Raw genomic sequence first — 183,139 nt, 5'->3', positions numbered from 1 at the left:
GGGAGATCAAGTATATATTTACCAACAATACACTGGAAACACTGGTCATTGCTACTCCTCTATTTATTTTACAACTGTAAAAGTGGATCAACCTAAAATTCCAGATGCAGAATACCAGGCTTTGGTCGATTTTTATAACGCAATGAACGGTAGCAAATGGAATAATAAATGGGACACAAGTGCAAACAACCTGCATGAAGGGCCTTGGTATGGTGTAAGCATACAAAACGGGCATGTTACAGGTATTAACCTCAACAACACTAGTAATGTTATAGGAGCAATACCAGCTTCATTAGGTAATTTAAAATTCTTAAAAAGTCTTTCTTTATACGGAGGAAGTTATACTAAGAATTTAAGCGCTACCGATATAAAAATTATATCAGAGCTAGAATCTTTGGAATCCCTGGATTTGCGATATTGTAAACTAAAAGGAGTTATTCCTGCTTCTTGGGGAAAATTAAACGATTTAAAAACACTATACCTGAGCAATAATAACATCGAAGATATTGATGAAGCTTTGGTTGGCTTGCCACTTTTAAAAACAGTAGATTTTACGAGCCAAACTATAACTATTCCAATTATAGAAGTAGGTGCTAATGAATTAATAATAGACCTTCCTACGCTATCGACCATGGTATTTAATACCGATGGAGGAAGTATTAACAATACCAATTATTTTACGCTATATATCAATGGCGTAAACAAAGCAGCCAATTATTCGAATAAAGAAGGCAAACTTATCTTTAAGGATGCAGCATTACTTGGTATAAAGCTAACAGACAAAATAAAAATTATACAAAATGATGGTGCAGCACAAGCAACAACTATTAATTATACAACAGTAACTTTTGGCAAGCCATTGGTAGATGAAGAATTTGAAATTCTAAAAAAATTCTACGCCAGTACCAATGGAGAACAATGGACCAAAAAATGGGATATCTCTCAGAATAAGCTTCATGAAGTAAGCTGGTACGGTGTAGGAACAAAAGAAGGTCATGTCGTATCTCTAAGCTTAGCGGGGAATAATTTATCAGGAACATTACCCGAAGAATTATCAGGTTTAAGATACCTTGAAACCCTAAACCTACAATCGAATGCTATTGAAGGCAATATCCCTGCAAATCTTGGGCAGCTTAGTGCGTTAAAAACTATTTATTTACAAGCGAACAAGTTAGAAGGTAGCCTTCCAACATTGTCGGGAATAACAGGTTTAAAGAAATTATCTATTGCCTATAACCAGTTTAAAGGAGCTATTCCAGCACAATTCAACGATTTCCAAAATATAGAACAACTGGATGTATCCAATAATGGATTTGATGCTTTAGAAACTGCATTTACTTATGACTTAAACAATGTTTTCTTAAACTTAAGAAACCAAACCATAACAAAAGATGAATATCTATACCTAAAAGGGGATGAAATTAGTATCGAATTACCTTCTATAACAACATACAATGAAATAAATCAGGATTATAGCGGTAAGTACTTATTTGCATTACAAGCTAATAACTTCAAAATCGCCGAGGCAACTCCCGAAGGCAATACGCTTGTGTTCTCGAACATCACTATTGCTGATATTCCTGCAGGAGCAAAAATAACCATCTGGCAAAGAACTGGAGCTTCTCAAGGTTCTTACCTACATTATAATGGAATAGCCGATGGGTCAGAAACGCCTCTGCTAGCAGAAGAATATGATGCTTTGGTTGCCTTTTTTGAACAAGCAGGAGGAGCAAATTGGACAGAGCCTTGGGACATAACAACCAATAATCTTCATGAAAAAAGATGGAAAGGAGTTACGACCAATGACGGGCATATTGTAGCCATTAATCTATCCGATAATAACCTTACAGGAAGCATAAGCTCAGAATTAGGAAAATTCACAGAATTACAAACCCTAAACCTAACTCATAATAAATTAACAGGCAGCATTCCCGAAGAATTATCACAATTAGCGAAGCTTAAATCCATTGATTTCTCTGAGAATGAACTCACAGATATGAGCACAACATTCCCAGCCAATGTAAAATTTAAATTGGACCGCCAGAAGATTGATTTGGGAGCATTGCCTCTAACTATAAATGCACTTATAAAAGATAAAAAAATAAATCACTACGATCATACCAATGTACAATTTAGCACGAGCCAATCATATAATATGACCCTAAAGGACAATTACAAAATGCTAACTGTTTCAGAAAATGGTTTTAAATTAATGAATGTAATGAGTGAGTGGAATATCCCTAACAATCAAACGATGGAACTAAGACAAATTGCGGGATCAGCTCGAAATAGTGTCTTAACCTACACACTTACCTATAGAGAAGGAGATAGCAACCTAGATGGGATTGTAAATATATTAGACATTCAATCTTCTTTAAATTATATGTTGAACCAAAAACCAACGTATTTTAATTATGGAGCAGCAGACATCAATAAGGATAAAAAATTAAACCTATTGGATGTCATTCTTTTGATAAATAAAATTCAGGACGGTTCTCTTGAAAAAGCAACATCAACTAAAAAAATGATGGCTAGCAATGACGAAAAAGTAGCTTTAAGCATTGAAGAAGATATTTTATACATTGACAATCCGACAGAAACAACTGCCGCTTTTGATATACGCCTTAAAGGAGTAAACAAAGAACAGGTAAAAGAATTGCTTTCTGGTAAAGGATATACCGTGTCTGTTGCCGAAAAAGGCGAAGAAATTAGTATTATCGGATTCTCTATGTCCGAAACTTTATCAGGAAAACTAGCTATTGCCAAAGTATCTCCTAAAACAACTATCGTTTCTGCAATGTTGTCCAATGATACCGCAACCGAAGTTCCATACAAAATTGTAAATGCGACTTTAGGTATAGATGATAATACAATTTCCGATAAAATAAGCGGTATTACAAGCTATCCAAATCCGTTTAAGGAGCAAACAACAATACAATACCAACTGCTGGAAAATGCAACTCAGGTCGTTCTAAAAGTGTACAATATGCAAGGGCAAATTGTTAGAGTACAATCAAATTTAGAAACTTCAGAAGGAATACATCAACAATCTTTTGTACGACAAGAACTTGCCAGCGGTGTATATTTCTATACGGTAGAGATACAAAACTCAAAAGATCAAAAAGTGTACAAAGGAAAAATGTTAATACAATAATCCCATCAAAATGATACCTAATAAACCAAAAAGCATGAAAGTAAAATCATTTTTAGTATTTATCTTCCTATTCTTGGGCATATTTGTGTATGCTCAAAATAGTTTAAAAGTTATAAACGCTACAGCTGGACCAGGCGAAAAATCAAAAATATTGATTGATTTAACTAATACGGATGAAGTCGTTGGAGCTGAGTTTACCTTAACTGTTCCTCAAGGATTGATTGTTAATCAAAAAGAAAGCAAACTCATAGAGGGCCGTAAAGGAGACCATGCCATTTATGTAAATATTGAAAAGAATAATCCACAAAATTATCACTTTGTAATTCTTTCGTTAACAAGCAATTCTTTTAAAGAAAACAAAGGAACGTTGTTGGAAATTCCTATGGAAATTCCTATGAATTATATAACAGGACAAACTCATAATCTAAATCTTTCTAGTGTTGTATTGAGTTCTAAAAATGCAGTAGATATTGGTTCCGATCATACAAATGGAAAATTGATTATTGCCAATGCGCTATACCCTGATTTAGCCGTTTCAGGCATAACAAGCAACGAATCTCAAATTACTCCTAACGGAAAAATAACATTATCATGGGGCGTAAACAACATTGGTGATCGCATTGCAGCTGGAGGTTGGACAGAACAAATTAGTCTGATTTCAGAAAATACGGGTATCGAATATAAGCTAGGAAGTGTTTCCTATGATGGCGATTTAGAAAACAAGAAAACCATTAGCCGAAACGCGACTTTTAACCTTCCTAAAATTATCGGGATAGACGGAAATGTAAAAATAAAAATTAACCTGATTCCTAATCCATCTGTAAAAGAGCCAGATACATTAAAAGACAATAACAAGCTAATTGGAACCAATACGATTGTGCTCGAAAAAGTATTATACTTAACGCTGGACAAAAAAAGCATCGACGAGAACTCGACAGAAGTAATTCGTGCAACAGTTACCCAAAGTGGCGACAGAAGTACCGATAACAGCTTCCAGATAACAGCTTCGAAAAGTGGGCAATTAGATATTCCTGCAAGTATAAAAATTCCAAAAAATCAATCATCTGTTGTATTTTATATAAAACCAATAGACAATACGACAGCCGATGGAAACAGAGCAGTAGCGCTTTCCCTTTCGGGGAATGACTATCCAACAGTTTCAGAAAATATCGAAATTATAGATAACGAGGTTTCGATTATTACACTAACACCATCAGAAGTAATAGCCACAAATGGTGATATACTTACGATTACTTTAGAGACTGGTTTTGCAAAAAGCAAAGACACCAAATTTAGCCTTACTGCAGATCAAAATTCCCGTTGGAATGTTCCTGTAGAAATCATTCTTCCATCAGGAAGCAAAAGCGTTACTTTTACTGTTGAGGTCAAAAATAATATAATTGCAGAGCCTACCGTAACAGGAAAGATTACGGCTCGAGCTGAAGGCTTTCTGGCAGGTAGTACCGAAATTATTTTGAAAAGTTCGAATATCCCAACTTTTGAATTTGAAATAACACCAGAAACCATCTCTAAAGGAGATGGGATTTACGCCACTTATGCGATAATAAAACGATTGGATAAATCCGAAGTTAGCACAAGTATTAAATTGAAAGCCAGTGTAGCAAATGCATTGATACTTCCTGAAATTATTGATTTTCCTGCAAATGTAAACCAGAGAAAATTTAATATCGGAGCCATAAATAACGGAATTGTAGACGGAACTAGAATGGTAGATGTAACTGCTGATGTTTACTTTTCTTCTTGTAATTGTACGATAGGTGCAGGAAATGCAGGAAGCCAATTAATAAAAACAATTACTATACTTGACAGTAATGGGCCGGCTTTGCTCGTAAAAGCAAATCCTGCAACAATTAAAGCCGGACAAGAAAACTCAGGGAAGATAACGATTACCAGAAATACAGCAGATACATCGACAACTATTCCTGTCAGACTTTCGTCAGATGCACCTACACTTATAACTATTCCGACAACCACTATTATTCCTGTAGGCCAAGAAAGTGTAGAGGTAACTATAAGTACTAAAATAGATGCTGATAAAAAAGGAGATCAAACTGTGCGTGTACAAGCAGAAGCCGACAGTTATAGCTCTGGATTTGCATGGATATTAGTTACTGATCAAAATAAACCTGATGCTATAATTGCGAAAGTAAATACTGTACCACAAGCAGCAGGAAAAGATAATATCGAAGTAAAAACAACGGTAACCAATCAAGGATTTGCAATTTTTCCTAAAGGTTCTAAAATAGAATATTACCTTTCTAAAGAAAAAACGCCTAAAAATGGAATCCTTTTGGAAACTGCCGAATTAGATAAAGATATCGAGTCGGGTAAATCATTGGATTTTATAAAAACGATACCACTACCTGAACAAGCTGGAGACTATTTTTTAATCGTAGTGGTAAATTCAGACAAAAAGATAAATGAGTTATCATACATCAACAATGAGTCATTTGCAGCAATCAAGTTAAATCCTAGTTATTCAGCTACAGCTGTAGTATCAAAATCATGGTACAAATCTGGTGAAACAGTAACAATAACTGGCTCAACAAAAATGATTATTAATAGTTCTCCTGCTCCTAATAAGGACGTCGAAATCACGATTACAAACGGAAAATTTGTTCGCTCTTATATTACCAAAACAAATAACTCAGGAAGTTTTGCTTATGATTTTGTACCGCTACAAGGAGAAAGCGGGCAGTATACTGTTAGTGCAGGGTACCCTGGAACCCAAAATGCAGCACAAGCAAAATTTAATATTATAGGATTTGAATGGACAAATAAACCGACTAACTACCTAAAATGGGAAGTCGTTACTAATACCCCTTTTAAAGGAGAATTTAAATTAAAAAACAACGGAATAACCACGCTCTCTAATATAAAAATAGAGCTCCCTGCAGATACTGAGTTTAATATACAATCGAATCCATTAACACTAGCACCAGGGCAAGAAGGAATAATTAATTACACCATATTGGCAGACAAACCTTCTTTAGAACTGAAATATTATGAAATTGATTTTGCTATAACATCTGATGAAGGTGCCAAGCTTAGTATTCTAGCCTATTACCATTGCAAAGCTCAATACGCCAAAATAACTGCAAATCCTGTAAGTATTAATACTACGATGATTAAAGGGAGTAGTCGTTTTTACGAATTGGCAATCACAAACACAGGAGCAATAGATGCCGAAAAAGTAAAAATACAATTACCGAAACTTGACTGGCTAAAATTAAAAAGCCCGCAGATTATAGAAAAAATAGCGCAAAATGAAACTGCAAATATAGTATTGGAGTTAGTCCCTACAGATAAGCAACAACTCAACGTTCCTTTAACAGGAAATTTGGCTATTAGCCTTTCTAATGGAGAAGGACTTAATGTGCCTTTTAAAGTAGAAACAGTATCAGAAGCTACTGGTTCTTTATTAATAGATGTAGTAGATGAATATACCTATAATACTGAGAAAGCACCACATGTAAAAGGAGCAAAAGTAATTGTACGCCATCCTTTCTCAGGAGAAATTATGGCAGAAGGAATTACTGATGAAAACGGATTATTCAAAACGGGACAAATCCCGGAAGGTCATTATACTGTAAACGTAACAGCCGACAAACATGATTCTTACCAAAATAACCTACTAGTAGATCCAGGTAAAGTAACGACTCAAAAAGTATTCATTTCTTATCAGGCAGTTAGTTATGAATGGACAGTAAAACCAACAGAAATAGAAGATGAATACCAAACTGATTTGGTGGTTAAATTTGAAACGAATGTTCCCAAACCAGTACTTATTATTGAGATTGATGATCCTGTGCTAAATCTGGAACCAGGACAAAGCAGAATGAGTTACGCAACAGTTACAAATCACGGATTAATAGCAACACATAAAGTAGATATCGCCGTAGGAAATATCGATGGATATACGCTAACTCCACTTATTAATAAAATAGATGTTTTAAACGCAAAAGCATCTCTTATTGTTCCTGTTTTAATTACAAGAACATCATCCTCTTTACTTAAGGCAGCAGGCGGGTCATCATGCCAAACTACTGTTTTAATTGTAAAAGGAACTTATATATGCGAAACAGAAAAAGATGTAGCCGATTTTAAACCCTACTACACTACTGTTTGTAAGGGTCCCGGCTCTCCACCATTACTACCTTGTACGGGGCCTAATTGTGGGGGTCAATATCCGGGAGGAACTGGTTGGGGTATTTTTGCTCCTTGGGCAGGTGTAGGAGATATTATAACTTCTCTGCCTAATATCTGTGATCCTTGTTTCTTAAAAATAGTAAAAACAATCTGGACATGTACAAAGATTGTACGTAGTGTAACCAAATGTATTGTAGCAGTTGGTGTAGCAGCCGAAACGGGAGGATTAACGATACCAGTGGCTGGGTATTACTGCTATAAGGCAATAGAAAGTGTTACAAAATGTGTTAAATCATTTATTGAAGCTTACGAAGCTTGTGGTAGCAATTCTGCTGGCAGAATGATGACAGGGAACTCTGTTATGGACGAAACATATCGAAATATGGTAGAATATGATAAATTCCTGAGTGCCTACATGGAGTCAATGAAAGAGTTATTTAATGATATTAACCCAGAATCAGAAGGCTATAATGCATTTGCCGATTATGTAATTCCTATAGTAGAGACAAAATCAAAATTCTCTGAAAATGATATTACTAATTTAACAAACCTAACTGCTGGAAAAGGTATTACCTCAGAAAATGTAACCACATTTGTAACCCGATGGAATAATACTGTAGATGCATGGTCGCAAGGAATATATGAACCAAACGCTACATATCCTTCTATAGTTAATAAAAACAAACTGGATCAAAATGCTAAAATTGTAATTGCATCTGATAAATATGCTAAACTTAAGGGATATACTTCATCAGCAGAAATGATTGAAGGAACTTTAGATGATTTAGAAAAATATATAGAAGAACAAAAAAACAACAATAGCGTTTGTGCAACCGTTACTGTAAAATTTTCTCAAAAAATGACCATGACCAGAGAGGCATTTGAGGGTACTTTAACGATGAATAATGGTAGTGATTCTAATACTTTAAAAGGCATAAACTTAGACCTTATAATTACCGATGACGCTGGAAATGATATGACTCATTTATTCCAGATTAATAAAGATGTTTTCCTTAGCGGAACAGGAATTGTTGGTCCACAAAGTAACAAATCCGGAACTGTACTTTTTATACCAACCAAAGAAGCTGCGCCAACAGTTACTAAATCATATTCGTTTGGAGGAACATTGTCATATCTGGATCCGTTTACAGATGAAAGAGTAACAGTACAATTATATCCAGTTACACTAGAAGTAAATCCTAGCCCAGATTTAGTATTGCATTATTTTATGCAACGTGATATTATTGGTGATGACCCGCTTACTGAAAAAACAGAACCTATGGTTCCGGCAGAAATGGCGTTATTGATTAAAAACGAAGGCTACGGTCAAGCCAAAAACGTTCAGGTACAATCTATGCAACCTGAAATTGTAGAGAACAAAAAAGGGGTATTAATCGATTTTGAAATTATCGGCAGTAACTTTAATAATGAACCAAGACAACTAGGTTTGCTTAATGTAGATTTTGGTGACATCGAACCACAAAAAGCAGCTATCGGACAATGGTGGTTTACCAGTACTCTGTTAGGACATTTTGTAGAATATGACCTGAAAGTAAAACATTTGAGCAGTTACGGAAATAAAAATCTAAGCCTAATAAAAGCATCTTATGTTCATGAACTTATTAAAAGCGTAAAAGCCTATGGAGTTGGACAAGATAACATTGGTGATTTCCTTGTAAATGATATTCCAGATGCAAATGATACTCCAGATGCTATTTATTATTCTAATGGAGGAAATGACGAAGTTTATAAAGTAAGTAGCGCTAGTGTTTCTAACCTTATTTCTCCAAGTAAATTGACGACAACATTAACTATGAATTCTTCTAAAACAGGATGGAATTACGGTAATTTATCTGATCCAGGTAGAGACAAATACAGACTAGTAAAAGTGGTTAGAAACAGTGATCACCTCGAATTGCCTTTGCAAAACTTCTGGCAAACATTTGTTACCTTAAGAGATGGTGCTAATCCTAAATACGAAAACAATCTTCATTTTGTTGACGATTTATCAGGATTAGAAAAATACACGTTGTATTACACACCAATAAACACCAATGTTCCGAAAGTAGTTTCTTTTGAAAGTATTCCGTCAACAACAACCAAAGCAATAGAGTCTGTTCAGGTAAACTTTAACAAAGCTATAAACCCGAGCACCTTTACTGCCCAAAATATAACACTAATTCATCAAGGGAATAAAATTCCTTTTAATGATAGTTTTATAGGTAAAGTAAACGATTCTACTTATGTATTAAACGTTAAAACACTAGCAATCGCTTCTGGTTATTACGAACTAACGGTACAATGTGCCGGAATAAAAGACCTAGAAGAAAATGTAGGAGTTGAAGGAAAATCTGTTTCCTGGACACAAATAATTGGAGAATTAGGAATCATTCAGTTTAAAACAGATCAAACAGAAGCTCAAGCCGTAAATAGTGTTGAAATAGAATTTAATAAAATAGTAAAACCAATCCAGTTTACTAAAGATAAATTGAAGCTAAACGGAAAACCATTGGATAACATTTCGATAGTAACCGAGAACAACCAAAAATATACTATCGTAGGATTAACCCAATACAATCTAGAAAAAGCAGAATATGAATTAACTGTTGATTTGCCATCCATGAAAGCCGAAGATGACTCTCAAGGGTTAATAGCACAATCTCATAAATGGAAAGTAGATTTAACTCTTCCCGAAGTAGATCAATTTATCCCGCAATTCCAAGGAGCAGTTAACAATCAGAATGTAACCGATATGCAGATTGTTTTAAACAAACCAATACAAAATAATTTTGAAGCAAGTTGGGTTACTCTTTATAAAGGCAGTGCCAACCAAAATGTAAAATTTACTGTTACCAAACAGGACGATTTACATTATTTAATCTCAGGATTAGGCGAATATACTGATGCAGCTGGTGGATATAAACTAGTAATAGATCAGTCTAACTTTACAGATGCCTCTGGTAATTCTGGAAACGGAAGTACAAGTACTATGTGGACTGTAAAATTTGACAAACCATCTGCTCCTGAAGATATGCACATTACTCCAAACAGGGGAATATCAGCAACCGATAATATTACTTCGGGTAACGATTTAGTTGTTAAACTAAAAACTACAGGGAATAAACAAACTATAGAACTATATGCAATAACTCCTACTGGTAGAGTTTTGGTAACCAAACAGTACTTAGAAATTGCTGGAGAGTTAAACATTCCTATTAATGGATATACGGGTAAAAATTCATTCGAAGCTATTGTTTATGATGAATTTGGAAATGCGAGTGACCCTATAGGAATAGAAACCTATATAGATGTAATGGAGTTTGACGGAACTATCAATGCTATAAAAAATAATAGTGTTGGTTGTTCAGAAACAGAATATCTCCAAGTTCTTTTTACTGATGAAATTATCGCTTCTGAGTTTACAAAAGATGCTTTAATAATTAAAACTGGCGGAATAGTTCTTACTAACGAAAAAGTGGAGATTACCAAAATATCAGATATGGAATTCCAAATCGAAAACATAGATAAGTTCAACGATAACGGAGATATTACGTTTGGAATCGATTTGTCCAAGCTACATAAAAAATCAAGTGGATTACAAGGAAGAGGTGTTGTTTCTAAAAACGCAGGAACTTTAAATAGTATTTCGGCAAGTATAACAGGGGATTTATTGATTACCGAAAGCAATGCAACCACAACTTATACAGCAACACCAAATATGCTACGTTATAATTGGAGTGTAACTGGTGGAGATATTATAGAGGAAGTAAATAATACGGTAACTATAAAATGGACTGAAAAAGGAACACACAATCTTTCTCTTACTTATGAAACTCCCGAATTATGTAGCAAAAGGACTTTGATAACAATAAAAGTAGATGCTACCTTATCTATTGAGGATAATATAATTCCAAATGAAAAAGGGTTACTAATTGCTCCAGTTGCTAATAATGGTACATTCACACTTTCTTTAACTGGCGAACAAGGAACATTTATGTTAACCATATATGATGTTGGAGGAAAAATGGTTTACAAACAAGATAAAATAAATGTAACCGATAATTTTAAAAGAGAAATACATACACATATAAGAACTACTGGGATTTATTATTTGGTATTGCATAATTCTGAAACCAGTTATAAATCTAAATTCTTGATTAATTAAGTTAGCTCTGTACTTGCAGTGCATATAAAGGTTGACTTTATGAAGCCGTCTAAAAAGTAATTTTTAGACGGCTTTTAACTTTAAAATATTACAACAAAAGCTTCAGATTTCTCTGAAGCTTTTATCGTTAGTAACGGAAAGTATTGAAATAACTAACCAGTTTTTTGAAGATTATTATAGCCTAAGCATCTTAAATTTGAAAATACAACAATTACAAATTAGTATTTTATTTATACTTGCTCAAATCTAGATTAAGAATGTTGCCTACTCTGCTAAACTCTTCGTTAATCTTTGCATTCAAGATTAGTTGTTCATTTTTTATTGGATGATTAAAAGTTAACTGATGTGCATGAAGCATCATTCCTTTCAGGTCATAATTCTCCAGCCATAATTTATTTTGTTTGTTGCAACCATGTGGGCGACTTCCTAAAATGGGATGAAAAATATGTTTGAAATGTTTTCGTAATTGATGCATACGTCCAGTTTCAGGAATCGCTTCGACCAAACAATATCGTGATGTTGGTTGGTTATTAAATTCTAACTCAACTTCGGCATTTTGCAAACGATGAAAGTATGTTATTGCATTTTGTTTAATGTCATCATCGTTGATTAAATCATAATCAATCGTTAGTTCTTCGGGTGACCAACCACGTAAAATTGCTAAATATTTTTTTTGGACTTCGCGTGAAGCAAAACGATCATTCATGATTTTTAAAACCTCTTTGTCCAACGCAAATAACAAGACACCAGATGTTTTGCGGTCTAACCGATGAATAGGATAAACGTGTTGCCCTCCTATTTGATTTCTCAATTCTTGAATAGCATAAATTTTTGCATCGCGCGCATAAAATGATTTGTGAACCAATAATCCACTTGGTTTATTAATTGCTATAATATATTCGTCTTGGTAAAGAATTTCTAACATTTGGCAAAAATAAAATAGATTTTGATTAAAATTACTTTTATTACTTATTTCTATGCTTTTCTTCAAAAGAGATCTTCGTTAATGTTGTGTGAATGTCTTCTGACTTTACACCCACAATCTTGATCAAGTAAACAAAAAATGTAGTTTAATATTTTCTATGCTTTTTGTCTTGCGTATCCAACAAAAATTATTGGATATCAAAGTAGCAAGGCCACCGAAATTCACCCCATGTTTGTACGAAAAGCACTCGATAAATGAAGGGTTCATTCGATAATTTATGGAATAAAAATCCTATCTTTGAAAACAAATAAACACTGATTTTTATCAGACATATCGACCCAATTTAGTGCGTATAAGTTGAGTATTATTAGATATGTAAGTTGTAACCAATGCTTAAAAAACGATGCATATGAAAAACTACAAAATAACTATTCTAATAACATTGCTTTTTTTTACTATTAATCTAAAAGCTCAAGAAAAGGATTCTGAAAAAAGGATTCCAAAAAAATATTTGAAACAAAACGAGTTAATGCAATACTTAAATTCAGTTGATAAAATTAAAAAATCAAATACTCAGACCTTACCATTTAAGAATCTACAATATAACAAAGTAATTGCTTATGATTATGAAGGAGCTGGAGAAAAATTTGTTAGCATAACGTCAGATGATGGTAAGTTTACTCCAGTTGTGACTAAACAAAAGAGCTTAAGTCAATTACAGATTGAACAAGTTATAACAATTTTTACTGATAAAAAAACTTATGGCGAAGGAACAGCTGCTTGCTTTATTCCTCACATGGCAATTGTCTTTTACAAGGATAGCACAATTGTTTTCAAAACTGATATTTGTTTAGATTGCAATTACATGATTACTTCAGAGGATATTCCAGCAATGTTACACAAGAAAATCAAAATAGAAAGTAAAGATTTTTACCCTTTTGTTGGTTTTACTAAACTTGGAAAAAAGAAAATAGAGAATCTAAGTAAAGAATTAGATTTCTTTTATGGTAATTAGGATTAGTTATAATAAAACGCTGGCCTTTGTGCTAAAAAAAATAACGCTAACAAGGGTTTTGCGTCAGGCGAGCTGAAGTGCAAAATTCTACTTTTAGAATTCTAACGAACATCAGTAATAAATTAGATATTTGCGCTCCGAAACCCGCATGAACGAGAAGTACCAGACATTATTGGGCATTTTAAGATGACAATTATGAATAAAACACTACAGACCTTTTACTATATTCTTTGCGCGATTTTCCTTGGATTAGCATACTCGTATTTGATAGATAGATTTCATCTAGCTGGCAGACTTTTAGCATCACTTACTGGCTTACTGATCATTTTAGTTTTTGCTGTAACTTTAATTTCCTTAATCCTTTTTTATTATTTAAGGACAGCAAAAAGACCCATTTATGGAAAATTAATTAGGCTCTCTAGTTTGCCTGTTTTAGGACTAATTCCATTTTTTATTATTTGCGCAATACCTAGGCAACTAGATGACGAGACTCACAAAATTAAAGTGGCATATATTGCTTATGGTTGCGAATGTGCAAACTGGAAAATAATTGAAGACAATGGTACAAAGTGTAATGACAATGATTGTGACGAGATCTTTTTGGAACCAATAAATGATAAGGTTTTTATACCAGATACTATTGGTTATAATGGGGACATCATTGAACTTACAGGAAAATTTTATTCACAAAAAGGGTTTCCAAAAGACTACTATTCAGAACAACAACCTGAAAAAGCCAGAGTATTTCAGTTTACGGACTATAAAGTAATAAATAGCAATCACTTTGACTCACAAAAAAGTATTGATGAATAAAAACAGCAACCTAATAACTGCAGCTACAAGAAATTGGCGGTTAAGTGGTTAAGTGAAACTTTGTGCTTCGTATCAAGTTCAAAGCTGGCAGACAGTTTTCGTCTTTGTAATCGATAGTTCCTTGTAGCAGAAAACCGTTACTAGATGCCTTTGAGCTACACGAACCGCAATGAAGCCCATAACATTCCCGCTCCCCGAAGAGTTTTTATGGAAAGCTGTGTGAAGTCTCCCGACTTCTCACCTGTAATCCTAGTCGATAAAGCTGAATATAAATATAGATTTTGTTTACTGATTTATACGTTCTTTCGATTTGGTTAAGGATAAGAAAGGGTGATAAGCAAACAAAGTTCCAGATTTCTTTGAAGCTTTGTGTTGATAGCGGGAACAGGACTTGTACCTGTAACATTCCACTTTGTTAGTGTGTATATCCGCGTAACTGGCTAAAATTTAAATAGATTATATTTCCCTTTTCCAGTCTGGACATATTGTTTTTCTCAAAATTACATTTTGCAGTTAATTCGAATTTCCTGAATTCGTTTTCCAACTTCTTTTACTTTGGTAGATTGATATTAGTATTTATTAATAGACAATCATAAATGCAGGAACGTATAAGTTCAGTCATATACGTTCCTGTTTTATTGTAAAAGTTTCCTGAACTATGCAAATAAAAATAATTAGATAATATGGAAACGCAACAAAAAGAATTAGCCACAACTATTTTAGAATTAATGAGTAAAATGAACTATTTCACAAAACTAAAACCCGATGCTGAAAATAATTCGTTTAGCGTACCAATAAAATTATCTTCTTATTATGAATTAAATCTAACAGTTTCTTCTTTACTTAAAATAGGTATTAGCTTACTTAAAAAAGATATTTCCTCTGATGTTACAATTGATTTAATAATCTTACTTGAAATTGCTTTACAGCTTCTTCCTGACGATGAAATGGAGTTGCTGGATGAGATGCGTGAAATAAATCAACATGGTAATGCGAATTTGTAATCTGTGTGTGTAAAGTATTTTAATTTCTATGAAGCTTTGTCTTAGTCGTGGCAACAGGAGTCAAACCTGATGCTGGCTACCGAAGGTTTAGTTCATCAACCACTACAATGGATTTGGGTAATTGGCTTAATGGAAAGTAGGTTTTATATTTGGGATTATTTGATAAATCCGAAGAATGGTCTTAATTTAACCCCAAGCCACTAGTAGAAAGGGAATATTATGTGAGATTCCAAAAAAAATCGTAATAATTTAAAAAGTTACCATTTTTTGGTAACTTAGCTAAAAAAAATTATGGGACGAAATACTTCTATATCGCTTGGTAATCATTTCGAAAGTTTTATCGAACAAAGTGTAAATGATGGAAGATTCAATAATGCAAGTGAAGTTATCAGAGCAGGTCTTCGTCTTTTAGAAGATGAGGAAAATAAAATTATAGCCTTAAGAAAAGCGATCAATGATGGAATTGAAAGTGGACGTGCAGTAGATTTTGATGCTAAAAAATATCTTGACGTTTTAAAAGCAAGAAAAAAATCAAATGGCTAAATATTATTTAACAAATAAAGCTGTTGATGATTTATCTGAAATTTGGGATTATACAATCGAAACTTGGTCTGAAATGCAAGCTGAAAAGTATTACGATTTACTTTTGACCTCATGTGATGATTTAGCAAATAATCCAGAACTTGGTAGAAACTATGGCATAGTAACGAAAGGACTATCCGGTTATAAGTCGGGTGAACATATTATCTTCTACTCAATTATATCAAAGAACGAAATAGAAATCGCAAGAATTCTTCATGGAATGATGGATTTAAAAAGTAAACTATAAGGAACTTCACATAGCAGCTACCACAAAAGAGTTGGGTAATAGACTTAACAGGAAGTTGGTTTTGTACTTGGGATGATTTGGTAAATCTTAAAAGAGGAATTAATTTAGTCGCCAAGCCTGCTGTAGTACCAGAACATTAACAGTGATAAATAAAGAAAATATTAAGAATGAAAGATCGACCAATTTTAATTACAACAATTATTTTGACTTTATTTGTCGAACTTATAATTATCGGATTAGTTTTTAAAGAAGTTGATTCGCAAAGATTACCTTCACAAATATTGAGAGTTTTGTTTCAATTAATTTTAATTGGATTTATAATTTCTAAAAAGTCTAACGCTGCTTTATTAGCGCTAACAGGATTCCACATCTTTACAGCTATCCTTCATTTTGGGGCATTAGACAAATCTGGATTAGTTGGTGTGCTTTTTATAATTTATCATATTGTTATTGGAGTAATAATTTACTTTCACGATTGGTTTGAAGAGAAATTAAAAATCAAAAACACATGACTTCACTACTGCCAACAGCTACCCTGATAGCTCCGATATGTAGACAATGATAGCGCAGATTTGTAATCTGTGCCCGCAAAGAGAATCAGAATTACAAAAACAAAAAAAGCTCCAGATTTCTCTGAAGCTTTACTTATTAGTTTGTTAATCATATCTGGTACTCAACTCAAATTTCACTTAAATTAATATCTTTTTAAGTTTATTTATCCTTTAATAATTTCTCTAAAACCCTAATATGTTCATCCTTGGTTTTCAAAAGTTCTAAATTTAAACGTTTGATTTCCTCTAAAGCTTCTATCCATTTTTCTATTGGATTTACATTGAAAGTTGGATAATAGTTGTAACCATTAGATTGGTCGTTAAAATTATTTGAAATAATATTTATAGCCTGCTCCTCATCAAAATTCTGAAAAGCTTCAACAGGAATTTTCAATGAATTAGAAATTTGTTTAAGTAGATTATCTTCAATAACATCTTTCTGCTCCAGCATAGAAATTTTCTTTTGATTCCAGTCTTCCCCTAAATCATAAGCCAATGCCTCCTGTTTGATACCAAGCATTTCTCTAAAACGTTTGACGTTTCTTCCCTGATGTACTCTCTGTTCCATAATGATTATCAATTTTCTAAAGGCTCAAAGATAAAGCCATTTGACTTAAAAAGTCTGAGTTTCAAAGATAAAAAAATATCCGTTAAATATCCGTTTTTCAGATGTTATATCTGCTTTTGCCCCGTTTCGGTATGAATCTCTTTTTGTGTGACACAAAGTGAACAGACAAATAATTAAAAGATTACATACAAAAAAAGCTTCAGATTTCTCTGAAGCTTTTGTCTTAGTAGCCCTGCCCGAACAAATGTCGAACTTTTTTTTGGAAGATTTAGAGCATTTATTGAATATTTCCGTTACTAAAGGGGGTATTTTATAAATCAGAAATATAAGTTAGAATTACGTTATAAAGACCTTTTATTACATGTAATCTATCGTTTATTTAAAACTTTTACTGGCACAGTACACAAGTATTAAATTTGGTTAAAGAGTTATTTTCTGCTAAAAAATATTAATGCTTACAAAAGGCAATTTTTACAATTTGTACTAATAGATCTAGATTATAAAAGATTTTACTCTTAGGCAAGACTTGAAAAAGGCATTTTGAATTGTAGAAAAAGGATTTGTCATGGGTATTAATTGGGGTGCAAAAAAGTCTTATAATGATATTTTTATGTCTTATTTTGGACGAATTTTAGTAATAAAACTCATTATTTTGTTTGTTAATTAAAATCAAAACTATGAAAAAATTACTTTACTTATTCACTGCTAGTTTATTAGTGTTTACTTCTTGTTCACATGATGATATCCAATCGAACAGCTAAAAAATTACCCAAGTGGAGATTCTGTTTCAACATATACTACTCAATACGTGTATTAAAAAATATAAATTCATAAAGAGAAAAAGCAAACACTTAATAATAGTTACTTGGAGCGTTTGCTTTTTTAACATGGAAACAATTGCATAATGGGAAAAAAAATACTTCCTTTTTTATTCTTACTATTTATATCGTTATCATACTCTCAAGCTAAACGTGCGACTGTAATGATAAATGCCCGCGCTCAAAAAGATAAAATTTTGATTCGTTGGGCAATAGACTCTCCAATTGAGTGGCAAAAAGCAAACAAAAAAGGATTTGTGATTACCAGAACAACCATTTTGCGTGATGGTAAAATTTTGCCTAAGCAGGAAAAATTAAAACAAACGCAAAAACCTTTACTTCCAGAACCACTAGATTCTTGGTTAGATTTGGTTCAAAAAGACAATAACGCAGCTATTATCGCGCAATCGATATATGGGGAAAGTTTTGAAGTAACAGGATCCAAAGAAAGTGAGATTTCTAGAATAGTAAATATGACTGACGAACTCGATCAGCGTTACACCTTTGCACTATATGCTGCTGATATGAGTTTTACAGGCGCTATAAAAGCAGGTTGGGGATTTGTAGATATTGATGTAAAACCAAACGAAGTATATGCGTATCAGGTGAGTGTTTTTGAAACACCAAATGTAAAAGCATCTTCGTATTTGATAGGCTTAAAAGACTACACAACTTTGCCAGCTCCAACAGATTTTAATGCCATTGGAGACGATAAAAAAGTAATGCTTTCATGGGATTACGAAACCTTCAAAAGAATTTATACCTCGTTTATGGTCGAAAAATCAGAAGACGGAGTCAACTTTAGTCCCATTTCTGCAACACCTTTGGTTAACTTGAATGACAAAGAAGACAACCCTTCTAAAACCATGTACTATGTAGATACCCTGAGTGTAAACGACAAAGAATATCGTTATCGTTTATTCGGAATCACCTCTTTTGGCGAAAAAGGAGAAATCACAAAACCTATTACTACAAAAGGACTTTCGGGATTAGTAACATCCGCAAGATTATCGAATTATAACATCTTCAATTCCAACCACATCAATCTAGAATGGGAATACCCAAAAGAATCGGAAGAATTTATACAAGGTTACGAAATCAATCTAGCTGAAAATGATAGAGGTCCATATAAAACCGTTACCAAAATTATTCCGGCAAGCGAAAGAAAACTCAATTACAAAGACAATTTATATCCGTCTAATTATTTTACGATAACTACCATTGGTAAAAACAACCAACGTATGACTTCGCAAAGTATGTTGGTACAACCCGTAGATTCCATCCCGCCAGCAAAGCCAATAGGACTTGAAGGTGTAATTGACAGTTTAGGCGTAGTAAAATTAAAATGGAAACCTAACGAGGAAAAAGATTTACGCGGTTACAGAATTTTGAAAGCCAATGCACAGGGCGAAGAATTTGTAGACATTTACCATAAATCATACGTTGGGAATGAATACCAAGACAGCGTGAGTTTGAAAATGACCAACAGCAAAGTCTATTATAGAATTGCTGCTGAAGACATGCGCTATAATATATCAGACCCATCTGAAATACTAGTTTTAGACAAACCCGATAAAATTCCGCCAGCGGCTCCTATTTTCAAGGATTATGACAACAACGATGGCAAAATACACCTAAAATGGATTCGCAGTTATAGCGAAGACGTCGTGGGTTACAGCCTTAGAAGAAGAGAAAAAGGACAAGACAAATGGCAAGAAATAAAACAAATAAACGACACCATCCAGGAATATACAGATGATAGAGTCGAGAACAAAAAAATATATCAATATGCTATTCTGGCAAGAGACAAAGGCAATCTTTGGTCGTCAATAGAAAACTCTACCATTACAATTCAAGTATTAGATTTTACACCCTTAAAAGTAATTACCTACTCAGAAGCTGTACCCGATAGAGCAAGTAAAAAAGTCACCCTTACTTGGGTCTATACTAAAAGCAAAGGTAAAATTACAGGTTTGAGCATTTACAAAAGTATAAAAGGAACACCGCCTACTTTGTGGAAACAACTCAACGGCGAAATACTAACCATAGACGACAAAACCTTAAAAATTAATACCGAATACGAGTATCATTTAATACCCAATTTAGAGAGTAACAATCCAGCAAAAAATGAAGTTTTAACCGTTGTTTATTAAGCGTATGAAGAAGATTTACTTATTTATTTTTTTATTGATTTCGGGATTTGGGTTTGCTCAAAGTGTCGGAGATTACGTAGTTACGACAAAATTGAACATAAAGCCACCAAACTCAGGGAGTTATGGTGGAGGCTGTCGAAATGATATCAAAGTTAACCTTGTTTATACTGACGGTGATCCACTTACAACAATTAACGAAGATTTGAACAGTATTCCTAGAGGAAGTTATACTTATTATGACAATAGTGTTTTAGTTTCTTCAAGTAGAAAGCCCTCTAAAATTCAGGTATATGCTTCCAGAAATTGGGACAGAACTGTTGGAGGCTGTGGGGGAAATAATTCATTTAATGGTGACTTAAGAGAAGGAACCTTTGCAAATTGCACCAATACTTATACAGATATCGCAAAGTGGTGGGATGATGAATTAACGATAACCAATATCCCAAAACTTGTCGTTGTAAACCCTGGTGTAGACAATGATTTTCCAACAAACAGCAATATTACTATAAAATCAAACACAGGATTTTTGCGTTCAGAATACAATTGGCAATATTCATTAAAATCAATTCCTAGTAGTGATGTAAATTCCTCAGATTGGATAGATTTACCCCAATTTCAAGGTGAATCAAGCATTACAACCAACGCTACAGCAATTTTAGGTGCTAATGTTGTTAATTACCACGGACAGCAAATTCATTTTAGACAAAAAGCTTGTGGGACCACTTCAGAGTCTGTTTATTATATTATCAGAATTGATATACCTAAAATACTCCCTTCAACAACTACAACAAATGTAAGTTGTTATGATACTGGCAGTACAGATGGGGAATTAAAAATTCAATTTGATAGAGCAGTATATCCGGACGAAATTTTTTCTATTTCATATTACGGAGCAAAAGAAGGAAGTGTAGATAATATTACGCAGTTGGACGCAGATAATAGCTATACTATTGAAGAACTTAATCGTGGAGAATACCATATCACGATGACAGGTTTTTACAATGGGGCTTCAACCTATTCCCCTTATACAGAATTAGGAGGAGTTCCTTATCCGTTTAGAATAGGCGCTCCACCACCCTTAGACTTCACCCTAAGCAGCAGTACCAACGTAAATTGCAACGCCGGTCAAGACGGAACTATTACTATAAGCCCAACAGGCGGTACACGTGATGTTGCAGGCAATGATTACTATTCCCTAGACGAAGGAACAACTTGGGTACCCTTCTCCAATCAAGCTCCTCATACCATTATCAATTTAGCACCAGCCACTTACAACATCATCGTCAAAGACATGAATGGTTGTATTGCCCGTATGCAAAAAATAGTTGGCGGAAATATCGAATTAGGAGAAATAAAAGTACTAAGCAAAGTCATTACACAGCCAGCTGCACCAGTATCGTTGTCGCACAGTTCAATACAAGAGCCTACTTTTTACGGAGGATCCAATGGAAAAATCATAGCTTCCATAACTGGTGGAACCCCTATAAACGATAATTCTTATTGGTACGAATGGAGAAATAGCAACAACGAGATTATAAGTAACGACAAAACCACTACAGAATATTTGTCAGGCGTATATGCAATTATACTGCATGATATTCCGGCAGACACTTATACATTGCAGGTAAGAGATGCCAATTATAATTCGACACCAGATAATTTGGGTTGTAATATATTACCTGTTACCAGCATCAAACTCACCCAACCAGAGCCTATAGTAGTGGTTTTTGAGATCAAACAAACGATCTCTTGCAATGTAAGTAACGAATTTGGCGATGAAACAGATCAAAATCCTGTTGATGGACAAAGAGACGAATCGCAAGACGGAATTTTAGTAGCACATGTAACAGGTGGAGTTCCCTTTAGAGGTTTTGAAAACAACGGATTACCGTACAAGTATTTTTGGAAAAAACAAATACCTAATGGCAATTGGATTCCTTTGAACAATGAGGATGCAACAGCAGAGAATTTATCTGATGGGAATTATGCCTTAAATGTCGAAGATGCCAACGGAATCAGATTAGGAACGTATGTTAATAACATCTTGACCCAAGAAATTGACGTAACCCAATTTATGGCAGAACCACCAAAATTAGAATTAATCTTTACCAAAGAAGACATTTTGTGCACCCAGGGCAACAACGGCTTGGCAACTGCACATGTAACAGGCGGAACACCTCCTTATACCTATGAGTGGAGCAATGGTGAAACCACCCAAACCATATCTGAACTTACCACAAACAACTATTTTGTAAAAATAAATGATACCAAAGGCTGTAGCGTACAAGGAAGTATATTAATTCAGCAACCCAACGGCGTCGAGGTAAATGAAATCATCACGAATCCAACTTGTTTTGAGGCAAATGATGGTTCAATAACAATAGCCCCAACAGGCGGAGTTACCCCATACCAATACCTTTGGAACACTGGAGAAACCACCCAAAACTTGGGCACACTAGCGGCAGGAACGTATACCTTAACCCTTACTGATGCCAATGGTTGTATTACCATTAAAACTTTTGAGTTAAAAAATCCAGACCCAATTGTAATCAATTTAGGAAAAGACAGAACCTTATGTAACGATCAGGTTTTAGATCTAGACGCTTCAATAGAAGATAATAACGCACAGTATGACTGGACATCGACAAACGGATTTACCTCAAGCGAGCCAAAAGTAAATTTGAATGAGGCCGGAACGTACCGAGTAAAAGTAACCTCTTCTTTAGGCTGTATGGGCGAAGACGAAATAGAAATAAAAACAAATGAAGTAATCATTAATTCAGAATATTTGTTAAGCTCACAAGCCTATATAGACGAAGAAGTGATACTAGTGAATACCAGTAAACCCTTTGGCGAAAGTACCCAATGGATACTACCAAACGATGTAACGGTAGTAGACGCGCAAGATAAATATGTTACCGTGAAATTTAAAGAAACAGGCGTTTATACCATAGGATTACAACAAACACAAGGCGAATGTTTTGCGGTGTACAATAAAAACATCACAGTCGAGAAAAGAAGCACATTACCTAATGCCGGAAGTACGCCAAAATTTATAATAGATTTTATCGTAACCCCAACCCCAAGCGACGGTCATTTTCAAGCAATCATCAATTTAGAAAATACCAGTGCGGTCAATTTAAGATTATTCTCTGCAGCAGGACAGCTTACTACGATCAATAAAAAAGATTCAGGCAAGAAAAATTACCAAGTCGATTTTAATACAAATCTTCCAGCAGGAATATACTTTTTGGTGTTAGAGACAGAGCAGCAAACCCTTGTTAAAAAAATCATCATCTACTAAAAATGAGAAAGCTTTTAAAACATATATTCGTAATTCTTTTATTTACCCAATGCTCACCCTTTGGAAGCTTGGGGGCATATGCTCAGCTTTATCCCGTACAGTTAACCCCTGTTTTTAATAGTCCGTACAGTTCAAAACTATCCGACTATGCTACCAGCATGGATACCAAATTTAGACTGCTTGTCAATCCAACTGATATTATGCTAACGTACCGACAAATACGCTTAAAATTAATCATACAAGGCAGCAGATTCAACATACAAAGTAATGATTTTATAGTAGGACAACGCCCTGTTTTTATCACTGGAGGTTCATTTGTAACCCTTACCAATGCCGATATTGGAGCCTTGTTTCGATTAGAAAACCTACAAGGCATCAGCGCAGCACAATACGCCACAGGCTTACCAGAAGGAATGTACAATTTCTGTTTTGAGCTGTATGATTTTGTTACCAATCAAAAAATAGCCCAAAAAAGCTGTGCCGGATTGTATTTGATGTTAAACGATCCGCCACTACTGAACACTCCACAAAAAAACGAACAAATAGTAGCGAGTGATTTTCCGAACATTATGTTTACCTGGACACCTCGCCAGATGAACGCCACCAATGTATCGTACAAATTTGAACTCAAACAACTCTTAGATCCCACACTCGACCCACAATTTGCATTTCAAATGGCGCCACTATTGTACGAGCAAACCTTGTTCAGTACCGCATTGATGTACAATTTAAGCATGCCAATACTAACACCGGGAATGCGTTATGCGTGGAGAGTAAAAGCAATTTCGACCACAGGACTCTCTGAGAATGCTATTTTTAAAAACGACGGATATAGCGAAATCTATTCGTTTAAATACGCCACAAATTGTGCACCACCCACATTTGTACTAAGCCAGTCACATATTCCAACCAGTGTAAAAATCACTTGGCAGGGATTACCAGACCATAAAAAATACCATTTGCAGTACAAAAAACAAGATGTTCGCAATGCACAATGGTTTTCGACCTATACTGTAAATACTCAAAGTTTAATTACCAATTTAGAACCGGGCGTCACCTACCAGTTTAGAGTAGGTGCAACCTGCGATCCCGTACGCGAAGAAGACCAATCCTACACATATTCTAACATAAATACCTTTACCACTACGACAGACAATAAAGGAATAGCCGCCTACAACTGTGGTATCGTACCCAAAATAGACCTAAAAAACCAAACGCCACTTAGCAACCTTATACAAAGCGAAACCTTTACCGCAGGCGATTTTCCCGTAACGATTTTAGAACTTCAAGGCCACGGACCTTATTCCGGAAAAGGATACATCATTGTACCCTATCTAGCCGATACCAAAATTGCCGTTGAGTTCAACAATATTACCATCAATACGGATTATCAATTAATCAGTGGTGTTGTCGAGACAAGATACAATCCGGCAAATATTGCAAATACAAGTAATGTTTTTGTAAGTATTGAATCTTTAATCAATGATATAAAAGAAGCCGTTGAAGAACAGACCCAAAGCGGAAAACTTACTAAAGAAGAAGCTGATGAAATTATTAATGAGACCACAAAGCAAGGCGAAATAGCTCAAAAAGGAAAAGAAGCCATTACCGAAGCTGAGAAACAGAAGACAGAAGAGAAGGACAGCGGAAATGAAAATGAAGTAAGTAAGGAGCAGGAAAATAAAATTGAAACTGCAAAACAAGCAATAAATGGGGCACATGAAAAAATAAAAGAAATAGCTGATAGGCTTGGTATTAAAGCAGGTAAAGGCAATAGAGAGTCTGATGGCTATTTTCAGGGATTATTGCCTTTGGCAGTTAATAACGGAACAGTACAAATTAAACAGATTGACGGTAATGGCGTTTTTAACTTTAAAACTACCGATACTAATTTTCTCGAAACTTACAGTACAATTGTATCTGGTAAAAAGTACACTTTTGTTATCACTACCTCTAACTCTACAAAAGAAGAATTAGAAAAAGCAAAAAAATTAGTAGACAATCCTACAGACGGTATTGTTATTTACAATCATTATGACTTAAAAAACAACAAGCTAGGCTACAAAGTAAATTTTGCCAATAACTTTTTTGACGGAATAAAAGCAGAGGATATTGAAGAAATTAAAGCTTTATATACAGAAGCTTTGAATAATTCTCTTGATGAAGCAGAAAATGTGACCGATTGGGCTGGTGAAATTTTTAAGGCTACAACATTTCTTAATAAAACATTTCAGGATTTAATAAATAAAATTGAACTGCCGGAAAGTATTTGGAACCCTGCAGACAAAGATTTTGCTGGGAACAAATACAAAATGAAAGCTCTTGATGCAGGATTAATAGATGGAGCTCTTGATGAAATAAAGAGTATCCCCTTGCTAATAAGTATTGTTGTTGATTATACTACTAGTAAAGAAACAAGCGATAAAATAAACCAGGCTTTTAGTGATTTTAGTTTTGAGGAAACTATAAAAAACTTTTATGAAGAACGAAAAGAGCTTTACACCGGACAATCTATCCCAAAAATAGAACATCAAACTGGGAGAGATGTTGTAGCTGTAGGTACCCTTATTGGTACAGGTGGTCTGGCAGGGGTTACAAAAGTAAAAAAAGGACTTAACTTTGTAGAAGAACTTGTTCAGGTTGTTAAGAAAAAAGGAGCGAAAGAACTTGCAGAAGATTTAGCATCTTTTACAAGAAAAACTCTTGTAGACAAAACAAAAGATATAGCCAGTGTATGGAAAAAAGTATATCCTGAAATATTTGTAGAACGAAGATTTTTTGAGGATGTAATGGGAGAATATCGATATACCAAAGCATCTGGCTGGGGACATACGGGAGATATAGCCGATAACTTTAAGGGAATCGATTTCTATAATAATTTTAAGGAGGTTGGAAATGATATTTTTGCAGAAACTGCTGTTTCTATGAAAACAACTACTACTAAAAATGTAGATAGTTGGTTAGCAACAAAAGCTGTTAAAGATAATATTGATAATCTTGCAGGAGGTTTAACTGGTGATGGGATAAAATGGAACGGAAAAACTATAAAATATAATAAAGCTGAAATCCATATTTATATGCCAAAAGAGAGCATTACCCCACAATTAAAAGTAGAATGGTTAAATAAACTAAAAACTGCAAAACCAAATATAAAATTTGAAATTAATGCTTTAGAAGATTTTATTAAATAACAATATTATGAAACTAAAATATTTGAAAAACATAAAAGATCCATATATTTCTAAAGAAAAATTTGATTATATTTTAAATGTAAAAAATAAATTAGATTACAATAAATGGATTCAATATGTGGATAGCCATCAAAATTATTTTACTTGGTATGAAAATACTGAAGATGGAATTTACAAAAAAAATAATATGGACAAGGTGCCTGAAAGTTTTAGAGAAAAAGAAATACTGTATTTAGACAAAAAAAATGCTCATGCTGAATATAATACAAAAAAAGGTTTTTACGAAGTTATTTTAAGTTTTAATTATAATTTAGGTATTATATCTACAACTTTTCAAAAAAAAATCACAAAAGAACATTTGAAAATGTTACTTGAAATGGCAAATCATCTTGATGCTTATTTGCTCAATAGTGGGAAAACAATAATTGATGAAAAGGTTGTTAAGGAGCTGGAATAATTTGATATTTATATTGATCATGTGTTGACGAGCGCTTCACTTGTTACTCAAGGTACCTAAAGAATGGGCAGATCGAATTGCAAATAGATTTGGTAAATATAAAGGTTTATTAACAGAAGAGGAATGGCTGCAACGCTATAAAACTTTATATACAAACAGAACAATAGGAAAACTAACCGAAGATCAATTTGAATTATTAGAGGGAGGATTAAAACCTAAAAAAGGTATATCAACTGGTGATGGTAAAAGATATTTTGACAATGTATTAGAAGGAACTGCAAGGGAAGTGAAATCTGGACCAGTAACTTTGTCAAGTTCTTCAACAACTATTGAAGCATTTGTTATAACAATAAATTAATAAATTATGTTAAGTTACATTTTACAAATATTTTTTTTACTTTCTATTGCCTACATTTCATATAGAAGCAAATCTTACCTGTTGTTTAATTATTTCATAGGCTTAATCTTGCTTTTGTATTTTGTAGATTTAAATTTCCGTGGAGAGTCCAGATCATTAATGTTTGAAATTGTAATGCTTGTATATATTGTACCATCATATACTGTTCTATTCGTTTCTTCCTTATCTATTTATTTTGACGAAACAAATTCTAAAGAATATCATTTTTTTATACCAATATTTTTTTATTGTGGTATTATATTGTTAGAGTTATTTTATTTTAAAATGAAAGAAGCATTCAGTTTAATTTATCTCCCAATTTTTGTAGCTTTTTTTCCTTTATATATATTGAAATATTATCGAAAATATATCAAAGAATGATAACAAAAAAAGATATTGAGTTAATATGAAAATTATAAAATGGATAGCTATTTTAAGCTTTACAGTACTTAGTATTGTTATACTATATTGGGTTGGTTTTGCTATTCTTTTTTCTTACGGTGCAGGATCTGGTGGAACAGGTTCATTCGAAAGATATGAATTTAAAGGAAATGGAGCAAATGCAAAAAAAGTATTTGAAAAGACATTCGAGAAAGAAGATATTATTATTCGTGATTCAGTAATTGATGAAAATCATGATAGAACAATTGATGAACACCTAATAATAATTAATCTTAAAGAAAATAATACTGAATATATTATTGATTTTCCAAATAATAATAATGATTTCTATTTTTATCTTATTTATATAGATGGTAAAATAAATGATGATTTTGGATGGTTTTCTTTTGAAAAGCACAAAAAATTAAAAGCATTTGAGGAAGTTATAATCAAACCATTGTCAAAAAAGTTTAAAAGAGTAGAAGAATGAAAAAAGCTTACTCAATCTGAAATAGCTTTGCATAGAGCGGAATTTAATTCTAAGAAAGCACAGATAATTAAAGATTGGGAATTAGAGACAGGTCAAGAATGGCCTAAATATACTGAACCAGTATTTTCAAAAAATGGTACTGAAATAAGAAAACCAGGAGATTTATATGATGCACATCATATAATTGAGAATAAATTTGGTGGAGATAATGAGTGGTGGAATATGCAACCTGCAAAATTCCCTGATGAGCACCAAGGAGGAATACATGGAGCAGGGTCTCCTTCAAGAGAATTATTTAAATAAATATGTTATGAGCTTTGAAAAAGAAATAAATTTCCTTCTGCAAAATGAAAATAAGGATTTTGCAATCAATGAGAAGATTAGGGCCACTAATCAAGAGATTTTAGAACTGAAAAATGAATATCCTAATATCCCAAATGATTTTTTGGAATATCTATTAGAAATAGGATCAGGAAATATTATGGAGTCACAATTTAAAGTAATGAATAAATTATTTGATTTTAATGATTTAGGATTAGAAGATATTTATGATTTACCTGATAATATTAAATTATTTGGAGATAATTTTTCAGGAGATTTTTCAGGATTTAATATCGATAATAATATTGATGAAGTAATCGAATTTTGGCATGATTCCAATGAAATTTATTACACAGGAAAAACTTTCAGGGAATATATTAGAGAGAAAATGCTTATGAGATGAGAAAAGGGCATAAAATAAACCTAATAGATGAGAATTTTTATGTAACTGATGAACATCAAGGGTGCCTTATTAAAAATATTGTAATTGAGAGAAATGAAATCGAATCATTATTTGCAAAATATCGAAGAGAAGTGCCTTATGAGATTAAAATTATTTATTCACCTAAAACAAGTAAGCTGGGATGTTAAGTTTAGTTATGATAATCCAATTCCAAATGATGATTGTGCGCTAGATGATGGATTTCGAGCTTGGATAAAAGATTTAGGAATTGAATTATATTATAAATAGGCGTAAAGTATTTTATGAGAACAATAATTTATAACTAAGTCCTTTTGAAGTAGGATATAAATAATTATGAATCAAAATCAATTTGACATAGAGTTACTCGGCTGCCACACGAATCCTTTCGTGTGGCAGCCGAGTATGTCAAGGTCTAGTTTTTATAAAAATTTAAAATACTAGAATTATAAAGATAGAACCACTTGTTCCAAGGTAAGTGATAGTATTTTGGATTCGCATTACATAGAAAATTAAACAGATAAATACCACCAAATAGTTTAAGAAACAAAGCATAGCTCTAAAATAAAGAGCTAGTAATTATAATATATAAATGTAGCTAAAAGTAAGTAATAACGTATGAAAAAATATATTTTAATGGCTTTAATATTACTTGTAAACACGGTGAGTTTTGCCCAAAAGCTTAAAATAGAAAAAGGAGAAATTAAACTAGACGATAAAACATTAGGTTTAGTAGAAGGAAAAAGACCCATTTATAAATACTATAACCTAGACAAAACCTATTCAGTAACGGCAGAAATAAAAAGTGCCCCAAACGAGCCTTCATTAGCCCTTCCGTGGATAGAGTTAAAAGACGAAAAAACGGGAAAAACAAATGAATTAGAATTTAGAAGCAGAAAATTTAGTGCTTTTAATTACGATAGAAGTATTGCCTATGAACTTTTAGAAAGAAATTATCTAACTACTGACGGATTAAATCCCGAAGCAATCGAATCGTTTATCAGCGGAGAATCAGCAGGTATTGCAGCAAAACGATTAGGTGCTCAAAACGAAATAGATCAAGCAAATAAAGTAGCAGATACCTATCAATTAAGTATAGATGATGCAGGTACTATTTACAGCATTAAAGCTCAAAATCCAGATCCAAATGATAAAAGAATTGGTTATATCAAGATGACATCGCCAGCAATCAATGGAGAGTTGAAATATGAAGTAATGGATTTAGACCAATATTTAATCGCTTCTTGGTATGCAAAAAGCGGTATGGTATCAGGTTATAATAAATATTTGAACCAGCAACTTATCACTGTCGATAGAAACATAATTAGTGCCGCTTTCGACAATAAAGGTAACCCGATAGGTTATAAAATGAGTAAAGACAAAACAGCTATGAATATTGTGAGAGCTCTTATAGGCAATGGTTATGTTTTGCAGCATCAAGGAATAGACATTGAAAATAAATTTAAAGAAGAACAGTCTAAACTCAATAAAGAGAAGTATGAAGAGGCTAAATTAAATTCGGTAAACATTTATGATAAAAATGGATATGTGATTGATGAAAAAGGAGAAAAAATTACTGGAACTTTAAAAATAGAGTTTAAAGCAATTACTACAGGCAATGCTAATACATCTAGTTCGCTTGTTCCGGGTCAGAGATTATATCTCACTAATGCAATTCATCCTTTTCAAACCTATGATTCAAAATCCGGGATTCGATTTTGTATCGATGAGAGTAAAGAATGTTTTATTGGTTTAACCAGCAAAGGATCAAATTTTATGTCATCAGCTCTAAAAGCGCTAGATACCGATAATTCTAAATTCTATAAAATTTTGTATGAAGAAAATGGCTATATGGTTTTGGTAGATCCGGCAGTACCAGACGATTTTGTCATAAAAATACCAAATCAGGATAAAGGTTTGTTTACCACAAAAGGAAGCAATACTAAATTAAAGAAAAACATAATAGACTACCTAAAATGTGATTCATTCGTATTTGAAAATCATGATTTAAAAACCCTGGACGGTTTGATAAAAGCTTTAGGAGATTATAAAAATAATTGCAATAAATAATTAAAATAGAAATAGAAATGAAAAAGAAAATTTTAGTAGTAGCGGCCTTACAACTTTTTTTAATGTTGGGTGCCTGTAGTTCAGATTCAGGAAGTGATGCAACGACTGCAGAGGTTAAAGGAGAAATAAAAGCAGATTATTTAGTAGATGTCGTTTTAACATCTGATTTTGTTATTGGTAATGATAATGTAACGTATAAAATAAGTGAAGGTACTAATGGTATTGAATTAATAAAAATTGATTTAGAGGGTAATGCAATCTTACTTAACACACTTGATTTTTTAAAATTTAATTCTTCAAGATTAACAATGTCAAATGATGGGGCTGTTTTGTTAGTAGTAATGAATAATTCTGGTGATTCAGACAAAATATTTCGCTTTGAAAATAATTTTTTGGAATTGAATCCTTTTTACACGATGAAACCTATCAGTTCTCCTTTTGCAAAAAAAATAGGACTTAATTCCATTTGTAATAACAATGACAATACTTATTTTGTATATGACAATAACAATAAAGAAATCAAACGTGTAATACCATCACTAAGTACCGATGCCTTTGTGGCGGGGTCAGGGAAAAGTGAAATTAAAGATGGTACGGGGCTTGATGTTGGATTTGGCTCTGTAAATCAGATTATTTCACATGATAATGTTTTGTATTTAATTGATAATTTAAACACAGGAACTGTTATTAATTCTACTATTCGAAAATTAGAATATGTTAATAACCAGTGGAAAGTAACGACCTTAATTTCAAGCACTACAGATCGTTATGACGAGATGGCTTTTGATGCTAATAATGAATTATATGTTTTAGTAGACCGAAAAGGAATTTTCAAATTAAATCTTCAAGACAATGCTTTAACTTCTTTTAAAGAAGGGGGTATTAAAATCGGAAATAAAAATAGCCATATATCATTTGATGCAGGGTTCTGTGAAAGGATGAAAATCAAAGGGAATGATTTGTATTTAATTTCTGTAAATAGATTAATCAAAATCTCCGATTTTCAAACCAAGTTTGCCAACGCTGCAAAATAAAAGCTCTTAAAAGCCACTACAACCCATAAGAGTTGTAGTGGTTTTAAAAATAACCGTTATGAAAAAAACTTTACTCTTAATTTTACTTATAATCGTGAGTTCTTGTTATCAGGAAACTTCTATAGTCGTAGGAGGAGATTTTACAACTTCGTATGTAAATGAAGATGAATCTATCCCTGTGATTATCAAAATCGATAACCTGGTTACCGGAGCCGATACCTATGCTTGGACTTTTGAAGGCGGAAGTCCCGGGACCTCCAATTCTAAAAATCCGGGCGAAGTATTATACGAAAAGCAAGGCACCTATACCATAAAACTCATCGCGACCAACGTAGATGGAGAACGTAAAGAATTTAGCAAAACAGTTGTTATTAGAGACGGAATCAACATTCAGTTTACACATGAAATAATAAAAAGTACTTATTCTCCGGTTGAGGTTGTATTAAAAAACACCACCGTTGGAGAAGGCTTCACCTATAAATGGAATTTTGAGGACGGGATGCCAGCCAATTTCACAGGCAAAACACCACCTAATGTAGTTTTTACCACACCAGGAGAGCACAAAATCACATTAACAGTTTCTAATGGATTTGAATCGGATACTAAATTTCAAACCGTAACTATAGCACCTTATTTAGTAAGCCTATTTGAGATAGAACCTAAGTTTGAAGATGATGATTTTCAGGCCCCGGTGACGATTAATTTCAAAAATAAATCAATCAGTGCCACCAGTTACAAATGGACGTTCCAAGGCGGAAATCCAGCCACATCAAACGAAGAAAACCCAAGCGTAGTTTTTACCACAATAGGTATTCATGAAGTAACACTCGAAGCCATTAATGATAAAACCAGTCAAATTTACAAATCGACAGTAACGGTTCAGCCCAATACCAATTTGCGTATTCTGACCAATGTTAAACTCGGTATCAACACAGCACACAATAACAATAGCATTGGCGCCATGTATTCGACCACGACCCGACAAGTGTACAAAGCCAATGAAATTACCAGTGAAAACAGCAGTCTAATCGACATTGTATTCCAAGGATTAAACGCCAACTTTACCTATAATAAATTCAGTTCGCCAGCTGAGGTAAGCAACTACGGTTTCTTGCCGCTTAAAAATGCACAAAGCACCCTATTTGTTAACTCACAAGAGTTATGCAATTGCGGCTTAAACTTTACCACAGCACAATTTGATGCCATGGTAAACGACAATCCGTTACAATCCTTAAACATCAACTATAGCGCCGCAGGCGAACAACAATTTGGGTCCACCTATCCAAGAATAATTTTGTTTAAAACACAAGACGGAAGAAAAGGAGCCATCAAAATAAAAGATATGGTAAAAAATGGAGCAAGCTCTTCTATTTTATGCGATATCAAAGTACAAAAACAATAGAAGAAGAATTGACTAATGAAAATGGATACTAAAAAATATACCTTTAAGCTACTTCTTGTATTGCTGCTTGTACTGTCTAAAAACAGCTATTCGCAAGATGTAGATTTAGAGACCTTCTATAAGCCCAATTTTAAAGTAACAGGAGCGGTAAATGCCAATATGATATTTTACAATTCGAATCAGGAAAACTCGCGTGAGCCTTTTACGTATTTACTATCGGGAAATTTAAACGTGAGCGCTTTTAATTTCAACATACCCATTTCGTACAGTTTGACCAATCAAGGCAATAATTTGGGTTATTCGACCCCCTTTGATTTTAATCGATTGAGTATAATGCCCAAATACAAATGGATAAAAGCCTATATAGGTAATGTCAGCATGACTTTTTCTCCCTACACACTAAGCGGTTTTCCTTTTAGAGGCGTTGGTTTTGAACTCACACCAAGAAGTCCCTTTAAAATTAGTATCATGGGCGGACAATTATTAAAACCTGTAGAAGAAGACAAGGCATTTGGCGGAGTGCCCGTTTACGAACGCTATGGATATGGAGCGAAAGTAGGCTACGAAAAAGACAGTTATGCAATAGGCTGGATAGGTTTTTATGCCAAAGACAATATCAATTCACTCTCGCATGTTTCAGATGATAAAGGCGTAACGCCAAAATCAAATTTTGTAAATAGCTTGACTTTCGGAACCACTTTAGTAAAAGATTTGACTTTCAATGTCGAGTATGCCTTATCGGTACTAACAGATGATACCAGATCAGGAACTCTTTCAGGAGGACATTTTAAAGACCGCCTTTTTTCAGCAAAAGAAAGTACGGCATTTTTGAATGCACTGAATGTCAATTTTGATTATGCGATACAAAAAAGTAAAATAGGACTGACTTACGAGCGTATCGATCCTAATTATAGTACCTTGGGAGCCCTTTATTTTAATAATGATTTAGAGAATATAGCCTTGCGATTTAATCGCCCTTTTTATAAAGATAAAATCAACTTTTCGGCAAGTTTAGGCTACCAAAAAGACGATTTGGCCAAAGAGAAAAAAGAAGACACCAAACGAGTTGTAGGATCTGTAAATGTAACCTATAAGGTAACAGACCAATTGAACCTAACAGGAAGCTATTCTAATTTTTCAACCTTTACCAATAAAAAACTCGACCAGTTCGAACTCATCAATAATCCCAATGTAGTGGCTGCCGATACATTAGATTACCGACAATTGTCACAAAATGCTAATTTGAATGCAAGTTATGCTTTTGGAAAAGATAAAAACCAAAACATAAACTTTAATTATAGCGTTGCTGGACAGGCAAACGAGCAAGGCGGAGTAATAAGAAGAGGACAAGCCAGTACGGTACAGAATTATAATGTAGCTCATACCATTAATTTTTTAGGAATAAAAACAGCCCTAAACAGCTCCTTAAACTATACCAGTAATCAAGTTGGATTGTATGATAACTCCTCAATAGGCGCCTCCCTAGGTGTTTCGAAAAAGTTATTAAAAGAAAAAATGAATACCAATTTTGGTTTATTGTACAACAGTACACAAAGTGATGCCGACTCAAGTTCCGTTTTCGGAATCAACCTCAATAACAGTTATGTACTGCTGCAAAAACATAATTTTTCGTTAGGATTAATTTCCATGTTTCGCAGCGTAAAAGACAGACCCAATAACAACGATATTATGCTGAATTTTAATTATGGATATAGTTTTTAGCAGAAGAAAAAATGAAAATGAAATAGATTTACCAGTAAGGTATTAAGATGATTAAACAACTAAAACATAATTTTTCTCAACCTCTTTATGGTAATACAAAAAATAAAAATCAAATTTTTTAAAAGCATAAAATCAAACTGAAAATTCAGTATCGATTTACAATATAAACTCTTTAATATGAAAAAGTTTTGCTCTATATATTTCCCTTTTATACTCCTGTTTTTTTTAGTAATAAACTCTTATGGACAAGAATTACCTGTTCCTGCCAGCGAAATAGGAGCTGCTTCAGGTTCCATCGAAAAAATTGAAAAAGCAAACCGTTGGGTAGATCATTTCTCGAATGAGGATTTGGTAGAATTACCCGTTGGTATTAGAAAAACCCTGGACAATGTTGCCTATTCTATAGGGATAACCAAAGCTGTTTTCTCACCAGAATACACCACACTAACCGTTTTTTGTAGAGTTGATCTTCCACAGACCACACCAGACGGGCGACCAGTACAATTGTTTTTTGGGGCCGATAATGTAAAACTATCGCACGAAGGCGGAATTATAGGCGAAGCCAAACTGGTTTTATTAGGCAATATCGATATTCCTTTTGATAATAAAAAATGGCAATTGTCTCTCTATGGAGGTTTTAATATGGCAACAGGGAATACTGAAGATTTAACCTATGTTGTAATGGATTGTGATGGTTTTAAAGAAATGAAAATTTCGGGAGCCGTAGAGTTTTCAAGAAGCTTGATTTTGCCAATTGATCCCCAAAGTAAAACCGTTGACGAAGGCAAAACAAAAGAACTTAGAAGATATTACAACGGAAAAGACTATCTGGTACCCAACCGAGTGCGGGGCGAGTTTAGCTTTATGGCAAAAAGTTGGAATGATATTTTGGTCAATGTAAGCTTGGAACCTTTTGTACAAGCAGAAAAACGAAACGGTAAAGATTTTGAGGGCAATTTTACCTTCGAAGTCAGCAATGCCGTATTGGATTTGAGTGATTTAAAAAACGACCCTACAGTTGAATTTCCAGATATTTATATAAAAAATGGGCTTTTAATGCCAAACCAGAATGCCTGGAAAGGTGTTTTTATTCGATCTTTTGAAGTAGGATTACCCAAAGAATTCCAAACCAGCGATAGCGCTTCAAAAAAAGAGCGAATCTATGTAGGGGCACAAAACTTAATTATAGACAAATACGGAGTTTCGGGAACCTTTTATGCAGATAATGTTTTTACACTCGATAGAGGAATTACCAGTCAGGAAAAATCTTGGGCGTATTCCCTAGATCATATTGATGTAACCATTGCTGCTAATACTTTTGTAAAAGCTAATTTGAATGGAGAAATACTTTTACCCATAACCAAAGCTGCCGCAGAAAAAAAAGAAACAAAAACCACTACATCAAATACCACAGATACTAGGGCAAAACCAGAGCAAACCAAAAGAGCCGGTTTAGCCTATAGCGGTTTTATCTCGATGCAAGAGCAACAATTGGTTGTAGTCACAAAAGACTCGATTGCTTTTGATATCTGGAAAGCAAAAGCACTGTTATTACCCAATAGTTCAGTAGAACTAAAATTAGTAAATGGACGATTTTTACCCAAAGCCAATTTAAACGGAACCATTACTTTCGGCACCAATAAAAAAGCAACAGACGATACCGAAGTAGAAGGAAAACGAACAGTTGATTTTAAAGGAATAACTTTTGAAAACCTCCAACTGCAAACTGTTTCACCTGTAATTTCCGTTCGAAATATGGGCTACCAGGGCACAGTCGCTTTTGGTAATTTCCCCGTGTCGATTGGCAATATCAATGTAGGCATTAACGGCGATAATTCAAGAATCGATTTTGATTTAGGAATCAATTTTATGGACGGAACCAGAGGAGCCGGAGCCACAGCCCGAATCGGAATTTTGGGTAAAATGTACGATGATGGTTATAGGCAACGCAGCCGTTACGACGGACTGGATGTCTCGGCGATTAGTATCAATTGCGAGTTTGGCTCCATGACGATGAAAGGAAGCCTTATTCTGATGGAAAACGACCCTGTTTATGGAGACGGATTCAATGCCGATTTAGAAGTTGATGTTGCTAAAATAGTAAATGTAAAAGCAAAGGCCATTTTTGGAAAAAAAACCTTTAGATATTGGTATTTTGATGCCGCAGTAAACTTTCCGCCAACAGCAGGAAGTCCGTTTATGATAACTGGTTTTGGAGGAGGTGCCTATTACAAAATGCGTCGTAATCAAGATGTAGCCATTGGCGATTTTTCGCCTGCGGGATTGAGTTACACACCCGATGAAAAAGTAGGTTTAGGATTAAAAGCCTTAGTTTATTTTTATGCAGGTTCAGATAAAGTTTGTAATGGAGAAGCAGGGTTCGAAATTACTTTTAACTCAAAAGGCGGAGTAAATCGATTGGCTATTTTTGGAAAAGCAAAAGTTTTGGCAACTATTCCAAGAATGGAAAAAATAAGTAATTTGATGCAAAAAGTAGCCTCAGATGTTACCTCCAAAAAAAGCTTTATGGGCATAACAGAAGACAACCTTAATAATTCGTCCTTTGCCAGCAAATATATTCCAGCAGCAAAAGAAGCCATACCGGGTGATTTATCAGCAGATGCAAACATTACAATGGCAGCTGCAATAGAATTTGATTTTCAGAATAATTCATTGCATGCTACGACAGATGTGTACATTAATACCCCGGGGAATTTCTTGTCTGGAACAGGACCCGGCGGTAGAGCCGTTTGGGGTGTTTTTCATAAAGACCCTAAAGATTGGTATTTGTACATGGGAACTCCAGATGACAGGTGTGGTATAAAACTAGGATTTGCAGGAATGTACCTAAAAACCACCAGTTATTTTATGGCAGGAACACTACTGCCGGGAAGTCCGCCGCCACCAGCAATAGTTGCTAATATATTAGGAGTTGACGCGAAAGAACTCGATTATATGCGTGACGAAAATACACTTGCCAACGGAGGCGGTTTAGCCTTTGGAGCCAATTTGGATTTTGATACAGGAGATTTAAGTTTCTTGCTTTTTTATGCCCGTTTTCAGGCAGGAATGGGATTTGATATCATGTTAAAAGATTATCAGGAAGCCAGATGTTCCAACACAGGAAAGCAAGTAGGGATAAACGGTTGGTATGCAAATGGACAATCGTACGCTTATTTACAAGGTGAATTGGGTATTCGTGTAAAATTGTCATTTTTGAAATTTAAAGTGCCTATTATCTCTGGAGGAGCAGCTGTTCTATTGCAAGCCAAGTTGCCCAACCCAGTTTGGATGCGTGGTTATGTAGGCGGAAATATGAACATATTGGGAGGACTTATAAAAGGTAAATTCCGCTTTAAGTTAGAACTCGGTGAAGTATGTCAATTTGAAAATGCCTCTCCGCTGGGTGGTATTAAATTAATTACCGATGTGACCCCAAAAGACAAATCAGGAGATATAGATGTTTTTGCTGTACCGCAAGCTGCTTTTTCTATGAAAGTAAACGAAGCATTTGTAATTCCAGAAGATACAGGAGATGTCACCTATAAAGTAATTTTAGAACAATTTAAAGTTTTTGATGGTACAATTGAAATACCGGGAAAATTTGAATGGGGTTCTATGAAAGACCGAGTAAATTTTGTTTCAACCGATATTTTACCTCCAAACAAAGAACTAAAAGTAAAAGTAGAAGTAAGCTTCCAGAAAATGATAAATGGTGTTTTTCAGCCTATAAAAGTCGACGGAAAAGTAGCTACCGAATACGAAGAAAGAACCTTTACCACAGGAGGAGCACCCAATTATATTCCGCTTACTAACATACAATATTCATATCCAGTGGTAGAGCAAAAATATTTCTTAGAAGACGAATATTCAAAAGGATATATTCAGCTTAAACGCGGTCAGGATTATTTGTTTGACGATCCTAATTGGGAAACTGGCATACAAATAAACGAAGAAGGAAAGTCTGATGCTAAAGCGACAGCCTTTAACTACAGTACAAGTTCAAACGAAGTGTATTATGACCTGCCCAATATCAATCAAGAAAAGAAATACAATTTTGCTATTGTAAGTTCTTTGAAACAAAAGCAACCATCAAAAACAGGAACAACCAATCCAAGGACCAATAACGTTACGGATGATGGAAATGACATACAAATAAAAGAAAATCAAGCTGATGCTTTATCAAAAGCCGAAGGAATACTAGAGCGTTTAACGTATACTTTTAGTACCAGTAAATACAAAACATTTACTTCAAAAATGAATGCGATCTCGACAAAAAGTTACAATTTTGGCGTACTATATTCCGATGTTATTTATTTGACCAATACGATTTCAAGCCAAGAAGCCTTTGATTTGACAGAATTGCAAGGCGTAACTTATAGCGAGAACAAACCTGTAGTAACAGCAGAATCCAAACTCAATGATGAATATTACTCAACCGATATTTATCCGTATTTGTATAAAGATTACCCGCTTAATGGTGAATATGCCATCACCAATCGAGATGTAAACGAGTTAGGAACAATTCCAGCCAAAGCCATTCCGCTCAATGCGTATTATATGTCAAGTGTCGAGAACGATGTTAATCAAGCTTGGACAAAAAGTAATTTCCCATTCAAGTACAATATGCCTTTGTTGTATAAACAAGACTGGGTCGATTTAAACAATCAAATTATCAATGATTATGTCGACGGAATATCAGGTAGTGATTCTATTGCCAAGAGATTCTTGAATAGCACTTATCAGTTTATGCGATACGGAGATTATGAAATAGTCATGAAGTACAATTTGCCGGGAGATAAAAAGTCTACAGAGTACACTTATAAATATAAAAACAATAATAAGTTTAGATAATATTCTAAAAAGAAATTAAAAGTAATTGGAAAGCGGTGAAAATTAAATAATATTTAATCCATTAAAAATACCAAACCTTAAAAGCCAGCCCAATAGGGCTGGCTTTTTGGAATTACTTCAAAATGTACTGGACTTATTAAATGATAAAAGTTCTTCATTTTCCGAAGAATGGGAATACCTATGTGAAAGCTTCATGAAGCATTTAAAAAACAGATCATCAAATGTATTCCCTTATAGATTGTTTACAGAGAATTAGTATTAGAGGAAACCTTTGTCTTTTCCGGCAATGGGATTAAGTTGTTAGTTAGGTCTTAATATGCTGCAATAATTAAAACAAAAAGTAGTTTTATTTAGCAAACTAAACTCTTAGTTTTGCTTTATAATTTAATATATAAAATATCATGAAAGATTTATTAGTAAAGATCAACGCTGAAATTGAAACATTTAAAACAGAATCTGAGACTCTAACTGAAAAAGGCGTTAAAGCTGCCGGACCAAGAGCTCGTAAATCAAGTTTAGAACTTGAAAAACTATTCAAAGAATTTAGAAAAGTTTCTGTAGAAGCAGCAAAAAAATAATTTATGCTGAAAATGATCCTCGCTTAAAATGCCTGAGCAAGGGAGCTTTTTAGAATTGAAAAATCTTATTCTGGTATTTTAATAACTTCAAGAGGCCATTTTTTATTTCACTTACTTTTATGTTTACATTTCAATTAAAAAGGATTAATTCTCATATTTTAAAGACTGTAATGTTTCTTAATTTAGGTAGTTAAGAAACGACAAATTACATGAAGTAGTCTTAAAAATATTTTATCTTAAAGATGCTCAGAAATGAGCATCTTTTTTTATACCCAAATATTAGTTATTTAGAGAGAATATCACCTGTATTTTGCAGTATAAGATTAGACTATTTCAACTCGTTTTCATGTTTAATATTCTATAATACAGTAAAATGGATCGTTTTTTGTAAATTTTGGATCGTTTTTGATAACAATGCTTAGGGTAAACCGGGGTAATTTAGCCTTATTAATAAATCAAAGATATAGTGATACCCATTTGAGGGAAATAGATTGGATCCGGTACAGATGATACCATTTGATTGAATCAATTATATCTGTAATTCAAACGGGAAGAACATGAAATTATCAGAACCTTATAAAAGAATTATAATTGAAACAATCTGTTTTCTGTACATCCTTCTATTTGTGTACGCAGCAATAAGTAAATTACTTGACTTTGAGAACTTCCGTGTGCAGCTAGGGCAATCTCCTTTATTAAGTGCTTTTGCAGGATCGATTGCATGGTTGGTACCAATAGTAGAATTGCTTATCTCCTTGCTGCTTGTTTTAAAAAGATGGAGATTAATCGGTTTCTTTGCAGCCTTTAGTTTGATGGTTATGTTTACCGCATACATTTATATAATTTTAAATTACAGCTCTTTTGTTCCGTGCTCTTGCGGAGGAATTCTTGAAAAGTTAGGATGGAAAGAGCATCTTTTTTTTAATTTTGTTTTCATAATGCTGGCAGCAGCGGGCATCCTGATACTGCGCGATGGGATGCCAAAGACATCCCTGATTTCAAAACCCGCTGTGCTTGTCAGTTCTATTTCTGCAGCTATTTTTTTTAGTATCGGAATTGTTGCACTGCTTTTTATGTTATCTGAAGATATTATGGCCAGGGAAAATCCATTTATCAGAAGATTTGATCAATATGCAATAAAAAAAATTGGGGAAACCCGTTTACAAAACTCCTCATTTTATCTGGCGGGTGTAGAGCACGGAAAAATATATTTAGGAAATCACGATGCGCCATTACAAATCATTGTTGTCGATAGTGCTTTCAAAAACAAAGAACATCATACCATACAATTAGACCGCGATGACTTTCCTTTTCGTTCCGTAGAAGTAAATATTCAAAGCCCTTATTTTTATGTTTATGATGGTATGGTCCCTGTGATTTACAAAGGGAAAACAGCGGACTGGAAAGCTGCAATAATTTACAATGGAAATCACTTTTTTACCAAGGCAATTGTCATGGACTCCACCCGAATTGCATTTCGTGGTCAGCAGAAAAATACCGGAGAACATTTAATGGGGACACTTCATTTTGGTAAAAGCATCGTTACAAAATTTTCTGCTGCTTTTTTGGAAAAGCAAATTGATGGAATATTTGATACCGATGGGACACTGCAATACAGCAAAGAACTCCGGAATTTAGTGTATACCTACTACTACAGAAACCAATATATTGTTGCTAATGATTCGCTTAGAGTACTATACCGAGGCAACACAATTGACACCACAACGCAAGCAAAATTAAACGTAGTAAAGGTAAAACTCTCAGGAGACACCAAACTTGCCGCGCCACCATTTATGGTCAACAAAACCAGTGCGGTTTATAACAATTTGCTTTTTGTTAATTCCGCGCTGAAAGGAAGATTTGAAAATGAAGAAGTTTGGACTCAGGCATCCGTAATTGATGTTTATGACATGAATAAAAAGGAATATTTATCCAGTTTTTATATTTATGATTCCGGAAAAATAAAGATGAAATATTTTCTTGTCACAGAATCAAATCTGTATGTGATTTCCGGTCAGATTCTACAAAGATATTCGCTTGGGAATTCCATTAAAAAAGCTTTTAAAAAGAAATAAAAAATCACGTGATTGATACCAGTTGGTAGCAGGAGTAAGATCGAAAACCTGTAAAAAAGAGTAGATCATTAATTTAAATTTTTAATATTATGAGAAATATTGCAAAAACTTTAGTATTGCCAATTGCAGCATTTGTATTGGCAAGCGCAGGTGCCGTAAGCACCAATGCGTCAAAAGAAAGTAAGGCTGATACCCTTTTAATTGAGGGGTATATCCATGATCCGCTGGCTACAAGTTGTGAAGAAGTAAATGTAGATTGTAAGGCCACACCCGGACCTGTCTGCATGTACAATGACGGCACAAGTAGTTTCCAGGTATTTAGAAAAGCGACGGACAATAGTCCGTGTAATCTTCAGCTTTACAGAAATACTCCGTAATTTTTAAATTGATTAAAAGGTAATGCAGTTCCTATTAGCAGGAACTGCATTATTTTTTGTCATTCTAATCCCATTTTGTTCCCGCAGTAATCCACTGTGCCGGTGGCTCTTTTTTTAAGTAATAATCAAACCACTGCTGTGTCCGTAATGTTAGGTCCTTTTGATTATTTTTATTAAAAACGACGTGTGGTTCATCGGGATATACCAGCAACATATGCTTTTTTTGTAATCTCCTCAGGGCTATATAAAAAGCAACGCTTTGATCCCAGGAAACCGTTGGATCTTCTTTTCCTGTCCATTGCAATAGAGGTGTGGTAATATGTGCTGCGTGCAGTATTGGGGAGTTACGAAAATAACTTTCCTTATCCTCATAAAATGTTTTGCCCATTCTGAATAGCTGGCTCTCAAACCTCCAGGCCTCTGGCGCCTGAATATCTTTACCGATACTAAAATACCATCTTGTAATATCACTTATCCCGGCTCCTGATATTGCTGCTGCAAAAATATCTGTCTGCGTGATAATAAAAACAGATTCGTACCCTCCGAAAGAGTGTCCTGTCAAACCGATTTTTTCAGGATCCACAAATCCCATATCGGTTACTTTTTTGACTGCCTCCAAAACACATGCCGTTGCTGAAACACCTGGATCTCCAGATTCATAAACGATATCCGGTAACAAAACAAAATAACCATTTAAGGTATAGTTCGTGATATTAAAACCTTCGTCATTATACTGGGAAGGATTTGTATATCGGTGGAGCCCTGCTGACCTTATTTCATAAATATGCACGATCATGGGGTATTTTTTTTCCTTATCAAAATCACCCGGATACAACAATATACCTTTCAATGGTTGCCCGGCTTTATTGGTATAATAGATCAGTTCTGATCTGCCCCAATTGTAATGTTGTTGTTGGGGATTACTGGCAAATAATTCTGTACTTTTTGAACTTTTATTCTGTTTAAACAACAAAACCGGAGAGGTATCAAATTTCTGTTCTATAAAGACATACGAGTTATTTTTGTTTCTTTGTATCTGATCAATTGCGCTGTCATTATGCGCCAGTAGTTTTTCTCCTTCTTTAGCATTCCAAATATAATATCCTGTAGAACAATCATCTTTATCAGCAGCTTCCAAAATTATCTCATTTGACAAATCAAACACTGCTGTACCTCTTGCGCCATATTTTGCTGAAAATTTATTGGAAAATTCATACTGACTGATCCTGAAAACGATGTTCTTCTCACGTCCACGGGTAAGTCTTTTACAACCGCTGCCATCCAAAGCTGCTATCCAAAGGTCATAGGTATCATAAAGTAGTATATACTTTCCATCTGAACTCCAACCCGGACAATTATAAGGCGAAACCGGAGGTGCAAAATCATCATTTTTTGAATCCCAAACAGTTGCACTACCACTGGTCAGATTTATGTACTTCACTTTATCAGGATCATAAAGCCACCAGTTGGTATCACGGTAATACGCTATCTGATTTCCGTAAGGGAAAATAATGAGGTTGTTTTCATCTGTGGGCTGTTGCTTCAAAAAAAGTGAGCGTGTATTCTTTTTCAGATCGGTAATATAATAATCAACATCCCCTTTCAATTTATAGTGAGGTGCGTAAGATTTAGGATTTGAATGGAGCACATACTCTTGTTTCCCTGTTAATTGAACATCAGGTAATTCAGTGGAAGATATGGGCATGCAACTACTGCTTTGGGTAAACCAAACGAAAAGTTTAGCAGTATCTTCCCAATTGCCAACACTTTTTTCCATAGGATAAATCCACGGAGAATTGCCATTCCATATTTCTACCTCCTGATCTTTTGTGTCTGATGATACAGATTTATTCTTTTTAACACCGAAAAAAACTTTAGTACCATCCTCAGAGATAGTCAGCTTCAAGTCGGCTGCAATATGCATCTCCGACATTCCTTTTAAATCTTTCGGTTCAAGGGTAAGTAGTTTTTTCTGCGGTATTTGATATAAAAATAAAGTATTGCTTTTTGTCAGGCTATCTGTCTCTTTTAAAAAAGCAATACTATTTCCACCTCTTTGCCATGTAAGCTTGTGAAATTGATGTTCATTCCCTAAAATAATTAGATCCCTCTTGTATTTTTTAAAATCTATAATCCCTACACTGTGGTTGTCTGGTATCTCGCTGCTATAAATCAGGCCGTCTCTTTTATCATTTAAAACATACCCGGTTACACCTTCGATAACATCTATAGCATTTGCGTTTTCATCCCTTATAGACATGGTACTTTTGGAACCGTACCTATTGCTTAGCGTGATAATGTATTTTCCGCTATTTACGATCTCGAAAAGAAATACATCAGCCAGTTCTGTCTTTTTTTGAGATTCCAAATCAATAAGGATTAATCGCTGTCCAGGTTCCTGATAAATAAAAACAGCAGCTTTTAAAAATTTACCGTTTGAACCTTTTGGGAATGAATATATTTTATTTTCACAAGTGCTTTTAACAAAGAGTGTATCTTGTTTGTTTTCATAGTTTAGCTTATAACTCGCCCAGTTCCCACTCTCTGACAGTGCCACATTACTAAAACTGCTCCACTGGGAATATTCCTCCGGAGTCAAATGCTTTTTCAGCTGTGCAACTGAAGTAAAGCACAGCAGCAAAAATAGACATACCGTAATTTTACGTTCCCTAAAATGAGCGACCTTGTGATTTGTTCTGTAGCTTTTCTTCATTTTAGATGGGTTTAATATCCGGTATTTTGTGGATTCAAATTGGGATTAGCACTCAATTCTTTCGCCGGAAGTGGCCAAAGCGCATCATTATCCGACCATTTCGGTTTTGAAATGGAAAGGACAGCGTCTAGACTGCCTACACGTTTTAAATCAAAAAAACGATGTCCGAATTCGGTAAAAAACTCCAGGCGGCGCTCTTTAATTATAGCTTCTCTAATTTCTATTGAAGAAACAGCATCTGTATTGGGCAGTCCTGCTGTATGACGGATTACATTCAAATCTTCCTTTGCTCCAATTAAATCCCCTTGCATGGCACGTGCCTCTGCGCGGATTAAATATTGTTCGGCAAGACGAAAGACAATGGAATACTCGTTAGAGTTTACCGCTTTGGCATTTAGTTTGTATTTAAACGAATGGTACCAGGTTGTCGATCCCTTTGAAATTGCTCTGATCCAATGTGTTTTTCTTTGGTCTGTTGGGTCAAATGCACTCACCAAATTTGCAGTGAGTGCCACTGTAGGAGGGGGGCCGGAATTAAAAATAAACAAATTACCTTCCTTGCTATTGGCGTTATCACTATCGGGTTTGAATTGCCAAATAGTTGTGGTACTTTCCTTTAGGAATATCTTGTCTAAATCCGGTTCCCAAGAGTAGAGAGGATTGTTTAAAACAGCCGATGCGCTATTTGCAGCTTCTGCCCATAATCCCATATAGAGGTAAACTCTTGCTAATAGCGCCTGTGCAGTGGCTTTATTAGGCCGAACACGCTGCGGGGAACTGTACTCCTCAGGTAATATGGAAGTCGCTTCCTGCAAATCAGCCATTATTTTGGTATAAATTTCAGGGGTTGGTGTTTTATGAATACTACTGTTATAGTTGTAATCAGTTACCGTCACATATGGAATATCTCCATAAAGATTAAGCAGATAAAAATGGATTAATGATCGCACAAAAAGTGCCTCACCCCGTAATCTGTCTTTATCTTTCTGTCCCAGTGAATGAGAAGCTGAAACACCTTCTGCTACTGCATTTGCTGCGTATATTGCATTATAGCCTTGATTCCACAAATCCTGTATGCCCGCCTCAGCCGAATAAAGCGAATTTGTATAAAAATAATTGGGATCGTTGGATTTGTAATAATCGAGTTCATCCGCATAAAGTCCCAGTCTGCAAGACAAACCGGTGGAAATACCTGTGAGTAATCCTGTATCGCGCAGTTTTGCATAAACGCCGCTCATAGCTGCATTTGCAGTAGTCACATCTTCAAACACAGTTTTAGAAGTTAGCTGTGAAGTAGGCAGGTCAACTTCTACAAAGTTGTCACAAGAAGTTGTGAGGATAACAATAACAATTAAAATTGAAATTGCAATCACTCTGATACTTGTCCGTTTTTCAAAAATGAAAAGCAGAAATGCATTGTATATAGTTTTCATAATAAAAATTATTGTGTTAGAAAATCAGTTGAACACCGATGGTATATATCTTTAATGGCGGAAGATATCCAGTGTATTTAAACTCTGGATCTCCTCCCTTGTAGGGAGTAAATGTCAACAGGTTTTGTCCTTGAAAAAACAGCTTACACTTTATCATCTTATCCATTTTAAGTGGTAAATCGTAACTCAGTGAGATATTTTTTAGCCTTATATAAGATCCGTCGACAATAGTTGCATCGCTGGCCTTATAATTGTAAAAAGCCGTTACAGCTTCACTATTTACCCCTGTGGTATTCAGTTGATACGTTGTCGTATCACCAGTTGTTTGCCACGCATTTGTCATAGCAGCTCTTTGGTTATAAAAAGCCCCTCCCGGAACATTGGCTATATAATCGTAGGTTTTTTGTTTGACAAACTGGAAAAGAAAGTCTAATTGCACATTCTTAAATTGAAATTGATTTTGCAGTCCTCCAAAATATTTGGGGGTCAGATCAGCAATCGTCTTTCTATCTTTATCCGCTGTAATAATGCCATCTGCGTTTACATCTTCAAATTCGTAAATTCCTGTTTGCGTATTAAGTCCTGTATAATGAAATACTTTTGTGATGTTTAACGATCTTCCTATCACATAATTATCTACATACGTTGAAGCCTCTAGTCCGGGGAATGAAATAAGTTTATTTTTTGATACGGCTACATTGAAGTTTGTTGTCCAATTAAAATTTTTATGGTCGATATTTAGCGTTCGAAGTGTAAATTCAAGCCCTTTGTTCTCAACGGTAGCGTCCAGGTTTGCGTTTACGGATGAAAATCCTGTAGTACCGGGAAGCGGTATGCCCACAAGTTGGTTTGAAGATCTATTGAGGTACCATGCAGTTGTCAGAAAAATACGGTCATGGAAAAAACCGGTTTCGAGTGCAACTTCAAATTTTTTATTGATCTCCCAACCAAAATTAGGATTGAACAATCTTATCGGATCGAGTCCGGTTCCCTGATACGATTTTCCCGATGAAGCATAGGTATTCAGAAATTGATAGTCTCCAATTTGATCATTTCCCGTAGTTCCATAACTCGCTCTTAGTTTTCCAAAGCTAATTACACCAGTATTATTTTTTAAGAATTTTTCATTAGAAAATAGCCACGCAGCTCCAACTGCTCCAAAAATTGCAAACTGCTTTCCCGGACCAAAGCGACTCGATCCATCTCTTCGTCCTGTTAAGTTGAGTATAAAACGTTTTTGCCAATTGTAATTGATTCTTCCAAAAAATGCCTGATAGCGGTACACCGTCTCATCACTCATGAAAGTATAGACAGAAGTTGCTGAAGCAAGGTCATACAGTAAGCTGTTACTTGCAAATCCATATCCCATTTGGTACAAGCGGTTGGTCTTTTGCTGCTGTGCCGTAGCGCCTAACAAAGCATCAAATTCTCCATTCCAGAATGTATGGCTCCAACGTATTTGCGGTTCAATTATCCAAGATTGCCTGTCTGTTGTATTGGTTAGCAGCACTGATTCACTACTGCCGATTTCAAACGCTGGATTGTACATTGTGGAGGGCATGGTACGCATTTCATTATTTTTAAGATCTGTAAATCCTAAATTTGCTTTAATTTCCAGATTAGGAATCAATTCGTAGCTAAGTACTGCGTTTGCAAGCAGGTCATTGGTTTTGATTTCTCCTGTACTAAGCAGGCTTGCCAGCGGATTTTCAAAGGTGTTGTTCTCCCAATTTAGGTTGCCGGTACTATCGTAGAGGGCAGGTGCATTTGGAGCTAATGATCTCGATATGCCTGTAAGGTCTGTGGAGGGCTGATTGTTTTTCTGGGAGGTATAACCTGCTGAAACGATCAATTTAAACTTTTTGTCGTCTGAGACATGGTTCATATTAAAATGGACAGCTCCCTTATTATATCCAAAGTCTCCAGGAAATACTGTTGTTTCTGTTCGGTAATTACCGCTTAAAAGATATTGGGTAGATTCTGAACCTCCTGCAACAGCAAGTTGGGTGTTGGTTATTTGTGCCGTCCCACCGATAAATACTGCCTGCCAATCCGTATATCGATTTTGATCCCACGTGCCATTGATATCATATGCTGAATCGGGATAAACGGTTATACCGTCATTTAAAAAAGCCTGTCGTCGCATTTCTAAATATTGGCTGGTATTCATAAGATCGATCATTTTCGTTACCTTTCCTATACCGGATGATGTGTTAATAGTAACGGTTGTTTTACCGGCTTTTCCCTTTTTAGTGGTAATCAGTACTACGCCATTTGCGCCACGAGAACCATAGATTGCCGTGGCATCTGCGTCTTTAAGTACTTCTATGCTTTCAACATCAGACGGATTAATACTGTTAAGCGGGCTTGTCTGACTGGCTGTTGTCGTGGAAGTTTCATTTGAACCTATGGACTCGGAAGAATATGGTACACCATCAATAATATACAGAGGGCTGTTACCATCTGCCCGTAAGCTATTTTGCCCTCTTATTTTTATTTGGAAGGATCCCCCCGCAGTACCCCCGTCCTGTATAACATCTACTCCGGCCATTCGCCCTTGCATTGTAGCGAGTACATTGGTAACGGGTTGTTTTTCGATATCCTTTGAATTGATTTTTGAAATACTTCCTGTACGTTCGCTTTCTTTTACAGAATAATAGCCGGCATTCACTTTTACTTCCTGAAGTGCCGTTGCATCTTCCTGGAGCTGCACATTAATTACTGAACGTCTGGCAACAGGAATTTCTATAGTTTTAAATCCGATATAGTTAAAAATTAAAATATCAGTAGGTGATACCGCTATCGAAAATTTACCGTCGAAGTCTGTGACAGTGCTGTTCTTTTGTGCTTTTACCGAGATACTGACCCCGGCAAGGGGAAGAGTACCATCGGTCACGATACCTATGACCTGTGTTTGTTGTTGGAAAGCAGAAAATCGCAAGGTATTGCGTGCTAAGGCTGGTGTGCAAAAGAGGTAGAACCCGAAAATAAACGGATACCAAAGTGCCGCCAACCCTTTGTTCAATGAAAAAGTTTTCATAATTTTGGGTTAGTTAATTTGAAACGAAAGTTTTTGTTAATTCAGTCCTCTGTACTTGTTTGATCGCTGGTTAGAGGACTTTTTTTGGCTTCAATAAAGCCTGATAATTTGCCTTTTTAAAAGCCTGCAACTATATAATTGACTAATTCAAAATAAAAATCATTGCATTGCAGGCAGTAAATAGAGCTTCAATTTTTTTTAATTCATAAGTAATGCCGGTTGGTTAGTTAATAGCTAAATGCAATACTTTGAAAAATGAAGAAGCGGTGCTATGAATGTAAGTAGAGAATTTTACCAAGGGAATAAAAAATGGCGCAGTAACTCAACTTATTGCACTAGAGGTACTGGAAATACCGAGCAACAATAAGTGAGCCCACGCCATGGTCGTGAGCATCTTAACTTATCATCTCGTTGCAAAATTTCCAGTTTTCTAGTGCGAGATTCAAAGCGAATGCTTCAAATATTTTTAAATGAAGAATCGCAAATATACACCTTATTGAGGTATACGTTTCGCAAATATATAAAATTATTCACAAACATGGTCGAATTCGACCATGTTTTTTTTCTTTAAAAATTTCAATTTGCTAGAAAATTGGTCATGATGGATAATAAGCACATTAATTTAGAATTCCGAAGCAAAATTGGAGATAAAATAAAACTCCTCAGAAATGGTGAGTCATACGCAAAGATTGCATCGCGTTGTAATTTAGACGCTACAAAAATTAGCAAAATTGAAAAAGGTCGTGTCGATTTTAGAATTAATACCATATTTGAAATTGCAAAAGGTCTCAGAGTACATCCCAAGGAGTTACTAGATATAGAATTTAACTTTAATGATTACTATAAGGAGATTGATCACACTTATAAATAGTTCGTGTGATATTTACTTAGAAAGATTTAATAAAATGATATGGATTTAATACATAGCAGAAGTTTTTTTTTAGACTCCTCCATAGATACTTTTCTAAATTTTTTGAATAATTTTTCTAAGTCCAAACTTGATTTACGAGCTCTTGGTCCGGCATCTTTAATGCCTTTTTTAATTGGAGATCCTGATCCTGTTTTAACGTTTCGATTTCGGAATGGATTTTTAATGCTAAATCTTTCATGATAATACTTATTAAATTAATGAGTAAAAATAAAAGTTTACCTCTTAGCTGCTGAAAAAAATGTCAAAACTAGTATTTTAAAACTTTAACTGACATGTTATAGCTAGAACATTGATGTTTAAATATGTACAAATCAATATAACATTAGTTCTGCATATCCTCCATTTTTAATTCTTCAATAAAATACTTGGGTGTTATTCCGGTATAGAGAAGAAAAGATTTAGCAAATCTTCTGGTAGTGCTAAATCCTGCCTCTTCGGCAAGAGCATCATGAGTGTAGTTCTGTAAAACCTTATCATTTCGAATCCTTTGAGCAATATTATCAACCTTAAGGCTATTAATGTACTCGTTGAACTTTTTGTTTCTGTGACGCGCAATAATTAGTGATAAATACTTAGTATTCGTATTGAAATAGCTTGCCAGTTTTGTGAGATTTAAATCTTTTTCAAGGAATTTTTTGCTATTTTCAAACTTTTGTAAACGTTGTAAAACCGCCTCCTCAGCATTCTTACTTATTGAAAAATCAGTGTCATCACCTTTAGAGGCTCTGGCTTTTTCTACATCTTCAATTTTTTGCAGTAATTTTTCATATTTCTTTCTAGCCTCTTTTTTATTTTTAAAATGCCTTACGATCCCATATACAATAATGAGAATCATAACACCGATGATAGAAATGAATATTTCATCATTATATTTTCGATTATTAAGTGAATCCTTGAGTTTTTGCTGCTCTTGAACCAGTTCCTTAGTGTCATATTCTTTGCGGATTTTTCCCTGAAGATGGGCATAGGTAACATGCAATTTCTTATCCACCTCAAGTAGTTTTTCAACATAACGCAACTGCTCCGGAAGCATATTTTTGTCTTTGTAATAAGAAATCATAAGCTCATAAGCTTCTCTTAAATCGGGACGAATATAACCTCGGTCGATAAAGCTTTTGTCAACTTTCTCGAAATAAACTAAGGCTTTTTCCTTATCATTTAAACCCCAGTAACTTTTTCCAATATAAAAGTATCCGACTGTCTCATTGGAGAAATCTTTATTCTCGCGAATGTCAGGCAATGACGATTGTATTTTTTCTATACCTATTGCATAGTTGTGAAGCATACTTTGGTTAACTCCTTCCGAATGTATGAAGTAAGGTTTCATATCTAAATTTCCGGTTTTTATCCCGTAGGCAATTCCCGTTTCATTAACAGAGGTACATAGACCATAATTTCCAACTTTGTTATAGCATACGCCCAGTGAATGCAGAGAGTTTAAATATGCCCTTACATTGGTGTTCTTAAAGTGGCTGATACACTCCTGAAAGATCGCGATTGCTTCTTCATAGTAGCCCAGATACAATTTTATCTGTCCAATATAATATTTCGTTTTGTAGATTAAATATTTATCATTGGTTTTTTTAATATAATCATCAGCGACCAAGTAGATGTCCATTGCCTCAGACAGACGTTTTTGGCCATAATAAGCAATGCCTTTTGATAGGTAAGCCGATCCAATAATTTCATTGCTTTTTGATCTTTTAGCGGCTATTACCATACTATCCGCATATTTAAGCTTTAGCATTTCCGGGGCATAGTGAACGTAGTTCTTATATGCATTTGAAAGCTCCTCCCAATTTTCTTCTGCTTTTGCTTTGATTAAAAAGGACAGCAGGTATAGTGACCTCCGCTCCGTCGTGTTATTACCGTCTTCTATACGATCAAAAAGATAGTCAAAATCCTTATTCTTTAACGAATCAGGAATATGAAACTGTTGGGCGTTTATAAGTTGAATCGAGCATAATGAAAGTATAAGTAAATATTTTGAAATCATAGGTTCGGTTTAAGTTGGTTTTTGGAGGAAACTATTCAAAAATATATTCACGCATATTGTTAGTAATGAATGATTTAACAAGGCGTAAAAAGCCAAATATAATTATAAAAACAGGAAAAACCTACAAAAGCAATGTGCAAAAATAGTGTGTCGATTTTCCGAAAAATGACAGTCATAATGCTGAAAATGTCCAAACAACCATTTGTGGGAGTCAGTTATCGCCTTTAGTTTTGGCTTTGAATTCAAAGCAAAAAATCTGGATTAATTCTCAGATTTCGTTCAGCTTTCCCCGGGTGAAAAATGAACTGACGAAAAAAAAGTAATCAGTCACATTTAACTCAATGTACACATGAAAAATTTAAAATTATGTCTGGCAATCTTGCCATTGTTTACAATTGCCTGCTCAGAAGAATATACAGGCGAAGTTATAGAAACTGCACACAAGACCGGTAGTGCAAAAAAAACCGATATCGGACCTGATAATACTGCAAATCCTTTCGATATCGCAGGTAGCATTCATAATGAAATCCTGGAAACTCTGGAGCAGACCAATTTTAATTCACAATCCGTCGAAGAGATCGCTATTTTGATCGATTCAGTTTCAGCCGTGTACCCTCCTGAGTTGGTATTATTATCGAGTAATGCTACATTGTCAACCAGGGTATCAGATATCATATGGATAGTCAATAGCAACAATGCCATCGACGATGTTCTGGCAGTGTCGAGCTTGGGAGTAAATGCCAAAACCAGCCTGCTGACATTTGTAAATTCTCTGGTGCTGGCTTCCGATGATCCATATGAGGATATTCACTCGATGATAATTTCCTATGAGGCGGGTATTCTGAGCAATACCGAATTCACAAGTGACGATAAACGCATAATCCTGACAACTACTTCGGTTGCCCGATATTCAATTTACGGCGAAAAGCGAAAAGATAAAGATTGGGAAACAGGTGTTACTAAAATTGCTGCTGCGGTTTCAGGTGCAGAAGAGTGTATGGTTTTGGGACTTAAAATGGCACTAACTGTTGGGCTGTGTCACAATAATAATATCACACAATAATGAATTGGATTGATTACATATTAGTAGTTTATGAGCGGGAAATTGCCATTATTCTAAGCGTTCTTCTCCTTGTAATTAATCTGGCTAACCTATACTTCATCATAGATTTTATGAGCTATGATGAAATAGGTTATCTCAGCCTTGAGAAGATTCACTGTTTCAATCTCTCTGATTTCCTGAGTCTATTTCTTGTCACTATAGTGTTAAATCTACTATTTGTGTTTGTCGCGCTATTTGCCAGAATTACCAAAGATCGCTGACGGCAAGTTTTCAAACTGCAATCAATTTCAATGACTTCTACAGTTAAATCTAAAAAAAGACAATATCTTGAAAATTCAAACGTATAATATCTGGTCGAAGGAACTAAAAGTGCTATATTTTTCGAAATATAAATCTGTAAAAGCATGTAATGCACTTTTGAAGCCCGGCTGGTTTTCTATGATTCTGATGGTATCAGGAACAATAGATTTTATTGTCGGCTCCTCTACAGTCCGACTATCAACAGGACAACTTTATGCTGTCCCTAATTTTGCTAAAGCGGGAACAATCGTATCCCCGGTAAGATTTTATCTGGTATCCTGTACAATTGCATTTGCAATTAATAACAGGATTGCAAGGTATGGAAGCGGGTATTTAGGAGTCATAACCAACCAGTCCGGTTTTGTACTCTCACTTTCAAAAGATGAGATGCAGCACATGATACAGTTGGCTGAACTGCTAAAGAAAAAGATTTTCATCAACAAGTATGGTGTTTTTCAGGATGAGATGGTTTTGCTTTGCCTTAATCTCATACTATATGAGTACAGTGCGCTCTATTATAAAAAAGACGAAAATGCATTGGCGATTTATAGCCGGACAGAAAAAATTGTTATGGATTTTATCGATCTGATACAGGAGTACAGTACAGGAAATCACGATGTGAAATTTTATGCAGATTCTTTATTTGTGAGCAAGGGGCACTTGCGTAAAGCTGTGCGTCGTATTACAGGAATGTCTGCCAAATATTTCATAGAGATGGCAATTGTCTCAGAGGCATACTTATTACTGGCTGACGATGATCTTTCCATTACAGATATAGCCGAACAACTTAACTTTAGAACATTACCATCATTTAGCATCTTTTTTAAAAAGTATACAAAACTCTCGCCGACCCAATATCGCCTGAAGCTAAGGCATTAATTTAGTTTCCTTTACCATACCCCATACTATGACACTAAATCCAAAACATTAATATCTTTTCTTGACTGTTTTTTGCATGTACAATCGCCTTTTTTTCCTTTAAGCTCATATATAATTTAGGTACAGGAATTGTCGCTATAGCGCCTGCTGTCTTGACAAAAGATATTGCATTAAAATCATGTCTATGAAATCACTGAATGCAATTATTTCCGAAATCCAGCGTAAAGAGGATAAAGTTTCGCTGGAGACTTCACATCTTATTGACGAGGCTTCCCAAATGACATTGTACCTAAAAGAATTGTTGCACACTACCCGGGAATATGTTTTAAAAGAAGGATTTAAAAATGAGGCAGAGGAAATAGAATTCTTTCGCAATATTAAGCCACAAATTTTGGGTCAGCTGATTTATTATAATAAACTATTCCGAATTGAAACTGCCTGCCCTGTGAAAAACGGAAAAATGTACCAGAAATTTTTCACCAGCCAGCTTCAGCTACTCAAACAGGAATTTAAAGAAGATATTTGCGAATCACATTTTTATCGCTATTACAGATCAGGTAGAAATGACCGGGATGATGAGTATTTTACGCGGGGAAAAATTAATTACAAGGACGGGCTAAACAGCTATGTCTTTGAAATAGACCATCAATTTTCGACGTATTACGATTCCAAAGTAGCCCGAATTATTGCAAATGAGCTTATCTATTCCTATTTGATAACTAAAATAAATCCTGATGATAGCTACGGATCATTAATGCAAAATCCTGATTCTGCCAAAGAAATTTTCTGGACAGACTCTAAGAATGCACTCATTGAACTGATTTATGCGCTGCATGCTTCAGGAGTGATATCGCATGGAAAGATTGGAATACGCAAAATGACCCTGGTCTTTCAAATACTTTTTCGTGTACCGCTCGGCGACGTACATCATTCTTTTCACCGGATGAAAGACAGGGCCGGAACAAGAACATCCTTTTTGGATCATCTGAAAATGTCATTAGAGCAATATATGGATAAAGAACAATAAGATTTTTTTAATCACTCATAGGCTTTACGCACTGCTATTGCAGTGCTTTTTTTTGCCCATATAGACCAATTGGCAAGGGCTGCCAAGTGGGATAATTCGTATGCTTATTTATTATTCGGCTTATATTTTATTGAATTATATGTAACTGTTCATAAAAAAAACAGGGTCTGTCAATGGGCAAGACTTGGCAGAAAATACTTTTTTACTGTGTCAATTTTGTGGTGTTGAACCTAAAAGAAAGATTATGAATATTGACAGAATGGAATTTATGGCCTGGATGGAGCGAATCATGGAGAGGTTCGACATCCTTATGGAATTGGCGAGAGGAGCTAAAAACCAACATACCGGAATTGACGGAGAAGAGCTGCTGGATAATCAGGATATTTTGCAAATGCTAAAAATAAGTGCACGATCCCTGCAGCGTTACCGTTCGTCAGGGAAGCTTCCATATTACACGATCAGTGGAAAAATTTACTATAAGCTCTCAGATGTACACCAGTTTGTCAGAGAAAGCTTTACGTCTTCCATGCCTAAAAAGCAAAAGGCAACGAGTGACTAGTAATGCCAATGGATGCCAGTTAAAATAGAATAATGAGCGCATATTTTACTTTCGGGGCTGAACTTAAAAATTTCAGACTATGAGCGAGCAAAATGCAGATAAACCACAACTACCTGAACAGTTGTCGGATATAATATTGGTACTGGATAAAGAGAAAATGAAAATAATGGCTGTAAAAGGCATTGATGAAAATGGAAAGCTGGAAACAGTTGAACCTACAAAGAAGAATCAGAACCAGTTTATGCGAGTAGATAAACAGGGTGATGTTTTTTCCAACTTCTTCTCCAATTTTTTCAGTCAATTGAAGAACCCTACCAACTTCTCCTTTTTCAAAGTTCCAGAACTTCTTGCAGTTGATACGGCAAAGGAAATACAGAAACAAGTAAATCATCCAACACCGGAGGGTGAAAAATTGATCAGGCAACACGAAGTGAAAGTGGCAGATGGTCAGGATTATAAACAAGAAAATAAAAACAATATGGAAGCAACACAAACAACACCAGAAACAAGTGAATATCGCTACAAACCGGAACAGATCGATTGGGAAACCATGAACAACCTTGGACTCGGCAAAGAGAAACTTGAAAAAATGAACCTGCTTGATCCGCTACTCAGAGGCTACAAGACCAATGAACTTGTACCTGTCAGTCTTAATCTGGGTACTGCGGTCACCCGCATGGATGCCCGTTTATCTCTTCAGGAAAAAGATGGGCAGGTAGTGGTAGCCATTCATGGCATCCGCAAAGAACCTAACCTGAATTATGCTTTTTTCGGTCACGAGTTTAGTAAAGAAGATAAAGAAAACCTACTAAAAACAGGTAATATGGGTCGTGTGGTCAATCTTACCAATCCCAAAAAAGAAAACGAAATCATCCCCTCCGTAATCAGTGTAGACAGGCTGACCAATGAACTGGTAGCACTTCGAACCGAATTTATAAAAATTCCTGACGAAATAAAAGGAGTAAAACTAAATGAAGACCAGAAGCGGACTTTGCTTGAAGGCAAACCACTTTACATAGAAGGAATGATATCCAAGAAAGGAGCTGCGTTTGATGCGACGGTACAGTACAATGCCGATAAACGTTTTGTAGAGTTTCTCTTTGACAGGAGCAACTCTAATAAACAGGATCAAGGAAATCAACAGAATCAATCGCACGAAGCTCCAAAAATCTTTAGGGATAAGGAGCTGGACAATGACCAATATCAAAAGTTCAAGGACGGCCAGACTATTTATGTCAGTGGACTTGTGGACAAGAAAGGCAAAGAATATAATGGCTATATCACTTTCAACAAGGAAACCAATAAAACAGATTTCTCATTTCAAAACCCGGATAAGATCAAGGAGCAGGCAAAACCCACAGAAGCTCATAAAACGCAGACAGCGGTTAATTCTGAAGGCACAACCAATGAGGCGACTAAGAATATCAAAGAGCCTTTGAAATCAGGACAAACAAATCCCGATAACAAAAAACAACAGGATGAACAGGAACAACAAGAAGCACCTGTTAAATCCAAAGGACTTAAAAGATAAAGGGCTATGAAAACAGTTATTGCAGAAAAACCCAGTGTAGCAAGGGAAATAGCCCGACTGCTGGGGGCTACCGAAAAAAAAGATGGCTATCTGACCGGTAACGGTTATTTTGTTACCTGGGCATTCGGTCATTTAGTAGGGTTGGGAATGCCGGAAGATTACGGCATTACAGGATTTCAGAAAAGATCCCTGCCAATATTGCCCGATCCTTTTTTACTGACCGTAAGAAAAGTAAAAAAGGACAAAGGGTATACAGCCGATACCGGAGCGCTAAAACAATTAAAAATAATTGAGCAGGTCATTAACAAAAGTGAAAAGATTATTGTAGCTACCGATGCCGGCCGTGAGGGTGAATTGATATTCCGTTATATCTACCAATACCTGAAATGTAGCAAACCCTTTGAACGCTTATGGATCAGTTCGCTTACTGAAAAAGCAATCAGGCAAGGCTTTAACAACCTGAAACCCGGAAGTGATCTTGACGCATTATATCAAGCTGCACAAGCCAGGAGTCGTGCCGACTGGGTCGTAGGAATCAATGCTTCACAGGCACTCTCCATTGTCGCAGACAATGGTATTTATTCGCTCGGAAGAGTACAGACACCTACGCTGGCTTTAATATGCAGGCGTTATCTGGAAAATAAGAATTTTTTAGTGCAGCAATACTGGCAGATACAACTGTCACACGCAAAGGAGTTCAAAGACTTTAAAAGCATTTCCAAAAACCGATGGGAAGATAAAAAGCAAACAGAAAACATCTTAAAATCTATCGAAAGAAATGGGAATACAGCTCTGGTCAGTTCCATCGAAATAAAAACCGTAAGTGAACAGCCGCCCTTGTTGTTTGACCTTACAGGATTGCAAAAAGAAGCCAATATAAAACTGAACCTGTCCGCTGAAGAAACCCTGAACATTGCTCAAAGCCTGTATGAAAAGAAATTTATTACCTATCCACGTACCGGAAGTAAATACATTCCTGAAGACATGTGGGCAGAAATTCCCAATCTTATCAGGGTTTTGCAGGTTATGGAAAACTATAAGGATACGGTAGCCAAAGTGAAATGGGGACATTTCAATAAACGTATCGTCAATGACCTGCGTGTTACCGATCATCATGGACTGTTGATTACCGAGAAAATCCCTTCGGCATTACCGGCAAAGGAAAATGCAGTTTATAACTTGATTGCCTTTCGACTATTGGAAGCAATTTCTGAGACCTGCACAAAAGAAATAACCGATATTACTTTACAGGTTTTGCATTACGATTTTGCCGTGAAAGGCTGTAGGATACTTGAACCAGGATGGCGTTCCATCAAAGGCAGTTTTTCTGATAATGATACTGAAGCTGTGCAGGAATTGCCCGAACTCAAAAAAGGTGATGAACTTAAAATAAAAGATGCCTCAGTTCTGGAAAAGAAAACCAAACCACCTATACTTTATACTGAAGCAGGACTTTTATCGGCTATGGAAAGTGCCGGAAAGGAAATAGAAAACCAGGAAGAGCGCAAGGCATTACAAAGCATAGGTATCGGTACACCAGCTACTAGAGCTTCCATTATCGAAACTCTTTTTGCCCGTAATTATATCCAAAGGGAATTGAAATCCCTGCTACCTACAGACAAAGGATTGCAGGTGTATGAACTGGTTAAGAACAAGAAAATTGCCGATGTAGCGATGACCGCCCAGTGGGAATTGGCTTTGCAGAAAATCGAAAATAACGAAACTGATTCCGGGGCTTTTCAAAAAGAGATAGAAACATATGCAGAGTCGATTACCAATGAACTGCTGCAAACTTCGATTGTACAAACCAATCTCGCTGCGCTTATCTGCCCGAAATGTAAAAAACAGGACTTAATTATCAGGGATAAAATTATCAAATGCACGGACGAAACATGCAACTGGTTACAGTTCCGAAATGTTTGCGGAGTGCTGGTCAGCATAGATGATATTGAAAATCTTGTCACTAAAGGCAGAACCTCGCTTATTAAAGGAATGAAAAGCAATGCAGGAAAGGAATTCGACGCTTATATCGTATTGAATGAGGATTGTACAACCTCTTTTGAATTTGAAAAAAATAAAATCCGTAAAAAGTAATGGAGAATAAGCCCGTCATTAATCCTGAAGAAATCCATAAGCTGATTTATTCCATAGGTGGAAAGCAGGTGATGCTGGATAGTGACCTCGCTTCTTTATATCAAGTGGAAACAAAGAACCTCAACAAAGCCGTAAAAAGAAATATTGAAAGGTTTCCTGCTTCTTTTTGTTTTCAACTGACCGAAGAGCAGGTTGCAAACTTGAGGTTCCACTTTGGAACCTCAAGTTTAAGCTACGGTGGAAGACGTTACTTTCCCTATGTTTTTACAGAACAAGGAATTGCAATGGCCTCTGCCATACTCCGTTCGGAAATTGCCATTAAGGTCAGTATCGAAATTATGGAAGCCTTTGTAGAAATGAGAAAGATGCTTATCAGCAATGCTTCTTTATTTCATCGTCTGGATAAGATTGAAATTAAACAACTGGAAGCTGACCAAAAATTTGAAGAGATTTTTAAGGCACTGGAAAATGATAAACCGCACAGCGAAAGAGGTGTTTTCTATAACGGACAAATTTTTGATGCCTATGCTCTTGTATCGGGTATTATACGTAATGCCCAAAGGTCCATTATTCTCATCGATAATTATGTGGATGAAACGGTACTCACTTTATTGGGCAAACGCAACGATAGCGTAACAGCGACAATCTACACCAAAACGATCAGTAGCCAATTGCGGCTTGACTTACAGCGATACAACAGTCAGTATCCTCCGGTTGAGGTTGAAACCCTCTCCGATGCACACGACCGTTTTTTAATTATTGATAACACAGAGCTCTATCATATTGGAGCATCATTAAAAGATCTAGGCAAAAAATGGTTTGCCTTTTCCAGAATGGATATTGAGGTTGGAAGAATGCTCCAGATTTTAGCCATTTAGCCAAATTCTAAACAAAACATAATATGGATATACCAAACAAAAATCTGTCGTATTTCAGGTTGCGATTACAAGAGCTATTGAATACAAGCTTTCCTGAAAAAGCGCACGATGTTAAATTTATTGACCAGCGTTCAGGTTGGGCAGCGAATAGCTATGAAGGTGCTTTTTTGGCAGGTAACTCACCGAGTCAATGCGACCACATTGCAGATTACATTCTTTTTGAAGGATTGCACTTCTCCAGGTTTGACATTATTTTCCAAGTAGTCTGTAACGAATTCGACACAAGAATGGCAGATGAAGAATTACGCCCGTTTGCATTGAAGATGCTTAGGGTTTGCCAATCCGTTTTTACCAACTACAGATTGACTGATGACTTTGCGTACACCGCGGAGTTTGACCTGCTCTATACGGAACTCACAGGAACGATAGCTATTTGGATAGAAGATAATGGGCTTCAATAAACGTCAACATCTCCAAAAGAATATTGATGCCTTACGAATTGCTTTTAAATTGGAACAGGAGAACCGCAAAGCCTCCGTAGGCGAAAGGCTGCTAATGATGCAATATAGCGGATTTGGTGGCCTTAAATTCATATTGAACCCTGCCCAAAACCCGATAGACATCAACCATTGGCGAAAAACCGAGCACGAACTGTTTCCACTCACACAAGAACTGCACAAGCTTTTAAAAGAAAATACTATTGATGAAAAGCAATACCGCAGTTATGTGGACAGCATGCGTAGTTCCGTACTTACTGCATTTTATACCCCTCCTTCCGTAATTAATGCCATTTCTACTTCCTTGAAAGAAACCGGCATAAACTTCCAAAAAATTCTTGAACCCTCTGCAGGTATCGGCTCTTTTATTGAATCGTTTGCAGAAAAAGATGTGGCACAGGTTACTGCTTATGAAAAAGATTTGCTCACCGGTAAAATTTTAAAGCAGCTCTATCCCGAGAATACAATCCGAGTTAATGGTTTTGAAGAAATACCAGAAAGAGAACAAAACAGCTATGACATAATAACCAGCAACATTCCTTTCGGTGACACTTCTGTATTTGATCTTTCTTATTCCAGAAGCAAAGATACATTTAAAATACAGGCTGCCCGAAGCATCCACAATTACTTTTTTCTGAAAGGAACCGATATGCTTCGTGATGGGGGCTTATTGGCTTTTATCACTTCACAAGGTGTCCTCAACAGCCCGAATAATGAAATCATTCGCAAGGCAATGATGCGCGATAACAATTTAGTTTCAGCCATCCGATTGCCCAATAACCTGTTTACCGATTATGCGGGAACGGAAGTCGGCAGCGACCTTATTATACTTCAAAAGAACACAGAGAAGCAAAGTTTGACCGAAGCGGAAGAATTGTTTTGCCAAAGCAGATTGACGCAGCATAATACATTTGATAATGGTTTGTTTCAGGATAGTACAAGAATTGTTCACACCGAGAGTGCTTTAAAGACTGATGCTTACGGGAAGCCAGCATATATCTATATGCACAAAGACGGTGTAGAAGGTATAGCTAAAGATTTGAAACGGATACTTATGGAAGATTTATCCAATCGGCTCGATATGGGATTATACAAAGGCGAAAGGAACATAGAAGTTGATATACAAACTCCCATAGCGCAACAACCAGCACCTCCCGTTACCGAACCAGTAACAAGTAAAGCGGAAACACAACTATTCTCTGCACCGGTAACAAGCAATGGGATTACAGAAAAAAAGGATAAGCAATTAAGTATTTATGACCTGTTTGAAGAAATGGGAGAAACAGCGACCGTTGATGTTCCTGTTAAGATTAAAAAACAACGAGGTAAAAGAAATAGAAGTGTAGGGGGGAAGCAGTTAGACATGTTTGGTACCCTGATGCCACAAACATATGCACGAACAGCTTCTAACACTCCAAAAAACGAAAATAAACCAAGCGACAAACAGGTAGAAATTGGCGATCTTTTTTCTACAGTAACTGAAAATGGTCAGGTTCAAACGGCAATCGCAAGAAACACTGTTCCGGAACCTGCAATTTACTCCAAAGAAATAAAGCCTTTTCACCGTAGCGATTGCCTTGTGATGGATATGGGCTGGGTTGGCTATCTCAAAGATTTTGAAAGTGATAAGCAGCAGGCAATATTTCATCCCTTGCAGTTATCTCCATTACAGAAAGCAAGAACCGAAGCTTATATTGCTGTGCGTGATAGCTACCTTGATCTTTACCAAAAAGAAGCCCAGCTACAAACCCAACATAATGATGAAAGGGACAAGCTCAATAGATTATACGATGCCTTTGTAAAAAAGTATGGCAACCTGAACACTGCAGAAAATATCAAACTCATCAAAACAGACAGTTCAGGCAGGGAAATCCCTTATCTGGAACGCGTTGTTGGCGGTGTAATCCACAAAGCGGATATATTCCATCGTCCCGTTAGCTTTTCCATCACCACATTGGCAACGGATAATCCCGATGAAGCGCTAGCTGCATCACTAAATAAATTTGGTAATGTCGATCTGGATTATATGTCCGTTATAAGCAGTATTTCTACCGACGATTTGAAGCAAGCATTGCACGGGAGAATTTTTTACAATCCCCTTCAAAAGGAATACGAAATATCAGAGCGATGGATAGCAGGTAACGTGGTCGAAAAAGCTCAGGAAGTAAAAGCTTACCTGGAAAACAGTCCTGCTGATGAGGAAGCCAAATTAAGCCTTGCTGCTTTGGAAGAGGCCCGGCCAAGACGTATTGAATTTGAAGAACTGGATTTTAATCTGGGCGAGCGCTGGATACCAACAGGTATTTATTCCCGTTTCTCTTCGCAACTTTTCGATACTGAGGTGCGTATCCACTATTCCGAGAGTAGTGATGATTTCAACATAAAATGCGACCAGAAGAATGTGCATATATGGGATAAATATGCTGTAAAATCACAAAGCCGTACCTATGACGGTATTGCACTTATCAAACACGCACTGGTTAATACTACTCCTGATATAACTAAAAAGATCATTGTTGGCGACCAGGAAGTAAAAGTGCGGGATATGGAAGCCATACAGATGGCAAACACCAAGATCGATGAGATTCGCACCGCCTTTAACGACTGGCTTCATGCCCAAAACGATGAGTTTAGAAATAGGCTTACTAATCAGTACAACGATACCTTTAATTGCTTTTTACGTCCGCAGTATGATGGAAGTCACCAAGAATTCCCTGGACTGGACAGAAAAGCATTGGGTATTGACGACCTCTATTCCAGTCAGAAAGATGCTGTCTGGATGATAAAACTCAATGGAGGTGCCATCTGCGATCACGAAGTGGGTGCAGGAAAAACACTCATTATGTGTATTGCCGCACAGGAAATGAAGCGTTTGGGAATGGTACATAAACCTATGATTATGGGTTTGAAAGCCAACGTCCATGAAATTGCAGAAACTTATAGGACTGCCTATTCGCATGCCAAGATATTATATCCCGGAAAAGAAGATTTCACACCACAAAAGCGACAAAGAATTTTCGGCGATATTAAAAACAACGATTGGGATTGTGTGATACTCACGCACGAACAGTTCGGCATGATACCTCAATCACCCGAAATGCAAAAAGAAATTCTGCAGACGGAACTCGATAATGTGCAGGATAACCTTGCGGCTTTGGAAGCACAGGGAAATGAAATCTCCAGGGGAATGCTTAAAGGGGTGATCATCAGAAAACAGAATCTTGAAGTTAAACTCAAAACCTTAGAGCACGATATTGAAAATCGAAAAGACGATATAGTGGACTTTAAGATGATGGGCATTGACCATTTACTGGTAGATGAGAGTCATCGTTTTAAAAACCTAATGTTCAATACGCGTCATGAGCGGGTTGCCGGATTGGGCAATATGCAGGGAAGTCAAAAGTCAATCAACCTGCTTTTTGCCATCCGTACCATACAGGAGCGTACCGGAAAAGATTTAGGCGCAACCTTTCTTTCGGGTACGACCATCAGCAACTCACTAACCGAATTGTATCTTTTATTCAAATACCTTCGGCCACAAGCTTTAGAAAAACAGGGTATCAATTGTTTTGACGCCTGGGCAGCTATCTATGCAAGGAAAACGACAGATTATGAATTTTCTGTAGCCAACAATATCGTACAGAAAGAACGCTTCCGTTACTTTATCAAAGTGCCGGAACTGGCACAATTCTATTCGGAAATCACAGATTACCGGACTGCTAACGATATCGGGATTGACCGTCCTGAAAAGAATGAAGTACTGTACAATATACCACCTACGCCAGATCAGGAAGACTTTATCAAAAAGCTTATGGAGTTTGCCAAATCAGGAAATGGAACATTGTTGGGAAGGGCACCATTGTCGCAGAGTGAAGAGAAAGCCAAAATGTTGATTGCGACGGATTACGCCCGTAAGATGTCGCTCGATATGCGAATGGTCAGTAGTAAATATGATGACCATCCTGATAACAAAGCTTCTCATTGTGCTGCCAATATTGCTAAATACTATAATGGATTTAATGCACAGAAAGGAACGCAGTTCGTGTTTTCAGACTTGGGAACCTACAAACCCGGAGAATGGAATGTGTATTCGGAAATAAAACGTAAGCTGGTAGAAGATCATGGTATTCCGGCAAATGAAGTTCGCTTTATACAGGAAGGCAAGAATGATAAGCAACGTAAAGAGCTTATCAATGGTATGAACGAAGGAAAAATCAGGGTATTGTTTGGCTCAACCGATATGTTGGGAACAGGTGTAAATGCACAAAAAAGAGCTGTTGCAGTTCACCATCTTGATACGCCTTGGCGACCAAGTGATCTTGCCCAACGTGACGGAAGGGCAGTACGAAAAGGAAACGAAATTGCCAAGTTCTTTGCAGATAACAAAGTTGATGTGATTATCTATGCAGTAGAAAAATCACTGGACAGCTATAAATTCAACCTGCTTTACAATAAACAGCTTTTTATTGACCAGCTGAAGAACAACAATCTGGGCAAACGTACCATTGATGAAGGCAGCATGGATGAAAAGTCAGGTATGAACTTCTCTGAATATGTAGCTATCCTTTCTGGAAATACGGATCTTTTGGAAAAAGCAAAGCTGGAAAAACAGGTAGCCGGATTGGAAAGTGAGAAGCAGGCGTTCAACCGTTCCAAGTACAGTTCAAAATACAAGCTGGATGATATTACCGCAACACTGGAGTCTGCGAAATCGCGTCTGGAGAGAATGACCCTTGATTTGGGAAACCTGCAGCAACGCTTTCAAAAGCATTCAGATGGTACTATTGCAAATCCGGTTAAACTTGACGGCTTATTACCGAATGCAGATATGAAACAGATTGGAACCAAGCTTAACGAAATTGCGGAGAAAGCCCGCACAGGTGGTCAGTATGAAGAGATTGGTAGCCTATACGGTTTTACATTATTAGTAAAAACTGAAATATCGGAAAAAGAGGGTATGGATCTAAAGATTAATCGATTTTTGGTTCAGGGCGAAGGCATTATCAAGTATACTTATAATAATGGCATCATAGCTAAAGATCCGCAAACAGCGGCTATGAATTTCCTGAATGCTCTGGAAAAGCTGCCGGGCTATATTGAGCAGGAACAAAAAAAAATTATCGAACTGCAAAAAGACCTGCCCGTAATGCATGAATTGGTAAACAGTACATGGACAAAGGAAAGCAGGCTTAGTGAATTGAAAACAGAATTGGCTGCTGTTGATAGAAAAATACAATTGTCTATTGCTCCCGAAAATAAGGAGCAAATGGTTGAAGAACAGCAAGAAACTATTCAAATCAATAATGTTCTGGCTCCCCTTGCTTTAAAAAAAATGTAATAATATTGCCAGTTAATGTTTTATGGTTTTATTATTTAGCATCTGCCCACCAGTTTGCCAATCAACGGTTTTAAATTTATTTTTATTATTTCGTATCCTATAGTTGATTAATTGAAGGATACGAACTGAATTATTTATGTTTGTAGTTTTTTTATTATAAAAAAATGTATATTAGTCAAATTCAAATTCAGTTCTAGATTGAATAGGAACAAGAAATGATTAAGCCTTATTACTAAATGCATAATTAATATGGCAACTAATATTGGAAAATACTCAATAAAGATAGAAAATTGAAAAAAAAACAAGATATACTGCAATTCTGGAGGGATGTTGAAATATTTAACCTTCCTGATTATAATAAGGATGCCGCACTGATAAACGATGGAGATATACTGCCTTGGCAGCATAAAGCAACTACATTTAAGAAAAATTACAAATGGCGTTACACATTAATTTTTGGAAAAATCGAGAAGAAGTTAATTCTTGACCATCTTAATACTTTACTCAAAATTGAAAACACAAATGATTGGGAGGAACCAATACAAGGTTTTACTTGTCTTTCTGCATTGATTTTAGATGAAGAAGGCCGTCCTTATCAAGATAGTTATGTTACAGCAAGCTACACATTTGGTATTAAGACTTTAGAAAACAAAAAGAATCTTTCTCTGGTAAGTAAATATCTAGAACAGGCAAGAACAGATTTTTTAGAGCGATACAATATACCTGAAGACATTTCTGAGAATGATCCGCCAGTCAAAGGAGATGTAGTGTATTGGAATTATTTGAATAGCGAAATCAGCTATCTGAAACAACTCAGCAAATGGTGGAAAGATGATATTAAAATTTATCTGTTAAAAGAAGAAGTTCCGAAAGACAGTGAACCAAATTCCAGTTTTTTAAATAGTTTTTATTTAGATGATTTAAATTATTTATCTGATATTAAAGAAAAAGAAATCAGTACCACACTGCAGCAATATCTCACATTAGAACCAGTAGTAACTAAACGCAAGGATTTAATTCAAAAGAAAGACTATTTTTTCGATACATTTAATCCAACTCACATAACAGCTGGAAGATGGCCCTCTAATATAGAATATGGATTATATGCGGCACAAGCAGGAGCGGTAAACACTATATTTTCTAATTTACGAAATACCGATGGACTGCAAGGGGTAAATGGTCCGCCAGGTACTGGAAAAACAACCCTGCTGTTAGATGTAATTGCAGAAATTATTGTAGATAGGGCTAAGATAATCTCTGAGCTAGGTTGTGACAATTTATTTTTAAAAGGAAAGGAAAGGTATGTAAAAATTGAAGAAGAAAAATTCACATACCATACATACAATCTTGTACCCTTGCTCCAAAAAAAATTCGGTATTGTAGTAGCGAGCAATAATAATGCAGCTGTTGAAAACATCAGTAAAGAATTACCCTTGAAAGGCAAAATAGATGCCGTTTCTTTTCCTGATGCAGATTATTTTTCTCAATGTGCCACAAAAATTATTGACAATGAGAGTTGGGGAGTACTGGGTGCTGCTTTAGGAAATTCAAAAAACAGAAACACTTTTAGAAATGCTTTCTGGCTGTCGGATAAAGACAAGGGTACTATAGGATTTGAAGACTTGCTCTTTGAAGTTTATAAAGATGATAAAAACGATCAAACGGATATTCATCGCATATCATTTGAGCATCAAAATGAAAAATTTATTTCCCTACTCTATGATTTTGAAGAATTCAAAAAAGTGGCCAGCACATTTCATAACCAACTTCCGACCTTTATTCAGAACGAAAAGAAAGATACACTTTTAAGAGCCCAATTAAAAAAAACAGAAAAAAAATTATCCCTATTATCTGAAGAAAAACAGATTTTTGCCGAAAAGGAATATGAAATAAAAAAGGATGCAGATAGGATCTCATCAATATTATATTTGCATACCCAATGCAAACCTTCTTTTTTCTTCTTTCAAAAATTATTTAGAACTAATGATTTTAAAAAGTGGAAAATTGAAGCAGAAAAGATTATTGCTGATCTTAAATCTATTAATGCTGAATTAGAAGAAATCAGGAGACAAATAGATAAAAATAAAAATGAGACTCAGCTTCTTGTGACTGAACAGCTTGAATCTCAAGATGCTCTATTATTATTGGCTAAATTTTTTTCGCAATATAAAAAATTAGAAGATAAATTAACAGATAAGTACGAAATTGATCCAGAAAATCTCCTTAATACTGTGTTTTATCAAAAAGGCTTGGCAAGTGTCCATTTTTTATATCCTTACCATTCTCCCAAAATAGCCAAACTCAGAAGCGATATTTTTATAGCCGCTTTACGTTTGCATCATGATGCTATTTTAGCCAATGCCAAGAATATTAAAAACAACTTAAAAGCCTATTTTGACATGACATCTGGACGTGTCAAAGTGGACACAGCAATTGCACAGAATTTATGGGATACTTTCTTTCTATGCGTGCCCGTAGCTTCCACCACCTTAGCTTCAGCTAGCCGTCTTTTCCCAAATACGAGCCCGCAGCAAATAGGTTGGCTGCTTATTGATGAAGCAGGACAAGCCACGCCACAATCCGCAGCAGGATTAATTTATCGTGCCAAACGCTGTGTTATTGTTGGCGATCCTTTGCAGGTTGAGCCTGTAGTAACAATCCCTGAAAAATTAGTAACAAAATTGAGAAAAGAACATTCCGTTTCAGTTGACTGGTCTCCCTACAGAACATCAGTACAGCAATTAGCCGATAGGATTTCTTTTTCCGGAACTTATATGAACATAGGCGATACCGATCAAAAAATTTGGACAGGATTTCCTTTAAGAACCCATAGGCGTTGTGATGATCCTATGTTTTCTATTGCAAACGAAATAGCGTACAGCAATCAAATGGTAAAAGCTGTTGTTGGAAACTCTGCAGAAGCGTATATTGGCCCATCTGGTTGGTTTGATGTCAGCACAGCCCCTACATTAATCAATAAGCATGTCATAATAGAAGAAGTTGAGCTTCTAAATCTGAAGATTGCAGAATTAAGAAGTATAGGATATGAAGGAGAAATTTATGTGATTTCACCGTTTAAATCGATAGCTTCATATTGTAGTGACATATTTAGAAAACAATTGAAAGTATACTGTGGAACTATCCACACTTTCCAAGGAAAAGAAGCTGACATTGTGTTTCTTATTTTAGGAAGTGACCCAAAATCATTGGGTGCAAGAAATTGGGCGTCACAAAAGCCGAATATGCTTAATGTTGCACTCACAAGAGCTAAGAAAAGATTTTATGTCATCGGAAATAAAAAAATTTGGTCTTCCTGTAATTATTTTAGTACAATGACAAAAATATTAAAATAGTAATTTTTTGAAAACAATGTTATGAAAAAACGCCTACTCAAGCGGGATTAAGAAATTGTCAAACAACAGAAAATCATGTAATTTAAAAACGCATTTTGTACTATTCACAAAATGCGTTTTGCTTTTATGGCTTTTAAAATTAATTTTCACTCCAGTTTTGTTCAAGCCAAAGTTTAATGTTTTCCTGACTATGAATATTTGCCGGTACTTTTTCTTTGATTAATCTTTCAGCTTTTAATGCCGAAACCTTATTTTTAAAGTTGTGAATCTCAGAAAAAGCATTTACGAAATATAACATTTCGTATCCTTCGTTTCTGTTTAATAAAGTACTGTCGGGTGCTCCTGTAATTTTAGGGTTGTCTCCGTTCAGGACAGTCCACGAATAGTCAGTGTAAACAAGTTCATTTTTTGTAATTAATCCCATTTTTATTAAATTTAATATTAGTTATAATCAAATTGAGTCAATAAAATTGTCATGTTATTACGGAAAACCATAATTAGCCAAGTTTATTCAAATGAAAAATTACAATATTTAAAATTTATACATCTTTTTTGCGATTATCCTTTTGCACCAGATGCTGCAGGTTAGGGTCATTCTTAATACGTTCCAATTCGGTTTCGATAATATGAACAATATCAAGTTTTATCTGTCTGTAATTAGCATCAATTTCCTGTTTCATATTATCTTCTCCATTATTATTTAGAAATGTCCTAATCTGCGGCAGGTTTTGATATGCTTTGGTTTCAGCAGCTACTTTTTTATTATCCACAACAATTTCAGCATGAAAAATCTTTTGCTCGATCCGCTCATCAAAATTGTCCGATACTGCCCCCACAAAAAGACCCTGTGTTAAGGTAGAAATCTTAGAAGCAGGTATCAGACTGTCTAATTGAGTAGAAATTGAGGTGGAGGTATCGTTGCGGTTGACGCTCATGCTTTGTCTTTTCTGTAATACTTTGCCGAAGCGCTCTGAAAGACTTTTTGCAGTTTCGCCAACAACTTGTCCACTAAAAATATTACCGACAGTATTGTGAATTACTTTGCTTTCCTTATCTCCGTAATCTCGGGTTAGTTGCGAATAGTCCTGAAAGCCTAAACATACTGCTACCTTATTACTTCTGGCAGTGGCAATGAGATTATCCAGTCCTCTAAAGTAGATAGTAGGCAGCTCATCTATAATAACGGAACTTTTCAGTTGTCCTTTTTTATTAATCAATTTTACGATACGAGAATTGTATAATCCCAACGCAGCGGAATAGATATTCTGACGGTCAGGATTATTACCGACACATAGTATTTTAGGTTCTTTGGGATTATTAATATCCAATGAAAAATCATCACCTGTCATTACCCAATAAAGTTGAGGAGAAATCATACGGGACAATGGTATTTTGGCTGACGCGATCTGACCTTGTAATTGGTCCTGTGCACCGCCTTGCCACGCATCCATAAACGGAGATAAATAATTTTCCAATTCGGGATAAGATGTAAGTATGGTAAATACATCCGAATACTTTTTATTCAAGAGTTCAATAGCGTGTGGAAATGTGCAATACTTACCATTCTCATAGATTTTGAGGAACCATATTATAGCTGCTAAAAGTATAATTGGGCTTTCTACAAAGAAATCTCCCTGCTTTTGAATCCAGCTTCGGTTCAGGTTTAGCATAATGGTATAAGCTGCTTCGTAAGCATCCGAAATATCCGTCATGAAATCGGGATTGAGGGGATTGCAGCGATGACTTTTTCTGGGATCGTCAAAATTGATGACATAGAATTTAGGCTCTACTTTATATTTGCCTGCATGCTGTAATAAATGGTTGTAGGCGATTGTGGAAAGGTCATCAAACTTGAAATCATATATGTACATTGAGAAACCTTTTTCAATATGTTGCTTGATGTAGTTGTTTACAATGGCATAGCTTTTACCTGATCCGGGTGTACCTAACACAATTGTCGCCCTGAAGGGATTGACTACATTGATCCAACCTTCGTTCCATTTACCTTTGTAATAAAATTTGGTTGGCAAATTAACCGAATATTCATTTTGCATAAGTTGTGTTTCCTGCTGGAAGCTTTCGTTTTCCATATTAAATACATCGTCCATAAGATTATTATTTAACAGACGCTGCATCCATGTCCCGGCCAACAGTAAAGCGATGAAACCTATTGCAAGTGTGAGAATATAAAAGAACGTCCCAATGATAGGTGATAATTTTAAAAGTGGCGTGTTCAGAAAGAAGAGCACGAAGCCAATTCCCAAAACCCCGTAAATTTTAGACCAGGTTATTTTTTCATTCTTCACAGCTTTGCTTCCAAGACAACTTAGGGCCAGCAGCACTGTAGCAAATACCTTAGTATATAATGTATGCGAAAACAGACCAGCCGTCCGTTGGAAATTACCCAATATGGTATTGAGAAATTTCAGCGTCCATCCTCTTTCAAGAAAAAAGCCGTAACAGTACCAGTATAGGTGCATCAGCACTATCAGGATACTTACGGCTCTCATAAATGCCATAATCTTGGCAAGCCCTCTTAAATCATCTTCTCCCTGCATTATAAAACATTTAATATTGAAGTATGAATTTAAATGCTGTATAGTGTGGCTGTAAAAAGGAGGCAGAGATTGGCGGTATACAAGAGTGTTTGGCGTTAAATGGTTTTTATCAACTACAGATTTTATATTGCTTTTTTTTATTAAATTTATGGCTTTATAAATCAGATAGTTATGTTGTTGGTTTAAATAATGAAGATAAAAGGAGGTATAATATGAATTGGAATAATATTGATACTAACCCGGGAGAAAGTGAAGATGAATATGAAGCGAGGAAAAGTCAAGAAAGTCAATCTGCCACAGGAATATTGTTTGCAGTCTTTGCGATTTTTATTTTCATCCTAAAAATGGGTACTATTTTCGGGATGTTTTTTTATGGCGGATTTTTACTGTCTCAGAAATTTTGGGGAGACGAAACAAGCAAGTTTAAAATTTTGGGTTTGGCCCTCTTATTTACCTATGTAATTTTCTGCGTTATTTATTTCATTAAAGGAATTATTATCGGATTGCGGTCAAAGAATAAGAAGTTTTGGATATTACCGTGGGGAATCTGCGTACTTTTATGCTGTATTGTGCCTGCATTTGTAGTAAAATCAGTAGTTGTAAGTATGTACAGCCTAACGGAACGGCAAGGTATATTGTGCATTGTATTGAGTTGGGGAGCATTTATATTTTGTTTATTATACACCTATAGCATTTACCAATTCAATTCAGCAACTGCACCTAAAATTTTGCATTGGAGTTATACTTGGGGGTTAAGACTTTCTTCATAATTGGGAGTTCATAATAAATAACAAAACCTATTGATCTCTCTTAGGTTTCCTTTTCTTTTTAATCTTATTGGCAAAATCCTGTTCTTCGTAATCTTCACCTTGTGCCTCTGGCAGTAATCCTCCCAAAGCTTCAATTATTATGTCCTCTTGTTTATCGCTATATACGAAGTCGAATAATGGATGAGGTTTTTCGTTTGGTAAATCTTCCATATCATTTAATTTTGATAAAATAGGTTGTTGCTGGAGAGGTTCTTTAATTTCGAATTTCATTTTATTGTTCCAGTCATCATTAAAGGTATTGGCGGTAAATTCTTTTCCTAAACGAGAGCCGTTCCAAACTGTTTTGGAACTATGGTCAATAAAAGTGATACCATAAACACGCCCTGTCTCACTTCTGCGGACTACTGTGTTGATACCGTTTTCCGCTAACTGTTTTTTAAAGTCCACTTCATTATTTGTTGTTTGCATAGCGATACTAATGGTGGCTTTGAGAGTGGCTTTTGCTGCGTTATCTTTTAAGGTTTCCTTACATTTTAAAAAATGCAAATCCATATCCGCTAGTCCTGCACTTTTACCAAATAAAGATGCCTTGAAAGGATGTCCGGCCCTTTCTCCGTTCTCCTTTAAAGGAATGTATAATAATCCCCGATGCATTTTTCCATGTAGTTCGCCCTCCACTTTTTCAGTAGTAATATTGAACAGGGAAAGCAAAGCATTGTATTCGCCCAAAGTCTGGAATTTGTAATGTTTAGGCAGGTGACGGATTACTGATGCGATCTGGCTTTTTATATCATCTTTTTGATAATCAACCGGGCGGAAAATTTTGTCATTTTGCTGACGCTCTTTTTCCGTAGCAGGTATCAGTCCATACTTACTTTCCATCTCTCTGCAGAGATTCATAGACCGTCTTTTCTCAAACTTGTCTGAGATTTTTTTGCCATCTTCATCTATACATACTGATACAATATGGATATGAGCACGGTCAATATCCGTGTGTTTGAATACTATAAAAGGCTGTTCTCCATAACCCATTTCCTGCATATATTCTTCTGCCATTTCCCTGAACTTTTCATCACTAACATTATCTTTCGGATCGGGATTGAGTGAAATATGCAAAGCTGGCTTTTCAGTATTACGGTTGGCGATCATGTAAGGTTCAAAAGATTGAGCTAATTGTGCAACGGAATAATGCCCATTTGGCGTTTCAATTATTTTATTTGTAAACAAAATCTGCCCGTTTTCCTTATCTATTTTGAGCTGATTGTATGCCAATGCTCCGTATAAATTGCTCCCTCTTCCGATTTTAGCTATCATCTTAATACTATTTTTTCAAATGTTTTGTTTGAAATTCTTCTGCTAGATCGATGATTTTTTGACATAATACAGCCATTTCAGCCGTTTGTTTTTCCAATTTGTAGAGGTAGGCTGCTGCTTTTTTCTCCGAAAAATTGCGATATAGTAACTTCACAACTTGATTGTAATTCACACCAATTGATCGGAACTGACTATGAAAAGAGGTGAGCCGCATATAGAAATCCAACATAGCTTTGTCTATTATAATCGTTTTAATCTCCTTTCCAAAGAGTACGGAAATGATAAATTTTGCCTTATTAGGCATTCCCGATGCTTCAAAAAGAGATAATAGTTTAGCATTTTCTTCGTCAGTCAGGCGAAAAACGTGGCGGTGGATGCTCGGGTCAGTTTTTGGTGTCCGACCGCCCTTATTGCGTATTATGTTATTGCTTTTGTCCATCACATATTCATTTTTAATTACTGCAAAAAAGCCCTGACTTCGGAAGGGCTTTCCAGCTCCCGGCAGGGCAAGTTGTTTTGAGGCACGAACTCCGTTTCGAGTGCCTCAAAACACAACTTGCCGTGTTCTGGCGAACACAAAAATCCTCCCTGCGGTCGGATTAAATTTAGCAGGGAAAAACAGCTTCGGGCTGTTCCCATTTTTACCAGATATGTCATATTGCTTTTGCATAAGTCAGTTAATAAAAATCACTTTACAAAGTAAAATCTTCTGTAAGAGACTATTGCACTATATGGAATTGCCAAACACTACCTTTGAGTGCCAAGGTGTGCCAAGTTGATAAAAGCACCTATATATCTGCATTTCTTTGTACTTACAAACACATATAAGGACATAGTTAGCTATGCAGGTAACAACCTAAGTACGCAATCAGTTAGGTAGTAATGTATAACTGTGCGGATATAAAAAAGTAACTATTCAAATGCGTGGCTATGTAGCCCGGTAGATACTTACGTAAGCAGGTCTAATGGTGAAAGCGTATCTAATTGCATACAGCTATAAACATGTATTCAGGTACATAGACAGTCTGGTACATGATTACCTAATTACCAATATAAGTACGTACACAGCAATAGGCCTATATACAGTACTGCAAAGGCACATAGCTGTTGATATACGGACATAAAGAAATGGAAATATAAATAATTAAAAACAGTTGAAATATGAATGCAAAACACAAAACAGTATTTATCGCCTTCTCTTCTCAAAAAGGCGGTGTTGGTAAAAGTACATTTACCACACTTGTTGCCAGTACGATGCACTATCGTTTGGGCTACAATGTAGCGGTATTTGATGCGGATTTTCCACAGCACAGTCTGATGAAAATGAAAGCCCGTGATTTGGCAATGGTAATGGAAAATGAGACTTTGAAAAAGCTGGCATACAAGCAATTTACTACCATCAACAAGAAAGCCTATCCGATTATGCAGTATAAAGCGGATAACGTCTTGGAAGCGGCTCATGAATTTTTAAATACTTCTTCAGTTCCGATTGATGTTGTATTCTTTGACCTGCCCGGAACTGTCAACACCCCTGGTATCCTTAAAGCATTGGCAGGAATGCACCACATTTTTACGCCTATTACCGCGGACCGTGTTGTAATGGAAAGTACGCTCATTTTTACCCAGCTTTTGCAGGATGTAATTATGAAAAAAGGGGAAACTTCCATAGAAACCATCAACCTGTTCTGGAACCAAGTCGATGGCAGGGAAAGCACACCATTATATAGCATTTATAATCATCTTATCGAACATTTGGGATTAAGTCTCATGCAGAGTCAAATCAAAAACAGCACACGTTTTCGCAAAGAAAGCGAAGTGGAAAGCAAAACCGTTTTCCGTTCTACCGTAATGCCTCCCGACGAACGCTTGATGAAGGCGTGCCAGTTAGACCTGTTCATGAACGAGTTTTTAAAAATCATTCAATTATAGCCTTATGGAGAGAGAAGAAAATAAAAAGAAAGCTTCGCCAGATATTAATGAGGAGCTGATGATGAACCTGATGGTGGACGGCGTTAAAAAGGAAGGGTTACAGCTCCCGCCGGAAGTTAAAATCGAAGCATCCGAAAAGGAAGATATTAAGCGGCAAGAGAAGCCTGCAGTTAAGGAAAAGAGCAGGAACAAAAGGACAAATGATGCAGATTACGAAAGTATCTTTTTCAAAAAAACAGATACCAATGCCCGTGACGGGAAGACAGTTTATATCCGACCTGATTTCCACGAAAAAATGTCACGGATCGTACAAGTGATAGGCGAAGATAAGATAACGATTTACAGTTATTTAGACAATTTGCTGGATTACCATTTTCAGGAATTTGGCGAGCAGATTACCAAGAGTTTTAATGATAAATACAAACCCATTTTATAATAGCAGTTATGGAAAAGAATAATAAAGCAATCGGTACAAAGAAGATAGGAAAAACCTATTCTTCTAAATTCCTTAAAAGGAATACACTAAAAGGCAGAGGCGATAAATGCATTTATGTACGCCCCGAATATCACGAGAAACTTACCCGAATAGTGAATATTATCGCGGCGGGGCAAATTCCGCTATATGCGTATCTGGACAATATCTTACAGAACCACTTTGAGCTGTATTCCGCAGAAATCATTGAAGATTACAACAAGAACAATAAACCCATTTTATCATGAGAAATTTTTTTAAGAAAAACAAACAGCCTAAAAGAACAGAACAATATCGTGCCAGATTTTTGGTTAATCGGTTTCCATCGGGACGTAACGGCAAGGTAGTTTACATACGTCCGGAATACCACGAAAGGCTCCTGCGTATTGTGCAATTAACGAAGGAAGAAAAGACAACGCTCTATTCTTAGATTGACAACATCCTTGAACACCACTTCAGGGAGTTCGGCGATGATATTACCAATTATTTTAACGAACGTTTTAAACCTATTTTTAAACTATGGAAATACTAATCGTGATATGTTTGCTCGTTGTTATTGCTCTGTTAGCAGACGATAAGATTGTTATGTATAAAAGGGAAAAAGAAAAAAAGGCACAATATAAATTAAACCCTAATCTTCCTGATATTATGGGGCAACCCAAACAGATAAGAAGCCTTTTAGTGCCAAACACTGTCAACGAAAGACAGGATAATGAGCCGGAACAGGAAACTGATAATTTTGATATTGAAATCGACGAAGATGAAGTCGATATACAAATTCCGCAGGAAGAGCTGGATGATGTTTTCAGAAATATACCTGATTTTGAAGAAGAGGAAGAAGAATGGAACAGGTATGGAATATCCGGCAGCGATAACAGTCTTGCCCAAGGGGTTACCTTTGAAGAACTAAGCTCCGTGGGGATGCTGCTGCAAAAAGAAAAATTGGAGCCATCTCAAAAGGAAACAGCGATTGGCATAGTGAAGAAATTACAGGGTACTGAATTATTTAGCCTGCTGGAAAATTCCATCGAGGGTGCTTCAAGAAAAATAGCCATGCTGTTGGACAGCACTTTCTCTGAAACTGACTCTGGTTCTTCTATTTTGCGGAAAAATGATTTGGGTGATTTTGATATTGGGGAGTTTGTATAAATTATCTATAGGGTTGCTAACTGATATTTTAAGATTGCGGCCTTATCTATTTTGTCAATAATATCAATTAAATAAGAGAAATGGTTCAACATATCTTCAACTGATAATTGATGTTCTTCGTTAAGATTATATTGTCCTGGATAAAACTGTAGAAACTTTTCATCCACTATACCATTTCGATGAGCATAAAGATGTCGGATTTGGAGTATCTTTTCAATGTTGTCTTGCTGGACATCATCGAGCACATTTAAATCTTTTATTTGTGAATTATCAGCAATAAATCCCTTTACACTTCCTCTCTGTAATTTACTTAGTTTCTTTTTTGCCCAATATAACACAAACTCTTGCATATCTGCACAATCCAAAACTTCCTTGATGGTAATCTGTTGGCTGGATTTTAATGTTGCTGGATTAGCTAAGTATATCTCATATAAAAGGTCAGTAAGGTAAATCTCAAAATTATCTGCACATGATGAAAGCAAAATTCTCATGAGGATTTTACCCTCTTGATTAGTTGTTGGTGCTGATGCGGAACTAGGATATAATATATTTCCCACATCATCGATAATGTTTAGAACACCTGAATAGTGATCTAAAAACTTTGATTTGGCACCGGTACTAGATGAGCGGAAAGCAAATAAATCATTAGTTAATTTTGTGATTAATGGAAGGCGACTAGTGTTAGTCTGCTTTATTTCCGGATTGCTGAGGACGATCTTACTACCATTTCTAGTGTAGATTTTGTTTTCAATAGAAACTACCGTTAAAGATTTTTCAACTTCAATAACATATAGCCTTTTACCTTGATGAGATAGATATTCATATTTGATACTTGGTTTTGGGGATAATAAGTCAATGGCCTTATGTGTGACCCCGTTGGCATAAAAATCCTCACTTAGTCCTGTTATCTTTATCTCTCCGTTTGCCTCATTTACACCTAAAATGATTATTCCCCCATTTGAGTTAGCGAACGCAGCTATCATTTGCGCAAGACTTCTTGCTGGAGGTAGAACGGCTTTATACTCTAGCTTCTCATTTTCCGGTTTACCTATTATATTGGATAAATCTCTACTAATATTCATTACTAAACAGGGAATTTAACTATTTGAGCTTTCTTTAATAGATGCCCTAATGAAATCATTCTGGGCTTAATCCCATCATCGATCCATAATTCAGAAGGTTCATAATCTAAAATATCACGCTCGGAACCGTAATAAATTATTACTTCACCATTGTAAGCAGGTCTGGCAACTATGCTAATTGGCTTTCCATCTTTTATAATCCCGGCAAGAATTGTAGGTGCTGTTGTTTCGTCCAAATCATCAAGATTATAGTCATTTAGACTTTGTAAATATTCAACAATATTTTCTTTAGCTTTTTGTATTAAACTTTGTACGTATACAAACATATCCGTGTTAGGAGTAGATTTATGAGAAAATAGTAAAGCTAAATCCTTATCCTTTATGGCATCTTCCCATTCTTCTAAAGAAGAAATCCCCATGTTCGCTAGTATTTCTTGTGTTACAGGTAATAATGAATCCCGCGTATGTTGCGTGGTGCCATTATTGTCTAATAGGTCCCGTAGTTGCTGCAAATCGTTTACATTATATTGTTTTAAGAGGGAATAAACCTCTTTTGCTTGTTCTATATTTTCAAATAAACGTGGATTTTCCTCAATTGCCTCTGCTACTTTTGAAAGATGTGCTAAGTCTGTTTTACTTCTCATTACTTTATACAGACTATCTTTATCTTTAATAGTATTCATAAATAACTCAGCTCTTTTTCGGTATGTTTCCGAAAATAGTTCTTTACCCTCATCTGCATTATTGTCAAACCATTCTGATAAGAGGCTAATTGCTTTTATAAAATTTTGATTTTCAGGACTTATATTCTTAAGCCTTTCATTTATTTTAGCTGCAATCTCACTTCTCTTTTTTTCAAAATATCGCCCAAAGCTAATCTTCTGATGGATCAAAATATCATTCCAATCTTCTCCGAGAAGTTGTAAAATTTCTATTAAATGAGGATCTTTTATCTTGTTAATAAAAAGTTGACTCGTAATCAAAAATTCTCCATTCTCGTTTGGTATAATAGCGTTCTTTTCAAGCAATGGGATATTGACTTCATCACTGATAATAAAACTTCCAACTTCATTTAGCCATTTAAAAGTTTGATCTTCATCATTTCTAAAAGACTCTGACAATTTGTTTATTGATTTGGATTTTGCAATATCTCCAACCAATTCAGCAAAGGTAATTTTGCTTATATCGTCCCAAATTATTTCAGTCCAGTTATGCAGCTTATCTTTTTTACAAACCGATTGAGGGAAAAGATCGGAGGTATATTGCCAAAGCTTCTCCTTTGTTTCTTTTGTATATGATTTTAAAGGAAACCAAAGTTCATTTAGCGTACCATTACTTCCGTCTTCTAATTCAACAATTGACTTAGTGAGTAAAAATTTCCTTAAAGGCGTCTGAATATTTGTGACATACCAATCTGCATCAAAGTATTTTTCATCAGTTGAAGGCAGTTTTGTTTTTGCAATACTAAATGCGTTTTTAAACGATTTATGCTCTAAGTTATTAATTAACTCCTTATATAACACGAGAGCTTGCTTCATCAAATCCTTATTTTCAATGACTTCAGGGTCATTTTCTCCCATTAGCCAAATTCCATCTCTTTCTGTTTGTGGATTAAAGTAAAAGCTATTAACTACGATGGGGAAATGAAAGTTTTCTGTCCCAATTAATGGAAAATCACAAAACAATTTTGGTATATTATCTAAACTTAAAACTTCAAAAACGCCGCCTTTTTTCCGTGCTCGCACAGCAATAGATACCGTTCCATTTGTTGCATATAATAATCGTACTATTGATTCTTTGCCATTTTGAATTTTATTGATTTTTTTGAACCCATCCACAATGTCTGGTTCATTTTGGAATATAATTGATTCATTTCTAACGTTATCAATTATTTCTACGGAATATATTTCTGGAATAAATGATAAAACGTATGGAATTAATGTAGTGAACTCATCAACTCCAATTTGCGCTATGTCTTTTTGATCGTCTGAATCTAAAGTATAAGTAAATGAAGTATTGAATTCATCTTCATAGTATTCTTCAATTTCATTGTCTTCTGTAGAAGCATGAAACTCTTTCCAGGCATTCTCAATTTTAGGTATTAACACCGGGGTAGTTTTTCCGTTTCGGTCTAGCGGGAAGCCAAACTGGAATAGGTCACCTCCAATGGTTTCAACAATTCCTTTGATATAGACTTCTTTTGAAAGCAGATGAGTTGTGAGAAATCCAGTACCAAATCTACCGGTCTTAGCACTAACTTCACCTTCATCAACTTCCTTTGAGGATATTTGGTTTATTAGTCCTCTAATATCTTTTTCTGTGAAATGATTACCATTATGTAAAAATTCAATTTTATCATGGTTGTAAACAACCTGAACGGAAACTTTTCTGCCTGTTTCAGCCACGCTGTCTTTTGCATTTTGCAATAGTTCCCAAGCCCAGCGACCATGATTATTTTGTACCGTTTTTTCTAAATCATGGAGTCTCTTGATTATTTTATCCGCAATGGATCTGTTACCATCTTCTTTACGTCCTTCCTCAATTGATTTAATCATAAGTTTAGCTACTTTTCTTCTTCATAATAGATTTTATAATATTTCCTTCCATCTTTCTCAGTTCCTTTTTCAATAAGATTTTTATTTCCATGAATGTAGATATCAAAATTCCTGTCAAGTTTTAAAACACTTTTGAAAACTCGTGATTGTTTTTTTACTGCTTGTTCGGATATTTCAAAACTATCTGCTAACTCTACCTCATTTTCTTGTCTGTAAGTTTTGTCAAATTTTCTGAATGATTCAATTACATTATTATCTCCAAAAACTTCTTTTTCAAACTCTTTTTTGTCAAATATTTCATTTTTTTTGAAGTAATCAACTGAGCGATTTAAAAAATCTATTTTATCAGCTTTAGTTAATTCCAGATCTTGATCTATATGTTTTGTGACAAACTGTTTTGCAATTCCTAAAAATTGATTGGTTTGATGAAATTCGTTTCTAATATTAGATATGTTTAGGAACTCATCTTTCCAATATTGTGCCTCATTTGATTTACTTGCATTGTCTATGATAATAATTTTATATCCGCTTTCACTATCGGTATTAAAAATCAAACATCCTTTATCCATACTTTTTAAATCAAATCCAATTTCATGTATAATATTGTAATTTGATTTTTGCTTCTTCATTTGGATAAATGGAGAAGAAGTTTCAGATTTGAAAATACCAAGAACGTTTACGACTTCGTCTTCAATTACAACATTTTTAAATAATGATATATTTAGTTGCCCTTCTTTTATTTTTGGGTGCATTGATTGTTCATAAAGTAACTTTGCGATATCTTGAGAATCACTAATAAATAAGTCTTTCTTAGAAAATATACTTTTAGTTAAAGTAAATATTTCATTCATTTCAATATTTACTGCATGAGTAAACTTATAAAACTCTTCTGTTTTTAAAAGTGAAAAAAAATATTTCAAAAGATAATTTCTGGTATCAGAATCTAAGATTGATTCCTCCTCAGAAAGATTATATTTTTCATCTCTTAATTTATTTCCTACTTGATGCGTTATTATTTTATCTATTTCTACTTGGGTAAAATCTATTTTATTCATATTATGGTGCATGTTGTTTAGCAAGTGATTGGTATTTCAACCAATTATATTTCTCCATCTTGAATTTTTCAAATTCTTGTAGTAAGAACAGCCTTACTTTATCTTTACTTGCTCCTCTGTATTCATCTTTAAGATTAACGGTTGATACATCAATTGAAAATTCAATGTTGCTAAGTCGTTTTTTAAAATAACCATTGAATCCAAATTGAACCACACAGCTTCCTTCGGCGGCGTGATAAGAAAAGTTGTATAAAGCTTCAATGGATGCCAATTCTATATATTTATGATTCTCATCTTCTTTAATTAAATAATGTTCGTGTAATGTTTCCCCATTTATTTTTAGAGTGTTTACTTTTCCTGTCATCAGCTTAGCAATTTCAACAGGCATTTCCATGGTCCTGTCTGGTGCCATATCCAAATCGGTTGCCCTTTGAAATTCAAAAATTTCAGAACTATCAGTCAAACTTAAGAAAAATTTTATCCTTTCTTCATTTGTGAAATTACTGTATAAAATTCTTTCTACTTCCGTATTTGGCTTAGTATAGTTTTTCTTTTTAAAATCATTGACCAAATGTTTAACACCTAAATCCGCAATTGAAAGGGTTTCTGGAGAAGTGTAAAGCATACGCAAATACACTTTATCATTTTCTTGGACTTTTTCAATTATTATCTCTCCTTCATATTCATTTTTAGTGCGATACCAACCTGAGTTATAATTATTTGTCTGGCATCTAAACTGCATTTTTACCTTGTTAGGATTACCCTCAACCATAGCAAAGTTAGTTTGTGATATTATTGTTTGTCTTGAATCTGCATCTTGTAAAATTTTATTCAAATCAATCTTGTCAGGAACGATCTTTATCAATTCTTCAGTATTGTGCCAAGCTAATGGTCTTGAAGTTATTTTCTGATTCAATTCCTTTCCTCTAATATTTTCTTTTATATATTCAAATTCACTGGGAGAAAGAATGGTAGATAATAGAATGGGATATGTATCATTATTCTTTGAGTCCTCTAAATAAATACCTCTAAGTCGAAGTAAATATTTCAATTTCGTATCTGATAATGATGGATGATTCAAAACGTCTTGAAGAGTTGCTCCAAAAGGAATATGCTTGTTTACTTCTAATTTTTCCATAGTGTTATCGTAAAATTGGGTTATTATAATTAACAACTTCTAATTGAGAAGTAAAAGAGGCATCATTGAAGATTTGTTTGATATTATTTACAGTGGGTAAATGTTCAGTTTCCGAATAATTAGGGAAACTAATTACTGTTGATCCTTGTGAATTACATCCTATATTCTTGGCTATACCCATATATTTCATTAAATCATCCCTATCAAAATTTTCAATTGCATTAATTATGATAGTTGTTTCATTATCTTTTGATGCTCTTAGCGGTAAAATACTGGAATTAATATATTGAACGGGCATAATTTTTCCATTCCTTGGATTTCTGTCGTCATTATTCAATCCATTATTAAAATAAATAAAGTCTATATCATGGTAACGATATTTTAATTGGGCAAAACAAATTGAATCGTATATAAATTCAATTCGCTTATTATCTACTAAAAAAATTCCATCATGATTAACACCTGTATTTAATTCAATCCTTGCTAAGCGACTTATTAAATCGTTTTCACCTGTTCCGGAGTTATTAAGCCAAAAAAGAATTCCTCTATCGAAATGTGTATCAATGTTTTGATGAAGATTAATGGTGTACTGTTTTAGTTCTGATTTTTTAAAAGATTCGATCGCTTTAGCTAGTTCAAGATAACGATCTTTAAATTGTGTAGTAACTTGTGAGATAGGGTACGGGTCTGTACTATATTTTGAAGAGTAGATTACATTTTCAATGGTACTACTGACCATTGGATTAATATAGTGGAAATATCCGTCAATACCGTTTGTTCTTTTTCTGAAATCAGTGTCAATACTTTCAATATCATCATTTCTTAAAGGATTTTTCCATCCTATAAGGTTTAAAAAATCTACTACAACATTTTCCCCAACTTCACCTATACGTTTTGAATATTCTCCCATAAAATTTTAATTAAGTTGAAGCTAAGCTTCTTTATTTTTTTAAGACCCATCTTTTAATCACCAATGCAATTTTTTTCAATGTTTGACTTATGTTATTCTTTGTTTTTAAATTTCTAAGTAAAAAAGGACTAATATAAAAAAATTCTTGTTATAACTGCTATTTGCTGCCAAATAATTCCTCTGACAACCAGTTCATCATAACACCTCTATTTACAAAACACCTTTGTTGCTAAAGTCCGCATACTGCGGAAAAATAGTAACAATTTAAAGTGTTTAATCATGGAAAAACAAAGAAAAACTTTTTTGTTGGCAATACTAACAATGCTGACAGGTTTCAGTGCATTTGCACAAGGAAATGGTACGGCGGGTATCAACGAAGCGACCCAAATGGTAACGTCTTATTTCGATCCCGCAACACAACTCATTTATGCCATCGGAGCGGTGGTAGGTCTGATAGGAGGTGTTAAGGTATACAATAAATTCAGCAGTGGAGATCCCGACACCAGTAAAACTGCGGCAAGCTGGTTTGGGGCATGTATTTTCCTAATAGTAGCTGCTACCATTCTACGTTCATTTTTCCTGTAATCCCAAGGTATATGATTATTTACAACATCAACAAGGGAATTGGAAGAACAGTTGAATTTAAGGGGCTGAAAGCTCAATACCTGTTCATCTTCGCTGGCGGGCTGCTTGGGACACTTATTCTGGTCATGATACTTTACATGGCTGGGGTCAATTCCTATATCTGTCTGTTCCTCGGAGCCGGCGGAGCTTCTCTGATTGTATGGCAGACCTTCTCGCTGAACAAAAAATATGGAGAACACGGATTGATGAAAATCAGTGCAAATAAAAGACATCCCCGCTACATTATCTGCCGCAAGGCTGTACACCGCTATTTAAGGTTCACCGCAAAAAATAATGCCTTATGAGAAATACAGCAAGGACTACAACATTGGAAAGCAAGTTTCCACTGCTTGCAGTAGAGAATAATTGCATCCTGTCAAAAGATGCGGATATTACTACCTGCTTTGAAGTGCATTTGCCGGAATTGTTCACGGTTGCTTCCGCAGAGTACGAAGCAATTCATTCCGCCTGGCATAAGGCTATCAAGACTTTGCCTGATTTTACGGTAATCCACAAACAGGATTGGTATATCAAGGAAAGCTATGCTCCTGATCTAGCAAAGGACGACCAAAGCTTTTTAGCGAAATCCTATCAGCGTCATTTTAATGAACGTCCGTTTTTGAACCATTATTGCTACTTGTTTCTTACTAAGACTACCAAGGAGCGAATGCGGACGCAGAGCAATTTCTCTTCGCTTTGCAAAGGAACCCTGATACCAAAAGAAATCAGGGACAAGGAAACGATACACCGATTTATGGAAGCGGTGGCACAATTCGAACGTATTGTTAATGATAGCGGATTTGTTAAGGTCAAACGCCTGAGCGAAGAAGACATCATTGGAGCAGAGGGAAAACAGGGATTATTGGAACAATATCTGACGCTTTCCAGAGAAGCCGGAACACCAATGCAGGATATCTCACTTGGAGGTGAAGAGGTACGAATCGGCAACAAAAGATTGTGCCTGCACACCTTGTCTGACACAGATGATCTGCCCGTAACGGTATCGGCGGACACCCGCTATGAAAAATTGTCAACTGACCGCAGTGACTGCCGTTTGTCGTTTGCTGCACCAGTGGGATTGCTGCTGAACTGTAATCATATCTACAACCAATATTTGTTTTTGGATAACAGCGAAAATAACCTGCAAAAGTTTGAGAAGTCTGCAAGGAACATGCACTCACTGGCCCGTTACAGCCGTGCCAATCAGATCAATAAAGAATGGATAGAAAAATATCTGAATGAAGCACATTCTTTCGGACTGTCCTCTATCAGAGCACACTTTAACATCATGGCGTGGTCGGAAGATCCAGGTGAACTCAAGCAATTAAAGAATGATAGCGGTAGTGCACTCGCACTAATGGAATGCAAGCCACGCCATAACACTACGGATGTTGCTACCCTGTATTGGGCAGGAATGCCGGGCAATGCCGGTGATTTTCCAAGTGAAGAAAGCTTTTACACATTCATTGAACCTGCTTTGTGCTTCTTCACCGAAGAAACCAATTACCATAATTCGCCATCCCCGTTCGGTATCAAGATGGCAGACAGGCTCACCGGAAAACCAATTCATCTGGACATTTCTGATCTTCCTATGAAGCGCGGTATTATCACCAACCGCAACAAGTTTATACTGGGTCCTTCGGGAAGCGGCAAATCCTTTTTCACCAACCACATGGTTAGGCAATATTATGAACAAGGCGCACACGTCCTGCTTGTAGATACCGGTAACTCCTATCAGGGTTTATGTGAACTCATTAAAGGCAAGACCAAAGGAGAAGACGGGGTGTATTTTACTTATACCGAAGATAATCCGATTGCTTTTAACCCTTTTTACACTGATGACGGAGTATTCGACATTGAAAAGAGAGAAAGCATCAAAACCCTGATCTTGACCTTGTGGAAGCGTGATGACGAACCGCCGACGCGATCCGAAGAAGTTGCACTTTCCAATGCCGTAAGCGGTTATATCGAACGTATCAGACAGGATGATGTATATGCCTCTTTTAATGGTTTCTATGAATATGTGCAGGGTGATTATCGAAAGGTATTGGAGAATAAACAAGTAAGAGAAAAGGACTTTGACATTGCCAATTTCCTGAACGTGCTGGAGCCTTACTACAAAGGAGGTGAATATGATTACCTGCTCAATTCCGACAAGCAGTTAGACCTGCTTTCCAAACGTTTTATCGTGTTTGAAATTGATGCCATCAAAGACCACAAAATCCTCTTTCCCATAGTGACTATCATCATTATGGAGGTGTTCATCAACAAGATGCGCAGGCTAAAAGGTATCCGTAAACTGATCCTGATTGAAGAGGCTTGGAAAGCCATTGCCAAAGAAGGAATGGCAGAATATCTGAAGTACCTTTTTAAAACTGTCAGGAAATTTTTTGGTGAAGCAATCGTAGTAACACAGGAGGTCGATGACATCATCCAGTCGCCCATTGTCAAGGAAAGTATCATCAACAATTCCGACTGTAAAATTCTGCTCGACCAGCGCAAATACATGAACAAGTTTGACGACATCCAGGCGATGCTCGGCCTAACTGACAAGGAAAAGGCGCAGGTACTTTCTATCAACATGAACAACGATCCCTCAAGGCTTTACAAAGAAGTTTGGATAGGATTGGGTGGTACGCACTCTGCGGTATATGCCACAGAAGTTAGCCTCGAAGAGTATTATGTGCGCCCATAAGGGCATATAGCAAATGTGGTTTGGCAACCACTGGGCAAGTGTTTATAATGCCCATCAATAGCCGACTTATCCGAACGGGAAACCCGACGGGGAGTGTAGCATGTCGGAAAAGCCACAAGTCAACTAACTGTTAAGTTGCGACTGAGTGGCGAGTTGAAAGTTAGATATAAGGATGAAGTCTGAATTGATTGAACGATAGTCTGAACGGTCGGTTCTTGGGCTATGACGGAAAACAGTTACAAACGTCATACTGTGGTACTATACTAATGTGAAGTAGTAGTTATAGCATAAACAAACCATAGCGTAGCTGCAATAAGCAGAAAAGGGTGAACATCGCATCCGAGAATCTAACAAGCCAATAGTTGCTATATGTCTAAATGGGGATTGCCTAAGTCGAAATGCCACTGATGTGGCTATGGAGAAAAGCTCCTGAATATTCGATAAGGTAACGGAGCCTCCGTAGTAGTCTGAGCAAGGGAAAGCCTTGTACATGGCGAAGGGAGGCAGTCAATTTAGTTTAATACGATTAATGGAAAATGTGAGAGACATTATGAGAAATCCAGAAATAGTATTGAACAGTCTAATAAAGCACAGCGGAGATTCGAGCTATAAATTCGAAAGGCTGTACAAAGTTCTGTTCAATGAAGAGATGTACTATACTGCTTATCAAAAAATCTACAGCAAAGTAGGTAATATGACAAAAGGTATCGATGGAAAAACCATCGATGGAATGAGTATATCCCGCATTGAAAGGCTGATTGAATCGCTCAAAAACGAAACTTATCAGCCAAACCCATCCAAGAGGATTTATATACCGAAAAAAAACGGTAAGAAACGTCCACTTGGAATCCCCTCTTTTGATGATAAACTAGTACAAGAAGTTATCAGAATGATTTTGGAAGCTATATACGAGGGACATTTTGAACATACTTCACATGGTTTTAGACCACAAAGAAGTTGCCATACGGCTTTAATAAGTGTTCAACAATCATTTACAGCTGTACGATGGTTCATTGAGGGGGATATAAAAGGCTTCTTTGATAATATCAATCATGAAGTGTTGATTGGAATCCTTAAAGAACGTATCGCCGATGATAGGTTCATTCGTTTAATTAGGAAGTTCCTAAATGCAGGGTATATCGAAGATTGGGTATATCACAAAACATTTAGTGGTACACCACAAGGAGGAATTATAAGTCCAATCCTTGCGAACATCTACCTAGATAAACTTGATAAATATATTAAGGAGTACATCAAAGAATTCGATAAAGGGGAAAGAACTACGGCAACACGCCAGTACAGACTATACGAACAAAGACGATACCGCTTGGCAAAGAAACTGGAATGCGAGACAGATGAAACTGTTAGAGCCAAAATGATTGCAGAAATTAAGGAACTACGACAAGAAAGAAACAAATATCCAGCCTATAATAAGATGGATAGTAGTCACAAAAAGTTGAAGTATGTAAGATATGCGGATGACTTTCTTATCGGGATCATAGGTAGTAAGGAAGATTGTAAAAGGATTAAGAATGACATTAAGAATTTTCTTATTGAAAAACTAAAACTCGAACTCTCGGATGAAAAAACCTTGATAACCAATGCTAAGAAACCTGCCAAATTTTTAGGCTTTGATGTCTACGTGCGTAAATCTAATGAAACAAAGAGGGATAAACACGGTAGAACAGTGAGATGCTTTGGAGACAAGATTGTACTCTATGTAACAGCAGAGGTGATGAAGAAAAAGCTACTAAGTTATAATGCGCTAAAATTGATTACGCAGAATGGCAAAGAGGTTTGGAAACCACGCTCCCGATATTACATGAAAGACTTAGATGATTTAGAGATCATAAGTCAGGTAAATTCTGAAATCCGAGGTTTTTACAATTACTACGCAATCGCTAACAACAGTTCATATGTACAGTCATTTTCTTATATCATGGAGTACAGTATGTACAAAACCTATGCACTGAAATATCAAACTTCGGTAAGTAAGGAAAAGACAAAAAAGTGTATCAACGGAGTGTTCTCTATTCCTTATAAAAACAGGAAAGGCGACATACTCTACAGACGCTTTTACAATGAAGGTTTCAAACGCCAGAAAAATGCTCGTGGAGCTTACGTGGATAATTTACCCATGACAGTTACCATCACAGGTGGAAGAAACAGCCTTATAGCAAGGCTGCAAAACGAAAAATGCGAATTATGCGGTGCAAACGAGAAACTGGAAATGCATCATATAAGGAAGTTGAAAGACCTGAAAGGTAAAGAAGATTGGATGAAAAGAATGATTGCAAGGAAAAGAAAAACTTTGGCAGTCTGTTCAAAATGTCACGATAAGATACACGCAGGAAAGTTAGACTGAATAAATTGATGGAGAGCCGTATACCTGGAGACAGGTACGTACGGTTCGGGGGAGAGTTCTTGGAAACCTGCTATAGTTAATATAGCAAGGCGCCGGGTTCTTATCCTACGCCTATACCACCGAAGAAACCGAAAAAATGGAAGTCATGCAGCTTGCCGCAGAACTGGATGGTAACGTAGAACTCGCCATCAAGCACATCACGATGTGGCGGCGTGATAAAGAAAATCAATAATCATTAACAATTTAAATCTGGAAACAATGAAAAAAATACTATTCGTGGTGTGTACGGCACTAATGCTTGCCGCAACACCGTCTGCAAACGCCCAATTTGTAGTTACCGATCCTGCAAACCTGGCTTCAGGGATTCTTAACAGTGCCAATGAAATCGTACAGACTTCTAACACTGTATCGAATGTTGTAAAAAATTTCAAGGAAGTAGAAAAGGTATACAAACAGGGAAAGGAGTATTACGACAAACTACAGGCTATTAACAATTTGGTGAAAGATGCGCGCAAAGTACAGCAGACGGTGCTATTGGTAGGCGATGTATCTCAAATGTATGTACAAAATTTCGGCAGGATGATGAATGATCCCAACTTTTCTGCCCAGGAACTGGCAGCTATTGCAAATGGCTATTCAGCACTCTTGGGTGAGAGTACAGAGTTGTTGAAAGAACTCAAACAGATTGTAAGCTCGTCAACATTATCACTGAATGACAAAGAACGTATGGATATTATTGACCGAGTGTATAAAGAGGTAAAGGAATACCACAGTCTGGTACGCTATTATACCAACAAGAATATCTCGGTAAGCATTCTAAGGGCAAAGAAGCAAAACAACACCAAAAGAGTGCTTGACCTCTATGGAACTCCTAATCAAAAATACTGGTAAGACATGGAATTTAATAACCTTCATGAAGTCCTGCGCTTCTTGTATGATGAAATGCTCCCGCTGTCCGCAGATATGGCGGCGGTATCCAAAGGCCTGGCGGGATTGGGAGCACTTTTCTTTGTAGCCATGAAAGTATGGCAGGCACTGAGCAGGGCAGAGCCTATCGATGTGTACCCTTTGCTTCGTCCTTTTGCACTCGGGCTATGCATCATGTTTTTTCCGACAATGGTACTGGGAACAATGAATTCCGTATTAAGTCCGGTTGTACAGGGAACGCACAGTATTCTGGAAAATCAGGTACTTGATCTGAATGATCTACAGTCGAAAAAAGACCTGCTGGAACGAGAAGCAATGATCCGTAATCCTGAGACTGCTTATATGGTATCTGACGAAGAATTCGACAAGAAATTGGACGAGCTGGGCTGGTCACCATCCGACATTGGAACAATGGCAGGAATGTATATGGACAGGCAGGAATACAAGATCGAAAAAGCAATAAAGGAATGGTTCCGCAATTTGCTGGAAATACTTTTTCAGGCGGCGGCACTGGTCATCGACACCATTAGAACTTTTTTTCTGATTGTACTTTCTATTTTAGGGCCAATAGCTTTTGCTATATCCGTTTGGGATGGATTTCAATCCACACTCACGCAGTGGCTCACCCGATATGTCAGTGTGTATTTATGGCTTCCGGTAGCAGATCTTTTCAGCTCCATGCTCGCCAAGATCCAGTCCCTGATTATCGAAAGGGATATTGAAATGCTTGCCGATCCGACATTCATTCCCGATACCTCAAACACTGTGTATATCATCTTTATGATTATCGGCATTGTAGGGTACTTCACAATACCGACCGTAACAGGTTGGATTATCCAGGCTGGCGGCGCAGGAAACTTTACCCGTAATGTAAACCAGACCGCAATGAAATCCGGAAATATTGCAGGAGCCGGAGCCGGTTCAACAGTAGGAAATATAGGTGGCAGGCTAATACACAAGTAAATAATTAATCCTTAAAAAAATGGAATTTAAAACACTAAGAAATATTGAAAACAGCTTCAGGCAGATAAGATTATATGCCATCGTGTTTGCTTTACTCTGTATAGCAGTTACAGGATATGCCATTTGGCATTCCTATTATTTTGCGGAGCAGCAACGACAGAAAATCTATGTACTGGACAATGGGAAATCGCTGATGCTTGCACTTGCGCAGGATGCATCTATAAACCGTCCTGTGGAAGCAAGGGAACATGTAAGACGCTTCCACGAACTCTTCTTTACGCTCGCTCCCGACAAAAACGCGATTGAAAGCAATATGAAACGGGCATTCAATCTTGCCGATAAAAGTGCCTTTGATTATTACAAAGACCTATCGGAAAAAGGCTATTACAACCGTATCATATCAGGCAATGTACAGCAGCGCATCGAACTGGACAGTGTAGTCTGCAATTTCGAGACCTATCCTTATGCGGTACGCAGCTATGCCAAACAATTTATCATCCGCTCCAGTAATATGACAAAACGAAATTTAGTTACATCCTGTTTCCTGGTGAACTCTGTCCGTTCGGATAATAACCCGCAGGGATTTAATATCGAAAAGTTTGCGGTGATAGAAAACCGGGATATAGAAGTCATTGAGCGCTAAAAAACAATCTTATGGAAGTATTATCAGATTTGAGCACGTTTGCAGAAATCCTTACCGATAAAGGATATGACGGCTATTTCCATACGCAGGGAGCGTATGCCGGAAAGCTGGAAGAAAGCATTGGGGAGTATCTTGAAAACTGCCAAAAAGGTACCGATAGTTTGCCTAAACAGGATTTGTTACTGACGGGCTACCTGCAATGGTCGGGAGAAGAGGAGCCAAGTGTAAAATGCAGTATGTGGGTAAAATACCTTAACGGCAAATTCTCGCTTAACAGAATGGAAATTGAGAAAAAAGACCGTTTTGGGCAACTGCTGAAAACAGCGGAACTGACAAACCTGTCTACTGAAACCGCTCTTAAAGCGGTGGATGCGGTTGCTTTGGTCAATGATGAACAAAAACAAGTGGCAGGTCAAAGCCCAAAGCGTTTCAAGCTATAACAAGACAAATTGCAAGCATATGAAAAAATTAAGGGAAAATATGGTCAGGTATTTTAACAAACTGGACGAACGTTGGCAGGCATTGCCTTTACGGAAACAGCATAAATACACACTTTACTTTTTTATGGCCTACCTGCTGCTTACCGCAGGAGTCATTTTTAAAGTTTGGTATGATATCGCAACGTCCGAAGACAGTATGGTTATCGGGCATATCGAAAATCCTGTCCTGAAAAAGAATGAAAGTCCTGCATCGTTACAGGACACATTATCAAAAATTCTAAAAAATAAAATTTATGAAAGAAAATGAGAACAAAAAGTCCGTTGTTCGGGTGACGGAAGGAAACCCGGCAGCGACCGTTGATGTACTGCAAAACGGTACGCAGAACAAAGTAGAGAAGCTCAAAAAACCGCTGATATTCGGATTAATGGGCATTGTGTTCGTAGGTTGTATGTATATGATATTTAAACCGTCTGAAGACAAAAACGAAATTGAAAACATCGGTTTGAACGATGCCGTACCACAGGCGACGGGAGCAGGGTTGCCAACGGATAAAAGCAAGGCTTACGAACAGGAAATGCTGGAACAGAAAGACCAGGAAAAACGTAGTGCCCTTACTTCACTTTCAGATTATTGGAACGAGGACAGCACATCTAATGAGGGAGAAGAGGTACTTTCCGGTGAACAAGACCACAGCGGTGAGAATAGCAGCAGGTCAGGAAAATCTGGGAATCTGGCACTAAACAGCTATCGAAATGCCCAAAGTACATTAGGGTCTTTCTATCAGGATGGTAACGGCGAAACACAGGAACTCCGCCGACAATTGGAAGAATTAAAAGAAAAGCTTGCTGAAAAAGATGTTCCTGCCGGTGTAACGGTGAATGACCAGATGGCACTCATGGAAAAATCCTATCAAATGGCTGCAAAATATCTTCCTTCGGGAAATAATTCCAGTGAAGCTTCAAACATAAACAATGTTGTTGCTGCTTCTTCTGTCACTACTCAAAAAGAATATTTTGCAGCATTCACCCCAAAAAGGAAAAGTGCGGTATCAGCATTATATCGCGAGCCAGCCGACAGTACCTTCTTAGTGGATTGGAGCGAAACTAAAAACCACAGTTTTAATACAACAGGTTCAGTCCCGCAGGTGGTACAGCCAACGAATAGTGTCAAAGCCTGTGTACAGGAAACGCAGACGATTATAGGCGAAAGTGCAGTACGTCTTCGTTTATTAGAGCCTGCCCAAACACCTAACCGTACCATTCCGCAGGGTACAATCTTAACCGCTAATGCAAAGCTTCAGGCTGGACGTTTACAGTTAAAAGTAACTTCCATAGAACTGGGCGGGAATATCATTCCTGTAGATATAACCATTTATGACCTGGATGGTCAGCAAGGTTTGTCCGTGCCGTATTCTTCTGAAATGAATGCCATTTCCGAAATGGCTGGCAATATGAGCCAGACTTCGGGGACAAGCCTGATGCTAACGCAATCGGCAGGACAGCAGATGGCGGCTGATTTAAGCCGTGGTGTGGTTCAGGGAATTTCAGGTTACTTCTCCAAAAAAGTAAGGACACCGAAAGTCAAAATAAAGGCAGGGCATCAATTGTTCCTTGTCTCTAAAAAATAATAATAAAACTTAATAAAGTAAACAATGAAAAAATATTTTAAAACCTTATTGACAATTGCCCTATTGATCGGCTCTGTCGCAGCATCTTTTGCTCAGGATAATTCAGAAGCTCACCTTGCATTAGGCAAGATAGAACCGTACCGAATGGAGGTTACTTACGATAAGACTTCGCATTTGATTTTTCCAACTGCTATACGATACGTCGATCTGGGAAGCGACTATCTGATCGCCGGAAAAGCGGAAGATGCTGAGAATGTACTTCGTGTAAAAGCCTCAGCAAAAGACTTTGAACTGGAAACTAACTTTTCGGTGATTACTAATGATGGCCGTTTTTACAGTTTCGATGTGCAATATAATTCCTGTCCACAGACGTTGAGCTACAACCTGCTGACAATGCAGAAAGCAGTGGATAAAAACAACGGAAACGATGTGCTTTTTGAAGAATTGGGAAACAACTCGCCATCTCTGGCAGGATTGATACTGGAAAGCATCTATAAAAAAGACAAACGGTTTGTAAAGCATATTGGCGCAAAAAGTTTCGGCATACAGTTTACCCTGAAGGGAATTTACATCCATAACGGCAAGTATTACTTCCATACGGAACTCGCAAACCGCACCAATGTTCCTTTCCAGATTGATTTTATCAATTTTAAAGTTGTCGACAAAAAGTTAGCCAGGCGAACCGTATTACAGGAAAGAACAATAATCCCCCTGCGTACTTATAAGCCTCTTGATGCCATTGGCGGGAAAACGACTGACCAGAATGTATTACTGCTGGACCAGTTTACCATTGCCGATGATAAGGTCTTGATCATTGAGATTTTCGAGAAGAACGGAGGGAGGCATCAAAAACTTGAGGTGGAAAATTCGGATTTGATAAAAGCCCTATTGATAAGCGACATGCACCTGAAATTTTAGTATTCATTAAAACAACAATACAACATGAAAAAATATATCTATACTGTGATGCTTGTTTTGATGGTAAGCATAGTGGCTCAAGCGCAACGAATGCTGCCCAAACAAAAAGGAGTGGAAGTAAATACAGGTGTATTATCCACTGATAAAATTGGCAATGATTACTACATTAATATAGCAATGACCGTAAACGGAAAAAAAGGTAATTACCAGCTATGGGTCTTGGAATATACTCATCAATATCACAATTATAAGAATCTCCGTATACCACAGGAAACGTATACTGCAGAAGGCGGTTGGAGCTTTTTCCTCTTAGGAGATACCTACAAGAACATTACACTCAATGTAGCGATAACTGGTGTACTGGGCTATGAAAGTGTCAACGGTGGAGAACAGATGTTATATGATGGTGCGAAAATAGTAAGCGAAGACAACTTTACTTATGGTGCAGGTGGGAGACTGTCCCTCGAAACGTACCTCTCTGATCATTTTGTACTGCTCCTTCAAGGGAGTACAAAAATTTTGTGGGGTACTGATATGAAACAGTTCCGACCGTCAGTAGGAGTAGGATTAAGGTTTAACTTTTAAAACGTAAAACGATGATAGCATTTTTTAATAAATTCACAATAGAATTACTACCTGTACTCGTGGCAGTCCTGTTAAGTTCAATTACTTTGGTATCTTGTAGTAAAGACGAACTGGAAATACAAAATGATTTTCCTTTTGAAGTAAAAGTAATGCCCGTGCCCAAAGAAATTGCCAATGGAGATATAGTGGAGCTCAGGATATCAATACAGCCTACAGGTAATTATAAGGGTACGCAATATTTTATTCGTTACTTTCAGTTCGATGGAAAAGGAACGTTGCAATGTTCAGATGAAACTCCATATAAGCCTAATGACTTGTATCCATTAACAGCAGAACAATTCAGGTTGTATTATACTTCACATTCCGTCGTTTCCCAATCCCTTGAAGTATGTATTTCGGATAATTTCGGTAATGAAAAGCAACTGAGTTTTGAGTTTAACAGTAGTGATTAGCCAACCAATATTGGTTTAAATTTTACCTTATAAAATTCGCATTCAATCAGAACCCGAAGCAAAACTTCGGGTTGTTTTATTTCCTATTTAACTATTAAAAAGAATAGGACAAAATTGAGAAAGATACATTTCTCCACCTTAAAAATTAAGTACAAATATTAAAAAGAATAATTGTAAGGATAATTCTGGTATTTTAACTATTTTAGAGAATTATTTAAAGATTATATGTTTATATCAAAATTATCACTAAGAAATTTTAGAAATTTCAGAAATGTATCCCTAGATTTTAATAAAGGAGTAAATACCATTATCGGAGAAAATGGTTCGGGAAAGACAAATCTCTTTCATGCAATTAGGCTGCTGATTGATGAAAGCATGCCAAGGGGCGTGAGATTATACGAAAACGATTTTAATCGTTCACTCGGAAAATGGACTGGGCATTGGATAATTATTCAAATAGAATTTCAAGAACTCGACTCTAGTGAGGAAGCGCAATCAATAGCAATGCACAAAATAGGTGCTGTGGACGATTATGATAGTTCTCAAGGAACCTATTGTTTGTTCTTCCGTCCAAGGATTGAAATACGACGAAATCTTTTTAAACTTTCTCAAAGTGAGCATAAGACAGTGCAGGAATTAGAAAAAATACTGAGTGAAATTTCATTAAATGATTATGAATCAGTTTTTACAGGAAGAGGTAATGTTGATTTTTCAGATGAGGAAACATATTCTCAATATGTAGGCGATTTCAATGAAATTACTTTTCCTGATCCTGACGACGAACAAACTGATGTCTATGGTATAAAAATGTATGGCATTTCAATTCCAAATGAATTCGCCTGTACTTTTGCAAAAGCACTTCGGGATGTAGAGTCTGATTTACGCTCATACAGAGATAACCCATTATTAAACCTGTTAAGAGATAAAGAAAAAAATATTTCAATTGACAAAAAACATGAAATCGAAGAGCAGGTTGACATTTTAAACAAAAATATTTCAGGATTAGAGGAAGTAAAAGGCGTTTCTAGAGGTATTACCGAAACCATTAAAGAAGCCGTTGGTGAGACGTACGCACCTAATGTAAATATTAAATCCGAGTTGCCTTCAGAAATGGAAAAGATACTTCAATCTTTAAAATTATGGGTTGGAGACCCTGATGAAGAAGGGTACGAAGGACGATTATGGGAATTGAGTCTTGGAGGAGCAAACCTCATTTACCTCTCACTCAAATTATTAGAATTTGAAAAAATAAAGAAAGAAAACAAGATTGCAAATTTTATTTTAATTGAAGAACCCGAAGCGCATATACACACCCATATTCAAAAAACACTGTTTCAAAAGTTAGATAAGGAAAAAACGCAGGTGTTTATTTCTACGCATTCCACCCATATATCCTCGGTATGTGAAATAAGTTCCATGAATATTTTAGGACGTGGAAAACAAACGGCTCACGTATATGCACCTTCAAAGAATCTTAAAGTAGACAAAATAACAAAACTGGAACGATATTTAGATGCCAACAGAACTAACCTATTGTTTGCAAAAGGAGTTATCCTTGTCGAGGGAGATGCTGAACATATATTGATTCCTGAAATTATAAAAAAGGTATTTGGGGTCTCATTAGATGAACTGGGAATTTCTATAATAAATATCGGAAGTACTGGATTTGAGAATATTGCTCAATTATTTCATAATGACAGAGTACGCAGGAATTGTAGTATTCTGACTGATAATGACCTTTCAATCGTTAAGTTGCCTAAAGACCCAAAGGATGATAATCAATACGAGAGAGATTGTCGTAATTCTCAAATCTCAGGAATAGACAGAAAAGAAAAGTTAGATCTTTTTTGTACGGATAATAATTTCGTCAAACCATTCTATGCCAAACATACTTTTGAGGTAGATTTTTTACTTGCTGGAAATTCACATGAAATTATTCAAACGGTTGAAAAGGCATTTAAAAAACAACCCGATAAAGATCGAATTATAGGATTGCTTAAAGACAAGGATGTTTCAATTTCTGGTAAGGAAGTTTTACGGTTAGCTGAAAAATTTAAAAAAGGCTGGTTTGCAATTATGGTTGCTGAAAAAGTAAGTAATATTACGGTTATTCCTGAATATATTATAGATGCATTAGTATTTGCGTGTCCAACTCTTAATCAAAGTATATTACTTTCTATTTCAAAATATAGGCTTACAAAATTGAAAGATTATCATTATACGGGGGACGAAACCGATTATAAGTCAATTCTTGATAAGATAATCTTAATGGAAGATGGAGCGGAGGCATTAGAATTCTTTGTTAAAGAGTTACCTAGTGATGTGTTGTCTAAATTAATATTTAAGTTAAATGCTTAAAGGTTTAAATTCTCAACAAACTGATGCAGTAATTGAGCCTGGAAATGTTCTTTTAACTGCTTGCCCTGGGAGCGGTAAAACACGGGCACTTACTTATAAAATTGCATACGAGTTAGAGCGTCTGACAAATTCTAAAAAAATTATATTAGCTGTTACTTTTACAAATAGAGCGGCCGATGAAATAAAAAAGAGAATAAGAGAGCTAAATGCGGATGATACAAATTTGTGGGCTGGTACTATTCATTCCTTTTGCTTGGAGTGGATTCTCAGACCCTATATGTGTTATTTAGATGAACTTAAAAGTGGGTTTTCAATTTCAGATGAATACAATTCTGAAAATTTAATGAGTGAGTTGAAAAAAACTTATGGACTTAATTATTGGGAATCTGTGTCTACAAAATATATGCCAAATGGACAAAAGGAAGAGACAGTTTACAGAACATTACTTGATGAATACCACGAAGCACTTGCCAGTAAGAAATTGATAGATTTCGACCAAATACTTCATTATGCACATAAGTTGATTTTAGCGTATCCCAAAATATCTGAAATTCTTAAAAATATGTTTCATTTGGTATGTGTTGATGAGTACCAAGATACACAACAATTACAGTATTCCATTTTGGCAAAAATAATGAAGGGTGCAACTGGGAATTGTAAGATGTTTTTTGTTGGAGATTCGGATCAGGCAATTTACGGTTCATTGGGAGGTGTGGCAAAAGAAATTGAAGAGATTAAGAAAGAATTTGGTGTTGTTTTCACAAGTAAGGAATTATCTGGAAATTACAGGTCAAATCAACAAATTATTGATTATTACCGTAATTTTCAAACCACTGACATTGATATAAAAGCATTAGGAATAAATGCAGATGATAACGCTGTGATCACTTATAACAGAACAGTTCATAAGGATAATTTGACTGTTAGTATTTCAGAAATAATAAAGCAGAAAATTGCTGAAGGAGTTCCCGAACATGAGATATGTGTTCTCGCTCCAACTTGGTATCTTGTAATTCCTATGGGAAGGAAATTAAAATCGCTTTTGCCCGATGTTAAATTTGATGCAGTGGGTTTATCTCCTCTACTCAAAAATAAAGAAAACACTTGGTTTAAAATTGCGAGATTATTTCTCGTCTTGCCTTCTCCAAAAGCTTTCCTGATAAGAAAACGTTGGGCTTCAGAACTTATCAATGAGTTAGAAAGTTTGGGAATTATATTGTTTGAAGATAAAGAATTTAAAGCAAAAACATTATTGAAGTTAATAAACTCAATTTCATCTGAAGAGACTGATGGATTAAAGTACTTAGAGGAATGTTTTTTTGAATTATTTGAGAAGTTAGGAATTACAATTTCTTCAAATGTAATGCTCGAAGTACACTGGGAAGCTTTTTTTGATGGAGCAAAATCAAGACTTGAAAACCCTGATTTTGATTTAGCAAAAGACATTGAGAGTTTTAGAAAAATGTTTAAACATGAGGAAGGAGTTGTTATTAATACTTGTCATGGAATTAAAGGAGAGGAATTTGATACAGTCATTGCTTTTGGATTATTACATGGAAAATTACCTAATTGGAATGAAACTGTAAATAGGGCTGCTGAAAAATTATTGTATGTAATTTGTTCAAGGGCAAAACGTGAATTACATCTTGTATCAGAGACAGGTCGTGTAACAAATTCTGGTAGAGCTTATAATCCCACTTATCAACTTGGTTCTCTTGATTATGATTATGATTAAAGTTAGGGATTCAGAATCTGACTAACTTATTGATAAAAAAGTAGATTTTACTTTTGTATAATTTAAGCAAGGCTGTTTTAAGATTGCTAATTTCTTGATTATCAATCTTAGAGTCAAATGGTAAGAAAGAGGATTTGTCCTTGACCAAAATAAGCAATATTAAATACTAATCTAATATGTTAAGTACAGACAATGAAAGTAAGGTAAAATTTTCAAATCACAGTTTGTTATTATCCAGAGTAATTTTACGAAAAAAATAATAAGAGTGGTCCTCAAAAGCGGTCTTCTTTTGCTTCTTTCCTTTGACCGCTATTGTGGGAAGAAAAGAAGTTTCTTAAAACAACAAAAGGGATAATGAATATCCCTTAGAAATAAGAACGTAGCCTGTTTGATGAAATGGTGAAGCATTGCATTTCGGCAAAGTGGCTACACCAATTTAATGCAAAAAGACTGTCCCGACCATCGGAAGGGAGTGTCTTTTTGCCGCCCGATTTTTCGGGTCAGCCAACTTTTATGGGATGGGTGCTAAAATCTTTAAGGTTATGAAAAAATCCTCTGTATGGCGTCAATCCATTACGAAACAAGCTCCATAACAACGAGCATCCCATTTGTACCAAAGACGAATTGATGAACAATTCCTGTTTCTCCAATGCTTCCTCTAAGGAGCAACTTGGCGTGTCGTCGTGCTCTTCGGACTGTTTTAATAATCCTCCAAATTCTTCAGTAACAAAAGGAAGGTTATCTACCGTTTCGTACTTTTCAGAATCGGGTTGTTTGACCTTTCCGATAGTGGATAATATCACTTGTCCTGTATATTGGCTGTTCCCGAAGTCAAGCCAATATTTTGGTTGATCCCTATGGTGTCTCCGATTCTTTTGCAGACTCAAAATATCGGCAATATCAAAGCGGGATTTTACACTATCCACACAGGAAATATAAATAGTTGCTACTGCGTTACTAGGCAATTTGCCCAAACTGTCTTTCTCAAATTTCATGGTTTCCGCTTTCCAATTCGTTCCCATAAAACGATTTGCACGATTTATTAGTGCAACGCACTTATACAATCCGACCTCGCACTGGGCGAAACGCTGTCTTCCCAAATTGGCACTCGTGACAACATCATCATCCCAAAGTCGAACTTGTAAGCCTGCGTGTCCGAGTTCAATTAAACTATGGTTCATTTCCATCAGGGCAGTCAGTACTTTTGAGCCTGTACCGCCTGCACCGATTAAGTTTACGGTAATGGGATTGGTTGGATCAATCAGATAATTGTCCGTAAAATGTATTTTTGGTTTTTCGGTATTCATCGTAGTAAATTTTTAAGTGTTTTATTGTTCTTTTTCAATACTTCTTTTGGAAAAGGATTCCCTGTTTGTATAAGGTCTTTCCAAAGGTTTACGCAATTGCCTTTTATCGGGCTGTTGTTTCCAAGCAAATGACTGAAATAGCTGTTGAAAAAATAGTCTTCCCAAGCGCCAACAAATTCTTCAACCGAAGCGGAGTTCTTGATGTTGATGCTGACCGAACCCATACACACCCTGCCGTCTTCATAGATATTGAAAAAAGGTGCACAGTACAAAGGTGTTTTCTGTGTTGGTCTTCGGTCGCTTGCAAGCGCAAATACCCAAAGGTTGTTTTTATTGGCATACCAAACCATTGGAGGAACATATACAATTCCGCTTGGAATGTCCAAACCGCTCAGAAAATACAGTTGTCGTCTTTTCGCTTTGGTGTACCATAATACTGCACCTTTATTGGTATTCGGATTAATATGCAGAATGTTAGTTGGCAGAATCCCATTGGATTTAAAAAAAGCTTTATCCTTATCTTTTTCACTCTGTAATGCTTTTGCCAATATCTTTGCTTCCCGTTCTGTGAGCGGATGGGCATTAATAGGGTTACCGTTTTTATCCATATCAAAATGTTCCACATATACATCTTTATCCACTGTTTTGGTTTCATAGAAAACCAATGCGGATTTGGGATGGTACAATGTCCCAAAACTTGCGGTTATGTCGTTTGTATTTTTCATTTTCTTGTCGTTTCATAATTATACAATAGGAAACACATATCGTTCAATAGGGCAAATAATCTATTCTCAAAATCAAGACTGTTATTTGTAATGTCTTTGCCGTCAAAGCATTTGTAAATGGTCGGTTCTTCCATCGAACCATACTCGTTAAACTCATTATTGATGCTGTCGGTAATGCTCACATATAGCCACCCCCTTGTGTGTGATATAAAGGAAATATACTTTTCCATGCCAATCACTTCATATTCTTCCGGTTCGCTTTCAGGGTCATTTTTTATCGGTGCATTTCGGAAAATACTTGTATATGGGTACTCGGTATATAAAGTAAAAGCATTAGAAGCCATCTGCCAGCATTCTTTGTCGAATGTATCAAAGCTTTTAAAAGAATTTACACGTTGTTCAAATACCTGTAAATTGATACGATTAAAAAGTTTTTTTTCGATACAATCGCCAATCAATTCTGCTTTATTGAATTCACATTTATACGTTTCAGTTTTCTCTGCTTCGTCATCCTGTTCTACCCAGTCTTTATGCATTTCGTACATCCAATACAGGTAAGTATCTTCCTGTCTGTAATAAGGAATGTTCGCAATATGGTAGAGGTACGAGCAAACAGAAATTAGCAGTTGAGCATTCTTTTTGCGTTTAGGGTCGTGTAACATTTGATAAAGCGGTTCAATCGGAATATAATACAGGGTTGTGCCTGTATTATATTTTTCCTCACTGATAAAATAAGTCTTCTTACTGTCCTGCAACAAGCGTATTTCCTGCCAATTTAAAACACGCTCCTTTAGTTTTTCTTCTATATCCCATATTGCCAACGCCATATTGTAGGGGTATTCAAATTGATTGGTCTGCATCGGTTCTATCTTGTAATGTTCAGCAAGTTCAGAAAGGGATTTATAAAAATCCTTTTCCGTCTTTGCTGTTTTCTGACGAACCTGTACCGTATTGTTTTCTTCCAGTTTAGGCAGAAATGATGTTTTTAGAAAACCATTGGCAACATTTCCAGAGGTACTGATTTGCGTTTGTCTTTCTGAACTTCGTTTGCATCTTTGGGTCTTTGCATCCAAAGGGCGAACCCGCCCAGCTGTTGGTGCAACCGCCTTTGACTTTTTTGTTCGGGTGATTTGAATGTCCCCGATATGATATGTTTGTGCATGGTTCATCGTTTTTAAATTTTAGTTTAACCTTTAGTACCCATTACGCTTTCAAATCGGTATTCTACTGCGTCGTCTTTAATAGTAGGTGCAGATATTTTAGCGGTGGTTAGGATGGGGTAGATGTTGGCATAAAAATTAAGTACCGCTTCTACGCTCCAACGTGGTTCAGGGTCGGTCAGTTTTATGTCCTGTTCCTTATCTTTAAGTATAAATAGTCGTTTTAATTGCGTTGCTAATAACATGATTTAGGAATTTTATGGTTATACATTCTGTTCGTGTCCTGCTCCAAAAAGGTTTGGGGCGGAAAACTTGTCGGATAGTTCGGTTTTACGTTTGCGTATCTCGTCAGCCTTTTCGGGATATTCGGTTATTTCGGGTACTTTCATCCATGCTTCACGGAATTTACCTTCTTTCTCCAATTCGTCTGCCTTTGCCATAACGTCTTTAAACTTTTTGTCTTTGGCTTCCTGTTCAATCTTATGCTTGTCGGCTTTTTCTTTCTCCATTGCGGATTGCTTTTTCGCTACTTCAATTTGTTTCATAAATGCTTCCATATCCATCATTAAGCCCGAAGCGGTTTGTATAGGCGTTGTTATCTTCTCAAAAAAACCGTTGTCGAGTTCTTCTGCCGTTCCCCGAAGATTAAGGGGCGGTATGATATTCTTTGCGTTGTCTCCGCACCCTTCGTTTTGGAGCATAACCGATACAATAAGGTTGTTATCTGCTCCTTTTGCTATGGTCAGGTGCAAATCACCTGCAACTCCCATCTGCGCTATCTGATTGAAAAAATTTGTGTTCATCGTTTTAGAAATTAATGGTTCATTTCATTTAACATTTTTAAATTGTAATTAATCTTCACAGGCGACCACCTTTGCAGGCAGTCGCCTGTGAAGATTAATTAAGGTTTAAAATTTCCACTCCGTCTGTTGCAAAAGAGGTACACAGTTCAAAAGCTTTTTGGGATTTTACCTGTGCCGTACCGCCCATTACAATACTCTGTAGTTTGGCTTCATTATCTTTGTAACTGCGGACATTTTGGTAGTAGCCAGTCACAGCATTGTATGCCCCGAAGAGTGTGCCTTTTGTGGTATCCATCTGTTGCGAGTCGCTTGTCATAGCATACGCAAAGGCATCTTCAACAATATTTTTGAACACGGTTGAAACTTCTTCATCCGCACTTTTTTTAAGCAAATCCAAAGTTTCCTTGTTTGGGCAGAGTGCCAACTGAATTAATTTTTTTACTTCTCTGTCTGTAACCTTTACTTTCGCCCATTCATTGAATATTCCCTCTAATTGTGTACTTAGAGTGTCCGCCAATCCCATTATTTTGTGTGCATTTTCAACACGCTGTTTAGCTCCCGAAGTGTGTTTGATACGCACTACATTGGTCATTGAACGAAGCGAAGCATTAAGGGTATTTTGGCAGACGATACGAATAGGTGTAAAAGCGGCTGTGATACTTCCGCTTCCATCATGCGAAGTAGTCAGAAAGATATACTTCTCTGTTACGTCGTCGCCATTGCCTACACGAATATAATCGGGCAGTTTGGCTGTTATAAATATGCGTTCTCCGTTGCCTAATGCTCCTGCGGTTTCGTACAATATACCGTCACCGCCACCTACAATAGCATCAAAGAAATTGAAGGCTTCACGGTTCTGTACGATATGATAGTCTTTGCCTACCACGCCCAATACTGAATTGTTATCGGTGCGTATATTGGCGAAATAATTGGGCACGTGTAGTTCGCTACTGCCAATCTCAATGCCGTTTGTAGTTTCGGTGACGCCTGTACCTTTGGTGTATAGTGGTGTTTTAGCGACTTCGTAGTCTAATCCTGCAAATTTGATAGCTTCTTCGCTAGTAGGATATTGCTCTACAATCTGCCCCAATCCGTGCCACGCTTTTTCTTTCACGCTGAAAAATGAATAACTTCCTGTTTGCTCGTTAAAATTGATATTATGTGCCATGATAAATAATTTAAAAAGTTTAAAAATTGTTTGAATACTCGTTTTTAAAATGGGAGGTCGTCTTTTTCGTCGTTGCTGTTTCCTGTTAGAGCCTTTGCCGTTTCTGCTTTTTTACCGCCCCCGTGCAGTTTGATTTGTGAGGTGTTGAAGTTCAGTCCTGCATGCGGTTGTCCGTCACTGCCTGTCCACGCCCTTGCGCTCACTTTGCCTGTCAGTTCTACGACCGAACCTTTTGTGAGTATCTGCGCTACTTTTGGACTAAGCCAGTAGGCGCACTCGAAATACGTCACCTGCTCTATGCGTTCGCCCGCTTTGTTTTTGTAGCTGTCGTTGATAGCTATTGAAAAGTTTACTACTGTTTTGCTGTTTGACACGTTGCGTACCTGCGCATCTGCTGTCAGTCTTCCTGTGATGTTCATAATTCCTATGATTTTTAGTGATTATTTTTTTTTGAAATTTTATTCGGCAATGAGAGGAGGTGCTGTTTTGTTTCATCAAATCCATTTTTAATATTTTACTATTCATTGCTGACATTTTTTTTATTCGTCTAAAGAGCCGGAGTATGCTATGTTTCGTTTCGGGAGCATAAAAAGGTTAGTGTCTAGCAATAGCAAGGTTTTGACAAAAAATACTACCCGGATGGGTGGAGATTTTTTATCAAACCTGAAGGGCCTGGCCTTGCTATTGCGTTAAGGACACGGAAATACCTTTGCTGCTGAAATGAGACAAAGCATACTGGTTATTGAATTTAAAAATGAAGGGGAAGCAATGATGAATTGTAATGGATCAATGTAAATAAGATTAAAATCTGACAGAGGATGAAATGTTCCACTTCAATCAGAAAACCTCCATTGACTTTTGTATATTCAAGCTACAATTCGCATTGATTATTTACTGTTTAGGAGAGCTTTTAAGTAATAAGTATATATAAATGATCTAAGACCACTTGGGGAAAAAATTTAATAAATTTGGTATCTGATTGGTTACGCAGATGGGGTGTTAAATCTTAAAAATGAGGGATTTGAAGGGTGTTTTTCAAGTCCGATTCTTATGTTTTTTTTATCTTTATATGTCTAAAAGCAAGATTTATTGATGGCAAAAAAACGATCATATTGACTAATGCTTTTCGATAAAAATTTCATGAAATCAGATATAGGACTTTATGAAAAAATACAATAATAAGTTTCGATAGTATTATACTTTATAACTAATTTAGCCATTTATGTGAATTAGGATAATTCATCTTTAACAATCAGTTAACCAAAATGTCAGACGAACAAAAGAAACTTCTAGAATCCCAATTATGGGCAATAGCCAATATATTAAGAGGTAAAATATCAGCCAATCAATTTCAAGATTACATACTTGGTTTTATATTCTACAAATATTTATCGGAGAAATTAGAGAAAAAAGCCAATGAATTCTTGAAGCCTGATAGAATTTTGTTTAAAGAAATTGATGAAACTTCGGCAGAGGGAAAGGAAATTTTAGCGGCCTTAAAAGAAGCTACTGTTGATGCCCTAGGGTATTTCTTAAAACCATCTGAATTGTTTACTAACCTTGCTAAAAAAGGAAATGCAAAAATTATCAATCAAGATGATGAAGAACAAATTCAAAGTACTTTTATTCTTGAAGATTTAGCCAATGTATTAAACAGTATCGAAAAAAGCACGATGGGTTCAGAGAGCCAAGACGATTTCGATAATCTATTTTATGACATTGATTTAAACTCTACTAAAATTGGTAGAACCACAAAAGACCGTAATGATGTTATTGTAAAAATCATTACTGCATTAGACGAAATTGACTTTGATTTAGACAATACCGATGGCGATGTTTTGGGCGATGCTTACGAGTATTTAATCGGTCAGTTCGCAGCAGGAGCAGGGCAAAAAGCAGGTGAGTTTTATACACCACAACAAGTATCTACTATCTTGGCTAAAATTGTAACCACTCGGAAAAGTAAATTAAAATCAGTTTATGATCCTACTTGTGGTTCGGGTTCGTTGTTGCTTCGTGTAGCCAGAGAAGTAGAGGAAGTTGGTCATTTTTACGGACAAGAACAAAACCGTACTACCTATAACTTGGCTCGAATGAATATGATTTTGCACGATGTCAATTATCATAAATTCGATATTAAAAACGAAGATACTCTTGAAAGACCCCAACATATCGATTTTAAATTTGAAGCTATTGTAGCCAATCCGCCATTTTCTGCCAAGTGGTCTGCAAATCCTTTGTTTTCTAATGATGATCGTTTTTCACAATACGGAAGACTGGCACCAGGAACCAAAGCCGATTTTGCTTTTATCCAACATATGGTTCATCAATTAGACGATAACGGAATAATGGCGTGTATTGCACCTCACGGTGTTTTATTTCGTGGTGCAGCCGAAGGTCACATTCGTAAATTCCTGATTGAAGATAGAAATTACATAGATGCCATTATTGGTTTACCGGCAAACCTATTTTACGGAACAAGTATTCCAACCTGTATTTTGGTTTTAAAGAAATGCAAAGAAACACCAGAAAATATTTTATTCATTGATGCAAGCAACGATTTCGAGAAAGTAAAAAATCAAAATGTTTTAAGAGAAGCTGACATCGACAAAATTACTTCTACTTACCAATCTCGTGAGGTTATTGATAAATATTCAAACATCGCAACTCTTGAAGAAGTAAAAGCCAACGATTATAACCTAAATATTCCTCGCTATGTAAATACGTTTGAAGAAGCTATTTCTGTTGATGTTAATGCGGTTGCTGATAGAATACAAGCCATAGATAGTAAAATGCAAACAGTCGATAATACTATTGCTTCATTCTGTGCAGCATTAGATATTAAAACACCTTTTTAATATGGAAACACTACAACCAAAATTGAGATTTCCAGAGTTTAATGGAAAATACAAAAACAAAAGGGTAGATGATTTTGCACCATTGCAAAGAGGTTTTGATTTGCCTATTACTAAAATGGTAAAAGGAAAATTTCCAGTTGTTTTTTCAAATGGTATTTCTAAAACACATAATGAATTTAAAGTAAAAGCTCCTGGTATTGTTACAGGAAGATCGGGTACAATTGGTAATTTATTTTATATTGAAGAAGACTTCTGGCCTCATAATACTTCTTTATGGGTTACTGATTTCAAAGGTAATTTTCCTAAATATGTATATTATTTTTATGATAAATTTGATTTAAAACGTTTTGGTACTGGTTCTGGTGTTCCAACATTGAATAGAAATGATGTACATAATCAACAAATCTACTTCCCTTCACTCGAAGAACAAACCAAAATAGCCATTTTCCTTTCGTCAGTAGATGAAAAACTAAGCCTTTTAAAAGAAAAAAAATCTCTTTTAGAAGAATACAAAAAAGGGATAATGCAAAAACTATTTAGTAAAGTGTTGAGGTTTAAAGACGGGAATGGTAATGATTTTGAGGATTGGGAGGTGAAGAGTATTGGGGACATTCTTTCTATCGGAAGCGGTAGAGATTATAAACATTTGAATCTTGGAAATGTGCCGGTTTATGGAACGGGAGGTTTGATGACATATGTAGATAGTTTTTTACACCAAGGTGAAACAGTGTGTATTGGGAGAAAAGGAACAATCGATAAGCCCATGTATTTTAACGGAGATATTTGGACCGTAGACACTTTATTTTATACTCATACTTTTATAGATTCACTACCTAAATATGTTTTTTACGTTTTTCAAAGTATAAATTGGAAAAAACATAATGAAGCTTCAGGAGTGCCAAGTTTGTCAAAAAGTACAATAGAAAAAATTTCTATAAATGTTCCTTCAGTCCCTGAACAAACCAAAATTGCTGATTTTCTTTCGGTTATCGATGAAAAGATAGAGTTAGTTTCAACCCAAATAGAAGAAATACAGGAATATAAAAAAGGATTATTACAGCTAATGTTTGTGTAAATGATGAAATTAACTAGAACGATTATTGATGAACATATTGAAATTTTTGATAACTTTCAATACTATCATACTATATTAGATTTAATTGAAAGTAACTTAAACACGAACCCCGATATTTCTATCGAAAGTTGTAAATCTCTATTTGAAGGAATTTCAAAATCAATATTATCAGCATTAGATATTAACTATTCATCGTCTGAAATTGAAGATAAAACGGTTCAGCAGTTGGTTAAAAGAATGTTTAAAAAGCTGAAAGAGTTTATTGAAATAGAAGAATTAAACTATATTACAGTTTTCGTTTCAGAAGTTGGAACTATTAGAAATAAACGAGGAGATATATCTCACGGAAGACCATCTCCAAAAGAAATTTCAAGTGATGTAGATTTTGCAAAAATGGTTGTTAATTCAACAGATAACTATGTTTTTTATATATTAAGATTATTCTTTTCAATTAAAAGTGAGAGCGAAAAACAATATAAATATGATGATTATGAAGAATTTAATGAATGGTTGGACGCTCAAGATACAGCAGGTTATTTAATAAGTTATAGTTTAGCATTATACGAAACGGATTATATTAGATATGAACAGGAATTACAAAATTTTTATCCAGATTTAGATTTATAAAAAAATGACATCCCAATCTGAATTAATACTTGAACAAAATTTAATCAGTCAGTTAGCTTCAAATGGTTACGAAAAAGTAACCATTAAAGGTGAAGATGATTTATTGATTAACCTTAAAAAGCAATTAGAAAAACACAATAAAAAAGTGTTTTCGGATAGTGATTTTAAGCAAATACTGAATCATTTAACCAAATCTAATAATGTTTTTGAAAAGGCTTTATTAATTCGCGATAAGTTTGCTTTCAAAAACGAAAATAACGAATTGGTTTATGTAGAGTTCTTAAATATGGATTTTTGGTGCCAAAATGAATACCAAGTCACCAATCAGATAACAGTTGAAGGTACGTATAAAAACCGCTACGATGTAACTATATTAATTAATGGTTTGCCCTTAGTTCAAATTGAATTGAAGAAAACTGGACTGGAATTAAAAGAAGCCTACAATCAAATCAATCGCTATCAAAAACATTCCTTTTCAGCCAATACAGGTTTGTTTAATTATGTGCAATTATTTGTCATCAGTAATGGAGTCAACACCAAATACTTCAGTAATTTCGGGAATAAAAAACCCGATTTCAAACAAACATTTTATTGGACAGATGAAAACAACAAACGTATATCGAAACTAGAAGATTTTGCTAATACTTTTTTAGAGAAATGTCACTTGTCTAAAATGATTACTAAATACAATGTTTTGCACGATTCTGATAAAATGCTTATGGTGTTGCGTCCATATCAATTTAATGCTGTAGAACGCATTGTTGACAAAGTAAAAAACAGCAATAACAACGGCTACATTTGGCATACAACAGGATCAGGTAAAACTTTAACTTCATTCAAGGCCAGTCAAATATTATCTCAATTACCCAAAGTAGATAAAGTAGTTTTTTGTGTCGACAGACAAGATTTAGATTATCAAACCGCAAAAGAATTCAATGCCTTCAAACCCGATTGTATTGATCCAACAAACAATACGGCTAATTTAGTTCGTCAATTTAAAGACACGAATAGCAAATTGATTGTTACAACTATTCAAAAGTTGTACAACGCAATAACACGAGAGCACCATCTAAAAACCATGGACGATCTAAAACATAAAAAGATTGTCTTTATTTTTGACGAATGCCACCGTTCTCAATTTGGTGATACACATAAAAAAATAACCCAATATTTTGAAAATTATCAAATGTTTGGTTTTACGGGTACACCAATTTTTGTTGAAAATGCTTTATCTAAAAATAAGCAAAACCAAACAACAGCTAGCTTATTCGGGGAGCAATTGCATAGCTATGTTATTACGGACGCTATTAAAGATGAAAACGTATTACGTTTTTCTGTAGAATATGTGGGCAAATACAAAGAGCGTGAAAATTCTCAAAATGAAATAGATATTGATGTAGAAGCAATTGATACCCAAGAATTATTACAAAGCAAAGACCGTATTGAAAAAATAACCAATTACATCATTCAACAACATCCAATTAAAACTCAAAATAAAGCTTTCACAGCTATGTTTTGTGTCAGTAGCGTAGAAATGTTGATTAAATATTACGATTTGTTTCTGAAATTAAAACAAGAAGGAAAACACAATCTAAATATGGCAACAATTTTTAGTTTTGGTGCCAATGATGAAATGATTAGCGATACCGATGATTATGATGAGAAAGACTTTAACGAAGTAGCTGAACCACAAGAAGTTTATAATTCTTACCATAAAAGAGATAAACTCGAAAGCTATATTGAAGAATATAATAAAACCTTTAAATCCAATTGGACCACAAAAGACAGTCAATCTTTTTACAATTACTACAAAGACATTGCGCAAAGAGTACGTGCCAAGCAAATAGATATTTTATTTGTAGTCAATATGTTTTTAACAGGATTTGATAGTAAATCATTGAACACTTTGTTTGTAGATAAAAATCTAAAATACCACGGTTTAATTCAAGCCTATTCCAGAACAAACAGAATACTTGGAGATAAAAAATCACAAGGAAATATCGTAGTATTCAGAAATCTTAAAAAAGCCACTGATGATGCTATTGCTTTATTTTCAGATAAAAAAGCAAAAGAGATTATCATCTTAAAACCCTATGAAAGTTACGTTAAAGAAATTAATGACGCCTACGATAATTTAATAGCAATTACACCAACCTATGAATCCGTTGACGACTTATATACCGATGGTGAAGAATTAGAATTTGTAAAAGCATTTCGTGAAATCATTAGATTGAAAAATATCATTGCTTCTTTTGTCGATTTTAGTTTTGATGATATTGTTTTAGAAGAACAAGAATTTGATAATTATAAATCCAAATACTTGGAGTTGTCCGATAAAGGTAAAAGAGAAAAAGCCTCCATACTAAACGAAGTTGATTTTGAATTAGAATTGATTCATCGGGATGATATTACAGTAACCTATATTTTAGAATTATTAGCTAAACTAAAAGCAACAAACCCAGAAGAAAAGGAACGCAGACAAAAAGAAATATTAGATATAGTGGCAGGAGATGTCAAACTACGAAGTAAACGCGAATTAATAGAACGTTTTATCGAAGAAAATCTTCCACTGCTTGAAGGCACCTCAATTGAAGAAGGTTATACAGCTTTTATGATTGAAGAGCAGCAAAAAGCGTTCAACCAGTTTGTAGTTGATGAAAAAATAAATGGAGACAAACTAAAAAAGCTAACTGAAGATTATTTATTTACCCAAAGAATCCCAACAAAACAGGAAGTTGTTGATGTGTTAATAAATCAGCCCTCAATTTTGCAAAGAGCAAAGGTTGGTGAAAATATTTTAAGTAAATTCCTTACTTTTATTGACACTTTTTTTAATGATTAGAACTTAACTATATGTAAATAAAAGTGACATAAGGAGAAAGAAAATTCCAAATAAAGTACTATAAAGTAGCATTTTATTTGGAATTTTTTGTTTGTGATGTTTAGTGAAACTTATTTTCAAGTGAGAGAATATAAATACAGAAGCACTTTCAAATATCCTATTTTTCAGGAATTCCAAACCGCCACCTTTTATGTATTTTGTAAAATACTATTTGTCAAAAGGACGTTGCTGAAAATGTTATTATCGCAAGTATAAGAGAATAAAACGATAAGTATCATTATTTAGATGTTATTCATTATTTTATAAAGTTGTATATATTGGAGGTTCAAAATTAGCCAATGACCGCAAGAAAGACCCTTTGTATGCCTTATAATAATTACTTCTGTAAAATTCAAATAATTTAGTTATGCAGTGTTGCAATATTAATATGCAAGGAGATGAATGATTTTGAATTAAAAAAGATAGCTATAGAAGTAGCATTTCAAAGAATGAAAGATGCGGGAATGGACGTGTCATACGAAGATGCAGTTTTAATAATGGATTTCTTGCATAATTTAACATATCTTGTTATTAGAAAACACTTTAAACTTCCGTAGTTTGTTTATTTTTGTAGTACTTAAAGTCGATATATTCAATGTGTTAACGAAATCTATTATACTATGAAAAGTGCAATTTTATATATTAGAGTGTCAACAGATGAGCAGGCAGATAAAGGATACTCACAACGTGACCAGGATGAACGCCTGCGCAGGTATTGTAATAATCACAATATTCATGTCGATAATGTTATTTTTGAAGACCATTCTGCAAAAACCTTTAAGCGACCAGAATGGATACGACTTTTTGATGGAGTAAAGAAACGTAAAGCAAGACCAGACTTTGTACTTTTTACAAAGTGGGACCGCTTTAGCAGGAATGCCGGGGATGCTTACCAAATGATTAATATACTTAATGCTTTGGGGATTGAACCGCAGGCTGTAGAGCAACCACTTGATCTTTCAGTTCCTGAAAATAAAATGATGCTGGCAATATATTTGGCAGCTCCGGAAGTTGAAAATGACAGGCGTGCCCTAAATACATTTTACGGCATGCGTCGTGCTAAAAAAGAAGGGAGGGTTTTAGGTATGGCTCCATATGGTTACATCAATCGAACCAAAGAGGATGGTAAAAAGTATATTGCCATAAAAGAACCGGAGGGAAGTAATATTCAATGGGCATTTAATGAAGTTGGTAAAGGTGTGCTGGCGGTAGATCAAGTGCGTCAGGCAATGGTTAAAAGAGGTAAGAGTATCAGCAGAAGTGCTTTTCATGTGGCTTTGCGGAATGTTGTGTATTGTGGCAAGGTCTTCGTTCAAAAATATAAAGATGAGGAGGCACATTCTGTTCAAGGCCAGCATGATGCCTTAATTTCTGAAGCTTTGTTTTATAAGGTTCAGGATATTATTGATGGAAACAAACATCAAGTACGTCCTCAGGTAAAGCTTCGTTCAGATGATAACTTGCCTTTAAGAGGTTTTTTAGTGTGTCCTGATTGCGAAAGGAATCTGACCGGCAGTGCTTCCAAGGGTTCCAAGGGAGCGTATTACTACTACTATCATTGTATTCCAAAATGCGGTTTTAGAAAAAGTGCTGTCAAAGCAAATGAGATATTCCAGAATAATTTGGAAAAATATGAATTTCCGGTTGTTATTCAAGGGCTCTTACATGATATAATGATGACCAATTATAAAAGTTTTACATCTGTGTTTGAGAATAGACGCAGGGCCATCGCGTTGGAAATTGAGAAATTTAATACAAAACTTTCGAAGGCAAGAGAGTTACTTTTGGCTGAAAAATTGGATGCAGATGATTACAGGGAAATCAAAGAAGAGTGTAAAAGAAACATTGAGAACTTAGAGGAAGAACTTTCTGCATACCTGTCTGAACAAAAAAAACACAATATTAAGAAAAATCTTGATGATGCATTAAATATCCTTTCAAGGCTATCAACCGTTTATAAAGAAGGCGATATAGAGACCAAGAGATATGTAATAAGTTCGATATACCCTGAAAAACTGTATTTTGATGGAAGCACATATCGAACCCCGAGAGTGAACGCTATTGCAAGGTGTATTCTGTTGATTAATAAAGCTTTATTGCATAAAAAAAACCGAACAAATGAGTCGTTTTCTCATTTGTCCGGTCTAGTAGCGGGAACAGGACTCGAACCTGTGACCTTCGGGTTATGAGCCCGACGAGCTGCCTACTGCTCTATCCCGCGTTGTTTCGGGTGCAAAGGTATAACCAATTATTGGATATTTCAACAAAAAATTAAAAAAATGTTTTTATTTTCTGTATTGGCTTGATATAACTACCTTTGCAGAATAAATAGTACACAAATGTCACATAAAGCAGGTTTCGTAAACATTATCGGAAATCCAAACGTTGGAAAATCAACACTTATGAATGCTTTCGTTGGAGAACGATTGTCAATCATTACATCTAAAGCACAAACTACACGTCATAGAATCCTAGGAATCGTAAATGGAGAAGATTTTCAGTTAATCTTATCTGATACTCCTGGAATCATCAAACCAGCATACGAAATGCAGGAATCGATGATGAACTTTGTAAAATCGGCTTTTGAGGATGCTGATATCCTAGTTTATATGGTTGAGATAGGGGAGCAGGAACTTAAGGATGAAGCTTTCTTTAATAAAATCATCCATGCAAAAATTCCAGTATTGTTGTTATTGAATAAAATCGATAATTCAAATCAGGAGCAATTAGAAGAGCAAGTAGCTTTTTGGACTGAAAAAGTTCCTAATGCAGAGATTTTTCCAATTTCGGCATTACAGAATTTTAATGTGCCTGAGGTTTTTGGAAGAATTATCGAATTATTACCAGAATCGCCAGCATATTATCCAAAAGATCAATTGACAGACAAACCAGAGCGTTTCTTTGTAAATGAAACTATCCGTGAAAAAATCTTGTTGAATTACAGCAAAGAAATACCATACGCAGTAGAAATTGTAACCGAAGAATTTTTTGAAGATGAGAACATCATCCGTATTCGTTCTTTGATTATGGTGGAGCGCGAAACACAAAAAGGTATTATCATTGGGCATAAAGGGGCTGCTTTGAAAAAAGTAGGTACCGAAGCTCGTGCCGATTTGGAGAAATTCTTCGGAAAACAAATTCACATTGAACTATATGTAAAAGTGAATAAAAACTGGAGAAGTAATGCGAATATGCTAAAACGTTTTGGGTATAACCAATAGTTTTTGTTTAATTGTTAGTTTGTTTCAAGTTCCAAAATGAAATGTTTAGAATATAACTAAAAATTGGATTTTAGCCTGTCCTGATAGCTATCGGGATAGTCCTAGTCCTGAATAAAAGTGTTTAGTTTTAGTGGCAGTTTGAGAGTTTTTTTACTGAATACTTAAAACTGATAACTGCAAAATAAAAAAGACTACCTTTGCAAAAAATTAAAATAAAGTATTTTGGATTACAAGTGATTAGGCTTTTAGGAAGCTAGAAATCTAAAATCTAAAATCTGATCCCGATAGCTATCGGGACTAAAACAAAAAAAAATGAATAACATTGTTGCGATAGTAGGAAGACCTAATGTAGGGAAATCAACCCTTTTTAATAGGCTGATACAAAGAAGAGAAGCTATTGTAGATTCAGTATCTGGGGTTACCCGTGATAGAAACTATGGTAAAAGCGAGTGGAACGGAAAAGAATTTTCTGTAATTGATACTGGAGGATATGTTCGCGGAAGTGATGACGTATTTGAAGGAGAGATCCGCAAACAAGTAGAATTAGCTATTGACGAAGCGGATGTAATTATTTTTGTAGTAGATGTTGAAGAAGGCATTACTCCAATGGATGACATTGTTGCTCGTTTGTTACGTAAAGTAACCAAGCCAGTTTTATTGGCTGTGAATAAGGTAGATAACGCAATGCGTGAGAAAGATGCTGTAGAGTTTTATAATCTTGGTTTAGGAGAATATTTCACATTTGCAAGTATTTCAGGAAGTGGAACAGGAGATTTATTAGATGCTTTAATCGAATCTTTTCCGGTAAAACCAGAACCAGTTCAGGAAGAGGTAGTTTTACCTCGTTTTGCTGTAGTTGGTCGTCCAAATGCCGGAAAATCAAGTTTTATCAATGCATTAATTGGTAAAGAACGTTTCATGGTAACAGATATTGCAGGAACAACTCGTGATGCGATTGATACTAAATTTGATCGTTTTGGTTTTGAATTTAACTTGGTTGATACTGCGGGAATCCGTCGTAAAGCAAAAGTTAAAGAAGATTTAGAGTTTTACTCCGTAATGCGTTCCGTTCGAGCAATTGAACATGCAGATATTTGTATTTTGATTATTGATGCTACACGTGGATTTGAAGGTCAGGATCAGAGTATTTTCTGGTTGGCAGAAAAGAACCGTAAAGGAGTTGTAATCTTGGTAAACAAGTGGGATTTGGTCGAAAAAGACACCATGTCGACTCGTGATTACGAAGAGAAAATCCGTAAAGAGCTAATGCCTTTTACAGATGTGCCTATCCTTTTCGTTTCAGCTTTAACAAAACAGCGTTTGCTAAAGGCACTAGAAGCAACAGTTAAGGTTTTTGAAAGTAGAAAACAAAGAATACCAACATCTAAATTTAATGAATTTATGTTGAAGGTAATCGAAGCATATCCACCACCAGCGACTAAAGGAAAATATGTAAAAATTAAATATTGTATGCAGTTGCCAACACCAACACCTCAGTTTGTGTTTTTTGCTAATATGCCACAATACGTTAAAGAACCATATAAGAGATATCTTGAAAATAAGATTAGAGAAAATTGGGACTTCTCAGGAGTGCCAATCGATATTTATATTAGAGAGAAATAAAAAACAAAAATCCCGAGAAATCGGGATTTTTTTATGGAATGAAGTGTGATCGTGAAATATTTATATCTTTAGTAAGTTATCTTTGTTTAGAAAACTATTTGTTGGATAAAAAAATAGATGATAAATAGTAATAAAATAGATTAAACCTTTGGCTTTTTTTTGAGTCCTATACTATTAAAAATTCTTTGCATGTTTAGATTGTACTTCTTTTTATTGTTTTTTGTTTTAGGCTATAGTGTTAATGCCCAAAAAGATGTTGTTATTAAAGGTACTGTTATTGATATTAATACACAACTACCATTAGAGTTGGCTACAGTTTATTTTTCTACAGCTAAAGATTCTACTGTAATTGATTATGCTACGACTGATAAAAACGGTTTTTTTATAATAAATACCAAGAAATACGACAAACCAGTTTTCTTGAAGATAAATTATATGGGATATCTGCCTTATTATGAGGAAGAAAAGGGACTTTTAGCAAGTAAGGATTATGGCAAATTATATTTACTCGAAAATGTAAATGCCTTAGACAATGTAGTTATAAAAACAGAGGCAGCACCAATTACGATGAAGAAGGATACATTAGAGTTTAATGCTTCTTCTTATAAAGTACGTCCAGATTCAAATGTAGAAACCTTATTAAAACAACTGCCAGGAGTTGATGTAGATAATGATGGTAAGATAACTGTAAACGGAAAACAAGTAACTCAGTTTTTGGTAAACGGAAAACCATTTTTTGATAAAGATGGCGCTATAGCTTTGAAAAATTTACCAGCCGAAATTATTAAAAAAGTTCAGGTATCAGATTTTAAAACAAAAAAAGAAGAGTTGTCTAAGCAAGAATCTACTTCGGATTATTCCAGCATCAATTTGACGATAGACGAAAAGAAAAATAAAGGCTTCTTTGGTAAAATCCTTGGAGGTTATGGTTCTGATGATCGGTATGAAAGTAGTCTTATCATGAATTTTTTTAATAACAAACAAAAGATAAGTGTTTTAGCCTCTTCTAATAATATTAATTCTTCTGGATTTGCTATGGATGATGTGTTTGATAATATGGGAGGCGGAAGAAATAGTAGGGGATTGGGATCTAGCTCTTCTGGAGGAGGGCGAGGGATTACACAGTCTAGCTTGGTTGGATTTAATTATTCAGATGAATGGGCAAAAGATTTGGATGCCTCGGCGAGTTATAATTTTTCGAATTCAATTAATAAAAATGCAAGTAAGTCAGATCAAATCAGTTTTTTGCCAACAGGGAATATTCTAACAAGTTCTGAATCGAATTCAAGAAATGAAAATACAGGGAATAACGTAAATCTTGAATTAGAGTATAAAATCAGTCCAAGTATTCAAATTTTTGTTTCTCCAAAGTTTGGTCAATCTCGTTCTAATAATAGTTCAGATTCTTCTAGCTTTTCGGAAGATGAAAATGGAGTGTCTTTAAATGAAAGTAATTCGAAATCATATTCAGAAAGTGAAAATAATAACTTTAGTAATAGTATCAATTTCAATAAGAATTTTGAGAATAAAAAAAGGAATCTAAATTTTGTCTTTATGAATAATAATTCAAGTAACGATTCAGATGCATTGAATCTCTCGAAGACTATTTTTTATAAAGACAGCAAGCCTGATGATGAGAGAAATCAAAATACTAAAAAGAGTACAGTTAATGATTCATATTCGTTAGATCTCGAATATACTGAGCCAATTACTGATTCTTTGCGAATGCGATTTGGAACGAATTTGGATTTTATAAGTGCTGTAAATGATGAGAGAACATTCAATTTTAATGCAGATACAGAATCTTATTCAGACCTAAATTCAGCATTGAGTAATTATATAACTTCAAAACAAAATACATTTAGCCCTAAAGTTGGTATTACTTGGCAAAAAAGTAAATTTACCATCAATATGAATTCTAGAACAGCTATTATTGATTATGATAATCAATCTTTGTACTTGGATAAAGTAACTGAATTAAACAGAAAATATGCTTTGGGTTATGGAGATTTTCAAATCAGATATAAGTTTAGTAAGTCTAAAAATTTGTCATTTAAGTTTGATCATTCTAATTCGCTTCCTACTTCAAGTCAGTTATTGCCTGTTTTGAATTTGAGTAATCCATTGAATACCATAATAGGAAATCCAGATTTAAATCCAATAGAAAAAAATAGTGTTAACTTCAATTTTAGAAATTTTGATTTCCGTACGCGTTCAGGTTATAGTATGTTTGTTAGGGCAGATTTTTATAATAATGATGTTGTTTCGACTTCTGTTTATGATGATAGTGGAAAAAGAACCACTACTTATACAAATATTTCGGGAACCTATAGTACTTCTCTAGGAGGAAATTGGAACCAATCAATTAAGAAAGATGCTCATGTTTTAAGATATGGTTTGGGATTAAACGGAACTTATGCTTTTGATAAAGGGTACACCAATGCTATTTTATATAATGCAAAATCAACAGCAATCAAGCCAAAAGTGTATTTGTCATACGAATATGGCGAACTGCTTACTATTGCTCCATCGTTTAGTTTGTCTTATAACGAAACAAAATATGAGAATTCTTCAAGAGACGCTACTTCTAATGTGATTCATAATATCAATTTGCAAGCCACAACTTATTGGCCAGAAAATTTGGTTTTCGGAAATGATTTTGGATATACTTACAATTCTAATATTTCTAATGATTTTAATAAATATTTTTTCTTGTGGAATACAAGTCTCTCTTATGGTCTTTTGGATAAGAAGTTGTTTGTAAAAGTAAAAGTTTATGATCTTTTAAATCAAAACCAAAGCGCCACAAGAACAATTTCTTCAACCTCAATTCGTGATGAAGAAAACACAGTTTTAAAACGGTATGTGATGTTTTCGCTATCGTATAAAATTGGAAATTTTGCATCTACGAAAAAAGGATCTAAGAGAAAGGGGTAAAGGGATTAAGGTTTTTTGTAGGCTCAAAGTTGCATAAAGGTTGAGGTGTTAAACAACAGAGTAACAAAGGCTCAAAGAAACAAAGTTAGACAAACTTAAAGTTTGAATTGACTCCAGCTTTAGCTGGAGATATTTATTATAAGAGGAAAAGGGCTTTAGCCTAATTTTCACATCTCACATCTTTACAATTTACATTTTCCGATTAATTCTGTGATAAACGGTAAAACGTACAATGTCTCGGTCATAGAAATCGAGTCCGTTTGCTTTTCTTTGAAAGCTTTTTAAATAACCCAGTTCTAAGCCAATATTTGGAGTAGGATGGTAGCGTAATGCAGCGTAAATCCGATTTTGATCAAAGGTGTTTTTCTTGTTGTCTTTCCCCAAATTAAATAATACTTCATCAGAAATAGTTCCTTTAAGGCTTTGTTTGTCTTTTTTCCAAATCGTAAAAGTAGATTGCAAGCGATATCTAATTCGAAAAGAAAAAGAGAAATCATCTAGTAATTCGGTTTTGTTTGCTTTTTGAATAAAGCGCTCTTCTAACTGAAAGCGATTGTGAAAAGTGATTTTTGCAATGTCATTTATAATCGTAATATCTTGTTGTGCTCTATATTCTGGAACTGAAAAATTAGGATCAATATTTGGGACTTGAGTATTGACATGAAAATAGGCAAATCCTCCGCCTAAATCGATGCTTTTATTGGCTCGGTATCTTCCTTGAGTTCTTAAAATCCATAGATTTTCATGAATAGGATTAATAAAGCTTCGGTTATCAAATTCAGAGTGAAGTGACCACTTTTCTGTTAATGGTATTATATTGTAATATCTAATCCAAGCGAGGGATTGTTGGTCGATATTTTTTTTGGTTTGTCCTGCCAGTATTTGACTTGTAAGTATAAGAATAAAAAGTAATCTACAGGATTTCATTCAGTTGTTATAAATTCAGGTTGCGAATATATACAATTGATGTCGATTATAAATCGGCTTTTAGTTCGATTTTGTGATTTGAATAATAAAAAAACTGGAACAAGTTATTTGAAACTTGCCCCAGTTAATAGCTTTTAATGAATGTGTTTAGTGTTATAAAGAATACTTTAAAGTAACTCCATAGGTTCTTTGATCGCCTAATACACCTGCATATTGTCCTGTGTTTCCACCAGCAGGTAGTAATTGTTCATAGTAATCTTTGTTTAAAATGTTGCGTCCCCAGAACTGAACAGATAAACCTTCGGATGCACGGAAACCTAAACGAGCGTTAAAAATGGCATAACCCGGAACAACTAAATATTTAGAAGCAGAAGGACTTGATGAAAATTCAGAACGAGCATAAGAATCGATTGCTAAGAAAACTTTACCAACATTTCCGAAAAATTTTGCTTTATCAGAAAGCTCACCTCCTAATGATCCTGCCCATTTAGAAGCGCCTGGCAAAGCAGTTCCCGAAACATCTTTGAATGCTACTGGAGCTCCAGTTTCTTCTAACGGAAGTGGTGCATTGGTGAATTTAACATATTTAGCATCAGTATAAGTGGCAGCACCATTTATAGTTAGATGACTGCTAACTATAAAACTAGCATCTAGTTCAGCTCCTCTTACGCGTACTTTGTCTGCGTTAGCAAGATAGCCGCGGTTAACACCTAATTCGGCAGCTTGAACATTGGTTTGGAAGTCTTTAATATCAGTATTAAAGAATGCTAAGTTGAAGATTGAATTTTTAAAAGGAGCTGTTTTTATCCCTATTTCATAATGATTTACCTTTTCAGGTTTAATTACAGCAAGATCAAGTAATGGCTGTCCTTTTGAATCAGTTGGAAGTCCAGCTACGTTTACACCTACTGGTTTATAGCTCTTTGCGTAAGTAGCATATCCATTGATTTTATCCGAAGCTTTATAGGTCACAGTTAGGTTTCCAGAAAAGTCTGTATTGTCAGTATCAGATGTAAATGCCTGGTCACTATATACAGATTTTTTCAAAGCAAGTAATGCAGGGTCAGTAGTTTGTAGCCCTCCGTAAGTTGTACGAGAGTAATCGGCTTCTTTTTTGTCAAAGTTATAACGAACACCCGGTAGTACATGCAAACGATCCGTAATTGCCCAATCTAATTGACCGAAAACAGCAGCACTAGAAGACCTGATTCTGGCATCGGTTTTTATACCATATCCTTCAAAAAGACCTGGAGTTTTCCATAATGGACTGGTAGAACTTTGAGAAAATCTCCATTGTGCGTTACCAGATTCTTCAGTACCATTTGTATGAGATGTTTGATCAATAAAAAAGACCCCTACAACACCGCTTATTTTAGATGTAAGCTGTCCTGCATAACGAACTTCTTGTGTTATTTGTGTTTGTCTGGTAGGATTTTGCGATTTTGCAAGTACTTGTAATCCTGTAAAATCTCTATCGTTTGAAGGATCCCAGTTCCAAAAACGCCAAGCTGTAGTAGAGGTAAGAGTACCATTTCCAATCTTTGAATCAACATTAAGAGATATACCTCCTAAATCTTGTCCAGAACGCCATGGAGTATCTTGGTCAATTTTACGGTCAAATGCATTTAAAGTCGGAAGCTTGTAATTTAAATCGGCAACAATCGCATCAAATTGGCGATAAGCAGCTCTTTGTGTTGGAGCAACACCAGCAACTACCTGAGCATATCCATCTGGTCGCTGCGTGGTAATATCTGCAGCAAGGATGATATTCGTGTTTTCTGATGGAGTATATAGTAATTGACCTCTAATTCCTTGATTATTTAATGTGTTTGTAGCTCTGCCAGTTACAATATTATCAATAAGACCATCACGTTGTGTACCTGAAAATGATAAACGCCCTGCAATTTTACTGCTTAAAGCTCCTGTAACTGATGCTTTGGCTTGTAAAAAAGCATAATTTCCGTAACTAACTTCAAAATCCGCACCCGAAGTAAAACTTGGTTTACGAGTAGTAATGTTGAATGCTCCAGAGGTGGTGTTTTTACCAAACAAAGATCCTTGTGGGCCTCGTAATACCTCGATTTGCTCTACATCAATAAAATCAAGAGTTGTTGCTGCTGGACGGGCATAATAAACACCATCAACATAAAAACCTACACCAGGGTCGATTCCGTCATTGGTAAGTCCAAATGGAGAACCTAGGCTTCGAATATTAATACCTGTATTTCTAGGATTTGATGAGTATAGTTGTACTGATGGAACCAGTTCTTTTATGCGATTAACGTTGAAAGCACCAGTTTGTTCTGCTTGCTTACCTGTTATAACTGATATCGCTATAGGAACATCTTGTGCTCTTTCTATTCGACGTCTTGAAGAAACTACCACTTCTATAAGCGCATTTTCTTCGTTAAGTGTTACTAGTAAAGGAGTGGTTATTGGTAATTGAGTAATTTCTATTTCTGCGGTTTTGTATCCTACATACTGAACTAAAAGTGTTAATGGAAGTTTTCCTTTAGATTCAATGGTAAATTTTCCATTTTGATCTGTAATTGTGTTAGAAGTTGTTCCTTTTATGACAATGTTAGCGGCTTCTAATGGAATGTTTTCGCTGTTTGTAACAACGCCTTCAATATTTTGTGCAAATGAGATTGAGAAGGTAAAAACTAGTAGTACTGTAAATGTATTTTTTATAGAATTTTTCATTTTATATTAAGTATATGTAATTAGTAGAATTTAAGTTAAATTTTTTTACTAACACGTACACATACACATAATAAGGCTGTTATTGTTTTTTATAATATGTTTTGGGATGCTACTTTGCAATCGACTTGTTTTTGTATCAATGATTTTTTTACGTGATTTCATAGGGTTGGTTTTAATTAGTATGTGTTTATTTTTGGCAAATATATATAAATTCTATAAAACTACTATAATTTAAAATATATTTTTTTATTTTTCTACTAATGAGGCTATGGTAATCCCTTGCATTGCTTGTAAAGTCTTATCTCGAATAAGTATTAGGCCGTGTCTTAAGTGGCATTCTGACTCAGTTTTACAATCAGAGCAAGGCTCGTAAAAGTTTAAAGATGCACAAGGTAAAAGGGCAATTGCACCATCAAAAAGACGATGTATTTCGGCTAGGGTAATATCATTTTTAGATTTTACGAGATAATAACCACCGTATTTTCCTTGCTTACTGCTCACAAAATGACCTCTTTTTAGATCAAGTAAAATTTGCTCTAAAAACTTTTTAGGAATATTGGCTCCCTCAGCAATTTCTATGGTTTTAGAAATGTGATTTTCGTCTTGCTCCGCTAAATAAAGTAATGCTTTAAGAGCATATTTGGCTTTATGTGATAACATTATTATAAATTATGAATTGCAAATATATTATAAGTTTTTAAACTGTGACTGGTAACTATCACTGAAAACTAAAAATTACCAACTTCCGCTAGATCCTCCGCCAGAAAATCCGCCTCCGCCGAAGCCTCCGCCAAATCCACCGCCACCAGATGACCCTCCACCAAAGCCTCCAAAACCACCTCCACCACTTCGGCCAAGATTACTTAAAATGATAACGTCAAGTAGGCTAGGGCCTCCACCGCCATTATTTCCTGAGTTTCCACCTCCGCCTTTATTTCTTGACATAAGAAATATGACAATAGCTATGATTATAATGAATATAAAAAACGGAAAGCTCTCTCCTTCAGGTGCTTGTTTTCGGGTTCCTTTGTATTTGCCTTTAAAAACATCAAAAAGAGCGTCGGCTCCTTTATCAAGTCCTTTGTAATAACTTCCTGCTTTAAATTCGGGAATAATAATGTTTCTGATGATTTCACCTCCAATACCAGCTGTCAACCTATCCTCAAGACCATATCCAGGATTAATAGCAATTTTACGTTCTGATTTTGCAACCAAAATAATAACTCCATTGTCTTCTTTTGCTTGACCTAATCCCCAAGTATGCGCCCATTTGGTGGCAAGTTGGCTCACATCTTCCCCTTTAAGGTTTTCTATGGTAATTACAACAATTTGAGTAGTGGTAGAATCAGAATAGCGAATAAGTTTTTCTTCTAATTGTGCTTTTTCTGTAGGGCTTAGAACATTTGCATAATCGTAAACAGAAGTCTGAAATTTTGGTTTTTCGGGAATTGTAAATTGAGCAAAACCTATTTGAGTAAAGAATAGACAAACGATTAATTTTAGGAAAATCGAGGTATTTAGTTTGGGTATAATCATTATCCTTTAGATATTTCGTTTGATAATTCGTTAGTATCGTCAGCAGATCCAGGGAAGTATTTTTTCAATTGTTCGCCAGCTACCAAGATACCATCTATAAGTCCTTGTTTGAAGTTTTTTTGTTTGAATTGTGATGACATTGCTTCTTTAGTAGAATCCCAAAAGTTAGGATGTACAACATCGTTTATTCCTTTATCTCCGCAAATAACAAACTGTTTATCATCTACAGCTACATATACTAAAACACCATTTTGAAGTTGTGTCTCATCCATTTTTAGTTCGTGAAAAACTTCCAAAGCCCTATCATAATGGGCTTTAGAAGTTGATTTTTCTATATGAACTCTAATTTCGCCAGAAGTGTTTTTTTCGGCCATGCAAATAGCTTCAACAATTGCTTCTTCCTCTTCTTTGGTTAAAAAATCTTCTACTTTAGACATTGAAATTATTTTAAAAATGTATAGTAATAATTTTCAATTGTAGAAATTGGTTCTACAATTGAAAATTATTTATTAAACTTCTATTAGAATTTTACTTCAACTGGTTTATCAGCTCCAGTAGTTGCTTCAAAGTATGGTTTTTCTTTAAGGCCATACATTCCAGCCAAGATGTTTCTTGGGAAAGTATTAATGTTATTGTTATAAGGCTTAACAGCTTCATTAAAACGAGTTCTAGCTGTTAAAATTTGATTTTCGGTACTTGCTAGTTCATCCTGTAATTTCATAAAACTTGCATCAGCTTTCAGGTTTGGATATTGCTCAACACTTACCAATAATTTGGATAAAGAAGAAGAAACTCCTGATTGTGCTGAATTGTATGCAGCTAATTGTTCTGGAGTAACATTACTTGGGTCAATTGTAATTCCTGTAGCTTTAGCACGAGCTTCTATTACAGCTGTTAAAGTGCTTTTTTCATGTTCAGCATATCCTTTTACAGTGTTTACTAAATTTGGGATAAGATCATTTCTCCTTTGATAAGCTGTGTTAACATTTCCCCAGCTTTCTTTCACGTCTTGTTCAAGTGTTACTGCTTTATTATAAATTCCAGAAGCCCAGCTGTATATTAAAAAAATAATAACTGCTCCAATAATCCAAGGCAAAAATCTTTTCATGTTTGTTTAATTTTAAGTTTAATAATTTATTGTTACAATTCGTTTTTAATCTCTATTAATTCTTTTTTTATCGACTCTAATTTACGTATTATTTCGAATTTATCTAATGTCTTCTTTTGACCTTCTTTTAAATGAATTTTGGCTCCTTCTAGAGTAAAGCCTCGTTCTTTGACTAAGTGAAAGATTAACTGCAGGTTTTTTACATCCTCAGGCGTAAACATTCTGTTGCCTTTAGCATTTTTTTTAGGTTTAAGAATATCAAATTCTCCATCCCAAAACCGTATCAAAGAAGTATTCACATTAAACGCTTTGGCGATTTCACCAATACTATAATACCGTTTATCGGGTTGTAATTCTATATGCATTTTAATCTAATGATTGATTTTCTTGGTTTGCTAATTGTGAAATGGCGACATATTCTACCGCTGAAATATTTCCATAATAAAAATTAAGAGGGTTTACGACTTTACCATCTTTATGAACTTCATAATGACAATGTGGCCCTTCAGATCTTCCGGTGCTGCCTACATAACCTATAATGTCTCCACGTTTTACTCTTTGTCCAGGTCGGCAGTTATATTTGCTTAAATGGGCATATAAAGTTTCGTAGCCAAAACCGTGCCTAATTACGACGTGATTCCCGAAACCAGAAGCATTACTGTCTGCTCTATATATGACACCATCTCCAGTGGCATAAACAGGAGTTCCTGTTTTGGCTGTAAAGTCCATACCTTTATGCATTTTGCGTACTTTGGTAAAAGGATCTGTTCTGTATCCAAAACCAGAAACCATACGTTTTAAATTTTCATTCTGTACTGGCTGAATGGCAGGAATTGCAGATAATAAATCTTCTTTGGCACTCGCTAGTTTCAAAATTTCATCTAATGATTTCGATTGTATTGCTAATTGTTTAGAAAGCACATCAATTCTTTTAGTTGTTTTGATTACTAATTGGGAATTATTGTACCCCTCCAAAGCTTTGTATCTTTCGATTCTCGAAAACCCTGCTTTTCGGATTGAATCTGGAATTTCTTTTTTATTAAAGTAAACTCTGTATAAATTATTGTCACGTCCCTCAAGGCTCTCAACGACAGCATCAATCTGATCCATTTTGTTGTTTAAAATTGAATAATTCAACTTTAAATTTTCAATTTCACGAGCTTGTAAGCGGTCTTTTGGAGTTTCAAAGTAAGGAGTGTTCAGCAATATTATAAAAGCCAAAAAACCAAATAATGTAGAAGCCACTAAAAACAAGATAATAAAGCCAAATTTAGTTCTTTTTTTAGTTTTTATTTTTCGGTAAGCCAAATTTTCCGAATCGTAATAATATTTTACTTTCGCCATATTTTAAAATACCCTATTTTTGCACATTGTAAAAATGTTGGTCGAACAAATTTAATAAATTGTTTCAGTTGTTCTACTCTTTTTCAATAATAAAAATAATTAGTTAATTAGGTGGTTTATAAATCTGATAGTTAAGTATTGGATTATTCATCATAATTGACACATTTTCAAATTGGCACATTTTCAAATTTAAATATGAAATCACAAGACGTACGTAAGCAATTTTTAGACTTTTTTCAGAGCAAAGGGCATTTAATAGTTCCATCTGCTCCAATTGTTCTTAAAGACGACCCAACCTTAATGTTCAATAATTCGGGAATGGCTCAGTTTAAAGAATATTTTTTAGGAAACGGAACGCCAAAAAGTCCTAGAATAGCCGACACGCAAAAATGTCTTCGTGTTTCAGGAAAACATAATGATCTTGAAGATGTAGGTTTTGATACATATCATCATACGATGTTCGAAATGCTTGGAAATTGGTCTTTTGGAGATTATTTCAAAAAAGAAGCAATTAATTGGGCATGGGAATTATTGACTGAAGTTTATAAAATTCCAAAGGAAAATCTTTATGTTTCTGTTTTTGAAGGAAGCAAAGAAGATAATGTTCCTTTTGATCAGGAAGCTTGGGATATTTGGAAGACTCTAATTGATGAAGATCGAATTATTCTTGGAAATAAAAAGGATAATTTTTGGGAAATGGGAGATCAGGGACCATGCGGACCATGTTCAGAAATCCATGTTGATTTACGTACAGAGGAAGAAAAAGCAGAAGTTTCAGGAAAGAGTTTAGTAAATAACGATCACCCGCAAGTGGTAGAAATCTGGAATAATGTATTCATGGAATTCAACCGTAAAGCCGATGGGTCTCTTGAGAAACTTCCTGCACAGCACGTTGATACTGGAATGGGATTTGAGCGTTTGTGTATGGCATTGCAAGGAAAAACATCTAATTATGATACAGATGTTTTTACACCGCTTATTGAAAAAGTAGAACAAATTACAGGTTTTAAATACACTTCTGATGAAGTTAAAAATATAAGTGAAGAGCAAAACAAAACTAATATTGCGATTCGTGTAGTAGTAGATCATGTTCGTGCTGTTGCATTTGCAATTGCGGATGGACAATTACCATCAAACACAGGAGCAGGGTATGTAATACGTAGAATTTTGCGTCGCGCTATTCGTTATGGATTTACTTTTTTAGATACCAAAGAGCCTTTTATTTATAAGCTGGTAGATACACTAAGTATACAAATGGGTATTTCGTTTCCAGAAATTAAATTGCAAAAAGAACTTTGTACAAATGTAATTCGTGAAGAGGAAAATTCTTTTTTACGTACACTGGACCAAGGATTAGTATTGCTAGATAATATTATTGTAAATAATACGGATAAAGTTATTTCAGGAAAGAAAGCATTCGAATTATATGATACTTATGGTTTTCCAATCGATTTAACAGCTTTGATTCTTTCTGAAAAAGGATTGAAACTAGACGAAGTAGGTTTTGAGTCAGAATTACAAAAACAAAAAGAACGTTCTCGTGCAGCTTCAAAAGTTAAAGCAGGGGATTGGCAAATTTTGATTGATGATGAAGATGAAGAATTCATAGGATATGACCGTACCGAAGCGATGGTAAAAATTACTCGTTATCGTAAAGTGGAGAGCGCTAAGGATGGAGAAATCTATCAAATCGTATTTAATATGACACCTTTTTATCCAGAAGGTGGAGGACAAGTAGGAGATAAAGGATATTTTGAGGCTAGTAACGGAGATGTAATTTACATAATTGATACTAAGAAAGAGAATAATGTAATCATACATTTTGCTAAAGAAATCCCAAATAATCTATCAGAGACTTTTAAAGCTTATGTAGATGTAAGTACAAGAAAAAGTTCGGCTTCAAATCACTCGGCGACACACTTAATGCATCAGGCATTGCGTACTATTTTAGGAACGCATGTAGAGCAAAAAGGATCATTGGTAAGTCCGAAATATTTAAGATTTGACTTTTCTCATTTCTCAAAAGTGACTGACGAAGAATTGCAACAAGTTGAAGACTTTGTAAATGCAAGGATCCAAGAGCAATTACCATTAATAGAGAGAAGAAATGTGCCATTTGAACAAGCTGTTCAGGAAGGCGCAATGGCTTTGTTTGGTGAGAAATATGGAGATCATGTACGTGCAATCAAATTTGGTGATAGTATGGAATTATGTGGTGGAATTCACGTAAATAATACTGCTGATATTTGGTATTTCAAGATTGTGAGTGAAGGGGCAGTCGCATCTGGGGTTCGTCGTATCGAAGCAATAACTTCAGGAGCTGTAAAAGAATATTTTGCAAACCAAGCTGAGAAATTAAAAGAAATAAATGCAGTTTTAAAAAATGCACAAGATCCAATAAAAGCTGTTGTTTCGTTGCAAGATGAAAATGCTAAACTTAAAAAACAGTTAGAAACTTTATTGAAAGATAAAGCTAAAAATATGAAAGGGGATCTAGCTAAGGAATTGCAGGAAATAAATGGTGTACAGTTCTTGGCAAAACAAGTTGATCTATCTCCAGAAGGAGCTAAAGATTTGGTTTACGAGCTTGGAAATTTAGGAAATAATTTATTTTTACTTTTGGCTACAGCCGAAGAAGGAAAGCCAATGCTAACTTGTTATATCTCTAAAGAATTAGTTGCAGACAAAAAACTAAACGCAGGACAAGTGGTTCGTGAATTAGGAAAATATATCCAAGGTGGAGGAGGAGGACAACCTTTCTTCGCAACTGCCGGAGGTAAAAATGTTGATGGAATTCCAGAAGCTCTAGCAAAAGCTATTGAGTACGTGAAGTAAGGTTCTGAGAAGCTAAGTTTCTAGGATTTAATATTCTTAAAATATAATGTAAGCCCAAACATAATAATAGTTTTATTATTATGTTTGGGCTTTTTTATTGTGTTTAAGTAAATTTTTGTTAGGTTATTTGTTAATTTTTGATTTATATTTACTGATTGTTATTAATATATAACTTATTAAAAAAATGAAAAAAAACCTACTTTGCCTTTTTAGTGCTTTATTAGTACTGGCTTCTTGTTCAAGTGATGTGACTAGAGAAGATGATGATACAACTACAACTAATCCAACTGAGGGTCAGACATTCTTAAAAAAGACAATTGAAAAAGAGGATGGCTTAACATTAACTACCAATTATAAATATAATGGTAATAAATTGGTAAGCAGAATCGATAGTAAGGGAGAATCTATGATTTATACTTACACAGGAGATTTAATTACCAAATTGGAATTTAGACTAGCAGATGGTACCTTAGAACAAGTAAATTCGTATATGTACAGTACAGATGGTAAGTTGACAACTTTTACACGAGTTGAGCCTCTTGAAGATTATGGATATAGAGAGTCATATACATATAATGCAAATGGTACAATTACAGTAAATTCATATGGAGGAAATGTAGGGGCACAAAATGATGTTGCGGGAAAAAGTACCATTACATTTCTTAATGGAGTAGTGATTGAAATTACTAGTACAAATTCACCAAATCACAAATATACCTATGATACTAAAAATAATCCTTTAAAGAATGTTTTAGGTATGGATAAAATTGCTTTTGTTGATGGTGAAGCTGATGGGAACTTGCATAATATTCTTACTGATCATACTGGTGATGCGGTTTGGGCTAGTTCTGTTTATACTTATAACACAGGTAATTACCCTGCAACAAGTATTGAAACTACTCAAGTAGGAAAAGTGTCTACGGAATATTTCTACCAGTAGTTATTTAAAAAAATATAATTTATGACTTGTTCTTAGGATTATATAATAACAAAAGGCACATACAGTTTTTAGAAACCCTTTTCACTAAAATGAAAGGGGTTTCTGTTTTTAGAATAGAAAACTTAGCTACTTAGAACTTTAAGATCTTAGCAATTCATAGAAAAACTATTTACGTTCACCAATTTGCTGACGCCACATGGCATAATACAACCCTTTTTCGAGTACTAAAGCGTCATGTTTGCCTTGCTCAATGATTTTACCCTGTTCCAATACAAATATTTTATCAGCATGCATTACAGTAGATAAACGGTGAGCAATTAAAACTGTAATTCTGTTTTTGTCCGATATATTTCGGATTGTAGTATTGATTTCTTCTTCGGTAATAGAGTCTAATGCAGAAGTTGCTTCGTCAAAAATTAATAAATTAGGGTTTCTTAAAATGGCACGAGCAATAGACAAACGCTGTTTCTCCCCACCTGAAACCTTAATTCCACCTTCGCCAATTGTAGTGTTTAGACCGTCTTCGGCACGATGCAATAGTTTCTCACAACTAGCTCTTTTTAATGCATCATATAAATCTTCATCTGTAGCTGATGGTCTTACAAACAATAAATTTTCACGAATTGTTCCAGAGAATAATTGCGCATCCTGAGTTACAAATCCCAATTGTTTTCTTAGATCCAATAAATCAATTTCGGTAGAATCGATATCATTATAAAGGACTTTACCTTGAGCAGGTGTATATAATCCAACCAATAATTTTACTAAAGTGGTTTTCCCAGAGCCTGATGGACCTACAAAAGCTACAGTTTCCCCTTGTTTGATATCGAAATTAATGTTCTCTACAGCTTTGAACTTAGCTGTTTTATGTTGGAAACTTACATTCGAAAAAAGCAACGAACGAATGGCTCCAACATGTTTTGGATTTTTTGGACGAAATTCTTTTGGAGCGCTTAACAAGGTTTTAAAATTTTCCATAGAAACTTTGGTTTCATTAAGAGCGATTATAAAGTTTCCTAATTCTTGCAAAGGTCCAAAAATGAAAAATGTAAAGAATACCATAGTTAGTAAATCACCCACAATTATTTTTTGTCCAAACAAGAAATAATACAGCGTAAAAACGACACAAGTTCTTAAAAAGTGAACGGTTGTACCTTGAATAAAACTTAAACTTCTGATGAAACGGATTTTTTGCAATTCCAGTTGCAGGATTTTAAAAGTATTTAAATTCAAACGTTTTTCTTCCTGATACGTTAATCCAAGACTTTTTACAAGTTCGATATTTCTTAAGCTTTCGGTAGTAGAACCAGCCAAAGCATTGGTTTGATTTACAATTTTTCGAGAAACAATTTTTATCTTTTTCCCTAAATACGAGCTTACTAAAGCTATAATTGGCGCAGTAATTAAGAATATTATAGAAATGCGATAATCAATTCGGGCAACATAAATAACTACAAATATGAATCCGATAACAGTTTGAAAAATTAGAGAAATTGAAAGTGTAATTAATTTTTCAGAATCAGAACGTACTTTGGTTAGTTTGCTTAACGTTTCACCGCTACGCTGGTCTTCGAATTCAGCAAAAGGCAAATCGAGTGATTTTTTAATACCATCAGTATACATTTGAGCACCAGTTCGCTGAATAACAACATTGGTGAAATAATCCTGAAAGTTTTTAGTAATTCTAGAGATCATTGCTGCACCAAGCGAAAGACCAAGCCAGAATGCAACAGATTTAATAAAACCAATCTCATTTCCTTTGTATTTGGCTAATCCAACACCGCAATCTTGCATTAATTTACCCGTAATTACAGAATCGGATAAGCTGAAGCAGATGTTTATAGTTGCCATAACCAAGGCTAGAAACAACAGCATTTTATGTTTGATTATATAAGAATATAATAATTTCATGTGTGAGTTTTAATTTATAGAAGATGCAAAAGTAGTGAATAGATTGATTTAGTAATTCTGATTAACGTAATTAAAAACCTTAAATTACTATAAAGCTAAATACTTCTGTATTTGGTTTTTTTGTTTGTAGAAAATGGTTGAAATTTGTTTAAAACTTCAAAATATGCAATTCAGAACTCTTGTACCTATTTCGCAAAGTAATAACCCGATTGATTATAATTCTAGAGTATTGTCTCTAGGTTCTTGTTTTGCAGTTAATATGGCAGAGAAACTAGATTATTTTAAGTTCAATAATAGTTGCAATCCATTAGGGATTTTATTTCATCCTCTGGCAATTGAGAAATTGATAGACTTTGCAGTTTTGCAAAAAACATTCACAGAAAGCGATGTCTTTTTTTATAATGAGCTCTGGCATTCGTTTGATGTACATTCCGATTTAAGTAATGCGAATAAAGAAGATTTGATTCATAATCTCAATCAGATTATTAAAAAGACATATCAAGAATTAACCGAAGCTACTCATGTTATTATAACTTATGGAACTTCATGGGTATATCGTACCAATGATAATAAAGCTGTAGTTGCGAATTGTCATAAAGTACCACAAAAGCAATTTTCAAAAGAACTTTTGTCAGTTGAGATAATCAAAGAAAGTATTAAGAATACAATAGATTTAATTGCTTCAATAAATCCAAAAGCAAAAATCATTTTTACTATTTCGCCAGTGCGTCATATAAAAGATGGTTTTGTAGAGAACCAATGGAGTAAGTCCAATTTGATTTCTTCTTTGCACAATACTCTGAATACTGAATACTGTAAACTGCAAACTGGATATTTCCCTTCCTATGAAATCATGATGGATGAACTTCGTGATTATCGATTTTATGCAGAAGATATGTTACATCCCAATCAAATTGCTATCGATTATATTTGGGAAAGATTTAGTGAAAACTACATTTCTAAAGAAGGAATTACTGTAATGAATGATATATCCGAAATACAAAAAGGCCTTTCTCATCGAAGTTTTAATCCAGATTCCGAACAGCACCGTACATTCTTATCTAAGCTAAGTAGTAAAATAAAAAGGATAGAAGAAAAATGGCCTGATATTAAGTTTTAAACACGTTCTTTGTTTTGAGTTTTAAGTAATTATATACTTACAATAGTCCTTAATTCTAGAATAACTTTAAATAATTATATAAAGTATTGAGGTATATTTTTTACAATTTTGTAAATTGGATATGGTTAGTTAAATTTAGTAACTATATATCGATAATCTAAACCATTTATTAGCCTTATTTTCTTTATATGAATAAGAAACGATTTTTTTTTCTGAAAAAAATACTTCGAGTGCTACTTTGGTGCGTCATTACAATAGTGGCACTATTGCTATTGATAATAATTTTAATTCAGGTTCCGGCAGTACAAAATTTTGCTAAAGATAAAGCAATCACTTTTTTACAAAAAAAGATAAAAACCAAAGTTTCTTTGGATAGAATATCGATTGATTTTCCTAAAGATATTGTATTAGAAGGATTTTATTTTGAAGATCAAAAAAAAGATACGCTACTTAGCGGAAAACGATTAGAAGTCGATATTGATTTGTTTAAACTTATAGATAGTGAAGTAGAAATAAACTCGATTTCTCTTGAAAATACGACTGCTAATATCTCCAGAAACAAAGACGGAGTTTTTAATTTTGATTATATAATTGCTGCATTTGCTTCCAAAGAGCCAGAGCCAGTAGATCCTAATAGTAAGCCATTTAAAATATCGGTTGTAAAAATTAATTTGAATAAAATCAATCTGAATTTTAAAGATGATTTCTCTAAGAATGATATTCGTGTTAAACTGACTGATTTTCAAACAGAATTTAAGAAATTCGATTTGGATAAAATGGATTTCGATATTCCGAATATTGATTTAAACGGATTGAAATTAGTCTTAAATCAGGATTTGGTTGAGAAAATAGCCGAAGTTTCGGTAAATACAGTAGATACAATTTCTAAAAGGGCAGATTTTAATTTGAAATTAAATAAAATAAAACTGTCCAAGATTGATATTTCATATGATAATAAAGATTCTAAACTTGCTTCGGGGGTTACATTAGATAAATTACAACTGTTAGTTAACAAAGTAGATTTAAACAATCAAATGCTGGATTTTGATGCTTTCGAGTTAAAAAATCTAAAGGGGAATTTACGATTAGGGATAAAAGAAAAACAACTTAAAACTCCAGATTTAGATTCTACAGCAATTCCTCAAGCAGGATGGAAATTAAAATTGAAATCTGCCGATATACAAAATGTTGCTTTTAAATATGATGATATGCAATCGAAACCTGCTAAGAGAGGGATTGATTACGGACATCTAGATTTGGATAATTTTAATTTAAAAGCTGAAAAGCTATATTATGCAAATGATATGATTTCGGGAAGTATAAAATCATTTGGAGTAAATGAAAAAAGTGGACTTAAAATTCAGGAATTTAAAACAGATTTTTTCTATGGGGCTAAAAATGCATATTTAAATAATCTGTATTTAAAAACGCCACAAACTTTATTACAAAAAGAGATAAAAGTAGGTTATCCATCAATTGCAGCCATTACTAAGAATATCGATAATCTTAGTTTAGACGCAAACTTAAGTCAGACAAAAATAGGCTTTAAAGACATATTACTTTTTGTTCCAGATTTACAAAACACCAATCCGTTTAAGAGTAATCCTAATGCTGTTTTGTCTGTAAACGCACGAGTGAGAGGGAAAGTAAAAGATTTAGCAATTCCGCAGTTTGAAATGAGCGGAATAGGATCTACAAAAGTTTCCATTTCGGGAAAAATTACAGGAATGCCAGATGCACAAAAAGCATATTATGATTTGGATATAAAAAACTTTGTGAGCTCATCCAAAGATGTAATTTCTTTTGTGCCAACGGGAACAATCCCCAAAAACATTCAGTTGCCTTCACAATTTAATTTAAAAGGAAAATTTAAAGGATCAGTAAATAACTTTAAAACCAATTTATCATTAAATAGCAGTTTTGGAAATGCCAAAGTTGATGCTTTATTTGATCAACGAATTAAGAAATCGGAGAAATACGATGCGACAATTTCATTTACAGAATTTGATTTAGGCAAATTAATAAAAAATGATTCATTAGGAAAAATTACGCTTAAAGCAAAAGTAAAAGGAAAGGGGCTGGATCCCCAAACTGCACAAGCACATCTGGATGGGATTGTACAAAAAGCAGTATTTAACAAATACACATACAAAGATTTAATTTTAAAAGGAGAGATTGCTAAAGGTGCCTTTGCAATTAAATCTGGAATAAAAGATCCAAATTTGAATTTTGATTTAGTTGCTAGCGGAAGATTTGATGATAAATATCCAGCAGTAAAATTAAAATTAAACCTAGATATTGCAGATCTTGAAAAACTAAATCTTCATGCAGGCCCGATGAAACTTCGTGGTAATATTGATGCGGATATAAGCAATAGCAACCCTGATTTTTTAAACGGAAAGGTTTTTTTGTCCAATATTCAGGTTTTAAAAGAGGGACAACCAATTGTATTGGACTCAATTAAAATTTTGGCTTATGCCGATAAAGAAAAAAACAACATCAAGATACAGTCGCAATTTCTTAAAGCCGAAGTTGATGGGAAGTATAAGTTAACGACATTATCGGCAGCATTAAAAAAATCACTGTCAAAATATATGGATCTCCAGATTCCTAAAACAAAAGGGGATTCAGATGAACAACGAGTAACGTTTAATTTGTCAGTAGATAGTGATCCATTGTTATTTCAACTTGTACCAAAACTTAAAGGATTAGAGCCTATTAAGATTACTGGAAAATATAATAATGTAGTAGATTCATTGGAAGTAAAAGGAACCATTCCGAAAATTATTTATGATACAAATACAATTTCGGATGGCAAAATAAATATAGAAGCAAAAGATAAAGCATTAGAATATCAGGTTTCTGTAGCACCTGTAGAGAGTGGAGATTTTAAAATACCATTTGTTGGCTTGTCAGGTAAAATAGAGAACAATATCTTGGAATATGCATTGCAAATAAAAGATAAAGAAGACAAAGAGCAGTATTTTATTAAAGGAGAATTACTTCATGAAAATGCCAAAAGTACTATCAAATTTGATTCGGATAGTTTTGTATTAAATTACGACAAATGGAATTTGAATTCAGAAAACTGTATTGAATTTGGGGATAAAAGACTTTACATTAATAAGTTTTTTTTAGATAATTCGGGTAATGAACTAAAAATTCAATCTCAAAACGAAGGAAAAAATGCACCATTGCAAATAGACTTTGTCAATTTTAAAATCGAGACTATTTTAAATATGGTCAAAAAAGACGAATTGTTGGCGCAAGGTTTAATAAATGGGTCGGCTTTGATTGAAAATGTAATGACTAAACCAACTTTTACTTCCGATTTAAAAATAGATGATTTTAGTTTTAAAGGAGAACCAGTTGGAGATATTGGTATAAAAGTAGATAATAAAACCAATAATTTGTTAGCAGCTAATGTTACACTAAGTGAGCAAGGAAACGATGTGAGCCTTACTGGGAATTATAAAATCGATGATAGTACTTTTGATTTTGATGTAGCTATCAATCATTTAAATATTAAGAGTATTCAGGGCTTTAGTATGGGGAATCTTAAAGATGGTTCGGGTTACTTATCAGGAAATTTTAAAATTACAGGTAATACAGATGCTCCAAAAGTAAATGGAGAATTAAATTTTAACGATGCAGCTTTTAGAGTTACGAAGTTCAATTCTATTTATGAAATAGCTAATGAAAAAATTAAAATTGAAAATGAAGCAATAGTTTTTGATAATTTCTCTGTTTATGATGAAAATAAGAATGAACTATTTGTAAATGGAAAAATCAATTCTAAAGATTTTAGAAATTATGATTTTGCTTTAACGATAAAAGCAGATCAGTTTAGAGCCATTCATTCTACCGAAGCAGATAATGATTTGTTTTATGGAGATTTATCATTGGATGCAAACCTAAATATAAAGGGGACGTTGGATAATCCTGTTGTCGGAGGAAATATAAAAATTAATGAGGATACAAAATTTACATTTGTTATGCCTCAATCAGATCCGTCTATTGCCGATAGAGAGGGAATTGTAGAGTTTGTAAATGAGGATAATTTATTATTGAAACAAACTGTTGCGATGGAAAGTAAACTTAATCAATCCAAATTAATCGGTATGGATGTAAGCGTTGCTATTTCTATAGACAAAAAGGCAGAACTTACTTTGGTAATCGATAAAGGAAATGGAGATTACTTGAGGTTATTAGGAGAAGCAGATCTTATTGGTGGGATTGATCCTTCAGGAAAAACTACACTTACGGGTAAATATGAATTTAGTGAAGGAGCTTATGAAATGAGTTTTAATATGATAAAACGAAAATTTGATATTCAAAAAGGGAGTTATATCATATGGAACGGAGAGCCTACAATGGCAAATTTAAATTTAACAGCCATATATAAAGTAAATACAGCACCCATAGATTTATTAGGAAATCAGCTAGGGACAATGTCCGCAATAGAAAAAAACACATACAAGCAAAAAATTCCGTTTCAAGCTTTATTAAAGATGAATGGAGAATTGATGAAACCCGAAATTTCATTTGATGTTGTTCTTCCAGATGGTAACTACGATGTTTCATCAAATATTATAACAACTTCTCAAGCAAAATTACAGCAATTGAGACAAGATCCATCAGAATTAAACAAACAGGTTTTCGCACTTTTACTCTTAAACCGATTTGTTGGCGAAAATCCTTTTGCAAGTGAAAGTGGCGGTACAAGTGCCGAATCTATGGCGAGACAAAGTGTGAGTAAAATATTATCTGATCAATTAAATAATCTGGCAGGAGATTTAATAAGCGGAGTACAGTTAGAATTTGATTTAGAATCTACAGATGATTACACTTCGGGGACAAAACAAAACAAAACCGACTTAAATGTGGGGATTTCTAAGAAATTATTAGATGATAGATTAAAAGTAACTATCGGAAGTAGTTTTGGATTAGAAGGGCAAGATAATAATGAACAGGATAGCAATATTGCAGGAGATGTTGCTATAGATTATCAACTTACAAAAGACGGGCGATATATGGTTAGAGCCTATCGTAAAAACCAATACCAAGTTGCTGTAGAAGGACAAGTTGTTGAAACTGGAATTGCTTTTGTTATTACAATGAATTACAATAAGTTTAGAGAATTGTTCCATCGCAGTAAGGAAGAAAAAGAGCTAATTAGAAAAGAAAAAATACGCAAAGAAAAAGAGAGCCAAAAAGAGAAAGAGGAAAAAAAGAAAGAAGAATTAGATAATGAACAAGAGCAAAAAACGTAGCGATATGGGAACTAAATATTTTATAATACTTTCCTTATTTTTTGTTTTTGGATGTAGCAATACCAAATATTTACCAAAAGGGGAATTACTGTATACTGGAGCTTCAGTAAAAATTGAGGATTCTATTCTTAAAAAGAAAGAAAAAATAGCACTGCAAAATGAGCTACAAAGTTTGTTACGTCCCTTGTCCAATAAACAATTTTTAGGATTGCGTATTAAATTATGGATATACAATATAGCAGGAGAGCCTAAGAAAAAGAAAGGAACAAGATATTGGTTAAGAAATAAAGTTGGAGAAGCTCCAGTGCTTTATAGTAAAGTCGATTTAGATTATAACACAGCGGTCTTGAGAAATTATGTTGAAAATAAAGGTTTCTTTAAAGTGAGAGTTAGTGCTGATTCTACTGCAAAAGATAAAAGAGCAACAGCAGAATATACTGTTTTGCCTAAAAAACAGTATAAAATAAAGAGTGTTACATTTCCAGAAGATTCCTCGGCTATAGCCAAAACAATAGCCAAAACAACACGTAGGTCATTGCTAAAAGTAGGGAAGCCGTATGATTTAGATGTTATAAAATCAGAGAGAGAACGTATCGATTCGCGATTGAAAGAAAAAGGATTTTATTATTTTAATCCAGATTATATCTTGGCACAAGTCGATAGTACTAAAGGAGATTATGAGGTAAGTTTAAAATTAAAAATAAAAGATGAAACGCCAGCAAAAGCTAAAGTAGCTTATACAATTAATGATATAGTTGTATATCCTAATTTTTCTATTTTAAAGGATAGCGTAGCTTATAAAAAAGAAGATATCGTAAAGTATAAAGATTTCACGATCATAGATTCGACAAATACATTTAGACCAAGAGTATTCGATAGAGCGTTGTATTTTAAGAAAGGAGATTTTTATAATCGATCCGATCACAATCTTTCTTTGAATCGTTTTGTGAATTTAGGAACATTTAATTTTGTAAAAAATGAATTTAAAGAATCTGATAGTATAAAAAATGCTTTAGATGCCTATTATTACCTAACCTTACTGCCAAAGAAATTTATTAGAGTTGAGGTTTTAGGAAAAACCAATTCGGCTAGTTATTCGGGTACAGAGATCAATGCAAACTGGAACAACAGGAACTTACTTAGAGGAGCAGAATTGTTTACATTATCAGTATTTGGAGGAGCTGATTTTCAGATTTCGGGACAAAATAAAGGGAACAATATATATAAAGTAGGAGGGGAAGCCAGTTTAACCTGGCCAAGATTAATTACGCCATTTAATTTTCAGGGTTCTAGTGAGTTTGTTCCAAAAACGAAAGCAAGTTTAGGGTATGAATATCAAAACCGAATTAATCTTTATGCCTTAAATTCATTTAGAGGATCTTTTGGATATTTATGGAAAGAAAATGTTCGAAAAGAACATCAATTGGATATCATAGAGGTTAATTATGTAAGTCCAAATCATGTGACGCCTTATTATTTGGAACAGGTAGCGAAAGACGAATCATTATCTAAAGTGTTAGAAAAACAATTGATTTTTGGCCCTACGTATTCGTATACTTACACCAATACGATGCAAAAGAGAAAAAAGAATACATTCTATTTTAATGGCGAACTTGATTTAGCAGGTAATATAACAGGCTTGGCTACAAAAGCAAATATCAAGAAAAATGATACCATAAAATTATTTGATGTTCCTTTTAGTCAATATGTAAAATTAAAAACGGATTTCAGACATTATCTTAAACTAGGAAAAGAAAGCCAATTAGCAAGCCGACTTATTCTAGGTATAGGCTTGCCGTATGGTAATTCTTCTTCTTTGCCTTCGATTAAGCAATTTGTTGTAGGAGGAACCAATAGTATTCGTGCTTTTAGAGCCCGATCAATTGGTCCGGGTAGTTTTGTAAGTCCAGATACAAACAGCACGTTTTTGCCAGATCAATCAGGAGATTTAAAACTAGAATTTAATACAGAGTACAGAGCTAAACTTTTTAGTATAGTACAAGGAGCGATATTTCTAGATGCTGGAAATGTTTGGCTGCTCAATAATGACACTAATAAACCCGGAGCAAAAATCAGTAAAAACTTTATGAAAGAAATTGCTGTTGGTGCAGGAGCAGGATTACGTTTCGATTTATCATTCTTAATATTAAGAACCGACGTTGCGTTTCCGCTAAGAATACCCTATTTACCAGAAGGACAACGATGGGTAATAGATGATATTAATTTTGGAAGTGGTTCTTGGAGAAAAGACAATCTGGTACTTAATATCGCAATTGGGTATCCCTTTTAGAATGATCCAATACAAAATTAGAGTAGTTAAGAATGTAGTTTTGTTGCCATACTTGGGTTAAAACAACATCGTGCTGTTAATGTCAACACCTTTAAGTAATTGGACATTAGTTTTTAATAAATTAGATAAAAGCAATTTCTTAGACTTATCCTTATTGCCGCTTATATCTCTGATAATTCTGTAAATATATCGTTTAGTGATATACTTAATTTTTCTACGAGTTTTCATAAATAAGGGATTTATAATTTGTTATCTAAAGTTACAAAAAATAACTTTTGCATTCATCAAGTTGTGCTAATAAATTTGTGTTTTTGAACTATTCTGTAATTAATCAAAATAAAAAGATTTCATTTATCGATGTTAGATTTATTTAACGCTGTTAAAAATTTATAATTCAATTAACAATTGAGAATTTATTAATGGTTAATTTTGTAAAAAAGATTAATCCAAATGAATAACAACATCCCTATCTCCTTACTGGAATTAGCATTTATAACAGAAGGCAGCAATGCAACAGCAACTTTTCAAAAAACAAAAGAACTCGCTCAACTCGCAGACAATTTAGGTTATAATAGATTTTGGCTGGCAGAACATCATAATATGGCACATGTAGCCAGTACAGCAACAGTAGTTTTAATAGGTTATATAGCAAGCCAGACGCAAAATATTCGTGTGGGTTCGGGAGGAATAATGCTTCCTAATCATTCACCACTTATTATCGCAGAACAATTTGGAACACTTGAAACACTTTATCCAAACCGAATTGATTTAGGTTTGGGCAGAGCACCAGGAACAGATTCTTTAACTGCACAAGCTATTCGAGAAGATTTTTACGAGCAGTCGCAAAGATTCCCTAAAAATGTGCAGGCAATTCATGATTATTTTTCTCCAGATAATGCTTCTGCAAAAGTACGTGCTTTCCCAGCAGAAGGGACAAATGTACCCATTTGGATATTAGGCTCTAGTATGGATAGCGCTGCATTAGCTGCGGCAAAAGGATTGCCATATGCATTTGCGGGACATTTTGCGCCAAGAATGATGTTGCAGGCATTTGAGTTTTATAGAGAAAACTTTATTCCTTCAAAATATTTGAGTAGTCCAAAAACAATGGCATGCGTAAATGCTATTGGAGCAGATACAAATGAAGAAGCCGAAGTTTTATCGACTACTTTATATCAAATGTTCTTAGGATTAATACGCAATAACAGAAAACCAATGCAGCCACCATTGCCATCCTTGGAAGGATTGATGAGTGAAGAAGAAAAATTTCATGTAGATCAAATGACAGCTTGTACCTTTACAGGAAGCAAAGAGAAGTTAGAAAAAGACTTAAAACAATTTATAAACTACTCACGTATAGATGAATTGATGGTTACAAGTCCGATTTTTGATCATCAGGATAAAATGAAAAGTTTGAAGATTCTTAAAGAAGTTATCGATAACATAAATAAAGTGTAGTGATGTTTTCTAAAAAAAACACTAAATTGGCAACATAATAGTCATCATTAAAATATCATTATGTTGAGAAAAATCTTAATTGGAATTGTAATTATTGCCGGAATCGTTCTTGCATTTAAGCATTGTGAATTCAAAAAAGACGAAACATCGAGTTTAGATTACAATACCAATTTAATACAGCAACAAATTGTAAACGTAGGGAAGCTAATAGTTACCGAAGGACATTTCTCGGAAGTAGTGACCTACAAAAACTCAAACAAGTACTTACTAGATATGATTTCTTTTGAAAAGAAAGCATTGGTTGTAGTGAATGCAAATGTTACAGTGGCATACGACTTACATAAAATGAAGTATGAAATTGATGAAAAAAATAAGGTTATAAAAATAGTATCAATTCCAAAAGAGGAAATTACTATCAATCCAGACATTCAATATTATAATGTTGAGCAAAGTCAATTAAACGCATTTACAGGAGATGATTATAATAAAATAAACAAATCAGTTAAGGCGAATTTAGCTAAGAAAATAGAAAAATCATCGTTAAAAACAAATGCACAAAACCGACTGATTAGTGAGTTATCTAAAATTCTAATCCTTACAAATTCAATGGGATGGAAACTACAATACGATGGTAAAACAATTCAAAACGAAACTGAGCTTAGCAACGATTTGAAATTGTAGGAATGGGAACAAAGGTTTAAAGATGCAAAGACACTTTCTTTCATGTCTTTCTCTTATTCTAGTTATGCTGAGCGGTGTCGAAGCATCGCATTGTTTGCGTCCTTCGACTCTGCTCAGGGAGAAAGTATTGTGAAAATATATTATGATTTTGTTATGCTGAACAGAGTCGAAATATTTTTAAGTAGTCTTAGCACTTTTCCTTATCAAAAATCAAATCTAAACCTCCAGAAATTAAATGGGCAACTTCAGGTCTTCTTGTTTTTAAGCTTTCAAGATGAGCCAATACTTCTTGTAGTAATTGAGGTTGATTGCCATTTTTTAAAAGTTCTGTGATTTCTATAGATAATAGCCAGTCATTAGTATGATTTGCTTTAATTTTTTTGAATACAGAAGTTAGTAATGTTTCATGAGAATTAGTTTCTCTTATAGTTCTAACCTGTTGGTATAACTCTTCTAGCTCATCACGTTCTTTAGAATGTTTGGCTTTGATGGTTTTTGTTTTTGGAACTGAATTAATCAGATCAAAACTGTTTACATCGGCTGGTCCCGAAAAAGCAGAAACTACTTTCTTACCAATTGCCATATCATAATTACCCCATTCAGGTTTAAATAAGATAGTGTCTCCGTGAGTTACAGTACAATTTTTAAAGCTAATTAAAATTATCTCACCATGTAAGTTTCTTGAGCCAGTAATGATTTCTCCTTGTACAATGATTCCTCCTTCAAATTCTAATTTTATATTCTCGTTTTCGACTATTTTATAGGCATTTAAATCCATCGGACTCATGTCTTCGATGGCTAGGTTAAACCCTTTTAGTTTTCCGATAGGACTGCCAAAACCTTCAGGATGAGTTAGGGTTCCATGTCCAACTAATTCTTTTTCACGGTAGGATAATGCGGTTTTTCCTGTTGTTTGTATGTAAACAGGTTTACCCCCTGCTTCAATAACATTGGTAAAAACACCCGAAATTTGTAATCCAGTACTTAGTTCGATAGTTCCTAAAGCATTTGAATTTATTAATTTTCGGATACCTGAAATTCCGCCAGTTCGTAATGCCATTTTATTAGCAAATTCCTCTAGAATTAGATTTAAATGCGCAAAAGTAGGTGTAACATATAGTTGAGGTTGTAATTTTGTAATATCAAAACTCTGATTGGCTGCCGAGATATCGTAAGGAATTTTGGTAACATTATCAGTCATGCACCAAGCGCTTTCGCCGATTGATGATAATAAACCAGCCCCATAAATTTTAGGGTCCTCAATAGTTCCAATTAAACCATATTCAACTGTCCACCAATGTAAATTTCTTATTTGTGCCATTTCTGACAACTCTCCCATATTATTTTGTAAATCCTCAACGGCTTTCTCAGCTTGATCAATATCCGCTTGAGGTGTTCCCTCGGCTTCTTTTAAGATCGAAAGTAATCGAATTGCTTCATACATTTGGTAATCTTTGTGTGAAGAAATTGCTTTGCAACCAATTTCACCAAAGCGACGTAAGTATTCGGCATATTCAGGATTAGCAATAATAGGGGCATGGCCAGCGCCTTCGTGAATAATATCGGGTGCAGGTGTATATTCAATATGTTCCAGCTGACGAATGTCAGAAGCGATTACTAATACGTTATAAGCCTGAAACTCCATAAAAGCATTCGGTGGAATAAAACCATCAACAGCTACAGCTGCCCAACCAATTTCGGTTAAGATTCGGTTCATTCCATACATACTCGGAATGTTATTAATTTCGATTCCAGTTTTTTTCAATCCATCTAGATACGAATGATGCGCTACTTTAGATAAATAGTCAACATTTTTGCGCATTACATATCTCCAAACCGCTTGATTAATTGGAGTATAATCACTATAATCTTGGGGTTTAATAAATTGCTTTAAATGATTAGGCAATCTATCTAATAATGGATTTGTTTCAATAATTGGGTTCATTTCGAAATCGTTGTAGTTCTACTGCGAAATTACGAATTTATAGCACTGTTTTTAGTTTTTTATTGAGTTATTTTTTGTAAATCTCTAAAATATTCAATTTTATGCATGAATATAGACGCCATATTTACAGCTCGCATCTTAGCTTCTTCAGCAAGATTACCTATAAAAAGGCTATCTACTGTTTTTGTGAAAATTTCAATCCATCTGTTAAAATGGGATTGGTCAAATGTTTTTGGTGTGCTGTCGTAACATTTTTATTATGGATTTACCATAATCAAATCTTAACCAAATTACTTTTTTGTTCGAATGCGTCCCTAAAGTAATTTTAAAAGTGAAGGATTAAACTCAGTCTTCGAATTTTGAACACCTGCAAAGATCTAAAATGCTAATTTACCGACAAAATGACAGGCTTGCAGGTTGTGTATTTAATAAAACTTTCAGATATTAGCTCGTAAGGTAATAGTTACTAAAAAATTGAAAACATGGAAGAAGGAGGAAATATAATACGTAACATATTCGGACAATCGATTAAGGTGGCAGAGTCTATTACAATAAGTGCCACTAAAGAAGGCTTGAGCTTTAAATCCCCAAAAGAGATTATCTTTTATGGAAAAAAGGGAGGTACGAAGTATGGGTATTATACCCCGCCAGAAATCGAAAGCCCTAATCATAGAATACACCCTAAAATTTCAGAAGTTCAATTTCTTGACGAAAATGATAGGGTAATACAACAGCAAAATTTGACTGCTTTTGGTAATATAAAAGCATCTGATATACTTTATGGTCAAAAAGTAAAAATAAAAATAACAACTCGATATCTCATAGACGGCACCAAAATATCTTTTAAACTATTTGCTTTTACCAAAAGTGCCAATCAAGATTTTCCTAATGCCGAAAAACTTGATTGGACACTAGAAGTGAAAGATAACCAATGCGAAACCAATTTATTTTATCTAAATCCGTTTTGGTATAGTGAAGATTTTGAATACTATGATTACACAGTACACCAAACCAAAATACTATCCAAAGATTTAAACGAGTATCATATAGAGGGAGAATTTAATGGATTTAAGTTTTTGTTACCCGAAATTAAAAACAGATTAAAACCAGTAGCTTCCTATTTGCGAAACTATGAAGAGTTGGTAGGTATGTTTCATACCGATAATTCAGGCAATAAAGATTTAATTGAGAACTACGATTACAAGTTCGCAGCACTCAATGAAGAGATAGAAGATATACTAACCAATTTTTCTGCTTTTTTGCACACGCCACAAAACCTGACCATAGACCAAATAAAAGCTAGAGTAGAACAGGATGCAAAATGCCTTTGGGATGCCGCTATAAAACAAGTTCAGACAGGCAACCTAGATGACCGACCATTATACTGGGCACGTAACAAAATGCAAGTACGCCTAAAACGCCATCCTGTTTTTGAAAAAGACATTGATTTTGAAAAAAGCATGGTCAAGAAAGGAACAGAGCTAGACAAAATTATTCAACTTTTTGAAGAGAAGAGCAGAAATTATACTGGTATAGATTTTAGTAAGGCGGGTGATAAGAAAAAAGTTTTAATTACAGGATTTGACCCTTTTATTTTAAATGAGTTTGATAATAAAGATATTGAAGATTATTCGCCCAATATTAAACAATCTAATCCGTCGGGGGTTGTAGCATTGGCTTTAGCCAATGACCTTAGTCTAGGTGCTTATATACAAACTATGGTTGTTCCTGTTCGTTATACTGATTTTGATGGTAGTCAAGAGTATAATAAAGGACAAGGCGAAGGAATTATTGAAAAATATATAAAACCTTTAATAGATGAAGTGGATATGATAATTACAATTAGCCAAGCTGGAGAAGGAGATTATCATATAGATGTATTTGCTACTAGCACAAGAGAAGGCTTTAATGATAATCAAGATTTTACAAGAATTGACGGAAGTAAATCTGTAAGTGAAGTAGCTTCCGAAACTATTAAAACAACTTTACCTCAATCTTTTATCCAAGGAAATTCACTAGCTATTTTTTATGGAAATTATGAGCAAAAAAACGGAGAAAAAGGTATTGCAATTTTAGAAAATTATCCGAGAGAGAAAGTTTATTCAGGACCTGGAGGTAATTATTTATCTAACGAAATATTTTACAGAGTAGCAAAGTTAAGAAGTAAAATGAGACCTACATTAAAAACAGGACATTTTCATATTTCAAAAGTACAAAAAGGAGGAACAGATTTAAAATCTGATAACATGTTAAAAGTATTAGCTATTGTTAAACAAACATTAATTGAAGGAATCAAAGGAATTTAGTTATGAAATATATATATGTTTATTTATTTACTTACTTATTTGCTCAATCATGTAATGCTCAAAAAGATATTATAAAATATGATATGTATAGCTATAATTTGATTGCATTTATGGATAAAATAAATGTAACTAAAATAAACAATGAATTTCTAAAAATAAATAACATTCATTTTGTTAAAGTTCGTAGATATTCTGATATACCAAGACCTACATATTTAGAGTTTTATCAAAAAAAAGACACTATGACTTTAATCCTTGTTTATAGGAATACTGGAAATTTAATCTTTGAAAATTTAAAATTTAAAAAAGGAAAGTACAAGTTAATTATAAACCCTGATGGCTTAAATAGAGTTAAGTTAAAAAATGAGTATAAAGTAAATGATGAAATTTATTTTGAAAATTTATTTGATATAGAGATAAGGAAAAGAAAAGACTGTAAATTAAATGAAGTGCTTTTTTATAAAATCAATTTAAAGGACACAATAAATGTCAAATTTGAACAGATAAAATAATTGAAAAGAAAGTGAATTAATCTAGCTTTTTGAAGAAAAAAGTTTTGATCCGTTTATTCTCAATGATGATCCAAAAATGCCTAAAAAGATTAGATTTGGAAACCCTTTGTAAAGTAACCCAAGTGGTGTAAATGCCTTGTCTTTACATGGTAAAACAGTTGGGGATTATTTTATACAAACTCTTATTTGTCCAGTATGCTATGCCGATTTTGACGAATTTAAAGACGGGAAAGGGATAATAGAAGCCTTTGTACAACCATTTATTAACGAATTAGATATGATAATTACGGTTAGTTAAGGAGATGTGTTTCGATTTGATGTAGATAGATTCGCTTGTAAAAACCGTGGAGGGTTTATGGATAATATGCTTTGGGGAAATCAAAAAGCTAAATACAATAGTGAAAAATTTAAGCAATTTACCGATGGGAAAGAGCTTTACGAAACTACTTTACTTTATACTAAAATGGTTCCTATACAAAATAATCCATCAGACACTTTTTGGACTTATTTTAATCAGACTTTTGAAGCAAACGGCAAAAAATATGAGAATGATAAAATAGAAGGGAATGAATTGGTCTATAATTTGAGTGATAGACAATCTTTAAAATCTGTTTCTGGTTCAGGAGGTGATTATCTATCCAATGAAATATTTTATCGAGTTGCTAAATTAAGACAAGAACAAAGACCAAACTTGACAACAGGACATTTACATATTCTACTTACACAAACAACTCAGGATAACAAATTTTTTTATATCGAATATGAATATAGAAATGCAGACAAATTAACCACAGATATAAACCCTGTAATTAAAGATGTAATAACTAATATTAATAACTTAATTATAAAAATATGAAAAAACTAATTCTTATTATTTTCATTCTATTCATAAATAATGTAGTTAGGGCACAACCCACACCTGAAATGATTGATATAATGTATGGAAGTAAAATTGAATTTGAAACAATTATTTACAATGATTCTACCTTAGTTATTAAAGATTGGTTAATAAATAAAGATAAAAACATTAATAGTTTATACATTTTGGAAAAGACTAAAAATAAAGAAAATCTTTTTAATATTTTTTCAATAAAAAAACAGAGATAGATAATACCTACAAATATTTATATTTTATTTACGGAGATGATTTAATGACTGTGAAAGTTTTAAAAAATAAAGCTAGCTTAAAGATAAAAATTAAAAGAATAAATTTCAAAAAAGGAACATACATTTTAGATTTTGAAGAATTATTTAAACAATATGGCGAGAAAGATAAAATTGAAATAAATGAGTTTCCTTTTGACTACGAAAAATAAAAATATTAAAGCTCTTTTAGAGGGAATTATCTATCAAATGAAATATTTTATAGAGTTGCTAAAATGAGAAATGAATTACGACCTAAATTGTTTACTGGTCATTTTCATATTTCAAAAATTCAAGGTAAAGGGCTAGATTTAAATCCAATTGAAATAAAGACAGTAGTGAATGTTGTTAAACAAACCTTGTTAGAAGGAATAAAAGGGATACAATTATGAAAAAGTTTATTTATATATTTATCTATATATTCTTGTAAGGCGCAAGTAATAGAACTTGATATAAAAAAACAAGATATAATTGTTTTAAATTTTACAAATGGCGAAATAAAATTAATCGTTAGGAATAATATTTACTCTAAAAGTAGTGTAATAGTTACTTCTTGGCTTTGGGCTCCAGAAGACATGGGGCGTGGCTATTTTGAAAAGAATATTAAGTTTATACAAAATAAAGACACAATGAATATAAACTATTTTGGTCAGGGGGAAAATTTGTATTTAAAAAGGGTACCATTCAAAAAAGGGAATTATGAGTTAAGCTTTAAAATACCAAAAGAAAAAATTTCAGGAAAAAAAATAAAAACGCCAAAAGAAGTACAAGATATTTTATTTAGGAACGCATATGTATCTCCAAAAAAACCAGTTTTTCAAGATGTTTATTTTAGAGACTTAGAATTTTACGAGATCGACTTAAAAGATACACGAAATGTGAAATTGGAGAGAGTTGAATGAAAATTGATAATAAAAAGACAAATACCGAAAATGAATCACAACCTAAACTAAATTGGCGATATAAATAGTATTGGATAATTTGAGTTTAATCTGTTTTATTGATTCGCAGAATCTCTAAAATATTCAATTTTATGCATGAATATAGACGCCATATTTACAGCTCGCATCTTAGCTTCTTCAGCAAGATTACCTATAAAAAGGCTATCTACTGTTTTTGTGAAAATTTCAATCCATCTGTTAAAATGGGATTGGTCTACAGGTAAATGTTTGTGTGGCGGGAATGGACTTCCAGAATAGGTATGTTGTTCTAATAGAATAGTTTGCCAGAATTTATACATTGTTTCTAAATGTTCAGGCCATCTTCCTTGAATTTTTTCATTAAAAATGGGACCAATGATGTCGTCTTTTTGAACTTTGGCATAAAAAGTATTGACTAATAATTGTATGTCCTCGATTGTTGTTATATCTAAAATTATCATGTTGTATGTAATAAAAATTATTATGTAAAAATAAGATATAAATGAGGATTCGTCTTATGAACTTAGTTAAATGAATGTAAAAAAGGTCTTAAATGAAATAATATATAAGGCAAGAGTTGAATTTATAGTTTTTTTTGTTTTTTATGTAGATTTAAGTAAGTCGAAAGTTTAAAAGCCCGAAAGCCAAAAGGATTAGCGTCAATTAAAATAACTAAAAAATAATATAATGTTCAGGCTATTATTTAGTCTGAATTTCAATCATGTTAGGGCTAATCCTGACTATATTTTTATCCAATAAGCTGCGCATATAAATCCTGATTTTCATTGAGGTATTGAAACTCAAATCCCTTGTTTGCCATATTGGTTTTAATATTTATTATATCCTTTTTGTTCTTTAGTTCCAATCCTACTACTACGGAACCAAACTCTCTGCTGTTTTTCTTCGCAAATTGAAAATAAGTAATATCGTCATTCGGGCCTAATATATCATTTACAAATTCTTTAAGCGCGCCTGGACGTTGTGGAAACTGAATCATGAAATAATGCATTAATCCTTCGTAAAGTAGGGAACGCTCTTTTATTTCGGCAGTTCGCTCGATATCATTGTTGCTTCCGCTTACTACACAAACCACTGTTTTGCCTTTTATTTTGTCTTTGTAAAAATCTAATGCAGCTATAGTTAATGCTCCTGCGGGCTCTACAACCATGGCTTCTTCATTATACAATCGTAAAATAGTTGTACAAACTTTGCCTTCGGGAACAAGAATAATATCATCTAAGTTCTTGAGACATATGTCAAAAGTTATATTGCCAACTTGTTTTACAGCTGCACCGTCTACAAATTTATCGATAGTTTTTAAAGGGGTGTTTTTGCCATCAATAATAGACGTTTTCATTGATGGAGCTCCTTTTGGCTCTATACCAATGATTTTAGTTTCAGGGCTTAGGTGTTTAAAGACTTCTGAAAGCCCCGATGCAAGTCCGCCACCACCGATGGGAACAAACACATAATCTATAGGCTCTTTATAAGATTCTAGAATTTCTAATCCTACAGTACCTTGTCCTGCAATAACTTTTAAATCATCAAAAGGATGGATAAAGATTCTATTGCTTTTTAGAGCATCTTCAGTTGCAGAAGCATAAGCATCATCAAAAGTATCTCCTGTGAGGACGATTTCTACAAATGATTTTCCAAATAATTGTACTTGTTTTACTTTTTGTTTTGGAGTAGTTTTAGGCATATAAATTTTGCCTTTTATTTGTAGTAAATTACAAGAATAAGCTACGCCTTGAGCATGATTTCCTGCGCTAGCACAAACAATACCTTTTGTTTTTTCGGTAGTATTTAGAGAGTAAATTTTATTGTATGCACCTCTAATTTTATAGGAACGTACAATTTGTAAATCTTCTCTTTTTAATAAGATAGTTGCTTTAAATTCGTCTGAAAGATTCAGGTTTTGTGTTAGTGGAGTAGCAGCAACTACATTGCTTAGCTGTTCTTTAGCTGTTATTACTTCGTTAAATAAAGTCATATATTTTGGTTGTTTTTTAAAATAAAAAACCTCCCGATTTGGGAGGTTCTAATAAATTGTATTTTGTTTACTTATTTATATAACACCTCGCCATTATTGTAGAATTACAATAATGCTAATAATAGCGATTATAATGTTATTTAAGTTTGTCATTGTTTGTTATTTGAAAAAACAAATGTATTAATTATTTAATAAGAACAATAAAAAAGATTATTTTTTTGCAATTGTAGGAGGATACTGTGCTAGTATTTTGCTCACAAAGTCAGCAACTATTTGGTCTTTTTTGTCAGCTCCTTGGTTTGTTAAATAACCAATTCCTTCCCCTTGCCAAATCATTTCTTTTTTATTAGCGTCGATAAAATCGATGTATAAAGTTCCTTGAGTAGATGTTGAAACAGAAGTTTGATTTCCCATCATTAGGTATGGATTCCATCCGTAACCCCATCCGTAACCCCATCCAGCACTAAACTGGTTTACGTTTACTTCTTCTCTAGCTTTAGTAAAAATGTTAATTAATAAATCTGGATTGTCACTTTTTGTAAATCCTTTTGCAGCCATTTGTTCGTCGATAGCGCGTAAAATTCTTCTTTTATCTAAATCAGAAATTTCTACTTTATCTATACCAGCTTTAAAATAAGCATATGTTTTATATTTAGTAAAATCAACTGATTTATCGTAATCTGCATGAACAGTAATACTGCTACAAGAGGTTAAGATAAGAAGTAACAGAATCGGTAGAATAAGTAATTTTTTCATGTTTAGATAGTTTAAGGTTATACAGATTTTTATTTAAAATAATCTCTCGTCAACTATATTAGGGATGGTCACTTTTAATAAAGGTTGCGTGTTCATAGCTCTTTTTATTGCAAAAATCGCTTCGTCATTACGTGCCCAACTTCTTCTTGAAATCCCATTGTTAACATCCCAAAAAAGCATTGACGCTAAACGTCTTGATGCTTCTTTAGATCCATCAAGAATCATACCAAAACCACCGTTTATTACCTCGCCCCAGCCTACGCCGCCGCCGTTGTGTATCGATACCCATGTAGCACCTCTAAAACTGTCTCCAATAACATTTTGTATTGCCATATCTGCTGTGTATCTTGATCCATCATAAATATTAGATGTTTCTCTGTATGGAGAATCTGTTCCTGAAACGTCGTGGTGATCACGTCCTAAAACAACTGCTCCAATTTCTCCTTTTGCAATGGCTTGGTTAAATGCTTCTGCAATTTTTATACGACCTTCGGCATCGGCATATAAAATTCGTGCTTGTGATCCTACAACTAATTTATTTTCTTGAGCACCTTTTATCCATTTGATGTTATCCTGCATTTGTTGCTGAATTTCATCGGGTGCTGTTTTTGCCATTTCTTCTAAAACCTGTGAAGCGATAGTATCTGTTTTTTGTAAATCTTCGGGCTTTCCAGAGGTACAAACCCATCTAAACGGACCAAATCCATAATCAAAACACATAGGGCCCATGATGTCCTGAACGTAACTAGGATATTTAAAATCGATATTGTTTTCGGCCATCACTTCGGCACCAGCACGTGAAGCTTCTAGTAAAAATGCATTTCCGTAATCAAAGAAATAGGTTCCTTTGGCAGTATGCTTGTTTATTGCATCAGCGTGTCGGCGTAATGTTTCCTGTACTTTTTCTTTAAATAATTCAGGATTATTTGCCATCATTTCATTGGCAGCTTCAAAGGTGATTCCAACAGGATAATACCCACCAGCCCAAGGATTGTGTAATGAAGTTTGGTCAGAACCTAAGTCAATCTTGATGTTTTCCTTGTCAAATTTCTCCCATACATCAACTACGTTTCCTAAGTATGCGATAGACACTACTTCTTTATTGGCTTTAGCCAAAGAAACTCTTTTTACTAATTCATCAAGGTCTTCTACAATTTCATTGATCCAACCTTGTTCGTGGCGAATTTTAGTGATTTTCGGGTTCACTTCGGCACAAACTGTGATACAACCCGCGATATTTCCAGCTTTAGGTTGTGCACCACTCATTCCGCCCAATCCAGAAGTTACAAATAAGTTTCCTTCAGGATTTAGTTTTATTTTTCTGAAACCATTTAATACCGTAATTGTTGTTCCGTGTACGATCCCTTGTGGTCCTATGTACATATAACTTCCTGCAGTCATTTGTCCATATTGAGAAACTCCGAGCGCATTCATTTTTTCCCAATCATCAGGTTTAGAATAATTCGGGATTACCATTCCGTTAGTCACAACTACACGTGGCGCTTCGGCATGAGAAGGGAAAAGCCCCATTGGATGACCAGAATACATAGTAAGTGTTTGCTCATTTGTCATTTCCGACAAATATTGCATGGTAAGTAAGTATTGTGCCCAGTTTTGAAAAACGGCGCCATTACCACCGTATGTAATTAATTCATGCGGATGTTGTGCTACGGCATAATCCAGATTGTTCTGAATCATTAACATAATTGCTTTTGCCTGCTCTGATTTTCCAGGATATTCACTAATTGGTCTGGCATACATCCTGTAATCTGGACGAAAACGGTACATATAAATACGTCCGTATTGTTCTAATTCATCCGAAAATTCAGTGATTAATTCAGCATGATGTTGCGGTTCAAAATAGCGTAATGCATTTTTTAAAGCTAATTTTTTTTCTTCTGCAGAAAGAATTGCTTTTCGCTTTGGAGCATGATTTATAGCTAAATCATATATTTTTTTTGGAGGTAATATTGATGGGATTCCTTGTTGAATTTGTTCTTGGAAAGTCATTTTTTTTTAGATTTTTTAATTATTAGATTTTTAGATTTCCAGATTATTGGATTTTTCGAACAGTCGAATAATCTAAAATCGAGGGATCATTTTTCAAATTGTTATATTTTCTAATTAATAACTAGGGATACCGAATATCCGACCTGTGATAGGATTTGTGGATGGTAATCCTATATTTTTGTGAACAGATATCCATACTTTTTTATTTAAAGGTTTAAATATTGAAAAAAATAAATTAAAAGAATTATCCTATATTTTAATTAAGGTATTTCCTAATTATCTTATTTTAAAGATTCCGAAATTTAAAGATTTAAAAACTTGTTTCAAAATAATTTTAGATTTCTTATGATTTTAATAATTTAATAACAGCATTATCTGATGTTTTATATCGGTATATTTTTAAAATAATTTTATTTTTTAAGCTCGCCAGTTTTCTTATCATATCCATAAGGACAGTGGCGACAGCCACTTTTGCAGCAATAGCCTCTTTTTAGATGGTGTTTTTCGGTAAAACATTTATATCCTTCGGGTGTATAATAAAAATCTTCGCCTTCGATTAATTTATTTCCCTTATTTTGTTCATTCATAATCCTGAATTTGGCAAAAAGCTATTTTTATCTTTAATTTTAAGTAAATTCGATTGATTATGTTTTTCTTTGTGTAGAAGTAATTTACTAGTACAAATTTATAATTTTTACAGCGAATGTTTTTGATTATTGCTAAATATTTAATTCCGAAAGGATATCGCGGAATGGCTGTGTTTCCATTTGTGTTGATGAAATATCCTTCGGATAAAGAAAATGAGGTTTTTATTAATCATGAAAAAATACATCTACGCCAACAAATAGAATTATTGGTACTGCCTTTTTTTATTTGGTATCTAATTGAATATATGGTGCGTTTATTTCAATATAAAAATGCTAATTTGGCCTATCGTAATATTAGTTTTGAAAGAGAAGCTTATCGAAATGAAGCGAATATAAATTATTTAAGGAGTAGGTCTTTTTTTCGGTTTGTACAGTATTTAAATTATAAATAAAATTAGATTTTGAATCAAAATATACATACCCTTTTTCCAAATAATATTTCACTTACAATTAAAAGAGAAGATTTAATTCATCCTTTTATTTCGGGGAATAAGTATCGGAAATTAAAGTATAATTTACTTCAGGCTAGGGCCGAAAATCAAGAAACGTTACTCACTTTTGGTGGAGCATTTTCTAATCATATTGCAGCTGTAGCTTATGCAGGAAAAGAAAGCGGATTTAAAACTATCGGAATTATTCGTGGAGAGGAACTTATTGATAAGATAGAAGGAAATCCGACTTTAAAATTTGCTCAGGAAAACGGAATGCAATTAGAATTTGTTACCAGAGAAGATTATCGACTTAAAAGCGAAATAGATTTTCTGGATAATCTAAAGCAGCAATTTGGAACATTTTATCTTATACCCGAAGGCGGAACAAATGAGCTAGCAGTTCGAGGTTGCGAGGAGATTTTAACCCCCGAAGATGCGGAGTTTAATTATGTATGCTGTGCTGTGGGAACTGGTGGAACTATTTCGGGAATTAGTAATAGTGCATTACCAAATCAAAAAGTTTTAGGGTTTCCAGCGTTAAAAGGGGATTTTTTAAAAGATGAAATTCGTATTTTTGCAAAGAATCAAAATTGGGAACTCATCACTGATTACCATTTTGGGGGTTATGGCAAAGTAAATTCTGAGCTAATTGCCTTTATTAATCAGTTTTTTGATGAAAATAAAATTCCTTTGGACCCAATTTATACAGGAAAGATGGTTTTTGGCGTTATAGATTTAATTAAGAAAAATCATTTCCCTGAGAACTCTAACATTTTGTTGATTCATACCGGAGGATTACAAGGAATAAAAGGAATGAATATGAAGCTGATGAATAAAAATTTACCAATAATTAAAAACAATGTTTAAAAAGACACTCTTACTATTACTAACGATAACTTTGATAGGTTGTAATGCAAGCAAACCTGTTATAGTAACGACCAAAAAGAAAGCTACTACTCAAAAGCAAAGAGTAGCAATACAGACCAAGAAAAAGCCCGCTTATACCAAACCATCAACGAATAATAGAACTGAGGTTATTGAGTCAACGTCTAAAACTGTTGTTACTAATAACTTAATTAGTGATTATGTTTTTCAGTATAAGGATATTGCAATGGGTAATATGAAAAACTACGGAATTCCTGCAAGTATTATTTTGGCACAAGGAATCTTAGAATCTGGTGCAGGAAGAGGTGATTTGGCGCTTTTATCGAATAATCATTTCGGAATAAAATGTCATAATGATTGGGTTGGCGAGAGTGTTCGTCATGATGATGATTCGTTGCAAGAATGTTTTAGAAAATATAAAGATCCATCTGAATCGTTTCGTGACCATGCTTTATTTCTAACAGGGAAAAAACGATATGCAGCATTATTTACTTATGAAAAAGGAGATTATAAAGCTTGGGCAAAAGGGTTAAGAGCTGCAGGATATGCTACTGATCCTAAATATCCAGAGAAATTAATTAGCTATATTGAACGTTACGAATTGCATCAATATGATAACTTGGCTATGGGGAAAGAATATGTAGTAACAGAGAAAACTACAATAACTGCTGCTACAAAGCCTAATACTTCAAATAATAATGTGAGTACTCTTTCTTCATACGAAGTTCAGAAAGGAGATACGTTATATTCTATTTCAAAAAAATTCAACGTATTGGTTGAAGATTTAAAGCAAAAAAACAATCTTGTCGATAACACGCTTTCTATCGGACAGCGGTTAATTGTAAAATAAAATTCCAATAAAGATAAAAGTCAAAAGATAAAATTAAGATGATGTATCAAAGAAGCAGTCAGCTTTTTGCTGAAGCAGAAAAAGTAATTCCGGGTGGTGTAAATTCGCCTGTAAGAGCATTTAAAGCAGTAGGAGGAACTCCAATTTTTGTAAAAAGTGCCAAAGGAGCTTATTTATATGATGAAGACGGAAACAAATTGATAGATTATATCAATTCATGGGGACCAATGGTTTTGGGGCATGCTTATGCTCCAGTTGTTGAAGCTGTAATTGAAAAAGCCAAATTAGGAACATCTTTTGGAATGCCTACAGAATTAGAAACACAAATCGCAGCTTTGGCAGTTTCGATGGTTCCAAATATTGATAAAATTCGTTTTGTAAATTCAGGAACTGAGGCTTGTATGAGCGCAATACGTTTGGCAAGAGGATATACTAAGAGAGATAAAATTATAAAATTTGCAGGGTGTTACCACGGACATTCTGATTCATTCTTGATTCAAGCGGGAAGTGGAGCTGTCACTTTTGGAAGTCCAAATAGTCCTGGAGTTACAGAAGGAACCGCAAAAGATACTTTGCTGGCAAAATACAATGATCTAGAAAATGTAGCAACATTAATTAATGCTAACAAAAATGAAATTGCAGCTATTATCATTGAACCTGTAGCAGGAAATATGGGTTGTATTCCGCCAAATAAGGGATTCTTAGAAGGCTTGCGTCAAGTGTGTACAGAAAACGGAATATTGTTGATCTTTGATGAGGTTATGACTGGTTTTAGACTTGCACGTGGAGGAGTTCAGGAGTTGTTTAACATCAAAGCTGATATTGTAACTTTTGGAAAAGTAATAGGTGGTGGTTTGCCAGTAGGAGCATTTGCTGCTCGTGCAGAAATCATGAATTATTTAGCTCCAATAGGACCAGTTTATCAAGCAGGAACATTATCAGGTAATCCGTTGGCAATGGCAGCAGGATTAGCAATGTTACAAGCTTTAGATAATGATCGCGCTATTTTTACTCGTTTAGAGGAGAAAACGGCTTACCTAGAAGCGGGAATTTCAAGAGTTCTTAAAGCTAATAATGTAGTTTTTACAATTAATAGAGTAGGTTCTATGATTTCAGTACATTTTGATGCTGCTCCAGTTACTGATTTTAAAAGTGCAGCTAATGGAGATAACGAAACATTCAAGAAATTCTTCCACGGATTATTGAATGAAGGAGTTTATATTGCCCCTTCGGCATATGAAACATGGTTTATTACGGATGCATTGACATACGAAGATTTAGATTTTACTATTCAAGCAATTGACAAAGTTTCTAAAACTTTTTAACCTTATAGATATATAATACAGAATTAAGAATAGAAACTTAATCTCTTAATGGTAAAAAAAAAACTTCCAGTTTGAGCTGGAAGTTTTTTTGTGGATTCTGGATTATAGTTTGTTTTTTCTTTCTTTCATCTTCTCTTTGTTTTCATCTTTCATTACAGTCCATTTTTTGTATTGCTCAGCATTTAAGATTGATTTCATTTGAGTTTCAGTTACAGCTTTTTCGTCCATTATTTCTTTTTTAAGAGTTGCTTTTTCTTCGGCAGTTGGTTTTACACTACTGTCTTTTCTAGCTTTACGCATTTCCATATGTTTTTGTGCATTGGCACTTCTGTCAGCTAGTAACTTTCCAACCTGAGTTTGCTGGTTGGCATCTAAGTTTAATTCAGTAGTCAGTTTTTTTAATTTTTTCTCATTTCGTTGTTCAGGAGTCAACCTTTCTCTTTGTTGTTTAACAGGTTGAGTAGCGTCTTGAGCAAAGCTTACCATTCCAACGAACAATAAAGCAGCGATAAATAATTTTTTCATGATTTGTTTGTTTTAAAAGGTTATTGATGTTAGACATTTATAAAATAAATAGGTTTAATGCACTTTTTTTAATTATAATTTATTTAACAGACGATATGACAATTTTTATTTCTTTAAATCGAATCGTAAAAAAAGGTCTCTATATTGATTCTAGTTATTTTTCTAAAACCAGTATTCACAGTTATGGAATATATTGTAAATTATGATTACATTTTTCTACGGTACTTTGAGAGAATAAAACGCAGCCTATTATGCAGTGTAATGAGAAGTATCATTTAATGAAAGAATTGGCTAAAGCTATCGATTCCGAAAAGCCTTCTTCATCTGATAAAAAAAACTCTTCTGGATAAAGTCGATTTAATGTTTATATCATAATTCAGATTTGTTTTTTTTCCATCTGGAAGTATTTCTTAAATTTTAATTAAAAATACTTTTGTATTTTGCTATTTCATTGATTAGTGTCATTTTAGGTAAGCCTATACACATATTGTTTTTAGATACCTCTAAAGAATATAAAACTCAAAAATGAAAGAAATATTATATAAAGCAGTAGTTGTTTTATCTCAGTGTGTTAAAGTGATGATGAAGTTTCCTGAACAGGTAAGATCAGATTAAAATTTGATAACTCATTTGGATCAAATGAGTTAATTCTAGAAGTGTAAGGAAAAAACTTGTAGTAATGCGGTTTTAAAAAGTGCCAATACGGAAACTAATTTAATTATTCGAGAGATATTCTTTTTGGGACACTTGGACTAGAGGTAGGGAAAGGTGAATTTTTGGTGGGTTTAAACGGAATGATTCCTATTGGCTAAAATTGATCTAATGACGCTATGAAAGCTATTTACCGCAGGCGTATAAAGCTGAATTATACGCTGTAGTAGGATTGATAATGTTTGAGATTTATTAAGTTTGTTTTGTAAGATTTACGCCTTAATTTTACAAGGTTTTATTTGTAGATATGAAATTAAGAAAAATAATAGTCAAGGATAATATTTATCTCTATATAATGACTGGTAAGATTGATTTACCAGCCCAGGAAGGTATATTGACAATAAAAATATTTTTGAAAGATTATAAGTTAACTCCATTATTAGTTGATTTTCGAACATGGGATGATCCAATAATTGGATTTCCTTTAAATTTTGGATTTCCACTCTCTGAGTCATTAACTGGTAAAAAGGAGGTTGTTAACCTAAATAGACCTAAATATGTTAGAGAATGTATTTTATATGGTCTGCAAAAAGGATGGACTGGAAAAAATAAGCTGGAACCACTTGATGGATTAGAAATAGTAGCTAATCTGGGATATGATGTTTCTGTTTTGTCCGTTAATAAAGGCGATACTAAATAAATGGTTTTTAATAATTTAAAGATTTACGGGTATAGAAGTTTTATGTGTAGTAATTAAAGGAAATTACACACTATCCTGATGGTTTGTGAGAATAGGTTTTTAAATTTGTGAAGCGATTGAATAAATTAAAACCGATAGGAGTAAAAATAAAGAATGGAGTTTAATAAGAAAAGTAAAAATAGGGTTCTTAAAGCTGTTAATAATGAAATGTCGTATCAAAAATTAACTGCTTCTGAGTTACATCAGTTTGTTCAGCATTGGAATTATGACGACGGAATTGAACCTTTTGAATGGATTATCAAACAAAAACATCTTGATAAGGGCACTGCGCTTTGTTTATACTGGATGTTACAGCCGGATTATTTTTGCAGGTTTAAAAACGAAGATGAACTACAAGGAGATGTAAATTATGTGCTGCATTATAAGCTGATAAAAGAAATTGAGGAAAGGTATTGTTCTAGTTTTTATGAGGATGAGAACTTTTCTTTCAATCCTAAAGATGAATTTCTTGATGAAAATTCTAATACAAAATGTATTCCAACAGAAATGCTTGAGAAATCAGCAGGAACTGTTTTTGAACGACAGGATATTGAGTTTGCATTTTTGAGAAAGCCAAATGGAAAGGAAGCTAAATCGATTGATGCTAAAATAAAAGATGCTGCAAAAATTATTCAGGTTTCAAATCCTGATTTTATTTATGGTGAAACTGATATTGCAATTCAAGCAATAATAGAAAGTGTTGAGTACTGGAAAGGGAAAGAATTAGAAAAGATAAAAATTAATAACCTGTCTTATTTATGGATGGACTGTGTTCTTAAACAACACAATTGGGATTGGATAATTTGGGATTGGGAAACTGGAAATAATGTAGGTGTAACAAATGCTACAAAAGAACTGGTTTGTCTTGCTGATACTATTATAAGACACACAATAGACGGATTTATGCCAAGTTCAATAATTGTCGATTTATATAAAGATTTGGAAGGAATAACTAATTTTTATGACTTAAGAAGAGATCCTTACAGCGGAATTGGTTTGTTATTTAGTACCGATCATTTAAAATTTAGAGAATAAATAAGCACTGATGGCATTAAGAAAAATTACAGTTGAGGATAATGTCTATCGCTATAAATGCATGAATGGATTTGGACTTAATACGGAGATTGCAACATTTGAAATAACAATATTCTTAGATAGTTATAAACAAAGCCCATTGAAAATTAATTTTGTCACATGGGAAGATTTATATGCAGGAAACCCTTTGAAAACAGGTGTGAAGCTAATCAGATTATCTACTAAAGAAGAAGAATTCGTCAATTTGAATAGGCCTAAATATATTAGAGAATGTATTTTATATGGTTTGAAAATGGGCTGGAATGGAAAAAACAAGATAGAGTCTATTGATGGTCTAAAAATGCTTATGAGCTTAGGTTATGATGTCTCTTTTTTATATCCAAAAGAAGGCGTTATTATGGTACATGGAAAAGAATATTTAAAATAATTTCACTTTTAAATAATGCCCTACATAATTGGAATTGCTTAAGTTTACAGTCCAATTTTAATAAATATAATATGTTTCAGAATAAAAATTTATGGTTTGTAGTTTTGGTTTCGTTCATTTTCAATTTTGGTTTTTCTCAGGAAAATGAATATTTATTAAAGTTCAAAACATCCAAAGAATTGCAGCGGTTTTTAAATTATTCTAAAAAAACAATGCCATTGGTAAGTGCACATCGAGGTGGGCCAACAGTTGGTTTTCCTGAAAATTGTACACAAACATTTGCTAATGCAATAAAGTATAATCCAACAATCGTAGAAACGGATATCGCTTTTAGCAAGGATTCAGTTTTGGTAATGATGCATGATAATACGCTAGACAGAACAACAACTGGAACTGGTGTAATTGAAGGATATACGTATCAAGAATTGCAACAGCTTTTTTTAAAAGATACAGAAGGAAATGTGACTCCATATAAAATTGAAACTTTAGATCAAATCCTGCAATGGGGTAAAGACAAAGTAATTTATAACCTCGATATTAAAAAAGGGGTTCCAATGCAACTGATTATTGATGCAGTAAGAAGAAACAAAGCAGAGGCTTATTCAGTAATTATTACTTATAATGCAACACAAGCAGCTGAGGCCGCTAAGCTGGCGCCAGATTTAATGATTTCGGTTTCGGCAAGAGGAAAAGAAGATGTGGAGCGTATGGAGAAATTAGGGGTTAAAGCCGATAAAATGATCGCATTTGTGGGTACTAAAGAACCTGCACCAGAAGTATATGAATATTTACATAGCCGAAAGATTTCTTGTATTTTAGGAACAATGGGGAATCTTGATAAAAGTGCTGCTGCCAAAGGAGACGAGTTATATTATAAATTAGTTGCTAATGGAGCCAATGTGTTATCATCAGATCGTAACGTAGAAGCTGGTAAACAGCTGCTAAAATATGCAGAAGATAAAAAATTAAAATCCAAACATATTGTAATTAAGAAAATAAAATAATATAAAAAAGAGCTTCAATTGGAGCTCTTTTTTATTGCCTATAAAAAAATACTTTACGATTAATTGCTTAATTTTAATGAATAAACAATTCTAATTTTAAAGAAGGAGACATATGGATTTAGATAGAGTAGCAGGTATGAATAAAATAACATTTTTCTCGGCTCAACCATATGATAAAACTTTTTTTAATAAGCATAATTGTGAGTTCGGATTTGATTTGGAATTTTTTGAAACGCAACTTAATAAACATACTGTAAATTTAATTCAGAGTTCAAATATTATCTGTGTTTTTGTAAATGATATTGTCGATGAATTGGTAATTAAGCAATTGTCAGAAAAGGGAGTGCGAATTATTGCTTTACGTTGCGCAGGATTTAATAATGTTAATCTAGAAGCTGCAAAGCGATACGGAATTCAGGTATGTAGAGTTCCGGCTTATTCTCCCGAAGCCGTTGCAGAACATGCCATGGCAATGATCCTTACACTTAATCGTAAAACCCATAAGGCGTATAACAGAGTTCGTGAGCAGAATTTTTCTTTGAATGGATTGTTAGGATTTGATTTGAATGGCAAAACAATAGGAATAATAGGAACAGGAAATATTGGGAAAGCTTTCTCAAAAACAGGAAAAGGTTTTGGTTGTAAAATTCTTGCTTATGATATTACTATAAATCCCGAAATGGAAAAAGAAGGCGTTGTATTTACCGATTTAGATACTGTCTTTAAGGAAAGTGATATTATTTCATTGCATTGTCCGTTAAACGAAAAAACAAAGCATATTATAAATAAGAACTCATTGGCACAAATGAAAAATAGTGTCATGATTATTAATACAAGCCGTGGCGGATTGATAGAAACGGCAAGTGTTATCGAAGCACTTAAAGAAGGTAAAGTAGGCTATTTGGGTATTGATGTATACGAACAGGAAGAAAAATTATTTTTTAGAGACCTTTCTGAAGATATTATAAAAGATGATGCAATTCAGCGGTTAATGAGTTTTCCAAATGTATTGGTGACAGCACATCAGGCTTTTTTTACAAACGAAGCCCTAACGCAAATTGCACTTGTAACCTATTGTAATATTAAAGAATTACTAGTAAAAAAAGATATTGAAAATAAATTGGCTCTATTGGTGTAGAGTAGATTTACTTGTATGTGGTAAAATATATTTTTGTAAATTTAACGGTTATAAAAAAATAATAAAATCATGAGAAAGACAATCTTTATTGGCTTAGCATTAATTAGTTTACATTCTTGCCAGAAAAAAGAAACTCCTGCCGATGTAGTAAAAATTGACTCTACGACTGTGGAAGGAGAAGCCAAAAGAGACACAGTAATGGTAAATAATAATTCACAATCAATAGATGCTAAAGTTGTTGATTTGATTCGTAAACAATTAACTACAGTATTATTGAAGAATGATTTGGCAGCAATGACAAAAGAAGATCGTTTTTTTTACTACGATGCCTTTGATTTAAATAATGATGGAAAAGACGAGTATATCGTAGGCTTTTCTAATCCTTATTTTTGTGGTTCAGGAGGATGTTCAGGTTTTGTTTTAAATAACGATGGAAGCTTGTTGAATAAATTTACAGTAACTGATTTTCCTATTTTTGTAGGTTCAGGTGCTTCAGAGAAATTTCGAGATCTTATAGTAAGCAGTAAAGGGATTTTGTATAATGTAAAAATGAAAAACGGAAAGTACCCTTCTAATCCTTCAGTTCAGGAAAAATGGAAAGGGGATGTTCCTGCAGAATCTCCTGAAATTTTAGATATTGATAATAAAAAATATGAGAAAATTTCATTTTAAAAAGTGAAATAACAAAAAAGAGCTTCAATTACGAAGCTCTTTTTTTGTCTTTTATTCTCGGAAATATGATTGTAATTAGGTTTTTTTTGTTTTGATAGCTATTCTAAATTTTCTTGGGATATAACTCTGCCGTATTTTAAGTCTTCTTCACTTTTTTTTAGTACATCTATTTCACATTGTTTTAATTGGTATATTTCAGAAGAATCTACACTTTTTAGAAGGCTTCTTATTTTTTCAAGTAGACTCACATTTTCGATGTTTTTTAACTTGTCAAATATTTCTAAAGTACCCATAATAGTATAATTTTGATTAATCAAAGGCATATAAATTTAATGAAAAAACCCGACAGATTTTAAAATCCGTCGGGTTTGTATTTTTATATTAAAGAAGGAATTACCCAACTAATTCTACAAATTTGAATTCACCATCTACGGCAACTTTAGTCAAACCATGTTTAGATAAGTTTTTCATAGAAGCATCCCATTTTTTACCGCTTAAAGCAGTGGTAACTTTAAGGTGTGCTAATTCCATTTTGTTTTCATTTACTTTTAATAGGTCGATGATTAATTTTTCCTCATCAGTTAATTCAATAGCAATTTGTTTTTTCTCAGGACGCATTTGTGGGAACAATAATACTTCTTGGATAGATGCATTATTAGTTAAGTACATAATCAAACGATCCATTCCAATTCCCATTCCAGATGTTGGAGGCATACCATATTCTAGTGCTCTTAAGAAATCTTCGTCGATAATACCATTAGCTTCATCATCCCCTTTTTCAGACAAACGCATTTGGTCTTCAAAACGCTCACGTTGGTCTATTGGGTCATTCAATTCAGAATAAGCATTTGCTATTTCTTTACCACAAACCATTAATTCAAAACGCTCCGTAAGTTCTGGATTGTCACGGTGCTCTTTACAAAGAGGCGACATCTCTTTAGGATAATCAGTAATAAAAGTTGGCTGAATGTAATTTCCTTCGCATTTGGCTCCAAAAATTTCATCAATCAGTTTTCCTTTCCCCATTGTTTTATCAACGTCAATTCCCATTCCTCTTGCAGCATCAAACAACTCTTCTTCTGTTTTACCAGAAATGTCAAAACCTGTAAAATGTTTGATAGAATCGGTCATTGTAACACGAGCATAAGGTGCTTTAAAGTTAATTTGGTGTTCACCAAAAGTAACTTCGCTAGTACCGTTTACTGCGATAGCACAATGCTCAAGTAAACCTTCAGCAAATTCCATCATCCAGTTGTAGTCTTTGTAGGCTACATATATTTCCATAGCGGTAAATTCAGGGTTATGCGTTCTGTCCATTCCTTCATTTCTAAAGTTTTTAGAGAACTCATATACACCTTCAAAACCACCAACAATTAATCTTTTTAAATACAATTCGTTTGCAATACGCATGTAAAGCGGAATGTCAAGCGAATTATGATGTGTGATAAATGGTCTTGCCGAAGCTCCACCTGGAATTGATTGTAAAATCGGAGTTTCAACTTCAAGATATCCCATATCGTTAAAATAGCCACGCATGGCAGTATACAACTTCGTACGTTTGATAAAGTTTTCTTTAACTTGCGGATTCACGGTTAAATCTACATAACGCATTCTGTAACGCAATTCAGGGTCATTAAAAGCATCATGTACATTTCCGTCTTCGTCTACTTTTGGTAAAGGAAGTGGACGTAATGTTTTACTTAAAAAAGTAAACCCATCTACGCGAATACATTGCGCACCAACTTTAGTCGTAAACAATTCACCTTCAATACCAATGAAATCGCCTAAGTCAGTTAATTTTTTAAATACCTGATTGTATAATGTTTTATCATCACCTTCACACAAAACATCGCGATTAACGTATAATTGAATACGTCCTTCGCTATCTTGTAATTCAGCAAAACAGGCTTTTCCCTGATCTCTCACACTCATCAAACGTCCAGCAACAATAACCTTCTTACCTTCTTCAAAAGACTCCTTAATTTGTTTCGAAGTATGATTTACAGGAAAAAGATTAGCAGGATAAGGATTGATTCCTAAGTTGCGTAAGTTTTGAAGTTTCTCTCTTCGGATGATTTCTTGTTCAGATAATGCCATTATATACTGTTTTTTAAGTGTGCAAAGATAAAGAAAAGAATGTAGATTTCAGAATGCAGGTTTTAGATTTTTTGAAGCAGTAATTTATTGCATTTCAAAGACCTTTTGTCCCGCTATTCATTTCAATCTTTTATGCCGAACACCGGCACAAAAGGATTTTCATTTCTATCGGGGCTAGATTAGAAATTTTAAGTTTTCAAAAGATATTTTTGGTTGGGCATTTTTGTATTTGCGAGGAACGAAGTAATTATGCGAGATAAATCAAAATTAGAAGAGAATAGAAACAGAAAATTAGAAATAAGAAGAACTAGTTGCTCACAAAAGACAAAAGCAAACAAAAAAAATATAAGAATCAACTTGAAAACACATTATCTTAGTCACTCAAATAAATTACTTTAATACAAAATGAAGTACATTTCAACATTAATAATGACAAAGCTTCTTGTAAGCTGTAGCGTAACAGAAACTATAACTATAAATTCAGACGGAAGTGGTAAGGTCGAAATTTATTCTCTTCGTGATGAAAATAGTGTCGATAATTTAGGATGACCAACCCATAAAAAAGAGAATGAACAAAATAAAGACTTTCCTAATTCTATTGTTCCTCACAAGCTGCCAGGTAACAGAAACAATAACGATCAATACAGATGGAAGCGGAACTATTGAAGTAGTTCAGCTTCGAGATGAGCATAGCTATATGCTTTTGTCGGGAGAAAAGTACTCTAAAGAAGAAAAATTTAAAGATACAACTTATGTTTTTCAGGATTACATTACAAAATATAACGAGACTTTTTTAAAATATACGCAATCAGAACAGCAATTATTTCAAAAATATGCAAATGTAAAAGTACATGTAAAAAAGAGTTCTTTCGATAAGGAGTTTAAGACTACAATTGTATTTCCTTTTACTAAAATAGAGATAGTGCCTAATTTATACAATACAGAAGATTATGCATCTGATCTTCAAAACAATTACGCACTTACTGCCGAAAAACATTTTTTTGACGCACAGTATAGTTTTGATGGAACGGTTTTTAAACGGACTTTAAATGTTATCAATGAGGCTGAAATTCAGAAAAATAAAAATCAAATAAAAATTTTTAAATCTAAAATCAACTCCAAAGATTTAACGCAGACTTATGTACTTAAATATAATTTCCCTCGTAGGATAAAATCGGTTTCGAATGCTACTGCAATACTTAGTTCAGATAAAAAATCATTAACGCTTACGTTTCAACTTTTAGAATGTTTGGAAGACCCAGTGAGTACTAATTTAGAAGTAGTTTTAGAATAAAACAGTAATATGTATCTTTAGAACTTAGCATCTTTCTGTTTCTATTTTTAAATAGACTTCGTATCTTTGAAGAAAAATATAATCTAGATATGAGACTATTAAAATTTATTAGTTTTTTCTTTTTATTGGTAACTTTAACGAGTTGTACTTTTACAGAAAACATTGATGTTGCGGCTGATGGAACAGGTAAATTCTCGCTTGAGATGGATGGGTCGGCACTTATGGCTATGGCTGGAGAACAATTGGGAAATGAAATGAATGAGTCAAAACAAAACATCGATTCTACTTTTTCGTTCAAAGAAATGTTTAAAAACAAAAAAGACAGTATTGCGAAACTTTCTCTAGAAGAGCAAAAAGAACTAAAAAAACTTGAGAATTTCATGGTTCATATGAAGATGAATACAGAACAAAATCAGTTTTTATTAAATTTAAAAACCGATTTTAAAAATGTAAACGAACTACAGGATATGGTGAAAAGCTTAAGTGCAATTCAAAATATTGAAAAAAATAAATCATCAGAAGGCAAACTGCCTTTCGATGGGAGTTTTAGTAATAATAGTATAGTTAGTTTTAATTACGATGGAAAAAAATTCAACAAAAAGGTTGTTTTAAATTCCAAAGAAACTATTAAGGCCGTGGCAGATTCGTTAGGAATGTATAGAATGATTTTCGCATCTTCTAGTTATGTTATAAAATACCGTTTCCCTAAAAAAGTAAAGAAAGTATCTAATGCAAATGCTTTGTTTAGCGAAGACCGAAAAACAATAACCATTCAATACCCATTTATAGATTATATGGAAAACCCAACTAAATTGGGACTTGAGGTAGAGTTTGAAAAATAATACAATGAATAAAAAAATTCAACTTCAAGATTTAGGTCAAAAAGATTATAAATCAACTTGGGAATATCAAGAGGAATTATTTGCGGCTATTGTAGATTTAAAAATTAAGAATAGGAGAGAAGAACTTGATTTGCCAACTCCTAATTATTTTCTTTTTGTAGAACATCCACATGTATATACTTTGGGGAAAAGTGGTGATTTAAGTAATTTATTATTGTCTGAAAAACAACTAGAAGCCAAAGGAGCAACTTTTTATAAAATAAACCGTGGTGGCGATATTACCTATCATGGTCCAGGGCAAATAGTAGGATATCCTATTCTGGATTTAGAAAATTTCTTTACCGATATTCATAAATACTTGCGATTACTGGAGGAATCTATTATTCTGACTCTTCAGGAATACGGTTTAGAATGTGGTCGAAGCGAAGGCGAAACAGGAGTTTGGCTGGGAGTAGGAACTCCGTTTGCTCGAAAAATTTGTGCATTGGGAGTACGCGCTTCACGCTGGGTAACCATGCATGGTTTTGCTTTGAATGTAAATGCTGATTTAGGTTATTTTGATAATATTATTCCGTGTGGAATTCGTGGTAAAGCAGTTACTTCACTTCAGGTAGAACTTGGTGTAGATAAAGTTGATGAAGCCGAAGTAAAAGCTAAAATTTTAAAACATTTCACGGCTTTGTTTGAGGCAGAATTTATTTAGATTAACACTTTGGACATTATTAGATCGTCTACGCAGGTTATTTTCCTGCACGCAGATTTGGCAGATTTTTAGCCTTCTTACGCAAGTGAACGCAAAGTTTTTTAATCTGAAACTTTAAACAAAAAAAACAGAATTACATTTTCGGCTTTGGGATTCGACTTATTAAGGGATAATTCTAGGATTGTAAATTTTTTTTAAATTCTGTAAAAAAGCTAGTTATACCTATTAAAAGTAATTGTACCCAATAGATTCCGTTTATTATGTAATTATTGGCTTTTTAGTTTTTTCATGAATGCTCCAAATTCTGGGAAAAATTCCTCAAAAAGTGGATGCTTTCTATTTTTGAGCATTACTTCGCTAAACAGTTTTAATCCAATGGCAAATTCTGTAGATTGATTTTCATTTTCAAAAAGTTTTTTTTCTTTGATTATATCGATAATTTTAAAAATCTCATCATGATTTTCAAATTCTAATGATAAAGGTTGAGAGAAAACAGCTTCTTCTTTCATTAAAGAAACCTGTTCCAAAGTAAGTTTGTATTTATTAGCTCGTTTTGTCATAATTTTAGTTTTTTGAAAGTTACAGCATTTAAGTTCTATTTGTAAAAGTAGACTTTAGCTAGGTTTTACTGAAGGATAATTAAATAGATTTAAGCATTCAATTGTTTTCCGATGTATATATTGATATGTTTTTCTGTAGAACGAAAATACAAATTATTTAGTTTTAAAACCTTGTTATTTCTAAGATTGCAGTAATTAAACTATTTGGTATCAGTTTCGTTTCTATTACACTTGCATAACTAGTTGTATAATTATAATATGGAGTTTTTTAATAAAGTAGGTAAGATGGCTTTAGGAAACCGATTGCGTTTGATGACTACAATGATTACTGATGATGGAGCTAAGATTTATGAGCTTCATGGGATCGATTTTATTCCAAAATGGTTTCCTGTATTTTATTAGCTCTCTGAAGAAAAGGAAATTACTATATCTAAAATTGCCAAAGAGATAGCAAAATTTATCTGGAAAGCAATACTATTTTAAAACCAGCAATTAATCTCTATCATAAGTTTGGGTTTAATAAAGTTGTTGGTCGGCCAACGTCTTATGAGCGTTGTAATATTCAGATGGAACTTGAATCAAAGTGATGCTACAAAGGGGTATAATTTGCTTATTAATAGTGTTTTATAAATCAGGCTATGCCGGATTTATATATTATAGGCGAAAAATAAAAGTGAGGTCTGATTTATCAAGGAATTAATTTAAAACAATTCCAATTGATCAGGTAATAGCCTAAAAGACATTCGGTGGTACTTAGTAGGGCCATATTTCTTAATTGCTTCGCGATGCTCCTTGGTTGGATACCCTTTGTTTTTTTTCCAATTGTACATCGGAAATTCTTCATGAATCTTGTTCATATATTCGTCGCGATAGGTTTTGGCAAGAACAGATGCAGCTGCAATACTTAAAAATTTAGCATCGCCTTTTATAATACTCTGGTTCGGAATAGATTTTAATAATTCGATTTCTTCTTGTGAGAATTGTTTTCCAGTAGTGTTTTTTAATCCCAGTTTTGCATTTAGCATTCTGTTACCATCTACAATAATAAATTCAGGAATTTGATTTAATTTCAGGATGCATTCCTGCATTCCTTTCATGGAGGCATTTAGGATATTAATTTCATCTATTTCATTGGGATGCAAATGGGTGATGGCAAATGAAATGGCCTGATCTTCGATTATATGCTTAAGATTTTCTCTCGCTTTTTCAGATAATTGCTTACTGTCATTTAGCGTTTTATTCTCAAAATGAAGGGGCAAAATTACAGCAGCAGCAGTTACTGGTCCAGCTAGACAGCCACGACCAGCTTCGTCGGTTCCCGATTCTAAATTATATCCTGAAAAATTGAGTTGAAGCATCCTTTGTTTTTAATCGCAAATATTATAAATTTTTCTTGAAATAGGCTCTTAAAAATAATAATTGATATGCGATAAGTTGCTTTCAAATTAAGACTGTTAAATCTTTTAATTATAAAATGTTAAAATTTAACATTTTGTTTCTTGTTAAAAATATTGAATTATTATTTGTAAATTTTTGACTATAATTGATGATAACGCCATTTAATCTTACCTTTTTTAGTTTATTTTCTTTTTGTTAACAATATAAAGTAAGAAAAATATTTTATTTTTATTTAAAAAAATTGCTATTGTAGGAATAATTTATCATTTTTGATGAATTATTAACCAAAAATAATTTAATATGAAGGTAAAATTCACATGGGCTTTAACATTATTTGTAGCGTTAACCATGCAGTTCTCTTTTGCACAAGAGAAAATTATTTCTGGAATTGTTTCAGAAGCAATATCGGGTCCAATTCCAGGTGTAAACGTTATTGTTAAAGGAACAAAAACAGGTGTGCAGACGGATTTTGACGGTAAATATTCTGTTAAGGCAAAAACAGGAGATGTTCTTGTGTTTTCTTATATGGGAATGCAGGATATGACGGCCACAGTTGGTGCTTCTTCAGTAATTAATATGAAGATGCAATCCTCTGACAATACACTTGATGAGGTCGTAGTTGTGGGTTATGGTGTTCAAAAAAGAAAAGAAGTAACAGGGTCAATATCTAGAATTGCAGGAGGTGATATTGCAAACTTGGTAACACCAAGTTTTGAAGGAGTATTAGCAGGAAGAGCAACAGGGGTCCAAGTTTTAACTAATTCTGGAATTATTGGAGGCGCTCCAAAAATTAGAATCAGAGGTATAGCATCTATTTCTGGTTTGACAGAGCCTTTAATTGTTGTTGATGGTGTTCCAATTTACTCTGGTGATATTGGTGGTGTTTCAGCTACAAATGGATTAGCAGATATTAATCCTGATGATATTGAATCTTTCGATGTTCTTAAAGATGGAGCTTCAACTGCTATCTATGGATCTAGAGCTGCTAATGGCGTAATCTTGATAACTACTAAAAGTGGTAAAAAAGGAGCTCTTAAAGTAAATTATTCAAGTGTTTTTGGTGTTGCTAGTGCATATAAAAAATATGATTTATTAGAAACTCCTGATTTTATTACAATTTCTAATGAGAAAAGAGCTAACAGAAATCAAACACCATGGGCTGTAGGGAGTACTTATAATACAGATTGGCAAAGTGCGGTATTGAGAAATGCTCCTCAGATGACATACAATCTCAGTTTTAGTGGAGGCTCTGATAAAACTAAGTATTATCTTTCTTTAGGTTATACGGATCAAGAAGGTATCAACTTAGCAAATAGTATGAATAGATATTCTATTAGAACTAATATTGATCAACAGATAAATAAATGGTTAGATATTGGTACTAATCTAAGTATGACTAGAACGGAATATAATGGTTTAAATACTAGTAGTAGTGGACTTTCGGGTAATATATTTAATGTGATTAGACAATTACCTAATACTCCCATTTATGATGCAAATAATCCAACTGGTTATAATTTAACACTACCATTAGAAAGAAATACCGTTGGTAAATGGGATAATAATGATATTGTTGGTGATAATATTTCAAATATAGTTTACGCACTTAATAACAATGTGTATAAATCAAAAACACAAAGAACTTTGGCTAGTATTTATGCAAATGCAAAAATTACTTCTGATTTAAGCTATAAATTACAAGTAAGTTCTGATAATGCTATTACTAATGGTTTTCAATACTGGAATCCAGTTCATGGTGATGGAGCAAGTAGAAATGGTTATTTATATAATGATGTTACAGATTTAACAAGGTGGAATTGGCAAAATATTTTAAACTATAAGAAGACTTTTGCTGAAAATCATAACCTAGGAATTACTGCTGTAGCAGAATATCAAAAATCACAAACAAAAACATTTTGGGGCTCAGGATCTGATTTATTGAGTGATTTTTATGATAAAAACTTAGTAACGAATTCATATACTACTAAAAATTCAGGAGGAGGTATTACAGAAAAAGGTATTATTTCTTATTTAGGACGTTTGAATTATAATTTTAAAGAAAAATACTTTATTCAAGCATCTATCAGACGTGATGGAATCTCACAATTTGAATCTAATGTTAGATGGAATAATTTTCCTGGAATTTCAGCAGGTTGGGCAGTGTCTAAGGAAAATTTCATGGAAAGAATAAGTAATACAGTTTCCGATTTAAAATTAAGAGTATCTTATTCTGAAGTTGGTAACGTAGATGTGTTACGTGGAATTTCTTATCCTTCAAAAGGATTAACTATTAGTTCCCCTTACGGAGATTTAAATGGTATTGGATATTCTCAATTTGGTAATAGTTTGTTACAATGGGAAACAAGTACAAAAACTGATATAGGGGTTGATCTTGGATTCCTTAATAATCGATTAACTTTCGCTTTTGATTATTACAAAAATGACATTGATGGCTTAGTTTTAGAAGCGCCAGTTAATTCATCTTTAGGTATTCCTGGAAGTATTATAAATAGTAATGTAGGTAAAATGTTTAATGAAGGGTATGAGTTTGCTTTAGCCTTTAAAGCTATAAACACAAAGAATTTTTTATGGGATATTGCAACTAACGTGACACTTTCTAAAAACGAAGTAACCTCTTTGCCTAGTGGTGATATTATTGGAGGATCCTATACAGCAGATACAAATATTGCTCCAAATATTATTATTAGAAAAGGGGAATCTATTAATTCTCTTTATGGGTTTAAATATTATGGTGTTAACAAAGCAAATGGTAATCCAGTTTATTACAAAGCAGATGGAAGTCTAGTACAAGGAAATTTACCTGGAGCATCCTATTCTGTTTACAATCCTGCTAATCCTTCTGAAACAAGTACTGTTGCGTCATTAGGTACTGCTGACAAAGTAATTTTAGGTAATACGCTTCCAACTTATTTTGGATCAGTTAGCTCTAACATGAAATATAAAAATATTGATTTTGGTCTCATGTTCAGATTTAGTGGCGGAAATAAAGTATTCAATGCCACAAGAAGAGAATTGATGAACCAAAATTTTAATAATAATGGGACAGAGATTTTAGGTAGATGGCAAAGTGTTGATAATCCTGGAGACGGATGGACACCAAGGCTATATGCTAGTACAAATAACACAACAAATCTTAATGGTAGTGCAACTTCTCGTTTTGTTGAAAAAGGTGATTTTATTTCACTTGATAATATTAGTATAGGCTATTCATTGCCAAAAATGTTATTAGACAAAATTGGGGTTAACAGTTTCAGGATTTTTGCGCAAGGGCAAAACATTTGGTTAATTTCTGATTATAAAGGGATTAATCCTGAAATGGAGACAGCTGGTGTAGATATTAATGGTACACCACGTTCTAAAGTGATATCAATGGGAATAAATGTAAGTTTATAATAAAGACGTATGAAAAATATAATAAAAACAATTTTACTTTTTGTAGTTGTATTCGGGATGAACGCATGTACAGAAGAAAAAATATTAGACTTAGATCCAATTAATAATATATCTGAGGGTATGGCATTCTCAACACCATCACTTATTGAATCATCTATGAATGGTGTTTATAATGCTGCAGCTATTGGGCAATATAATACTAACAGCCCAAATGGTGGTAGAGGTTATGTTTGGGGAGCTGCTTTTGTAGAACAAGGAGATTGCAGAGGAGAAGATGTTGTTAATACATCTGCTTTCTTTCAATATACTTATGAAGGTAGTTATGATGCAACTACTGCAAATAACGTATACTACTGGGTTGATGGTTATAGGTTAATTAACAGATGTAATTTGATGATTGAAGGTGTAATAGAGGCTGTTGCTAAAAATATAATTACTCAAGCTGTTGCCGATGATTATATCGGACAAGCTAAATTTTTAAGAGCAATCACTCATTTTGAGTTATTGAATTTCTTTGCAAGACCATACAATTTTACTCCAGGAGCTACACATGCAGGTGTAATATACAGAGAAGTTGGAATAAACACAGCTGCAGAAATTGCTTCGGAAAAGTTAAAACCAAGAAATACTGTGGCAGAATGCTATGCTAAAATTCTGACTGATTTAACAGATGCTGAAAATTTAATTACGACTAAAACTATTGCAAAAGGATCTAAAGGGGCTGCAATTGCTTTTAAAACGAGAGTATATCTTCATAAGAGAGACTGGGCTAATGTAATTGCTGAAGGAGTAAAATTAAATGGTGCTTATTCATTAACAACAGCTCCTGGTACTCCTTTTGTGTTGACTAATAATTTGAATAACACAGAGTCGATTTTCTCAATTCAACATTCTTCTACTTCTAATCCAACAGTAAATGGTGCTTTGGCAAGTATGTATAAACAAAGAGCTATAATTGCAATTAGTCCTATAATTTGGAGGAATCCAAGTTGGCTAGCTGATGATAAAAGAAGAGAAGAAGGTAAAATGATTTATACTTCTGCGGGTGTAAAATACACTAATAAATATACAGACGTTACAAATAGAACCGATGCTGCTCCTGTTATTAGATATGCAGAGGTGATATTAAATATGGCTGAAGCAGAAGCTCGTCTGGCATCTCCAAATTTAACAGAATCATTGAGATTACTAAACCTTGTAAGAGATAGATCTCTTGCTAATCCTGTAGCACAAACCTATACTGCCACTACGTTAAGTTCTCAAGCATCTTTAGTTAATGCAATAATTGTAGAAAGAAGAATTGAGTTTCTTGCTGAAGGGCGTAGATGGTCAGACATTCACAGATTACAAGGAGATGATTTAGTTCGTATTGATGGAGTTCCTGCAAAAGTTGCAAATACGACTCCTCCCTCTACGGATTACATTTTAGGAACTGCTTATACAGGAGCGTTAACGGTAGCTACTATACCTTATACTGACCATAGATTTGTATGGCCAATACCACAAATTGAATTAACAGAAAACCCCGGATTAGAGCCAAACTGGTAGTTTTGCTAGTCCAGATATAATAGAATCTCTTAAGGGGCAAAACGAACTTTAATTTTAATAAATTGCAAAAGCTACAGCAGTAATGTTGTAGCTTTTTTGTTAGTATTGTTGGTGTTAAGTCAGGAGATTATCCGTATCGTTTTTCATGAGAATCCATGGAGGAGTGGAGCACTATAATTTTCAATACTCATTCTCTTTTTTAAATTTACTTTAGTTGTATTTTTTATTACTTTTATCTCTTGCTTTCTTAACATACTATAACTTCTTGATAAAATTTACAATGAGAATTTCTTCAAATCTAAATTACATTAAATCATCAAATTTATTTTTTATTTCTGCGGGTCTTGGTTTAATTAGTTTTTTATTATCCCCTGATATACTTATGTTGAAATCAGCTACAATAACAAGTGTAATTGCTATTTTTATTATTTTAGTTTTGGGATTACTCATTAGATTTGGAATCTCTTGGATTAAATATCTTTTAATCGTTATAATTATTTTTGGTATAAATGCATTTCCATCATTTATAAAAGAAGAGTTTAATGCGCATCCTTTAAATGCTCTTATTATTATATTACAAGCAATAGCACAGATATACGCTACAGTCTTATTATTTTTTAAGAAGAGATTAAATTATTGAGGTTTTTCTTTAAAATTTAAAAAAATGCTTTGAGCCATTCTTATTATGAGTTTGTGGGCGCAAAGTAGGGAGAGAATTATCGGATTTACAATTTATAAGAGGATGAAAAAATTGCGTAAAGTAAGAGTTGAACTGCCCCCAAAAAGTTAGACATTATTTTGGGGATCAAGGGTATAAAATCTATAATTTCTACTCATTTTTAAAGTATTATGCGTTTATAAATTATTAGAATGTTTAGTTTTAATCAGGGTACCACACGAAAGGATTCGTGCGGTAGCGGGGATTTACCAGAAGGAACTTATTTATTGAAAATTACCAATAATCTGGTGAAGAAATAAATTAAACTATTGTTATATTTTCAATTTCTAAATGTAAAAGCCTTCTAAAATTAAACTTTAGAAGGCTTTTTTATTTTTGTGCTCTAGCTTATAACGCTAAGTATTACAAATAGATTTACTAGAATAAATACGTTTTAGAGAATTTATTTTTCTTTGAGTAATTTTTCTAAATACTCTACTTTTTCTTTTTCAGCCAATACCAAGCGTTCATAAAGTTCGACAACTTTTTCAAGAGGATTGATAGTACAATTATAATTTCCAGTTATTATAGTCCCGTAATCTTGAAAAGTATTCCTAATAATATTCAAAACAGCTTCTTCCGAAAAATTCTTAATTGCTTCAACGGTTACAACAAGTGCTTTTGCTACTTCAATCAATGATAACAATTATCAACAAAAAATTGACTTAAATGTAAAAAACAAATTTAAAAACGGTATGATATTGCTAAAAGATATTTGGTAGGCTGCAATAAAACGATTAATAATATGTAGTTACTTTAGATTATTTTTACCAAGGGTTTTTTTTCAAAATTGGATTGATAGGAAGGGCGCGATTCAATTCTTTTTCTATTGGAGCCATCCATTCTAAATTATGTTCATTAAAAATAGCAATATCTCTTGTGCCAAATGTTATTTTAGCAAGAGCATCAAAAGCTTCATCAGAAATCCAGATAAGTTGGGGTAAGGAATCAATAACATAAAAACTCCCATTTTCATCCATTAAAAGAATACTTTGTTCTATTAAGTCAGCAACGGGATACAATTGAAAGCCAATTAATGTTGAATAATAATATTCTAAATCATTATTTTTTGTTAAATCAATTTTCTTATCCAATTGATAAGAGTTTAAATAATAATTATATAATTTTGTGTCATTTAAATAGGAGGTATCAGTATTTATCGTTTCAAGTTTATCTTCAGCATGAATTATTAAATTACCAAATTCACAGAGAAAATCTTGAACCTTTTTTGGAAATATTTTATATAAAATAGTATTTTCTATTTGGGTTTTTATAGTCCTATTTTTATACCATCCAGCTTCATTTAATACAATTGTTAAATTATTATTCATATTATTCGATTTTTATATTAACATTTACTTTTATTTCCTCTATTCCGAAGTAATCTAAGAATGGATTACAACTTAAGCAAGCTGGTTTTATCTCTCCAATTTCAGCAATAATAGTTTTATTTTTTGCGCCTTTATTTGTTGTCTCAAATGCAATTGATTTTGTGCCTTTTAAAACATCTCTAGCCTCATCTTTTGTCTTAATTTTTATTTTTGTTCTTTTTTCGTATTCATATAACCATTTAGAAATAGCCTCAGGTTCTGCACATTTTCCATGTTGTCCTCGTCTTATTAATTCTTCAGCGTTTAGAGAAGGGTTTTTAAACCAGTCGTATACTAATGGATGGAGACTTTCAGGTAATTCACCTTCCTTTAACCCTGTTTTGTTACTCACAGCAGAAGTGAATTTAGAGTCTTTTAATAAAACACTACCTGCTCCTGGTTTACTACTATTTGACATTTTTGCTACTTCATCAATTATCTTATTTCCTTCAGTATATACAATTGAATTTTCTGTAGCCGATAACCCTGGAATATCTCTGATTTTTGATTCGCCAAGTAATTTTATTCCTGTTTCTTGAGTATTCCTTAAACTTTTCCACTTCAAATACCCTCCAGCCTTATTAATTTCATCAATATTTTTGGAAACAAGGTTGAGATCTTCTACATTTTTGGT

138 protein-coding genes, 1 tRNA gene and 3 pseudogenes are annotated in these 183,139 nt (G+C 34.3%); 94 read left to right on the top strand and 48 right to left on the bottom strand.

Annotation, left to right across the window (positions count from 1 at the left end; genetic code table 11):
* Window positions 1-3,154: leucine-rich repeat domain-containing protein (locus tag IUY40_RS14025; protein WP_195737490.1), on the top strand; the 3,154-nt coding region annotated here is incomplete at its 5' end.
* Window positions 3,155-3,164: 10 nt separating this feature from the next.
* Entirely contained in the window at window positions 3,165-11,489 is an 8,325-nt protein-coding gene (locus tag IUY40_RS14020) for a CARDB domain-containing protein (RefSeq protein WP_195737489.1), read from the top strand.
* A 226-nt stretch (window positions 11,490-11,715) separates the two neighbouring features.
* On the opposite strand, the gene IUY40_RS14015 is transcribed toward IUY40_RS14020, so the two are convergent.
* Window positions 11,716-12,414, bottom strand: a complete 699-nt coding sequence (locus IUY40_RS14015) for a pseudouridine synthase (protein WP_195737488.1) — start codon at window positions 12,412-12,414, stop codon at window positions 11,716-11,718.
* Window positions 12,415-12,823: 409 nt separating this feature from the next.
* Here IUY40_RS14015 and IUY40_RS14010 point away from each other — a divergent pair, with 409 nt between their 5' ends.
* The 6 genes from IUY40_RS14010 (at window position 12,824) to IUY40_RS13985 (ending at window position 16,587) form a co-directional block, all read left to right on the top strand.
* Window positions 12,824-13,429 (top strand): hypothetical protein, encoded by a 606-nt coding sequence (locus IUY40_RS14010; protein WP_195737487.1) that lies wholly within the window; start codon window positions 12,824-12,826, stop codon window positions 13,427-13,429.
* A 195-nt stretch (window positions 13,430-13,624) separates the two neighbouring features.
* Complete coding sequence (locus IUY40_RS14005) at window positions 13,625-14,242, top strand: hypothetical protein (RefSeq protein ID WP_195737486.1); 618 nt, start codon at window positions 13,625-13,627, stop codon at window positions 14,240-14,242.
* 683 nt (window positions 14,243-14,925) lie between these two features.
* Window positions 14,926-15,246 (top strand): hypothetical protein, encoded by a 321-nt coding sequence (locus IUY40_RS14000; RefSeq protein ID WP_195737485.1) that lies wholly within the window; start codon window positions 14,926-14,928, stop codon window positions 15,244-15,246.
* A 291-nt stretch (window positions 15,247-15,537) separates the two neighbouring features.
* Complete coding sequence (locus tag IUY40_RS13995; protein ID WP_195737484.1) at window positions 15,538-15,789, top strand: type II toxin-antitoxin system ParD family antitoxin; 252 nt, start codon at window positions 15,538-15,540, stop codon at window positions 15,787-15,789.
* Window positions 15,782-16,075, top strand: coding sequence for a type II toxin-antitoxin system RelE/ParE family toxin (locus tag IUY40_RS13990; RefSeq protein ID WP_195737483.1), 294 nt, complete (start codon window positions 15,782-15,784; stop codon window positions 16,073-16,075). The genes IUY40_RS13995 and IUY40_RS13990 overlap by 8 nt, the downstream gene beginning before the upstream one ends.
* A 167-nt stretch (window positions 16,076-16,242) precedes the next feature.
* Window positions 16,243-16,587: a hypothetical protein gene (locus tag IUY40_RS13985; RefSeq protein ID WP_195737482.1), complete on the top strand. Its 345-nt coding sequence runs from the start codon at window positions 16,243-16,245 to the stop codon at window positions 16,585-16,587.
* Between the two features lie 199 nt (window positions 16,588-16,786).
* Here IUY40_RS13985 and IUY40_RS13980 read toward each other — a convergent pair whose 3' ends face one another.
* A complete protein-coding gene (locus IUY40_RS13980) occupies window positions 16,787-17,194 on the bottom strand; it encodes a helix-turn-helix domain-containing protein (protein ID WP_195737481.1) in 408 nt (135 codons plus the stop codon).
* 904 nt (window positions 17,195-18,098) lie between these two features.
* Between IUY40_RS13980 and IUY40_RS13975 the strand changes: the two genes are divergently transcribed.
* The 17 genes from IUY40_RS13975 to IUY40_RS13895 all read left to right on the top strand — a co-directional run bounded on the left by IUY40_RS13975 (window position 18,099) and on the right by IUY40_RS13895 (window position 43,239).
* Window positions 18,099-20,165, top strand: coding sequence for a fibronectin type III (locus IUY40_RS13975; protein ID WP_195737480.1), 2,067 nt, complete (start codon window positions 18,099-18,101; stop codon window positions 20,163-20,165).
* Between the two features lie 4 nt (window positions 20,166-20,169).
* A complete protein-coding gene (locus IUY40_RS13970; RefSeq protein WP_195737479.1) occupies window positions 20,170-23,469 on the top strand; it encodes a T9SS type A sorting domain-containing protein in 3,300 nt (1,099 codons plus the stop codon).
* A gap of 2 nt (window positions 23,470-23,471) precedes the next feature.
* A complete protein-coding gene (locus IUY40_RS13965; RefSeq protein WP_195737478.1) occupies window positions 23,472-26,660 on the top strand; it encodes a fibronectin type III domain-containing protein in 3,189 nt (1,062 codons plus the stop codon).
* 7 nt (window positions 26,661-26,667) lie between these two features.
* Complete coding sequence (locus IUY40_RS13960; RefSeq protein ID WP_195737477.1) at window positions 26,668-27,117, top strand: hypothetical protein; 450 nt, start codon at window positions 26,668-26,670, stop codon at window positions 27,115-27,117.
* Between the two features lie 40 nt (window positions 27,118-27,157).
* Window positions 27,158-27,475, top strand: a complete 318-nt coding sequence (locus IUY40_RS13955) for a hypothetical protein (protein ID WP_195737476.1) — start codon at window positions 27,158-27,160, stop codon at window positions 27,473-27,475.
* 445 nt (window positions 27,476-27,920) lie between these two features.
* Window positions 27,921-28,385: a hypothetical protein gene (locus tag IUY40_RS13950; protein ID WP_195737475.1), complete on the top strand. Its 465-nt coding sequence runs from the start codon at window positions 27,921-27,923 to the stop codon at window positions 28,383-28,385.
* A 27-nt stretch (window positions 28,386-28,412) separates the two neighbouring features.
* The gene (locus IUY40_RS13945; protein ID WP_317190924.1) at window positions 28,413-28,688 is read left to right on the top strand and encodes a hypothetical protein; all 276 of its coding nucleotides are present in this window, start codon (window positions 28,413-28,415) and stop codon (window positions 28,686-28,688) included.
* 7 nt (window positions 28,689-28,695) lie between these two features.
* Window positions 28,696-29,109: an SMI1/KNR4 family protein gene (locus IUY40_RS13940; protein ID WP_195737474.1), complete on the top strand. Its 414-nt coding sequence runs from the start codon at window positions 28,696-28,698 to the stop codon at window positions 29,107-29,109.
* A gap of 138 nt (window positions 29,110-29,247) precedes the next feature.
* Complete coding sequence (locus IUY40_RS13935; RefSeq protein WP_195737473.1) at window positions 29,248-29,397, top strand: hypothetical protein; 150 nt, start codon at window positions 29,248-29,250, stop codon at window positions 29,395-29,397.
* Between the two features lie 348 nt (window positions 29,398-29,745).
* Window positions 29,746-31,197, top strand: a complete 1,452-nt coding sequence (locus tag IUY40_RS13930) for a hypothetical protein (protein ID WP_195737472.1) — start codon at window positions 29,746-29,748, stop codon at window positions 31,195-31,197.
* 17 nt (window positions 31,198-31,214) lie between these two features.
* On the top strand, window positions 31,215-32,231 hold the full coding sequence (locus IUY40_RS13925; RefSeq protein WP_195737471.1) for a hypothetical protein: 1,017 nt from the start codon (window positions 31,215-31,217) through the stop codon (window positions 32,229-32,231).
* A 58-nt stretch (window positions 32,232-32,289) separates the two neighbouring features.
* On the top strand, window positions 32,290-33,633 hold the full coding sequence (locus IUY40_RS13920; protein ID WP_229335563.1) for a PKD domain-containing protein: 1,344 nt from the start codon (window positions 32,290-32,292) through the stop codon (window positions 33,631-33,633).
* Window positions 33,634-33,654: 21 nt separating this feature from the next.
* Window positions 33,655-35,355, top strand: coding sequence for a hypothetical protein (locus IUY40_RS13915; protein WP_229335562.1), 1,701 nt, complete (start codon window positions 33,655-33,657; stop codon window positions 35,353-35,355).
* Window positions 35,356-35,532: 177 nt separating this feature from the next.
* Window positions 35,533-40,209 carry a hypothetical protein gene (locus IUY40_RS13910; RefSeq protein ID WP_195737469.1) on the top strand — a complete coding sequence of 1,559 codons (4,677 nt, stop codon included), beginning with the start codon at window positions 35,533-35,535 and terminating at the stop codon, window positions 40,207-40,209.
* 401 nt (window positions 40,210-40,610) lie between these two features.
* Entirely contained in the window at window positions 40,611-40,787 is a 177-nt protein-coding gene (locus tag IUY40_RS13905) for a histone H1 (protein WP_195737468.1), read from the top strand.
* A gap of 557 nt (window positions 40,788-41,344) precedes the next feature.
* Window positions 41,345-42,862 carry a MauE/DoxX family redox-associated membrane protein gene (locus IUY40_RS13900; protein ID WP_195737467.1) on the top strand — a complete coding sequence of 506 codons (1,518 nt, stop codon included), beginning with the start codon at window positions 41,345-41,347 and terminating at the stop codon, window positions 42,860-42,862.
* An 89-nt stretch (window positions 42,863-42,951) separates the two neighbouring features.
* Window positions 42,952-43,239 (top strand): DUF6520 family protein, encoded by a 288-nt coding sequence (locus IUY40_RS13895; protein WP_195737466.1) that lies wholly within the window; start codon window positions 42,952-42,954, stop codon window positions 43,237-43,239.
* A gap of 64 nt (window positions 43,240-43,303) precedes the next feature.
* Here IUY40_RS13895 and IUY40_RS13890 read toward each other — a convergent pair whose 3' ends face one another.
* Genes IUY40_RS13890 through IUY40_RS13880 form a run of 3 tightly spaced genes read right to left on the bottom strand, consistent with a single transcriptional unit; the run spans window position 43,304 to window position 50,425 of the window.
* A complete protein-coding gene (locus IUY40_RS13890) occupies window positions 43,304-45,952 on the bottom strand; it encodes a prolyl oligopeptidase family serine peptidase (RefSeq protein WP_195737465.1) in 2,649 nt (882 codons plus the stop codon).
* 11 nt (window positions 45,953-45,963) lie between these two features.
* A complete protein-coding gene (locus IUY40_RS13885) occupies window positions 45,964-47,385 on the bottom strand; it encodes a RagB/SusD family nutrient uptake outer membrane protein (RefSeq protein ID WP_195737464.1) in 1,422 nt (473 codons plus the stop codon).
* Between the two features lie 16 nt (window positions 47,386-47,401).
* Window positions 47,402-50,425, bottom strand: coding sequence for a SusC/RagA family TonB-linked outer membrane protein (locus IUY40_RS13880; protein ID WP_195737463.1), 3,024 nt, complete (start codon window positions 50,423-50,425; stop codon window positions 47,402-47,404).
* Between the two features lie 598 nt (window positions 50,426-51,023).
* Here IUY40_RS13880 and IUY40_RS13875 point away from each other — a divergent pair.
* On the top strand, window positions 51,024-51,296 hold the full coding sequence (locus IUY40_RS13875; protein ID WP_195737462.1) for a helix-turn-helix transcriptional regulator: 273 nt from the start codon (window positions 51,024-51,026) through the stop codon (window positions 51,294-51,296).
* 26 nt (window positions 51,297-51,322) lie between these two features.
* Here IUY40_RS13875 and IUY40_RS19495 read toward each other — a convergent pair.
* Together IUY40_RS19495 and IUY40_RS13870 are read right to left on the bottom strand one after the other, a co-directional pair.
* Window positions 51,323-51,534: pseudogene (locus tag IUY40_RS19495) on the bottom strand (histone H1).
* A gap of 144 nt (window positions 51,535-51,678) precedes the next feature.
* Complete coding sequence (locus IUY40_RS13870; RefSeq protein WP_195737461.1) at window positions 51,679-53,352, bottom strand: tetratricopeptide repeat protein; 1,674 nt, start codon at window positions 53,350-53,352, stop codon at window positions 51,679-51,681.
* 349 nt (window positions 53,353-53,701) lie between these two features.
* On the opposite strand from IUY40_RS13870, the gene IUY40_RS13865 reads away from it, so the two are divergent.
* The 10 genes from IUY40_RS13865 (at window position 53,702) to IUY40_RS13820 (ending at window position 70,871) form a co-directional block, all read left to right on the top strand.
* The gene (locus tag IUY40_RS13865; RefSeq protein ID WP_195737460.1) at window positions 53,702-54,415 is read left to right on the top strand and encodes a hypothetical protein; all 714 of its coding nucleotides are present in this window, start codon (window positions 53,702-53,704) and stop codon (window positions 54,413-54,415) included.
* A 327-nt stretch (window positions 54,416-54,742) separates the two neighbouring features.
* Window positions 54,743-55,594: an AraC family transcriptional regulator gene (locus IUY40_RS13860; RefSeq protein WP_195737459.1), complete on the top strand. Its 852-nt coding sequence runs from the start codon at window positions 54,743-54,745 to the stop codon at window positions 55,592-55,594.
* Between the two features lie 184 nt (window positions 55,595-55,778).
* Window positions 55,779-56,621: an RteC domain-containing protein gene (locus IUY40_RS13855; RefSeq protein ID WP_195737458.1), complete on the top strand. Its 843-nt coding sequence runs from the start codon at window positions 55,779-55,781 to the stop codon at window positions 56,619-56,621.
* A gap of 244 nt (window positions 56,622-56,865) precedes the next feature.
* Complete coding sequence (locus IUY40_RS13850) at window positions 56,866-57,180, top strand: helix-turn-helix domain-containing protein (protein ID WP_195737457.1); 315 nt, start codon at window positions 56,866-56,868, stop codon at window positions 57,178-57,180.
* Window positions 57,181-57,259: 79 nt separating this feature from the next.
* Window positions 57,260-58,711, top strand: coding sequence for a DUF3945 domain-containing protein (locus IUY40_RS13845; RefSeq protein WP_195737456.1), 1,452 nt, complete (start codon window positions 57,260-57,262; stop codon window positions 58,709-58,711).
* A gap of 6 nt (window positions 58,712-58,717) precedes the next feature.
* Window positions 58,718-60,805, top strand: coding sequence for a type IA DNA topoisomerase (locus tag IUY40_RS13840; protein WP_195737455.1), 2,088 nt, complete (start codon window positions 58,718-58,720; stop codon window positions 60,803-60,805).
* Window positions 60,805-61,683: an ORF6N domain-containing protein gene (locus IUY40_RS13835; RefSeq protein WP_195737454.1), complete on the top strand. Its 879-nt coding sequence runs from the start codon at window positions 60,805-60,807 to the stop codon at window positions 61,681-61,683. Before IUY40_RS13840 ends, IUY40_RS13835 begins: the two co-directional genes overlap by 1 nt.
* Before the next feature lie 23 nt (window positions 61,684-61,706).
* The gene (locus IUY40_RS13830) at window positions 61,707-62,144 is read left to right on the top strand and encodes a DUF1896 domain-containing protein (protein WP_195737453.1); all 438 of its coding nucleotides are present in this window, start codon (window positions 61,707-61,709) and stop codon (window positions 62,142-62,144) included.
* Window positions 62,131-67,518, top strand: coding sequence for an N-6 DNA methylase (locus tag IUY40_RS13825; protein ID WP_195737452.1), 5,388 nt, complete (start codon window positions 62,131-62,133; stop codon window positions 67,516-67,518). The genes IUY40_RS13830 and IUY40_RS13825 overlap by 14 nt, the downstream gene beginning before the upstream one ends.
* Before the next feature lie 290 nt (window positions 67,519-67,808).
* Window positions 67,809-70,871, top strand: a complete 3,063-nt coding sequence (locus IUY40_RS13820; RefSeq protein ID WP_195737451.1) for an ATP-binding protein — start codon at window positions 67,809-67,811, stop codon at window positions 70,869-70,871.
* A gap of 139 nt (window positions 70,872-71,010) precedes the next feature.
* Here IUY40_RS13820 and IUY40_RS13815 read toward each other — a convergent pair whose 3' ends face one another.
* Both IUY40_RS13815 and mobC read right to left on the bottom strand, forming a co-directional pair.
* A complete protein-coding gene (locus IUY40_RS13815; RefSeq protein WP_195737450.1) occupies window positions 71,011-71,295 on the bottom strand; it encodes a hypothetical protein in 285 nt (94 codons plus the stop codon).
* A gap of 115 nt (window positions 71,296-71,410) precedes the next feature.
* Complete coding sequence (gene mobC / locus IUY40_RS13810; RefSeq protein WP_195737449.1) at window positions 71,411-73,429, bottom strand: conjugal transfer protein MobC; 2,019 nt, start codon at window positions 73,427-73,429, stop codon at window positions 71,411-71,413.
* A gap of 212 nt (window positions 73,430-73,641) precedes the next feature.
* Here mobC and IUY40_RS13805 point away from each other — a divergent pair, with 212 nt between their 5' ends.
* Window positions 73,642-74,199 carry a hypothetical protein gene (locus IUY40_RS13805; protein WP_195737448.1) on the top strand — a complete coding sequence of 186 codons (558 nt, stop codon included), beginning with the start codon at window positions 73,642-73,644 and terminating at the stop codon, window positions 74,197-74,199.
* 27 nt (window positions 74,200-74,226) lie between these two features.
* Here IUY40_RS13805 and mobB read toward each other — a convergent pair whose 3' ends face one another.
* Window positions 74,227-75,513 carry a conjugal transfer protein MobB gene (mobB, locus tag IUY40_RS13800; protein ID WP_195737447.1) on the bottom strand — a complete coding sequence of 429 codons (1,287 nt, stop codon included), beginning with the start codon at window positions 75,511-75,513 and terminating at the stop codon, window positions 74,227-74,229.
* 7 nt (window positions 75,514-75,520) lie between these two features.
* Window positions 75,521-75,952: a conjugal transfer protein MobA gene (mobA, locus tag IUY40_RS13795; protein WP_195737446.1), complete on the bottom strand. Its 432-nt coding sequence runs from the start codon at window positions 75,950-75,952 to the stop codon at window positions 75,521-75,523.
* A 722-nt stretch (window positions 75,953-76,674) separates the two neighbouring features.
* Here mobA and IUY40_RS13790 point away from each other — a divergent pair.
* The 5 genes and pseudogenes from IUY40_RS13790 (at window position 76,675) to IUY40_RS13770 (ending at window position 79,063) form a co-directional block, all read left to right on the top strand.
* Window positions 76,675-77,442, top strand: coding sequence for a ParA family protein (locus tag IUY40_RS13790; protein WP_195737445.1), 768 nt, complete (start codon window positions 76,675-76,677; stop codon window positions 77,440-77,442).
* Between the two features lie 4 nt (window positions 77,443-77,446).
* Entirely contained in the window at window positions 77,447-77,878 is a 432-nt protein-coding gene (locus tag IUY40_RS13785) for a DUF3408 domain-containing protein (protein WP_195737444.1), read from the top strand.
* Window positions 77,879-77,886: 8 nt separating this feature from the next.
* A complete protein-coding gene (locus IUY40_RS13780; protein ID WP_195737443.1) occupies window positions 77,887-78,162 on the top strand; it encodes a DUF3408 domain-containing protein in 276 nt (91 codons plus the stop codon).
* Between the two features lie 14 nt (window positions 78,163-78,176).
* Window positions 78,177-78,446, top strand: a pseudogene (locus IUY40_RS13775) (DUF3408 domain-containing protein); the annotation flags it as partial.
* A complete protein-coding gene (locus IUY40_RS13770; RefSeq protein ID WP_195737442.1) occupies window positions 78,434-79,063 on the top strand; it encodes a conjugal transfer protein TraD in 630 nt (209 codons plus the stop codon). The pseudogene IUY40_RS13775 and the gene IUY40_RS13770, both read left to right, overlap by 13 nt.
* Before the next feature lie 5 nt (window positions 79,064-79,068).
* On the opposite strand, the gene IUY40_RS13765 is transcribed toward IUY40_RS13770, so the two are convergent.
* The 5 genes from IUY40_RS13765 to IUY40_RS13745 are packed head-to-tail and all read right to left on the bottom strand — an operon-like array spanning window position 79,069 to window position 85,803.
* Window positions 79,069-80,145, bottom strand: coding sequence for an ATP-binding protein (locus IUY40_RS13765; RefSeq protein ID WP_195737441.1), 1,077 nt, complete (start codon window positions 80,143-80,145; stop codon window positions 79,069-79,071).
* 2 nt (window positions 80,146-80,147) lie between these two features.
* Window positions 80,148-82,700, bottom strand: coding sequence for an ATP-binding protein (locus tag IUY40_RS13760; protein WP_195737440.1), 2,553 nt, complete (start codon window positions 82,698-82,700; stop codon window positions 80,148-80,150).
* Window positions 82,701-82,708: 8 nt separating this feature from the next.
* Window positions 82,709-83,755, bottom strand: a complete 1,047-nt coding sequence (locus tag IUY40_RS13755) for a nucleoid-associated protein (protein WP_195737439.1) — start codon at window positions 83,753-83,755, stop codon at window positions 82,709-82,711.
* 1 nt (window position 83,756) lies between these two features.
* Window positions 83,757-84,893 carry a hypothetical protein gene (locus IUY40_RS13750; RefSeq protein WP_195737438.1) on the bottom strand — a complete coding sequence of 379 codons (1,137 nt, stop codon included), beginning with the start codon at window positions 84,891-84,893 and terminating at the stop codon, window positions 83,757-83,759.
* Window positions 84,894-84,897: 4 nt separating this feature from the next.
* Window positions 84,898-85,803, bottom strand: coding sequence for a hypothetical protein (locus IUY40_RS13745; protein ID WP_195737437.1), 906 nt, complete (start codon window positions 85,801-85,803; stop codon window positions 84,898-84,900).
* A 279-nt stretch (window positions 85,804-86,082) separates the two neighbouring features.
* Between IUY40_RS13745 and IUY40_RS13740 the strand changes: the two genes are divergently transcribed.
* The 15 genes from IUY40_RS13740 (at window position 86,083) to IUY40_RS13670 (ending at window position 102,136) form a co-directional block, all read left to right on the top strand.
* Window positions 86,083-86,388: a DUF4134 domain-containing protein gene (locus IUY40_RS13740; protein WP_195737436.1), complete on the top strand. Its 306-nt coding sequence runs from the start codon at window positions 86,083-86,085 to the stop codon at window positions 86,386-86,388.
* An 11-nt stretch (window positions 86,389-86,399) separates the two neighbouring features.
* Entirely contained in the window at window positions 86,400-86,732 is a 333-nt protein-coding gene (locus IUY40_RS13735) for a DUF4133 domain-containing protein (RefSeq protein WP_195737435.1), read from the top strand.
* Window positions 86,729-89,122, top strand: a complete 2,394-nt coding sequence (locus IUY40_RS13730; protein ID WP_195737434.1) for a TraG family conjugative transposon ATPase — start codon at window positions 86,729-86,731, stop codon at window positions 89,120-89,122. Before IUY40_RS13735 ends, IUY40_RS13730 begins: the two co-directional genes overlap by 4 nt.
* A gap of 550 nt (window positions 89,123-89,672) precedes the next feature.
* Window positions 89,673-91,487: a group II intron reverse transcriptase/maturase gene (gene ltrA, locus IUY40_RS13725; protein ID WP_195737433.1), complete on the top strand. Its 1,815-nt coding sequence runs from the start codon at window positions 89,673-89,675 to the stop codon at window positions 91,485-91,487.
* A 258-nt stretch (window positions 91,488-91,745) separates the two neighbouring features.
* Window positions 91,746-92,378: a DUF4141 domain-containing protein gene (locus tag IUY40_RS13720; protein ID WP_195737432.1), complete on the top strand. Its 633-nt coding sequence runs from the start codon at window positions 91,746-91,748 to the stop codon at window positions 92,376-92,378.
* Window positions 92,379-92,381: 3 nt separating this feature from the next.
* Window positions 92,382-93,377, top strand: a complete 996-nt coding sequence (gene traJ, locus IUY40_RS13715) for a conjugative transposon protein TraJ (RefSeq protein WP_195737431.1) — start codon at window positions 92,382-92,384, stop codon at window positions 93,375-93,377.
* A 19-nt stretch (window positions 93,378-93,396) separates the two neighbouring features.
* Window positions 93,397-94,020, top strand: coding sequence for a conjugative transposon protein TraK (gene traK / locus IUY40_RS13710; RefSeq protein ID WP_195737430.1), 624 nt, complete (start codon window positions 93,397-93,399; stop codon window positions 94,018-94,020).
* 11 nt (window positions 94,021-94,031) lie between these two features.
* Window positions 94,032-94,460: a hypothetical protein gene (locus IUY40_RS13705; RefSeq protein ID WP_195737429.1), complete on the top strand. Its 429-nt coding sequence runs from the start codon at window positions 94,032-94,034 to the stop codon at window positions 94,458-94,460.
* 19 nt (window positions 94,461-94,479) lie between these two features.
* Window positions 94,480-94,767 (top strand): nitrogen regulatory IIA protein, encoded by a 288-nt coding sequence (locus IUY40_RS13700; RefSeq protein WP_195737428.1) that lies wholly within the window; start codon window positions 94,480-94,482, stop codon window positions 94,765-94,767.
* Window positions 94,754-96,088, top strand: a complete 1,335-nt coding sequence (gene traM, locus IUY40_RS13695) for a conjugative transposon protein TraM (RefSeq protein ID WP_195737427.1) — start codon at window positions 94,754-94,756, stop codon at window positions 96,086-96,088. The genes IUY40_RS13700 and traM overlap by 14 nt, the downstream gene beginning before the upstream one ends.
* A gap of 24 nt (window positions 96,089-96,112) precedes the next feature.
* Window positions 96,113-97,006 (top strand): conjugative transposon protein TraN, encoded by an 894-nt coding sequence (gene traN, locus IUY40_RS13690; RefSeq protein WP_195737426.1) that lies wholly within the window; start codon window positions 96,113-96,115, stop codon window positions 97,004-97,006.
* 24 nt (window positions 97,007-97,030) lie between these two features.
* Window positions 97,031-97,591, top strand: a complete 561-nt coding sequence (locus IUY40_RS13685; RefSeq protein WP_195737425.1) for a conjugal transfer protein TraO — start codon at window positions 97,031-97,033, stop codon at window positions 97,589-97,591.
* Between the two features lie 11 nt (window positions 97,592-97,602).
* Window positions 97,603-98,043 (top strand): DUF3872 domain-containing protein, encoded by a 441-nt coding sequence (locus tag IUY40_RS13680; RefSeq protein WP_195737424.1) that lies wholly within the window; start codon window positions 97,603-97,605, stop codon window positions 98,041-98,043.
* Window positions 98,044-98,268: 225 nt separating this feature from the next.
* Window positions 98,269-100,401: an AAA family ATPase gene (locus tag IUY40_RS13675; protein ID WP_195737423.1), complete on the top strand. Its 2,133-nt coding sequence runs from the start codon at window positions 98,269-98,271 to the stop codon at window positions 100,399-100,401.
* Entirely contained in the window at window positions 100,394-102,136 is a 1,743-nt protein-coding gene (locus IUY40_RS13670; protein WP_195737422.1) for an ATP-dependent helicase, read from the top strand. Before IUY40_RS13675 ends, IUY40_RS13670 begins: the two co-directional genes overlap by 8 nt.
* A gap of 500 nt (window positions 102,137-102,636) precedes the next feature.
* Here IUY40_RS13670 and IUY40_RS13665 read toward each other — a convergent pair whose 3' ends face one another.
* The 7 genes from IUY40_RS13665 to IUY40_RS13635 form a co-directional block, all read right to left on the bottom strand.
* The gene (locus IUY40_RS13665) at window positions 102,637-103,443 is read right to left on the bottom strand and encodes a PRTRC system ThiF family protein (RefSeq protein ID WP_195737421.1); all 807 of its coding nucleotides are present in this window, start codon (window positions 103,441-103,443) and stop codon (window positions 102,637-102,639) included.
* Complete coding sequence (locus IUY40_RS13660; protein WP_195737420.1) at window positions 103,440-104,168, bottom strand: PRTRC system protein B; 729 nt, start codon at window positions 104,166-104,168, stop codon at window positions 103,440-103,442. The genes IUY40_RS13665 and IUY40_RS13660 overlap by 4 nt, the downstream gene beginning before the upstream one ends.
* On the bottom strand, window positions 104,165-105,337 hold the full coding sequence (locus IUY40_RS13655; RefSeq protein WP_195737419.1) for a hypothetical protein: 1,173 nt from the start codon (window positions 105,335-105,337) through the stop codon (window positions 104,165-104,167). The genes IUY40_RS13660 and IUY40_RS13655 overlap by 4 nt, the downstream gene beginning before the upstream one ends.
* 17 nt (window positions 105,338-105,354) lie before the next feature.
* A complete protein-coding gene (locus IUY40_RS13650) occupies window positions 105,355-105,573 on the bottom strand; it encodes a PRTRC system protein C (RefSeq protein WP_195737418.1) in 219 nt (72 codons plus the stop codon).
* 18 nt (window positions 105,574-105,591) lie between these two features.
* Window positions 105,592-106,131 (bottom strand): PRTRC system protein E, encoded by a 540-nt coding sequence (locus IUY40_RS13645; RefSeq protein ID WP_195737417.1) that lies wholly within the window; start codon window positions 106,129-106,131, stop codon window positions 105,592-105,594.
* 94 nt (window positions 106,132-106,225) lie between these two features.
* Window positions 106,226-107,299, bottom strand: coding sequence for a DUF932 domain-containing protein (locus IUY40_RS13640; RefSeq protein WP_195737416.1), 1,074 nt, complete (start codon window positions 107,297-107,299; stop codon window positions 106,226-106,228).
* A 44-nt stretch (window positions 107,300-107,343) separates the two neighbouring features.
* Window positions 107,344-107,718 carry a single-stranded DNA-binding protein gene (locus tag IUY40_RS13635; RefSeq protein WP_195737415.1) on the bottom strand — a complete coding sequence of 125 codons (375 nt, stop codon included), beginning with the start codon at window positions 107,716-107,718 and terminating at the stop codon, window positions 107,344-107,346.
* An 846-nt stretch (window positions 107,719-108,564) separates the two neighbouring features.
* Between IUY40_RS13635 and IUY40_RS13630 the strand changes: the two genes are divergently transcribed.
* The 6 genes from IUY40_RS13630 (at window position 108,565) to IUY40_RS13605 (ending at window position 116,929) form a co-directional block, all read left to right on the top strand.
* The gene (locus tag IUY40_RS13630; protein ID WP_195737414.1) at window positions 108,565-110,157 is read left to right on the top strand and encodes a type I restriction-modification system subunit M; all 1,593 of its coding nucleotides are present in this window, start codon (window positions 108,565-108,567) and stop codon (window positions 110,155-110,157) included.
* Between the two features lies 1 nt (window position 110,158).
* Window positions 110,159-111,232, top strand: a complete 1,074-nt coding sequence (locus IUY40_RS13625) for a restriction endonuclease subunit S (RefSeq protein ID WP_195737413.1) — start codon at window positions 110,159-110,161, stop codon at window positions 111,230-111,232.
* Window positions 111,233-111,859 carry an abortive infection family protein gene (locus tag IUY40_RS13620; RefSeq protein ID WP_195737412.1) on the top strand — a complete coding sequence of 209 codons (627 nt, stop codon included), beginning with the start codon at window positions 111,233-111,235 and terminating at the stop codon, window positions 111,857-111,859.
* Window positions 111,860-111,863: 4 nt separating this feature from the next.
* Complete coding sequence (locus IUY40_RS13615) at window positions 111,864-114,701, top strand: type I restriction endonuclease subunit R (RefSeq protein WP_195737411.1); 2,838 nt, start codon at window positions 111,864-111,866, stop codon at window positions 114,699-114,701.
* A gap of 437 nt (window positions 114,702-115,138) precedes the next feature.
* The gene (locus IUY40_RS13610; protein ID WP_195737410.1) at window positions 115,139-115,297 is read left to right on the top strand and encodes a hypothetical protein; all 159 of its coding nucleotides are present in this window, start codon (window positions 115,139-115,141) and stop codon (window positions 115,295-115,297) included.
* 63 nt (window positions 115,298-115,360) lie between these two features.
* Window positions 115,361-116,929, top strand: coding sequence for a recombinase family protein (locus tag IUY40_RS13605; RefSeq protein ID WP_195737492.1), 1,569 nt, complete (start codon window positions 115,361-115,363; stop codon window positions 116,927-116,929).
* Here IUY40_RS13605 and IUY40_RS13600 read toward each other — a convergent pair.
* Window positions 116,889-116,961: transfer RNA gene (locus IUY40_RS13600), tRNA-Met, on the bottom strand. The two genes, IUY40_RS13605 and IUY40_RS13600, sit on opposite strands and share 41 nt — an antisense overlap.
* Window positions 116,962-117,079: 118 nt before the next feature.
* Here IUY40_RS13600 and era point away from each other — a divergent pair.
* From era to IUY40_RS13585, 3 genes are all read left to right on the top strand, one after another.
* Window positions 117,080-117,961: a GTPase Era gene (gene era, locus IUY40_RS13595; protein WP_195737409.1), complete on the top strand. Its 882-nt coding sequence runs from the start codon at window positions 117,080-117,082 to the stop codon at window positions 117,959-117,961.
* A gap of 312 nt (window positions 117,962-118,273) precedes the next feature.
* Window positions 118,274-119,584 (top strand): ribosome biogenesis GTPase Der, encoded by a 1,311-nt coding sequence (der, locus tag IUY40_RS13590; RefSeq protein ID WP_195737408.1) that lies wholly within the window; start codon window positions 118,274-118,276, stop codon window positions 119,582-119,584.
* Window positions 119,585-119,773: 189 nt separating this feature from the next.
* The gene (locus IUY40_RS13585) at window positions 119,774-122,521 is read left to right on the top strand and encodes an outer membrane beta-barrel protein (RefSeq protein WP_195737407.1); all 2,748 of its coding nucleotides are present in this window, start codon (window positions 119,774-119,776) and stop codon (window positions 122,519-122,521) included.
* A gap of 189 nt (window positions 122,522-122,710) precedes the next feature.
* Here IUY40_RS13585 and IUY40_RS13580 read toward each other — a convergent pair whose 3' ends face one another.
* The 8 genes from IUY40_RS13580 to IUY40_RS13545 form a co-directional block, all read right to left on the bottom strand.
* On the bottom strand, window positions 122,711-123,448 hold the full coding sequence (locus IUY40_RS13580; protein WP_195737406.1) for a DUF2490 domain-containing protein: 738 nt from the start codon (window positions 123,446-123,448) through the stop codon (window positions 122,711-122,713).
* A gap of 153 nt (window positions 123,449-123,601) precedes the next feature.
* Complete coding sequence (locus IUY40_RS13575; RefSeq protein WP_195737405.1) at window positions 123,602-126,151, bottom strand: TonB-dependent receptor; 2,550 nt, start codon at window positions 126,149-126,151, stop codon at window positions 123,602-123,604.
* Window positions 126,152-126,397: 246 nt separating this feature from the next.
* On the bottom strand, window positions 126,398-126,811 hold the full coding sequence (locus IUY40_RS13570) for an Rrf2 family transcriptional regulator (protein ID WP_195737404.1): 414 nt from the start codon (window positions 126,809-126,811) through the stop codon (window positions 126,398-126,400).
* Between the two features lie 75 nt (window positions 126,812-126,886).
* A complete protein-coding gene (locus IUY40_RS13565; protein ID WP_195737403.1) occupies window positions 126,887-127,687 on the bottom strand; it encodes a TPM domain-containing protein in 801 nt (266 codons plus the stop codon).
* Window positions 127,687-128,124, bottom strand: coding sequence for a TPM domain-containing protein (locus IUY40_RS13560; RefSeq protein ID WP_195737402.1), 438 nt, complete (start codon window positions 128,122-128,124; stop codon window positions 127,687-127,689). The genes IUY40_RS13565 and IUY40_RS13560 overlap by 1 nt, the downstream gene beginning before the upstream one ends.
* A gap of 83 nt (window positions 128,125-128,207) precedes the next feature.
* The gene (locus tag IUY40_RS13555; protein ID WP_195737401.1) at window positions 128,208-128,795 is read right to left on the bottom strand and encodes a LemA family protein; all 588 of its coding nucleotides are present in this window, start codon (window positions 128,793-128,795) and stop codon (window positions 128,208-128,210) included.
* Between the two features lie 32 nt (window positions 128,796-128,827).
* A complete protein-coding gene (locus IUY40_RS13550; protein WP_195737400.1) occupies window positions 128,828-129,160 on the bottom strand; it encodes a MerR family transcriptional regulator in 333 nt (110 codons plus the stop codon).
* Window position 129,161: 1 nt separating this feature from the next.
* On the bottom strand, window positions 129,162-130,139 hold the full coding sequence (locus IUY40_RS13545) for a M23 family metallopeptidase (protein WP_195737399.1): 978 nt from the start codon (window positions 130,137-130,139) through the stop codon (window positions 129,162-129,164).
* A gap of 195 nt (window positions 130,140-130,334) precedes the next feature.
* On the opposite strand from IUY40_RS13545, the gene alaS reads away from it, so the two are divergent.
* Window positions 130,335-132,974 (top strand): alanine--tRNA ligase, encoded by a 2,640-nt coding sequence (gene alaS, locus IUY40_RS13540; RefSeq protein WP_195737398.1) that lies wholly within the window; start codon window positions 130,335-130,337, stop codon window positions 132,972-132,974.
* A 184-nt stretch (window positions 132,975-133,158) separates the two neighbouring features.
* On the top strand, window positions 133,159-133,914 hold the full coding sequence (locus IUY40_RS13535; RefSeq protein ID WP_195737397.1) for a hypothetical protein: 756 nt from the start codon (window positions 133,159-133,161) through the stop codon (window positions 133,912-133,914).
* Between the two features lie 165 nt (window positions 133,915-134,079).
* On the opposite strand, the gene IUY40_RS13530 is transcribed toward IUY40_RS13535, so the two are convergent.
* A complete protein-coding gene (locus IUY40_RS13530; protein ID WP_195737396.1) occupies window positions 134,080-135,825 on the bottom strand; it encodes an ABC transporter ATP-binding protein in 1,746 nt (581 codons plus the stop codon).
* A gap of 163 nt (window positions 135,826-135,988) precedes the next feature.
* Here IUY40_RS13530 and IUY40_RS13525 point away from each other — a divergent pair, with 163 nt between their 5' ends.
* From IUY40_RS13525 to IUY40_RS13505, 5 genes are all read left to right on the top strand, one after another.
* Window positions 135,989-136,945: a GSCFA domain-containing protein gene (locus tag IUY40_RS13525; RefSeq protein ID WP_195737395.1), complete on the top strand. Its 957-nt coding sequence runs from the start codon at window positions 135,989-135,991 to the stop codon at window positions 136,943-136,945.
* Window positions 136,946-137,313: 368 nt separating this feature from the next.
* Window positions 137,314-142,218: a translocation/assembly module TamB domain-containing protein gene (locus IUY40_RS13520; protein ID WP_317190921.1), complete on the top strand. Its 4,905-nt coding sequence runs from the start codon at window positions 137,314-137,316 to the stop codon at window positions 142,216-142,218.
* 4 nt (window positions 142,219-142,222) lie between these two features.
* Window positions 142,223-144,508, top strand: a complete 2,286-nt coding sequence (locus IUY40_RS13515) for a BamA/TamA family outer membrane protein (RefSeq protein ID WP_229335560.1) — start codon at window positions 142,223-142,225, stop codon at window positions 144,506-144,508.
* A gap of 450 nt (window positions 144,509-144,958) precedes the next feature.
* A complete protein-coding gene (locus IUY40_RS13510) occupies window positions 144,959-145,966 on the top strand; it encodes an LLM class flavin-dependent oxidoreductase (RefSeq protein WP_195737392.1) in 1,008 nt (335 codons plus the stop codon).
* Window positions 145,967-146,026: 60 nt separating this feature from the next.
* Complete coding sequence (locus IUY40_RS13505) at window positions 146,027-146,647, top strand: DUF4230 domain-containing protein (protein ID WP_195737391.1); 621 nt, start codon at window positions 146,027-146,029, stop codon at window positions 146,645-146,647.
* Between the two features lie 187 nt (window positions 146,648-146,834).
* Here IUY40_RS13505 and IUY40_RS13500 read toward each other — a convergent pair whose 3' ends face one another.
* Complete coding sequence (locus IUY40_RS13500) at window positions 146,835-148,592, bottom strand: aromatic amino acid hydroxylase (protein WP_195737390.1); 1,758 nt, start codon at window positions 148,590-148,592, stop codon at window positions 146,835-146,837.
* Between the two features lie 482 nt (window positions 148,593-149,074).
* Here IUY40_RS13500 and IUY40_RS13495 point away from each other — a divergent pair, with 482 nt between their 5' ends.
* From IUY40_RS13495 to IUY40_RS13475, 5 genes are all read left to right on the top strand, one after another.
* A complete protein-coding gene (locus IUY40_RS13495) occupies window positions 149,075-150,898 on the top strand; it encodes a hypothetical protein (protein ID WP_195737389.1) in 1,824 nt (607 codons plus the stop codon).
* Between the two features lie 2 nt (window positions 150,899-150,900).
* Complete coding sequence (locus IUY40_RS13490) at window positions 150,901-151,410, top strand: hypothetical protein (protein ID WP_195737388.1); 510 nt, start codon at window positions 150,901-150,903, stop codon at window positions 151,408-151,410.
* A 355-nt stretch (window positions 151,411-151,765) separates the two neighbouring features.
* A complete protein-coding gene (locus tag IUY40_RS13485) occupies window positions 151,766-152,266 on the top strand; it encodes a hypothetical protein (protein WP_195737387.1) in 501 nt (166 codons plus the stop codon).
* A complete protein-coding gene (locus IUY40_RS13480) occupies window positions 152,263-152,517 on the top strand; it encodes a hypothetical protein (protein ID WP_195737386.1) in 255 nt (84 codons plus the stop codon). Before IUY40_RS13485 ends, IUY40_RS13480 begins: the two co-directional genes overlap by 4 nt.
* A gap of 665 nt (window positions 152,518-153,182) precedes the next feature.
* Window positions 153,183-153,455 (top strand): hypothetical protein, encoded by a 273-nt coding sequence (locus IUY40_RS13475; protein WP_195737385.1) that lies wholly within the window; start codon window positions 153,183-153,185, stop codon window positions 153,453-153,455.
* Between the two features lie 95 nt (window positions 153,456-153,550).
* Here IUY40_RS13475 and IUY40_RS13470 read toward each other — a convergent pair whose 3' ends face one another.
* The 5 genes from IUY40_RS13470 to IUY40_RS13450 form a co-directional block, all read right to left on the bottom strand.
* The gene (locus IUY40_RS13470) at window positions 153,551-153,934 is read right to left on the bottom strand and encodes a group III truncated hemoglobin (RefSeq protein ID WP_195737384.1); all 384 of its coding nucleotides are present in this window, start codon (window positions 153,932-153,934) and stop codon (window positions 153,551-153,553) included.
* Between the two features lie 287 nt (window positions 153,935-154,221).
* Window positions 154,222-155,466: a threonine ammonia-lyase IlvA gene (ilvA, locus tag IUY40_RS13465; protein ID WP_195737383.1), complete on the bottom strand. Its 1,245-nt coding sequence runs from the start codon at window positions 155,464-155,466 to the stop codon at window positions 154,222-154,224.
* Between the two features lie 210 nt (window positions 155,467-155,676).
* Window positions 155,677-156,222, bottom strand: a complete 546-nt coding sequence (locus IUY40_RS13460; RefSeq protein ID WP_195737382.1) for a DUF4136 domain-containing protein — start codon at window positions 156,220-156,222, stop codon at window positions 155,677-155,679.
* A gap of 33 nt (window positions 156,223-156,255) precedes the next feature.
* Window positions 156,256-158,232, bottom strand: a complete 1,977-nt coding sequence (locus tag IUY40_RS13455) for a urocanate hydratase (RefSeq protein ID WP_195737381.1) — start codon at window positions 158,230-158,232, stop codon at window positions 156,256-156,258.
* Window positions 158,233-158,642: 410 nt separating this feature from the next.
* Complete coding sequence (locus IUY40_RS13450; protein ID WP_195737380.1) at window positions 158,643-158,819, bottom strand: DUF5522 domain-containing protein; 177 nt, start codon at window positions 158,817-158,819, stop codon at window positions 158,643-158,645.
* 116 nt (window positions 158,820-158,935) lie between these two features.
* Between IUY40_RS13450 and IUY40_RS13445 the strand changes: the two genes are divergently transcribed.
* Genes IUY40_RS13445 through hemL form a run of 4 tightly spaced genes read left to right on the top strand, consistent with a single transcriptional unit; the run spans window position 158,936 to window position 162,370 of the window.
* Window positions 158,936-159,271: a hypothetical protein gene (locus IUY40_RS13445; RefSeq protein ID WP_195737379.1), complete on the top strand. Its 336-nt coding sequence runs from the start codon at window positions 158,936-158,938 to the stop codon at window positions 159,269-159,271.
* A 9-nt stretch (window positions 159,272-159,280) separates the two neighbouring features.
* Window positions 159,281-160,177, top strand: coding sequence for a pyridoxal-phosphate dependent enzyme (locus IUY40_RS13440; protein ID WP_195737378.1), 897 nt, complete (start codon window positions 159,281-159,283; stop codon window positions 160,175-160,177).
* Window positions 160,170-161,045, top strand: a complete 876-nt coding sequence (locus IUY40_RS13435; protein ID WP_195737377.1) for a glucosaminidase domain-containing protein — start codon at window positions 160,170-160,172, stop codon at window positions 161,043-161,045. The genes IUY40_RS13440 and IUY40_RS13435 overlap by 8 nt, the downstream gene beginning before the upstream one ends.
* A gap of 38 nt (window positions 161,046-161,083) precedes the next feature.
* On the top strand, window positions 161,084-162,370 hold the full coding sequence (gene hemL / locus IUY40_RS13430) for a glutamate-1-semialdehyde 2,1-aminomutase (RefSeq protein WP_195737376.1): 1,287 nt from the start codon (window positions 161,084-161,086) through the stop codon (window positions 162,368-162,370).
* 102 nt (window positions 162,371-162,472) lie between these two features.
* On the opposite strand, the gene IUY40_RS13425 is transcribed toward hemL, so the two are convergent.
* Window positions 162,473-162,895, bottom strand: a complete 423-nt coding sequence (locus IUY40_RS13425; protein ID WP_195737375.1) for a hypothetical protein — start codon at window positions 162,893-162,895, stop codon at window positions 162,473-162,475.
* Between the two features lie 958 nt (window positions 162,896-163,853).
* Here IUY40_RS13425 and IUY40_RS13420 point away from each other — a divergent pair.
* The 6 genes from IUY40_RS13420 (at window position 163,854) to IUY40_RS13395 (ending at window position 168,561) form a co-directional block, all read left to right on the top strand.
* Entirely contained in the window at window positions 163,854-164,246 is a 393-nt protein-coding gene (locus IUY40_RS13420; RefSeq protein ID WP_195737374.1) for a hypothetical protein, read from the top strand.
* 153 nt (window positions 164,247-164,399) lie between these two features.
* Entirely contained in the window at window positions 164,400-165,320 is a 921-nt protein-coding gene (locus tag IUY40_RS13415) for a DUF4274 domain-containing protein (RefSeq protein ID WP_195737373.1), read from the top strand.
* Window positions 165,321-165,330: 10 nt separating this feature from the next.
* Window positions 165,331-165,747 (top strand): hypothetical protein, encoded by a 417-nt coding sequence (locus IUY40_RS13410; RefSeq protein ID WP_195737372.1) that lies wholly within the window; start codon window positions 165,331-165,333, stop codon window positions 165,745-165,747.
* A 71-nt stretch (window positions 165,748-165,818) separates the two neighbouring features.
* Window positions 165,819-166,751: a glycerophosphodiester phosphodiesterase family protein gene (locus IUY40_RS13405; protein ID WP_195737371.1), complete on the top strand. Its 933-nt coding sequence runs from the start codon at window positions 165,819-165,821 to the stop codon at window positions 166,749-166,751.
* 112 nt (window positions 166,752-166,863) lie between these two features.
* Window positions 166,864-167,889, top strand: a complete 1,026-nt coding sequence (locus IUY40_RS13400; RefSeq protein WP_229335558.1) for a 2-hydroxyacid dehydrogenase — start codon at window positions 166,864-166,866, stop codon at window positions 167,887-167,889.
* Between the two features lie 69 nt (window positions 167,890-167,958).
* Complete coding sequence (locus IUY40_RS13395) at window positions 167,959-168,561, top strand: hypothetical protein (protein WP_195737370.1); 603 nt, start codon at window positions 167,959-167,961, stop codon at window positions 168,559-168,561.
* 98 nt (window positions 168,562-168,659) lie between these two features.
* On the opposite strand, the gene IUY40_RS13390 is transcribed toward IUY40_RS13395, so the two are convergent.
* Window positions 168,660-168,854 (bottom strand): hypothetical protein, encoded by a 195-nt coding sequence (locus IUY40_RS13390; protein WP_195737369.1) that lies wholly within the window; start codon window positions 168,852-168,854, stop codon window positions 168,660-168,662.
* A 100-nt stretch (window positions 168,855-168,954) separates the two neighbouring features.
* Entirely contained in the window at window positions 168,955-170,658 is a 1,704-nt protein-coding gene (gene lysS / locus IUY40_RS13385; RefSeq protein WP_195737368.1) for a lysine--tRNA ligase, read from the bottom strand.
* Between the two features lie 568 nt (window positions 170,659-171,226).
* Between lysS and IUY40_RS13380 the strand changes: the two genes are divergently transcribed.
* The 3 genes from IUY40_RS13380 (at window position 171,227) to lipB (ending at window position 173,497) form a co-directional block, all read left to right on the top strand.
* Window positions 171,227-171,952, top strand: coding sequence for a hypothetical protein (locus IUY40_RS13380; RefSeq protein ID WP_195737367.1), 726 nt, complete (start codon window positions 171,227-171,229; stop codon window positions 171,950-171,952).
* A gap of 89 nt (window positions 171,953-172,041) precedes the next feature.
* The gene (locus IUY40_RS13375) at window positions 172,042-172,794 is read left to right on the top strand and encodes a hypothetical protein (protein WP_195737366.1); all 753 of its coding nucleotides are present in this window, start codon (window positions 172,042-172,044) and stop codon (window positions 172,792-172,794) included.
* A 4-nt stretch (window positions 172,795-172,798) separates the two neighbouring features.
* Entirely contained in the window at window positions 172,799-173,497 is a 699-nt protein-coding gene (lipB, locus tag IUY40_RS13370) for a lipoyl(octanoyl) transferase LipB (RefSeq protein WP_195737365.1), read from the top strand.
* Window positions 173,498-173,763: 266 nt separating this feature from the next.
* On the opposite strand, the gene IUY40_RS13365 is transcribed toward lipB, so the two are convergent.
* Window positions 173,764-174,057 (bottom strand): DUF3861 family protein, encoded by a 294-nt coding sequence (locus IUY40_RS13365; RefSeq protein WP_195737364.1) that lies wholly within the window; start codon window positions 174,055-174,057, stop codon window positions 173,764-173,766.
* Between the two features lie 258 nt (window positions 174,058-174,315).
* Here IUY40_RS13365 and IUY40_RS13360 point away from each other — a divergent pair, with 258 nt between their 5' ends.
* Window positions 174,316-174,459 (top strand): hypothetical protein, encoded by a 144-nt coding sequence (locus tag IUY40_RS13360; RefSeq protein WP_229335556.1) that lies wholly within the window; start codon window positions 174,316-174,318, stop codon window positions 174,457-174,459.
* 299 nt (window positions 174,460-174,758) lie between these two features.
* Here the strand turns inward: IUY40_RS13360 and IUY40_RS13355 are convergent, their stop codons facing one another.
* The gene (locus IUY40_RS13355) at window positions 174,759-175,415 is read right to left on the bottom strand and encodes a ribonuclease HII (RefSeq protein ID WP_195737363.1); all 657 of its coding nucleotides are present in this window, start codon (window positions 175,413-175,415) and stop codon (window positions 174,759-174,761) included.
* A gap of 340 nt (window positions 175,416-175,755) precedes the next feature.
* Between IUY40_RS13355 and IUY40_RS13350 the strand changes: the two genes are divergently transcribed.
* Together IUY40_RS13350 and IUY40_RS13345 are read left to right on the top strand one after the other, a co-directional pair.
* On the top strand, window positions 175,756-178,869 hold the full coding sequence (locus tag IUY40_RS13350) for a TonB-dependent receptor (protein ID WP_195737362.1): 3,114 nt from the start codon (window positions 175,756-175,758) through the stop codon (window positions 178,867-178,869).
* 9 nt (window positions 178,870-178,878) lie between these two features.
* Window positions 178,879-180,417, top strand: coding sequence for a RagB/SusD family nutrient uptake outer membrane protein (locus IUY40_RS13345; RefSeq protein ID WP_195737361.1), 1,539 nt, complete (start codon window positions 178,879-178,881; stop codon window positions 180,415-180,417).
* 303 nt (window positions 180,418-180,720) lie between these two features.
* On the opposite strand, the gene IUY40_RS13340 is transcribed toward IUY40_RS13345, so the two are convergent.
* The 4 genes and pseudogenes from IUY40_RS13340 to IUY40_RS13325 all read right to left on the bottom strand — a co-directional run.
* Window positions 180,721-180,867, bottom strand: coding sequence for a hypothetical protein (locus IUY40_RS13340; protein WP_195737360.1), 147 nt, complete (start codon window positions 180,865-180,867; stop codon window positions 180,721-180,723).
* Window positions 180,868-181,538: 671 nt separating this feature from the next.
* Window positions 181,539-181,772: pseudogene (locus IUY40_RS13335) on the bottom strand (transcriptional regulator); the annotation flags it as partial.
* A 130-nt stretch (window positions 181,773-181,902) separates the two neighbouring features.
* Window positions 181,903-182,466, bottom strand: a complete 564-nt coding sequence (locus IUY40_RS13330; protein WP_195737359.1) for an SUKH-3 domain-containing protein — start codon at window positions 182,464-182,466, stop codon at window positions 181,903-181,905.
* Between the two features lies 1 nt (window position 182,467).
* On the bottom strand, window positions 182,468-183,139 hold a 672-nt coding region (locus tag IUY40_RS13325), incomplete at its 5' end, for a YwqJ-related putative deaminase (protein ID WP_195737358.1).

This window comes from Flavobacterium sp. ALJ2, from assembly GCF_015594725.1.
Taxonomy (GTDB): Bacteria; Bacteroidota; Bacteroidia; order Flavobacteriales; family Flavobacteriaceae; genus Flavobacterium.
Note: the sequence above shows the minus strand (reverse complement) of the source record. Positions and strands in the feature narration are given on the sequence as shown.

Coding starts and splice junctions, on each gene's coding strand:
- der (WP_195737408.1), top strand. CDS start 118,274: ATGAATAACATTGTTGCGATAGTAGGAAGACCTAATGTAGGGAAATCA.
- IUY40_RS13615 (WP_195737411.1), top strand. CDS start 111,864: ATGACATCCCAATCTGAATTAATACTTGAACAAAATTTAATCAGTCAG.
- IUY40_RS13990 (WP_195737483.1), top strand. CDS start 15,782: ATGGCTAAATATTATTTAACAAATAAAGCTGTTGATGATTTATCTGAA.
- IUY40_RS13835 (WP_195737454.1), top strand. CDS start 60,805: ATGGAGAATAAGCCCGTCATTAATCCTGAAGAAATCCATAAGCTGATT.
- IUY40_RS13925 (WP_195737471.1), top strand. CDS start 31,215: ATGAAAAAGAAAATTTTAGTAGTAGCGGCCTTACAACTTTTTTTAATG.
- IUY40_RS13905 (WP_195737468.1), top strand. CDS start 40,611: ATGAAAGATTTATTAGTAAAGATCAACGCTGAAATTGAAACATTTAAA.
- IUY40_RS13850 (WP_195737457.1), top strand. CDS start 56,866: ATGAATATTGACAGAATGGAATTTATGGCCTGGATGGAGCGAATCATG.
- IUY40_RS13745 (WP_195737437.1), bottom strand. CDS start 85,803: ATGGGAGAATATTCAAAACGTATAGGTGAAGTTGGGGAAAATGTTGTA.
- alaS (WP_195737398.1), top strand. CDS start 130,335: ATGAAATCACAAGACGTACGTAAGCAATTTTTAGACTTTTTTCAGAGC.
- IUY40_RS13780 (WP_195737443.1), top strand. CDS start 77,887: ATGGAAAAGAATAATAAAGCAATCGGTACAAAGAAGATAGGAAAAACC.
- IUY40_RS13785 (WP_195737444.1), top strand. CDS start 77,447: ATGGAGAGAGAAGAAAATAAAAAGAAAGCTTCGCCAGATATTAATGAG.
- IUY40_RS13700 (WP_195737428.1), top strand. CDS start 94,480: ATGAAAAAATTAAGGGAAAATATGGTCAGGTATTTTAACAAACTGGAC.
- IUY40_RS13630 (WP_195737414.1), top strand. CDS start 108,565: ATGTCAGACGAACAAAAGAAACTTCTAGAATCCCAATTATGGGCAATA.
- IUY40_RS13350 (WP_195737362.1), top strand. CDS start 175,756: ATGAAGGTAAAATTCACATGGGCTTTAACATTATTTGTAGCGTTAACC.
- IUY40_RS13830 (WP_195737453.1), top strand. CDS start 61,707: ATGGATATACCAAACAAAAATCTGTCGTATTTCAGGTTGCGATTACAA.
- IUY40_RS14010 (WP_195737487.1), top strand. CDS start 12,824: ATGAAAAACTACAAAATAACTATTCTAATAACATTGCTTTTTTTTACT.
- IUY40_RS13355 (WP_195737363.1), bottom strand. CDS start 175,415: ATGCTTCAACTCAATTTTTCAGGATATAATTTAGAATCGGGAACCGAC.
- IUY40_RS13920 (WP_229335563.1), top strand. CDS start 32,290: ATGAAAAAAACTTTACTCTTAATTTTACTTATAATCGTGAGTTCTTGT.
- mobB (WP_195737447.1), bottom strand. CDS start 75,513: ATGATAGCTAAAATCGGAAGAGGGAGCAATTTATACGGAGCATTGGCA.
- IUY40_RS13515 (WP_229335560.1), top strand. CDS start 142,223: ATGGGAACTAAATATTTTATAATACTTTCCTTATTTTTTGTTTTTGGA.
- IUY40_RS13380 (WP_195737367.1), top strand. CDS start 171,227: ATGAACAAAATAAAGACTTTCCTAATTCTATTGTTCCTCACAAGCTGC.
- IUY40_RS13575 (WP_195737405.1), bottom strand. CDS start 126,151: ATGAAAAATTCTATAAAAAATACATTTACAGTACTACTAGTTTTTACC.
- IUY40_RS13805 (WP_195737448.1), top strand. CDS start 73,642: ATGAATTGGAATAATATTGATACTAACCCGGGAGAAAGTGAAGATGAA.
- IUY40_RS13605 (WP_195737492.1), top strand. CDS start 115,361: ATGAAAAGTGCAATTTTATATATTAGAGTGTCAACAGATGAGCAGGCA.
- IUY40_RS13660 (WP_195737420.1), bottom strand. CDS start 104,168: ATGAAAAATACAAACGACATAACCGCAAGTTTTGGGACATTGTACCAT.
- IUY40_RS13950 (WP_195737475.1), top strand. CDS start 27,921: ATGAAAATTATAAAATGGATAGCTATTTTAAGCTTTACAGTACTTAGT.
- IUY40_RS13960 (WP_195737477.1), top strand. CDS start 26,668: ATGAAACTAAAATATTTGAAAAACATAAAAGATCCATATATTTCTAAA.
- IUY40_RS13400 (WP_229335558.1), top strand. CDS start 166,864: ATGGATTTAGATAGAGTAGCAGGTATGAATAAAATAACATTTTTCTCG.
- IUY40_RS13845 (WP_195737456.1), top strand. CDS start 57,260: ATGAGCGAGCAAAATGCAGATAAACCACAACTACCTGAACAGTTGTCG.
- IUY40_RS13435 (WP_195737377.1), top strand. CDS start 160,170: ATGTTTAAAAAGACACTCTTACTATTACTAACGATAACTTTGATAGGT.
- IUY40_RS13840 (WP_195737455.1), top strand. CDS start 58,718: ATGAAAACAGTTATTGCAGAAAAACCCAGTGTAGCAAGGGAAATAGCC.
- IUY40_RS13450 (WP_195737380.1), bottom strand. CDS start 158,819: ATGAATGAACAAAATAAGGGAAATAAATTAATCGAAGGCGAAGATTTT.
- IUY40_RS14005 (WP_195737486.1), top strand. CDS start 13,625: ATGAATAAAACACTACAGACCTTTTACTATATTCTTTGCGCGATTTTC.
- IUY40_RS13995 (WP_195737484.1), top strand. CDS start 15,538: ATGGGACGAAATACTTCTATATCGCTTGGTAATCATTTCGAAAGTTTT.
- IUY40_RS14020 (WP_195737489.1), top strand. CDS start 3,165: ATGATACCTAATAAACCAAAAAGCATGAAAGTAAAATCATTTTTAGTA.
- IUY40_RS13705 (WP_195737429.1), top strand. CDS start 94,032: ATGGAAGTATTATCAGATTTGAGCACGTTTGCAGAAATCCTTACCGAT.
- IUY40_RS13670 (WP_195737422.1), top strand. CDS start 100,394: ATGCTTAAAGGTTTAAATTCTCAACAAACTGATGCAGTAATTGAGCCT.
- IUY40_RS13485 (WP_195737387.1), top strand. CDS start 151,766: ATGGATAATATGCTTTGGGGAAATCAAAAAGCTAAATACAATAGTGAA.
- IUY40_RS13885 (WP_195737464.1), bottom strand. CDS start 47,385: ATGAAAACTATATACAATGCATTTCTGCTTTTCATTTTTGAAAAACGG.
- traK (WP_195737430.1), top strand. CDS start 93,397: ATGGAATTTAAAACACTAAGAAATATTGAAAACAGCTTCAGGCAGATA.
- IUY40_RS13760 (WP_195737440.1), bottom strand. CDS start 82,700: ATGATTAAATCAATTGAGGAAGGACGTAAAGAAGATGGTAACAGATCC.
- lipB (WP_195737365.1), top strand. CDS start 172,799: ATGAATAAAAAAATTCAACTTCAAGATTTAGGTCAAAAAGATTATAAA.
- IUY40_RS13405 (WP_195737371.1), top strand. CDS start 165,819: ATGTTTCAGAATAAAAATTTATGGTTTGTAGTTTTGGTTTCGTTCATT.
- IUY40_RS13730 (WP_195737434.1), top strand. CDS start 86,729: ATGAGAAATACAGCAAGGACTACAACATTGGAAAGCAAGTTTCCACTG.
- IUY40_RS13505 (WP_195737391.1), top strand. CDS start 146,027: ATGTTGAGAAAAATCTTAATTGGAATTGTAATTATTGCCGGAATCGTT.
- IUY40_RS13375 (WP_195737366.1), top strand. CDS start 172,042: ATGAGACTATTAAAATTTATTAGTTTTTTCTTTTTATTGGTAACTTTA.
- IUY40_RS13475 (WP_195737385.1), top strand. CDS start 153,183: ATGAATATAAACTATTTTGGTCAGGGGGAAAATTTGTATTTAAAAAGG.
- IUY40_RS13620 (WP_195737412.1), top strand. CDS start 111,233: ATGATGAAATTAACTAGAACGATTATTGATGAACATATTGAAATTTTT.
- IUY40_RS13625 (WP_195737413.1), top strand. CDS start 110,159: ATGGAAACACTACAACCAAAATTGAGATTTCCAGAGTTTAATGGAAAA.
- IUY40_RS13755 (WP_195737439.1), bottom strand. CDS start 83,755: ATGAATAAAATAGATTTTACCCAAGTAGAAATAGATAAAATAATAACG.
- ilvA (WP_195737383.1), bottom strand. CDS start 155,466: ATGACTTTATTTAACGAAGTAATAACAGCTAAAGAACAGCTAAGCAAT.
- IUY40_RS13875 (WP_195737462.1), top strand. CDS start 51,024: ATGATGGATAATAAGCACATTAATTTAGAATTCCGAAGCAAAATTGGA.
- IUY40_RS13930 (WP_195737472.1), top strand. CDS start 29,746: ATGAAAAAATATATTTTAATGGCTTTAATATTACTTGTAAACACGGTG.
- IUY40_RS13975 (WP_195737480.1), top strand. CDS start 18,099: ATGGGAAAAAAAATACTTCCTTTTTTATTCTTACTATTTATATCGTTA.
- IUY40_RS13570 (WP_195737404.1), bottom strand. CDS start 126,811: ATGTTATCACATAAAGCCAAATATGCTCTTAAAGCATTACTTTATTTA.
- IUY40_RS13490 (WP_195737388.1), top strand. CDS start 150,901: ATGAAATATATATATGTTTATTTATTTACTTACTTATTTGCTCAATCA.
- IUY40_RS13645 (WP_195737417.1), bottom strand. CDS start 106,131: ATGAACACAAATTTTTTCAATCAGATAGCGCAGATGGGAGTTGCAGGT.
- IUY40_RS13675 (WP_195737423.1), top strand. CDS start 98,269: ATGTTTATATCAAAATTATCACTAAGAAATTTTAGAAATTTCAGAAAT.
- IUY40_RS13910 (WP_195737469.1), top strand. CDS start 35,533: ATGAAAAAGTTTTGCTCTATATATTTCCCTTTTATACTCCTGTTTTTT.
- IUY40_RS13525 (WP_195737395.1), top strand. CDS start 135,989: ATGCAATTCAGAACTCTTGTACCTATTTCGCAAAGTAATAACCCGATT.
- IUY40_RS13880 (WP_195737463.1), bottom strand. CDS start 50,425: ATGAAAACTTTTTCATTGAACAAAGGGTTGGCGGCACTTTGGTATCCG.
- IUY40_RS13935 (WP_195737473.1), top strand. CDS start 29,248: ATGAGATTAAAATTATTTATTCACCTAAAACAAGTAAGCTGGGATGTT.
- IUY40_RS13900 (WP_195737467.1), top strand. CDS start 41,345: ATGAAATTATCAGAACCTTATAAAAGAATTATAATTGAAACAATCTGT.
- IUY40_RS13550 (WP_195737400.1), bottom strand. CDS start 129,160: ATGCATATAGAATTACAACCCGATAAACGGTATTATAGTATTGGTGAA.
- IUY40_RS13415 (WP_195737373.1), top strand. CDS start 164,400: ATGGAGTTTAATAAGAAAAGTAAAAATAGGGTTCTTAAAGCTGTTAAT.
- IUY40_RS13610 (WP_195737410.1), top strand. CDS start 115,139: ATGAATGATTTTGAATTAAAAAAGATAGCTATAGAAGTAGCATTTCAA.
- ltrA (WP_195737433.1), top strand. CDS start 89,673: ATGAGAAATCCAGAAATAGTATTGAACAGTCTAATAAAGCACAGCGGA.
- IUY40_RS13580 (WP_195737406.1), bottom strand. CDS start 123,448: ATGAAATCCTGTAGATTACTTTTTATTCTTATACTTACAAGTCAAATA.
- IUY40_RS14015 (WP_195737488.1), bottom strand. CDS start 12,414: ATGTTAGAAATTCTTTACCAAGACGAATATATTATAGCAATTAATAAA.
- IUY40_RS14000 (WP_195737485.1), top strand. CDS start 14,926: ATGGAAACGCAACAAAAAGAATTAGCCACAACTATTTTAGAATTAATG.
- IUY40_RS13825 (WP_195737452.1), top strand. CDS start 62,131: ATGGGCTTCAATAAACGTCAACATCTCCAAAAGAATATTGATGCCTTA.
- IUY40_RS13585 (WP_195737407.1), top strand. CDS start 119,774: ATGTTTAGATTGTACTTCTTTTTATTGTTTTTTGTTTTAGGCTATAGT.
- IUY40_RS13470 (WP_195737384.1), bottom strand. CDS start 153,934: ATGATAATTTTAGATATAACAACAATCGAGGACATACAATTATTAGTC.
- IUY40_RS13870 (WP_195737461.1), bottom strand. CDS start 53,352: ATGATTTCAAAATATTTACTTATACTTTCATTATGCTCGATTCAACTT.
- IUY40_RS13815 (WP_195737450.1), bottom strand. CDS start 71,295: ATGGGATTAATTACAAAAAATGAACTTGTTTACACTGACTATTCGTGG.
- IUY40_RS13790 (WP_195737445.1), top strand. CDS start 76,675: ATGAATGCAAAACACAAAACAGTATTTATCGCCTTCTCTTCTCAAAAA.
- IUY40_RS13895 (WP_195737466.1), top strand. CDS start 42,952: ATGAGAAATATTGCAAAAACTTTAGTATTGCCAATTGCAGCATTTGTA.
- IUY40_RS13865 (WP_195737460.1), top strand. CDS start 53,702: ATGAAAAATTTAAAATTATGTCTGGCAATCTTGCCATTGTTTACAATT.
- IUY40_RS13560 (WP_195737402.1), bottom strand. CDS start 128,124: ATGTCTAAAGTAGAAGATTTTTTAACCAAAGAAGAGGAAGAAGCAATT.
- IUY40_RS13535 (WP_195737397.1), top strand. CDS start 133,159: ATGAAAAAAAACCTACTTTGCCTTTTTAGTGCTTTATTAGTACTGGCT.
- IUY40_RS13345 (WP_195737361.1), top strand. CDS start 178,879: ATGAAAAATATAATAAAAACAATTTTACTTTTTGTAGTTGTATTCGGG.
- IUY40_RS13565 (WP_195737403.1), bottom strand. CDS start 127,687: ATGATTATACCCAAACTAAATACCTCGATTTTCCTAAAATTAATCGTT.
- IUY40_RS13980 (WP_195737481.1), bottom strand. CDS start 17,194: ATGGAACAGAGAGTACATCAGGGAAGAAACGTCAAACGTTTTAGAGAA.
- IUY40_RS13360 (WP_229335556.1), top strand. CDS start 174,316: ATGGAGTTTTTTAATAAAGTAGGTAAGATGGCTTTAGGAAACCGATTG.
- IUY40_RS13750 (WP_195737438.1), bottom strand. CDS start 84,893: ATGGAAAAATTAGAAGTAAACAAGCATATTCCTTTTGGAGCAACTCTT.
- traJ (WP_195737431.1), top strand. CDS start 92,382: ATGGAATTTAATAACCTTCATGAAGTCCTGCGCTTCTTGTATGATGAA.
- IUY40_RS13655 (WP_195737419.1), bottom strand. CDS start 105,337: ATGAACCATGCACAAACATATCATATCGGGGACATTCAAATCACCCGA.
- IUY40_RS13500 (WP_195737390.1), bottom strand. CDS start 148,592: ATGAACCCAATTATTGAAACAAATCCATTATTAGATAGATTGCCTAAT.
- IUY40_RS13365 (WP_195737364.1), bottom strand. CDS start 174,057: ATGACAAAACGAGCTAATAAATACAAACTTACTTTGGAACAGGTTTCT.
- hemL (WP_195737376.1), top strand. CDS start 161,084: ATGATGTATCAAAGAAGCAGTCAGCTTTTTGCTGAAGCAGAAAAAGTA.
- IUY40_RS13965 (WP_195737478.1), top strand. CDS start 23,472: ATGAGAAAGCTTTTAAAACATATATTCGTAATTCTTTTATTTACCCAA.
- IUY40_RS13970 (WP_195737479.1), top strand. CDS start 20,170: ATGAAGAAGATTTACTTATTTATTTTTTTATTGATTTCGGGATTTGGG.
- IUY40_RS13855 (WP_195737458.1), top strand. CDS start 55,779: ATGAAATCACTGAATGCAATTATTTCCGAAATCCAGCGTAAAGAGGAT.
- mobA (WP_195737446.1), bottom strand. CDS start 75,952: ATGGACAAAAGCAATAACATAATACGCAATAAGGGCGGTCGGACACCA.
- traM (WP_195737427.1), top strand. CDS start 94,754: ATGAAAGAAAATGAGAACAAAAAGTCCGTTGTTCGGGTGACGGAAGGA.
- IUY40_RS13940 (WP_195737474.1), top strand. CDS start 28,696: ATGAGCTTTGAAAAAGAAATAAATTTCCTTCTGCAAAATGAAAATAAG.
- IUY40_RS13340 (WP_195737360.1), bottom strand. CDS start 180,867: ATGAGTAATCCCAAAACTAAAATAATAAAAATAGCAATTACACTTGTT.
- IUY40_RS13635 (WP_195737415.1), bottom strand. CDS start 107,718: ATGAACATCACAGGAAGACTGACAGCAGATGCGCAGGTACGCAACGTG.
- IUY40_RS13530 (WP_195737396.1), bottom strand. CDS start 135,825: ATGAAATTATTATATTCTTATATAATCAAACATAAAATGCTGTTGTTT.
- IUY40_RS13510 (WP_195737392.1), top strand. CDS start 144,959: ATGAATAACAACATCCCTATCTCCTTACTGGAATTAGCATTTATAACA.
- IUY40_RS13740 (WP_195737436.1), top strand. CDS start 86,083: ATGGAAAAACAAAGAAAAACTTTTTTGTTGGCAATACTAACAATGCTG.
- IUY40_RS13555 (WP_195737401.1), bottom strand. CDS start 128,795: ATGAAAAGATTTTTGCCTTGGATTATTGGAGCAGTTATTATTTTTTTA.
- IUY40_RS13395 (WP_195737370.1), top strand. CDS start 167,959: ATGAGAAAGACAATCTTTATTGGCTTAGCATTAATTAGTTTACATTCT.
- traN (WP_195737426.1), top strand. CDS start 96,113: ATGAAAAAATATTTTAAAACCTTATTGACAATTGCCCTATTGATCGGC.
- IUY40_RS13685 (WP_195737425.1), top strand. CDS start 97,031: ATGAAAAAATATATCTATACTGTGATGCTTGTTTTGATGGTAAGCATA.
- IUY40_RS13545 (WP_195737399.1), bottom strand. CDS start 130,139: ATGGCGAAAGTAAAATATTATTACGATTCGGAAAATTTGGCTTACCGA.
- mobC (WP_195737449.1), bottom strand. CDS start 73,429: ATGCAGGGAGAAGATGATTTAAGAGGGCTTGCCAAGATTATGGCATTT.
- IUY40_RS13640 (WP_195737416.1), bottom strand. CDS start 107,299: ATGGCACATAATATCAATTTTAACGAGCAAACAGGAAGTTATTCATTT.
- IUY40_RS13915 (WP_229335562.1), top strand. CDS start 33,655: ATGGATACTAAAAAATATACCTTTAAGCTACTTCTTGTATTGCTGCTT.
- IUY40_RS13445 (WP_195737379.1), top strand. CDS start 158,936: ATGTTTTTGATTATTGCTAAATATTTAATTCCGAAAGGATATCGCGGA.
- IUY40_RS13495 (WP_195737389.1), top strand. CDS start 149,075: ATGGAAGAAGGAGGAAATATAATACGTAACATATTCGGACAATCGATT.
- IUY40_RS13665 (WP_195737421.1), bottom strand. CDS start 103,443: ATGAATACCGAAAAACCAAAAATACATTTTACGGACAATTATCTGATT.
- IUY40_RS13770 (WP_195737442.1), top strand. CDS start 78,434: ATGGAAATACTAATCGTGATATGTTTGCTCGTTGTTATTGCTCTGTTA.
- IUY40_RS13765 (WP_195737441.1), bottom strand. CDS start 80,145: ATGAATATTAGTAGAGATTTATCCAATATAATAGGTAAACCGGAAAAT.
- IUY40_RS13680 (WP_195737424.1), top strand. CDS start 97,603: ATGATAGCATTTTTTAATAAATTCACAATAGAATTACTACCTGTACTC.
- lysS (WP_195737368.1), bottom strand. CDS start 170,658: ATGGCATTATCTGAACAAGAAATCATCCGAAGAGAGAAACTTCAAAAC.
- IUY40_RS13420 (WP_195737374.1), top strand. CDS start 163,854: ATGAAATTAAGAAAAATAATAGTCAAGGATAATATTTATCTCTATATA.
- IUY40_RS13390 (WP_195737369.1), bottom strand. CDS start 168,854: ATGGGTACTTTAGAAATATTTGACAAGTTAAAAAACATCGAAAATGTG.
- IUY40_RS13735 (WP_195737435.1), top strand. CDS start 86,400: ATGATTATTTACAACATCAACAAGGGAATTGGAAGAACAGTTGAATTT.
- IUY40_RS13410 (WP_195737372.1), top strand. CDS start 165,331: ATGGCATTAAGAAAAATTACAGTTGAGGATAATGTCTATCGCTATAAA.
- IUY40_RS13425 (WP_195737375.1), bottom strand. CDS start 162,895: ATGAAAAAATTATTTATCGCTGCTTTATTGTTCGTTGGAATGGTAAGC.
- IUY40_RS13650 (WP_195737418.1), bottom strand. CDS start 105,573: ATGTTATTAGCAACGCAATTAAAACGACTATTTATACTTAAAGATAAG.
- IUY40_RS13460 (WP_195737382.1), bottom strand. CDS start 156,222: ATGAAAAAATTACTTATTCTACCGATTCTGTTACTTCTTATCTTAACC.
- IUY40_RS13985 (WP_195737482.1), top strand. CDS start 16,243: ATGAAAGATCGACCAATTTTAATTACAACAATTATTTTGACTTTATTT.
- IUY40_RS13455 (WP_195737381.1), bottom strand. CDS start 158,232: ATGACTTTCCAAGAACAAATTCAACAAGGAATCCCATCAATATTACCT.
- era (WP_195737409.1), top strand. CDS start 117,080: ATGTCACATAAAGCAGGTTTCGTAAACATTATCGGAAATCCAAACGTT.
- IUY40_RS13720 (WP_195737432.1), top strand. CDS start 91,746: ATGAAAAAAATACTATTCGTGGTGTGTACGGCACTAATGCTTGCCGCA.
- IUY40_RS13890 (WP_195737465.1), bottom strand. CDS start 45,952: ATGAAGAAAAGCTACAGAACAAATCACAAGGTCGCTCATTTTAGGGAA.
- IUY40_RS13330 (WP_195737359.1), bottom strand. CDS start 182,466: ATGAATAATAATTTAACAATTGTATTAAATGAAGCTGGATGGTATAAA.
- IUY40_RS13480 (WP_195737386.1), top strand. CDS start 152,263: ATGAAAAAACTAATTCTTATTATTTTCATTCTATTCATAAATAATGTA.